This window comes from Paenibacillus sp. FSL H8-0048 (genome assembly GCF_038002825.1).
In the GTDB taxonomy this organism is placed as follows: Bacteria; Bacillota; Bacilli; order Paenibacillales; family Paenibacillaceae; genus Paenibacillus_AQ.
This window is the reverse complement of sequence record NZ_JBBODF010000001.1, coordinates 2132117-2362802: the sequence shown is the minus strand read 5'-3', so window position 1 is coordinate 2362802 and position 230686 is coordinate 2132117. Positions and strand designations below refer to the sequence as shown.

Here is a 230686-nt window from a genome sequence, read left to right as displayed (position 1 = left end):
CGGGAGAGCGTGCCTTCCTTCATATTGAGTACCCGGCGGAATTCGCTGACTGTGCATTCGGCCAGATCCAGCGGCGTCCCGTCCAGCTCGATGTTGATGCCGATCCAGTTAGTGCTGTTCAGCACTTTGGCAAAATACTCCGGGTACCCGTTCTTCCACCAGCCGACCCGTGTTTTGTCTGGGTAGTAGACGCCAGCCATGTAGCTGCCTTGCAGACTGGGTCCGCTATACTGCTCCTCGAAGTTGGCTCTGCCGCCCATGTATCCGTTCCCGATACTAAATACGCTTTCGGATATTTCCTGGGTCTGCGGATCAAAGGACTCTTCGATAATGGACCATTCGTTGATTGTTAAGTATTGTTTCATGATTTTGGCTCCTTTAAGGGGGATGGGGATAGAAAATGAACCGTGTGTCTTAGTCTCGCCGGTCCGTGCAGGCCGCTCCGAATGCGAAAGGATGTTATGATCGCTGTTGTCCTCAGATGCCTTTATTGAACGGATGATCTCAACTAACGAGTGCATGGAGTAATGTACGCTTTCCGCACCCGGAGCGAAGCTCAGGGGCTTAGACTTAAAGTTAGTTGTATTCTGTGCATTTAAAAGGTGCGATTAGAGGGACTGGAGTCGTATAACTGTAGTCTGTACAACTAAATCTGCCGTAAAAGGTCATATCAGCCTTAAGGTGATAACATAATTGTACAAAGTACAACTAAGCGGATAACCGGGGGCTAAATTAGCAAATTAGTTGTACAAAGTACAGTTAGGCTATCCGGCGGGCTAGAGATGCCGCTTGAGCGGAAAGGCTCACGGCTAGGCTCAGCCTCTGTTACTATTCGTCATACAGTGGCAAAAGATTCCTTCAGCGTGGCAACTGTGAGCTGCTGCAGGGAAGGGACGACGAGTGTTGCTTCGCCTAGCGTCTCGGGGGAACCGATGCCTACGCTGCGCATACCGGCGCGGGAAGCGGCCAGGATGCCGGCTGCGGCATCCTCGAAGACTACACAGTGTGCGGGAGCGGTGTTCAGAGCCTTCGCGCCCAGCAGGAAGACCTCCGGGTCCGGCTTGGCCGCGCTTGTATGCGTGCCGTCAATGATGGCATCGAAGTATGGGGTCAGGCCGGTATTGTTCAAGATGGTCATTGCATTCTTACTGGCTGAGCCTAGGGCTACCTTGATGCCGCCTGTCCGGCATTCCTTCAGGAAGTCCAGAGCGCCGGGGAGAATCTCCGAGCTGTCCATCTTGGCGATGTACTCGACATAACGGTTATTCTTCTGCTCTGCAAGCCGTGCTTTCTCGTCTTCGCCAAGCGTGATGCCGCCGATCTCCAGCAGGATGTTGAGCGAGGCGGCCCGGCTGACCCCCTTGAGCCGCTCGTTATTCTGCTCAGTGAAGACAAATCCAAGCTCTGCGGCCAGCTCCCTCCAGGCAATATAGTGGTACCGGGCAGTGTCCACGAGAACGCCGTCCAGATCGAACAGGCAGGCTTTGATATCAGACATGGTTGTTCCTCCTACGAAGTATTAGTGAATCAATATATGTGTATATGGACATCGCCCCAAATGGGCGGAATTCCTGCAACTTATGCAACTTTCACTGCCGAATTGTGCCCATGTCGAGGAAATCCTGCACAAAGTACAACAATCGGTGAGCGTTACGCGCCAAACAGGCGAGAATCCTGCACTATGTGCAACATTTGTCTGCAGATCATGCCCTGCTTAGGGAAGTCCTGCAAAAAGTGCAACATTTGTCTGCGGATCAGCAGTTTTTCGAACATTCTAATCATTAGCGCAAACGTTTGAACAAATTGCGAAAAAATAAATGAAGCACCATAAGCTTCATTCATCTTTCTTGTTCCTGTCTTATTTCCCCTGGGAATACATCGAGGATTCGCGGACAATCAGGCGGTGGGGAATGACAAAACGGTTCGTATATCCGTCCTGGTTCTCCGGCTTCTGAATACTCTGGATCAGCACCTGTGATGCCGTGTAGCCCAGATGATAGATCCCGATATCAATGCTGCTGATCGGCGGACTGGACAATTCCGAGAGCGGGATGTTGTTGAAGCTGACAATCGCCAGATCCTCGGGCACCTTGTACTTCAGCTCATTCAACCCGCGCAATACGCCGAAAGAGACCATATCATCCACCGCAACAAGCGCGGTCGGGCGGTTCGGAAGATTCATGAAGAAGGACATCGCCCTATAGCCGCTGTCCTGCAGGAATTCACCTTCGACAATCCATTCCTCGCGCATCTCCAGGCCCTTGCTCTGCATCGCTTTGCGGTAGCCCTCCAGACGGTCGCGCGATACGATCAGATTCGGCGGTCCGCTGACGAAGCCGATGCGCTCATGTCCCATCGCAATGAGATGATTCGTCGCATCGAAGGCCGCCATGACATTATCATTATCCACCGAGAGGATATCCTCGTAACGGTCGCTTCGTCCCACCAGGACAAACGGATAGTCGCCCGCCTGCAAGAAATCAATGACCGCATCATCCTTGCGGGAGTACAGCAGAATCACACCGTCTACGCGGCGTCCCTTGAGCAGGCGGGAGACCGCTTCCAGCTCCTCCTTCTCGTTGGCACCCGAGCTGATCAGCACATCGTAGCCGGAGCGGCTGGACTGGGTAACGATCCCACGGATCAGTTCCATAAAAAACAGGTTAGAGAACAGCTCCTCTGCAGGCTTCGGAAGAATGATGCAGATGCTGTTCGTTGTTTTGGAAACCAGACTCTTGGCCATCATGTTCGGGGTGTAGCCCATTTCTTCCATAATCACTTTGACCTTACGGGAAGTTTCCAAGCTGATTCTGGGATGGCCTGACAACACCCGGGACACCGTGGAGGGAGAGACCCCCGCTTTCTTGGCAACGTCCTTAATGGTAACTGTCATAGAAACCTCCTAATGGAACCGTTTGCTTTACACAGTAATATTAATCGAAGTGGGGATGATTGTAAATAGAGAAACCCTGAACAAGGCATAATTCCGGCGAATAGCGGGTCTCTTACCTGTGAAGCAGAAGGTACTGCAATTCTTGATGTTGCATAAGGATATGCGCAAATTTGTGCAATTTTTAAAGCAATGGTGTGCAAATCAAGCAGAAGGTGAGCTTCACAGTCTTCTTAAAATAGTTGTTGACAGTTACTTTTCTGATGATTTAGTATTTTAACGAATTGTAGCAAGCGTTTACAAAAGTTGATTTCATGCAGGATTCCGAAGCTATAACCATGTGAGTCCAGAAAAAAAGTTCTTCGATGACATTTTTGCAAACGTTTGCGCAGAGTATGTCCTTGTTGATGGTGGGCTTCGTATTTTGATAATCGAAAGGGGGCAGGCAATTACGTATTAACGGGTCGCATCTACAGCAAATGCCCGTAAGGAGCGGGTTGTTATCCGTCATATGGGCTAAACATCATTAACACTAATGGGGGGGTAACGGATATGAGATTTACTGTGCGGGTTAAGAGAATATTTACCGTCCTGATGGTTCTAGCTTTGATCAGCTCTAGCCTAGGTATCGGTCCGGCCAGAGTAAGCGCTGCAGTGGTGAAAGCGGAGCATGCAGGTGATTTGCAGACGAAGTCCGCCGGGCCGGACCCGGCGGAGACGAAGGACTGGAACGAAACCTCAACGGTAACGGAGATGGCTTATAAGGCAGAGGGCTTGTACATAAACGCAGCGGACCATAATGGCACCGCTCTGTATACGGCTCCTGAAGGTGCGGGTGAGCTGCAGCCGGTTCCAGCGGGACATCTGCGGGTTCATTACCAGCGTGCGGACGGCAATTATGCCGATCTGGGCTTGTGGACCTGGGGCGATGTGGCTTCCCCGTCTACGGACTGGCCGAAGGGTGCGGTTCCCTTCCCGGCAAGACAGACCGATGCCTATGGCGCATATGTCGATCTGCCAGTCAAGGATGGGGCGAAATCAGTCTCCTTCCTTGTCGTCAACCGGGTGAACGGAGTTAAGGAGATGGAGAACGGGGACAAGACGTTCCTGATCGGTACTCCGCAGACCAATGAGGTCTGGATCAAGGAAGGCTCCAATCTGACGACACCTTACGAGCCGGTATCCCTCCCTGAGAATACGGTGCGGATTCATTATTCACGTGCGGATAATAATCAGAGCCAGTACGGCCTGTGGCTGTGGGATGATGTCGCCTCGCCGTCCGAAGGGTGGCCGAAGGGCGCAACTCCGTTCGCGCCGGAGCATAAGGATTCCTATGGCGCATACGTTGACATCCCGCTTAACGAGAACGCGAAGACGATCAGCTTCATCGTCATGAAGCCTGCCAGCGGTGACAAGGATGGTCCGGCGGGCAATGAGAACAAAAGCTTTGCTTTTCTGGACCGCTACAATCAGCTATGGGTGAAGGAGAATGATCCGAACGTCTACACCTCGCCGTTCGGCGAGACGCCGGTCGGCCTGTTGTCTGCGGAGGTGCTGTCTGCCGGCAAGCTGGTGCTGGGCTTCACCATGACGGACGGGCTGGACCCTGCTGCGCTGAAGAGTGCCATTTCCGTAAAGGACGCGGAAGGGACGGCCATTCCGGTCACTGCAGTGACGATTACGGGCGAAGGCACCCTGGAGGTGGCTACCGGTGCTTTTGACCTGAAGAAGACGCCGCTCAGTGTAACTTACGCCGGGACAACGGTATCCGCTTCCACCGGCTGGAGAATGCTCGATGAGATGTACAATTACACCGGGGATGATCTGGGAGCCGCGTACCATCAGGACGATCATTCGGCAACGCTGAAGCTGTGGGCGCCGAAGGCAAGCTCTGTGACTGCTGTGGTGTATGATGCAGCCGATGCTGACCGCACGGTTGGGCGTGTGGAGCTAACCCCTGGTGAAAAAGGTGTCTGGTCGGCCCGGCTGAGAGCCGCTGATCTCGCAGGTGCACCGGGTGCCGGGGATGTGAGAGGCTTCTACTACCAGTATGAGGTCACCAATGATTCGGTCACCCGGCAGGTGCTTGATCCTTATGCCAAGTCGATGGCTGTGTTCACCGTGAATACGGCAGGGGAAGCAGGCGCTGGCGGCGATACGGTCGGCAAGGCGGCCATTGTTGATCTCAGCACAACGAATCCGCCAGATTTCCAGGCGGCTGATATTCCTGGCTATGAGGAGCGCGAGGATGCGGTAATCTATGAGGCGCATATCCGGGACTTCACCTCCGACCCAGCGATTCAGTCCAGTCTGGGCGGGGAGCGTTGGGGCACTTATGCAGCTTTTGCCAAAAAGCTGGATTATATCAAGTCCCTTGGGGTGACCCATATTCAGCTGCTGCCGGTCATGGCCTGGTATTACGGGGATGAGACGCAGATGAATGAGCGGGAGCTGGATTACTCGGCCCAGGGCAATGAATACAACTGGGGGTATGATCCGCACAGCTATTTCTCCCCGGATGGAGCGTATTCCCAGCGTCCGGCTGACCCCGAAGCGCGGATTAGAGAGCTGAAAGGCCTGATTGATGCGGTACATGAGGCCGGAATGGGCGTTATTCTTGATGTGGTATACACCCATATGGCCAAGAAGGAATTGCTGAACGATATTGTGCCCGGATATTATGCCTTCCAGGATGCGCACGGCAACTTCATCGGCGGCTTCGGCAACAACCTGGCAACCAGCCACAAGATGGCCGAGAAGCTGATGGTGGATTCGGTAAAATACTGGTTCGAGGAGTATAAAATCGACGGGATGCGCTGGGACATGATGGGAGACGCGACAGCAGACGCAGTTCAGGCGGCTTATGATGCTGCGGAGGCCATCAATCCGAAGGCGCTGTTCATCGGCGAAGGCTGGATTACCTTCGGGGGAGATGCTGGTGAGCCTGAGCTCAAGGGACAAGGTGCCGACCAGAAATGGATGGACAAAACGGACAGCGTCGGCGTGTTCTCCGATGAATTCCGCAATGAGCTGAAATCGGGCTTCGGCTCGGAGGGAGAGCCGCGCTTCATTACCGGCGGAGCACGTGATCTGAATACGATCCTGAACAATATCAAGGCCCAGCCCTCCAATGTTCCGGCGGATGATCCGGGCGATATGGTGCCTTATATCGAGGCGCATGACAATCTAACACTTCACGATGTGATTGCCTTAACGCTCCGCAAGAATCCGCAGCTTGCGGAGAATGAGCTGGAGATTCAGAAGCGGATCAGGCTTGGCAATCTGCTGCTGCTGACTTCACAGGGCACAGCTTTTCTCCATGCCGGACAGGAATACGGGCGCACAAAGCAGTGGATGGCGGCAGGCGTTCCCGAGCAGAAATATACCGAGGTGCGGGATGTCGGGGACCAATCGGTCAGTTATTTCATCCACGATTCCTACGATTCGTCTGATAGCGTGAATAAGTTCGACTGGGCAGCAGCAACGGATGCGTTGAAGCATCCGGTACAGAATGAGACCAGAGCCTATACGGCCGGTCTGATCCAGCTCAGGAAATCAACCAATGCCTTCCGGCTGGGCGATATAGGGCTGGTGAATGCCAATGTCAAGCTGATCCAGGCTCCCGAGATGCAGCAGCAGGATCTGGTCATCGGCTACTCCAGCAAGGCTACGGATGGAACCGGCATCTATTATGTCTTCATGAACGGCGACAATAAGGCAAGAACGTTGACCTTACCGGAGGACCTGTCCGGGGCTGAGGTCGTAGCCGACAGTGACCAGGCCGGTACGGCAGCGATTGCTGCGGCGGAGCAGAGCGGCTTCCGCCTGAGCGCTGAGTCGATTACGATCGACCCGCTGACCTCCGTGATTCTGCGCAAGGAGGCACCGGCAGCGGTGTTAACCAAGCTTGCCGCCGACAAATCTGCCTATTCGCTACAGGCGGGCGGCACACATCAGGCGGCGGTTACCGCCACCTACGATGACGGAGCTTCAAGCACAGTCACCGCCAAGGCACAGTATGTATCAGATAAGCCTGAGATTGTCACGGTTACCGGCAAAGGGCTGATCCAGGGACTGAAGGCGGGCACGGCTACCATAACGATTACGTATGGCGGCTTGTCTGTTCAAGTCACAGTTGAAGTCGCAGCGAAGCCAGCGGACGGCAAGCGGTATGTGCAGTTCACATACACTCGTCCCGACAAGGATTACAAGGACTGGAGCGTATGGCTCTGGTATACCGGAGCCGCTGACGGAGAGGTCAAGCTGCCGGAGCCAGCAGGCGGTTCCGCAAGCTCCAGCGTGCTGATCGAGGTGGGCAAGGAGGCCACCCGGGTAGGCTTCGTGCTGATCAAGGGGCTGGACTGGGCGGACAATAAACAGGATATAGCGGAGGACCGCTATATTGAGCTGGTGCCGGGCGAGCTTTTCACCAAAGTCTATGTCACCAGCATGGTTCAGGAGCTTAACGTAATGCCGGCTATCCGTGGTCCGCTCCTGCAAGGAGAAGCTGTAACATTCCTCTACCGGGATGACGAGCTGTTCCGCAGCGGGGCTATATCGGCCATTACGGAAATGAAGGTGAAGGTGAACGGAGCCGAGTATCCGATGACGTATGATACGGCCAAGGAGTGGTTCAGCTACCGGCTGGAAGGACTGCAGGAGGGCACTTATAAATATAGCTTCATGGTTACCAAGGATGGTGTGACCCGCGAGCTGACAGACCCGCACAATACGGTGGACGGCGAATCGGTGATCCGCTACCACAAGCCGGAGGTGCAGATTACAGCAGAAGTCAGCCCGCCTGCGGTGAACTTCAATGAGAACGCTGTGATTACGGTAAAAGCAGCCTCTGCGGAGGAAGTGTCCTACACGGATGCTTATCTCGATCTTACAGAGCTGGGCGGACCTGCTAAGGTCAAGCTGGATACCGGGCTGATGCAGCAGACTGTGTCGGTGAAGCAGAATGTAACAGCCGGACACAAGAATATTCCGGTGGTTCTGGTGGACCAGTACGGCAATGCGCACCGGCAGACGGCTGAGATAGAAGTTAAGGCTAGAACGTACAGTGGCGCGAAGACAGATTTTGACTGGGATGAGGCCCGGATCTACTTCGCGCTGACTGACCGCTTCAAGGACGGCGACCCTGATAACAATGAGAATGTGGACACAACCCATCCTGAAGCGTATCACGGCGGCGATTTCAGAGGGATGATCGATAATCTCGATTACCTGAAGGAGCTTGGGATCAACACTCTTTGGATTACACCGGTTGTCGATAATATCGATTTCAACCAAGGGGTAAGCTTCGGCGGTAAGCAGTATGCCTACCACGGGTATTGGGCGAAGGATTTCACGAAGCTTGACGAGCATCTGGGCGACATGGACACCTTCAAGGAGCTGATTGACAAGGCGCATGACCGTGGCATCAAAATCATGGTCGATGTTGTACTCAATCATGCCGGCTACGGGCTGAAGGAGAGCGACGAGCAGCCTGGAGTGACGGCCGAGGATAAGGCGCGCTTCGCAGGAATGCTGCGCACGGATGGAGTACAGGCAGACAAGGATGTCATTCGGGGCGAGCTGAGCGGGCTTCCAGACTTCCGCACCGAAGATCCTGCGGTCCGTGAGAAACTGATCGCCTGGCAGACCGGCTGGCTGAACAATGCACGGACAGAGCGCGGAGATACAATTGACTATTTCCGGGTAGATACGGTTAAGCACGTGGAGGATACAACCTGGAAAGCGTTCAAAAACGCGCTGGCCACGATCGATCCAAGCTTCAAGCTGGTGGGCGAATACTTCGGCGGAACCGCCGGTAATGACGGCGGAACGCTGGAGAGCGGCCAGATGGACGGGCTGCTGGACTTCGGCTTCAAGGAGCAGGCGAAGCGGTTCACCGGCGGGTCCATTACCGCTGTCGATGCCTATCTCCAGGAGCGTGAAGCGAAAATCGGCAATACCCGAATGATGGCGCAGTTCCTGAGCAGCCATGATGAAGACGGCTTCCTGTCCGAATACGTGGACGGAGACGAAGGCAAGCTCAAGGTTGCTGCTGCCCTGCAGATTACAGCCAAAGGCCAGCCAGTTGTCTATTACGGCGAAGAGCTGGGCCGCTCAGGCAAGAATGCGGGCAATATGGCCGAGGGCGAGTTCAGCGGGAACCGCAGCGATATGCCATGGGATCAGCTGGATGCGGAGCAGGGGCTTCACGATCACTACAAGAAGCTGTTGAATATCCGTGCGAATTATTCTGAGGTGTATGCCAGAGGAACCCGCAGCTGGCTGGCAGGTAATGATGAGTCCGGGTACTTAGCCTTCAACAAGCAGTATGGCAAAACGAATATTGTGACGGTCATCAACAGCAAAGCAGAAGGACAGAAGGCGGAAATTCCTGTTCCGTATGAACCCCTGTCTGCTGTGAAGGATGAATACAGCGGCAAGGAGTATACGGTATCGGCGGCTGGGAAGGTTAGCATTGATCTGCCGGGCAGAGATGCTGGCGGTACGGTCATTCTGTCGGCGAAATCTGAGGCGGTGGTGCCGACGCCAGTGCCGACAGCAACACCAGTGCCGGGTGGAGAATCCGGAGGGACTCCGTTGGTTACACCTTCGCCTAGCTCTCCGGCGGTTCCGGGAGATATCCAGGAAGTCAGTGAGGCACAGCTCAGTTCTGCTACGGATGGCCGAGTGGAGCTGCGCATGGAGCCGGGCAAGACAGCGGTACTGCTGCCGCTTCAGGCAGCCGGCTTACTGGGCAAGAACGAACTGGTTATTCAATCGGAGGGGCTGTCTGTTACGGTACCGAGTGCGGTGCTTGCGGATGCTGAAGCCTTAGTTAAGAAAGCGGACGCTGAAAGCACGCGAATCCTGCTGGAGCTTCGTCCGCTTAGCCCGGTTGCGGTACAGGAGGAGGTCCGCAGGCTCAGTACGGAGAACAGGTTAGCGAGTGCGGCGTCAGGAATCTACGAGCTTAAGCTGCAACTGGTCAAGCATGACGGTACACGCCTGCCTGTTAACTCATTCAAACAACCGGTTACTTTAACACTCAAGCTTACAGGCCATCCAACGAAGGATTGGACGGGGGTGTTCAGTCTGGAGGATGGCGGTGTGCTGCGGTATATGGGGGGAGCAGTCCAGACGGACGGTTCCTACACGGCGGCAGTTACACAATCCGGCAGGTATGCGGTGCTTGAGGTGCATACCGTCTTTAAGGATGTACCGGGCACTCACTGGGCTTCTGCTGCAATTACATCGCTGGCTGCGAAGCAAATCATTACCGGTGTAACCGCTGAGGCCTTTGAACCGGCCCGGACGGTGACCCGTGCGGAGTTTACGGCGCTGCTGATGCGGGCCTTGGGACAGTCCGGGCAAGGACAGACAACGTTCGAAGATGTCCATCCTGGTGCGTGGTACGCCACTTATGTAGAGGCAGCTGCAAGTCAGGGGATCATCAATGGACGCAGCCGCAGCTCCTTTGCACCGGATGCGGCCATAAGCCGTGAGGAGATGGCCGTGATGGCTGTCCGTGCCCTGGAGTTCAAGCAGGGAGAGAAGCTGGCAATGGCAGCGCCACCGGCAGGGTATGCAGATGCTTCCGGCATTCGTGAATGGGCGAAGGCTTATGTCAATGCTGCTACAGCCTTGAAGCTTGTAGAGGGCAGAGAGCAGCGGCAGTTCATCCCCCAGGGACAGCTGACCCGTGCAGAGAGCGCGCAGGTGATCTATAACCTGCTCAGCCGCCTGTACAAGTAATCCGGCTTTATAACGAAACAGGGTATTCCGCCAGCCTGAAGGCTGCTGCGGAATACCCTGTTTGTGTTGCCGGTAACTGCCGGTGTATAAAGCGAATTCACTCAACATTGCCGGCAATTTACAAAAGCAATTTGAAGTGGCACTTCAAAGATTAAGGCGTGGATCATTGGACGTTTTGGGTGTACAGACTGCAATTAAGCGTAACATTTCGCCGTGTACCCTAACTGAGGCCCGGCATTACCTTAACAAGCTACTGGTTAAAATAGTCTCGCAAGGTATGCTTGTGATGTTACCCTAGGACAAGTTGGCCTGAAGCACGGCGAAGCCGTATGCCGGCAGCCGCAGTGACAGCTTGCCGCGTTCGGCGCGGAGCGCTTCGCCGGTCCACAGATTCTCCCAGTTGCGTTCCTGAACGTCCAGCCGGAAGGTCTGCACCGTCTCCTCCGTATTGATCAGCACGATGATCAGATCATCGTCCAGACTGCGCTCATATGCCAGCTTACTGCCCCCGGCTCCGGCTTCAAGGAAGGTGAAGCGTCCGGTACGCAGTGCCGGATGGCTGCTGCGGATCTCAATCAGCTTACGGTAAAAGTTGAACAAATCGCGGTCCTGCCGCTCAGGGTCCCACTCCATGCATTTCCGGCAGTCCGGGTCGCCTCCGCCATCCATTCCGATCTCATCTCCGTAGTAAATGCAGGGCGTGCCCATGAAGGTGAACTGGAACAGCGCAGCCAGCTTCATAACGTTCTTATCTCCCTCTGCCACAGTCAGCAGACGCGCAGTATCGTGGCTGTCAAGCAGATTGAAGGCAACCTCGCTGGCCTGGAGCGGATAGCGGGACAGCTGTCTGCCGATCGAATGGGCGAAGCCTTTCGCATCCAGCGTTCGGTAGACGAAGAAGTCAAGCACCGCATCGGTGAACGGGTAGTTCATTACGGCATCGAATTTGTCGCCTTCCAGCCAAGGGGCTGATTCATGCCAGATCTCGCCCAGAATGTAAGCCTCAGGATTGGCGCGCTTCACTACTTTGCGGAAATCACGCCAGAATTCGTGATCCACCTCGTTGGCCACATCCAGACGCCAGCCGTCGATGCCGACCTCCTTAATCCAATACTCTGCGACCTTCAGCAAATATTCCTTCACCTCAGGATGCTCCGTGTTCAGCTTCGGCATCAGCGGCTCGAAGGCGAAGGCATCGTAAGTCGGAATGTTGTTCACGACCTGGAGCGGATATTCCCGGATATGGAACCAGTTCTTATACTCCGAATCCTCGCCTTTCTCCAGTACATCCACGAACGGGGCGAAGGTACGGCCCGCATGGTTGAAGACCGCATCCAGCAGCACACGGATACCGCGCTCATGGCAAGCATCGACCAATCTTTTCAGCGTGTCCACATCACCGAAATGCGGATCGACCTGCATATAGTCCTCGGTGTCATATTTGTGATTGGTGGTGGCAGTGAAGACTGGTGTGAAATAAATGCCCGTAATGCCCAGCTCTGTCAGATGGTCAAGATGATCTATGACACCCTGCAGATCTCCGCCGAAGAAATTATCCGGCCGGGGGGTTCCGCCCCAAGGCTCCACATGATCAGGACTTATGTCAGGATTGCCGTTAGCGAACCGTTCCGGGAAAATCTGATAAAACACCGCATCCTTGACCCAAGCCGGAGGCGTGAAGACATCACCGCGGCTTATGTAGGGGAATTCAAACAGCCGGTTGGGATTCGCGGGACGCTCCTTCTGGAAATCACTCTCTGTCATCCAGATCCTCTCTTGGCCCTGCTGCAGCAGGAAGCCGTATTTCAGCCTGCGGTAGAGCGGCACCGATTCGCATTCCCAGTAATCGAACATCGCATCGGAAGTGAACAGGGTCATCGGGATTAATTCCTTGGTGGTGTCCCAGGCATATTTATCGCCCGCCCAGGCGAAAACCTCAGTCAGATCGCCTTTCTTGGCCCGCAGCCGCAGGTGGATGGTGTTGTGATCGTAGGCGTACGACCAGTTCAGACGGGGACGATGATACACGGCTTCTAATAACATAATAATTCCTCCTAGATTTAGTTTGGCTATATAGAGTGAACTTAGAAATTTAAATTAAGGGAAAAGTGGCGGAGGGGAATTTTGGAACTGGAGGAGCGGTAGCGACCGCCTGAAAGCTTTACGCAGGAAAGCTCGCATCGTAAGCATCAGCAGTCTGCGGATTTCAACCGTTATCAACGGTATATCAAGAAATCTGCGGACAACAGCGGCCGGAAGTCCAAAACTTCTCTGGAGTCACGGCTAATCCCAAAACATAAAAACCAGTAGTTCAATTTATATAGATTACGCACCCGATTCTGCACATGGCAAAAAGGCACAACCGCCGGTCAGATTACGCCGAGGTTGTACCCGATAAGGGACAGTGCCTTTAGATTGGTGAAGAATGAGGTGTTTCATGATGGTTTGGATTATAGCATGGAACAAAATGAGGTTCAAGAGGTTTGTACAAACAGTTGCACAAAGAAAACTCAACGGGAAACCGATTTCCAAAGTCTGTAAATTGATAATATTTAGCAATTATACAACAAAATTCGTCTAAATACGACAAAAAATGCAGATTCAAATTTTGAAATTGAAGTATATTTAAGTTATTTAAAGAAATCATGCGATATATAGAGTAAAAGTAACAATTTCCGCGTTAAATAGCCGAATTTCATTGATTTTATAGTGTGCAAACGTTTTTACAACTACAAGCCTGCTGATGTATTATGAATTCAGGAATGAAGCGCTTTCTAAACCGGGTATAACGTATTCGGAAGAGGCACAGGAAGAAAGCAGAATTTTTTTTGAATCCTCTGAAATCGTTTGCGCAAACTAGGGAGCGTCATCGTACAATCGAAAGAAGCATCAGCGTAAAGTGGAAAGAAGATTCATCGTCAAATCAAGTGATATACACACACAGGAGGGGTTAAAAGGAATGGATCTCAAAAAACTTATGGTTCTCACCGCAGCGTGCTCGATGGCAATCTCAATTACGGCGTGCGGCTCAAACAACAATACCGGGGGAAATGCAGCGGCGACTAATGCGCCTGCGGAAAGTGCGGCAGCTACAGATAATGCAGGGGCTGGCAGCGACAACGCTCCGGCAGCGGGTGAGATCGTCCCTGAAGAAGGCGCTTCCCTAGTGATCTGGGAGAGTAAGGAAGAAAGACAGTTCGCCGAAGAAGTCGCGAAGCAGTTCACTGCCAAGTATAATGTTCCGGTCAAAATCGAAGAGGTAGCCCCGCCGGATCAAGTCGGCAAGCTTACCCAGGATGGTCCTTCCGGTCTGGCTGCGGACGTCATCGTCATTCCTCATGATAATCTCGGCAAGGCGGCCAGCGCGAGCCTGCTGCTTCCAAACGATATTTTTGCAGAACAGACCAAGGCGGAGAACACGGAGGCTTCCATCGTAGGTTCTTCCTATGACGGCGAGCTGTACGGCTATCCTAGAGCGGCAGAGACCTATGCGTTGTTCTATAACAAGTCTCTGGTCAAAGAAGCTCCGAAATCCTTCGATGACGTTATTGCCTTCAGCAAAACGTTCACCGATAAAGCCAAAAACCGGTACGGCATTATGTGGGAAGTGGGCAACATGTACTTCAACTATCCGTTCATCGCCACTACCGGCGGCTACCTGTTCGGCAAAGACGGTACCGACAAGGACGACATCGGCCTCAATAATGAAGGTGCAATCAAAGGTCTGACTGAATTTGCCAAGCTGAAGGAAGTCTTGCCGATCAAGAGCGGTGACATTAACCCGGATATCAAGCGCAGTCTGTTCAACAGCGGGGATGTAGCTATGGATATCACAGGACCTTGGGAGCTTGCCGGATATAAAGAAGCGCTGGGCGACAAGCTGGGAATCGCCCCGGTTCCTACCATTGACGGCAAAACTGCCATTACCTTCTCCGGGATCAAAATCTTTACCGTCAACGCCTACACGCAATATCCGAATGCGGCTAAGCTCTATGCACACTTTGCTTCCGGCAAAGATTCGCAGCTGACACTTAACAAGCTGGTCGGCTCCGTACCGACGAATCTCGAAGCGCTGAAAGATCCGCAGATTACGGGTGACGAGTTCGTATCCGCTTTTGCTGAGCAGGCCAAGAACTCCCAGCCAATGCCTTCGATTCCTGAAATGGGGAACGTCTGGAGCCCGGTGAATGCAGCACTTCCGGCCATCTGGGATAACAATACCGATCCGAAGGCAGCCATGGACAAAGCTGTAGAGCAGATTAAAGACTTGAACAACGGGGCTTCTGCCCAGTAACTACACAACCATCAGCTTACCGTGGAATTAGAGTTGCCCGCCGCATAGTCTGCGGCGGGCAGTTTCCTTGAATTCCGCACGGAGAGGAGAACGGAAGGGAAATGCAGCGACACAAAGCGAGAGCTGGAATACTGTCGGCCATTTTTATGGGACTCGGGCAAATATATAACCGCCAATTCATCAAAGGGCTTATGTTCATAGCTGTAGAAGCTGTGGCACTTATCTATTTCATTAGCAATCTGGGAAGAGCCTTCTGGGGGATCACCACACTCGGGGAGTCGCCAAGCCGTCTGGAAAAGGTCAAGGGGATTGCCAAAATGGTTCCCGGGGACCATTCCATCGTCATTCTGATTGAAAGTCTGATTACCCTGCTGTTCTTTGTGTTATTCCTGATTGTCTGGTACATGAATATTAGGGATGCCTATAAAATCGGAGCAGAACGCGAAAACGGGCGTCCATCGCATACATTTAAACAATCCGTACGTTATATTCTGGATTATAAATTCGCCCAGAGCTTCCTGCTGCTCCCGGGACTTGGGATTCTGTTCTTCACCATTATGCCGATCATCTTTATGATCATGCTGGCCTTTACCAACTATGCTGCACCGAACCACATTCCTCCGGCCAAGCTTGTAGACTGGGTTGGATTCGAGACCTTCCGCAATCTGCTGGTGCTGAAATCATGGAGCCATACCTTTTACGGTGTACTTACCTGGACGATTATCTGGGCGGTTCTTTCGACTGTAACTACTTATTTCGGCGGGATGCTGGTTGCCCTGCTGATTAACCAAAAAGGTATCCGCTTCAAGGGCATGTGGAGAATGCTCCTGATCATCCCTTATGCCATTCCGCAGATGATCTCGCTCCTCTTGATGCGCAACTTGTTCAACGGGCAGTTCGGCCCGATCAACCAGTACCTCGGCTTTTTCGGACTGAATGGATTGCCATGGCTGACTGATCCGTTCTGGGCTAAAGTGACAGTTATTGTCGTGAATATGTGGGTGGGTATCCCGGTATCCATGCTGCTGATTATGGGAGTGCTGACTACCATTCCGCGCGATATGTATGAGGCGGCTGAGGTGGACGGTGCGACCAATTATCAGAAATTCCGCATCGTCACCCTGCCGATGATTCTGTTCTCTACCGCGCCTACACTGATTATGCAGTTCGCCGGTAACATCAACAACTTCAATGCGATCTTCCTGCTGACGGGAGGGAACCCGGTGAACGGGAACTACCAGTATGCGGGTTCAACGGATCTGCTCGTTACCTGGCTGTATAAGCTGACGCTGGATCAGAACAAGAATAATATGGCGTCTGCAATCGGCATCATCTTGTTCATCATTGTTGCCGGGTTCTCCCTGTACAATTACCGCCGGACCAAATCGTTCCAAGAGGAGGATATGATTCAATGATTATCGGACGCAAAGCTGCGAACTTTATTCGCCTCTGCTTAAGCTATATTGTTCTCGTTGCCCTGGCGGTCGCTGCAATCTATCCGGCACTCTGGATTCTGCTTGCATCGTTCCGTCCGGGTAAATCCCTGTACAGCAAGACGCTGATTCCTGAGACATTCACTCTCGCCCACTATAAGGAGCTGTTCACCTCACCGGTCTATATGTTTGGAACCTGGTATGGGAATACGCTTAAGATTGCGGTGTTCTCGATGCTGATCGGGGTCGTGCTGACGCTGTTGACCAGCTATGCCTTATCCCGGTTCCGGTTCAAAAGCCGTAAGACTACCATGTCCACACTGCTGATTCTCGGGATGTTCCCTGGCTTCATGAGCATGATTGCCATCTATCTGCTGCTGAAGGAGTTCAATCTGCTGGATACCCATCTGGCGCTGATTATCGTCTATGCGGCCGGAGCGCCGCTTGGTGGAACGCTGATTGCCAAGGGCTTCCTGGACACGATTCCGCGTTCGCTGGATGAAGCCGCACGGATTGACGGGGCGAGCAACTTCGGGATTTTCACCCGGATTATCCTGCCGTTGTCCCGTCCAATGATCACCTATATAGCGCTGACCCTGTTTGTCGGCCCGTGGGTGGATTTCATCTTCGCCAAGCTGATTCTGCGGACCAAGGAGAACTGGACGGTTGCCGTGGGGATGTGGGATATGGTCAATACGATGCAGAATTCCAACTTCACGCTGTTTGCGGCGGGTGCCGTGTTGATCTCTGTACCGATTATGATTCTGTTCGGCTTCCTGCAGCGCCTGCTGGTTGACGGGCTGACTGCGGGAGCAAGCAAGGGATAGGAAATAGTAATTAAACAATGTATGTACGAATAACGGGTGCGGCCTTGAAGCAGTTCTGAGGGGCTGCACCTTTCTTTTGTGGAGAAATCGTGATCTGGATGATAAGGGGAGAATGTAATGCGGCAGCGGCGATTCATTAATTTCAGCTCGGTTGGCGTCAAGTTATTCGTAATTCTGTTCTGTACTATTGTCCTGTTGTCCTCAGTCCTGGGCTTAACCTCCTATTATGCGGCAAAAGGGATCATTACCGATGAGGTGGCAGCTGCCTCCTCACAGTCCATTGTCCAGGCGGCGGACAAGCTGGATTTCCTGTTCGCTGAATATGAAGCGCTCTCCAGGCAATTCGCTGTAGATCCGGCGCTAAAGGCTGACATGGAGACGGTTAATCTTCCAACCGCCGGTACGGTTGCGCGGGCGGCCGCAGAGGACCGGATACGCCGCAAGCTGGACTCCGTGAGAGGATCGGATGAGCGGCTGCTGGGTGTCCGGCTGGTCGCAAGAAGCATGGTGGACGCCGAATCCTACAAATCGACGGGGATTAGCGGTGTGCGCAGTGATGAGGGCATCCTTGCACGGATGAAGGAGATCGATAACGCTAAAGGCAATCCCGTCTGGTTCCCCGTCCGGGCTAAAGGCTTCTTCGATGCCTACAGCCAGTCCGCTATGACGATGGGCCGTCTGCTGCGGAATATTCAGAATCCGGCGTCAGAGTACTACATGCTGATTGAGGTGAAGGGCCAGGCGCTGACGGATGTGCTGTCCAATCTGCATATCGGGCTGGGTGGGGAGATCCGCATCCTTGATTCTACGGGCCGGGTTGCCTACAGTGCTGACGATGCACTGCTCGGGCAGGCTTCTTACATACATACCGGAGAGTTGAAGGCCGGGGAGCAGACCGGAGTGCAAAAGAAGGAGGAGCAGAAGCTGCCTGCGGCGGGGAAGAGTGAGGAGCCGGATCTGACCGGGAAGCGGGAGAGTGAGGGACAAGAGCCGGCCGGAGCACGCCAGGGGGAGGACGGGAAGCGGTCCTTCACGGCCGGGGATGAGCAAGGAAGCCCGCAGCTTGTAGTCTACCAGCCGCTGAGTACGGCGGACTGGACGCTGATGGGGTACGCTCCGGTGAGTGATTTCACCCGATCGGCCGACCGGCTGCTCTATATTACCTTGCTGGTAGTCTTGGCTGCCGCTCTAATTGGTCTGGTCATCGGCTATGTCTTGGTGCGGCTGATCGGCCGTCCGCTCGGCAAGCTGGCCCGACTGATGGAAGAGGGCGAGCGGGGCAATCTGCAGGTACGGACCAGCTTCAAGGGCCAGGATGAGATCGGGCGGCTGGGCTACAGCTTCAACCGTATGATGGAGCAGATCTCCCGGCTGGCCGGGCAGAGCAGCAGCTCGGCTGCAGAGGTATTAGCGACCTCGGAGCAGCTCGTTGCCGCATCCGGTGCGATTAGCGGCCAGGCCAGTGAGGTCGCAACGGCTACCGGCGAAATCGCCGGGGGAGCCGCCAGTCTGGCAGCCGAGGCCGAGAGCAGCAATGCCAAGGTAGAGCTGATGGGCGGCAAGACTAGCGAAGTAGCAGAGAACAATGCAGTTATGGCAGCATCCGCAGGGAAGGTTATGGAGGTCAGCGACCAGGGAGCGGAGCGGATGAAGAAGCTGGTAGCGCAGAGTGAGGGGGTGCTGAAGCTGATGGATCTGATTCAGGAGAATTCAGCCATGCTGCGGGATAGCACGGTGCTGATCCGCAGCATCCTCTCCCCGATGATTGCGATGAATAAGCAGACGAATATTCTGGCGCTGAACGCATCGATTGAAGCCGTGCGCGCCGGTGCTGCCGGAAGAGGCTTCATTGTTATTGCCAATGAGATCAGAGGGCTGGCCAAACAATCGAGCGAGTCGATTGCCTCCGTCTCCCGGATTACCGGGGAGATCAGCGGCCATATCGAGAATACGGTCAAGGTTGTGAATGAGGCTGCGCCGATGTTTGACAGCCAGCTGGCCTTGGTCCGGGAATCCTCACTCATCTTCGGGAGTGTAAGGGCCGAGATGGAGGTGTTCAGCGGAGTTCTGAACCAATCCTCGGCGGCAGTCTCCGAGCTGGCCGAATACCAGCAGCAGCTGGGACAATCCATGGCGAGTGTGATCTCGGTAGTGCAGCAGACCAGCGCCTCTACGGAAGAGGTAGCGTCTATGTCCTCACAGCAATTTACGGTCAGCAGGGAGCTGGTCGCCCTGTCGCACAGGCTGGAGGAGCTGGCAGAGCAGCTGAAGCAGTCGATGATTTCTTTTCAGGGATAATGGGATTAAGGTGAACGGGTGAGGAAGCGTATTGCGGGAGCCTGCGCTTTTCTATAAGATGGATGAGGTTAGATGCAGGATATCTTGAATACTGAAGGTGATGTCATGGACAAGCATTTATTTCTGAACGGCGGCGGTCCGCCGTTTACCCGTGGACTGGCACGGAGGTTCGTAAGCACGATGGCAGCAGCCGCAGAGCCTGTCGCTGTGTTATTTGAAGAAGGGGAAGACTGGCCGGACTATATGGCTGCTTGCATGCAGCCGCTGGCGGACGTGGGTATAGCTGAATTCTGTTATTTGCCGCTGAAGTCCACTGAGGTGAAGACTGCTATAGAGAGCCTCCAGACTTGCGGCGGGATCGTCATCGGGGGCGGGGATACGGATCTGTATGCTGATCTCATTGTGGATACCGCTATCGGTGAGGTGATCCGGCAGCGTTATGAGTCGGGAATACCGGTTGCGGGATTCTCGGCAGGAGCCTTGATTAGCCCGGAGCGCTGTGTAATTTCCGCCAAGGACAATGAAAGCAGACAATTCAAACACCGCAAGGGCCTCAATCTGATTCCTGAACTGCTGCTATCCGTTCATTTCACCCAGTGGGATGAGGAAGAACATTTACGGACAGCGGTCCGTACCCTCGGCGAGCTGCCGAATTACGGCATTGACGAAGAGACCGGCATCTACCTGCTGAATGGACAGCCCGAAGAGATAGAGGGCGGCGGGGTGTATAGTCTGGTGAATGGAATATTAACAAAGATTCACTGACGATGATGAACAGGAGCAGAGGGCGTTGGCCTTCTGCTCTTTTTTTGCGCCGGAGAACCTGGGCATGTGGTCGGAATGTAATCGGAAAACCGATCACAATCGGCTGGCGAGAGGTGCATGTGGTCGGAATGTAATCGGAAAACCGATTACAATCGGCTGGCGAGGGGTGTGTGGGCGGAATGTAATCGGAAAACCGATTACAATCGGCTGGCAAGGGGGACGTGGTCGGAATGTAATCGGAAAACCGATCACAATGTGTTGGGAGGAGGCATCCGGGCCGGAGGGTTGACCCCGCTGCTTGTCCTGCCTGCGATCAAGCGATACACTTGTGCTATTGATAATGGCAGAGGGGCGGCGGGCGGTGTGGCGGAGATGAACGGGAGTCTATTTGAACAGGGATTGCTGGAGCGGGATTACAGCCCGCACTTTCTGGCTTACTACTACAAGCAATGGAGCAATTATACGATGGCTTACCATCATCACAACTCCACGGAGATCATGTATCTTATCTCTGGCAGCTGTGTCGTGGAGGTGCGGGATGAAGCGGGCGGCGACACACCCTTCCGTCTGAAGCGGGGAGAGATGATTCTGCTGGATGCGGAGGTGCCGCACCGGCTTATCGTGAACGAGGGCTCCTCGTGCCGGATGCTGAATGTGGAATTTGCTTTTACCGAATATGGGGGCGTAGTTCCTTCCATTGGCAGCTTGGCCCGGGAGGAGGAGGTGCTCGCAGAGCTGCTGCGGCATCCGTTCGACAGCCTGGTGTTGCAAGGTCAGGAGGAGGTTTTCCATGTGCTAAAAGCGCTGGTGCTGGAGCTGGATCAACGCGGGCGGAGGGGGAGCAGTATGGTGAATCTGCTCTTCGTAGAGCTTCTGCTGCGGCTCGCCAGGCTGCGCATGGAGTCGCTACCGTCCAGCCAGCAGTCCTCACAGACTTACGTGAGGCGTGCCATCGAGTTCCTGCATCAGAATTATGACCGGAGCATTCAGGTTAAGGAGGTTGCGCTCTCCGTGAATGTTCATCCGGGCTATCTGCACCGCATCTTCCGGACGCATACAGGGCAGACCCTGACGGACTACCTGAACCAGCTGCGTATGGAGAAGGCCCGGATGCTCCTGGGACAGGGCGAGATTCCGGTAGCGGAGATTGCCGACTATGTGGGGATCAGCAGCAGGCAGTATTTTCATCTGCTATTCAAGAAATATTCAGGCTGTACTCCTATCGAATACCGCAACTCTATCGAACGCCATTATTGGAGTGAAGAATAGCTGCCTGTTCCTTTCGGGCATGTTACTCTGCACATAAGGTTAGGATTGTTGACAGGTTACCGGCAAAATGGTCATGATATTGGTTACGCTTCCGGCAGCCTCCTTGCTACAATGGACAGGAGTCAATAATTCATTGCCGGAGGATGATTATTATGTCTTTTAAAGTAACCTTTATCGGGGCAGGCAGTATCGGTTTCACCCGCGGACTGCTGCGCGACCTGCTGACTGTGCCGGAATTCCGTAATATCGAAGTTTCGTTCATGGATATAAACAGCCATAACCTGGACATGGTCACCGAGCTGTGCCAGCGGGATATTAAGGAGAATGGTCTGGATATCATCATCTCTTCCACTACGGACCGCAGGGAAGCGCTCAGGGGGGCCAAGTACGTATTTTGTACTATTCGTGTGGGGGGCCTGGAGGCCTTCGCTACCGATGTGGATATTCCGCTGAAGTATGGCGTCGATCAGTGTGTAGGAGATACGCTGTGCGCAGGCGGGATTATGTACGGGCAGCGCGGGATCGCAGAGATGCTGGAGATCTGCCGTGATATCCGTGAGACGGCTGCGCCGGATGTACTGCTGCTGAACTACTCGAATCCGATGGCTATGCTGACCTGGGCCTGCAATAAATACGGCGGTGTGCGGACGATCGGACTCTGCCATGGCGTCCAGCATGGACATCAGCAGATCGCCCAGGTATACGGCCTGGAGAAGTCGCAGGTGGATATTATCTGCGCGGGCATCAATCACCAGACTTGGTATATCTCCGCGAAGCATGAAGGCAAGGATCTGACAGCAGGCCTACTGGAGGCGTTCGAGAAGCATCCGGATTACAGCCGTACGGAGAAGGTGCGGATTGATATGCTCCGCCGCTTCGGCTATTACAGTACAGAGTCGAACGGACACCTGAGCGAATACGTTCCGTGGTACCGCAAGCGCCCCGAGGAGATTATGGACTGGATCGATATGGGGGTATGGATTAACGGCGAGACAGGCGGATACCTGCGGATCTGTACCGAAGGCCGCAACTGGTTCGAGACAGACTTTCCGAACTGGATGAAGGACCCGGCGATGGAGTACATCCCGGAGAAGCGGGGCGAGGAGCACGGCTCGTTCATTATTGAAGGACTGGAGACAGGACGCGTTTACCGGGGACATTTTAATATGGTGAACAACGGCGTGATTTCCAATCTGCCGGCTGATGCTATTATTGAAGCGCCCGGCTACGTGGACCGTAACGGCATCTCGATGCCGCTGGTCGGCGACCTGCCGCTCGGTCTGGCAGCAGTCTGCAACGTCAGCATCTCCGTGCAGCGCCTGGCGGTGGAAGCGGCTGTGCATGGGGACGACAAGCTGCTGCGCCAGGCGTTCATGATGGACCCGCTGGTCGGTGCCGTCTGCAATCCGAAGGAGATCTGGCAGATGGTTGACGAGATGCTGGTAGCTGGAGAACAGTGGCTGCCGCAATACAGCGCAGCCATTGCGGCAGCAAAGGAACGCCTTGCTTCCGGTGATCTGATCCCGACAAGAGCCGGCAACGAGGGCGCGGCCCGCTTGAAGGTGAAGACGGTAGACGAAATGATGCAGGACCGTGAGGCCGCCAACAAGAACGCCGGGGAATCCGACAAGGGCAAGGACCGCGAGAAGGTGCAGTAAGCGGAGCGGGTGGAGTAGGCATAAGCCTGGGCGAAGCGAATGTTAATTGGAATAAGGGCTGTCCCAAAGTCATGAAATGACTGCTTGGGATAGCCCTTTAATTTTGGCACAGATGGAGGTGTGCATGAGCGCGCAGGTTCCTGGTGATGTGTATGCGAAAAACTGAACACAATTTACTCAGGGCAGGCGCTTGGGCCGAATGTATGCGAAAAACTGCTCTGCTTGCCGCAATGGGGGAATAGGTGGATTTTGGGCATTTGTTATCGAACGGATCTACGATATTCCAGCAAGAGTTGGAAAAACAACACTTAAATGTTTGCATAGCGCCCACTCGGAGCAAAACCGGCCCTAGCAGATGCTGTTTTTCCACTTGTTTACCTATAATCATAAGAAGTTGAAGAAATAAGTAGCGCTATTCCACTTGTTGCTGCCATCATGTAACCCCTCACTCCCGGATCAGCTTCTCCTGCTGCAGTCGCGCGGCCTTGCGGCGGAGCGGCAGGCTGAGCCACACGAAGAACAGGCCTAGAAGGATAATAGATACTCCTACAATAAAGTTGAATTTGTGAATGAACGAAGAAGTATTCAGCAAAAGCAGCATGAAATTTAAGGAGCCTACGACCAGCTCCATGAACGCGAGGGACAGATATACTTTGTAGATTCGCTGATAGTGTTTGATTTTGGAATCCGTATCGGAATAGATCTGGAAGGGGCCTTCCGCGGCCTTCCTTCTGAAGATCACCCAGCGATGGTTGGTAAAGGAACGCTTGCCCTTGTCAGTGGTTCTGGAAGGTACACGCTCCGCTCCGGTCTCTTCCATGAATTGCAGATAATCGGCCGCCTCCTTCGGGTCCTTCTCCAGCAGCTCAATCCGGTAAATATACTCTCCCCTGGCGCTCTCTTCGAATACATAACCGCCCCATGAGTATTCAACCAGTGCAAGCCCCTTAGCCGACATCTTATTCAGCCACGCCTCTTCTTTCTCGAAATCAAGAAAATATTTGCGTACTATCTGTCTCATTACACTTCGCCTCCCAGTAGCTTTCTTCCATTTGTCAGCAGCTCGTCAAGCCTTGCCATTTCATTCTGGACTACAGATTTCCCCAGCTCCGTAATCTGATACTCCTTCTTGCGCGAATCGGCACCGCCAACCAGCGGCCCGATCCACCCCCGTTCCACAAGCGTACTTAATGCACCATAGAGTGTGCCCGCGCCTAGCTCCACACGGCTATTACTCAATTGCTTCACGTTCTGCATAATTCCGTAGCCGTGCATCGGGGTGAACAGCGACAAGAGGATATAATAGACGCCTTCGGTCAGCGCCCCGTGTTCATTGCCTTCACTCATCTGCTTCACCTGCTTTCATCTTGTATCTGTTGCCGTTACATCATCTTCCGCTATAACAATCAACGTTATATCGTCAACCGATATATTTAGTATATCGTCTGACGATATACTAGTCAACAGGCTTTTGCGGCAAAGCCTGATTCCACGCACCAAAAAATCCCCCGCCCGCCGTTCGCACGGTTTGCAGGGGATCGTTCTCACAGTATGGAGCTGCGCGCAGCACTTGCTCCATGGTCAGTGCGGAGTGCAGGTGCTTAGGCTTCCAATGACTTTTTGCCGAAAAAAGCCTTCAGCGCCTGATACACTTCCTTCTTATCCTTAATCACATAATGCATGAACTGCTCCTGCTTCAGGTGACGGTAGGCGGACATCAGGGTGCTGCTGCGGTTGTACTGGTTCACCTCGCCGTAGCCGAACATATTGCTGCGCTTCAGCAGCTCGCCGATCAGCTTGACACAGCGCTCATTGTCGGAGGTCAGATTGTCGCCATCCGAGAAATGGAAGGGATAGATGTTGTATTTGGCTGGCGGATAGCGGCTGTCGATAATCTCCAGGGCTTTCTGGTATGCCGAGGAGCAGATTGTCCCCCCGCTCTCGCCACGGGTGAAGAAGTCATGCTCGCTGACCTCCTTGGCTTCCGTATGATGGGCCAGGAACACAATATCCACCTTCTCATACTGGCGGCGCAGGAAGCGGGTCATCCAGAAGAAGAAGCTGCGGGCGCAGTATTTTTCAAAAGTGCCCATCGAGCCGGAAGTGTCCATCATGGCAATAATCACGGCATTCGAGTGAGGAACTGCGATGTCATCCCAGGTTTTGTAACGCAGATCATCTGGGCTGATGCTGTGTATTCCAGGGTGGCCGCTGCTGGCATTGCGCCGCAGATTCTCAAGTAACGTTCGTTTCTTGTCGATGTTCGACATCATGCCTTTTTTGCGGATGTCATTGAAGACAATCGATTTGACCTCAATCTCTTCCTTATCCTTCGGCTTCAGATGGGGCAGCTCCATGTCCTGGAAAAGAATATCCTCGAGATCCTCCAGATCGACCTCGGCTTCAACGGTATCTGCTCCCGGCTGGTCGCCCGCTTTATCCCCTTTGCCCGGCTGGGCCGACTGGGAATCGCGTCCGAGGACATCACCCACCTGGCTCTCCCCGTCTCCCTGGCCGACATGCTTTTGCTTGCGGAAATTATAGATAATCCGGTATTCATCCAGACTGCGGATCGGCACCTTCACAATCTGCTTGCCGCCTGACAAAATAATGTTCTCTTCAGTAACCAGATCGGGCAGATTGCCCTTGATGGCTTCTCTGACCTTTTGCTGGTGACGCTCCTGATCCTGATGGCCTTTGCGATGAAGGGACCAGTCTTCTTTGGAGACGACAAAAGTGTATGGACCGGACGGCTGGGACAAGGATGACCACCTCCCATGGACTGTGTTATTCGGTATTGTCACTACGGAGACTGAGACGAAGCAGCAGGTTGTAACTAAAGTATATTCAGGGAGATGGGGGATATGTGAGCTGTATTATTCACTGATTTCTTCCAGAAGCAGATTGTAGGTATTAGAACGGGCTTCGCCGGAGTACCGGCGTCCGTCGATGGTGAATAGATACAGGGCTGCCGTAGAGCCTTGAAGATTCTTGCCCATATAATCTGTATTTATTCTGACAAAATAAGTGAGTGTGGAAGTCTGTCCCGCTTCCAGCGTTCCCAGAGCAACGGTTCCGCTGTAAGGCGTACCGGGTACAGTGATGGCGCTTATCGTAACGATATCGGGATCAATGACGGTACCCTGCGGTACAATCCGGATCACTGAGACCTCAGCCGGATAATTCCCGCTGTTGGACACTTGAATGTTGAATTCAGCGATGCCTCCAGGCTCAACTACGGGCGGCTCACCCTGAATCTGAATGGAAATGATCGGCGTGAACAGCAATGTGGTCACCGCATTGGAGCGGGAGACCTGCCCAACATTGCGTCCGTCGGGCAAGGAGAATGTATACTGGACCACTCCCTGATTCTGAATGGCCGGAGTCTGGCGGATATCGGTGGCACCCGGAATGGATACGAGAAAATCAACCACCATAACAGCGCCTGCCCGTAAGGTGCCCAGCGGGATTCCGTCTCCGGGGCGCACGCCCCTCTGAGGAACCCCGTCAATCCGGACGCTGTCCCAGACGAACAGTACGCTGGGCGGAACGGCGTCCGTGAGCCGTGCGTTGACAGCCAGATTGCCGCTGTTATTCACAGTGAACTCGTACCGCAGATTGTCGCCGGGCGCTGCACTGTAGAGATCGACCTTCAGCCTTACCGATAATCCGGGCTGGATGACCGTAATCTGAACGGTATTGCTTGTGGATGAGATTCTGCTGTCGTTAGCCTCATAAGAGATTTGTGCGTTCGCCAGAATCACCGAGCCTGGAGGATTCGAGCTCACCCGGACACGGTAAGAGACCTCAGAGGCTGCTCCTGCAGGGAGCAAACCCAGCCCGATGCCTGATGCCGGGTCGGCCTCAGGCTGATAAATCCCGCCAGCGGTAACACTTCCGGGAAGGAAGGTGGTGCCTTCCGGAACGGGAAGTGTGGCAATGACTCCGGTCAGCGGCCGGGTGCCTTCATTCCTGAGCTGAAGGGTATAAGTTACGACATCCCCAATGAAGGTTGTGGGGGTGCTGGCTGAGAGCAGGGAAGACAACTGGTAGGACAGCAGGGAGACACTAACCGTATTGGAACGGATCTCTCCGCTTACTGCTCTGCCTTCAGATGTATTGAAGGAATACGTGCCAATCGCCCTGTTAACCAGCGCTAGTGAAGGCGGAAGCGAGATGACAATGACCTGGAAGGCGATGCTGACTCCCGAATGGGGGGCGAGCAGGCCAAGGGGAATGCCGGAAGACGGAGTGACCCCCGGAAGGGGGACTCCGTCTCTAAGCACACTATTGGCAATGAACGAGACGCCCGGGGGAAGCACATCCGTGATGGTGACAAGCGCACCCGTATTGCCGCTGTTCCTGGCGGTCACAGTGTAGACGAGTGTCTCCCCCAGGGAGGCGCTCAGGCGGTTTGCTTGCTTCTGAAGCGATAATACCGGGCCCACGACAAGTGTATTGACGGTATTGGAATAGGTAACCGAGTCGGTGCCCTCTGCAGAGCTGTACAGAACCATGGACTGATTACTTACGACAGGCTGGAGCCGTGAGCCGTCTGTCATATGACGATGACCTGGACCTGGAAGGTTACTGTTGAGGTCGCTCCCGGTGCGATTGTTCCGATGATGATACCGGTGGCCGGATTTGCTCCGGGACGCGGTGTGCCGTCTACAGTTACGCTGCCTGCAACGAACTGGCTGCCAGCGGGGATCGGGTCAACGAGGACCACATTGTTAACGGGAACAATGCCGTTATTGGTTACGGCAATCGTATAGGTAATGATATCGCCGACAACGGCATCGACAGCCGGAGTGCTCTTAACTGCAGTTACGTCCGGTGAAGAGACAGGGATGACCAGCGTGTTCGATACAGCTGATCCCGAGAGCGAGCGGCCATCCGGCGGCGTGAAGGTGAAGGACGCGGCGGCCTGGTTCACCAGCTGCTGAGGTGAAGGAAGGGAAGCCAGCGTAACCTGCAGGGTGACGAGCATAGTAACTGTCGCACCCGCTGGAACTGTACCCAGATTGATCCCGGTAGTCGGATCAGCGCCGGGGACGGGCTGGCCGTTAACCAGTACGCTGTTCGGTATGAATACAGCGCCCGCAGGGATAGAGTCGGTTAAGGTGACGACTGCCGCAAGATTGCCTGTATTGGTGACGCTGAGTGCATAGGTGACTGTATCTCCAACCGTCGCGTTTGTGGTGTCCGCAGACTTCAGGATGCCGATAATCGGCTGGTATACCGGAGTAACCAGCGTATTGGAATAAGAGGCTCCCGAGAATGCGCCGGAGGTGAAGCTGACGGAGGCCAGATGCTCAGCGCGGCCGGATTAGGCAGCGTATTGACCAGGATGTTGAAGGTGACCAGCACGGTTGCTCCCGGAGCGATGGTGCCCAGCGAGATCCCGTTCGCAGGATTTCCCCCTGGCAGCGGAGTGCCGTCCACGACCACGCTGCCGGCTACAAAGGATGAACCGGCCGGAATCGGATCACTCAGCACAACATTATTAATCGGAGCAATGCCGTTATTGGTGACTGCAATGCTGTACGGAACCGTATCCCCCGGAACTGCATCAATGACAGTAGTGCTCTTGGCAACCAGGACATCCGGCGACGATACCGGAATCAGATTGATGTTCGAGCTGGCCGACTGGTTGAAGACGCGTCCGTCAGGCAGCGTATAATTGAAGGCGATGATGGCCTGATTGCTAAGCTGCTGGCTGGCCGGCAGCGTAGTGATCACTACCGAGAACACTACGGTCAGAGCTGCACCCGCGGCAACACTGCCCAGTGCGATTCCGGTAGCAGGATCGGAGCCCGGCGAAGGGAATCCGTTAATTAGCACACTGTTCGGAACCAGTGTTGTACCTGCCGGAATGGTGTCGGTCAGTGTGGCCGAGGCGGCATAGTTCCCTGAATTGCTTACATTCACGGTATATATAATAAGTGTCGCCTACCGTTGCATTTTGAGAGCTTGCGCTCTTCGCTGCAGCGATAATCGGCTGGAATACCGGCGTGGTCACAATATTAGAGAAGGCTGCACTGGACAGAGCGCCGGAGGTGAAGCTGGCCGAGGACTGATTGTTCAGTACCCCGGACGGCGGCAGCGCTGTAACCGTAACGCTGAAGGACACGGTGACGGAAGCCCCGGGAGCAATACTGCCCAGGGTCACCCCGGTAGCCGGTGAAGCGGCGGGGCGGGGCACACCGTCCACGAGCACGCTGCCCGGAACAAAGGCGGTACCGGCAGGCAGAGCATCCGTGAATACCACATTATTGACTGCCGCAATCCCGTTGTTGGTCAAGGTTACGGAATAGGTGATGGTGTCTCCGACATTGGTTGCGGTGGTCGCCGTTGTTTTGACAATCCCCAGATTCGGGTTTGAGACCGGCATGGTTACGGTATTGGTGAGTGTTGAACCACCCAGGGTTCTTCCGTCAGGCAAGGTGAAGCTGGAAGCAACGGTTCCCTGGTTGACCAGGAACTGCGGCGATGGCAATGAAGTGATGACCACCGAGAACGTAACGGCTACCGTTGCTCCCGGAGCAATGCTTCCAGCGGCGATTCCTGTGGAAGGATCGGCCTGCGGCAGAGGCAGACCATTAATCAGCACGCTGTTGGCCACAAAGGTAGTGCCGGCCGGAATATTGTCCGTGACCGTCAGGCTTGCTCCGTAGTTACCTGTATTGGTGATATTAATGGTATAGGTCACGGTATCTCCAACCGTGGCATTGGTGGTATTTGCTGCTTTGGTTGCTGCAATTACCGGCTGGAAGACGGGGACTGCCACAGGGTTCGAGAAGGTTGAGCCGGCGAAGACACCGGAGGTGTAGGTGACCGTCGCCTGATTATCAATGGAGGTATCCGCCGGTACGGAGGTGACGGTGACGCTGTATGAGACGACGGCTGAGGCGCCGGAGGCAAGCGTGCTGATGGGAACCCCGGAGGCCGGATTGGCGTTCGGAAAAGGAACCCCATTCACGGATACGCTGCCCGGTACAAAAGCAGCACCATCGGGTGTCGGATCGCTGAGAATCACATTGTTAACCGGGTCCGCCCCGCTATTCGTGATGTTGACGGAATACGCAATCGTGTCACCGAGTGCCACTGAAGTGGACGTGGTGCTCTTGACCACCGACAGGTTGGGAGCAGAGACTGCGATGGTCACGGTATTGGAGACGGCGCTGCCGCTGAGCAGCCGGCCGTCAGGCGGCGTGAAGGTATAGGTAGAAGCTGCCTGATTGACCAGCTGCTGCGGGGAAGGCAGGGACACGATGAAGACCGTGAAGCTGACAGACACACTTGCCCCGGGAGCTACGGTTCCGACTGTGATTCCGGTATCCGGTGCAGCCCCTGGCTGAGGGAAACCGCCGACAATGACACTGTTAGGGTCAAAGGTAGTACCAGCCGGGATATTGTCGGTTAACGTAACATTGGCGGCAAGGTTACCGCTATTGCTGACTACAATGGTATAGATGACCGTATCGCCAACGGTGGCGTTCAGGTCACTGGCGCTTTTGACCAGGGAGATCTGGGGTTGTGTGACCGGTGTGGTGGTGACATTGGATGATGAAGAGCCGGAGAAGACCCCGGAGGTGAAGCTGACGGTCGATTGGTTATTGACCTGCGAAGGAATCGGCATGGTTATTCTCACCTCGAATGTGACGGCAACGGAGGCCCCAGGCCCCAGGCTGCCGATTGGGATACCGGCGGACGGAACTGACAACGGCTGGGAGACGCCGCCGACAATTACGGTTCCGGGAAGGAACGCTGCATTCTCTGGCAAGGGATCGCTGAGAATGATGTTGCTGACAGAGGTAATGCTGTTATTCGTCAGCACGGAGGTGAAGGTAAGAATGTCACCGGTCACGGCATCAATGGCATTGACGCTTTTGACAATACTGACATTCGGTGCCGAGACGGGTACTGTAAGTGTGTTTGATACGGCGTTACCGCCAAGCTGGCGCCCATCCGGCAGGGTGAAAGTATAGGAAGCCGCTGCGTTATTGGGCAGCTGCTGGTTCGGGGGGAGCGCAGTTACCGTAACCAGGAAGCTGACTACAACACTGTCACCCGGAGCAAGCGGCCCCACCGGAATACCGGGAGGCCACTGAAAAAGTCCAACATATAAAAAGGTATAGTCCTTCAATAAAATTGAAGAGGCTGTACCTTTTTTTAGTATAATGGAATTATCATGAAAGCGGGTGAGTGCGGATGATTCGGCAACAGCAAACTTTGGTTCTGAGTCCTTATGCGGCACTGTATGACATCGTCGTGCCGAAGGACAATGTGCTCCGTCAAATTAACGAACGGGTGGACTTCACTTTCATATACGAAGAACTGGAAGAAAAATACTGTTTGGACAATGGACGCAACGCTATTGATCCTATTCGCATGTTTAAATACTTGCTTCTGAAAGCGATCTTTGAATTGTCTGACGTCGATATTGTCGAGCGTTCGAAGTATGACCTCTCGTTCAAATTTTTCCTTGGCATGGCACCAGAAGATTCGGTAATCGACCCAAGCTCCCTGACGAAATTCCGCAAACTGCGGCTGAAGGACATGGATCTGTTAGACATGCTTATTGGTAAGACGGTAGAACTGGCCATCCAGTTGAATATTATTCAGAGCCATTCCATTATTGTTGACGCTACGCATACGAAAGCCCGTTACAATCAGAAATCTCCGAGAGAGATTTTGCAAGATCGTTCCCGGAAGTTACGAAAAGCGATTTATTCTATAGACGAATCCCTGAAAGAGAAACTTCCCGTCAAGAACGTAGTCGATACGCTCGAAGAAGAGATCGAATATTGTGAGAAGCTTGCCAAGGCCGTCGAGACGCAACTTGAAATTGCCCAATTGCCAAAAATTACGGAACCGCTAAATCTGCTCAAAGAAACTACAAGCGATATTGTGGAACAGCTACGCATTTCAGAAGATCAAGATGCGCGTGTCGGTCACAAGAGCGCGGACACGTCGTTCTTTGGCTACAAAACGCACCTCGCTATGACCGAGGAACGAATCATTACAGCTGCCATAATCACGACTGGAGAGAAGAATGACGGCAAGCAACTACAGACGCTCATAGAGAAAAGCAAAATGGCGGGCATGGACGTGAAGACGGTGATTGGCGATAGGGCATACTCAGAAAAAGACAATATCGCTTACAGCAAACATAACAATATTGAATTAATTGCAAAATTGAATCCGCAAATCACACAAGGCGGACGTAAGAAAGAAGATGAATTCGAGTTAAACAAAGATGCAGGAATGTACGTATGTAAGGCGGGCCATATGGCGATTCGGAAAGCCAAACAAGGAAGGAAGAAAGAAGGCGGAAAAAATCAAAGGGAAGTATACTACTTTGATGTAGAAAAGTGCAAGAGTTGCCCTTTTAAGGAAGGGTGTTACAACGGTGGAGCCAGCAAGACGTACGCTGTAACCATGCTGTCGGACGAGCACTCCGAACAAGCTGAATTTCAGGAAAAGGAGTACTTTAAAACCAAGGCGAAAGAACGATACAAAATTGAAGCGAAGAACAGTGAACTGAAACATCGACACGGGTACGATGTAGCGTCGTCCTCAGGTCTTTTAGGGATGCAACTGCAAGGTGCTATGGCGATATTCGCCGTTAATCTGAAGCGAATATTGAAACTGACAGAGTAAATGACAAGATTAAAATAAGAGGAAATACATGAAAAGACGGCTATTCTCCCATAGCATTGGGAGGATAGCCGTCTTTTCATTACCGCTTTTTCGTACTTTTTAAAAAAATCGTAAGTTATTCAGTGGCCTCGAATACCGGTTAAGGGGCTGTATCCCGGCAGCGGCGTCCCGCCTATACTTACGCTGTTGGTCTCGAATACCGTCTGCGGCGGCAGGGCATCGGTCAGATTCAGCATGGCCGCGATATTGCCGGTGTTGCTCGCCAGGATGGAGAAGGAGAGCAGACTGCCGACAGAGGCCTGCGCAGGGCTTGCGCTTTTGACAAGTCCAATGACTGGAATGAAGACCGGAGTAGATACTGTGCCCGATAGGGCTGTTCCGCTGAATGTGCCTGATGTAAAGGACGCGCTTGCCCGGTTGCTCAATTGTGGCGGGCTTGGAATAGAGGTCGCATTAACCTGGAAGACAACGATGCTTGTAGCACCCGCAGCAAGTGTGCCAAGAGCGATCCCGGCATTCGGATTGGCAGAGGGTACAGCCGTCCCGTTCACTGTGACTGTCCCCGCTACAAAGGCACTGCCGGCCGGAGCCGGATCAGACAGCACTACATTGTTAACAGCTACACCGCTGGGGTTGGATACGGAGACGGTGTAAGTAAGATATTCGCCTACAGCCACAGAGGTGAGATTGGCATTTTTGAGAATCGTGATGTTGGGCGCAGAGACCGGAATAGTCACTGTATTAGATACACTTCCACCGGACAGGGAGCGTCCGCTGGGCAACTGATAGGTGTAACTGCTGCTGCCCTGGTCCGTCAAGGTTGCCGGAGACGGCAGGGATTGAACAGTGGTGAGGAAGGTTACGGTCAAGGCGGCTCCCGGTGCTACGGACCCGAGCGGAATTCCGCTTACCGGAGAATCTGACGGCCGGACCACTCCATTCACTGTGACGCTTCCGGCGACGAAGGCAGACCCGGCAGGAATCGTGTCCGTTAAGGTTACTGTTGCTGCGAGGTTGCCAGTGTTCTGTACCTGCAGCGTGTACTGGACATTTCCCCCAACCGTGGCGCTGCCGGGGCTGGCGCTTTTGACAATGCCGATTATTGGCTGATAGACAGGGGTGAGCGTTGTATTGGACTGTGTGATGGCATTGAAGGACCCCGAGCTGTAAGAGGCCGATGACTGGTTAGCGAGCTGGCCGCTTCCCGGCACAGAGGTGACACTCACCTGGAAGGTTACTGTTACGCTGGCCCCTGGCGCAATGGTGCCGACAGATATCCCCGAAGCCGGATCAGCGGCTGGCCGTGAGGTTCCCGCCACCACCACACTTCCAGGCACTAGAGTGCTGCCTGCAGGGATCGGATCAGAGAGCACGACATTCGTGATGGCGACGATTCCGTTATTAGTAACCACAGACGTATACTGCAGGGTATCGCCTACGGCGACATCCGGGAAGCTGGCGCTTTTGACAAGGGCGACATTAGGCAGTCTTACCGGTATGGTGAGCGTATTGGAGGCGGCCGAACCGTTCACGGTCCGCCCGTCAGGAACCAGGAAGGTATAAGCGGCTGTAGCCTGGTCAACGAGCTGCGGAGGAGAGGGCAGGCTATTCACCAGCACGCGGAACTGAACGGTCGAGCTTCCTCCCGCCGCGATGGTGCCGATGGCGATCCCGGCGGCGGGATTCCCCGCCACGGGCGTACCGTTTACTGTGAAGCTTCCCGGAATGTAGGAGCTGCCGGCAGGGATGTTATCCGTGAGCGTAGTAGTGGCGCCGATATTGCCGGTATTGGAGATTTGCAGGGTGTAGAGAATCTGGTCTCCGACGGTTGCATTGGTTGTATTGGCGCTTTTGACAATGCCGAGCACCGGGGAATATACCGGCAGCGATTGTGTGTTGGATGGAATAACCCCGCTCACAATCGGGCCTCCGGCCACACTCTGGAAGGTGAAGGCAGCGTTAGCCGTGTTGGGCACAAATTGCGGATTCGGCAAGGAAGTCACTCTGGCTTGATAGGTAACTGTTATGGAAGTGCCAAGGGCCAATGATCCCAGCGGGATGCCGGAGGTTATATCATAAGTCGGCCTGGAAACACCGGCAACCACCACACTTCCTGTGACAAAAGTAAGACCTGCCGGTAAAGCATCCGACAATACAACACTGGCTGCGCTTGCTGTGCCGCTATTGCTGACCGTTACAGTATAAGTGACCAGATCGCCAACGATAGTACCGGCGACATTTGCGCTTTTGGTCAAGGAGATCTTGGGCGCGTTGATATCAATTTGCAGTCCGTTCGCGTTAACGACATACGCATCGCCTGATGTAGTCAAGGTCAGGAGTGCAGAGGACTGATTATTGACCAGACGCGCAGAGACATCCACATTCGTGATATCCCAGCCCTGCCGCCCCCCGACAATGTTGGAGCCCGGACTGCCGTTGGTCTGGTTGCGGGTGCCGAACGTGCCTGTCGTATTCAGATTGCCGGCATCATTGTTAATCTGCGAGGCAAAGAAGTTGTTCGCGAAGTTATTAGGACCGGACAAGGCGACCTGAGTAGTAGAGGTAGGGCCGAAAAGCGCCTGATCTCCCGAGCGGTTGGCATCTCCTTCCTGGGCGCTGAACTGGATACGTCCGCCCAGCGCGCCGGTAACCGGTGTGGCGAAGCCGGTAATGGTGGTGACCACCGGAGCCGAGGAAGCTTGGACAAGGACGGCGCCTGCGCGCAGTGACATGTTGCGGAAGGGCAGCGACGGATTCTGGTAGATGACGGCAAGTGTCCAGCCCGCATGGTTGGCAGTGGAATCACCAGGAATAACAATAGTCCCGACTACACCGCCAGTGACATAGGTTCCGGCACCTGAGGCTTGAATGGTGCTTGTGACATTGGCGGAGCGGACATACGCGAGTGCCCCGCCACCCAGATCCACCGAATTGGCTGTGGCTGAATCGGGGGTTACGCTGACCGTGTTCCCGAGTGGTGTTGTAAAGGATACCGGGTTGTTGATTGCAGAAGTGAGATTGACGTTACCGTTAACATAGGAACCGCCCCAAATCAGCTCAGCATACAGAACCGTGCTTCCTGCAGGGAGTACTAGAATAGCGGCTGAACTGTTGTTCTGATATAGACTGGTAGTGCCAGCGGGGTAGGTGCCGTATACAGAAGCTGTATTGATCGTAGAGAAGCCTCCGATACTGTCCTGCGTACCCGGTACACCGGCAGTTTCAGAGCGGCTTAGTCCCAGCGTGTTGCCTGTGAAAGTGATGGCGCCTGTTGCATTAACCGTAGACCGGACGACTAGAGGAATAATTTTCACCTCCTTTTGAATAGAAGCTCTAACAGCAAGTGGAAACGGCTTTGCCGTCCTTTAAAGGACGGTACCGTTTCAGCGAGAAATAGAAGGATAAGTTATCATGTGAAACAAATAAATTCTTCTATACTTCAAAAAAAAGCAGACCGGCTCCTGTGTGAGCCGATATGCCATCTTGCTTGTGTTGTATTAGCCTATGTTCCGTTTTGGGCAATCTTGTATGTCCATCCCGATTTTTATAACATATATTACCTGTTATGCAGCCGAAGCCTGCGCTCCAGCAGCGCCTGTGGCTCAGGCAGCACCTTCCGGCTCATCGCCTCCAGTTCCTCACCCGTAATCTCCCGCTTAATGACGGCGAAGTGGTACATAATTTCATGGATGACATTGGACTGCAGCGTCTTCAGAACCTCCAGCTCTTCCGCATCATACAGATTGTCGTCATACGGATATTGATAGAACAGCTCCATCCGCAGCAATCTGAAGTCAAACGGCGGCAGTGGTACGGGATAATCAGGGATCTCCGGGCACAGCGGACTCTGAGAGGGCTGGAAGAAGCGGCCGGTGAAATAGCGGGGGGTATACTCATCGAACTTTTGCTTAAACATAGGGTTGGAAGCATGCGGGAAGCTATGGGCATAGGGTGAGAGAATACACACAACCGCTTGGTGCGTGCTTATTCTATAAATCTCTGACATCGCTGCAAAAAGATCGTTCACATAAGGCATGACCCGGCTGGCCATCACGAATTCGGCCGTATTGTCGGGCAGGGGGATTCCTTCGCAAATATCGCAGACGATATCCACCCCGGGGTACAGTGTGCGGTCGATTCCCAGATACCCGGACTCTTTGCCGGGGCCGCAGCCGATATCGATTCTCAAGGATACCACTCCTTCAAATGCTGAATAAGGCTCTTCATGTATTGTATTAGTCCGGCGCTTCTGTGCGTACGGCTGATGCCCAGCCCGTAACGGCAAGTTTACACTACCCGGCTTGCGGGGTAATCCTTAGGTAAGGTAAGCAGCACACAACTAACAGAGGAGGTACACATCATGAGACTAGAGCGTACGCTACCCGGTATGACAGCAATCGCTGCATTGATGCTCACCCTGACGGCTTGCGGCGGGAACAGCCCGGCGGAAGCCCCCGGAGAATCGTCCTCAGGAGGCTCTTCGGGCATTCCTGTACAGACGGCGGCGGTACCTCTCGCCAGTCCGGTGCTTAAGTCTAGTCCTTCCGCAGCCGAAGAGTCAGAGAAGATTCAAGGCTCAGGTACTTATGTCGGGCAGATGGACCCCCATTCCGTGGAGATTGTGACAGAGGAAGGGCCAACGGCCTTTGAACTAGGTGCTGGCACAGAGGATGCGCCGGAAGGGATTGAGATGGATGAACCAGTAGTATTTACTTATGTGGAAAAAATAGTCGGAAAAGATCCTGTAGTGATTCAGCGGGTATTGTCCAGTCTGACCAAAGCGGACTGATTCGGCAGGGTGCCCGGAACCGGGACTGTAATAGCGGAATATCCCATGGGTATTCTCTGTTGCAGTCTTTTTGCCGTCTATGGAACCGGCTCCAAAGGTTATTTTTTTGTAACCGGTTCAGAGAGAAACTTTTTCCGCCCGGCTTGCGTCAAAGAGATAGAAAAATGTGAGATGTTTCCTATTTCGGGAGGGTGAGTTTGTGAAAAAGTTATGGATTTCGATTGTAGCAGGATTATTAGTGTTCCCGATGTTGTTTCAGGCCCCTGCCCAGGCAGCAGCCAAACCCATCAAAGTTATTATTGATGGAGTGACCTTGTCCACCGATCAGCCGCCGATAATGGTGAACGGACGGACTATGGTACCGCTGCGGGCTATCTTTGAAGCCTTCAATGCCGACATCAAGTGGAATCAGAAGACACAGACAGTAACTGCCTCTCAGAATGATACAACGATTGTACTGAAGATTGGCTCCAAAATTGCCACAATCAACAACAAGGCAGTCAGCCTCGATGTGCCGGGCCAGAATCTGAAGGGCCGCACTATGGTGCCTACCCGGTTCGTCAGTGAAGCGCTTGGCCGCGAGGTTGGCTGGAATCCGGCTGCGCAGATTGTAACGATTACCACTCCGGTTCCGGTAGGCGGGAATGCGGCTCCGGTATCGGGAGTAACCGCCCAGGATATCGGCGATTATGGAGACGGCCGGGATCTTCAGGTCAGCTTCAACCGTGCGGCCGACGAATCGCTGGTGGATCACTACCGCGTGCTTATCGCCAAGACCGGCACCACACTAAATCTGTCGTCTGCACTGGCAGTAGGGTCCAATAACTACTCCGTTGCTCTGGTAACAGGAGCCAATCCTGTTGTGAAGCTGAATGCAGCCGCCAGAACGATCGACGGTGACCTGATTAAGAATAATCAGGGATATAGCGTATATGTAATGACAGTGGGCAAAGGCAATAATACCAGCGCCCTCTCCAGTGCATCTGCCGTTATTACCTTGCAGAACAAGGCAGTTCCGGCACTGGGTACCGTCCAGGCAACAGATACCAGTGATTACGGGGATGGCCGTGATCTTCAGGTCAGCTTCAACAAGCTGGCCGATGAGAGCAAGATCAGCACGTACCGGATCTTCGTAGTCAAAGCGTCGAATTCCCAGGTGTTTGATCTGGGCAGAGCCAATGCGGTGTCCAGCAGCAATTACACGCAGATCAACAAGACGGGGAACAACATCAGCATGAACCTTTCCTCCAGCTCCAGAGATACAGATGGAGCGCTGATCAAGACGGGTGTCAGCTACCGGGTATATGTACTGGCGGTTGACAGCAGCAATGCTGCGAATAATGTGCTGTCACCTGCTTCGGCGGCCCTCACACTCACCAATGCAGGGGTATCCAACCTGAATGTGACCGATGTGAACGATTATAATGACGGGCGGGATTTGAAGGTTACCTTCAACCATGCCACAGACGAGACCAATATCAGCCAATACCGAATCCTGGTAGTGCCAATGAATTATTACAGCAGCTTCAGCTTGAATGATGCGAATAACGTCTCCAGTGCCAATTATACGGCTGTAAATACATCAGGATCTTATACCGAACAGATTCTGAACTCCTCCAGCCGAGATGTACGCGGTTCCCTGATCAGGAATGGAATTAGCTATAGAGTGTATGTGCTCGCGGCAGGCAACTGGAACAATTCAGGCTCGAATGTGCTATCCGCTGCTTCTCCGGCGATCACGCTGGTGAATACCTCCGGCCTCAGTGCCATATCGAATCTGAGTGTGAGTGATGTGAATGATTATGGAGATGGCCGTGATCTGAGAGTAGCCTTCAATCATGCCGCAGACGAATCCTACATCAGCCATTACCGGATTCTGGTGGTGCCTATGAATTATTACAGCAGCTTCAGCTTGTCGGAGGCGAACAATACGGGGAACTATACTACCGCAGGTACATCCGGGGACAGCACCAATCAGGTGCTCGATGCCTCAGCCAAGGATGTACGCGGCGCAGCCATCAAGCCGGGAATCAGCTACCGGGTATATGTGTTGACTGTCAGAAACGGCGGCTACCAGGGAGCTAACATATTGTCGGAGGGATCGGCAGCCATTACCTTATCGGCTAAGCTTCCTGTCACTTCCGTGACGAATGTAACCTACGGCATGGATAACGGCAAACTTGCGGTTAACTTCACCAAGTCTGCCCGTGAGTCGAATATTTCCGAATACCGGGTATTCGTAGTCCCTTCCAAGCAGAGCTTCGGTACAGCAGAGGCCCTAAGCGTGCAATCGTCTTACTACAGATCGGCAGTCCCCAACGGAAGCAATCTCTCGATAGCGGCTGCTGCCAGAGATATTAACGGTAACCCGATTGTCAAAGGCACCAAGTATAAGGTATACGTGCTTGCGGTAGCCAACAGCTCTGGAGTACAGAACGGCGGACTATCCGATTCAAGCGAAGAGTTCGAAATATAAAAGTCCGGCTCTCTCTAGAGGGCTGCACCAAAAAACACAGCATGTCCCGGTTAAGGGATATGCTGTGTTTGCTGTTGAGCGGAAATCAGGACGCTCCGGCATTCACGAACACAACGGATAGCAGAAGCATGAACAGAAGCAGGAAGCCGGCGTTGATGATGATGCCGATGACAGCAAATACCTTACGCCGTCTGCGCAGGGTCAGACCGATAATGCCGGTAACCGCCCCGATGATATTCACTGCGACAAGGATGAGCATGGTCAGGCCCAGATACATGATCGTTTCTGCCGAATCGGCAATCAGTTTATTGTGCTCATTCATCAGAGAAGACGCTTGAGCTCCTACATACACGAAGGTAACCGCGTAGCAGACCAAAGTAAGCAGAGCGATTACGAACGAAGCGATACCGGGGCCGGAGTGCTTATAGTCGCGTTTATTCTCCTGATATTCGTATTCCGGATTCGTATCTTGTTCGAGAGGAGGTGAATGATAATCCATGGGCTGCACTCCTTGGGATGTAATAGGTTATTACTACCACTTCATCATAACACCGCTCTAAATGCAAGTCTTCAGCGCATATACGCTCAGAATAATGCAGCTGGCAAAAGGCGAAGCAGATACGTTAAGATAGGAGAAGTTCAACTCAGGGAAGGAGCTGTATATCTATGCAACGAAGATTGATCGGCTGGGGAGCCTTGCTGGGTATGCTGTCCGTTGCCATCGGTGCGTTCGGATCGCATATCCTGAAGCCTAAAATCAGTGAGCACTATCTGCAGGTATACGAGACGGGCGTCCAGTATCATATGTTCCACGCGCTGGCCCTGATCCTTATCGGGCTTGCCGCAGGGCAGTTGGGCGAAAGCGCACGTCTGCTCTGGGCAGGGCGGCTGATGGTTGCCGGGGTGATCCTGTTCTCGGGCAGCTTGTATATCCTCAGTATTTCCGGCATCAAGGTTCTGGGGGCGATCACTCCGCTGGGAGGCGTATGCTTCATTGCGGGCTGGATCTTCCTCGCCTTGGAGGCCTTTTCGCGCAAGAAGTGAAGTGAAGCCGGAGTATGTATTCGCACAATAACGGTAAGACGAAGAAGCACCCGCCCCCGGAACCCGGAGGGGGTGCTTCTTCGTCTTACAGAAATTCATCGATTTCATTAAGCTTGAATGTGTAGACCTGCTTCTCGTCCTCATGGTATACACTCAGCGAGTTCTCGGTTTCGTCAAAATTCAGAATACGGCAGGGCATGGACACCTGCTTGCCGTGCCGGTTCGCACGAAGCCGGACCAACTGGTTATTCTGAATGTACTGCCTGATTTTGCCGAATACATCAGCAGGAGTTTCTACCGGTGCTGCCGCCGGCTTTTTGGCCGCTGGCTTCTCCGCAGGCTTGGCCGCCGGAGGGTCTGCCGGCTTCTCTGGCAATTTCACCGGCACAGGTGAAGTTGTCAAAGCGTCATTCTTTATAGCCATTTTTGCGGACTTCAGCAGATGATCAATGGCTCTTCCAAGCTCCAGCCCGGAGTTGATGTTGAAATCCGTGACTTTGTCGCTGGCATTCAACATTTCAAGCAGGAACTGCAGCGCAAGCGGGTTCGTGCGGGCATTAATCAGGATGTCGACATTAAATAAATAATTGCCGTCGGTATGTTGTAGTTTCTTATCCATTAATCCCCCAGCTTAATCGTTAGTCACGATTTCTTTAATTTAAATTAGTATATAAACTATACCACTAAATTAGCGGAAATTATATACCCTCTTACATAGAAATAAGGACTTCTGACCCCTCCAATTTCTCTATGAACTAGGACCATCGTCCACACGCGCTCTGAAGCGGAAGCATAACCTACAACGTGTATGTGAAAAGAAGGAGGTGCTGCAAATGGTAACGTTAGAGCCTATGCAGGTGGGCGACCATGTCCTGGTGGGTGTTGAGGTGAAGCTGCCCAAAACTACGCTGCTCAGCATCAGTACAGACAAGGGATATATCATGTGCGGGGCGCTGGATATCGGACTGTTGAATGAGGTGCTGAGCGACCGGCAGATTATTGCGGCAAGGGCTGTCGGGGTGCGCACGCTTAATCAGCTGCTGGCTGCGCCGCTGGAGTCTGTAACTATAGAAGCAGAGAAGCTGGGAATTGTTCCGGGTATGTCCGGTGCAGAGGCCCTGCTGCTAATGATGTAAGGCGCATAGCGATGTAGTCAGCCAAGGAGCATCTCTGCCCCTTGGCTGATTTTATTCTCTTTGAACCGTATCATTTAGCATAACCGCCGCCTGCTTGGTTCATCCTACGGGGTAGGACAGAGGCTTGTTTATGGCCACGGGGGTGAAGGCTTGCCCGGGGTCAAGCTTGTTTCGCCCACAGGGCAGAAGGGTAAATGAAGAATAGACAACTGCATGGCCGGACAATGGACAAGCAGCCGGCTAAATTCGATGGATAAGGAAGGGATTATCTCATGGCTAAAGCATCAAACAAAGTGAATACCGCTTCATTGGAACAGGTACTGAACCGTCAGGTTGCCAACCTTAACGTATTATATGTGAAGGTGCATAACTATCACTGGTATGTGAAGGGTGAGCAGTTCTTCGCACTACATGTGAAGTTCGAAGAGCTCTACGATGACATTACACTCAAAATGGACGAGGTGGCTGAGCGACTGCTGAGCATCAAAGGCAGCCCTGCAGCAACTATGAAAGAATATCTGGAACTGGCTACCATTCAGGAAGCCACAGGCAAAGAAGATGCCCGCGGTATGGTTCAGGCGCTGATTGAGGATTTCGCTACAGTAGCGGAAGAACTGACAGAAGGCATCGAGCTGGCAGAAGAAATCAGCGACCAGCCGACAGCAGACCTGTTCATCAAAATCCGCACGGATCTGGAGAAGAACCAGTGGATGCTGCGCGCTTTCCTGGGCTGATTGCCGGGTAGCGTCAAATAATGAAGTAGACGAAGCCAAGCCTCCCTTCGGGAGGCTTTATTTTTTTGGACTATGATCAATTATTGTTTGAACGAATTTCAGCGAAGCCTGCAGCTCCGGCTCTGTGAAGGAGTTCATGCTCTCGAGAAATTTCTGTTCAAGGTGCTCATGCATCTTGGCGTGGAGGTCAAAGAGCTGTCTGCCTTTAGGGGCAAGGCTGAAGTACACCTCTTTCTTGTTGTCGTTCATCCGGCTGCGCTTGATGCAGCCATCCTGCAGGAGCTTGGTGCTGATTTTGGTGATGCTCGCCTTGGACAGCTTCATTTTGTCCGCGATTGCAGTGCTGTTAATCGGCTCGTTATTGCCGATACAATCAAGGACATGAATGCTGGTTAGACTGGTTGATGAGAACGTGATCCCGCGCTCCTGCAGGAGTTCAGCAATAGTATTCTCCTCAGCGGCAATATATTCCTCGGATAAATGGGATAAATGGATGAAACGCTCATACAGCAGGCGCTTAAGTCCTTCGGCTGGATACATGGGGGACAGGCCACTCCTTCTTGTATATATTAATTCTATTCTAATTCATTATTATTCATTAGTAAACTAATGTTAATGAAGAGTTGTTTTTTATACTATAGCTAATTAAATAACAGATTTAACTATTGCAATATTGGATTGACATTCCTCGATTTTGAAAATATAGTTTACTGGTAAATCATTTTATATACCAAGCTATATTCGGGGAGGAATGAGAGTGAAGGATGTGTCAGGCACCATAAAAGAACGGCGGACTGTCAGGAGATTCACCGATGCGCCGGTTGAGCAGGAGGCTATTGTATCTTTACTGAATGAAGCCGCCGGTCTATACGAGGCCGAGGGAACACCTCACTGGCGCTGTCTTTATGCCGGAGACCCCGAGTCCCGGGATGAATTGGCTGAATGTATGATCGCGAAGGTGAAGGGAAGCCCTCTCGCCAAGCTCCTTCCTGCCAAAATGACCGAACTTTTGAAGAAGCAAATCATAAATACACCGGCCCACATCATCTTCATTGCTGAAGCCGCCGATACGCAGCAGCAGCGGGATGTGAATTTTGCCGCGGTCTGCAGCATCATGCAGAACGTCCAGCTGCTGGGCTGGGAGCAGGGACTTGGCATGCTGTGGTATACAGATCCCATGATTCTCAGCGAGTCTTTATATGAAAAAATTGGTATGCATGAGGGAGAAAGGATTGCCGGAATTCTGGAAATCGGCTACTTTGAGAAGACGCCAAGGGCCCGGAAAAGAAAACCGGCAGAACGAAGCTGGACTACAATCGGCGAAGACGGCAGCCTGCTCCCGGGCTCCTCTCTGATCTCTCCACAGAACGTCCTGAAGCTGTTGAACGAAGCGGTCTGGGCACCGAATGACGGTCTGAGGCAACCGTGGCGGTTCATCTATGTAACGGGCAGCGAGGTTGCCCGTCAACTCAGCTCCGTAGAGGAGCAGGTTGTGCTGCCGTTGCTTCTGGTTGTAGCCACAGAAGAAGCCGATCCTCATAAGCAGCAGGAAGATTATGCCGCAGTCTGCTGTCTCGTTCAGAATTTTCAGCTGCTGGCCAAATCTGAACCGTGGCAGGTACGCCGACACATTCCGGAATGGGTGTATGAACGGGAACGGTGTAAGGCACTTGGACTTCGTCCGCTGGAGCGGATCGTTGCTGTGCTGGAACTGGGCGGGGGCAATAGGGGTCCTGAATCCGTAGCTTTGCCTCCAGAAGTAAGAATAGAGCTGAATTCATTTGTAAAAACCGGACCTTTGTAATAAAATTAGTGAGAATCATTGATAATCATCCTGATTCACTTTATAATAATTACAATGTGATAAAAAATCTAAATGCTTGTAATCAGGGTTAACCTGTGACAATACAACTTTCTGATTTCGCAAATCGATCAATGGAGGGAATAATAATTATGGCAGCAGAATTTGTCATTGAGGGACTGAAAGCGACGATTGAAGGAAAAGAAATTCTGAAGGGGATTAACCTTCAGATGAAGGGCGGAGAAATTCACGCGATCATGGGCCCGAACGGTACTGGTAAAAGTACGCTGGCTTCAGCGCTGATGGGACACCCTAAGTATGAAGTTACAGAAGGCACCGCTGTACTCGAAGGTGAAGACCTGCTGGAGATGGCAGTGGATGAACGCGCCCGTGCCGGCTTGTTTCTGGCAATGCAGTATCCAAGTGAGATTAGCGGTGTAACTAATTCTGACTTCATGCGCAGTGCGATCAACTCCCGCCGTGAGGAGGGCAGTGAAATCTCGCTGATCCGTTTCATCCGGCTGATGGAAGCCAAGATGAAGGAGCTGGATATGAATCCTGAATTCCTGCACCGCTATCTGAACGAAGGCTTCTCCGGCGGGGAGAAGAAGCGTAACGAGATTCTGCAAATGATGATGCTGGACCCGAAGATCGTCATCCTTGACGAAATTGACTCCGGCCTTGATATCGATGCCCTCAAAATTGTTGCCGACGGCGTGAACTCCATGCGCAGCCCGGAACGCGGATTCCTGGTCATTACCCACTATCAGCGGTTGCTTAACTATATCAAGCCTGACTATGTGCATGTCATGATGCAGGGAAGGATTGTGAAATCCGGCGGTCCTGAGCTGGCACAGAAACTGGAAGCAGAAGGTTACGAATGGATTAAGGAAGAGCTCGGCATTGAAGACGAAACTGTAGGACAAGAAGCTTAGAAACGCTGGAAGGAGGAAACCACTTATGACGACGCAAACCATACTTCCCTTAGACGCCCTGCAACTTACCGCACAGTCGCTGAGCAACGGTGAACCGGGCTGGCTGAAGGACAGCCGCTTGAAGGCTCTGGAGCTTGCCGCTGAGCTTGCTCTGCCGAAGCTGGAGAAGACGCGGGTTGACCGCTGGAATATCAACAACTATGGGGAATACAAGCCAGGCCAGGCGCTGGCGGCACTTCAAGATGCACCGGCTTCTATTGCCGGGCTGATTGAAGGACAAGAGGAAGGCAGCCTGATTATTCAACGGAATTCAGGGGCTGTATATGCCCGCCTGGCTCCGGAGCTGGCTGCGCAAGGTGTTATTTTCACCGATTTACAGACTGCAGTCAGAGAGCAAGGAGACCTTGTTCAGCGTTATTTGCATAAGGCAGTATTGCCTGAAGAGCACTCCGTTGCCGCACTGCATGCAGCACTATGGAACGGCGGCGTATTCCTCTACGTTCCGAAGAATGTCATCCTTGAGACTCCATTGCAGGCAGTGCTGCTTACGGATGACGCTGAAGCTGCTTTTGTACCGCATATTCTGATTGTAGCCGACACGAATAGTTCCGTGACTTATGTAGATAACTATGTATCGGATAAGTCTGAAGCCGGTTTGCACAACGGAGCGGTTGAAGTCTTTGTAGGTGCTGGCGCTACAGTGAGATACGCTACGGTGCATCAGCTCGGCCAAGATACTACAGATATTACTTACCGCCGCGCGGTGGTTGAGAATGATGGTACTATCGAATGGATCATCGGTGAGATGAACTATGGTGATACGGCTAGCGACACCAAATCGGTGCTAAAAGGCAACGGCTCAAGCTCAGATGCGAAGGTAATTGCTGTAGGCTCCGGCTCGCAGAAGCTGAGCTACACTACACAGGCGCAGCATTTCGGACGGAATACACCGAGTGATATGATTACCCGTGCTGTTATGCGGGATTCAGCAACCTCGATTATTAACGGAATTACGAAGATTGAGAAGGGCGCTACCAGAGCTGACGGACAGCAGACAGAGAAGGTTCTGATGCTAAGCCCCAAAGCGCGCGGAGATGCCAACCCGATCCTGCTTATAGACGAAGATGATGTAACCGCAGGCCATGCCGCTTCCGTAGGACAGGTCAATTATGAGCAAGTCTATTACCTGATGTCCCGGGGATTATCGCGGCATGACGCAGAAACACTGATCATTTACGGCTTCCTTGCACCTGTTGTGTCGCAAATTCCACTGGAGGGACTGCGCAATCAGCTCCAAACTCTTGTGGAAAGGAAGTTAGGCCAATGATTAGCAGTCAGATCCGGGAGCAGTTTCCCATCCTGAACCAGAAGATCAACGGCCATCCGCTGGTCTACCTGGACAGTGCGGCCACTTCACAGAAGCCGCGCCAGGTCATTGAGGCGGTCAAGTCTTACTATGAATGGGATAATGCCAACGTACACCGTGGGGTGCATACCCTGGGGAGCCGGGCAACCGATGCGTATGAAGGCGCCCGCGAGAAGCTGAAAAACTTCATTAATGCCCGCAGTGTGAAGGAAATTATCTTCACACGCGGGACAACGACCGCACTCAATATTGTAGCTTCCTCTTACGGTCCTTCCGTCCTGAAGGAAGGGGATGAGATCGTGATCACCCAGATGGAGCATCACAGCAATTTCATTCCCTGGCAGCAGCTGGCCAAGAACACCGGGGCCACCCTGAAATTCCTGCCGCTGCAGAAGGACGGGACGATTACGCTGGAGGATGCCGAGCAGACGATTACTGCCCGGACGAAGATCGTAGCGATAGCGTATGTATCCAATGTCATGGGGGTTACTCATCCTATCAAAGAGCTTGCAGCGATTGCCCACCGGAACGGTGCAGTAATCGTTGTGGACGGGGCACAGAGCACACCGCATATGAAGGTGGATGTGCAGGACCTGGATTGCGACTTCTACGCCTTGTCCGGACACAAGATGCTTGCGCCTACGGGTATCGGGGCTCTCTACGGCAAAAAGGCGCTGCTGGAAGCTATGGAGCCGGTTGAGTTCGGCGGCGAGATGATTGATGATGTCGGGCTGTATGAGTCCACCTGGAAGGAGCTGCCGTGGAAGTTCGAAGGCGGAACACCGATTATTGCAGGTGCCGTCGGCTTAGGGGCAGCGATTGATTTCCTCCAGGAGGTCGGAATGGATGAGATCCACCGCCACGAAATGCAGCTTGCCGCATATGCGGAGCAACGGCTGTCTGAGGTCAGTGATCTGACGATCTATGGTCCCCGCAACCGTCAAGTGGGGGTAGTCACCTTCAACCTGGGTGATGTGCATCCGCATGATGTGGCCACTGTGCTGGATGCGGAAGGTGTGGCTGTCCGCGCAGGGCATCATTGCTGCCAGCCGCTCATGCGCTGGCTGGAGGTCAGCTCCACCGCCCGGGCAAGCTTCTACCTGTATAATACAGAGCAGGATGTAGATGCGCTGGTTCAAGCCTTACTTAAGGCAAAGGAGTATTTCAGCTATGAACTTGGATGACTTATATAGACGCGTAATTATGGATCATTACAAAAATCCCCGGAATCGCGGCTCATTTGAAGACGATGCACTTAAGATTGAGCTCAATAACCCAACCTGCGGCGACCGCATTACGCTTCAGCTTAAGGTGGAGGATGGCGTTGTCCAGGACGCACGTTTCAGCGGCGAAGGCTGTTCGATCAGTATGTCGTCGGCTTCGATGATGACGGAAGCGGTCAAAGGCCAGACAGTAGAGCATGCGCTTGAGATGGCTAACAGCTTCTCCTCTCTAATGAAGGGTGAGGAAGCAGATTTCGGAGATTACGAAGATATTGAAGCCCTGTCCGGTGTTAATAAATTCCCGGCGCGGATCAAATGTGCCACTCTGGCCTGGAACGCGCTTCGCAAAGGCATAGAAACGTAAGAAGCTTATCAATAACATACACAAGGAGGCTGACACCATGGCTAAGAAAGCGCCTGATATGGAGGAATACCAGTACGGATTCCGTGACGAGCACAAGTCGATATTTCAGTCTGGTAAAGGACTCACGGAAGAAATCGTCCGGGAAATCTCCGCGATTAAGAATGAGCCTGAATGGATGCTGGAATTCCGGCTGAAATCCCTGGAGCAGTTCCGTAAGATGCCAATGCCACAGTGGGGCGGCAATCTGGATGATCTGGATTTCGAGGATATCCAATATTATGTTAGACCTTCCGAGAAGCAGGGCAAGACTTGGGAAGAGGTTCCTTCCGAGATTAAGGAGACCTTCGACAAGCTGGGAATTCCGGAAGCGGAGCAGAAGTTCCTTGCCGGTGTCTCTGCACAGTATGAATCCGAGGTAGTCTATCACAGCATGCAGCAGAACCTGGAAGATCAGGGTGTAATCTTCACGGATACGGATTCTGCACTGCGTGATCACCCGGAACTGTTCAAGAAGTTCTTCGGTACGATTATTCCTCCTGCTGACAACAAGTTCGCCGCACTTAACAGTGCTGTATGGTCAGGAGGCAGCTTCATTTATGTTCCGAAGGGTGTGAAGTGCGAAGTTCCATTGCAGGCTTACTTCCGCATCAACTCCGAGAATATGGGACAATTCGAGCGTACTCTGATTCTGGCAGACGAAGACAGCTTCGTGCATTACGTTGAAGGCTGTACTGCCCCGATCTACAGCACGAACTCGCTGCACAGCGCCGTGGTTGAGATTCTGTGCATGAAGAATGCGCGTGTCCGTTATACCACCATTCAGAACTGGGCACCGAACATCTATAATCTTGTTACCAAACGTGCGGTTGCCGAAGAGAATGCTACCATGGAATGGGTAGACGGCAACATCGGCTCCAAGCTGACGATGAAATATCCGGCAGTGGTACTTAAGGGCCGTGGAGCCAAGGGTTCTGTATTGTCCATCGCAGTAGCGGGTAAGGACCAGCATCAGGATGCAGGCGCCAAAATGATTCACTTGGCACCGGACACCACCTCTACGATTGTATCCAAGTCGATCAGCAAGCACGGCGGCAAGGTTACTTACCGCGGACTCGCTTCCTTCGGCCGCAAGGCAGAAGGCGCAAAATCCAATATCAAATGCGATACACTCATTCTGGATAACGAGTCCACCTCGGACACGATTCCTTACAATGAGATCATGAACGATAACATTGTGCTTGAGCATGAAGCGACGGTCTCCAAGGTGTCTGAGGAGCAGCTATTCTACCTCATGAGCCGTGGTCTCTCCGAAGCCGATGCCACACAGATGATTATCATGGGCTTCATCGAGCCGTTCACCAAGGAGCTGCCGATGGAATATGCGGTAGAGATGAATCGCCTCATAAAATTCGAGATGGAAGGAAGCATCGGGTAACCGGAAGCTTCCTCCAATTCTCAAAGATAGATACAGTGAGTGTCCACAGAACTTTGATGCAGGTTGGTCAAAGCTCTGTGGGCATTTTTGTGTTTTATTAGGACTGCTTGAATTTTTTTCTGTAGTAAGGATGAGGTGGCCTGAAAAGGGGCCGGTCTGTGAAATAAAGGAATCTGAGTCCGATTGCTGAGTAAATACCGCTGATTTTCCCGATTAGCGGTATTTCAGTCCTTTTCAGAGGGCAAGTCGCAATAAAAATACATAAAATACCTTTTATTAGGCTTCCAAAAAGCTGCTTCGCATCGTTGAATCTTGCTATATCTTAATTGAGCAGTATTTGCGAGGAAATAGCAGCATTTAAAACGACGGGCGTCCTTTAGCCCCTGCTTAAGCCCGGTTTATTCCGAAAAAAGAGGGAAAACGGTGGTTTCTCCCCTTTGCCGCATTAAATTAGGGATGATAAACTGCTTAAAGTCACTAAATTGGAAGCGCTAAAAAAGCTGGTTTACGGTGCGATATTTAGAGACTAAGTTTATGCTTACGGGGCAGGTTACTTCGTAAAGCTAAGTTTATGCTTACGGAGGCAGGTTACTTCGTAAAGCTAAGTTTATGCTTACGGAGCCAGCTTTACTTCGTAAAGCTTTAAGGAGGAGAGATATGGATGTTCTCAGGCAACTGCGGGGCTTTTATCGGGAGAAGCTGCACTATCTGATTCTGTCGATTGTATGTTTGGCGGCCGCAACTGCAGTGGGGCTTATTACCCCCAATTTGTTAAGGAGATTGATCGATGATGTTATTGTTCCCCTAAAGTTTACTGAGGTGCCCGTACTCGCTCTCAGTGTGCTTGCTGTCATTATTGTCAAGGCGTGCCTGCAGTTTGCCCATGGATTTTTCGGCGGACGGCTGGGGAATTTCCTGGCTTACCGGCTGCGCAATGCCTGTTATGAGAAGCTGCAATTTCTGTCCTTCCGGTATTATGATACGGCGAAGACAGGTGACCTGATGTCCCGGCTGACCGGGGATTTGGAAGCAATCCGCATGTTCATCGGCTTCGGATTTGCCCAATTGCTAAATGTGTTCTTCATGGTTCTGTTCGGCTCCATTATGATGTTCACCATCAACTGGCAGCTGACGCTGGTTACTCTGATCACAATGCCATTTCTGGCAATAGTCGCACTTAAGTTTGAATCCAAGATTCATCCGGCCTTTCAGGAGATGCGCCTCGCGTTAAGTTCCCTGACAACGGCTGTACAGGAGAATGTCACCGGGGTAAGAACAGTCAAATCGTTTGCCAGAGAGGCCTACGAAGTTGAGAAATTCTCGCACCGTAATGAACGATATAAAGAAAATCAGATTTTTGCGGCCGAGCTATGGAGTAAATTCTTCCCGTTCATGGAGCTGCTGGCTTCGGTCAGTGTAGCTATTCTGCTAGGTGTCGGCGGTACGCTGGTTATCAACAAGCAGATGTCGCTGGGTGAGCTGGTTGCGTTCTTCAGCCTGATCTGGTACATCATCGGTCCTGTATGGGGACTCGGGTTCCACATCAATAACTATACCCAGTCCAAGGCCTCCGGCGAACGTGTGCTGGAAGTGCTGAATCAGACCATCGATGTCCGGGATCAAGAGAATGCCCGCGAGCTTGCAGCGGCAGAAGTGAAGGGTGAGGTGGAGTTCGATCATGTCACCTTCGCTTACGGCAACAAAATGCCGGCAGTCAAGGATATTCATTTCCATGCCGAGCCCGGTGCAGTCATTGGCTTCCTCGGCGGAACGGGGTCCGGTAAATCCACGATCACCCAGCTGATGATGCGTGCCTATGATGTGAATCAGGGCAGTATCAAGCTCGATGGTGTGGATATCCGCGAGTTCCAGGTCCGAAGTCTGCGTTCGCAAATATCGACGGTGTTCCAGGAGACCTTCCTGTTCTCCTCATCAATCCGCAATAATATCTCTTATGGCCTTAAGAATGTCAGCATGGATGAGATCATCCGTGCCGCTGAGCTGGCGAAGGCGCATGACTTCATTATGGAGATGCCGGAAGGCTACGATACGGTAGTCGGTGAGCGGGGGATGGGTCTCTCGGGCGGCCAAAAGCAGCGCATTGCCATCGCCCGCGCATTGCTGAAGAATCCGCGGATTCTTATTCTGGATGATGCGACCAGTGCGGTAGATATGGAGACGGAGCATGAGATTCAGGCCGGCTTCCAGGAGGTTATGCGCGGACGGACGACCTTGATTATTGCCCACCGGATCTCCTCCCTGCGCCATGCCGATCAGATCATTGTCATGAATGAAGGTAGAATGGTCCAGCAGGGTACCCATCAGGAACTGATCGCGGTCCCGGGGCCTTATCAGGATGTGTACCGGATTCAGTACGCCGATTATTTAGCCAGGGATAACGGACGAGAGGCAGGTGATCCGGCATGAGTCTTGAGACCTCCAAGCAGACTGCTGACGGTGTATTAAATACCGACAACAGTAAGGTTGAAGAACAGACGCTTGAAGAACGTTTTATCTATAAAGACGATGATGTGATTGACAAGGCTTTTGACTGGAGGCAGTTCACCCGCTTATTCAGCTATATGAAGCCATATGCGAGGCAGATGCTGCCGCTGGTCTCAATTATGATGATTCTGGGTACGATTACAAAGCTGACAGTTCCGTTCCTGACCAGTATGGCGATCGATAAAGCGATTGCTCCAAAAGACGGAAACACCAGCTTGACGCTGCTCTACACATTAACAGCCAGTGTTATCATTCTGTATCTGATTCAATGGATTGCCGGCGTATACCGGATCAAATATACGAATGTGATCGGCCAGCGGGTGATTTATGACCTGCGTTCGGACCTGTTCCGGCATATCCAGAAGCTGTCCTTCAACTTCTTCGATAAACGTCCGGCCGGATCAGTCCTCGTCCGGGTGACCAATGACATCAACTCGCTGCAGGATTTGTTCACCAACGGGGTCGTCAATCTGATGATCGACTGTGTGCAGCTGTTCGGTATTATGATCATTCTGCTGCTTATCAACTGGAAGCTGGGGCTGGCCGTGATGATTACGGTGCCTGTTATGTTCCTGATCTCGACCAAGCTGCGGCAGAGAATCCGTATTGCCTGGCAGGATGTGCGTATGAAGAACTCACGGATCAACTCCCATCTGAATGAGTCGATTCAGGGGATTCGCGTCACCCAGGCCTACACCCAGGAAGAAGAGAATATGCATTATTTCGATGCCATGAATATGGACAGCCGGAAATCGTGGAACAAGGCCTCGGCCATGAACCAGGCATTCGGTCCGATCATTGAAGTCACCGGCGGCTTCGGGACGATGATTCTCTTCTGGTTCGGGGCTTACCTGATTCAGTCGGGAGAGCTTACGGTCGGCTTCCTGGTCGCCTTCAGCAGTTATGTCAGCAACTTCTGGGACCCGATCAACCGGCTGGGACAGATGTACAATCAACTGCTCGTAGCGATGGCTTCCTCCGAACGGATCTTCGAGTATCTCGACGAACAGCCTGCCGTTCAGGATAAGCCGGGAGCGACACCGCTGTCCAAGATTAAGGGAGATATTCACTTCGATAATGTTGTGTTTGAATATGAGAAGGGCCGTGCGGCTCTTAAGGGCATTAACCTGGATGTCCAGGCAGGCCAATCCATTGCACTCGTAGGACATACCGGCTCCGGCAAAAGCACAATCATCAACCTGATCGGCCGGTTCTATGATATCAAGAGCGGTGGCATCACCATTGATGGACGGGATGTCCGCGATGTTACACTCCAGAGTCTGCGCGAACAGATCGGGATTGTCTTGCAGGATACCTTCATCTTCTCAGGAACGATCCGCGACAACATCCGCTTCGGACGGCTGGATGCCACGGACGAAGAGATTGAAGCGGCTGCCAAGGCTGTAGACGCCCACGATTTCATCGTCAAGCTGCCTGCCGGCTATGATACCGAGGTGGAGGAGCGGGGAAGCGCACTGTCCATGGGACAGCGCCAGCTGCTCTCCTTCGCCCGGGCGCTGCTGGCCGATCCGCGGATTCTGATTCTGGATGAAGCGACAGCCAGTATCGATACGGAGACGGAGATCAAGATTCAGGAAGCGCTGAAGCTGCTGCTTCAGGGCCGGACCTCCTTCATCGTCGCCCACCGGCTCTCGACCATCCGTCATGCGGATAAGATTGTGGTGCTGGATCACGGCGAGATTAAGGAAGAAGGCAATCATGCCGAGCTGACCAAGCATGACGGCATTTATAACGGTTTAATTGAAGCACAGTTCCGCTTTTTATAGAAGCATCGTAGAAGCAGATGCAGCAGCCTGGCCCCGATGTGGGGATGGGCTGCTGTTTTTATGTGCTGGAAAGTACAGGGCGCGCGCGGAGCCCCTTTCCGTCAAGACCGTTTCCCCGGCTTCCCGCTTACCCGGACCTCCAGCAGCTGCGCGCTGATCTCCTGCTGCCACTGGGTATCATGAGTATCCGCTGCCAGCAGGGCTTCGATATGGAGACGCGCCATTTCCCAGCAGTAGACGGTGTTGATATGCAGGCAGTGTTGAAGCTCGTCTTGTTCCGCCGGAGCCAGCGGACGCTTCAGACTCAGGGTATATAAATCGGCTAGGCGCTGATGAACGGCAAGCATCATATCTCCTCCTTGTATTTCTGTCTGCTATTAGCGTGGCCCTCGAGAGCCGGTTTCAAACCGGAATGAAGCCTAATATGAATATTCAGATCTTTAGAATAAAAAAGTTCTTGAAATCGCTTTTATTTATGCTACAATAGCAGTAATACAGGATTGTGACCGGTAATGCGGGCAATGCCTAAGCTGATGCGAGTATCATTTTATGAATGATATTGGGATCAACTTAGGCTTTTTTTGTACAAACTATGCGTCAGGAGGTGAATAGAGATGATTATCGAGAAGGTGCTGAACAATAATGTACTCCTGACCAAGAACCAGAAGGGCAAGGAGGTTATTGTGATGGGCAGAGGGATTTCCTTCAATAAGGTGGCGGGGGATTATGTTGATCCTGCCAAGGTGGATAAGATTTTTCTGCTAAATGAGAATGAATTCACTGCCCGGCTGACTGAACTGCTGAATGATATTCCGGTAGCTCACCTGGAGCTGGCCAGCAGCATCGTCACCTATGCGAGTGGAGTGCTGCACACGGAGCTGAACGATAATCTCTATCTGACGCTGACGGATCATATCCATTTTGCGCTGGAGCGTTTTGAGAAGGGGATTCAGCTGAAGAATGCGATGCTGTTTGAGATCAAGCGCTTTTACCGGAAGGAATTCGGGATCGGGCTGGATGCCCTGAAGATGATTGAACAGACCACCGGTCTCTCGCTGGGTGAGGATGAAGCCGGATTCATTGCCCTCCACCTGGTTAACGCCAGAATGGATGGTACGGAGGTAAGATCGACGATCAAGATGACGGAGATTGTTCAGAACATTCTGAACATCGTTACCTATCATTATAATGTGGTGCTGGACGAGACCTCGCTTAACTACTCGCGGTTCCTGACCCATCTGCAGTATTTTTCCATGCGGGTGCTGAAGAAGGAGACCAATAACAGCGGGGAAGAGTTCCTGTACAACCAGGTGAGGCTAACCTATGTCAAGGCTTTCGAATGCGTGGGCAAAATCAATGAATATCTGGAGAAATCCCATGGCCAGAGCCTCAGCAAGGATGAATATGTCTATTTGACGATTCACATTCAGCGTGTAACGGAACGCAATAACCTGGAGTAACACATAGCATTTAACACGCAACATACGCAAGACTACAATATTTCAAATTTCATATCATCTGTCAGGGTGTAACTGGTTATGCAGGCAAAACCTGAGCTGATGGCAAAAAAACGTGTGCTTACGTATTTTTTGCCTTGAGTTCAGGTTTTTCTTGTTTGCAGAGGGGAACAAATAAAATACGCTGGCACCATTCGCCTCTGCAGCGATGCTTATATTACAGATCTCAAAAGGAGCAAACCCAAATGAGCAATAAAGACTTATCCAAACAAATTATCACACTCGTTGGCGGAGAAGGGAATGTGAATTCCGTCTTCCATTGTGCCACACGCTTAAGATTCAAGCTGAAGGATAACAGCAAAGCCAATAAAGCAGCACTGGAAAAAACACCGGGAGTCATTACAGTCGTCGAGAACAGCGGACAATTCCAGGTGGTTATCGGCAACAATGTCAGCCAGGTATTCGAGCAGATTATGAAGGAAACCTCGCTTCAGGATGCGGAGAAAAGCGGCGGCGACGAGAGCTCAGAGAGCACTGGAGTTCTGGGTAAAGCGGTGGACATCATTTCAAGTATTTTCTCGCCGATTCTGGGTGCATTGGCCGGAGCGGGGATACTCAAGGGCTTGCTGGCTCTGATTCTGTCCCTGGAGTGGATTAGCGCTGCCAGCGGCACTTACATGATCCTCAATGCGGCTGCCGACAGTGTATTCTATTTCCTGCCTGTCTTCCTGGCGGTGACGGCTGCGCGCAAATTCAAGGCGAATCAGTTCGTGTCGATTGCCATAGCCGGAGCCTTAATCTATCCCGCAGTCATTGCGGCTGTAGGCTCACCTGACTCCCTGCACTTCCTGGGAATCAAGATCGTACTGATCAACTATTCCTCCAGCGTAATTCCAATTATTCTGGCGGTATGGGTGCAGTCGTATGTGGAACGCTGGTTCCGTTCCTTCATTCATGAGTCAGTGCGGAATATTCTTGTTCCTATGTTCGCGCTGCTCATTGTTATTCCGCTTACATTCCTGGCCTTCGGACCTGTAGGCTCTCTGATCAGTGACGGGTTGGCCTCCGGCTATACCTGGCTCTACAATCTAAGTCCGCTTGTGGCGGGAGCTATTGCAGGGGCGTTCTGGCAAGTATTCGTAATCTTCGGTGTACATTGGGGCTTCGTACCGATCATGCTCAGCAATATTGCTACATTAGGACAGGATACCATGCTGCCCATTCTCAGTGCGGCGGTTCTGTCGCAGGCCGGGGCTGTATTCGGCGTCTTCCTGAAATCCCGGAACCCGCAGCTTAAAGCGCTCGCCGGTTCTTCTACACTATCTGCAGTCTTTGGGATTACGGAACCAACGATTTACGGAGTCACCCTGAAGCTCAAGAAACCGTTCATCTATGCTTGTATCTCCGGCGCTATCGGCGGTGCAATTATTGCAACAGGCGGTGCAAGAGCATTGTCCTTCTCGCTGCCGGGTCTGCTGGCCCTGCCGACATATTTCGGTACAGGATTTGTATGGGTAGTCATTGGTATACTGGTAGCATTTGTATTGGCAGCTGTACTGGTGTTGGTGCTTGGCTACAAGGAGCCTGAGACAGATGCTGCTGCAACCGTTAACTCAGGAGGAACCTCGGGTACGACTACACCAACGCTGATTGATAAAGAACTGGTTGTAAGCCCGCTGGAGGGAACGCTGCATCCGCTGGGCACCCTGCCTGACGAAGCTTTTGCTTCCGGTGCCATGGGTAAGGGAATTGTAATTGAGCCTTCTTCGGGCATCTTAACCAGCCCTGTGAACGGAACGGTGACTACTGTATTCCCGACAGGACATGCCATCGGCATTACTTCGGACGGCGGTGCGGAGCTGCTGATTCATGTCGGTGTCAACACCGTGAAGCTTAAGGGTCAGCATTTTACTAAAAAAGTGAAGGAAGGCGACAAGGTGGTCAAGGGTCAGCTATTGCTTGAATTTGACCTCGAAGCTATCCGTGCGGCCGGATTTATAACGGCGACACCGGTGATTGTCACCAACTCGGCACAATATCTTGATGTGCTTAAGAGCACAGGGTCAGAAGTGCCTAGCGGCGAGCTGCTGCTCACACTCATCCGGTAAAAGTATTGGGGCTATGACTACTGTCATATGACCCACGAATAAGGGCTGTCCCGGCTTGGCCAATTATTGGCTCGCTCGGGACAGCCCTTTTGTGTGCAAATGCTCAGGTAAGGCTACTCCATGTAAATCTCAACGACGGCAATTTTGCGTTCGCGGGACAGGTCAAGGAATTTGCCTTCGCTCTGTACAAGCGGACGGAAGACATCCAGCGGGTTGTTCATCACGATCACACCCATATCACCGGTGCTCAGCAGCACACGCTTGCCGATGAAGTTAGGCATCAGATGATTGATGAAGGCCTGGACCGGTTTGCCGTTCAGCTTGCCGAAGCTGAGGGAGTTGATCTCACGCAGAACGGAAATCAGCTCCTGCTTGGACTGATAGACCCGGTGAGTGGTCATAGCGCTGTAAATATCCGCGACGGCTGCGATCTGGGCGTAAGGGTGAATATCAGTCTTGGTCAGCTGCTTGGGATAACCGGAGCCGTCTTCGCGTTCATGATGCTGCAGGGCAACCAGAGCTGTGAAAGGATCGTTCATGGAGTTCTGTATGATTTCGTACCCGTAAACCGTATGTAATTTGATCTCTTCGTATTCTTCAGGCGTTAATTTGCCGGGTTTGTTCAGGATGGCGGGGGAGATGCGGCATTTGCCGATATCGATCAGGTAGCCCGCACGCCCGATCTCATAGCACTCTGTCTTGGAGTATCCAAGCCACGAGGCAAGATAATAGGAGAGCATGCCTACCTGAAGGGAGTGGTTATAGGTATAATTATCTTCCCGGTCGAGAAGGAGCAAGAGTGTCACAACGTCCTTGTGCTTGTCCAGCGTGGACAAGGTCGGCTGAAGAATATCATCCACCACGGACTGATTGAAGCTGCCTTTGCTGAGCGCTTCCATATATAGAGATTCAAAGCCGTCAATCGTGGTATCGAAGCTGCTGGCTGCAGCCTGAATGATTGAGGTCCGGCTGGAAGGGGCGGGCTCTTCCTGTACCGTTTCAATATCTACATAATCAACGCCGTGCTGTATCAGCTTGGCGATTTCCTCCAGTTGCAGCCGTGATCCCTTAGGGAGTACATGCAGCCCGCGGGAGCTGAAGCTATCCATCCGCAGATGATCACCCGGTTTAAGATCCATCACGTGTACTCTCAATGACTAGGCCACCTTACTATAGCAATTTTTTACAGCATAGCAACAAAGTCCGCAATATTCAATGGTGTAAGAGTACTGATTGTAGCTTGCAGATTGTGCAACCCGCTGGTCCTACCCTACTCTGAAGCTATGCAGATTCGCGGAAGGAGAACGGTGTGGTTAGCCCCCGGACACGGGCGGAATGAAGGCCACCTCTGAGCCTTCGGTAATATCCGTATCATCAGGCGCATATTCCTGATCAACGGCTACCAGAGATACACTGATCTGCGGCGCGGCATCGGGATAGGAGGCGGAGAGGAGTTCCTTCAGCCGGCCTGCTGTTACAGGGGACTCATGGGCGTGGAAGACCAGAGTGGAGGAGCCGATAATTTCGGCCAGACCGGCGAATAGCCGGATGGAGATATGCATGCGTTCTTCACCCTTTCTGGACTTAAGCTTAGGACAGCTTATAATGATTACAATATACCATATTGAGTCTGAAAATGTTATGCTAACTCTAGAACAGAACAAGCCTGCCGCTTACTTTATAAACGGCTGTACAAGTGGGAGGGAAGCCAGCTTATGAAGCCTGGGCCGCAAAGATTAACCATTATTCATACCAATGATATACATAGCCACTTTGAAATGATGAGTCCGCTCGCGGCAGTAATATCCGCGATGAAGGCGGCGGCGGGCGAGGAGCCGGCGCTGCTGCTTGATATCGGCGATCATATGGACCGCGCCGCTGTAGAGACGGAAGGCACGATGGGACAGGCCAACATCGACATTATGAATTTGACCGGATACGATGCGGTCACCATCGGCAACAACGAAGGCCTCACCTTCTCCAAGGAGATGCTCTCAGCCATATTCACAGGCATCCAGTGTTCTGTGGTATGCTGCAATTTCCTGGAGTCCGCCACCGGTGAGCCGCCGCACTGGATGCAGCGCCACGCGATTATAGAGAAGGACGGGATAAAGATAGGACTGACCGGTGCGACGGCGGCGTTCACCTCCTTCTATTCTCTGCTCGGCTGGGATGTGCTGGACCCGGAAGAGGCACTGCGCGAGCAGGTTCAGCTGCTTGCCCCGCAGGTGGATATCGTGATCATTCTGTCTCATCTGGGGCTGCCCGCAGACCAGAGGCTGGCCGAGAAGCTGGAAGGCGTGCATGCCATTCTGGGCGGACACACCCACCATATGCTGGAGCAGCCGCAGATGATTAACGGGACAGCCGTATGCGGTGCCGGCAAATTCGGCCGGTACGCCGGACGGGTTGTCTTCGAGCGGGAGCATCCAGGCGGAGTATTTCACCTGGCCGAAGGAGGCTGCACGGCAGTTGATCCTTCCTTAACGGAGGAGCTTATCGCTCCGGCGGCAGCGATCCATCTGCAGCGCGGCCGTGAGGCCCTGGAGAAGACGGTTGCCATCAGCGACCGCATGCTGCCGCTGGATCTGCAGGGGGAGTCTCCTTTTGGCAACCTGCTGGCACAGGCGGTCCGCCAGTTCACAGGCAGCCCCATCTCGCTCGTTAATACAGGACAACTGCTCGGCCCGCTTCCGGAAGGCAACATCACCGCAGGCATGCTGCATGCCTTATGTCCTTCGCCAATTAACCCATGCACAGTACAGCTGACAGGCAAGGATATCCGCACCGCACTGGAACAGAGTCTGATGGCAGAGTTCCGGAATAAGGTCATCTACGGATACGGTTTCCGGGGAGAGGTGCTGGGCACCTTGGCCGTGGACGGATTAAAAATCTTGTACGATCCAAGGGTCATGCCTTATGATAACGGTATTGCGATTTTTGCCGGCGGGGAGCAGCTGGAGGATACCAAGGTGTATAGTGTCGGCACGCTGGATATGTTTACATTCCGTACAGGCTATGAGAGTATAGCTAATGGCCGGGAGGCGGTATATTTGCTGCCTCATTTCCTGCGCGATCTGCTGCGGATGGAGCTGCAGCGGCCGGGGAGTCTGGATGAGTGTGAAGCGTTTCGCTGGGAGAGGCAATCCACCTGATGATCCACACCATGTTTTATCAAATGGATAGATAACGCATTACCAGGTTTCATTGACTAGATCAGGAGGAGTAATATGGATACAATTACAGCCATTATTCTGGCAATTGTGGAAGGAATCACGGAGTTCATTCCGGTTTCTTCGACGGGACACATGATTCTAACGACTAAGCTTCTGGGCTTCAATGAGCAGGATTCGATTATGAAGACCTATGAGATTGTGATTCAGCTGGGGGCCATACTGGCGATTGCGCTGGTCTACCGCCAGCGGATTGTGAATCTGCTCGGCTTTGGCCGCAGAGACAGAGGGGGCGTTATGCCGGCAGCCCGTCTGAACCTGATTCATGTGCTGCTGGGCATTGTGCCTGCGCTCGCTGTAGCTTTTTTTGCAAGGGACTTTATCAAAAGCCTCTTCGGGGCATCCACCGTTCTCTGGGCGCTGGTGGCAGGCGGTATTCTGATGATCATTGCCGAATGGGTCAATAAACGCAAGATTCGTGTGACAGCGCATGATCTGGATGATCTGTCCTACGGGCAGGCACTCTCGATCGGATTATTCCAGATTATTTCCGTCCTTTGGCCCGGATTCTCCCGCTCCGGCTCGACAATTTCCGGGGGGATGCTGAGCGGGGTAAGCTACAAGGCTTCGGCCGACTTCTCCTTCCTCATCGCAATTCCGATTATGTGCGCGGCCTCGGGGTATGAGCTACTCGATTCGTATAAGAATTTCACGAGTGAGACGATCGGGTATTTTGTCATCGGCTTCATTATTTCCTTCATCGTGGCCTATGTGGTGGTAGTTCTGTTCATGAGAATGATCCAGAAGATCAGACCAACTCATTTTGCCATCTACCGCTTCATCCTTGCAGCCGCCTTCTGGCTGTTTATTATGCGTTGATTCTCAGCTTGGCATCACAAAGAAGCAATTTTACCGTTAAAGGCAGGAGTGAGCCAAGGTGCGTCTAGTATCCGTCAATCGGCTTCAGGCGGGAATGAAGCTGGGTAAAAAAATATATAATGATGAAGGGCTGGTTCTGCTTGCGGACGGAGTGGAGCTTACCGATTCCCTGATCAAGCGGCTCGCCAGAATTGATATCGGTTATATCTATATTGAGGACTCGCTCACGGAGGATATTGTGATCCCCGGAATGCTGCAGGATGAGACGCGCAATCAGGCACTTAAGGTGATCCGTAACCAGTTCCAGCAGATGTCCGGTGCCTCGGGGATTACCAAGGGCTTTTATCATCTGGATAAGAAATTCTCCAAGGTGATGGATTCCATCCTCGACGACATGTCCCTGCAGGAGGACCCGATGATCATGCTGCTTGACATGCACACGGCTGACAATTACCTGTACGTCCATTCCCTGAACGTATGCCTGTATACGCTGGTGCTTGGCATTGCCCATGGCTACAGCAAAGAAGAGCTGCGGGTCATTGGGCTTGGTGCGCTGCTGCATGATATCGGCAAGACGCAGATTCCTGTCAAAATTGTACAAAAGCCCGGCATGCTCAGCGAGGAAGAGTTCCGCCATATGCAGGCGCATACCGAGATCGGATACCGCATCCTCAAGGAAGAGCCCAATATTCCTCTGCTGGCGGCTCATTGTGCCTTGCAGCATCATGAACGGATTGACGGCTCCGGCTATCCGCGCGGCCTGACGGGTCCGCAAATCCATGAATATGCGAAATGGCTGGGAGTAGCAGATTCCTATGATGCAATGACCTCTAACCGGATCTACAAAAAAGCCATGCTGCCCCATCAGGCGGTAGAAGCGCTGTATGTCGGCTCTGGAACCTTGTACGAGCAGAAGCAGCTGGAGTTATTCAGAGACCGCGTGGCCATCTATCCGCTGGGGCTTACGGTGAAGCTCAGCTCCGGTGAGAGCGGTGTGGTGGTCAAGATTGATCCCAGCACGCCGCACCGGCCTGTTGTCCGTGTACTGAATGGACCCGAAGGCGAAACGGTTACCCCTTATGAACGTGATCTCAGCAAAGCCCTCTCGGTAGTCATTGTGGATGTGACGGACGGGGGAGAACCTGTAGTGAAAAGTACCGGATAGGTGTTCTGTGCAGCGAGGAGAGAATAGGGCATCTGCAGGAATTGCAGAGCTCTAGTCTCAACCTTGCTGTTTTTTTGAGTAGTCGTGGTATGATATAGCTTAAGTTATCGTTCTTTTTCTTTTGTTTTGGGTTAATAATAAGGAATAAGCATTAAAGGAGCCTTAAGAAATGAGTATATTAGAGCCATCATCATCTATAATTCCTGTAAAAGAGCTGTCGCCGGAGTACGATCCGTGGGATCCGATTACCTCGCTCCGCGAATACGGGCAGCATGTGCTGACCAGTGTAGAGATGACGGTCACGAATCTATGCAACATGCGCTGCGAGCATTGCGCCGTCGGCGACAGCCTTACAATGAAAGAGGGGGAGCTGCTGCCTTTAACCCAGATGCTGAAGCGTCTGGAGGAAGTTGAACATCTGCAGACCATCAGCATTACGGGCGGGGAGCCGATGTTCCGTGCCGGAACGGTGGAGAATACGATTGTGCCGCTGCTGAAATATGCACGGGAACGGGGCATCCGATCACAGATCAACTCGAATCTGACCATGCCGTATTCCCGTTATGAGCAGCTGCTCCCTTACCTGGACGTTATGCATATCTCGTTCAACTATGTGAACGGCGATGACTTCCACGAGGTGGGCTTCGCGAACAGCGGTCACCCGGTCTCGAAGGAGGCCGCCTACCGGCTGTACGACACGATGCTGGAGAATTCCCGCCGGCTGAGCAGCGATGGAATGCTGATTTCTGCCGAGTCGATGATCAATTACCGTACACACACCAAGCTTCCCGAGATTCACCGGCTGATTGGGGACATGGGGGCAAGACGTCATGAGGTACACCCGATGTACGCATCCAGCTTCGCTTCGAAGCTGCCTGTGCTGTCGCTCCGGGAGATGAATACTGCGATTCATTCCCTCCTGGATCATCGTGACCCGGAGATGTGGATGCTGTTCGGCACGCTGCCGTTCTTCGCCTGCAGCTTCCTGGAGGAAGACCAGCAGCTGCTGAGCAGACTGCGCAGCGAGAAGAATGTAACGCTTCGTAATGATCCGGACGGAAGAAACCGGGTCAATGTGAACCTGTTCACGGGCGACGTCTTTGTCACGGACTTCGCCGACATATCCGCTTTTGGCAATATCAGCAACGCGAAGCTGGATGACATTTTCACTGAGTGGCAGACTAAGCATCCCTTGAATCAACAAGTGAATTGTTACTGCGATGCAGCAGGCTGCTGCGGGCCTAACCTGCTCGTGGCCGATATGTATTATCCCGGGGTCGATTTCAAAACCAGAAAAGCGATCACCTTGTAGAAATGGGGCGTTATTATAGTGCATACGGAATTTGAAATAGGAAGATTAGTGCTTAATCTTTTGCTCGTTCTGGTGCTCGTATTATTAAATGGTGTATTCGTTGCGGCGGAATTCTCGCTGGTCAAGGTCAGACAGTCACGTCTGACCCAACTGGTCAGCGAAGGCAACAAAATGGCGGGATATGCGCTGAAGGTCAACAAGCGGCTGGATTCGTATCTGTCAGCCACCCAGTTCGGAATTACACTCGCTTCTCTTGGACTCGGCTGGGTCGGGGAACCGGCAATCTCGGAGCTGCTGGTGGAGCCTCTGATGTACCAGATCGGTGTAACTGACCAGACGCTAATCTCAACGGTATCTGTGATTATCGGCTTCTCCATTATTACCTTTTTACATATTGTGCTGGGGGAACTGGCACCGAAATCTCTGGCTATTCAAAAAACAGAAGGCTCAGCACTGCTGTTGTCCGCTCCGCTGATGTTCTTCTATAATCTGTTTCTGCCCTTCATCTGGGTGCTGAATGCCTCAGCGAACGCTCTGCTGAGACTGTTCGGCGTGGAGCCGGCCAGTGAAGCCGAGGCGGCCCATTCGGAGGAGGAAATCCGCATTCTGATGAATCAGAGCGCGAAGAGCGGAGTGATCGATCAGGATGAAATGAAGCTGATGGATAACATCTTCGAATTCTCGGACCTGCTGGCCCGTGAGGTGATGCTGCCGCGTACCGATATGGATGTACTATACAGCAATCTTCCGCTGGAAGAGAACATGCGGATCATTACAGAAACGAAGCATTCGCGTTATCCGGTAGCCTTCGAGGATAAGGACCGGATTATCGGCTTCATCCATATCACGGATCTGCTGTTCGCCCCGCCGGAGCAGCAGAATGATCTGGCTTCCCTGGTCCGGCCGATTCTGAACGTGCCGGAATCGATGGAGATCAGCCACGCGCTGCGGCTGATGCAGAAGAACAAAGCCCAGCTGACGCTGGTCGTTGACGAGTACGGCGGTACGGCAGGGCTGCTGACCGCTGAAGAGATCCTGGAGGAGATCGTCGGCGATCTGCATGACGAGTTCGAGGATGAACGCCCTAGCGTGGAGCGCAACGGGGATTACATCTCCGTAGAGGGCCGGATGCTGATTGAAGACGTCAACGATCTTACGGGTGTCGTGATTGAGGATGAAGAGGTGGATTCTATCGGCGGCTGGCTGTTCAAGGAGCTGGAAGGCAATCCATCCAAGGGCAAAAAAGTAGTGGTAGGCGATGTCACCTTCGAGGTGGAGGAGTCAACCCGGCTGCGGATCACCCGCATCAACATCCACCGCGAGCCCGTGCCAGAGCCTGAAGAGGATGCTGAAGGCGGGGAAGAGGAGAAGGAGTAGGCAGAAGTGTAACTCAAATTTTTAAATATAGCAGGGTGCTTCAGAAGCTGTGTTGCAGAGCTTTTGGGGGCCCTGTTTTTTTTGCTTTTTCACTATATAGATTGAACTAAAAAATTTAAGTTAAAGGAAAAGTGGCGGAGGGGAATTTTGGAACTGGAGGAGCGGTAGCGTCCGCCTTTGTCTGCGGATTTCAACCGCGAACAGCGGTATACAATCAAGAAATCTGCAGAAGGGCAGCGGCCGGAAGTCCAAAACTTCTCTGGAGTCACAGCTAATCCTAAAACCAAAAATCATTAGTTCAATTTATATAGTTTGGCCGCAAAAAGTACCGTTCGCTTGCACACCTGAAGGTGATTTTAATGGGCAACTGTTCTTTTCCACCCTTGCACTGTCATAAGTTAGTTACGAAGGTATCGATCAGAGATCTGGACATTCATCAGGCAATGCCGTCAAAACCTTACGAGGAGGAATGATCATTGAACTCCCAGGATCGCGTATGGACACCGTACAGGGGACCGTTTGATCCTTGTCCGCCGGTGCCGTTCAAGACGTATGTTGTGCCGCCGAACCAATTCGTCACGTTTCAGCCCCCGAATCTGCCGCAGTTCTCCCTGCCGGAGGCGCTCAAACATGGAACGTTATGGCCATCGCTTTACAGCCCTTATGAGTCCAAGTTCAAAGGAGGGAAGTAGGCTATGGAAGCTAATCCTTGCGAGCCCCGTTATTACGAGATGCTGGAGCAGCTGCAGGTCCTTGATTTTGCACTCGTAGAGCTGAATCTGTTCCTGGACACTCATCCGGAGGATGTGAAGGCGATCGAGCAGTTCAATCAGCTGACATATGAGCGCACCAAGCTGGCGAACCAGTTCCAGGAGCTATACGGACCTCTGCAGAATTTCGGCCGCGCCTATTCCAAGGCTCCATGGCAATGGAGCGAGAGTCCCTGGCCTTGGCAAGTCTAAGGCATGAAGCCGGGAATGAAATAAGCCTTAAGGAGGGGGAAGTTCACGAATGTGGATCTATGAGAAAAAGCTGCAATACCCGGTGCGTGTCGGCAAATGCGATGTGCGGATGGCCCGGTATCTGATGGAGCAATACGGCGGTGCGGACGGCGAGCTGGCTGCGGCGCTGCGCTATATGAACCAGCGGTATGCTATACCTGATAAGGTAATTGGTGTATTAACGGATATTTCTACTGAGGAATTTGCCCATCTCGAAATGATTGCCACCATGATCTACAAGCTGACCAAGGACGCCTCGGTACAGGAGCTGGAAGCCGCAGGCTTAGGGCCGAACTATGCACAGCGGGATCATGCCTTGTTCTACCAGAACTCGGCCGGTGTGCCCTGGACAGCATCCTATATCCAAGCCAAGGGCGATCCAATCGCGGATTTGTACGAGGACATCGCCGCAGAGGAGAAGGCCCGGGCTACATACCAGTGGCTGATTGACATGACCGACGATGTGGATCTGCAGGACAGCCTCAAGTTCCTGCGCGAGCGGGAGATCATTCATGCGATCCGGTTCAAGGAATCGGTGCAGATTTTGATTGAGGAGAAGGATAAGAAGCGGGTGTTCTGACAATGATGAATACACATATAAAATAGACAATTTGACAAGAAGAGCCACAGGAGTATCATCTGCGGCTCTTTTTTCATTCAATACGAACGTATGTGCTTTTTGTTATATTTAATTCCATTAAAATGGGATATGCTCACAAGAAACAGGCAAGATATAACAGGAGGCGACTAAAATCCCCTTACCGCATGATGAAGCATTTAAGAAGCTGCTGGAGACGTTTTTTCAGGAATTTATTGAGTTGTTTTTTCCTGAGCTTGATGCAATGCTGGACTATAGTGAAACCCGGTTTCTGATGCAGGAATTGCTAGTGGATATTGTTGGCGAGGAAGCGCGGGAGCTGGATCTGCTGCTGGAGATCCGCTACAAAGGGCTGGACGGTTATATTCTCATTCACCTGGAGCCGCAGTCGTATCGGGATTCACGGTTTCATGAACGAATGTTTATTTACTTCAGCCGACTATTTGAGCGCTACCGTAAAGAGCATAAGCTGATTATACCGATTGCGATTTTTACTTCAGATGAGATCAGGGAAGAGCAGGATACCTTGGAGATGGTTATTCCTGAACATCATATCCTGCGCTTTCAGTTTCTCAAGGTGGAATTGCGTAAGCAGAACTGGCGAAGATTTATTGATTCGGACAATGCAGTGGCTGCTGCGTTACTGGCCAAGATGGGGTATACTACAAGAGAAGCGAGAGATGTGCGCCGGGAATTTCTGCGCATGTTCATGAAGCTGAGAGCGCGGCTCGATCAGGGTCGGCTGGCGCTTGTGATGTCAGTGGCAGATTTATATTTCCAGCCGGACCGGGCGCAGGATGAAGAGATTATACAAGAATTGATGATACAATACCCGGAGGAGGGTGAAGCGATTATGGAACTCATGCCAGCCTGGAAGCGTTGGGGATATGAAGAGGGTATAGCTGAAGGAATAGAAAAGGGCCAAGCCGAGATTATTCGTAAATTACTGCTTCACGGACTCACTCCGGAAGAGGTCTCCGAAGCGGTGGAGTTACCGGTGGAGAAGATTAAAAAGCTGATGTAAGCAGGGCTCCTCCAAATACGAAATAATATGCTAAGAGTGCTGCACAAACCGTCTCCAGACCCAAGTAAGGGCCGGAGACGTTTTTTTATGTGAACTCTTTTGGCATGTTTTCATGTGATTTTCTGAAATAACCATTAATAACCAGAATATCAAAGGAAATGCTAGTATAACCTCGTTGAGGGATTGTACAAGGGCCTAGAGGTATTCGTATGTAAAAATATGTATATTTTTGAGTGTTGAGGAAACTGGTGTTTAGGCTTACACTGAATATGTAAATAAATACCAAAAAATCAAATGGAGGAAGGCGATCAAAGCGGCTAAGCCGATCAAGCTAATTAAGCTGATTTAACCGATCTAAGCCGCAACGCATACTCTCTCATACATCGTGATTAATACCCGCATGTAAATCTAATACCATCAGAAAGGAATGTGAGATTCAGTGAACAGAGTTGCATTAGTAAGTCCCTTACGGACAGCAGTTGGTTCATTTAACAACGGACTTTCAACACTTGGTGCTACAGAATTAGGAGCAAAGGTGATGACAGCCTGCCTTCAGCAAAGCCATGTGGAGCCTGCGTTAGTGGAGCAGATTTATCTTGGCAATGTTCTGCAGGCGGGCGAGGGTCAGAATCCTGCCAGACAGGCGGCGCTGCAAGCCGGTATCCCGATTGAAGTGCCTGCAACAACGATCAACACCGTTTGCGGTTCAGGGCTTCATACCGTTGCTTTGGCTTACAATTCTATTCGGGCTGAACAAGGGAGTGTTCTCCTGGCCGGGGGGATGGAGAGTATGTCTAACGCCCCTTATGTGCTGAAAAATGCAAGAAACGGTTACAAGCTTGGGAATAGCGAGCTGATAGATACCGTGGTGGCTGATGGCCTGACCTGTCCGATCAATAACTATCATATGGGCATTACTGCCGAGAACATTGCCGGGAAATATCATATTTCACGACTGGAGCAGGATGAGTTTGCCTATGACAGCCAGATCAAGGCCGCCGAAGCTAAACGGAATCAGGCTTTTGCAGAGCAGATTGTGCCCGTGATGACCAAAATCAAAAAGGAGACAGTCTGGTTCGCGGAGGACGAGCATGTAAGAGGAGAGGTCAGTAAAGAGAAGCTTGCTCAGCTAAAGCCTGCTTTTAAGGAAAACGGGTCGGTTACTGCCGGAAATGCCTCGGGGATCAATGATGGAGCGGCGGCTGTGCTGGTCATGTCGGAAGATAAATGCAAGGAGCTTGAGGTTGAGCCTTTTGCCTATATTAAGGGCTATTCACTGGTGGGCGTAGATCCTGCTTACATGGGAATGGGGCCGGTAAGAGCCATTAAGTCGCTGCTTAAGAACCAGGGCATTCCTCTTGAGGCCATCGATTTGTTCGAGATTAATGAAGCCTTTGCGGCACAGGCCATAGCGGTACTGCACGAGCTTGAGCTTAATCCGGAGAAGGTGAATGTCAACGGCGGTGCGATTGCGATTGGACATCCAGTGGGGGCCAGCGGAGCCAGGGTACTCGTTACGCTTGTCCATGAAATGGTCCGAAGCTCTAAGCATTACGGTATAGCCAGCTTGTGCATCGGAACGGGGATGGGCATTGCCATGCTGGTTGAGAACGCACGCTATTAACACAACTCTGACAGAAAGGGAGTTTAAGATCATTATGAATGCAAAAGAGGTGCTTGCGCTGCAATCCATGCCTGCAGCCAGTCCGGGTTACGGGCGTCCGCCTTACCGCTTCATTGACCGTGAATTTATGGTTATCACTTATGAATCCGACCCTGCGGCGGTCAGACAAGCGGTCCCGGAACCCTTGCAGCCGGATGGAAGTAACACCGTGTCATATGAATGGATCAAAATGCCTGATTCGTCGGGTCTGGGAAGCTATGAGGAGAGCGGGATTGTGATTCCGTGTACTTTTCAGGGGGAGCCGTGCAATTTTGTAGCTCAGATGTATCTGGATAATGCGCCTGCCATTCTGGGAGGACGGGAAATCTGGGGTTTCCCCAAAAAGTGGGCCTCTCCCCGCCTGACCGTTGCAGGCACAGAGACGCTGACCGGCACGCTGCATTATAACGATGTTCTGGTGGCCGTGGGAACCATGCCTTACAAGCATGCTGTGATGGATGCAGAGGATACAGCCAGAGCTATCTCTACGACCCAAGTGAATCTAAAACTGATCCCCGATGTGGATGGGACCCCTAAGATTGCGCAGCTGGTTGCTTACACTCTTGAAGATGTTCATGTAAAAGGCGCTTGGACCGGGCCGGCCCGATTAAGCCTGATCCCCCATGTGAATGCCCCTGTGGCCGATTTGCCGATGAAGGCGTATCACGGGGGAAAGCATTTTATTGCCGATCTAACGCTGCCCTATGGCCAAGTCATTCATGATTATCTCCAGTAAGGGCTTTTCTCCAAATAATGAACAAGGAGCCTGAAATCTATGATAAACAAATTAATCTCCGCCGAAGATGCCGTGAAGAGGGTGAAGGATGGAGGCACCGTGATGGTCGGCGGTTTTCTGGCTGGAGGCCATCCCGAAGAGCTGGTGCATGCGCTTGTCGAGACTCATTCTGCGGGTAATCTCTCGCTCATCTCCAATGATACAGGCACCCCGGAATTATCAATCTATAAGCTGGTCAAAAGCGGCCGGGTTAAGCGCATCTATGCCTCCTACATCGGCTCCAATCCAGAGACCGGAAGACTGCTGATGACCAAGGAAGCGGAGGTGAATCTCTATCCGCAGGGCACGTTAGCTGAGAAAATCCGTGCCGGGGGAGCGGGGCTGGGCGGTGTGTTAACTCCTGTAGGAGTAGGAACGATTGTAGAGGAAGGCAAAAGGAAGCTTGATATCGACGGAAAGGAATATCTGCTGGAGCTGCCTCTCCATGCAAATGTGGCGCTGATCCGGGCCCATAAAGCGGACGAGGCGGGGAATCTGGTGATCGACGGCTCTTCCCGGAACTTTAATTTCGTCATGGCGATGGCGGCGGATTATGTAATCGCAGAGGTAGATACTTATGTGAAGCTCGGGGAAATTGATCCCAATCATGTCAACGTCCCCGGGATTTTGATTGATGCTATTGTAAAGGTGGCGAATACGCATGAATAACCGGGAATTTATTGTGAGAAGAATCGCCCAGGAGTTCAAAGACGGTGATGTAGTGAATCTCGGGATCGGTATGCCGACCCTGGCTGTAGACTATATTCCTGATCATGTCCAGATTATGCTACAGGCCGAGAACGGAATACTCGGAGTAGGCCCCAAGGCGGCGAAGTCAGAGGAAAACATCGACTGTATCGATTCTGGCGGGAGCTTTGTGACCACGATGGCCGGAGCCTGCTATTTTGACAGTGCGGTCTCCTTCTCAATCATCCGTGGCGGGCATGTGGACATCACCGTGCTGGGTGCGCTTGAGGTTGACGAGCAGGGCAATCTGGCCAGCTGGATGATTCCGGGGAAAAAGGTGCCGGGCATGGGCGGGGCGATGGATCTGGTCGTCGGGGCCAAGCGGGTCATTATCGCCATGGATCATGTGAGCAAGGACGGGCAGCCGAAAATAGTCAAAGCCTGCAAGCTGCCCCTGACGGCGGTACATGTCGTAAATACGATTGTAACTGAAATGGCGGTCATCGAGGTGATTCCGGGCCAAGGGCTGATGCTGATGGAAATCGCACCGGGTCTGACGGTAGAAGACGTTCAGCAGGCAACCGGGGCAGAGCTATGGATCTCCCCAGACCTGAAGGCGATTGCTGTCGCTGTCTAATAAAATAAAATTTAATATGCTTACATTGTGATGATTCTACGAACATATTACGCCGTTATGCTGTCTACTAGAACAGACAACAAGGAGTGTGAAGGTTCGTGAGTAATCATCCATTTGTAAAGAAAGTATGGAGCGGGATCTTGGCTATGACGGTTCTGCTTCCCACCCTTACCCCTGCTCTATCTCCGCTACCGACTGCTTTTGGGGAGGCGGCGGAGACCAGCGGGGTCGTAAAGGTTGAGGATTTTGAACAGGTGAGCTTAGCGGACCTAACCTTTGACAGTGCCCGCATTCATAGCGGCAGTCTGGCGCTGGAGACCAATCCGAAATATGTACATAGCGGAGCGAAGTCCCTGCGGATTGATTATGACTTCATAGGCATAACCGATAACCCGTCCCAGGTTGCCGTTGGTCCGGCGGCTCAGCTACCATTGACGAACCGGACCCCAAAAAGAATCGGGATGTGGGTATACGCCAATCAGGAGGGTCATGGTCTGACCTCCAAGTTCTACGTGTCTTCTACCGGCAAATCCAAAACGTATGAAATCAGGAGTGAAGAGACCGGGATAGACTGGAGCGGCTGGAAGTATGTTGAGGCTGAGATAGGGTCAGATCTGACTATGCCGGGTACTCTGGCCTTCTACTTCCAGATGAAAGAAAGACAAATGAACAAAAAGAATAAAGGCTCGATTTGGATTGATGATATCAGGCTGATTTATGATGAGCCCAGTAATGAGGATATGGATGTGCCAGTGTTGACTCCGGCGGCACCGGCTCCTGATCAAATCTTGAGCGCTCCCGTCTCTGACCTTATTCTGTCAGCAGAGGATGCTAAGTCAGGCATTGATCCGGATTCCATCCGGTTAACGGTGGATGGTCAGGCTGCGGCACCGTCAACGTATACCTATGATCTGAATCTTAAGCAGATTATCTATCACCCGGAGCTTCCGCTGGCCGGAGGCTATCATCAAGTGCTGGCAGAAGTGAAGGATAGAGCCGGCAATCCGGCAGCGGCCGAATATGCTTTTCAGATCGAGCATGGGGCCAGATTTACCTTGGAAGCCCCGGAGGAGGCTGTCAGTAATGAGACCTACCGGCTGAAGCTGAAGGCGACGGACGTAGGCGAAGCCAAGAGCTTCCATGCCAGAATCAAGTTCGATCCAGAGACATTGCAGGCCAATGTAATTAATGCACACTCCGGCTTGAGTCAGGTGCAGACAACTATCGATAATACAGGCGGCTACGTTGATGTCAGTGCAGAGGGACTGCAAGGGGATCAGGCTGACGCGCTGTCAAGTATTGATTTTGAAGTGAACCGGTCTGCGAAAATGGAGCGCGGCGAGACGGCTAAGCAGATGGCCATGGTAGAGGGCAGTTTCGGATATGGAAGCGGGACGCCAGTTCGTTCCTTCGCCTCTCCGTTAAGTTATAAGATCGGGTTTCCTTACAAGATCAGCATCAAGGGATCAGGCCTGCATACTCAGAGTATCATCTCGGTTACCTCCCGCGCAGGAGCGCCGGTGGAAGGAGCCGGGATTGATTTTACCGATACCAGCGGTCCTCAGACTTATGTGCGTGTAACCGCCGATGGGTCCAAAGTATATGCCAAAGCCGATTCATCGTCCGCAGTGCTGCTTAATGTTGAGAAAAACGCGCGGATGTTCGCCACAGCAGGCAGTGCCTCCGGATTCATCAAGGTGTATCTGCCGGATGGCAGTAAGGCGGGGTACATCTCATCCGCTGATGTGGAGCAGAGTGATCTTACCACAGGAATAGGCTTGACGGACGCCAATGGAGAGATCCATACGTCCCTGACGAACCTAGCCATTGGCACTTGGAGCGTGCAGGCTGTCAAGGATGGCGGGACCAGCGAGAGTATGAGCATGAATGTTGTAGCTCCGCTCGGCGGGGCAGATCCGCAATATGTGCAGACCTTTGTTACCGAAGATATGAAGACAATGATGAGTGTCGGGTGGCAGAGCGCGCCAAGTGTGGAGGAAGCTTACATCCAGTATATGAAAGATAGTGATGGGGTAGACAGCGACCTGACGAATGCTCCTGCAAAAGCAACCGTGCAGCGTGCTCTCTCTGATGTGGAGGTCATTCCTGAGGTGGCAGGCGGACCTATAGGGGAAATTAAGTTTCACAACGCAGTGGTCACGGGTCTTGAGCCCGGTATGGGCTATCGTTACAGAGTCGGCTACGAAGGCCATTGGAGCAATTGGTCCTATTATAAGACGGTGGAGGCTGCGCCGGACAAACCTGTTTCTTTTGTATTTGTAACCGATTCGCATACCAAAGGGGACAACGGGCTGGAGACCTATCAGCAATTGATCCAGAATGCGTTCACTAATTATCCGGGTACCCAGTTCGTTATGCATGGCGGTGATATGGTCGATGACGGGGCGGTTTTGAAGGAGTGGAACCAGTTCTGGGAAGCCTCGTCGGTCTACGCCTCCTCGATTCCTTCAGCGTATGCCATGGGGAATCATGATGTAAAAGGGGGAGGGAAGTACATTTTCGCCAAAGGCTTGGGGCTTCCTGTTAACGGACCTGAGCTCCAGAGGGAGTATGCCTATTCGTTCGATTCAGGAGAGGTGCATTTCGTGGTGCTGAACTCTGAAGCAGACGAAGTCACGATGGGCAAGCAAGCGGAGTGGCTACGGGAGGACCTTCTAGCAAGTAATAAAAAATGGAAAATTGTCATGTTCCACAAACCTGCCTATCATACCGAAGATGGACGCGGCAATCTGATCGAATACACACAGACTTATTTTGCCCCCATTCTCGAAGAATTGAAGGTCGATCTGGTGCTGGAAGGCCATGACCATGTATATGCGCGGACCTATCCGATGAGCAAAGGCAAGCCACTGCCAAGCGGAGAGCAAGGAACGGTCTATCTGGACGGCGGGGCGTCCGGCTGGAAGTTCTATGATGGAAGCAAATACGAGTATCTTGATTTCATGTTTGACGAGGATGTTCCGGTCTATTCTGCCATTCAGGTGAGCCATGATAAGATCGTAATCCAAGCCCGCACTACGCAAAGCGCAGAATTAATTGATAACTATACGATTGTGAAAAAGGATGGGCGGACGCTAACTTCGGTGGCCGTAGCCCCGGCCGAATTGAAGCTGAATGTGGGTGATAAGCACGCGACGGTGCTTACAGCTACCTATAGCGATAACTCCACTGCCGATGTGACGAATCAAGCCATATGGACATCTTCTGATGAGCAGGCAGCTACAGTAGACGCGGAGGGTATCATTCATGCCGTTGGAGTGGGCGAGGCGACCATTCAGGCGAATTACAGTAATCTGCCGCCGGTGAAGCTGTCGGTAACTGTGCAGTCAGAAGGTACGCTGCCTAAGCTGCTGAAGCTGACCGCCGAGCCTGGCACACACACCTTGCAGGTGGGCAAACAAGCGGCTTCCGTGATTACGGCGGTATATGACAATGGAGTAAGTACAGTGGTTACAGATCAGGTCCGTTGGACGACCTCAGATCCTGGGGTCGCCTCGGTATCGGATAAGGGGATCATTACAGGGGTTGCAGCTGGGGATGGGGTAACCATTACAGCTTCCTTCGGCGGCTTAACCGTTGCCATTTCCATCGTGGTTGAGGGAGGAAAGGTACCGGTAGTAACGCCGACACCGACACCATCGCCAACTCCACAAACGGGAGTAACACCGGCAACAACGCCAACACCAAAGCCGGCTGTAACACCGACAGTAACACCGTCAGCCAAAGCAACGACTACACCGGCACCAACACCAGCAATAACTGCCGGTCCCGTGAAGCCAACCCTAACCAGACCTGTGCTGAAAGACAGCTTGGACTTAGATAAACTTAAATCTATAGTTGCAAAAGGCCAGACAGCGGCTATTGTTTCATTCCAGGATGTGCCTTCCACGCTGTGGAGTGCATCGTTCATTGAACGTGCAGCCCAGATGGGGTTGATAACGGCTTACGTGGACGGTTCATTCCATCCTGAAGCCAAAGTAACACGCGCTGAGTTTGCTGTAATGCTCACAAAAGCTTTTGGACTGACCGGCTCACAGGGAACCGGATTTTCCGATACGCAGGGACATTGGGCTTCTATGGCACTTGCAGCGCTTAGGCAGCATGGGGTGATTCAGGGCTACGCGGATGGTTCCTTCCACCCCAAGCAGGAGATCACCCGCGCGGAAGCTGTGACTATGCTGGCACGTCTTACGAGCTATGTTCCCGGCACGCCGGCGTTATTCTCTGACCTCCCGGCAAGCTGGGCGGCAGAGCCAATTAATGCCTTCGCTAATGCGGGGATTGTCTCCGGGAAAGGCAACGGCGCCTTTAAACCGAAGGAATCTGCCTCCCGCGCTGAAGCCATAGTGATGATCATCCGGCTCATGGATAAGCTTGTTGAAGCGGGTGAGGAGTAGGCTAGATAGATAAAGCTAATGCTTCTGAGCAGACAAAGGCAGCCCTACTTGATCGGGGCTGCTCTTTTTTACATCAAAATAAGAACGCATGTGCGTTTTATTATACCGAATTCCATTGAAATGGAATATACTCACAACAAACAAGCAGTACATAACAGGAGGCGACTAAAATCCCCTTACCGCATGATGAAGCATTTAAGAAGCTGCTGGAGACGTTTTTTCAGGAATTTATTGAGTTGTTTTTTCCTGAGCTTGATGCAATGCTGGACTACAGTGAAACCCGGTTTCTAATGCAGGAATTGCTAGTGGATATTGTTGGCGAGGAAGCGAGGGAGCTGGATCTGCTGTTGGAGATCCGCTACAAAGGGCTGGACGGTTATATTCTCATTCACCTGGAGCCGCAGTCGTATCGGGATTCACGGTTTCATGAACGAATGTTTATCTATTTCAGCCGTCTGTTTGAACGCTACCGCAAAGAGCATAAGCTGATTATACCGATCGCCATCTTCACTTCAGACGAGATCAGGGAAGAGCAGGATACCTTAGAGATGGTTATTCCTGAGCACCAGATTCTACGCTTCCAGTTTCTTAAGGTGGAATTGCGTAAGCAGAACTGGATAAGATTTATTGATTCAGACAATGCAGTGGCTGCTGCGTTACTGGCCAAGATGGGTTATACTACAAGAGAAGCGAGAGATGTGCGCCGGGAGTTCCTGCGCATGTTCATGAAGCTGAAGACACGGCTTGATCAGGGACGGCTGGCACTTGTGATGTCAGTGGCAGATTTATATTTCCAGCCGGACCGGGCCCAGGATGAAGAGATTATACAAGAATTGATGATACAATACCCGGAGGAGGGTGAAGCAATTATGGAACTCATGCCAGCCTGGAAGCGTTGGGGATATGAAGAAGGTATAGCTGAAGGAATAGAACAAGGAATAGAACAAGGAATAGAACAAGGGATAGAGCAAGGGAAAGAAAAAGGTCAGGCGGAGATTATCCGTAAATTACTGCTTCATGGATTTACCCCGGAAGAGGTGTCCAAGGCCGTGGAGTTACCAGTGGAAAAGATTAAGAAGCTGATGTAAGCAGGCATTCTCCAAATAACGCATATACCAAAGAGACCGCCTATCCTAAGACGGTCTCTTTGGTGCGTTCTGATTCAAATCTTTTATTCAATATAGCTCTTCGTAGCCTCATACATTTGCGCTGCATATTCGTCAATCTGGTCCCGTGACATGCGCAGACGGTCCACAGATGTGCCGTAGCCGATCTCCTGGAGTCCGTCAGCAAGGCCCTGGAAGATCCCATCCGTGAACGCATCTAACGGCTCGCCATGTACATGCAGCCCTGATCCGCCGAGATCTGTATTTACGGCTGGCGGGGCTACCTCGATGACCTCAACGCGGGTCCCGGAGAGCTGGAGTCTCAGACTCATGGTGAACGAATGAAGGGCCGCCTTTGTTGCTGAATAGATCGGTGCGATGGCAAACGGAGTAAAGGCCAGGCCAGAGGTCACGTTAATGATAGTTCCAGCTTCCTGTGCTACGAAGAAAGGGGCAAACAGCATAGCCAGATGAAGAGGGGCTTCAAGGTTGGTGGTGATTTCCTGATTGAAATCAGCCCAATGGTTCCTCACATCCGCTGTCTGTACATTGAAGCGCTGCTGAATCCCGGCATTGTTCACTAGGACATTCACTCCCGGATAGCTTGCAGTTACCCAGTCCAAGAGAGCGAGACGTTCTGACTCTACCATTAGATCACACGCACGAATGATCAGGCCGGGGAATTTGTCCTTAGCCGACTGCAGCACCTGCTCACGCCGTCCGGTAATAATAACCGTGTTGCCCGCAGCGATGAAGCGTTCGGCCATCGCCAGTCCAATGCCGGAGCCTCCGCCTGTAATCAGAATGGTGTTTCCTGAGAGCTTCATGATAAAACCTCATTTCCTTTTGTTTTCTAAGTAATTCGTATACCGTTCTATTTTCTTATCAATGCCCTGCAAGGCTTCGGTCATGAGCGCAATTTGTGCCAGTACAGCCTGTTTGTGTTCTTGAAACATGGCTAGCCGCAGAGCAATCGTGCTATCCCCCTCTGCCATCCAGTCTACATATTGCCTGATCTGGCTTATGGGCATCTGTGTGTTTTTCAGATAGAGAATGATCTTAAGGAAGGCGAGATAATTCTCCGTGAAAATCCGCCTGCCTGCTTCATCCCGTTCCATCCGGGGCAGCAGTCCTTGCTTCTCATAATAACGGATGGTAGATTCCGGAATCCCTAAACGGGCAGCAGCTTCGCCAATGGAATAATAGTTCATCTGGAGGCCTCCAAAGTGATTGTTAGATGTCGACAGAGATAGCATACGACTTAAACCATGGTTTAAGTCAACCTAATATTCAAGAGTCTGTCAAAATATTGCTATATGTTATTTTTCCATTTTGCTATAGGATGTGATTGCTCTGCAATTAATTAGAAATATCCAAAAATAGGAGGAATACCAAATGACCAAGGCTGATTTTACAGCATACCAGTGGATGAATGAGGGGAACATCCGGTTTGAGGATGACAGTATTATAATAGAGGCCACTGCTAACAGCGACTTTTTCTGCAATAACGGGGCCATTTCCGAGGAGGGACTGACGCCTGAGAGTCTGACGAATGCTCCCTTCTTCTATACAGAGGTGACAGGAGATTTCGTGCTGCGCGTGAAGGTCAGCCATGACTTTAGGGATACGTATGATTCCTCTTCCATTATGGTGATGCAGGACCTTAACATCTGGGCCAAGGCTTGCTTTGAGCTGACAGATTTTGATACCCATGCGGTGGTCAGCGTAGTTACAAACCAGACCTCGGACGATGCGAATGGCTGCAATATTGAGGGCAATGAGGTATGGCTTCAGGCTGCCAGGTCTGGGAATGCCTTTGCTTTTCATTATTCGACCGATGGCGTAAGGTTTGACATGATGCGTTTCTTTACCCTTCCGGTGGGAGACACGGTCAAGGTCGGGTTGTTGGCGCAAGCCCCTACCGGCGATGGAGGGGATAGAATATACAAGGATTTCTCACTGGAGCAGCGGACGGTGAAAAATATAAGAGCCGGCGTATAAGCCGGCTCAGCTTGAACCTTTGGCCTGTCGGGGCCAGATGAAATAGGTAACAGTGATGATCAAGTCAATGCCAACCACCACGGACCATACGGTTAGGATACTTAACAGAGCTTCGGTACGGGCGGCGTCGTCAATCCAGATGATGAGACCATACAGTATCCCGGCAGCGAGTACAAAGGAGAGCAAGTGCTTCAACCAGCTCTGGAAATAATGCTTGGCGTGATCCATGCCGTAACGCTTAGCCGGCTTCGCCCCTTGCTTGGTAACATAGTACCGGAAGCGTTCGTCGGCCCAAGCGATCATGCTTTTACCGAATACAAGAGATACGGAAATATATACGGCTGCAAGCGCATGTGCTGTCGTAGCGGTAGCGCCTCTTGCCAAATCCACGCCGGAGATCATCAATAGAAGGATATCGAGCACCGGAGTCATCGCCAGCAAAATCAGTCCCAGTGTAGACCGCTTGAAGATATAACGCGCTGTAAAGCCTGCAAGAATGACCACCCAGAACAACACCTCACAGGTAACAATCGCCCATGCAACCAGATTCATATCGCACCCCTTGTTATAGTTGATAGTAAGTATAGCTTAGTCGAAGTATAACAGCGGATTTTAAATAATACAATCGTATTATTTAAATTGTGCTTATCATTTCGGGTATGCTACAATATGGGCATGCCAAAAATTGTAGATCATTCCGAACGAAAATCGAATATTGCCGAAGCTACCTGGCGGGTTATTATCCGGCAGGGAATCAAAGGGGCTACGGTGCGTAATATTGCTGCCGAGGCGGGTGTATCCTTGGGTGCGCTGCGCCATTATTTCTCTACCCAGCAGGAATTGCTGGAGTTTGCTATGAATCTGGTGAAGGAGCGCGTAACAGCGAGGATTGTGGACATTATGCAGTCGAAGCTTCCTCCCCGGGAGCAGATTTTGCAGGTGCTGCTGGAGCTGCTCCCTACCGACGACAGCAGCATGGCTGAGATGGAGGTATGGTTCGCTTTCACCTTCCATCTCAAGACTGGCAGGGAGAGGGCTACTGAGCTTAACGATGCGATCTATCCGCTGATCGTCCAAATTATTGATTATCTGGATCAGCAGGCGCTCCTCAAGCCGGGGCTGGATAAGGATGATGAAGCCGAACGGTTGTATGCCTTAATTGACGGCTTGGCCCTTCATGCCATGCTTGAGCCTGACCGGATGAATAAACAACGTGTGATCCGGGTGCTGAATGTTCACCTGGAATCTATCTGCAGAAGTGGAGGGGACAGGTAGAGCCGTCCGCTCCGCTTTCTATTTTTGCCAATTTGTTCTAGAATGAATAGGTGCATATAGCAACCGGTTGGCTGGACCCGCCGGATTCAGAGAGGAGTAAGGGATTAATGAAATACCGCAGATTAGGTGGAACCGGACTTAAGGTCAGTGAGATCAGCCTGGGAAGCTGGTTGACCTATGGAGGATATGTGGAGCAGGACAATGCTGTTAAGGCTATTGAAACCGCTTACTCCCTGGGTATTAATTTTTTTGATACCGCGAATGTCTATGAGAAGGGGGCGGCGGAAAAGGTGCTGGGAGCTACCCTAAGCAGCTATCCGCGCGAATCCTATGTGCTGGCGACCAAGGTGTTCGGGGTAATGGGTGACGGTCCCAATGACCGCGGCCTGTCCCGGAAGCATATTACAGAGCAATGCCATGCCAGCCTGAAGCGGCTGGGCGCTGACTATGTGGATCTGCTCTACTGTCACCGGTATGATCCGGAGACTCCGATCGAGGAGACGCTGCGGGCGCTGGATGATCTGGTCCGTCAGGGCAAGGTGCTGTATGTGGGAGTCAGTGAATGGACAGCGGCGCAGATGACCGAAGCTCTTGCAGTTGCCGACCGGTATCTATTGGATCATATCGTGGTCAATCAGCCGGTCTATAATATGCTTGAACGTTATATCGAGAAGGAGATTATCCCGCTTGGGGTGCGCAAGGGAATCGGACAAGTCGTATTCTCCCCGCTCGCTCAAGGTCTGCTGACCGGCAAATACAGCTCGGTCTCCGATATTCCCGCAGACAGCCGGGCTGCCCGGCTCGATTGGATGCGCAAAGGAATTACGGAGGAGAAACTTACAAAGGTTCAGGAGCTGGTCAAGGTTGCCGCTGAACTGGATATCTCCGTAGGCAATCTGGCGCTGGCCTGGATTCTGCGCCAGCCTAATGTATCCAGTGCCCTGGTCGGCGCGAGCCGCCCTGAGCAGGTGGAGGAGAATGTGAAGGCTTCGGGCATTGAGCTGCAAGAGGATATATTGGCACGAATTGAGGAAATTATCGGTTAAGAGAGAGGGAGGATACAGATGAAGGTTCTATTTATCGGAGGAACGGGACTTATCAGTCAGGCGGTTTCCCGGCTGGCAGTGGAACGGGGAATAGAACTGTATCTGTTCAACCGTGGAGAGCGCAGCAGCTTCGTGCCGCAGGGCGCACAGGTGATACACGGTGATATCCGTGACAAGGAGCAGGCAGCCGAGGCGCTACAGGGGTATGACTTCGATGTTGTAGTCGACTGGATTGCCTTCACGCCGGAGCATGTGCAGACGGATATTGACCTGTTCACCGGCAAGACGCGGCAGTATATCTATATTAGCTCTGCTTCTGCGTACCAGAAGCCCCAGCGTAATTACCTGATTACCGAAGAGACCCCGCTGGTGAACCCGTACTGGCAGTATTCCCGGGACAAAATTGCATCCGAGGAGCTGCTTCTGGAAGCGTATCAGAGCAGCGGCTTCCCAGTGACCATTGTCCGGCCTTCCCATACTTATGGAGATACAGCCATTCCGGCGGCGCTGACCAGCTGGAGCCATCCATGGTCTCTGGTGGAACGCATGCGCAAGGGCCAGCCGCTCGTCATTCATGGCGATGGCACCTCTCTATGGACATTGACGCATAATACGGATTTTGCCAAAGGCTTCGTTGGTTTGCTGGGACTCCAGGAGGCGCTTGGAGAAGCGGTTCATATTACCTCGGATGAGGTGCTGAACTGGAATCAGATCTATGCCGCTATCGGGGAGGCCGCAGGCCGTGAGCCGAAGGTGGTACACATGTCCACGGACTTCATCGCTGCGAATACCCCGGCGGGAACGGCGGACGGGCTGATCGGGGATCAGGCAGTCAGCAGTGTATTCGACAACAGCAAGATCAAGCGCCTGGTGCCAGACTACCAAGCCACCCTGCCGTTCGCGGAAGGCGTGAAGCGGTCGGTTGCCTGGTTCGAAGCCCGGCCGGAACGCTGCACCTCAGACCATGATTGGTCCAAAATGCTGGACGGATTGATCGCAAGACATGGCGTTGATGCGAAGCTGCTTAGCTATTATGTATAAGTAGATTTTATAGATACAAGACCTATAGATTACGCTGAGCAGGTGCTGTCCGTTAACGGGTAGCGCCTGTTTCGCTTACGGATCGATCCACCTTGAATATTAGGGATTGAGTAGGACGTTACGTCACAGTTTATAATAAAAAACACGGTACTTATAAATCTATATAGATTGAACTAAAAAATTAAAGTTAAAGGAAAAGTGGCGGAGGGGAATTTTGGAACTGGAGGAGCGGTAGCGACCGCCTTTGTCTGCGGATTTCAACCGTTAGAAACGGGATAAAACAAGAAATCTGCAGAAGGGCAGCGGCCGGAAGTCCAAAACTTCTCTGGAGTCACGGCAATCCCAAAACAGAAATCATTAGTTCAATTTATATAAAACGGTAATACAGGAGGGGATTATATGGAGCTTACGGTCGGTCAATTCGCCAGCGCTGTCGATACGACGGTAAGGACACTAAGATATTATGAGAAAATCGGGCTTCTTGTTCCTGGAAAGAAAAACGGCGCCAATCAGAAAATTTATGCTGGAGATGATCTCAAGAAATTCTATAACATACAGTTGCTTAAGAGTATGGGCTGGCCGCTAATCGAAATCAAACAAATGCTTGAAGAGACCGCGTATTCTTTTGGAGAAATGGTGGAAATGCAGGAAGCTGTGCTTCGTGATAAGCGAAATAGAATAAACGAATCCTTGGAAATGATAGCCCGGATGAAGAATGTAATGAATGAAACGGGTGATTTGAACAATGAAGATCTGATGTTGCTCATGAATGCGATCCGGTTAGAAGAAGATCAAAGAACGATTTTACAACAATATTTCTCTGCAACCACGGTAGATAAAATAATACCCAAAAATAAACAGCAACAACCAGCATTTGATCGATTAAACCGGAGGTTATTGTCTTTTTTTCAGACATCCATGGACAGCGGACTGCGTCCTGATAGTCAAGAGGTACAACGCGAGCTACAGGAAGTGTTAGCCCTTGTTCCGGTATCTGTGAACGAGCTTTTTCAGACAGAGCGGAGCTTGGACAAGCAGTCAGAGATTTTGAAGGCTTTGCTGCCTGATGATATGGGGGGATTTTTCGGTGAAGCGATTCATGCCTTTTATAACAATCAGTTCGAAGGAAGGGGGGGATAGAAATTGAGTGAATTAAGTACGCGGCAGCATAATAAATGGTTGATCCAAATTGGGTTAGGTTTAGTGCCATTTCTGGTTTTAGGCGCAGCACTCATTGCCATTTTCCGGTGGGGTGAAATCATTCCCTATATCCAGTCCTTGTTTGTTCCAAGTGAGTTGTCTTTTCTAGAAGTTACCTTGCTGGGGCTGATCGCGGGTACGATTGTAGTGCTTATCTCTGTCGGTCTTATTATAACAACAAAAGCGGTGCTTCCCCAGTCCGAAGGTTCGGAGATTATACGGAATATCATGAGAACTCCAAGCGGCATTGCCGTCAGCTCACTGGGGGGAGGCATTGTTGAAGAGTTTTTCTTCAGAGGCGTATTAATTGGACTGTTTACGGGTTATGGCTCTATCCTTGACGGCATTGTGATTGGGATAAGTACTTTTTTATTTTGGATTATTCATGTCCCTCAGTATAAAGGGGTACGTTTGGCTTACGGCTTAGTTTTCATTAATGGCCTGATATTTGCTTTATTGTTCTACTTTACGGATTCATTGGTTCCATCGGTCATTGCCCATGCCATTTATAATCTGGGTATAGGGATCTACTTCATGAAGCTTACGAAATAATCCCCATGTCAGGCTGCTGCGAGGTTATAGCATGAATCCGGGATTCGTGAATATACTCTCACTACCGAAATCCCCACGAGTAAAGGAGTCCTGGCCATGCCGACACATCCTTACGTCTCCCGTTTTTTTGTAAATACCGATGCACGCCGTGACAAGCTGGTTTATGATTTGCCGGAAGCCTGGTGGAGCCGTCCGTATGAATACGAATGGTGTACGAATTTCATCTCACCGCACGATGTAGTACTGGACGCAGCCTGCGGAATCTCTCACCCGCTCAAATTCTATCTTGCCGAGCATAGCGCTGAGGTCTATGCCTGTGATAAGGATGCCCGGATTCTGTCGCATGAAGCGATAATGCAGAATATCACCGAGGATGCCGGAGCAACTGCAGCCTCTCAGGTGGAGGCCGGACCTGTGAACAGGCTGCATCTGGCCCAGGCTGATCTGACCTCACTGCCTTATGAGGATGAGAGCTTTGATACGGTTTTTTGTATCTCGGTGCTGGAGCATCTGTCTGTGCAGGAAGCAGTACTGGCCGTCCGTGAGTTCCATAGAACGCTGAATGGAGAAGGGCTGCTGGTGCTGACCTTTGATCATCCGACGGTCAACCTGCCGCGGATGAATGAGATTCTGCTGCAGGCCGGCTTTCAGTATTGGGGCGAGACGGATTTCAATCTTCCGGCAGATGCCGTGCGTACAGATCAGTGGGGCGGCCTAAGCTGCTTCCGGGCAGTGCTCAAAAAAGCGCAAATCTAGCAAAGTCCATCCATCATTTGGTTGTTTCCTTCCATTGTAGTAGAATAGCTTCTAGGGCAGAAGAAAGAAGGAGACAATCTCATGGGGATGATCGGCAATGTTCCGGCTGTAAATGCTGAGCTGCTTCAGTCATCATTCTATTACATTACAAAAAGGAGCTAGAGAACTTTGCGCAGATATGCTGTTATAGTCATGATTCTGCTTCTGCTGGTCCCTGCCGCGGGGATAAGCGCCCAGGGGGCTGCTAAGCAGGAGGAAATCAGCCTTACGTTTGCCGGGGATATTCTGCTGGACGGCTTTGTCGGCGACCAGATTGCCAAATATGGCGTTGATTTCCCATTCGCCAAGGTAGCGCCGGTGCTGCAGAAGGCAGATCTTGCTTTTGCCAATCTGGAGACTCCTGTCTCGGTGCGCGGAACTGCAGCCAGTAAGACGTTCGCCTTCCGCTCCAAGCCGGCGGCACTTGCGGGATTAAGCAAAGCGGGGATCGACGGTGTCACTGTAGCCAACAACCATATTCTGGATTATGGCCGGAACGCGATGCTGGATACTCTGATTCATCTGGATAAGAACAACATTGGGCACACCGGTGCGGGTGCCAATATGGATGAAGCGTTCAAGCCGTATGTCAAGACCGTCAAGGGCAAGCGGATCGCCGTTCTGGGTACAAGCCGTGTGCTGTCCAGCCCCTCCTGGTATGCAGGCAAGAACAGCCCGGGAGCGGCTTCTGCTTATACGGCAGAGCCGCTGCTGAGTGCAATTAAGAAGTCTGCCAAGGATAATGATTATACGGTTGTATATATTCACTGGAATCAGGAATTCAAGGATTACCCGGAAGCTTATGCCCGCAAGCTGGCCAAGCAGATGATCGACAGCGGTGCAGATATCATTCTTGGTGCGCACAGCCATTGTCTGATGGGCATTGAATATTACAAGCATAAGCCGATCTACTATTCACTGGGCAATTTTGTGTTCAACCGTTCCACACGGGGCGGAGACAAGACCCTGCACTCGATGCTGGTTAATTTCACCATTAACCCGTCAGGGGTAACCAGCAGCATTACACCGGTCAAAATCATTGGCGGGCAGCCGAATTTCATGGGGGATGCCTACAATAAAGAGACCATCAAGAAGCTGAACCAGCTCTCCTTCAATGCGAAGATTGCAGCGGGCGGGGCAGTCAGCGAGAAGCTGTGAAGTAAGCTGGCCTGACAGATTCAGAGCCATAATGTATAAGCCCGGGGAGCCGCTTCCTAATCCTCCCTGGGCTATTTGACGTGTTCCTGGTATTATCATAAGTGCCGTTTCGGAGTAGAATAGCAATAACGAATTCTATGCAGAGGATGTCCAGTGAATGATGCCCAAGCTTAAGAAGTACATGCCTTTCACCTATAAAATGATGATTCCTTATCTGCTGCTGGTTCTGCTTACGGATGTGTTCATCGGCTATATCTCCTATTCCATGCTGACCGATTCCCGGACAGAGATGGCCGAGTCCAACATCCGTACAGGCATGGAGCAGTCGAGGAACAATATCCGCTATCAGATGGATGAGATTCAGCGGATGTCGGACAACCTGTTCGGCAGCCAGCCGTTCCAGCGTGCGCTGGAGCTGAAGGGGACGCCGTTTGAGATCTATCTGACGATGCTTGACGAGATTGTTCCCCAGATTACCGCGCCGCTGCAGCTGTTCGGGAACAAGATCCGCTTCATGCTCTACACTCCGAACGCTGATCTGAACATTGTGTCAGGCGATAATCTGGATGATCCGATTATTACCAGCGATTACTACATTCTGCCGTTGGACGATATTGTAGGCAGTCCATGGTACCGGTCGCTGAAGGATTCCAAGCGTGATAATTTGTGGCTGCAGATTGATACAGACCAGAAGCTGGGCAACCTCTCACATGTGCGCAGACTCGTCAACTTCAGTGATTACAAGTCGCTGATCGGGTATGTGCGGATTACGGTATCGCTGGAGGACCTGTTCGGCGGCTTCGATACCTTCCCGCTGGAGGAAGGAATTACGCTGCGGCTGGTGGAGGAGACTACCGGGGACGTTCTGTTCCAGCGGGGCCCCGCCAATAATAGCAGCGGAGAGGGGAGCTTCCTCAGGCTGCAGGAGCAGATTCCGGGCAGTAACTTCATTATTGAAGCGATGGTTCCGCATAAATATCTCACCCAGGATGCCGGACGTCTGCGCCGTGTGATTATCGCGGTCTGCAGTCTGAGCTTCCTGGTCATGACCCTGATCGGGTATGTGGTGGCACGGATATCGGGCCGCAAAATGAGCAGGATCGTAGGCCTGGTGCGTTCCTTCCAGGACGGGAACTTCCAGAAGCGCATCCGCTTCTCCGGCAATGATGAATTCGTGCAGATCGCGGATTCCTTCAATGATATGGCCTCCAACATCCAGGGGCTGATCAACAGCGTGTATGTGCAGGGAATTCAGAAGAAGCAGGCGGAGCTGGAAGCTCTGCAGGCACAGATCAATCCGCATTTTCTATATAATACACTATCTACGATCAGCAGCCTGGCTAATCTCGGGGAGATCGGCAAGGTCACGGAGATGGTCCAGGGGCTGTCCCGGTTCTACCGGCTGACGCTCAATCAGGGCAATGTCTATATTGAGCTGGAAAAGGAGCTGGACCAGGTTGCTACGTACCTGGAGATTCAGCGGGTCAAATATGCGGATGCCTTCACGCTGCACGTGGATGTGGACGAGGAGATTCTGCACATGCAGGTGATTAAGCTGCTGCTTCAGCCTTTTGTGGAGAATATATTCAAGCATGCCTGGTTCGGTGAGACCATAGCCATCCGGCTGACCGGCAAGCGGGTAGGGGACAATATTGAACTTAAGGTAATTGATAACGGGATCGGCATGCGCCCAGAGGTGGTCAAGCGTATGATGCAGGGACCGAGCCAGTCAGGCGGGTACGGTGTGAAAAATGTGGACGAGCGGATTAAGCTCAGATACGGCGATGCATACGGAGTGACAATTGCCAGCTTCTACGGAGGCGGGACAACCGTACGGCTCCTGCTTCCTGCCGGGCTTCAAGGTGATGAGGAGCTATAAGACATGAGGTCAGTTACACATACAGGAGGACAAGATTGCGATGAGTATCAATGTACTATTGGTTGACGATGAGGCAATCGATCTGGAGTGGCTGCGGCGCAGAGTGCTGGCCAGTCCACTGGATCTTGCAGTGGTAGGAACGGCGAACAGCGGCTTCAATGCGCTTAAGATCATGGAGCAGGAGCGGGTGGATATCATCCTGTCTGACATACGTATGCCCATTATGACGGGGACGGAATTCGCGCGCCGGGCCAAGGTCATCCATCCGAAGGTCAAAATTGTCTTCATCAGCGGCCATGAGGATTTCAGCTATGCCAAGGAAGCGATTGAGATCAATGCCTCCGGCTATTTATTGAAGCCTGTAGAAGACAAGGATCTCTACGACATGCTGGAATCTTTGTCTGCCGCTCTGGAGCAGGAACGGGAGAAGAACCGTTCCTTCACCGAGGCATTGTCCCTGGTGAACAAGGAGCTGATTCTGCGCTGGTTCGAGGATGCATCGCCTGAGCCGGCGGAGCAGCATCTGCGCAGTGCCCTGAACCCGCTGCTCATGAAGGGAGCGGCTGCAGCAATTATTGAAATTGATGATCTGGAATGGAAATTGCGCGACCTGTCCGAGGAGGATGCGCGGGTCAAGACGCGGCAGATGGCCGGACTGATCAGAGCGTTCGTAGAGAGCACCCAGCTGGGAATACTGATTCCTGTCCATCATCACCGGTTCGTCATTCTGTGCAGTCTTCCGCCGGACAGCTTCCTCAGTCTGCTGGATGAACTGATTAAGCAGATGGCCGGGAGCTCACCCTGCACCTTAACCATCGGGGTCGGGCGTTACGCCCAGGATGAGGCGGGGCTGCATGAATCCTACCAGCAGGCAACGGCTGCACTCAGTGCGAAGTGGCTGCTGGGCAAGAACCGGCTGATCCGCGACAATCTGGAGTCCTCCCCGCGCGGGACGCCGGGGGCCAGGATTGAACAGACCGTTGTGCAGCTGCTGGAGGCTATCATCCAGTACGATCTGGTGGCGATTGATGACCATCTGCTGGAGTTGTTCACGAATGCCGGCAAGAAGGATGTCTATGAGCTGATTATCCGTATCACCTCCAAGCTACATGCGGACCTGCAGCAGCAGAATGAGAATCTGTATGAGCTGCTCCAGTGGGAGTCTCATCAGCCGGATATCCTGTTCCAGTTCGAGACGATTCACGATATCCTGTCGTGGATGAGACGGAGATTCTTCGAGCTGTCAGAGCTGCTGTACGTGAAGCGGCAACGGCAGAAGCGCAAGCTGATCGACGAGATTATGAATTATGTCGAGGAGAATCTGGAGAAGAAGATCACCTTGAAGGAGGTAGCCGCCCACTTCGACTTCACCCCGAATTATCTGGGCTTCCTGTTCAAGGAGGAATACGGGGTTCCTTTCAGTGAATACGTCAACGAGCGCAAGACAGGCAGAGTGTTCGAGCTGCTCAGTGATCCGACGCTTAAGATCTATGAGATAGCCGAACGGATGGGCTATAAGAATATCATCTATTTCAACCGTCAGTTCAAGCAAATCACCGGCATGACGCCGGGGGAATACCGCAAGAAACAGAAGATATAAGCTTTGTTTGCCAAACGTTGCCAGCTCTGGTTTTCAAATCAGAGGCAACGTTTTTTGTTTTTTTGGAAAGTATATATATTTAAACGGATCGTTGAAAAAGTATTACTTTTAGTTGATAGCCCTAATCCACACCGGATGGACGCTTATTTATAATAAGGCTATAGAGAAATGGGAATGGGAAAGGGGATTCAAGATGAAACAGAAACAACACGGATTCTGGGATGATGTCAAGAAATACAGATCCTTGCTTCTTATGCTGACACCGGCAGTATTGTTCTTTCTGCTGTTTGCTTATCTGCCCATGTCGGGCATTGTGCTGGCATTCAAGCAATTTGACTATACGGGCGGGGTATTCGGCAGTCCATGGAACGGGCTGGACAACTTCAAATTCTTCATTGACTCCGGCGACGCCTGGCGCGTAACCCGAAATACAGCACTATATAACATTGCATTCATCGTTGTGAACAACGTGCTTCAGATCTTCGCAGCCATCCTGCTGTTCGAGGTAGCGGGCAAATGGTTCCGCAAGCTGACGCAAACGGTATTGTTCCTGCCTTATTTCATCTCCTGGGTGGTTGTGGGCGCGATTGCGTACAACCTTTTCAACTTCGATGTAGGTACGGTCAATGTGCTGCTGAAGGGACTGGGAATGCAGCCAATCGATATTTATAATACGGCAGCCTACTGGCCGTTCATTCTGGTCATCGTATCCGCGTGGAAGACACTCGGCTACGGAACGATTATGTATCTGGCCGCGATTACAAGCATTGACACCGAGATGTATGAAGCCGCCGAGATTGACGGCGCGAATATTTTCCAGCGTATTATGAAAATTACGGTTCCGAACCTGATGCCGACCGTCATCATTCTGGTGCTGCTGGCAATCGGTAATATCTTCCGCGGAGACTTCGGGATGTTCTACAACATGGTCGGCAACAACGGCCTGCTGTTCTCATCCACAGACGTAATCGACACCTTCGTCTTCCGCTCGCTGACTACATCCAATGAAATAGGGATGTCTGCAGCCGCCGGCTTCTACCAATCGATACTCGGCTTCGCAACCATCATGCTGGCCAACTATGCAGTACGCCGATACGATAAGGATCGCGCTCTATTCTAGGACAAGGAGGTAATGCCCGATGAGTTCAACCACTGCTAATATTCAATCACCGGAAGTACGCAGAAAGCCTGCCAACAGGGACAAAATGGTGCTATCCGTTATCGGATACGTAACCCTTACGATATTGGCTATATTCTGTATCTTCCCGTTCATTCTGGTTATCTCTTCCTCGCTGAGTGAAGAGAGCGCGATTATCGAGAAAGGGTTCCAGATCTTCCCGACCGCCTTCTCGACAGAAGCGTACAGCCTGCTGTTCAAATATCCGGCTGAGATGCTCAGAGCGTATGGCGTAACGATCTCCGTTACAGCCATCGGTACGATCGTCGGATTGTTCCTGACGTCAATGACAGCCTATGTGCTGTCCCGGAGAGATTTCAAATGGCGCAGCCGCTTCTCCTTCTTCTTCTTCTTCACTACATTGTTCAGCGGCGGCCTGGTTCCCTGGTATCTGATGATCATCAACTATCTGCATCTGAAGGATACGCTGCTGGTACTGATTCTGCCGATGATGATGAACGTCTTCTATATTATTGTCATGAAGTCCTTCATGGGCAGCATCCCGGATGCGATTACAGAATCCGCCAAAATTGACGGAGCCGGCGATTTCCGGATCTTCATGCAGCTGATTGTGCCGTTGTCCAAGCCCGCTCTGGCGACCATTGGTCTGTTCATTGCCTTGGCCTACTGGAATGACTGGTATAACGCACTTCTCTTCATCTCCAAGTCGGAGCTGATGCCGCTGCAGTATTATCTCTACAAAATGTTAGGCAACATGGATGGAATGCGTAAGGCAATGATGGCCTCCGGTGCGGTAGTCAACACAGACCTGCCAACCGAAAGTCTGAAGATGGCCATGACGATTGTGGCTACAGGGCCGATCCTGCTGGCGTATCCGTTCATCCAGAAGTATTTTGTAACAGGACTAACGATTGGTGCAGTCAAAGGATGATCACAGGGTAACCTGGTTATCAATATAGACTTGAGGCAACTATTACTTAAGGGGGAAATATCGGTCATGATGAACAAGAAAAAGAAACTTACAGTAACGCTTGCAACGATGATGGCACTAGGGACGGTCCTCAGTGCATGCGGCGGCGGCAATAATAACACCAATACAGGAGCGGAGGCTACTAAGGCTCCGGCGGCATCGGAAGGAGCAACCAATTCCGGCGCTCCGGACACCTCCAAAGAAGTGAAGCTCAAAATGATTCTGCTCGGGCCACAGCCTGGGGATTACGATAAGGTCTTCGGAGAGCTGAACACCAAGCTCAAAGAGAAAATCAATGCTACCGTAGAAACTGAATTCCTCGACTGGTCTGACTGGACCCAGAAATACCCGCTGAAATTCGCGGCGAACGAAGATTTCGACCTCGTGTATACAGCGAACTGGGCCTTCTATAACGATCAGGCGCTGAAGGGCGGATTCCTGGAACTGACGGATGATATGCTGACCAAGTATATGCCGCAGACCTGGGAAGCTATGCCGAAAGTGAACTGGGATCAGGCAAAAGTGGACGGCAAGCTGTTCATGGTTCCGAACAATAATGTTGAAGTAACCGACAAAGTGGTGCTGTACCGTGAGGATCTGCGCAAAAAGCATAACCTGCCTGAAATCAACAGTCCTGAGACGTACGCAACTTATCTGAAGGCAATTGCCAAGGACGAAAAAGGGATTACTGCCTATGGAGCCAAGCCGGCAGACGGCTGGAAATTCCATGAGCTGGATCAAACACTGCTGGAGCAGAACAACAACTTCAAAATCGTAGACAGAAGCTTGCTTCCGCTGGCATACAAGCTGGATGATGCTTCCGGTAAAGTCTTCAATATCTATGACACACCGGAATTCACTTCCCTGCTGCAATATTACAAAGACCTGGCCGATAACGGCGCATGGTCCAAGAACGTAGTCAGCAACAAAAACGATGTATGGCAGGATATTAAAGCAGGCAAGGTGTCCTCTTATGCACACAACCTGGGTACTGTAGCTGCTAACCTGGCTGAAATGCGCCGTGACAAACCGGATGTGGAGCTGGCCATTGCTGACCTTACCCCGGGCAAAAAGAAAATTGCTGCGATCTCCACGCAGAACGGGATGTCCGTACATGCTACCTCCAAGAATCCTGAGCGCGCTCTGATGCTGCTGGATCTGCTTCAAAATGATAAAGAAATTCATGATTTGACGATGTACGGTATCGCCGGAAGCAACTACAATCCGGAAGGCGACAAGAAGTTCACCGCCGGTCCTGCTGCCGCTAACTACACAGGCTTCTCGAACTGGGGCTGGAACTCCCCGCTGAACCGTCAGGATGCAGCTTATCCTAAAGAAGCGGACGATATGTTCAACACTTGGCAGTCCAGCATCTATCACTTCCCGCTCGAAACCTTCGTCTTCGACACTACGCCAGTGAAGAACGAAGTGGCTAACATCGGCAACGTGATGCTGCGTTATGCGATTCCGCTGGAGTACGGCTTGATTGATGATCTGGCTAAAGGTCAGGCAGACCTGATCAAGCAGCTGAAATCAGCAGGTCTGGATAAGGTTCAGACTGAAATGCAAACACAGATTGATGCGTTCCTCGCAGCGCAGAAATAACAGCATAAGCTTACGGGCTGCTCCAAAGCGTTAGCTTTGGGGCAGTTTTTATGAAAGGAGCAATTCTCATGAAGTATACGATTCAGGCTCAGGTGTCTCCCAAGCATATCTACCCGTCTACGCTGCGGCTGGGCGGAACCAGTCCCTCAGGGGATGAGCTCAGCTTCACGAATTATTATATGGAGCGCAGCGGCAAGCCTTATTTCGCCATCTGCGGCGAGTTTCATTATTCCCGTTATCCTGAGGCAGACTGGGAGAGCGAAATCCGCAAGCTGAAGGTGTCGGGAATCAATGTGGTTGCGACCTATATTTTCTGGAATCATCACGAAGAGCTGGAAGGCGTGTTCGAATGGGCGGGCAACCGGAATCTCCGGCGGTTCGTGGAGCTATGCCGGGATAATGGCCTATACGTCATCCTGCGTGTAGGTCCGTTCTGCCATGGCGAGGTCCGTAACGGCGGATTGCCGGACTGGCTGTTCGGGCGCGAATTCGCGGTCCGCTCCAATGATGAGGGCTACCTGAAGTATGTGGACCGCCTGTTCCGGGAGATTGGTACTCAGGCCGACGGGCAGATGTTCAAGGATGGCGGCCCGGTGATCGGTATCCAGCTGGAGAATGAGCTGAATGCTGCGGCTGCACTCTGGGAAGAAACTGCTAAGCAGGGGGACGAATATCTCAGCGGCGGAGTAAGCGGCGAAGCGGGATCAGAGCATATGCGTCTGCTTAAGAAGTATGCGGTGGATTCCGGTCTGATTGCTCCGATCTATACCAGCACCGGCTGGGGCGAAGCACCGTTTCTGGAAGATGAGGTGCTTCCGCTATATGGCGGGTATGCTTATACTCCATGGAGCATCAGTGATCCGAATCAGGTCCAGAAGCCGACGCCGGAATACGTATTCGTGAACTTTCATGATGAGCAGGCGCCGGGCGGTGAATTCAATCCGCCGTATCCGCGGACGAAATACCCGTTCGCCTGCTGCGAAATGGGCGGAGGGATGCAGACCTGGTATCTGTCCCGGTTCCAGGTCGAGCCGGAAAGTGTCATCGCCATGACCCTAATGAAGCTTGCCGGCGGCTGCAACTTCATCGGGTATTATATGTTCCACGGCGGAACGAATCCGGTGGGAAGAACGGGATACCTGAACGAGAGCACTACGCCGAAGCTGACCTATGACTTTCAGGCGCCGATTGGTGAATTCGGCCAGATCCGCGAGTCGAATCATCTGCTTCGTCCGCTGCATTATTTCCTGCGCCGGTTCGCAGACCGGCTGGCACCGATGGCGACTGTGCTGCCCGAGGGGGCACAAGCTGTTACGCCGGAGGATGCGCATACGCTGCGTTATGCCGTCCGCACGGATGGCAAGTCCGGGTTCCTGTTCGTCAATAATTATCAGGACCATGTGGACATGGATACGCATGAAGAGGTTGTGTTCGCTGTGGAGCTGGAAGAAGAAACGGTAAGCTTCCCGCAGCGGAGCCAGCTAACCGTTCAGTCCAAGGCTTCCTTCCTGCTGCCGTTCAACTTCGCGCTGGATGGTCTGAATCTTAAATTCGCCACAGCCCAGCCTGTTACGGCTGCTGAAACAGAGGAAGCAGCGGTCTACTTCTTCTCGATGCCGGAGGGTGTCGACGGTGAGTTCCAGATCGATGCAGCTTCCGGCATTCTTGATGTGACTGTGGATGCCGGGAACGTAGCAGAGAACGGCGGCTACAATGTGCTGATTCCGCATGAGCAATCTTCTATGATTGTGATTCGGCGGGACGGAGCCAGAGAAGTCCGTATCTATGCCATGAGCGCTCGTGAAGCTTCGACCTTGTGGGAGCTTGAGGAGAACGGCCACAGCCGCATCATCTTCTCACCGGTTCCTCCGGTTCAGACCCCTGGCGGGATGGAATTCATCAGCCAGGGGCAGCATGCATTCACCTTCCGTGAATACACGGGCGGAACCGAGGCGGCAATGCAATGGAATACCGCACAGGCGGATGCAACGGTCAGCGGACGACAGGATGGCTGGTTCCAGGCTTATGAAGTACAGGTACCGCAGAAGGAAGCCGCCGTTACCATGCGCCGGATTCAGGACCACAAGGTTGTCCTCCAGTTGCCTGAGGATATCCTCGAGAGTACGGAAGAAGTACTGCTGAGCATCGACTATACAGGAAATGTAGGCTACGCCTTCGCTGCCGGACAGCTGTTCCACGACCACTTCTATAACGGCCTGCCGTGGGAAATCGGCCTGTCGCGGTTCCGGGAGGTGCTGCGCCGGGGTGAGATCGTACTGGAGACCACGCCGCGCCGCACCGGTGCCGTCAAGCTGGCCGACGATGCCGCCATGGCGGTGGAGAAGGTGTTCGAGGGCGAAGCCGTAGCCGTGTTCCGTAGTGTGACCGCTACTCCGGTGTACCGGATCGGATTAACCAGATAATGATAATGTAAGAAGGAAGCACTGTCCAGGAAGCTCCGCTGGATGGTGCTTTTTTTTGTTATACAGATAGAACTTGAAACCATACTGAAAGGGAAAAGTGGCGGAGGAGTACAAGTATGATCTATTTAGTACATTTTGTGAGATTTTTATAAGTGCATTAAGTTAGAATGATAACATCGATGATTTGTACTGGAGGCTGTTTGTGAGAAAGGTAAATATCCGCAGGCTTGCGGGAGTCAGCATATTTTTCTTGATTGTCTTTTCTTTAATCTTCATGATCTTCTCACTGACCCGTCCTCCTCAAAGCGAGGTAAGAGTGGAGAAGGGAGTACTGGATCTGTCCAATTGGAATCTTAAGCACCAGGGAGTCGTGAATTTGGATGGTGAATGGGAGTTCTATCCGGATGAGCTGCTGAGCCCTGCGGATTTCCGGCTAGGCAAGTATGATTCACCGCCTGACTATTTGAAGGTTCCCGGCACCTGGCGCGGTAAGAACCCGGAAGGCGGGATGAGCCGCAAGGGTTCAGGTACTTACCGCCTGCAGGTATTGCTGAAGGATACCGATGAAATACTCGGCTTGAAAACAAGAAGCATCCGCATGGCCCACCGTCTGTTTATCGGTGGACAGGAGGAGGAGGGCAGCGGTCTTCCTTCCACGGACCAAAGCGTGTTTCAACCCGGAAACACACCCTATTCGGTATTTTTTCATCCGGATGCCCGCAAGCTTGAGGTTGTGATCCAAGTCTCTAACTATAATTTTGTCACCGGAGGAATTGTGAACTCCCTCACGCTTGGGGCACAAGAGGACATCACCCGGCGCAATATGGTACAGATTGGTGCGGATATCGGAGTCATTTTGATCTTGGCTATGTTCGGTGCCTATCACCTGAGCTTCTATTTTATTGGCCGCCAAGAGAAGGAGTATCTGCTTAGCGGATTTTTCTTATTATTTCTGGCCTTGCAGAACTCCTTGTACGGGGAAAAGGTGTTTCAGCGTCTCCTGCCGTCTGTTCCCTTTGATTTTTCATATAAGCTGCTGGATGTCAGCCACTTTCTTAGCGCGATACTGATTATTATGTTCTTTTGTACCGTAGAGTCGCACCTGATGTCGCTGCGCAGGCTGAAGCTGATTCTTACCCCGTTTATGGCTTATCTTGTGATGGTTGTGCTTTTGCCGTACGGGGTGCATATTCGTATGAAATATATCTTCATATTTTATCTCTGGATCGTTATGCTCGGCATTGTAGCGAGAATGGTTTATTTATATATCCGCAGGCAGAGCCAGGTGGCAGACCGTGCGGAGCTGATGCTGTTCATTGGCGGAGCCATTTCTCTGATGATCTATCTGATGAATGACGGCCTCTATTCCGAGAATGTGGTGCAGAGTAATTTTACAGGAAGATGCGGAGTCATTGCCTTTATCGTGCTCATTAATGTCCTGTTGGCTGTAAGGTTCTCGAATGCCTACGCCAAAACAGAGATTCTATCCCGTAAGCTATGGACAGCGAACCAGCTTAAGGATGAATTCCTGATGAACACCTCTCATGAGATCAAGACACCGCTGCATGGAATTATGAATATGACCTCCTTTTTACTGGAAAATAAGGAAGAGAATCTGCATCCAGGCCAGAAGCAGAACCTGTGGCTAATTAAGGATACATCCACGAAGCTGTCGATGCTGATCCAGGATCTGATCGATGTCAGCCGGCTGAGGCACGGAGAGCTGCGGCTCCACCAGACCGCTGTTGATCTTAGAGTGGCTGTCCAAATCGTATACGATATTCTCCGCTTCGAGCTGGCGGGCAAAGAGGTGCAGCTGCTCAATCAGGTGGAAGCTGGTACTTGGGTACTCGCGGATGAGAGCAGACTGCGGCAGGTGATGTATAACCTGGTTCATAACGCGATCAAGCATACCAGTCACGGATCGATTCAGATTTCAGCAAGAGCAGCCGGGAGTGAGGTCTTCATTGAAGTGGAGGACACCGGCACGGGGATATCGGAAGAGAACCATGCGGCGGTCTTTGAATATTTCGGGCAGGTGGACAGGCTGCTGCCGCAGGATGGATATACCGGAATGGGGGTAGGGCTGTATATCAGCAGGAAGCTGGTGGAGCGGATGGGTGGTGTGATTCGGGTGGCCTGGTCCGAGAAGGGCAAGGGAACCCGCATGGTATTTACGCTGCCCGTAGCGGACCCTATTCCAGAATATCAACAGACCGCTGAACCTTACGCGCTGCATACCGATGTTGATTATACGGTGCATGATGTACTGGACCGGGAAGGGCAGACCATTCTGATTGTAGACGATGAGGCCTCCAACATCCATACACTGCTGAATATTCTCCGCCGTCATGATTATAATGTGCTGGTAGCCTTCTCCGCCAAGGAGGCGTTGGCCAAACTGCAGGAATACCAGCAAGTGGACCTTGTCATTCTGGATATCATGATGCCCGGTACATCAGGCATTGAATTATGCCAATCCCTGCGCAGCCGTCATTCTATACTAGATCTGCCGATATTGTTCGCCACCGTCAAGGATGCGCCTTCCGATATTGCGCTGGGCTTCCGGGCCGGGGCCAATGATTTTGTAACCAAGCCCTTTGAGAGCGAGACGCTGATGGCCCGGATTCATAACCTGCTGGCCATGAAATCGTCGATCCAGGAAGCGATCCGGCATGAGCATGCGTTCCATCAAGCCCAGATCAAGCCGCATTTCCTGTATAATGCGATGAGCAGTATCATCTCATTCTGTTATACCGATGGCGTCAAGGCAGCTTATCTGTTAACCATGCTCAGCCAATATATGCGCTTTATTCTGGATATGGACCGCTCCACACTCGTCATTCCTGTATACCGGGAGCTGGAGCTGATTCAAGCCTATGTGGAAATTGAACAAGCCCGCTTCGGGGAGAGGTTCGACTATAGCAGCCAGGTGGATGATTCATTGAAGGCGGTGATTATCCCTTCCCTCTGCATTCAGCCGTTTATTGAGAATGCCATCCGTCATGGACTGTTCGAGAAGGAGGGGCAAGGCAAGGTTGCCTTAAGGATTCAGGCTGGTGACGGATACATGAAGATCTTAGTCGAAGATGATGGTGTCGGCATTCCCGCTGATCTGTTATGTACATTGAACAGTCGCGGAGAGCTGCAAGGAAGCATTGGTATTCAGAATATCCGCAAGCGTCTGGATACAATTCCGGGAGCGAGCTTAAGCATTCATTCGCAAGCAGGAAGCGGGACGAAGGTTACGATCTATCTGCCGCTCAGCGGCTCCGGGCAAGGGGCTGCAGAGGATTAGGAGTAAATATGATTCTGCGTGAAGGAGGGGGCGTCCATGTTTCGCACGATGATCGTTGAGGATGAACGGCCAATTCTGGATTTAATGAAGGTACTGGTTGGCCAAAATAGCAATTATAGCATTGTTGGAGCTTTTACGAATCCGGTAGAGGCCTTGGCGAAGCTGCAGGAGCTGCAACCGGATATCGTGTTCATTGATGTGGAAATGCCGCGGATGAACGGGCTGCAGCTAGCAGTGCATATCCATGAACAGCTGGGTCAGGCAGAGATTGTGTTCACTACGGCTTATAAGGATTATGCGCTTGAAGCATTCGAAGTAAGTGCACTTGATTATATTCTCAAGCCTGTCACGCCGCAAGCGATTCAGCGGGTCACCGGGCGGCTGTTCAAGCACCGGACGACCCTCGCTCCTGCAGAGACCCTCAAGTCCAGCTTCTCTGTCCGCTGCTTCGGTGACTTTGAAGTCCTTAATCCGGAGGGACTCCCGGTTCACTTCCGAACCCGCCGGACCGAGGAATTGTTCGCTTATCTTCTGTGCCACCCTGGACGGTATATCAGCAAGTGGAAGCTCATTGATTTGTTGTGGCAGGATGCGAAGGGAGAGCGGGGATTATCCAATCTGCATAATACCCTGTACCTGTTAAAAAAGGTCCTGAAAGAGAACGGAATTCCGATGAGCATACAGAAGCTTAATGACGGCTACAGGCTGGACACGGCAAATAAACAATATGATCTCCTGCTGTATCATCAACTGCAGCAGGTTCACAGTGAGGGCAGACTGACTACAGAACAAGCCGAAGAGCTCTGTTCGCTCTATCAGGGGCCGCTGCTGGAAGGCAAGAATTACTTATGGAAGATCCCGTTAGAGGAAGCCTGCTTCAAGCAATATACAGCTTTGATTCGGGAATTGGCGGCGGCTGAGCTTGCGGCTGGAAATGGCGCAGCAGCGGAATTGCGTCTTGAGCAATACTTATCGCTGCATCCGCTGGAGGAGGAAATGAGCCGCTTCCTGATCAGTATGTATAGAGAACGCGGCGCATTGGAGAATATCAACAGACTGTATGAGCAGTTTGAAGCTGCCTGTAAGAATGAGCTGGGACTTGAGCTAACGCCGGAAATCAAGAATGAATGGCTGCAGGCTCATTAGGGCCCACAGCAAAAATAAAAGGCGTCCTATGTAGCCGTTACGGCTTATAGGACGCCTTTTATTAGGGTGCTAACAGGGATCAGCCCTTAACCGCCCCCGCGACAACACCCTTCACAATGTATTTCTGCAGGAAGATAAAGACCACGATCGATGGAAGCACCGCCATTACCATAGCGGTCATGGCATACTGCCAGTCCGAGGTATACTGGCCCACGAAGGTGTAAGCGGCCAGCGTTAACGTCTTCGTCTCAGGTGAACCGTTGACCATCAATAGCGGGAGCAGGAAGTCATTCCAGATCCACATGACATCGATGATGATAATGGTCGTGGTGACCGATTTCAGCAGCGGGAAGATCACGCTGAAGAACAGGCGGAAGCCGGAAGCGCCGTCAATTGTCGCACTCTCGTCGATCTCTGTAGGGATGCCCTTGACGAAGCCGTGATAGATGAACACTGCCAGCGGAGCACCGAAACCCCAATACAGGAGACCCAGTCCCCAGGTGCTCTCTGACAGGTTGAGGTTCTTGGCGGTCTGGAGGACCGTCAGCATGATCGACTGGAACGGGATCAGCATCGGCATAATGCACAGGAAATACAGGACACCGCTCCATCTGGTTTTGGTCCGGGCCAGCTTATAGGCGGCGATGGAGGAGATGAATACGATACCGAGCAGGCCGACACCGGTAATAATAAAGTTGTTCAGGAACAGCCGCGGATAGTTGATGAACTCCCAGACATAGGCGTAATTGCTGAAGGTCAGCTTCTGCGGCAGGGCGATGACATCGGTCATGACCTCGCCGAAGCTTTTGAGCGAGTTGATAATCGTCAGGAACAGCGGATACAGGAACAGCAGAGACAAGAGGATCAGAATAACCTCCAGGATGATCTTGCCTGCCTTGCCACGGTTGGTTGTCATTAGGCCTCTACCTCTCTCCGTTTGAAGACGGTTAGCTGGATAATCGTTACGGCAAGCACGGCAAGGAACAGAATGAGCGCTTTGGCTGTACCGTAGCCGTACAGGTTGTTCTGGAATGTATCCCGGTAGATATCATACGCGATACTATAGGTAGTTCCACCGGGGCCGCCGCCGGTCAGCGACAGAATGACATCGAAAACTTTGATCGAATTAGTGAGCGCCATGAACACAGAGATGGTAATCGATGGGGCAAGCAGCGGCAGCGTAATGCTGAAGAATTTTCTCAGCGGTCCGGCTCCGTCTACTGTAGCAGCTTCCTTGAGATCCTCAGGCACAGACTGCAGACCGGCAATGTAGATGACCAGATAGAACCCGATCGACTGCCAGATGGATACGCCAAGGATGGAGATGAAGGCCAGTCCCGGTGTCCCGAGCCAGCTTAGATCAAAGATTGCCCAGCCGGTGCTCTCGCCCAGCGAGTTGAAGCCCTGCATGAAGATGAACTTCCAGATGAAGCCGACAATGACCAGACTGAGGATATAAGGGATGAAGAAGGCCGCTCTCAGCCAAGAGGTGCTTCTTAGTTTCATGTCCAGCAGCACCGCCAGCAGAATCGCCAGCACGTTGACTATGATAATGTAGAGCACCGCGTATTTAATCGTGAACCAGGCGGCATGGGAGAAGTTGGTATCGCCGGAGAAGATCTGCTTGAAGTTATCCAGCCCGATGAACTTGGGGTGCTTGGAGATCCCGTTCCACTTGGTCATCGAATAGCGGATGGTCATCGCGAAGGGAATATAGAAGGCTACAGCGATACAGATCAGAACCGGGAGAGTGAAGATTCCGAATTCGAATTTCTCGCGCCATCTTTTGCCGGGTGTTTTTAACATGGATGCACCTCTTCTTGAGTTATAGGGTGGGAGAATAAGGCCTGGCTTGCCACACTTAACCATTCCGGTTAGTCTATATTGTGTATTATAGAGCAGACCCTTATCGTCAAAAATGGATTTAAGAGTACAGTTAAGGGTAAAAAGGTGAACGGACTGCGGAGGCCGGAAAACCCCAAAACCGGCAGCGGGGAGAGCGGAGAGCATCATGAGAAAAGTGTGGGTTAAGCTGATCGGACCTTTGCTGGCGCGGGTATCCCGCCGCCTGGCTAATAAGCTGATTCTGTTATTTACGATTATCATCATCCTGGTGGTCAGTTCACTCACCTACATATCCTATAGCATGCTGCAGCGGGAATCGGTCGATAACAGCATTGCCAGTACAGGCAATAACCTGCTTCTGGTCGGACGGAATCTGGAGAGCTACCTGAGCGGGATTGAGCAGTTGTCTCTGCCGCAGATCTCCTATGATGAGTTCAATTATGCGCTTTTGCATGAATCGGAAGACTACAGCTCCCGGATGTACGTGGAGGATTATCTGCGGAATTTGTATTTTTCGCGCAATGATCTGGAGGCTGTATACCTCTATGTAATCAAGGAGCAGAAGTATTATTATGTCACTAAGGAGAACTATAACATCACCGTCCGGGTATCCGAGCATCCGCCTATTAATGACCTGCCGTGGTATAAGCGGGCACTTAAGAGTCCGTATAACCGTTCCTATCAGTCGTTCGTGGAGGAACAGCCGGCCAGCGTGAACAGCGCCGATTACCCCGTTAACCGGGACAAGGTGTTCATGGGCTATCACCGGCTGATCCGCTCCATCGTGTCACGCGAGCCGCAGGCAGTGTTATCGCTATATTTGAACTCCTCCGTGACCGATGAGATTATGCGGGATATCCCGTTCAGCACCGGAGAGCATTTGATGTATATCAGCCCGGACGGCGAGCCCTTCAAGGTGGATGACAAGGAGTTCTACCGGGAGAGCAAGGAGGCGGGGCTGGTGAACCTGCTGACACCGGAGCAGAAGGGGCGCGTAACCTGGCCCGGCAAGGGGCAGAAATACCTCGTAATCTACGATATCAGCCAAAAGGAGGGCTGGAAGCTCGTCAAGCCGATTCCTTACACCCAAATCTATGAGGCGGCGACAACGACGCGAACGTTAAGTGTGGCGATTGGCCTGCTGTTCCTGATCGTCTCTGTGGTGCTGGTCAGCTTCACCTCGAACCGGATTACCCACCCGCTGAAGAATCTGTCGCTCCAGATGCAGCGGTTCAGTACGGGGAGCTTCGATGCGCAAGCTACGGTTGCGGGCAAGGATGAGATCGCCTACCTGTCTCGCCATTTCAACAAGATGGTCGAGAGGACGAATGAGCTGATCAATGAACGCTATAAAATGAAAATCGTTGAAAAGAACGCCGTCCTGAAAGCGCTGGAGGCCGAGATTAATCCCCATTTCCTGTACAATGCGCTCCAGGCGATCTCAACGAAGGCCCTCAAGAACAACAACGATGATATTGTCGAGATGGTGGACAACCTGGCCCTGACCCTGCGATACTGCATTAGCGGCAAGGATGTGGTGCAGGCAAGGGAGGAGCTGCGGCATATCGAACGTTATCTGGCGCTGCAGAAGGCGCGGTTCGGGAGCCGGATGCAGGTGGTGTACGCCTGGGATGAGAGCCTGATGGAGCTGAGAATCCCCAAGCTGTCGCTCCAGACCCTGGTGGAGAACTGTATCAAGCATGCGCTGGAAAAGGTATCAAGTACGGTTACCATCACCATTGAGGCGCATATCACCGGCACACACAGCGTCATCTCTGTGCTGGATGACGGTCCGGGCATCAGCGGAGAACGGCTGGAGCAGGTGCTGAATTCACTTCAGATGCAGTGGGAGGACCGCGCAGCGGACACGGACGAGGAGGACGGCATGGAGAGTATCGGGCTGAAGAATCTGAACACCCGGCTGAAGCTTTTGTATGGAGATGAGTCAGGTCTGGTCATTCATAGCACGGAGCAGGGAACACGAATGGAGATGCGGCTGCCGCGGGGAGGAGTGGGACAACATGTATAGAGTGCTGATTATTGATGATGAGGAGCCGCTGCGCGAAGCGATCCATATCCTGGGGGATTGGGAGGGCCTTGGTGTCAGCGAGGTGCGGGAGGCGACAGACGGGAAGGCGGGCCTTGAGCTGCTGCGCCGTGAGCGGTTCGATCTGGTGCTGGTGGATATGAAAATGCCGGAGCTGGGCGGAGCCGAGCTGCTGCAGATAGCCGAGCAGGAATTCCCGGACCTGCTGCTGATTGTGATCAGCGGCTATAATGATTTCGAGTATACGCGCCAGGCCATCCGCTCGAAGGTGGTGGATTACCTGCTGAAGCCGGTGAACCGCACAGATCTTAACCATGCGCTGCGCAAGGCGGTGGGGGTGCTGGAGGCCAAGCGGAAGCGGGAGAGCGAGTTCATCAGCCGCAATATTACGCTCAATATGTCGCTGCCGAAGCTGAAGGAGAAGATGTATCTGTCCATCATTGACCGGAGCTTCAAGACCCAGTCCAATGAGGCCTTTCTCCCGCTGATCGGGGTGGACGGGGGAGCCAGCCATTTCGCTGTCGGCCTGCTGCGGATGCTTAATCTGGAGCAGGTACGTAAGGAAAGATTCCACGGGGACCGGGATCTGCTGCAATTTGCCGTAACGAATGTCATGAACGAGAACACGGACGGGCAGTTCGAGTCGTTCAGCTTCGCCAGCCCCAAGGGGGAGCGCGAGTTCATTGCCATCTTCACTATGAAGGGCGGTTATGAAGCAGATGCGGCCTTCCTGTCGCTGCACCATATGAAGAAAGCAGCCTCTACCTTGAAGGAGCTGTTCGGAATCCTCTGTGCAGGCGGAATCGGGGAGCCTTGCCGCGATTCGCTCAGTATTGCCGCCTCCTATGAGCAGGCCAAAGCCTCACTGGATATGGTTGACCTGCTCAGCCTGAGGGGCAGCCTGATTGTGCAGGGCAATGTGATGAATCCCGCAGCGAAGGATATTCCCTCCCTGACCGGGCGGATGCCGCAGATCCGCAGCGCGCTGGAGAGCGGGAATGTGAACCATGCCCGCAGCATCCTCAGTGAGTTCATCCGCAAATGCCAAGAGACGGAAGGGTTCACGCTCGGGGAGGCGGACCGTACGCTGCAGGGCTTTATTTTGCTGCTGGGTGAGATTGCTGCAGAGCTGGATGCTATGCCGCCGCAGACCCGCAGCGGGAAGGACAGCAGCCTGTTATCCCTGGGCATTCTTAGCGACTTTGCCTCCTTTGAGCAGTTTGCGGGCGTGCTTAACGATATCTTCGACCGTTATGCGGGCGAGATCAGCCGGACAGTAGCCGGAGACCGCAGCAGTGTGCTGGAGAATATTAAGGCGTATATTGATAACCATTATTTCGAGGACATTAAGATATCGATGTTCACGGAACAATATTTCCTGAGCAGAGAGTATCTGATGAAGCTCTTTAAGGGACAATACGGCTACGGCATTCACGAGTATGTGCAAAAGGTAAGGATGGACAAAGCCACAGCACTGCTGGCCGATCCCGCCCTCAAAATTCAGGATATCTCTGAAATGCTGGGATACAAGGACAAGAACTATTTCAGCAAGGCATTCCGCAATTACTATGATTGCTCCCCTTCTGAATTCCGGCTGCGGCTGCCAGGGGTAGAAAAGTGAAACGGTTACATGGACACTTTTTTACCCTCAGAAGTTCACTTATGTACCTTCTTATCCTTTTTCTTTTTATTTAGAATGATGAGCAAGACCACAAGATGCATAAGGAAAAAGGGGGCAACATCATGTTAAAACGATTCATGGCATTATCTGCGAGTCTGCTGCTGGTGGGCGGACTGCTGGCCGGCTGCGGCGGAAATAACACTAATAATGCCGCTAACAACACGGGTGGAACAGCCGGGGCGGGCAATACACCAACGGATTCCGCCAAGCCCGTCACGATTAATATGTTCACCGCCTCTCCCGAATACACGGATGCCTTCAATGCTTATATTGCGGAATACAAGAAGGTGAAGCCGAATGTTACGATCAATCTGGAGATCATGCAGGCAGACTACAATACGGTGCTGAAATCCAAGATCGCCGCCGGCAGCACACCGGATGTGTTCCAGACCACGGCGGGCGGGGATATCGATACGTTTGCCGAATACAGCGCTGACTTGACCAATGAGCCGCTGGCCGCAGCGATGACGGATGCCGTCCGCTCGAACATGAGCTCTACCGATGGCAAAGTCCTCGGACTGCCGGTGAAGGGCAACCTGTTCGTCCTTATGTACAACAAGAAGCTGCTGGCGGATGCCGGCATCACGCAAGTGCCTAAGACAACTGCTGAAATGGAGGATGCGATCACCAAGCTTGAAGCCAAGGGCATCACACCCTTCGCCAACGCCTACAAAGAGTGGTGGGTATGGAAGCATATCTTCCAGCACTTCGTAGACGCCGCAGCGACCGATGCCGGAACCGATGCCAAGACGCTCGTAGCGGACTTCATTGCCGGGAAGACGACCTTCAAGGATCATCCGGTGCTGAGCGATAACTTCTTCAGCTTCATTGATACAACGGTTAAGCACGGAACCGACAAGCCGCTTGAACGCGACAGCAATGCTGAGGTCAGTGATTTTGCCCTGGGCAAAACAGCATTCATGACCGGTAAAGGCGCGTGGGATGAAGAAGCGATTAAGAAAATCACCCCTGACTTTGACCTCGGCATCGCCGGGTACCCTGTCAGTGACAAACCGGAGCAGTCCCAGATTATCACCGGTGCCGACCAGGCACTGCGGATCAATAAGGATTCTGCGGTAGCAGCGGAAACGGTTGAGTTCTTCAACTGGCTGTATACTTCCGACTACGGGAAAAGCTGGTTCTCTAACGTAGCGAAGGTTATACCTCCAATCAAGGATGCTCCGATGCCTGACCTGCAAATGCCTAAGGAAATGGAAGAAATCCTGAAGACGGAGAAATCCGGCGACCTGTCGGTGAACTATTCCCTGGATACGTTCCACCAGAAATTCGGTGAGCTGATGCAGGCTTATATCGGCGGCAGCAAGACGAAGGATCAGGCGATTGATGAAATTCAGAAGGCCTGGATTCAATTCGGGTCTGCGGAATAAAAATAAGGATTAATGATGGCCTCTGAGGATTGCTGAGAGGCCATCTTTCTATGTAACGCGGATTGTTAGGCGGGGGAGGGTGTAAGTGGCTGGACGTAACTGCGTGAGCTTTGGATTTCCGGCCGCTGCCGCTCCTCCAATTCCAAACCTCCCTCCGTTACTTCGCCACTTACACGAGCACCGCTGGAAATCAGCAGTTACGAACAGAAGAGATGGCCTCAATATCAGGTGAGGCAGAAAACCAAGAAACCAAGAAACCGAGGACAACATTATCTGTCAGGAGGCCAAATACACATGGACAGCAGGCTAATAGACATAGCCGAGAACGGGCTTTATCTTACGATTGAAATTACCGGGGAGCAGGATGTGCGGCTGCTGCATTTTGGCGCAGCGCCGCTGGAAGCCGGGAGCATAGAAGAGAAGCATAAGGCAAGCTTCCGGCTGCTGGAGCTGCAGCTGTCAGGGGAAGACCGGGCGGAATATCACGGGCGGACACACCGCGCATCCTATCCGGGATTACGGATGGTGTATGACGGGCATAGGGACACGGTGAATCCGCTGGGCCGGAAGCTGGAGCTTACGTTGGCTGACCCGCTGACAGGTGTGAAGGCGGTACAGCATTATCAGTTCTATACCGGTGTGCAGATTGTACGTTCCTGGACAGTGGTGAGTAATGACGGTGACACAGAAGCGGCTGTGGAGTATATCTCTTCATTCGCACTCACTGGAGTAGACAAAGAGGGCAGCGGCGACCGAAATGATAAGATTGAAGTTAGTATTGCTCACAGCGGGTGGCAGAGCGAGCTGCAATGGAAGAGCTACAGTCTTCCAGAGCTGGGCATGTCCCATCTCGCCGACCGTGGCTCGAAGCGGATTGCCGCCAGCAATACCGGGTCCTGGTCAGCGGCAGAGCTGCTGCCAATGGCCGTACTGCACAACCAGGAGAGCGGGAGCAGCCTGTTCTGGCAGATTGAACATAACGGCTCCTGGCATTGGGAGCTGACGGATCAGGCCGATCAGCTTACACTTCTGGTCAGCGGGCCTACGGAGCATGACAACCACTGGTGGCTGAAGCTTGCCCCCGGTGAAGTGTTCACCTCCGTGCCGGTGGCCGCAGGTGTAGTAGAGGGCGGGTTCGGCGAAGCGGCAGAGCAGCTTACGGCATACCGGCGGCTGATCCGCAGACCGAATGAGGATAATGCGCTGCTGCGGGTGATTTTCAACGATTACATGAATTGTCTGTGGGGAAGCCCGACAACGGAGAAGCTTCTGCCGCTGATTGATGCTGCTGCCGAAGTCGGCTGTGAATACTTCTGCATCGACGCAGGCTGGTATGCTCCCGGTGAATGGTGGGACGGGGTCGGGGAGTGGGAGCCTTCGGCTGAGCGCTTCCCGGAAGGCATCAGGTATGTGCTGGATGTGATCCGCAGCAAGGGGATGATTCCGGGTCTGTGGCTGGAGCTGGAGGTGATGGGCATCAACAGTCCAAAGCTTGCGGAGACCGATGACAGCTGGTTCTTCATGCGCCATGGCAAGCGGGTCAAGGACCGCAGCCGTTATCAGCTCGATTACCGTAATCCGGAGGTCATCAAGCATGCCGACAGCGTGATTGCCCGGCTGGTTGAGGAATACGGCGTCGGATATATCAAGATGGACTATAACATCAATGCAGGTATTGGCACGGAGACGGAGGCAGACAGCTTTGGAGACGGCCTGTTGCAGCATAACCGCGCGTATCTGGCCTGGCTGGACAGCATCTTCGCCCGTTATCCGCAGCTCGTCATTGAGAACTGCTCCAGCGGCGGGATGCGGATGGATTACGCCATGCTCAGCCGCCACAGCATCCAGTCCACCAGTGACCAGGAGGATTATGTGAAGTATGCTGCCATTGCCGCAGGCTCTCCGGCTGCACTGACTCCCGAGCAATCGGCGGTCTGGTCGTATCCGCTGCGCGAAGGCGACGATGAAGAGGTCATTTTCAATATGGTTAACTCGCTGCTGCTTCGCGTGCACCAGAGCGGCCATCTGGCCGAGCTAACGCCAAGGCGCCGGGCGCTGGTGAAGGAGGCGCTGGATTATTACAAGTCTATCCGTGCCTGCATTCCGCAAGCCTTCGCCTTCTGGCCGCTCGGTCTGCCGGATAGTGGAGGGGAATGGGTCAGCTTCGGCCTGCGCCATGGAGATATCCGCTATATTGCTGTATGGCGGATTGCCGGAGAAGCGGCTGGAGTCACGCTGCCCGTTCCTGAGCTGAGGGGCCGTGAGGCGGAGGCGCGGTGTGCGTATCCTGAGGCACACGGTTCGGAGTGGAGCTGGAACGCTGCGGAAGGCAGATTGACCGTTACGCTGCCCGCCGGCAAGACTGCGAGGCTCTTCGAGCTTCGTTCCTAGGGTCAGCTTCACGTGCCAAGGAGAGGTTGAACAGCTGATACGGGGGCATTTGTATACAAGAAGGGGTATTTCTGCACCGGGGGACGGCTGCTGAAATACCCCTTCTTGCTACTTGATGAAGCTTAGGCTTTTCAGCAGCAGACGGCGGGTGTAATAAAAGGACAAGAGAAGGAGGAACGCGAGAACCAGGCTGAAGGGCAAGCTGAGAAAGGCCGGGACCGAATAGGAGGGGGGCAGATTCATCCCTATGGCACTGACTCCGAAGGTCCGCAGTATTCCCGCTATTGGAGCGATGATGGCACAGATGAAGCTCCCGGCCGTCCAGACGCCCAGTACGGGCAATGCAAAGAGGAGGACGAATCCTTTTGCCAGATAGTTCAGCAGGTTGGGCATTGCACCAGAGGAAGAAGTTTTCATGTCGTGTACCTCCATCGTTATGTATTTATCTGAATAATCTTGCCTATCCGGGAAAGGGGATGAATGGTCAGCGTGTCCCGGTAACGGATCTCCCGGATGGAGCATCCCGGTCCGAGTGTAACATTCTGTCCGCACACAAGGTCTGCATGCGTCCGGTACAGGGTGAGATCAGCCCCTTCAATGGTCTCGCAGCGCAGCTTGCGGAAAGGGCTGAGCGGAACAGGGAGCAGCCTTGAGGAGGGAGACACGATAATATCACCTTCAGAGGTCATGTGTCTGATCTTGCACAAGGCCCCCAGCTTGAGACGGATGGTGCCCCTGCAGGACAAGCGGTCTATACGAACGCAGCCCTCAGCCTTGAATTCTTCTCCGGCAGCCTCACCGGTGACAGACAGGTATCCATTGGACGTGATGCTCACGCCCTTGAGTTCATTAACGCGAAGACTGCCGAAGCTGCTCAGCTCCTGCGTGTTGCAAGACAACCCTATGGAGCATTCTCCTCTAAGCCTCAGGCGCGCTGTGGTCAAGCTCCCGCTGACATGCAGGTGGCCCAGCACCTCCACATGGGAGGCGTCCAGATCTCCCCGGCAGATTCGGGAGCCATTGATTTTAAGAGGTTTATCGGGCGCAGGTGTCGGGTTCAGTGCAGACATAGGTTTATTCACCGCCATTTTAATATTTTAGTATCTATAATATATATTAAATGAAATATTTAATCAATATGTTATCAACCGCAACAATCAGGTTTCGCCTGAATTGCGGCTCGTACAACAAAAAAACTGCACTTCCCTAAGGGAAATGCAGTTTGTCCGTATATTAGGAAACTATAGTTTCTCGCAAGCTGGCACATGGACCGAATGTATGTGAAAAACAGTATACATTGTGCTCGCAAACAAGTATAGCCCCCGGTGTTACTCTAACATTCCGCCCACCAGCTCATCAATTCGCTGGAGGGCCACCGAGATTTTGCTGAGGTCAGTGAGTGCAAAGGTGTCAAACAGAGAAAGGATGTGCTGCTTGCCTGGTCCGGTGAGAATAATATTGACGACTCTGCGATCTTCCTTCGTGCGCAGTCTCTCGATGTATCCCAGATCCTCCAGCTTATCGCACATGAACGAAGCGGCTCCCGGCGTAATGACTAGCCGCTCTGAGATATCCGTAATGTTAAGAGAGCCGGTGAGCTGCAGCAGGAACAACAGCATGATCTGATTCTGTGAGAGGGACCCTTTTTTCGTAATCCGGTCTATGAACGCCTGTGACTTCTGCTGCACACTGGCCATATGCTCCATGACGGTATAGACGGCTTTCTCTTTCTCAGCTTCTTTGCTCATGGAAACACTCCAATATAGTATATTACGTAAAATATATAGATTGTATATCTTTCTTGTCAAGTAAAGGAAGAGCATAGTTCCAAAGGAGCAGCCGTAAGCTAAGAGGAGAACCGCATCAGCCATGCCCCCGCAGAATATCGGGCAAAAATTGAATGAAAAGAATAAAATGGATATAAAACGGTTTCGGTTATAGATTTGTCGAAAAAACTCTAAACTTTGTCGAATTTTTTGTCGATAAATATCAAAAGATGTAGAAATAAAATTGACAGGAAAGAAATAGCACTTTACAATGCAATTATAGAGTAATCATTTCTACTTATTAGAAGCTTTGATAGCTTTTAACACGCAATGATGATCCAAGTGTTATTTCAAGGGAGGATGCATAATGATGAAAGCAACTGGCATAGTAAGAAAAGTAGATGAACTGGGACGTATTGTGATTCCGATTGAGCTTCGCAGAACAATGGGAATTGACATAAAGGATCCGCTCGAAATTTTTGTGGACGGCGAAAAGATCATTCTCAGAAAATATGAACCTACTTGCATCTTCTCCGGAAGCTCCGAGAACCTGATCAACTTCAAGGGTAAAATGGTCAGCAAAGATGTTCTCGATGAACTGATCTCAAGCTTCGACAACGTATAAGTTAAGGCTCTGAGGCAGTATGCAGTATGAACAGAAGGGATCGCGGTGTAAGCACTCCATGTGTTTGCACTGTGGTCCCTTTCTCTAATTAGGGGTTCGTAGACAACATCAGCTGCTTCCTATATCATTAGGTCGTGTGACCGAAGAACAATGGGAAGGGATGATTCACCTCATGAGCAACGAAGAACAGACACAGGCGGGGAACAGACCGCTGCCGAACTTAAACCAGCCGGAAGCCATCGTATTTGATATGGATGGTACGCTGTTCCAGACAGAAAGCCTGTTATTGCCCGCCTATCATAAAATGTTCGATATCCTGCGGGAAGAAGGCCTGCATTCCGGCCCGACTCCGCCCGAGGAGCGCATCTTGGGCAGTCTGGGCATGCTGCTTGCAGATATCTGGAAGAACGTAATGCCGGAAGCGGATGAGGCGGTGCACCGCCGGGCGGATGAGCTGCTCCTGCAGCTGGAGATTGAGGGGCTGGAAGCCGGAGGGACGGTCCTGTACCCTAAGGTAGTTGAGACGCTGCGTGCCCTGCATGCGCGCGGAGTGAAGCTGTTCGTCGCCAGCAACGGGCTGGAGGATTATATTCATAGCATAGTAGTCGTGCACGGGCTGAAGGACCTGTTCGAGGGGCTGTACAGCGCAGGCGGCTCGGGCACGGCAACCAAGACCGAGCTACTCGGCCTTCTGCTGGACAATCACAAGATTGGCAGCGCCTGGATGGTCGGGGACCGTTCCTCCGATGTAGAGGCGGGCAAGGGCAACGGACAGACCGTTATCGGCTGTGCCTATGCCGGCTTCGGGCGGCAGGATGAGCTGAAGGGCTCGGATGTCATTATCTCATCGTTCGATGAACTGATTGCGTTGTGTGATAACAGCGTTGCTGCTGAGCTGTAATCCGGCGTACCTGGAATAAGCAAGGAGTAAGCTAGGAGTGAGCTTTACTACTGGGAAGAAACTTTAATAAGGTAGGCAATGTCCGCCCTCGCCCGATCTTTTATAAGGGTGAGGGCGGTTTTTCCTGTTAGAGGTCAATTCCTGCACATAATGCAACATACCTTCTCCTTGAGAGACTACAATCGGCAAATGTTGCACAAAAAGCAGGATTACTCTGCATTTAAGTAACTTAACGTTGAGTTTCCTGCATTTCCTGCAACAATTCTGCCGCACACTCTGGTATCTGGATGGCTAAGTTGCACTTTCTGCAACACTTTCAGTTTGCCTTCGGCATCCGCACCTCACCTCACCCCACCCCTCACTAGCTCACAGCTCACCCAACTAATCTACTCTAAACTAGTTAACAAACCTACTTTGCTCCTCAGCGGGCGAGCTCCCCATAACCCCAATCACTACAGAAACCAATCGGATAATCCTTCTACCGGCTCGTAATAACATACATAAGTGCTTTGGATCACTGGGCGCATAAAGCCTTTACGGACCAACTCCTGCAGCTGTTTACGCGCTGTCCGAAAGCTCACATCGTATTGGAGCATCACATCTTTGGGGCGTAAGCCCTTCTTTTGACTCCAGGATAGTCTTAGGATCTCTCGTTCCAGCGGTAAGAGAGACTGCCCGGACGGGTTACGGAGCAAGGCAGGGGTAATGACCATTTGCAGCAGCATCCTGCAGATTTCCGGGCGGTTCTGTACATCATCGAAGGAGAAATGGATGATTCTCCAGCCCATTCCGCTCAAGAATGTATCACGGTTAAGCGAGTAACTGAATTTCTCCCGGTCCATATCCTTTACATGGCTCTGATAACCGTCACATTCCAGACCGAATTTCCCGTAGGAGGGGAGAAAGGCGACATCCAGAAACTGTGATTTACGGTTCCAGTCATAGATTTCATATTCAGGGTGCAGGTCATCCAGGTTGCCGAATAGCGGCCACCAGACATTGCGCAGCATCAGCTTCTCAGCATACTGGTGTCCCCGTGACAGCCGGCCTCTGCGCTCCCCTGATCGGATTGACAAATGCCGGTCCAATAGCAGCTGATGCGCTTTTTCAAACTCCATATGTATTCCCCCTTCATATTGACAAAAAAAGAACGCCCCTCTGCCAGCGATGGCTTGGGACGCTCTTCGTCTGAGTTAATTATACGCTGGCACCTGCGCAGGTGGCAATAAATGGTTTATCGATGTCTGGACATTACCCGTTTATTCGTAATCTATAACAGCCGCCAAAAGGATATTTCCTCCCAGATCGTTTATACTGAGTTTACATACATAACGTAATTTAGTATCTGCACACGCAAGTGCAGAGATGGAGGTTTGTGCGATTGGAATTATTTGAGTATATTTTGTTGATGCTGGCAGCCGTGTCGCTGTCTAATCTGGTGAACCGCTTCATCCCCTCGCTCTCCGTGCCGATTATTCAGATTGCACTGGGCATGGCCTTGACCTGGCTGCCCCTGCATTTCGAGCTGGAGCTGAACCCGGAGCTGTTCCTGTTATTATTCATTGCCCCCTTGCTGTTCAATGACGGCAGGCTTGCCGATAAAGTGGCCTTATGGAAGCTGAAAAAGCCGATATTGCTGCTGGCACTGGGGCTGGTTTTTCTAACGGTAGGGGTGCTGGGATATTTCCTGCACTGGCTGCTGCCGGTATTGCCTCTGGCGGCTGCGTTCGCGCTGGCGGCGGCACTGGCTCCTACGGATGCGATTGCTGTGGGCGCACTGGAGCAAAAAGTGAAAATTCCCCATCAGACGATGCAAATTCTCGAAGGAGAATCGTTGATTAACGACGCATCGGGTCTGGTATCCTTTCAATTTGCAGTCGCGGCTATGGTTACAGGTGCCTTCTCTTTCAAAACGGCCAGTCTGAGCTTTATCTCCATTTCGCTTGGCGGTGTGGTGCTGGGCCTTGTGCTCACGCTCATTAAATACGGGATCGTCCGCTGGCTGCGCAGGCTGGGGATGGAGAATGTCACGTTACATATGCTGATTGAGATCCTGACGCCGTTTGCTATTTTTATGGCTGCTGAGGAGCTCGGGGTTAATGGCATTCTGGCAGTGGTCAGTGCAGGGATCGCCCATTCCTTCAGCTACAAGCAGATGAATCCTGAGGTAGCCAAGCTGAGCGTCGTGTCCAAAAGTACCTGGGCGGTCATTATCTTTGTCCTGAACGGTCTGGTGTTCCTGCTCCTCGGTACCCAACTGCCGGAGATTATTAAGACGGTCTGGAACAATCCGGATATAGGCAATGTCCAGGTTATCCTGTATACCTTGCTATTAACCGCTGCTGTCCTCGGTCTGAGGCTGATCTGGATGCTGGTCATGGATATTCCCGAAGGCGAGGAGCCGCGCGGACCCTGGAAGCTGGAATTCAAAAAGGCGCTCATTCTCACGTTGTCGGGGGTTCGAGGTACGATTACCCTGGCGAGTACGATGTCACTGCCGTTTTTCCTGGATGACGGCTCTTACTTTCCCGCGCGAGACCTGATTATTTTCCTGGCGGCGGGTGTCATTCTGTGGACCCTGCTGGCGTCTAACTTTCTGCTGCCGCTGCTGCTTGGCTCAGCTCATGAAGCGGAGCATAATGCTGAGGAGGCCGAGGCCAAAATCGAAATTCTGCGCAACGTAGTTGCCGGATTGCAAGAGCAGGCGACAGATCAGTCCCAGTCCCGGATGGCTTTGAATCATTTGACCGGCACCTACAATGCCAGAATCCGCCTGCTGAAGAAGAATGATGACGCTGAGGAAATGGAACGGAAGCTTGGGGTGACAGCGCTCAAGTGGCAGCGGGAATACATCATGCAGGCGCTCAAGCAGCACGAGGTGAACCCGTACACGGCCTACCGCTATCTGAACAGGCTGAATCGGCAGTTGTTCGTATACACCCGTGATCCGCAATACAAGAATGACCTGATTCCATTCAAAAGCTGGGAAGAAATCACAGGTGTCATCCAGCAGGTCCGCTTAAACGCGCAGGAGCGGCGTGAGGAATCGAACCGGCTGCAGTCCGGGATTTTCGCTTACGTGCTTGAACAGCTGAGAGAGCTGCAGAATACGGGGGAGATGGAGCCTGAAGTAATCAGCTCCCTGATTCTTCGTTATGAGCGGGGGCGGCTCAGACTGACCCGTCAGGAGTCTATCTCTGCTACGAAGCGGGAGTTCGAAGAGTCGCTGCACGAGCTGTCCCGCGCGGGGATTCAGCTGGAGCGTGACAACATTCAGCTGATGTTCGAGGCCGGACGGATCTCCAGAGCTAGCATGAAGGAAATGAAACGTGATATTCTGTTCATGGAGCATGATCTGCGGGAAGAAATGGGCTGAATGCCATCTACAAGGAGCTGAATCTATAGTATGAACAATAAAATAGTAGCGGCTGCCTGTGCAGTTATTGCAGCGCTGGGAATCTACCTGTACACGGGAAGCGGGGGAACGAAGACAACGGAGGTTGCCACGACTCCGGGCAGCGGCCAGTCTGCCAGTCAGGACATCAAGCAAATGGTCGCTGACTTCAGCTCACGCACCTTAACGGCGGAGTCCGCTTCGATTACCTCGACCCAGCTGATCGTGGACAACGGCGGTTCTAACGAAGCAGTCTATGGGCTGCCGGAGGATGAATTTTTCTTATCGGTCGCTCCTTATCTGGACAAGACGCATCCCTGTGCCACCCACAGCCTGACCGGCTGCCAGGGAGAGATGGTTGGCCAATCCTTTGGGGTAACGGTCGAAGACGCGGACGGTAAGGAGATCATGAACCAGACCGTCAAATCCCAGCCGAACGGCTTCATCGACCTATGGCTGCCGCGTGATCAGAACTACAAGCTGACCATTACTCATGAGGGCAAAGAGGCTACGTCCGAGATCTCCACGTTTGAGAGTGACGATACCTGTCTTACAAGTATGCAGCTCAGTTAAAGGTTGGCAGGCCTGATTCTGCCTAAGCCGTTTTTTTGCCCGGATCAAGGGGGGAGAAAACGGCTTTTCGGCATGCCGCAATATACATAAATGATGAAGAGGAACCGATAATTTGGTAGGAAGGGAAAATTTTCAAAACGAAGAATTCATAATCGCGGAGGAGATCCATTGAGCGAGAAGATGTATCTTAGGATGAAAGCAATAGCACAGGTTGCATTGGTTGTTATCTTACATTTAGGGATAATCACCTTTTTGAGAATAAAAACGGAGGAGTGGCAGGAAGTAGAGGGAATGGAAATGGTATTGACCTATTGTGCTCCTGTATTCCTGCTCTACGCAACTTGTATCCGGTCGTTGAAAATAAAGAAGCTCAGGTACAATCTGATTTGGTTCCTGATCAGTCTACTTCCCAGTGTTGCTATTCTGTTTAAATTAAAAGAGGCTGCAGGCGCTGAGCCTAGCGAATCTGCATTTATTGTATTTCATTTTGAACAGGGTTATTTGGAATTAATGTGGTTCTTTCCCGTTGTCTATTCGGTCATTCAGTTACTCCTGTGGGCCTCCATGTGGTTTATGATATTATCCAAAGAGTAACGATGGACGTCAGGCTCCCCGCACCCCAGCCATAATGAAATCCTTGAATTGCCGGTCCGCTGCCCGGTCTTCCTCCGTAACGGCACCGCCCCGCTGATGGGACAGAATAACAGCTTTTTGTAAATACATGAAATACAGGTGGGTCGACTTCTGCAGAAGATCCAGCCACTTTTTTTGATGCTCAGGAGCCACCGCTGCGGTCTCAAGGTTTATGTACCGGGAATACCAGACCTCCATAGCTCGCTTGAAATCAGGCAACTCCGCCGGATTCTTGGACAGGGTGCTGTAATACACTCCAAAAAGAGCATCATAATAGATCAACGCCTCTTCATGCTCTCTAAGCGCCAGATATTGATCCAGTATCTTCTCCAGGGATTGAACAGGCCGGGCAAAATCAAAATCAAACAACAGCCGGCCAAACATCCGCTCCAGATTATCCACATAGAGCTCGGCAGCTAAATCTTCCTTATCCTTATAATGGAGGTACAGTGTGCGGCGGGAGACACCGGCTTGTCCGGCGATCTGTGTCATATCCGTGCGTTCGATCCCCTGAGCACAGAATAGGCCCAGCGCGGCCTCCTTAATGAGCTCTTTAGTCATTTGCATTTGCTTTTCACGTAAATTCAATGATTCTCTCTCCTGTCTTCCTGCTAAAATATTGCGGCTGGACCTACTCCTGAGCGGTTGCCGGAGCCTCCAAAAACTCACTGCCTACCGAATAGCGCTTCTGCTGATTGACCGCATCCCCCAGCCACTTCACCAGCTTCACACCATCCTGCTCCGCCTGATAAAAGGTCTCCCGGGTGGAAAAAGTGTGCGGGGTCGTCCCGTTCTCGGCATTCAGCCCGTAATCCGTCAGATAGTAATAATAATCAGGGACCGTTGCAGCTAGAGCAGCTACCGACTGCCGCATTTCCTCTGACCACGCTTTAATAAGCTTCTGGTCCCGTGGACCACTGTAGTCGTTAATCTTGTTCTGGAAGTGAATCAGAATCTCATCATATACCGAGTAGGCTTGTAAAAGCACTGTACCTGCTGGCAGCAGCCGGCCATTCGCCCGAAAAGCAGCCCCGATGATATCTGCCTCCGGCTCGTATCCGAAGCTTTTAACGAAATCCGAGTTCCATTCCTGCTTCATCACATTCGGCCACTTGTCTGACTTCAGGAAGGAGCTGTCCGCATACTGAAAGATCTCAGAATCCCGGTAATGTGAAGCAATCTCGGGCGCCCAGAAGGCTGACCCGAATCCGCCGGCGCTCTCTCCTGCAATCAGCAGCTTATCGGGCTTAGCCACGTTCGCATAGATCCAGTCAAGGCTGCTTCTCACATTAGTACGCCCGTTATACCGCATGGTGAAGGTGCTGCCGTCCTCCCGTGGATACGTAACAGTGCGGTTACCAATGTGGAAGTCACCTGTGGAATAAGGGAGGTAGACCACATTCCAGCCGTGAAAAGGATTATCCGGGTTGTCCGTATCCATCATCCCACCCAGCAAAGTCAGCATATAGAACGGAATGTCAGCGAAATAGTTGCCTGTATCTCCGCCTTTAATAAAGTTCATAAGTTTAATGGGGTGGGCAGCGCTCCGGGCATCCCAGCTGACCCCGCCGCCGGAAAAGAAGATGATCCAGTTGTTGCTCTCACCGCTCTTCGTCCAGATGAAATACTCCGATCCATCACTGGAAACGGTATTCCCGCCCAGCTTCACCTTATTCCACTCGTATGGCTTCGCTTCTGCGATGACAGGGGTTGTAGTGACCGGTCTTTGGATTACAAAAGCGTTGACCGCAAGAACAGCAATCCCAATCAGGCTCAGTAACCCTATCCCTGTGATTAACGTGATTCGCTTTATTTTTCGCATGTCATCGCTCCTTTGATTGGAGTATACAATAGGTGTATTGGTTATACAAGGTGTGTAATTAAATGATCGACAAGTTCATTGGTTTAACATCCCAAATAAAGTATTATCTACATGAGAAAACTAACTTCATATGCAGTTGTATCCCTTATTCTAGGTCTCGTGCTGCTAGCCATGGTTGGCTGTAGCGATAATCCGAACACCGCTGGGAAACAGACTGATGAGCAGACCGCCGCCGGCGAGTATTCGATTGAAGGGAAGACACTGGAAGAGATCAATGGGATGGAGTATTCACAGTGGCTTGAGCATTGGAAAGAGACTTATGGCTCCGAAGTAAGCGTAAGCGGAAATATTCCAATAAATGAATTAAAGAGCTTGTCTGAAAAAGCAGCCTCACTGCATTGGAAGGACTTTGACCAGTATGCTTTTGAAGATATCGGTTCAGGAGTGTATATCAGAAAGTACGAAATCGAAGGGGAAGGGCAGCTTGTAGTGAGGGGAAAAAGTCTGGAGAATCCGCCTGAGCAAATTACTATGGTTGATGCAGAGGGGAAGGAGTGGGTATTTAATCCTGAGAGTTTGAGTGAACTGCTTAAATAATTCGCGTATTAATTAGATTGGCAGGTGAATTAAAGTGGAATCTCACATGCTTATTGCTGCGCAAGGTTTAGCAGATATGCTTCAGCAGGGAAAGGTCCGGCATTTGGAGCTAGGATCTATGACAGAAGACGAACGCGGATGGTCCGGTGCGGAAGTGCGCCGCATAGGAATTATTTATGAAAATGGTCAAAGGGAAAGTATGATTTTTAAGGAAGCGGCCCTGAAAGAGAGAATGGCTATGAAACGGTTAACTGACCAGGGACACCGGAACACGCCAGCAGCCTTTTCTGCGGACACTCGGACAGATGAGCCTAAGTGGATGGCGATGGAGGATTTGGGGAGAATCAAGATGGCTCCGCTGGGTCCAAATTGGACACCGAGGGTTGCAGAGGCACTGGCCAGAATCCATGCCCGTAATTTGCGTAGAGGTTCTGAGATGTCTTGGCTTCCCCACGCTGACCGTAAGTATTGGGAGGATTATGTGATTACGACATTGTCTGTGGATCACTTTGAAGCGCTCACTGTACAAAACCCGGATTTTAGCCGGGAATTTGGCGCTTATCTGCCATTACTGCGTGAGAAAGCCAGCATTTTTGCGCGTGATATGGCGGCCTTATACAGAGAGAAGGAGAGCCTAACCCTTACGCATGGTGATTTGCAGCCAGCAGATGGTTCACATGTCCGTGAATATAATGGAGAGCCGTATATCATTGATTTCGGGTGGTGTCATTATGCCCCTTTTTATATCGATCTGGTCAGTTATTTCAACCAGGAGGATTCTCGAATGTATTACAAGGAACTCATCTCAAACGGTGTAGCTCTTAGCTTTGCTGATTTTTACGAAAGATTGAGGGCAGCCTTTCGTTACAGCGGCCTGATCTATTTGTATCCCAGTATCAGACAATGGTCTTCCGGGCCTACGGAACTGACGGGCAAGCGTCTGCTTCAGATGTTGAAAATTGTACTTACCGGTGAATTTCCTGAACGTAAAATAGATTACTCTAGCCAACTTTTCTCAAAGCTGCTTAATGAGCATAACAACGGTACACTTCATCTAAGTATTCAAGCGGATTAAACTCATTTCATTAATTCAACAGGATAGTCAGGAGCAGTATGATTTTGAAGCTCAGCTTCTGTTCCTACAAAAAAGCGCTGCACCGTAGGCCCCTCGATTTTACCGGAATTACTAACCGACTCGCCATATTCAACATCGGGAGTGGAAGTTTTTAATACTCCAGACTCAGGAATGGTAAAAATATATTTTCCGTTATCCTTTTCGATAGCGTTAAACCCCTCTTGATTATAAATAATCTGCACCCATCCCACATAATTGTTTCGAATAAGATAAATATTCGGATTGCGTTTATTAGTGCTGGAGAATTCAAGGACCAATAATAACAACAACGGTATCAATAGGAAAAGTGTCTTTCTCAATTTTTCTACCTCCGGAATTTAACATTAATATACAAGATTAATAGGGAGGGCCCGATAATTATAATTAAAGGAAAAAATTCAATTTAACCGGAGAATAAAATGATAATGAGTTTATTTTTTATTGCCTTAAGCGCAGCCATGGGTGTAGGTATTTGGTTTTTAGTTATAGGGATAATCTTTTCTACTGGTAGTGGCGACCTATTCACAGTAACTCACTATGATTCTTTATTTTTTTACGCTACCCTTTTGTTGTTATGTATTATAGCCTATCTTTTTTTTGCAAAGCACCTAATAGAAAAAGAACTACCCCTTTTGCTTGCTATTTGTTTTGGGACCACCGTTCTTTTCTTTTTCATTACACCTTGGCTTGCCGAAGCAAAATCATCAGTACAGCGGGAACTTTCTAACATTAGCGTTTCGAACAATGAAAAGTTTATTGAAAAAGTAGAGGTAATGGCGGAACAAGAAAAACTACCGTATTCAGTTGATGTTAATAAAAGTAGGGAAAGGTTCAAGGAGATAAGAAATATTAACGTTGTCGTATTGAATAAAACTACCAATGAAGAGATTAAGAAAAAAGATGTCGACAAGTTACTTGGTTTAACATATGGAGAAGATGTCAGGTTGAAAATTTTCGAGAATAGTAATGAAAGATTGCTGATAGATTTCGTAATAAATATAGATAAAAGCGTTAGCTACTGTGAACCTTATAAAATATGCGGGGATTTAGGGTTAGAGAATAAATAATCCATTACATAAAAGAAGGTGTTTATAACGGCCGTTGTAACGCTGCTCTGCAACTACCTTTACGGCAGCATCCTGAATAATTATTACCTTCATACCAGCGGATAATCGTTCCGATTATAGGATTACGGCAAACATAAGGGAAGGGTAACTATATTACCTAATTGTGAGGTGTGAATAAAATAAAAAAGTTCTTTTTAGTAAGTGTAAAAGCGATTTTACAAGTGATCTTTATTGTGTTTATACATTTATTTGTTATTCGTTTTTTGAATCTGAAGTCAGAAGTATGGGAGGAAGAAGCAGTACGACAAGCATCTATTGTTTCTTTCGTTCTAATTATCCTGTTGTATGCAACTTGCATGATTTCATTACTAACAAAAAGGCTTATATGTAACCTAATATGGTTTTGCATAAGCACAGTCCCTAGTGTTAGTCTTCTAATACTTTTTTATAACAGTAGAGAAAATGAACCTACTGAAAATTATTTTATAGATTTGAATTTTGACAGTGGTTTTTTTGAATTAGTAATTATCGTTCCTGTTATATATATTGTAATACAAATAGTTTTTATTTTTGTGCTATGGGTGATGAAATGTGAGAGCATTAAAAACAATACTCCAAGCCATTCTCTATGTACTGTTGGCTATTGGACTACAGCTATTCTTAATTTATTTTCTAAGGATAAGAATAGAGGGTTGGGGAATAAAGCTATTGAATTTTTCAATAAAGATGTACCTTGGGCCACTGTTTTTACTTTTAATTAATTCGTTTTTATATGTAAAAACGCGGAGGATAAAATATCATATTACCTGGTTTCTATTAACTGTTTTACCGAGTTCTTTATTAATTTTATTTTCCAAAGCAATACAAAGGAGCGGAGAGTATGAGCAAGCAGTGGTTGAGATTAAATTCTTTCCTGAATATCAGGTGGAAATGCTCATTCTGCTCCCATTTAGCATTTTTATATTTCAGTTCATTTTGATCTTGTATTATTTGATTAAAGTAAGAAAAGAAGAGGGGTTATTACAATGAAAAGAATTATATCAATTAGTGTAATCATTGTAGTGATTTTTTCTTTATTCAGTTCAATTGGAGGGGGACAAAGTTATACATACGCACATTCAGTTATATTGTTTTCAATCCCATATTTCAAAGAAGTAGCTATGAATGATGCTGCATATTTTCAAAAACGTTCACCAAAAATGCTGATTTAAATGTAGGCAACTACGTGGTGCACTAAAATTCAAAAAATAAACAGCAAGCGCCTCTCCGCATATACGGAGGGGCACTTGTCATTTTATAGATTAACAATCTTCTACTCCTCAACCACCTTAGACGAACTAGGCGTGTTCTTATTCTTATACACCCACATTGCGTACTCCAGCGGGCGGACCAGCGCTTTGCGGTAGGTGGTGCTGTCGCCGGAGCGGGCGAAGACCTCGCGGGCGGGCTTGGGGTTGACTTCCAGCACGTAGATCCGGCCCTCGCGGTCAATGGCCAGATCCAGGGCCAGCTCGCAGAGGGCGCCGAAGCTGTCTTCGAGATAGGCGGCAGCCTCGATCCCCAGCTTCTCAGCAGCGCGCATGGCCTTGTCGGCACGCTCTTCGCTGCCGAGCCACTGCTTCAGCAGCGTCTCTGCCTTCATGGCATGCCCGCCGCCATGCAGGTTCGAGGTGACGCTGCGGGCGGCGCCTACCCGGCCGGCCATGCCGGTGAACTCCCAGTCGCCCTGGCCGTTCTTCTGCACCAGCATCCGGTAATCGTGGAACCGGCCGCTGGGCAGCCGCAGCGGGATGCCCTGCTGCACGAGGAATTTACCGCTGATGCACCACTGGCGGACGATGGTCTCCAGCCGGTTCAGCGACACCTTGCGCGGGGCGATAATCTGGCGGCTCTGGCGGCGTCCCTGGATATCGAAGAGGGACTTGCCCTCCCGCTGCCGCTCAATCCGCAGGATGCCGCGCCCGCCGGTGCCGTTGATCGGCTTCACATAGACAACGGGGCTGGATTTCAGCATCCGGTGCAGATCGGCAGAAGACTGGTAGAGCAGCGTCTCCGGCATATGGGGCCGGAAGCGGCTCCGCTGGGAGAAGGTCTGGTGCACCGTCCATTTATTGCGCAGCGGGCGGTTCAGGAAGGTCAGATGGTTGTACCGCGCGCGGAAGCGCAGCAGCTGCTGGAAGCGCTGGCTGCGCTGAATCCGGCAGCGGTCATAGATCATATTGGGGAAGGAGCGCCATTTGCGCGACCAGACTCCGCTTTTGACGTCATAGACCATGGCATGGATCAGGTCCTTGCTGACATGTACATCTGCCGGGGTGAACACAAAGACATCCAATCCGATCCGGCTGCCTTCGATAATCATCCTCCGGTATACGCTCTTCTCTTCAAGCTGCTTGGCGTCGTTCAAATATAGGGTAAGGATGCCTAGGACGGGCTCTGGCACAGGAGTTCACCTCCTTGCGGGAGAATGGCGGGATCAACTGCGCTCCCCGGGGAACGCAAGAGCAGGGTGGGCTTGCCTGTTGGGCCGGTAACCAGGTCAACAGCGGCAAGGCCGATGTTGAAGCACATCTTGAGGCTGGCTGCATTGTCGCAGGCGACATGGCATTCCAGCTGCCCCAGGCGCTCCAGCTGTGCAGCAAGCAAGGCTGTGCCTGTATGCCTGTTACGGTACAGGGGATGAACGGCGACTACACAGGCCTCCTTGCCGAAGCCGGACACGAAGCTGACGCCTGCGAGCTGGCGGCCGTTCTGCCCCCGCACCGTAGCAACGAGCAGGGAGACTCCCGGCAGGGCGAGCTGATCCGGTGTCAGCCGGGCCAGCCTCCTGCACCCGCGAAGGGTAATCCGCTGCTCCCCATACTCCCTCAGGAACTCAAGAAATCCGGTTCGCCTGGATTCCCACTGTACGGGATTGCTGTCGTAGAGTGAGGATATCTGCATGGTGTCACTTCCTTTGACGGATAATGGATTATTTGGATTGGCGGGACAGATGATTGCCGTATTGGAAAATGCGTTCGAGCGACAGCTTGCGGATGGCCGGCTCATCGAATTTCATCGGGCGTGAATTGGCTTCAAAAAACCATACTCCGCCTTCTTCATCGACCCCGAGGTCCATCGACATCTCGCCCAGCATGCTGGAGGAAGCCCGCTCAATCTGCCGGGCAACCAGCAGCGCCGTCGTAGAGACATTCTTCAGGATAACCTCTGCCTGCTCGGGCCCGAAGGTTCCCTCCAGCATGCTGGAGGGGTCTTCGATGCTGCCGCCGCGCGGCACATGGGTGGTGATGCTGCGGGCCCCGGCCAGGCGGGCACCGATGCCGGTTACCGCCCAGGCGCCCCGGCCGTTCTTCTGCAGCAGCACCCGCAGATCGAAGGGACGGCCGCGGTGTCCGGCAAGCACGATGGCTTGCTGGACAATATAGCGGGCGGACCCTTTTTCCCGGCCGATCCGGGCCCACAGCCGTTCGACAGACGCGGCCTTGTAGGTCGTATTTTTTTTGCCGCTCTGAATCTGCAGCCGGTAGGGCAGGAGAGTGTCCGGCCGGTATCCCAGCCGCATGATGCCTTTGCCCGCCTTGCCCTTTTCCGGCTTGAGATAGAGGCTCTCGTGATTCTTCAGCATCGCGGTAAGGGTAGCTGCACTGCGCAGACGGCGGGTTTTGGGCACATGCCGCGAGGTGGCCTTGGATTCCTTGAGCCACTCGAAGAGATTCCACTTATTGAAGAAGCTCGGATTGTACAGCGAGATCTCAGGATGCTCCAGGCACTCGGCGATTTTGCGCGCGACCGGTGCTTTCTCCTCCTCCTCGCGGTTGGGAATCCGGTTATAGATGACCTGCGGCAGAGGAACAGGCACGGCATACCAGATCTTCCCGCTGGCGGAAGGAATGTAGCCGGTCACAGTCGGCTCATTCAGCTTCAGGTCACGGACCGTGACGACATAGACCATATAGCCCATTTCTCTGCCGGTACGGATAATGTCGCGGAAGTTATTGCGGTTGCCGCGGAACTGCTTAAGCCGGTCACTGGTGGTCAGAATGGCGATTACAGGCTTGCTGGGATCGGGTATCCGGCTGTTCACAAGTCATCCCTCCTGCGGAATTTGCTGAGATACAGACAATGCTCCAGGATGTGCTCAATGGAAGCTTTGCCCTCAGCGCGCAGGGAGGGGTGGCGGAAGATAGAGCGTCCCGGTTTGGCATTGGCCTCGAACATCCAGATATCCTCATCCTGGTCAATGCCGAGATCGAATCCGATCTCGCCTAGCAGATGGCGGTGCTGGATCTCCAGGGATTCTGCGAGCTTGACGGCAGTGGTCTTGGCGCGCTGGAGCACTTCATCTGATCTGGCCCCGAACACTCGGCCGAGGGCCTGCTGCGGGGTCAATAATGCTCCGCCGTTCTTGAGGTGGGTGGTGACACTGCCCCGTCCGGCTTTTTTGGCACCGATCCCAACCACGACCCATTGATTGCTGCCGTTCTTGTGCATATGGAAGCGGAAATCAATCGGGCAGCTGTCAATCTCAATAAGGCGGATGCCCTGCTGGACCACATAGTTCTGCATGCTCTGCCCGTGGCGTCCCCGCAGCATACGCATCAGGCTGTCGAAGCTGGTGAAGCGCAGCAGCACGTTCTTGCCATTCCTGCGGTACCGGGCGAAATATCCTTTCTTCGGCAGGTAGGTCAGGCGGTAGATGCCGTGTCCCAGGCTGCCGGCAGACGGTTTGTAATAGACGAAGTGGTGACGGTCCAGCATATCCCGCATTTGTTCGGAGCTGGGGTTACTGTGTGTTTCAGGCACGAAGCGGTTCGCTGCCCCGTCGTTCTCCAGCAGCCGGTAGACATCCGATTTGTTGAAGAAGCTCCAGTTGAAGTACGGAATCTTCTTGCGTCCGAAGCGTTCCCGCAGCTGGTTAATGTAAGGGGAGGTCTCAGCTCTGCGGCTGGGCAGGCGGTTATAGACGACATCCGGCAGGGGCACCAGCTTGCGCTCGAAGCGGCCGCTTGGTGTCAGGAAATACCCGTTGACCTGCTCCTGCTGCCAGTCGATATCCCTGGGCATGAAGGCGAAGATGTAGCATTTGTTGCTGCCTTCGCGCAGCAGCTGCTTGATGAAGCCGGTGCGGGAGCCGAAGGGCTGCGCAGCGGAGGCGGGTCCGTCTGAGAGCACGCCGACCAGCGGCCCGAGCTGCACCTCGTCATTCTGCAGATTGCGCAGGTAGACGCCGCCTGACTTCGGGACCTTGATGGCGCTTTTGACGCCAGAGGCCAGGAAGAGGTGCTTGCCGGCACGCTTGATCGGCTTGATCGTGGCCGGGATAGCATCTTTTCCGAGGCGCAGGCGGATATTTTTCTTGCCGGATAATTTCAGGCTTCTCATCAGTTCACCCGAGACATATACTACTCGATCAGGCTGCTTGGTGAAGTGTACATTGCAAAAAGTGAGACCCATTTATGAATCCTCCTTTGGAACCATAGATATCATTCTCCCGTGTGAACGGAGCTGCCCGGGAGGCAGCTTGTGATAGCTGCTTGAGGTAAGCAGCAGATGGCGCGCATAGCGCAGCGGGTTCTCGGCGGCGAGTCTAGCAGCCCGGCGGTCGCCCGTCAGCCGGAACACCGTGCGCCCTGGCTTGGAATTGGCTTCCAGCAGATAGATTCTCCCTCCGGCATCGATGCCAAAATCCAGGCCCAGCTCTCCGAGTCTGCCGCAGGATTCTTCCAGCAGCGGAGGCAGGAGCGCAGACGCCAGGGTCAGCTCCTCCAGCAGGTCTCTTCCTCCCGCGCCGTATTCGTCCAGCAGGAAGGGGAGGACGGGAACAGCTGTGCCTCCGCCATGCAGATTGGAGGTCAGTGATCCCCGGGTGCCGAGCCGGACGGCCATGCCGGTCAGGCTCCAGGCACCGGTGCCGTTCTTCTGCATCAGCACACGTACATCGAACGGCTGTCCTCCGCTGCCGGTGAGATGCAGGTATGGCTGTATGATATAGCGGTGCTGGCCGATGAAGCGGCCGATCCAGTCCAGACCTTCGTCCAGCGTACCGAAAACATATTGAAAAGGCTTGTTATCCCGGTCTCTGCCCCGCACCTTCACTCCGCCGCCTTCACGTCTGCCGAGCAGCACAGCGTGCAGGGTGCGCTTGCCGTGGGAGCCGGTCCGGGGCTTCAGAAAAACGCCGTATTCCCTTCCGGCGAGCATATTGCCAAGCGCTTCGCGGCTGCTGTACAGCTCAGTCTCCGGCAGCAGGGCGGCGGCAGCGGGGCTGCGCCGCAGAATCTCGTAGACTCCCCATTTATCGGGAAGCCCGCGGGACCAGGGCAGACAGCGGGTCAATACAGACAGGGCAGCCGATGCTGCCCGTTTCTCCTCCGGTGTCCGGTAGAAGCAGCGGTTATAGAGAATGTCGGGCGGCGGAGCCTGCGCAGGCTCCCATTGTCCGTTCTGCCACTCATATCCGCGGACATAGGAGCCGTCCGCCGCCACATCCTCCGGATGAAAAACAAGGACCTTCAGCTCATACAGCGGGGCCGCACGGCAGAGATGACTGCATAACTCCGGCTCTGCGAAGGGAGGAATCCCGTGGCGACGGCCTGTCATAATGCCAAGGAACCCCATTGCTGTTGTGGTCATGATGTCCTCCTTATAACCCGGCCAGATAACGGCAGTATAGAATCATTTGTTTGACAGAGGGTCTGATTTTCTGGTCATTCAGCGGTGTATTGTCGTTCTTGGACGGCTTGGAGTTGACCTCCAGCAGCCAGATCCGGCCGGATTGGTCAAGTGCAAGGTCGATGCCGAGCTCCCCGAAATGGGCGGGAATGTAGGTCTCAACCCCTCTTGCAATGGCCAGCGCCGCTCGGGGCAGCTGAATCTGAGTGCTCTCTTTGACACCGGCCGGAAGACTGCTTTTGCCGACAGCCTCTCGGGCCGTACTGAGTGTACCGCCGCGGGCCAGATTGGAGACAAAATGATTACTTCCGGCGGTCCGGGCCACAATGGAGGTGACGCCCCATTTCCCGGTGCCGTTCTTCTGCACCAGTGCCCGGAAATCGACCGGCCGCCGTCCAAGCTCCATCAGGGAGAGACCCTGCTGGATCTGGAAGCGGGTGGTTTTCATCTTCGGAGCAATGGATTGAAAAAGCTTCGCCAGGCTGGAATAGCTCTGCTTGCGTGTGCCCATCGGAGTGGTGGACAGCAGCCGGTAGCCGCCGCCTTCCTCCCTGGAAATGCGCAGAATGCCTTTGCCGAGGCTACCGCGTACCGGCTTCAGGAACACGCTTTGGTAGCTGCTGCACATTTTTTTGAGTATGGCGAAGCCGTTCAGGGCATGCGATTCGGGCAAGTACCGCTGCAGGGCGGGGTCCAGAGCCAGCGCCTCGAATACCTCTGTCTTGTCTAGGAACTTTTCGTTGAAGAAGTGGGTTCCGTAGCGGGATTTTACATCTGCCAAAAAATGCTGTACGCTAGGTTTATTCTCTACCTTTCGCGTGGTCAGCCGATTGTTGATCACATCGGCAACAGGAAGACTCAGCTTCCGCCAGCCCTCATCGTAGACCCAGCCCTGGATGGTAGTGGTGCGCGATTCCAGCGCTTCCGGGGTGAAGAAATAGACATAGGCGCCTTGTGCATGGCAGGCATGGGTCAGCTCCCGGCAGAACATGGTAATCTGGCCGAAGACCCTCTCCGGCTGTTCGGGATGGTCCCGGCTCACCAGGACGCCAATCATCGGCCCCAGACGCAGAATGCGGCTGCCGGTGCTGTAGGAAGCGTTAAGTGTCAAGCGCTGTCTTAAGCCAAGCCGCCGGCCGAGTGCCTCACTTACACGCAGGCTGTCGGATTTGGGGACAGGAATTACAGTAACCTCCTGCCGGAAAGAGCCGAAGTTCAGCTGAATGGTTCCGTGCGCCGGTATTTTGAGCCTCTTCATGGATTTGTCGCCTAGCATTACAGCATTTTCCTGCAGGATGCCCGAGTGGACCGTTTGAACCGGGATCTTTAGCTTAGACATCGTGGATCTCCTTCCGGTAGGCAAGCATCGTGCCGGCAATATGATTCTTGAGGGTTACATATCATTCATCATATGGAGACATCTGACCCTTGGTGATTGACCTATTCCCGAAAAAGCCGTGCCGGGCGGATTAATATCGCCGGCAGCTGGAGGGCTGGCAGGCGTGCCCTGGACCGGACGGCGGGAGCACAGCAGGAAGCAGGCGTGCCGGGGCGGAACTTGCGCGGCTGCCAAATTTGGGCGCAGACAGCCCCTGAGGCTGCTCGCTGGACAGGCATAGACCGCTGCCTGCTGAACGAGCGGGGCTTTTAAAGCGAAGCAGAGACGAACATAATCTGGAGGAGGAAATAGAATGAACGTGATTGATAAGGCGCATGAATTAGCGCGTGCTATTAAGGACAGCAGTGAGGTATCGGATATTACCAGTGCAATGAAGGTGATCGAAGCAGATCCGGAGAGCAAGGCGATGCTCGACAACTTCCGCCAGAGCCAGATTGAGCTGCAGCAGCGGATGATGAGCGGGGACATGCCTCCGCAGGAGGATATGGAGAAGATGGAGAAGCTCTTCGAGGTGCTTAACCTGAACCTGGGCATCCGCCGTCTGTTCGACGCAGAGCGCCGTCTTAGTGTGGTTATCGAAGATGTGAACAAAATCATCACAGACAGCCTGTCCCAAATGTACGGCGCCCAATAAGCACCGGCAGCGTATCGGGGATTCGTTATCATACAGGAAAAGGGTGATTTCAGGGCCATACGGCTCTGGAATCACCCTTTTTAGTGCGCCGATCCATAATTACTGCGAGCTACATTCGGTTAATCCTGCTTGCCCTCTACCAGACACAGCAGAATAGTAGCGGCCATCCCGAGACGGCGGTCCAGCTTGCCGTGGGTGTCCTTTGAGAAATCGGCAATAATTTTGGTGACAAACGGGTTGAAGTTCTGCCGGAAGGCAGGAATCACCATTCCCCCGATTTCTAAATCATATTTCTGCGGAATAATGGCAAGCGCACGGCGCAGCAGCGCGAGGAAGGCGTTGTCCTCCTTAATGGTGCCGATTTCATTATCCTGCGTGTCCAGGATGGCCCACTCGTCCTTGATGAGAGATTTCAGGCCTTTACGGCGTAGGGCGCCCACTGTTTCCCCGGTCTCCATATCATACACATCATAGGTTGAGCTGATATCAAGAATCTTGCGCGCTTTAATCCGCAGCAGCTCCCTCCCCATTGTCTCGTCAGGGTACAGTGTAATGTCCTCTCTCAGCCGGAACGCTTTCATTTCGGAGAACAGCAGCAGTTCCCCCGAATCACCCAAGATATGTAGTTTTCCGCCAAGTGCAGAGAATATTTTTTTGCGGGCGATGTACCGGGTCTGGTTATAAATGGGATTCAAGGTCATTCCCTCCTTCGCTATATAACATCACATACCCGGGCCATGCAGGATAGAAACTGCTACAAGGCACTAACATCCTTCCGGAAAATTACGCAGCTTGTCTCATATTTCAGATCGCAGGTTCATAGATTAGAGATATAGAATCATTCTAACAATCCCGTAGAGCGAAGGAGCGGTCCTGCAATGAGAAAAAAAAGTAAATTCAAGCATTCCGTGTATCTGCTGATTGCCCTGGCCATGCTGTTATACGCGCTGCCGAAGCTGTCTATTCAGAATGGCTCCGGCTGGGTGCTGGGCTTTGGTATCGTCTGGTGTGTCTTTGCGTTCCTGGTCATTGCCTCGCATCTGCATTTCATTATCGGTGTGGATGAAGAGAAGCAGAAGCGCCTGGATGCCGTCCGCAAGGCCAAGCTTGCACAGTGGCAGGGCAAGTGGAACGAAGAAGGCCGGGTGTCGCAGAGATCATAGGCCGGGTATAGAGCCAGCGGTATAAAAGCACCCCCTGTTTGCCGTTGCGGCGGACCGGGGGTTACCTGTGCAAATATAAGAATGTATAGGTTTCACGCTACACATTATCCTTCTATTTCTCGCTGAAACGGTACCGTCCTTTAAAAAGGACAGCAAAGCCGTTTCCACTTGGTGCTTCTCCTGCCGGGAGCAAGTTGCCCGGTGTTATATATATATTCCCGGCTGTCATAACTTTTGAAAGATACAGTATAACCTGCTGTACTCCGGTGCGGGCAGCATGTATAATAGGTACAGAATAGTACAGATCGGGGTATGGGGGTGTAACAGTTGGAAGGTCAAGGCGATAACATCACAAAGCATGAACAACTGCTGCAGCACATTGAAAGTCTGAAGGTGGGAACCAAAATCTCCGTCCGTAAGCTGGCGAAGGAGATGGGGGTCAGCGAAGGTACGGCTTACCGCGCGGTGAAGGAAGCGGAGAACCTTGGAATCGTCATTACCAAGGAACGGATTGGCACGGTCCGTGTGGAGAAGAAGCCGCGCAATATTTCTGAACAGCTGACCTTCGGGGATGTAGTAGATATTGTTGAGGGGCATGTGCTTGGCGGAGCAGAGGGTCTGAACAAGCATCTTCATAAATATGTGATCGGTGCGATGAAGGTCGATGCCATGATCCGGTACATCGACGCCGACAGCCTGCTGATCGTCGGGAACCGCGATGATGTGCACTCGCTTGCACTGGAGCAGGGGGCCGGGGTGCTTGTGACAGGGGGCTTCGGCACCAGCCGAGAGGTCAAAGCGCTGGCCGATGAGCTGGACCTGCCGGTCATCTCGTCCAGACATGATACGTTTACGGTGGCTTCGATGATTAACCGCGCGATTTTTGACCGGCTGATCAAGAAGAAGATTATGCTGGTCGAGGATATCGTGGAGGGCAAGCTGCGGCTGAACACGCTCAAAATCTCCAGCACCGTAGGAGAGCTGCGTGAACTGTCGCAGGCCAGCGGCGAGCAGCGGTTCCCGGTCACGGATGAGTGGAACCGGGTTATCGGAATCGTAGGCCGGCGTGATGTGGAGGATCTCAGCGAAGGGCAGAGTATTGAGAAGGCGATGGTGCGCAGTCCGGTCACCGCTGCACTCCAGACCTCGCTGGCTTCGGCGGCGCAGATTATGATGTGGGAGGGGATCGATTTTCTGCCCATTGTGGACCGCAACCGTAAGCTGGTAGGATCGGTCACCCGCCGTGAAGTGCTGCAGAGCCTGCGCGACGCCAGCAATCAGCCACAGTTGGGAGAGACGTTCGATCATCTGATCTGGAACGGGTTCGCGGATGAGCGGGATGAGGAGGGCAGGCTGTTCTTTCATGGCTTCATTACCCCGCAGATGGCGACTGATCTGGGAACGATCTCGGAGGGGGTTCTGTCCACCCTGATGACCCTGTCCGCCTTCAAGGCAGCCAAGGACATCACCGGGAATGACTATGTACTGGACAATATGTCCACCTATTTCATCCGTCCGGTACAGATTGAGCATTCCATCACCGTCATGCCGAAGCTGCTGGAGATCAGCCGCCGTACCTGCAAGCTGGAGATCGAGATCAGCTATATGGATACCATTGTAGCCAAGGCCGTGCTGATGCTGCAGTCGATTGACCACGGGTAGCGGGATTAGCGTGTCACGATGAAGGGGTAATGCTAGGCGAATAACGATGAGAGTGACGATGAACGAGGATTCATTCCCGGCAAAATATAAAATAGACCAGAGCTGTCCTGCAGGCAATCAGGATGAGCAACTGGTCTATTTGTACTGGCAACAGAATTTTGGCGGATTTGGTTTCGAGTAAGCTGTTAAGTAAGCAGTCGAGTCGGCCTATTGAGTAACCTGTTGATTACGTCTGTTGGGTGATGCCACATTCGCCACGCAAAGATGAACATAATATACAGCAAGTGGAAAAAGAGCATCTATTGATGCTGAATGTGATCGTATCCGAGCAGCAAGTGGAAAAAATACAACTAATTCGCCGGGAATTGCACCATCTGATGAAAGGACGCGCAAGGAATGCCTTTTTTCCAACTAATAGTCCGGAACTGATAAATGGCCCAAAATTAACTGTACAATTTCCAATTCTCTTAGGCATCCAACGGTAGATGAGGGGAGGAAAACCGCAGCTTCAGGCTCTACCGCAGAGTGTAGTGGGGGAATCCTCAGCTTCCGCTGCGCATCCGGCTGTAGTAGCTGTAGCTGCGCAGTCCCGAGAAGATATTGAACAGGCCCAGCAGCAGAAAAGCAGCCTCAATGACCACGTTAAGCGTCGAGCCGCGGAAGATGAACATCGACATTAATGAAAGCGTGACCAGCATTCCGCCCAGCAGCATATTCATGATCGAGCGTCTGGTGCCTTGGATAAGCGGGTCGGCAGTTCTGCGGGAAGAGATGCTGTACGCGGCGGCGCATACCATGAAGATAACCAGCAGGGCAAACAGCAGATACTTAATGAACATAATCATGAACGGTAGCTCCTTTGTGGAAGACCGGGCAGTCAGCGTAGCCTAAGCCGGGCACTCTGTATCCTGTGATTGTGATTTGTCCACTATTGTATCATGATTTGCGGCTCAGCTGCGTTTATAAGGACTGATTTCCACCCAGATTTGCAGCACGCCCTCCATCACCAGCATGGTGCGGATTTTGACGGTGTATTCCTTCTCGCGGGCCAGATAGATTTTGTTATCCAGCAGCAGGCGCGCCAGCTTGCCGTCGGAATCGATATCGAACATGCTGCGCCCGCGCAGCGGCTCCAGATCGCCTGCCAGCTTGCTGAGGACCTCCTTGGCTGTCACCGGGTCCAGCGCCGCTGCGCTGTCCTTGACCTTGCTCTCCTCGGTACGCACCTTAATCTCACGGATGACGGTGGAGGTGTTGTTATATTTTTTGAGCGTCAGAATGTCATTCCGGTATTGTGCAATCTCCAGCCGCAGATCGTGGTTATTGACCCAGAGCAGGCTATAGCCCATATGATAAATCGCGTTGTACAGGGCGGCTCCCACAATCATCCCCAGCACAAACACAGCAGCAATCTGCGAGAAACGGCGGTAGCGGTCAAACGGCGGAAGTCGCATGTATCTTTTCACCCCTTCGCTTCTACTTGCCGCATACCCACTTGACCAGCTCGCTGCCCATATGAGCACCCAGGAAGGCGAACACCAGATAGAGAATCTGCTTGATCGCCGGAGAGAGATTGCCTCCCAGCATATTGCTCTCAATGACCCGCATCGGGTCGATGGTTCCGCCAACGGCGGCAGCCAGTGCCCATATCTTAATACGGTCTGCGATTTCCAGCATGGTATCGGTTGGCGGTTGAAGAGAGACGACGGCGCCGATTCCGCCCAGCATCGCTCCGCCCAGCACTATGCCGAACGCGATGAAGAAGTCGAGGACGGCCTTGCTTAAGAAAATATCCATAGAAAGCTCCTTCCTTAGATCAGGCGGCGGCCTGCTTTTGCCTGTCCATATGCTCTTAATCCATTCTATGGGCGGTTCCCCCTCTAATATGATAAAATAGTTTCATCTTATGTTTTGATTTGGAGCTGAAGGGAAGTGGGGAATATGAGCCCATTCGTGCATTTGCATGTGCACAGCGAATACAGTTTACTGGACGGGGCGGCGCGCATTACAGATCTCGTGCGCCGGGCCGGCGAATACGGCATGACATCGCTGGCGCTGACGGATCATGGTGTGATGTACGGGGCCATCCCTTTCTATAAAGCCTGCCAGGCGCAGGGAATCAAGCCGATTATCGGCTGTGAGGCTTATTTGACAGCAGGCTCGCGCCGTGAGCGGGGAAGCCGCAAGGATCAGCCCATCTATCACCTGATTCTGCTGGCGAAGAATATGACCGGCTACCGGAATCTGATGAAGCTGATCTCGATCGGCCATCTGGAAGGCCAGCATTACAAGCCGCGTATCGATATGGAGGCGCTGGCAGCATATGCCGAGGGCATTATCTGCCTAAGCGCCTGCCTGGGCGGTGAAGTACCGCAGCATCTGCTGCACGGCCGGGAGGAGGAGGCGCGCAAGGCGGCTCTGCGGTATAAGGGGATTTTTGGAAGCGACTTCTATCTGGAGCTGCAGGATCACGGGATTGCCGAGCAGAAGCGGGTGAATCCGCAGCTGATTGCGCTTGCTGAAGAGCTCGGCATTCCGCTGGCAGCGACTAATGATGTCCACTATATGGACAAGGAGGATGCCGAGGTTCAGGATGTGCTGATCTGCATCGGCACGGGCAAATCCGTGGACGATGAGGACCGGCTGAAGATCGGGACAGACCAGCTGTTCTTCAAAAGCGGGGAGCAGATGGCTGCGCTGTTTCCGCATGTACCGCAGGCGATAGAGAACACGCAGCGGATCGCTGAAGCGTGCAATCTGGAGCTGACATTCGGCAATCATATTCTTCCGGAATTCTCGCCTTTGCCGGAAGGGCTGGATGCCGCTGCTTATCTGCGCCAGCTATGCCGTAGCGGGCTGGAGCAGCGCTATGCGGATACTCCGCTCTGGGAATCGCCGGAGCAAAAGGAGACGGCCGAGAAGCGGCTCGACTACGAGCTGGGAGTCATTGAGAGCATGGGGTTCAGCGATTACTTCCTGATTGTGTGGGATTTTATCGCTTTTTGTCACCGCAGCGGTATTGTTACCGGTCCGGGCCGCGGTTCCTCCGCAGGAAGTCTCACCGCGTACACGCTGAAGATTACCGATGTGGACCCGCTGAAATATAATCTGCTGTTCGAGCGCTTCCTGAACCCTGAGCGGATCACGATGCCCGATATTGATATCGACTTCAGCGACGAACGCCGCGATGAGGTCATTGCCTATGTGGTGGATAAGTACGGCAAGGAGCATGTGGCGCAGATTATCACCTTCGGTACGATGGCGGCCAGGGCTGCTGTCCGTGATGTGGGCCGGGCGCTGAATCTGCCGTATAACGAGGTGGACAAGGCGGCGAAGCTGATTCCGGGCCAGCTCGGCATCAGCATCAGCCGGGCGCTGGAGGGCACGCCTGAGCTTAAGGCGCTGTATGAGACGAGTCCGAAGACCAGAGTGCTGCTGGACACGGCGATGAAGGTGGAGGGGATGCCGCGCCATGCTTCGACGCATGCAGCTGGCGTGGTCATCTCCAAGGGGCCGCTGACCGATGCGGTTCCGCTCCAGGCGGGCAATGAGAGCACGGCGCTCACCCAGTACTCCATGGAGCATTTGGAGAGCGTTGGGCTGCTCAAGATGGATTTTCTCGGCCTGCGGACTTTGTCGATTATTGAACGCTGCATGAAATGGGTGAAGGAGATGACCGGGAGCGTGCCGGATTTCCGCATCATTCCGGATCATGATCCGCTCACCTATGAGATGCTGGGAGCAGGCGAGACCACCGGCGTATTCCAGCTGGAATCGGCGGGCGTCCGGCGGGTGCTGAAGGACCTCAAGCCAAGCGGGTTCGAGGATATTGTCTCGGTGGTGGCGCTGTACCGTCCGGGTCCGATGGAATTCATCCCGAAATTCATCGGGGGCAAGCACGGGGAATTCGAGGTCGTCTATCCGCATGCGGATTTGCAGCCGATTCTGGCCGATACGTACGGCATAATCGTCTACCAGGAGCAAATCATGCAGATTGCCTCCCTGATGGCCGGCTTCTCGCTGGGTGAAGCGGACCTGCTCCGCCGTGCGGTGTCCAAGAAAAAGCGGGAGACGCTGGACCAGGAGCGCAGCCACTTCGTGGAGGGCAGTCTGAAGCAGGGCTACAGCGAAGCGGACGCCCATGCGGTCTATGATATGATCGTGCGGTTTGCCAACTACGGCTTCCCGCGCGCCCATGCCGCTGCTTACGGGGTGCTGGCTTTCCAGACCGCTTATCTTAAGGCGCATTATCCGGTGCAGTTCATGGCTGCTATGCTGACTGCTGTGATGGGGAGCCACCGCAAGGTGGCGGAATATGTCCTGGAATGCCGCCGGTCCGGGATTGCCGTCCTGCCGCCGGATGTCAACGAGAGCGGGGTGCTGTTCACTCCGGTGCCCGGCGAAGACCGAAGGGCTATCCGCTTCGGGCTGGCTGCGGTGAAGAATGTCGGCACGCAGGCCGTAGAGAACATTATGGAAGTCCGTAAGGAGCGGCCGTTCGACAGCCTGCTCGATTTCTGCCGCCGGGTCGATCTGCGGGTCTGCAACAAGCGAGTGATCGAATCGCTGCTGCAGACCGGTGCCTTCGATACGCTGCCCGGACACCGGGCGCAGCTGCTGGCGATGCTGGATGAGACGGTGGATGCGGCGGCCAAATGGCGCAAGGAGCGGGATGAGCTGCAGATCCAGCTGTTCGATGACCTGATCGAGACGCCGAACTGGGAGATCCGCTACCCGGATATTCCGAGGTTCAGCGGAACCCAGCAGCTGGAGCTGGAGCGGGAGCTGCTGGGGCTCTATCTCTCCGGCCATCCGCTGGATGACCATGCGGGGCTGCTGGAGGAGCCGGGCATGCAGAAGCTGATGGATCTTGGCGAAGCAGCGGATGAGAGTATGACCGTGACGGCCGGTATGGTCGTGTCGCTGAAGGAGATCACGACCAAAGCCGGGAAGGCGATGGCTTTTGTGGAGTGGGAAGACCAGATCGAGCGCTGCGAGGTCGTACTCTTCCCGGAGGTGTGGAAACGCAGCCGCGCCCTGATTGAGAAGGGCGCATTGCTGGCCCTGCGCGCCAAGGTGCAGCAGGAGGACGAGGGCTTCAAGCTGCTGGCCGAGGAGGTAGCGCAGCTCACCTCGGACAGCGTGCGCGGCCTGCTGCAGCGCCGCAGCGCCGGGTCCCGGCCCGCCTACGGCGCGGGCCGCATTGCCCCCGCAGGAGCGCCTGCGGCCGCTCCTGCAGCCCGCACGGGCGCCGGTGGCCCCGGCGTCCGGCCCGGCGGTGCAGCTGGCGCCGCCGCTGCACCGGGCACGCGCATACCGGCGGCACAGCCGCCCGGTGCGCGCGCTTCTGCGGCCGCTGCGCAGGCCGCGCCCCAGGGCCTGGCCGCGTCAGCCGCGCGGCCGGGCAGCCCTGCCCCGCTGCGCACGGGGCAGGACCCCGCCGCTGAGCGCTTCGCAGGCTCAGCGCCTGGCGCCCAGCGTGTCTTCATCAAGATCACGCCGGGCGCTGAGCTGAAGGGTCTGCTGCCGCGCCTCCAGGCGCTGCTGCAGACCCATCCGGGACCCGCAGCGACGCTGCTGTTCTACGAGCGCAACCAGAAGGTGCTTGCGCTGAGCGACAGCTACCGGATCGAGCCCTCGGAGGAGCTGTTCGCAGCCATTGAAGAGATGCTGGGTGCCGGGACCGTCCGCCTCCGATAGAAGCAGCCCGACTAGCCTAGTGCAGCGTCAGAATTCCCTTTATGGGTTGGATCAGTAAAGCGATACCACCTACAATTGTGTTCGATTTTTAGCATACATTGTGCCCGATTACAGTCACGCCCTCGCAATGTGTTCGATTTTTAGCATACATTGTGCCCGATTACAGTCACGCCCTCGCAATGTGTTCGATTTTTCGCATACATTGTGCCCGATTACAGTCACGCCCTCGCAATGTGTTCGGTTTTTCGCATACATTGTGCCCAAGCAATTTACTCTTCTATTTGTTCAGGCCTCATCATGCCGACCCGCTATTTTTAATCTGATGCGCTGCTAGAACCTCATCGGATTTAAAGTAGTGGAGCAGAAACAATTCCTCCTTCAATTTACATCTTTTCCATGCGAGGGTTGTTCTTTAGGGGCGATTGGCTTAGCGTAACGGACTGAGGGGCTCTTATGCGGTAAGAAAGTCGTCACTTGGGCGATTAACGGACCGAAAGGACCTTATCCCCTGCAATTCAGCTCCAAAACGTCCCGCAGAAAGATGATAAGGTCGTCTGAGTCCGTTACGCTGCATAAGGGGGCGTTATCGTGGGAAGAAGGTCTCTTCGGTCCGTTAGATTTTTGGGGGTGATAGGGTTTCATTACACGAACCCCTGAGTTTCACAACTCTATCCACCCTTTTAAAGCTGACACTGTATCAGGGGCTTGTTTGAAGTGAACATTCACATAGGTGTATTATGTGCAATTAAAAACCGTGAAAAGGACGGCTTTCCTCTCCTAGCTGTAGTTTGTACAACTAAATCTGCTCGAATGGGTGAGAACCCGGGTATAGTGGCAGTTTAACTGTATGGATTACAGCTAAAAGGAAAGTCTGCGCTAAATCAGAGGATTTAGTTGTACAGAATACACCTAAGCATACCCGTTGCCCCTAATTGGGGCTTGGCAAACCCTCAGCATGGCAGCTGGTTAAAGAGTTTCTCACCAGTTAATTCTGATGCTGCACAGATGCAACTTTTACAGGCAGCCGCTGAGATACACTGATCTTTTTAGCACATTTGTCCCCTCTTCCGCATACATTAGGGAACCAATAGAGTGAACTTATGAATCTGTCAGGCTTCACTCTCAAGTTCAGCTAAATCATAGCGGGGCATTGCCCCGTGTGGAAGGGGAATGACATCATGTCCTATCAAATGGCGGAGGAGCTGCTGGAGCGCCGGGGAGTATCGCTGGACTCGATCGCGGAGATCGTCTATATCCTGCAATCGGTCTATTATCCCAGCTTAACGCAGGAGGAGTGCCTGAGCAGCGTCAAGTCGGTCCTGAACAAAAGAGAGGTCCAGTATACGCTCATGACCGGGATTGCGCTGGATGAGTTAGCCGAGAAAAAGCTGCTGCCCCAGCCGTTTCAGGCGGTAATGGAAGCGGATGAATCGCTCTACGGGGCGGACGAGACGCTGGCGCTGGGCATCACGAGCGTGTATGGAATGATCGGCCTGACGAGCTTCGGCTACCTGGATAAAATAAAGCTTGGAATTATCGGCAAATTGAATGATGATAAGGGGAGCATTCATGTATTCCTGGATGATCTTGTGGCCGGAATTGCGGCTGCAGCTTCAGCCCGGATCGCCCACGGGCATGAGGGTGCGAAGGTCTATCCCCATGTGACAGGGACCGAATAACGGCTGCTCCTGATGCGCTGCGGTCGGCCTCCCGCTCCTGAGTTCTTCCTGCCGGGCTTGCTTGCGGGAAAAAAGAAAACTGTGTTATCATAATTTCATTATATTCAGGATACGGCTGGATTCGAGATTAGGGAGGCCTTGCAGGGCATGTGGACGGTAATCTATATAGCGCCGACCGCCAAAGTGGCGGAGATGATCCAGAGGAAGCTTACGGAAGAAGGATTTCTGATTAAATGCCGTCCCATCAATATGTCCAAGCAGCAGTTTGAGATTCTGGTCCCTTCGGGAGAGCTTGAAGAAGTGCAGGAGGTCCTCAATCTGATTCTGCACCCCTGAAGAGTACAACGTAGAGATTCAAGAGCATTCATGACAGCGGCAAGCTGCTATTTGCGCAAATAAACGGCTGAAGAGGTGCGACCCTTGTTCAAAGATTTATTTCAGAAAAAACGGAAGTACGCGACTATTCCTTCAGAACGTCTGGAGCGAAGCGGCGGACCGGCAGAAGGCGAGCGCCCTAAGCGGGAGATTCCCGAAGGTCTAATGAGCAAGTGCGCCAAATGCGGAACGATCCAGTACAGCAAGGAACTGGAGAAGAATTTGAAAGTATGCCCGTCCTGCGGCTATCATATGCGCCTGAATGCAACCGAACGGATTGCAATGATCCTTGATCCGGAAGGGTTCATTGAGTTCGACAGCGAGATGGCGTCGATTGATCCGCTGAAGTTCCCCGGCTATGCCTCCAAGCTGGAGCAGCAGCAGTCCAAAACCGGACAGGTTGAGGCTGTAATCACCGGCCAGGGCAGCATCGGCGGACATCCGGTGATTGTAGCCGTGATGAATTTTGAATTCTTTACCGGCAGCATGGGATCTGTGGTTGGTGAGAAAATTACAAGAGCGGTGGAAGAAGCGACAGAGCGGAGACTGCCGATGCTGATCTTCTCCACCTCCGGCGGAGCCAGAATGCAGGAGAGCATTCTCAGTCTCATGCAGATGGCGAAGACAAGTAGCGCGCTGGCCCGGTTCAGTGAAGCAGGCGGCCTGTATATCTCCGTCATTACTGATCCGACTACCGGTGGAGTATCGGCGAGCTTTGCAAGCCTGGGCGACATTATTATTGCCGAGCCCGGAGCGGTATTCGGCTTTGCCGGACGGATTGTCATCGAGCAGACGATCCGCCAGAAGCTGCCGGAGGATTTCCAGACGGCAGAGTTCAATTTGCAGCACGGACAGCTGGATCTGGTCGTGCACCGTAAGGAAATGCGCTCCACACTCACGAAGCTGCTGGAGCTGCATGATGTGAAAGGGGGATTTTAGGTTGGCAGGAGAGTTGCCTTTTGAAATGCCTCTGGTAGAAATGCGCAAAAAAATCGCCGAGCTCAAGCAGTTCGGTGAAGAGAAGGGCATTGATTTCAGCGATGAGGTAGCCCGGCTTGAGGAGCGCTACAGCGAGCTGGAGAATGAGATCTATTCCAATATATCCCCGGCCCAGAAGATGCATCTGGCCCGGCATCACGGACGCCCGACCTCGCTGGATCTGATCGGGCTTATCTTCACGGACTTTATTGAGCTGCATGGTGACCGTCTGTACGGTGATGATCTTGCGGTAGTCGGCGGAATCGCCAAGCTGAACGGCCGGCCTGTGACCGTTATCGGGCAGCAGCGCGGCAAGGATACGAAGGAGAATATTCTCCGCTTCTTCGGCAGTGCCCATCCGGAGGGCTTCCGCAAGTCATTGCGCCTGATGAAGCAGGCGGAGAAGTTCGGCCGTCCGATCATCACCTTTGTCGATACCAAGGGGGCGTACCCCGGCAATACCGCAGAGGAACGCGGACAATCTGAAGCGATTGCCCGTAATTTGTTCGAGATGTCCCAGCTGGCCGTGCCGGTCATCTGTGTGATTATCGGCGAGGGCGGCAGCGGCGGAGCTTTAGCGATGGCCGTGGGCAACCGCGTGCTGATGCTGGAGAATGCCATCTATTCGGCGATCTCCCCTAACGGTGCGGCTTCGATTCTGTGGAAGGATGCCACCAAGGCGGAGCAGGCCGCGGAGGCCATGAAGATTACGGCCACCGATCTGCTGGAGATGGAAGTCATCGAGGAGATTGTTGCAGAGCCCAGAGGCGGTGCGCACCGGGATTACGAAGCTACGGCGGAGGCAGTGAAGGACACAGTCTGGCGTCACCTGCAGGAGCTGTCCGGCATGGATGCAGCAGCGCTGAAGGAAGACCGTTATCTGAAATTCCGCAAAATCGGCGAGTTTTCCGAGTCGGTGCTGGAGCAGGATTACGATCAGGATGAAGCGCAGATTGTGGAGTAAGCGGGAGCTTTTCTCCGGGGGATGAGCGGCATGGCCGGTCCGCCGGATTTGCACTTTTTAACATATTCCAGCTTATTCCAGACTACGGACGGGACAAGACCTGTTATACAATTATTCCCACTATAATCATCCTGTGCTTGCTGCGGGATGATTTTTCTTTTATCGGCCATCCTAGTATTATTCGACTTTAATTTACAGCAAAAACAGGCACTAACATTGATTTTGTGCTCAACATGCAGTAATATTCATAAGGGCGCAATAAAACGTGCATGTCTTTACATGTGATAAAGTTCCTATACAGAGAGCAAGCCTTATAGTAGATTTTGTAGTTGGAAAAAGCGAGACAGAGAGAACGAAAAAACGGAGGAAAACCTAATGCGGAAAAGTAAAATTGTATGTACGATCGGACCTGCAAGTGAATCGTTGGAGAATATCAAAAAATTGATTTTGGCTGGTATGAATGTGGCCCGTCTGAACTTCTCCCACGGCGATTTTGATGAGCACGGAGCCCGGATCAACACGATCCGTCAAGCATCCAAGGAACTGGGCAAGACTGTTGCCATCCTGCTCGACACCAAAGGACCGGAGATTCGTACTGGCAAGCTGGAAGTAGAACCGATTGAACTGGTTCAGGATGAGTATCTGACTTTGACTACGGAAGAGATCCTTGGCGACCATAACCGTATCTCCATCACTTACAACAACCTGCCTAACGATGTTCAAGTAGGATCGACGATCCTGATCGACGACGGCCTGATCGGCCTTACTGTTGTCGACATTCAAGGCACCGAAATCAAGACCCGTATTGTTAACGGCGGTACGATCAAGAGCAAGAAGGGTGTTAACGTACCAGGAGTATCCATCTCCCTGCCGGGTATTACGGAAAAAGATACCAATGATATCATTTTTGGGATCGGACAGGACATTGATTTTATTGCCGCTTCTTTCGTACGCAAAGCCAGCGACGTTCTGGAAATCCGTGAACTGCTTGCGAAGCATGATGCTTCCCACATTCAGATCATCTCCAAGATCGAGAACCAGGAAGGTGTCGATAACCTGGATGAGATCCTGGCAGTATCCGACGGCCTGATGGTTGCCCGTGGCGACCTTGGTGTAGAAATCCCTGCTGAAGATGTACCTTTGGCTCAGAAGCTGATGATTCAGAAATGTAACATCGCCGGCAAACCGGTAATCACAGCTACCCAAATGCTGGATTCCATGCAGCGCAACCCGCGCCCGACCCGCGCTGAAGCAAGTGACGTAGCGAACGCAATCTTCGACGGAACTGATGCAATCATGCTGTCCGGTGAGACTGCTGCCGGGAAATATCCGGTAGAATCCGTACTGACTATGTCCCGTATTGCTGAGAAAGCAGAATCTGCTCTGAACCACCGTGAGATCTTCATGAAGCAGCAGATTGCTCAAGAAACTACCGTAACTGAAGCGATCAGCCAATCCGTAGCGATCTCCGCTCTGGATCTGAATGCTAAAGCGATCATTTCTTCGACTGTAACTGGCCACACTGCACGCGTGGTTTCCAAATATCGTCCTAAATCACAGATCATTGCTGTTACTACCCAGGAAAGAACAATGCGTCAGCTGGCGCTGGTATGGGGCGTAACTCCTGTATTCGGTCCTGAAGCTCATTCTACTGACGAATTGCTGGAAACAGCTCTTAACGGCGGTAAGGCTTCCGGTCTGGTTAAAGCCGGCGATCTTGTAGTCATCACTGCAGGTATCCCGCTTGGACGTTCCGGTTCCACTAACCTGGTGAAGGTAGATACGATTCCAGCCGACTAGGATTTGGAAGAGCTTCTGCAGCACGAATAAGATATAATGAGAAGAGCAGTGGCGCTTGATTGCCGCTGCTCTTTTTTTGATAAGTGGACACTCTGGAAGTTCAAGATATATGTTGATATCAGGGATGTAAATGGATATATTGGACCTGTGTGTTTGGAGCAAGGCAGTATGTCAGGGAGTCGTATAAATAGGGTTCCTGGAATACACGGCAGGGGGACTTTTACGATAGATCCGTCTGACCGAAAAGGCGCTTCCGCAAGAACGCGGGAGAGATGGCACGGCCAACAGCTTCTTATTCTGGATCATAACGCCGCCGTCTGAGACCTTTAGTCTGGGGCTGCGCCCATTGACTTGACAGCAGGTGAAGCAGACTGTGGATAACTTGGCCAGCGGAGCAATATCGAATCCCACTTGGGGTGCTTCGACAATCCATTCGGCAGAGCTTTGCGGTCCGTTATAGCGCTGTACCGTGCGGAAGACCCAACCTTTGCTGAGATTGCGCAGGGTGATGCACCATTTGCCGGGACTCAGCTTGACGATGGAAGCACGCATATGGTTGCCGGGGGAGACGGGAAAAGGAATGACGGTTTCGGAGGCGGGGAGAATCTCCCACCAGGCATAATACCGGACTTTGCCGTTCACCGACTCATGGCCGGTGCCGGTCTGGATCAGGCTGCTGTTCTTGAAGCCGTCAATGCCGATCCAGGCCGAGGAGAACGTAGCTTTTTCCGTAGGCTTTACATAAGGGACGATCCAGTCGGCAGATATCTGCCGGTAGCTGCCTTTTTTGCCGGAAATGGCATAACCGCTCCAGTTGCTTGAGGTCCAGCCGAAGCCGGAACTGGCGGCTCTGCCCGTATTGAGTTTATCCTTCAGACAGGGTTTGCTCCGTGTTAATCTATTGACTTGGCCCACTTGTCCACCGCCTCATAATAGGTTGTGCTCTATTTAATGCAGCAGGCGGCTATGAAGGTTGGGTATTCTGTTAAAAAGAATGAGAGAGGACTTGTAATCCCCATGGAAAAAATAACAAAGCTGCGCGGGTTCTATCTGTTTCTGGGACTGGCCGGGGGCTCCTTCGGCTCCTACCTCTCGCTGCTGCTGAAATCAAACGGACTTGAAGTCAGCCAGATCGGCTTGCTGATGGCTATAGGGACGCTGATCGCCATCTGTGTGCAGCCTTTATGGGGAATGGTCTCCGACCGGTATAACCAGGCGCGGCTGGTGCTGATTCTGAGCGTGGCGGTTCCGGCGGTGCTTGCGGTCCTGTACCGCTCGGAATATTTCATCGTGCTGATGCTGGTGTATACCGTGTCCACGATCTTCTCCTCTACACAGGCGCCTATAGCCGACTCGTACGCCATAGCGGCTGCGAACAGGGCTGGAGCCACTTACGGCAGCATCCGCATGATGATGAGCATAGGCGCTGCCGTAGGGGCCATTGCGGGGGGGCAGTATGTATCCAAGTTCTCTGTATCGACCATCTGGCTGCCGTTTCTGCTTTTGAATTGCATCGCCGTATTCATCGCCTTCACCCTTCCTAAGCAGGCGGAGGAGAATCATATGATGAGCCAGTCCTTCTCGCAGGGTATCAAAAAACTGCTCGGCAACCGTATATTCCTGGCCTTCCTGGGCGGGAGCTTTCTGGTCAATCAGACGATGACGGCCTTCGGGACCTATTTCGTGATTGCCTTCCAGTCAGTCGGCGGGTCCACGAGCTCTGCGGGAATCGCCCTGTTCCTGGCGTCGATTACCAATGTTCCATCCATGTTCTTCGCCTCCAAGGTCATCCGCAGGCTTGGCATGGAGCGGACACTGCTGCTTGGTGCGCTGATCTATGTGCTGCGCTGGGGTATCCAGGTGGCCTTCCCTTACCCTTCCGTGATGATCGGCGTGCAGGTGCTTCACGGCCTCTCGTTCGGGTTCTTTTATATCGCGGCGGTTGAATATGTATCGAAGATTACCTCACCGGAGATGCAGGCGACCGGGCAAAGTGTATTTAACATCGTATTCTCCGGGTTAGCCGGCATTCTGGGCAATCTGCTGAACGGGATGCTGCTGAATCAGGGCGGGGTTGGTCTGATGAACCTCTCCTGTATGCTTAGTGCGGCTGCGGGCGCGGCTCTCCTGGTCTATGTCGCCCGAAGCTCACGCCGCAAGCTGCCGCTTGCGTCTGCATCCGGCGGTGTCGGCGCTTAAGCGTTCTGCTGGCTGCCGGACAGGCTGTATTATAGAAAGGAGCATGAATATGAATCTGCGTAAGCCTGGATGTGCCAGCCGCTGGCACAGTACCTCCATCCGTGTACGTTATCAGGAGACGGACCAGATGGGGGTGGTCTATCATGCCAACTATTTGATCTGGTTTGAGTGCGGCCGTACGGAGATGTTCCGTGAGCTGGGCTTTGATTACCGGATGCTGGAGGGACTCGGCCTGCTGCTGCCGGTAACCTCTGCAGATTTGCAATTTAAAAGCCCCGCGCGATATGATGATCTTATTACCGTGTATGCGCGGTTAACTACCTTCTCGGCTCTGAGGGTTGTGTATGAATATGAAATCCGCCGGATGGCGGCGGGTCAGGAAGGGCAGGAGCGGACCGCAGGCGAGCTTCTGGTCAGCGGCTCGACGAGCCATGTCTGGCTGAACGGGGAGTGGAGGCCGGTGCGGATTGACAGGGCACAGCCTGAGCTGTTCCAGGCCATCCTGGCTGCGCTGAAGGAAGAAGAATAGCGTTAACGTAAGGAAGAAGGAGGAGCAGTATGATCAGGAACAAATGGCTGTGGGCCGCCTTATTTGCAGTCCCGGCCGTGGAATTATTCGGTTTCATCTATGTCTCAAGTTTTCTTGGAGCGCCCAAGACACTGCTGATCATGCTGGCTACTTCAGTCATCGGTTTGCTTATGATGCGGTTCGAAGGCAAGAAGGTGCTGCAGGACAGCAGAACACATATGCAGGAGGGCCGGGTGCCCGGACGGACCATGCTGGACGGCTTATGTATTTTCTTCGGCGGTCTGCTGCTGATTCTCCCGGGATTTGTCACAGATCTGATCGGCTTTACTCTGGTATTTCCGCTGACCCGGCCGGTCTACCGGGTTTTTCTGCTCAAATGGATCGAGAAGAAGATGAAAAACGGCACGTTCACCTTCTACCGCAGGTAGCGGGTGGGCGTTTGCTGGCGGTATGGTGTGTCAGAAGGTGTTCAGTTGCAGGGTACTGCGGCTGGATGCCTTTTTGGCGTTAGGGGGTTGTGGGGGGAGCAGCAGCGGCCGGGAACAGTTGGATATTGTCCACTTACTGGTGGGCGCAAGAGACACTCTAAGCTTTTAGTTGGAAAAACAACACTTATTAGGCTGCAATTTCTCTCAATGGGCGATGTTCGTAGAATTAAGTGACGTTTTTCCAACTGTTACTCTAAAAAGTTTAAAAACTTCTAAAACAGTATACGTTTATCCAACTAATAGGCCATCAGTAATAAGAGTGTGAGAATTACTTTAACTACACTTATCCCTAATGGTTCGCTATGCTCAACTAGTTTCGAACCTTGCCCCCTAATACAGCCTGCCGCTAAGGATATAGGTGCGCAGGGCGCGGAATACGCCGGCGCGGGCGAACGCGTCGAGAATAACGAGCAGCACAGGGCCGAGGATCAGGCCCAGCATGCCCATCAGCTGAAGGCCGGCGAACATGCCGATCAGCATGGCGAGCGGATCGACGCCGATACTGCTGGCGAGTACCTTGGGCTCCAGCACCTGGCGGGTGATCAGGATGACGCCGTAGAGCACCAGCAGCCCGATGGCCAGCGCCATGTTCCCGGTCATGTATGAATATAAGGCCCAGGGCAGAATGACGATACCGACGCCCAGATAAGGAATCAGGTCGACGATGCCGATGGTCAGGCCGATGGCGAAGGCTGATTTGACCCCCAGCAGCAGCAGGCCGATGATCACAATTACCGCCGTTACGGAGATCAGCACCAGCTGGGCGCGGATATAGCCGAACAGCGCCTTGCGCAGATCCTTCCAGATCTCCGACACCGGTCTCAGCAGCGGGGCCGGGAGCAGGGCGGTCAGCTTGGCATTATGCCGTTCCCAGCCGGTGCTGAGGAAGAAGGCGGCCAATACGATGACAATCAGAATGGTGCCAAGGCTCGGCAGCGAGGAGATCAGCTTCAGGATGATATTGAAGAATCCGGTAATCATCTGCGTCACGGCTTGGCCGACAGTTTCTGTGGTCCGGTTGATATTGCTGTCAATGGTGGCATGATAACCCGGATTGTCGTGGTAAAACTGGTTGATTTGGTTAATAATATTTTGAATGCTGGCATTGCGGCTTAAGGACAGCAACAGCTCCCGCCACTGATCGGTATGAAGATCGAAGGTCTGGAGCAGCCCGATCAGCTCTTTAACCAGCCGGGTGATGAGTGCGGTCAAGACAAGTGCGATGCCTCCGATGTAGAACAGCAGCGAGAGGGATACGGCGAGCCAGCCGGGGAGCTTCATCCCCTTCAGGATCAGGACCAGCGGATGCATAAGATAAGCCAGCAGCCAGGCGATCAGCAGGGGGTATAGAAGCGGCAGCAGTACATATGCAGCCAGCAGAATCAGGGCGGCAGCAAGCACGACCCAGAGGCCGCGCAGCATTCTTTTAAGCACAAGTGTATCGATCATCGGTCCCTCCTACTCTGGGGGATTCCAGAAATAACGGCTCGTCTTATATATATTCATAAGGGGTGTGAAAAGACTAGCAGCGGTAGAAAAGCGCAGGCGGCGGCCATATCCATAACCTGGAAGCTGGTTCGTGAAACAGATTTTGCGTTCGTTTTTTTCTATCCCTCCGATAAAATCATTTGATGTCCTGCAAAGCTTCCACGTTGTTCACATAACCGTCAAAATCCGGTATGATAATTAAAGGTTAAAGAGCAGAAATCTAGTTGCATTCTTCTGAGCCGGTCCTGAAGCTTTTTTCAGAGAGAGTTGAAATACTTGGAAATGTAAATGTTTACATGAGGTTTGAAGCGGCACTATACACTCTTGTTGGCAAAGGAGAGAGATACTATGACAGCTACTAAAGGACTTGAAGGCATTGTTGCAACGACCTCCTCAATCAGCTCTATCGTAGATGGAGTGCTCACTTACCGCGGCTATGATATTGACGATCTTGCGGACCATGCCACATTTGAGGAGACTGCTTATTTGCTGTGGTTCGGCAGTCTGCCGACGGTGCCGGAGCTTGAAGCTCTGCGGCGCGAGCTCAGCGCTCATGCTGCGATCCCTGAGCAGGTGCTCACTCAAATGAAGCTGTATCCCAAGGAAGCCAACACCATGGCCGCTTTGCGCTCTGCCGTATCGAGTCTGGCCCTGTACGATGAAGCTGCCGATGATATGAGCAAGGAAGCGAACCAGACCAAGGCGCTGAAGCTGCAGGCGCAGATTCCGACTGTAGTCGCCGCACTGGCGCGCATCCGCAAAGGCCTGGAGCCGGTGGCGCCCAAGGCGGGACTGACCATCGCCGAGAACTTCCTCTACATGCTGTGGGGCAAAGAGCCGGATGCGGTATCCGTCAAGGCGCTGGATACGGCGCTTGTGCTGCATGCTGACCATGAGCTGAACGCATCGACTTTTGCCGGGCGGGTAACGGTTGCGACCTTGTCCGACATCTATTCCGGTGTGACTTCGGCGATCGGGGCGCTTAAGGGGCCGCTGCATGGCGGGGCGAATGAAGCCGTAATGAAGATGCTGGAGGAGATCGGCAGCCTGGACGCGGTGGAGCCGTATATCCAGGGCAAGCTGGAGCGCAAGGAGAAGATTATGGGCTTCGGACATCGTGTCTACAAGAACGGGGATCCGCGCGCCAAGCACCTGATGAAGATGTCCAGCGAGCTGGGCACGATGAAGAATGACACCAGTCTCTATGACATGTCGGTCAAGGTGGAAGAGCTGATCACCAGCCAAAAGGGGCTGAAACCGAACGTCGATTTCTATTCGGCATCGGTCTACACACAGCTGGGGATCGAACGGGAGCTGTTCACCCCTATCTTCGCCATCAGCCGGACTTCGGGCTGGACAGCCCACATTCTGGAGCAGTATGAAGACAACCGTATCATCCGTCCGCGTGCGGAATATACAGGCATGTCCGACATGAAGTATGTCCCTGTAGACGAGCGATAACAGGGCGGCAGGGAGGGCGGCCCTTGCGGGCTGCTCTGCCCCTTTAGTACAATGAATGATATGAATGCTTATACATTATACTTTTAGGAGGAATATCTACAAATGTTGAAACTGGAACAATACGATCTGCCCACAGAAGGCGAACAAATTACAATCGAAGACGGCAAGCTGCTGGTTCCGGATCAGCCGATCATTCCATTCATTGAGGGTGACGGGACAGGCCGTGACATTTGGAAAGCCTCCAAGCGGGTGCTGGATGCAGCTGTAGAGAAAGCCTACGGCGGTAAGAAAAAAATTGCGTGGTACGAAGTGTTTGCCGGAGAGAAGGCCTTCAATACATATGGTGAATGGCTGCCGAACGACACGCTGGAAGCGATCCGTGAGTACATTGTGGCAATCAAGGGCCCGCTGACTACTCCAATCGGAGGCGGTATCCGCTCCCTGAACGTGGCGCTGCGCCAGGAGCTTGACCTGTACGTATGTCTGCGTCCGGTGCGCTACTTCGACGGCGTTCCTTCTCCGGTGAAGCATCCTGAGCTGGTGGATATGGTTATTTTCCGTGAGAACACTGAGGATATCTATGCGGGGATCGAATATCAGGAAGGCTCCGCCGAAGTGAAGAAGGTGATCGAATTCCTGCAGAAGGAAATGGGCGTGAACAAAATCCGCTTCCCGGAAACATCCGGTATCGGTATCAAGCCTGTATCCGAGGAAGGCTCGAAGCGCCTTGTTCGTTCAGCAGTAGAGTATGCAATCAAGCACGGACGCAAGAGCGTGACTCTGGTACACAAAGGCAACATCATGAAATTCACTGAAGGTGCCTTTAAGAACTGGGGCTATGAAGTGGCTGAACAGGAGTTCGGCGATAAGGTCTTCACCTGGAACCAGTACGATGTCATCAAGGAGCGCGACGGTGAAGCGGCTGCGAATGCTGCCCAGAAGGAAGCCGAAGCGGCAGGCAAGATCATCGTTAAGGATGCCATTGCGGATATTGCTCTGCAGCAGGTATTGACCCGCCCGACAGACTTCGATGTCATTGCGACGCTGAACCTGAACGGTGACTATCTCTCCGACGCACTGGCTGCCCAGATTGGCGGCATCGGTATCGCTCCGGGAGCGAATATTAACTATATTACGGGACATGCTATTTTTGAAGCTACACATGGTACGGCACCTAAGTATGCTGACAAGGATGTAGTGAATCCGGGCTCTGTTATTCTTTCCGGCGTCATGCTGCTTGAGCATCTGGGCTGGCAGGAAGCAGCTGACCTGATCTACAAGGGAATGAGTACAGCGATTAACAACAAGACGGTTACTTACGACTTTGCCCGCCAGATGGAAGGCGCCACTGAGCTGAAATGCTCTGCTTTTGCTGACGAGATCATCAATCATCTGTAAGCAGGCTGGGCCCGTAAATATTACAGATATAAGCTGCACATCCGTGTAGCTTATATCTATGTAGCCGCCTGTAGACTATCATGCGGCGCTCGACCAGTCCGCTGATTCGGTCCACGCGGTGACTTCCTCTGTAACCGTGTAACCCCGGCAATCTGCCGGAGCCCCTCAAATTGAAAATGGAGGAGATTACGATGGGTCATATTTTCTTTTTTCTGCATATGATCGGAACGCTGGCGCTTGGCTTCTATCTGGTGCTGCCGTTTATCTTAAGCGGGACGGCTAAGCTGTCCTCCCCGGCTAAGGAAGGCACGCTCAGTGCAATCGGTGGTTTCAACCGCTTTGCCCAATACGGGCTGGTGATTCAGCTGCTGACCGGCGGCTACATGATGACCAAGGGCGAGTATTCTGTACCTTGGATGATCATTGTTACGGTGCTTCTGCTGGCTATGTTCGCGTTCGGCGGAATTATGACCAAGCCTCTGCGCCTTGCTGCGGCAGGCATGAGAGAGAACCGTGATGTCTCTGCGGAGACTGCCAAGATCCGTACCATGAGTCTGCTGCTGATGGTCTCGCTGGTCGTCATGATCTTTTTCATGGTGTATAACACAATTATCTAATGAACCTGCTGCCGGATGGGTAGTAGGGTGCTTACAGCTCTGGAAGCCTCGGCCTCCAGGGCTGTTTCGTATGTCTGGAAGCACATTGCTGGAGATTGTTCCCAACGGCCGTGGATTCCGCTACACTGTGATTAGGTACTTAGTTCATTTGGGATCACATACATAGGAGCGTGGCAGTAATGATTGGAAGAAAAATAGTAACGGCGGGGCTAAGTCTGGGCTTGCTGCTGGGTTCATCCGGGGTTATATATGCGGCAGCCGATTATGAAGGACACTGGGCACAGAAGCCGATTAGCCGCTGGCTGGAAAAGGGATGGCTGAAGGGATTCGCGGACGGGTCAGTCCGGCCGGATCAGGCGATCACCAGAGCGGAATTTATCAAGTTGATCAACGGGTTCGCCGGGCTGACGGCGGAGAGCAAGGTGAAGGCCGATTTCAGCGATCTGCCTAAGACGGACTGGGCCTACGAAGAAATCTCTAAAGCACTCGATGCGGGCATTATTAAGGGTTATGGCGGCACGATTCGTCCGGGCGATCCCGTTATGCGCCAGGAGGCGGCGATTATGGTGAGCAGATTGCTGCATTATGAGACGGGGAGCACGGAGGTATTATCCATGTTCAGTGATGAGGATCAGATTGCAGGCTGGAGCCAAGCCGATGTCGCTGCTATGATCAATGCCGGAGGAATGAGGGGATACCCGGACGGACGGTTTGCTCCAAAACAAGCGATGACCCGGGCCGAAGCGATTGCACTGCTGGATTACTGCAACGTCACAAGCGGCGGCTTGCAGAGTGTAACTATCAGCCGTTCTGAGGGGCTCGGAAGCTTTGAGCCGGGAGCCATCAAATACTATAACAATGTCACCGTATCCGGCTATGATGTGCTGCTGCAGAATCTTAAGATATTTGGAGACCTGGTCTTGGAAGAAGGAATTGGCAACGGAGAGGTGGACTTGGACAGTGTTGAAGTGTTAGGGAAGGTCATCATACAGGGAAGCGGAGATCCCTTAGTGCAGCTCAAGAACACAACCCTGAACCAAGTGATTGTGCAGAAGAAGAGTGGAACTGCCCGCCTGGTAACCGAAGGTGCAACATGGGTGAAGGCGGTGTCGGTACAATCTAATGTGATTCTGGAGGAGGATCAGGGTACAGGTGCCGGGTTCACAGATATTGATCTGCCATCCGGCCCTGCAGCCGGGCTCGCAGTGATGCTTAAGGGCAATTTCGGAGACGTGAACGTTGAAGCCGATGGACCCAACCTCCACCTGCAAAAAGGCTCCATACGCACGGTCAAGACCGCTGCCTCTGCATCAGGACTTAAGATGGAGCTGGATGAAGGCACAACGGTTACTCAGGCTATTCTGAATACGTCAATGAAGGTTACGGGAACAGGCAGAGTTCTGGATGTAATTGTGAAAGAAGATGAATAGAATCCTGAATGAAAAGTTGCTCTTCTAAAGGGCGTCATGCGGAGCATAGAAGAATGTATGCGACAAACCGAATATATTTAGCATGATGATGCTCCTTAAGTGTAGCATAAGGTCTCAGCATCTCTCCCCAGTCTGGTTCTATATCCCGTTATGCCCCAGGTACTCCCGGTCCAGTATTGCATAGAAGTATTGGTTGACCCACTGGTTGTTCCAGTGTATTTCTTCCCGGAATACGCCCTCGCGGACCATGCCTAACCTGTCCAGTACCTTGATGGATGAGGTATTGTATTCATTGCACATAGCCACGACTCTGTGGGCCCTCCATTCTTTAAAAGCAAGCTTCAAGGCCAGCTGAGCCGCTTCGGTGCAGTAGCCTTGCCCCCGGTATTCAGGGAAAAGGCTGTAGCCCAGCTCCCAGCTCTCGCGCTCTTTTACATACCAGTGCAAATGCACTTCACCTGCAGGGGGTGCCTCCGGGGAGGCGAGCCGGATCACGAATTGTTTGTACCAGTCGCTATGGATTCGTTCCGCCACGGTCTTCCGGACTGCCTCCTTGTCGGTTGGAATCATATCCTCGAAGGGCCAGAGTGAGGCGTTGGTTTCAAGCGTTGTGATGAAATCGATATCGTCCGGGGTGACCGGAGAGAGTGAAATTCTTGCGTTCATTTTGCAAAACCTCCTGTTAGTATGATTTCGATCCTACAGATGTCACTATGCTGTGTTATGGTGCCGAAGCGGCCATTAACAATCCCGATGCTTGTATGATGCAGCGACGGCCGTCCGGTTCCATCGATTACCGTTCCGTTCACCAGCAAGAAGCGCTCATTTCCCATGATAGAAGCGTCCCCTCCGTTAAGGTAGTTGTCGTTCCTCACCAAGTATAGGGCTTTCCCCTTAGCGGATATAGATAATATTCTCTTTGGAAACGTTCGTTGCATACTGTACTAACGTCCCGCTAGAGGTGCCGGTGAATGAAGATTAGCTGTTTGGGCGGCTGCCAAGTGTGGTAAGTAACATAACGTACAGCCAAGCAGGCACACTGCCTGATGCATAAACACCAGACCTTAAGCCATGCTAACATGATCAATCAACATTACTGTGGACAGCGAAAGGAGAATGGATTATGCCAGACACTAACAAACAACCTGTCAAAACCCTGCCCCCGCAGGTACAGGATCAGCGCCCCGGAATTGAGAGTGAGATGAACCCGCTCCCGGAGTTTGAGACCCCGGCGTACAAGGCCGCAGGCAAGCTGCTGGGCAAGGTCGCGCTTATTACCGGAGGCGACAGCGGGATCGGGCGTGCGGTTGCCGTTCATTTTGCCAAGGAGGGCGCGGATGTGGTGATCTCCTACTTGAACGAGCATGAGGATGCGGAAGAGACCAAGCGCCAGGTGGAGCAGGAGGGCAGAAAGTGTATTCTGATCGCCGGGGACATCGGGGACGAATGCTTCTGTCAGAGCTTGATTCGTCAAACGGTTGAAGGACTCGGCAAGCTTGACATCCTAATCAACAATGCGGCGGAACAGCATCCGCAGGACCATATTGAGGACATCACAGCGGAGCAGCTGGAGCGCACGTTCCGGACGAATATTTTCTCCATGTTCTATCTGACCAAGGCAGCCATGCCTCATCTTAAAAAAGGCGCTACGATCATTAACACCACTTCCATCACGGCGTATCGCGGCAGCCCGCAGCTGCTGGACTATTCGTCCACCAAGGGAGCGATTCTCAGCTTCACCCGTTCGCTGTCGATGAATCTGGCCGATAAGGGCATCCGCGTGAACGCGGTAGCGCCCGGACCGATCTGGACCCCGCTGATTCCGTCAACCTTTGACGCGAAGAAGGTCAGTGAGTTCGGCGGCACCCAGCCGATGAAGCGCCCGGGACAGCCTGAAGAGCTGGCACCGGCGTATGTATACCTGGCCTCGGACGATTCCTCCTATGTGAGCGGACAGGTGATGCATGTGAACGGCGGCGAGGTTGTCAACGGCTGATGGGTGCGGGATGCAGATTTGTGTGCAACATATAACTTCTATTGTAAAAAGCCTAACCGCTTGCCGGCAGGCTTTTTTTCTGCGCTTGTAACTATTACAATATATTTCCGTCTATTTAGATAATTGGATATGAAAAGGGGATTGGGATGCTTAGAAAAAAAGGATTCATTCTATCGGCAGCGGGGATTTTTGTTTTTCTGGTAGTGTTCATTTATTTGACTCCTTTTGCAGGGAGACTTGTGGCAAATACAAGGTTGGAAGGATATGCAAAAAGCATTGGGATTAGAATTACACAGGAATCGCCGCCGCTACCCCTTGTTACTTCCGGTAAAACCCAAATTCCAGTTACCCAAGGCAGCTATTGCTGGGGGAATTTAGGATGTGCGGATTATACAGGAGGACAATCCATGGTACAGGGGGTTACTCCCACTGTTATAGCCTCTGGGGGGAAGATCGATGTTGCTTTTACTTATAAACCGGCACCCGATGAGGTAAACGTTCAGCAATTTGTCGATGATAAAGAAGTGCAAATTCCATTGAAGAACGGCTCTTTTAATGCTCCAAAAGAACAAGGCGTTTATTACTACGGCATATCAGCATTCTGGACAACCGAGGATGGTAAATTTTCAGAAGGGAGTTCATCTGTGGTTTTTGTAATTGAAGTAAAATCTACGAAAGAATAGCTCTAACAGGAATTATATGCTAATATACAACAAGCAAGACGAAACAACCGCATATGAACGATCACTAGGGGTGCCGCAAGGCTGAGACGGGCGTAGTTGTCCGGACCCTTTGAACCTGATCTGGTTTATACCAGCGTAGGGAAGTGGAGAACGAATATTGCAGCGGGGTACACGGCTCATCCCGGTATTCCTGCTTATATTCCAGACTGCTTCCTTATGGGAGTGGTCTTTTTTGTGTTGGCGCGCGGTTTAGAATGAGCTGGAACAGACGGGAGGGGAAAGAGTGTTGTATGAGATTCATGCGGTCTCGGACGGGCGGCTACAGCCTGAAGCGCTGGCGGAATGGGCCGTTGCGGTACATTCTATGGTGGATTATATCCATCTCCGCGAAAAAGCCATGTCCGCCCGCGAATTGCTGGCGGCGGCACAGCAGATGCTTCAGTCCGGGGTTCCGTCTTCGAAGCTGGTCATTAATGACCGGATCGATGTTGCCCTGGCCGCCGGGGCAGGCGGTGCACAGTTAGCCTGGCATAGCCTTCCGCCAGCCGCAGTGCGCGGCCTTGCACCCGGCCTGCGGATCGGCAGATCGGTCCACTCGCGGGAAGAGGCGGCGGAGGCTGGAAGGCAGGGAGCAGACTTCTGCCTCTACGGGCATGTGTTCCCTACGGCCTGCAAGCCCGGACAGCAGGCACGGGGACTTGCGCAGCTGGCCGAGGCTGTCCGCTGGAGCCGCATACCGCTGATTGCGCTCGGCGGGATTACCCCGGGCAATGCCGGAGCGGTGCTGGCTGGGGGGGCGGCTGGCATTGCGGTCATGTCGGGGATCTGCGGAGCCCCAGATCCGGTGGCAGCGGCCTTGGCCTACAGGGCAGCGGTTCACAGGGTGGCAGAGCAGTCTTGTAACCCATGAGATGGATCAAGTAAAAGGCGCGGCAGGAGGTGAACAGACATGATCGTGACCGTTAACGGGAAGAGGCACAGGCTCGAAGAGAGCTGCCGGACACTGGAGGATCTGCTGGCCCGGCCCGAGTGGGCCGGTAAGCTGGTAATTGTCGAGCTGAACGGTGAACTTGCCGGCAGAGAGGTTTATGGAGAGACACTGCTTAGCGAGGGGGACCGGGTGGAGCTGGTTCATTTTGTAGGCGGAGGCTAAACACAAAGACTTATCCCAGGAGGCGTTAAGATGCAAGATCCATTGATGATTGGCGGCGTGACTCTAACCAGTAGACTATTCATTGGCACCGGAAAATACAGCCGTAACACCCTCATTCCCGAGGTCATTACGCGATCAGGCTCACAGGTTATTACCGTTGCCCTGCGCCGGGTAGACCCGGAGAGCAGTGACAATATTGTCAGCCATATTCCTTCCCATATGACCTTGCTGCCTAATACCTCAGGTGCGCGCACCGCAGAAGAGGCGGTACGGATTGCCCGGCTGGCGAGATCGGCGGGGCTGGGCAACTGGGTGAAGATTGAGGTCATCAACGACCAGAAATATTTGCTGCCGGATAACATGGAGACGATCCGGGCGACCGAGGTCCTTGCAGCAGAGGGCTTCGTGGTGCTTCCGTACATGAGTCCTGATCTGTCCGCTGCCCTGCGGCTGAAGGCAGCGGGGGCTGCGGCTGTGATGCCGCTAGGGGCACCGATCGGGTCCAACCGCGGGCTGCAGACCAAGGAGCTGATCCGGATTCTGATCTCCGAGACGGATCTGCCGGTGATCGTGGATGCCGGAATCGGCAGACCGTCCGAGGCGGCTGAGGCGATGGAGATGGGCGCTGCTGCGGTCCTGCTCAATACAGCGATTGCCACCGCTTCAGATCCGCTGCTGATGGCAGAAGCCTTCCGCGCTGCGGTATCCGCAGGGCGCAAGGCTTATCTTGCCGGACTGGGGCCTGTAGAAGAGACGGCGGCAGCCTCTTCACCGTTGACCGGGTTCTTGGCCTGACAGATGGAATAGGGAGGAGAGGAACGGTTATGAGCTTTTATGAGACGATGACCCGGCTGGAGCAGCTTCCTTACGGGACGCTATGGAGCCGGTATACGGCAGAGGATGTGAAGCGCGCGCTTCGTGCAGAGCAAGTCGATGAAGAGGGGCTGATGGCCCTGCTGTCACCGGCAGCGGAGCCTTATCTGGAGGAGATGGCACAGAAGGCGCACCGTTTAACGCGTACGCATTTCGGCCATGTGATGCAGTTGTTCACACCTATGTATCTGGCTGATTTTTGCGTGAATCACTGCACGTATTGCAGCTTCAGTTCTATTTATGATTTTCCGCGCAAAAAACTGACGCTGGAACAGGTCGCCCGGGAAGCAGAGACCATCGCAGCCACGGGCCTGCGCCACATTCTGATACTGACCGGAGAATCCCGGAGGGACAGTCCGGCTGGTTATGTGAGAGACTGCGTGGATGTGCTGCGCGGATACTTCTCCTCCGTCAGCATTGAGGTGAATCCGCTCTCGACAGCCGAATATGCTGAGCTCAGAGAAGCCGGCGTGGACGGTCTGACGCTCTATCAGGAGGTCTACCACCAGGAGACTTATCGTACGCTGCATGTAAAAGGCCCCAAACGCGTCTACCGCAACCGGCTGGATGCTCCCGAGCGGGGCTGTGAGGCCGGCTTTCGTTCAGTAAATATCGGGGCCCTGCTCGGCATGTATGAATGGCGGCAGGAGGCGCTGGCCACTGCGCTGCATGCGAGGTATCTGCAGGACAAGTACCCGGAATGCGAAATCGGGTTGTCGACGCCCAGATTCCGTCCTTACTTAGGCGAATTCAACCCCGCAAGCGACGTAACCGACCGGGCGCTGGTGCAGATCATCCTGGCGTACCGTCTATTCCTGCCGCGCTCCGGCATCTCGCTGTCCACACGTGAGCCTGCCGCTCTGCGCGATCATCTGGTCCAGCTCGGCATCACGAAGATGTCCGCAGGGGTATCCACCGAAGTGGGCGGGCATTCCCTGGAAGGGGGAACCCCGCAGTTTGAAATCTCGGACAACCGCAGCGTGGCTGAGATGGCCGAGATGCTGCGTTCGCAAGGACTCCAGCCGGTATTCAAGGACTGGGATATCCTGTCCGAGCCGCTTGGCTTGAGTAGGCAAGCTGGTTTGGCTTAGTTTCATGTGACCAAACTGGATGTAAGTTACCCTGATCAGGCTGACCGGATGAATTAAAACTGAACAGATTAATCGAATCTACTTGAACAGATTAACCAAATCAAGTTAAACTGACCAGACATACTAATGAATCTAAGTTGACCAGACTGACTAAATCAACTGAACTTAATCAGACTAATTCAATCAACTTATATTGACCAGAATAATCGTGCCTGACTTAACCTGCCCGTTTGCAAATAACCCGCCATGAGGCGGGTTATTTGCATTGTATAAGCGTTCTGGGCTGCGCGTGGGCCGGATATATGCGGAAAACCGAATACAATCGCTAGCGCGAAGGCTGATGGACCAAATGTAAGCGAAAAACAGAACACAATTTCCTGCACGAATGCGCGTGGGCTGGATGTGCGCTCCTCAGGGCTGATACCGGATGCATTCAGAAAGCAGTCGGATGGAGAAATGTGCTGCTACTTAAGAGTGGCATAGGGTATTCGCATTGTTCAGATATTAGTGTTCCAGTCAACGCTAGGAGCCAACGCTATGCGAATGCCATACTCTAATTACTCTATAGATTCAGACTCTCCGGCAGACTGCCCCTGATTCGCGCTGGAAGACAGCTCGTCTAGCGACATCTCGAAGCCCGGAGCCATGTGTTCAAGGAAATACTCCATCTCCGGCATCTCCAGCACATGCAGCTTCGCAGCGGTCTGCTCCCGGGCGGCGGCGAATTCGCGGTTGCCTGCGGCGACCTCCCAGACGCATTTCAGGTAAGCGTCAAGCACATCCGCTGCCTTGACGTAGCGGAGCAGTCCGGCATCCTCGAAGCCGGGCGGGCTGGTGTGCGGCTGCAGGAGCGGCGCGTAGACTGCGCTCAGCTCCGGCGGGATCATGGCCGCCAGCCGGTCGGCGGCCACCTGCTCCATCTCGCGGAAGCTGGACAGCAGACGCGAGTTGTTATGCTTCACCGGCGTGGCGATGTCGCCGGTGAAGACCTCGGTGGCGTCGTGGAACAACGCCATCGTGGATGCGCGGTCGGCGTTCAGCGACCGGCCGAAATGGGCATTGCCAATGGTGCACAGCATGTGCGCCAGCAGGGCGACCTGGAACGAATGCTGCGCCACGTTCTCCGGAGCGGTGCTGCGCATGAGGCTCCAGCGCTGGATATATTGCAGCCGGTAGAGATAGGCGGAGAAATGGTAGTTCAATTTTGAAGTAACCCCTTTCATGAGCAGCTTAATGTGCTATTATAGTAACTAATTGTACCAGAGTTAGGGCCGCTTGAACCAGATGGAGAGGAGACTGAATGAAGATGCAGCATTTTGAAGAGAGCATTTATAATTTGATTGTAGAGACCTCCACGAACCTGCCAGGTGATGTGCGCCGGGCGGTGGCCAGAGGGCGCGCACTGGAAGACCGGGCAACACGCTCCGGACTGGCACTGACCACGATAGCGCAGAATATCGGAATGGCGGAGCAGCAAATATCGCCGATCTGCCAGGATACGGGGATGCCGACTTTTATAATCCATACGCCTGTGGGCGTGAATCAGATAGAGATGAAGAAGGATATTCACAGCGCGATTATACGCGCTACGAAGAACGGCAAGCTGCGGCCCAATTCCGTGGATTCGCTAACCGGCGAGAACAGCGGGGATAATCTGGGGGCAGGGACTCCGGTGATTCACTTCGAGCAGTGGGAGGAAGAGAGCATTGATGTCCGGCTGATTCTGAAGGGCGGCGGCTGCGAGAATAAGAACATCCAGTACAGCCTTCCGGCAGAGCTGGAGGGACTCGGCAAAGCCGGACGCGACCTTGACGGTATCCGCAAGTGCATCCTGCATTCCGTGTACCAGGCGCAGGGTCAGGGCTGTAGTGCAGGGTTCATTGGCGTAGGCATCGGCGGCGACCGTACCACGGGCTATGAGCTGGCAAAGAAGCAACTGTTCCGCAAGGTCGAGGATGTGAATCCTACCCCAGATTTGGGCAAGCTGGAGGATTACATTATGGAGAATGCCAACAAGCTCGGAATCGGCACGATGGGCTTCGGCGGTGAAGTGACGTTATTGGGCTGCAAAATCGGAGTGATGAACCGGCTGCCAGCCAGCTTTTTCGTCTCTGTGGCCTATAACTGCTGGGCCTTCCGCCGTCAAGGCATTCTGGTCCATCCGGCTACCGGTGACATTCAGGAATGGCTGTATGAGAGCGGCACCGGGATATCCGTTGAGGGGGAAGCTGCACCGCAGCCTGTTGCTGAAGCTGTGGGTGTAGCAGCGGCAGAAGGGACAGCTTCCGGCGTGGTGCCAGAGGATGCTACGATTCCTGCGGCACCGGCTATTGTATCCGGTACGGGTGAAGCAGTATCGGGTGCTGCTGTCTCGGGGAACGGGCCAGCCTCTGAACCAGCTGCGGCAGCCTCCGCTGGCTCAGGCGGCTCGCGTGAGATTCGCCTGAGCACACCGATCAGCGAGGAGGATATTCGAAGTCTGCGTGTCGGCGATGTGGTTATTCTCTCCGGTGAAATGCATACCGGCCGCGACGCCCTGCACAAATACCTGATGGATCACGACACCCCTGTCGATCTGAACGGTGCTGTCATCTACCATTGTGGACCGGTCATGCTGAAGGATGATGAGGGATGGCATGTGAAGGCCGCTGGCCCGACGACCAGTATCCGCGAGGAGCCGTATCAAGGCGATATTATCAAAAAATTCGGTATCCGCGCCGTAATCGGCAAAGGCGGTATGGGACCCAAGACCCTCCAAGCCTTAGGTGAGCACGGCGCAGTCTACCTCAATGCAATCGGCGGTGCAGCACAGTATTACGCAGAATGTATCAAGAAGGTCAACGCGGTAGACTTCATGGAATTCGGTATTCCTGAAGCCATGTGGCATCTGCAGGTGGACGGCTTCGCAGCGATCGTGACCATGGATGCGCACGGCAACAGCCTGCATGCTGATGTCGAAAAGGATTCCGCCGCCAAGCTGGCCCAATTCCGCGAGCCGGTGTTTAAGTAAGCGAGCAGATTGTTCCTGCTTCAGAATAGTATCTAACAAACTGCTACGTATGCTGACTAGATATACTGTTAGACTAGAACCTCCTTCATTCCGGTGAAGGAGGTTTTTGGCGATTGCAGCAATTGTGCAGGACAACCTCCTATTGCGGATGAGGGGGCGAAATAGCAGGAACACTGCTGCGTAACGGGAAGTCGGCTGTGTGGGGAGGGTAATGAGAGGACACATGAGAGGCATAAATCCCTCTGCTGGTGCTGAAAGTGGGCTGGATGCGGAAATGAGAGGGATAAATCCCTCTGATAGCGCTGAAAGTGGGCTGGATACGGAAATGAGAGGGATAAATCCCTCTGCTGGTGCTGAAAGTGGGCTGGATGCGGAAATGAGAGGGATAATGCTGTTAGTGTTAACCGTGGACACCCGTTAAGAGAATAGAGATAATGAGTTTAACGAGGAGGTGTCCGCATGAGTGGAACACGGAGAAGCTACAATGAAGAATACAAAAGACAGGCCGTAAAGTACATCCAGGAGCAGACGAAAACGGTGGCGGAATTGGCCCTGGAGCTGGATGTCCCCGCCAAAACGTTGCATAAATGGCTAGGTCAGTACCGGCAGTTTGAGAATGAGCCCATCATTACTCCAGACAAATACAGAGAGCTGGAACGTCAACTGAAGGAGCGGGAGCAAGAACTCGCAGACCTGACAGAGGAGATGGCCATCCTAAAAAAAGCCGTGCACATCTTCAGCAATCCAAAGAACTGAGATTTCGGTTTATTGAAGATCATCGCTCCGAGTTCCGCGTGGAGAAGATGTGCAGTGTCTTTCAGGTGTCCCGGAGCGGGTATTACAAATGGAGAACAGCGAAGCCCAGCCCTCAAGCCACTCGTAAAGCCTTGTTGCTAAAGCGGATTGCCTATCATTTTCACGACTCTAAGGGTCGCTATGGCAGCCCCAAAATCAAGGTTCTCCTAGTGCGTGAAGGGCACCAGGTCAGTGAACGCACGGTAGGCAAGTACATGAAAGAACTGGGGCTGCGCTCTTGTGTCGCAAAGAGATTTCGCGTATGCACCACCGACTCCAACCATCCGCTACCCATTGCCCCCAACTTGTTAAACCAGCAATTTCACACGGAAAAGCCGAACCAGACGTGGGTAGCGGATATCACCTACATTCCCTGCCGGGAAGGACGAATGTACTTGGCGAGCGTGCTGGACCTGTGTACCCGGGAGATTGTCGGCTGGCGGCTTAGCGACCGGATGACCACTGACCTCGTACAGGGCGCTCTGGACGCTGCCTACCAGGCCAAACGCCCCGGAAAGGGCTTGATTCACCATTCGGATCGAGGCTCCCAGTACGCCTCTGCAGACTACCGGGAACGCCTAAAGACGTACCAGATGACCGCAAGCATGAGCCGCAAAGGAAACTGTTATGATAACGCCTGTATCGAATCTTTTCACAGCCTCTTAAAAAAAGAGTTGGTGTACTGGAATCGATTTAAAACGAAGCAACAGGCGTATGATGCCATTTTCCAGTACATTGAATTTTTCTACAACCGTAAACGAATCCATGGGGCACTGGGGTACGTTTCTCCGGTTCAGTTTGCAGCCACATTTAAGCGAAAAACGTTGTAGGTTTTGTCTACTTTCTTGACAGGAGTCCATAAATCCCTCTGCTGGTGCTGAAAGTGGGCTGGATGCGGAAATGAGAGGGATAAATCCCTCTGATAGCGCTGAAAGTGAGCTGGATAGGGAAATGAGAGGGATAAATCCCTCTGATGGTGCTGAAAGTTGTCGGAGAGTGGAAAGGAATGGGGATGGTGCTGAAAGTTAGCTGGGTGCAAAGAGTAGCCGGGGAAAAGAGTAGCTGAGGAGCAAAGTGCACCTGAATTCCAGAAAAGTTGGCTAAACGAGCAAGTGAGGAGCACAAGTGCACCTGAATTCCAGAAAAGTTGGCTAAACGGGCAAATGAGGAGCACAAGTGCACCTGAATTCCAGAAAAGTTGGCTAAACGGGCAAATGAGGAGCACAAGTGCACCTGAATCCGCTAACCGCCATGAATGGATCTTGCCAGCAAAAAAAGGGGAGTATGAGACCAATACAGTCTTCCTGAGGGTGCCTTCCAGGTATGAGCTTATGCTGAATACTGCTTTTTGTGTTTTTTGCAGAGCGGCTATCCTATATGGGATAAGGGTTGGCGGCAGGTTTGATTTATATGTCTTGACAGCGCATACAGGGACATGTTAATTTTTAGTGGGGAAACCGGTTTCCCCACTGCTGCGCTGATGCTGTGAAAGTAAGCTCTAGCGAACCTATCTAGCTAAGCATGAGCACTCTAGCTAAGCTCTAGACAAACTGCCTAGCTAAGCATGAGCACACTCTAGCTGAGCTCTAGCCAAACTGCCTAGCTAAGCATATGTAAGCTCTGGCTAAATTGTCTAGCCAAGCATTAGCAAGCTGTAGCTAAGCATCCGTGAGCCCTTACTAAGCTCTTACTAAGCTCTTACTAAGCTCTTACTAAGCTCTTACTAAGCTCTAGCTAAGCTCCTGCTAAGCAGTCAGCATCAGCCTATGCACTATCAAGCTGAAGCAAAGCTCAAGTTGTTGATGGCAGAGTATCCGCTGGCCCCAATGTGTTGCATTCGGTTTTACATGAGAGGGAGATGAGGAATGAAAAGAAAACGTAACCGCCTGCTTGTTCCCGTTCTAATCACATCCATTGTATTGTCGATCATGATGAATTTGTTTGTCCTGCCGCAAGCTAAAGTGGAGGCAGCCAGCATTGGAACTGTAACCGAGAATGACACGATTTATCAGATTATGGTGGACCGCTTCAATGACGGGGATTCTTCCAATAATGCAACAGGCGCGGCTATCCGCTACGGGGAGAACTCCGAGGAGGATTTCCGTTACATGAAGGGCGGCGACTGGCAGGGGGTCATTGACAAGCTCCCGTATATTCACAATATGGGCTATACCGCGATCTGGATCTCACCGGTAGCTGAGCCGCAGATGACTAACCGTGATAACAACGGTACAGGCAAGAACACAGCCTACCACGGCTACAATGTCAAAGATCCGAACAAGGCCAACCCTTACTTCGGCACCAAAGAAAAGCTGAAAGAGCTTGTAGACTCCGCGCATGCGCTAGGAATTAAGGTCATCATTGATGTCGTTCCCAACCACATCGGCGATTATATGCTGGGCACACAGGCGTATTATGATATCCCGTCATTGCAGCCTGCCGCTCCATTCAATAATCCGGCCTGGTATCACCATAATGGTGACATTAACTGGTCTCTTGCCGATGGACGGTACGATCAGTGGGCCCAGGATTATCTGGAGAATCATGATTTGGGCGGTCTGGATGATATCGACTTCGATGTTCCTGCCGCCAAGCAGGCTATCTTCAGCTCGATTAAGGGCTGGTTTGACTATACGGGGGCCGATGGCGCCCGGGTGGATGCAGCCAAGCTGATGAAGCCGACCGATATCGGCGAGCTGCAGAATTTGCTGGGCGTGAATACTTTTGGGGAGAATTTTGACGGCAATGCCGAATTCGTTTCCCGCTGGGTCGGTACCAACAAGGAGTGGGGGATGCTCGACTTCCCGTTATTCTTCTCCGTGCTGAACAGCTTCGCGTACGGCCAGTCTTTTGACGCGAATATTAAAGGCACCCTGGCTCAAGACTCCTACTACGGCGGCAACGCCAACCATATGGTTACCTTCATCGACAATCATGACCGCAACCGCTTCTTGACCGAGGCCGGGGGCAGTGTTGAGAAGCTGCAGAATGCTTTGTCCTTTATTTTTACTGTGCGCGGAACGCCTGTGGTCTTCCAGGGAACCGAGCAGAACAAGGGCAACGGCAACGGGCAGATCATGACGGGCGGAATCGCGGATACGTGGAACCGCTGGTCGATGGTGAAGCGGGATGCAAACGGCAATGTGCTGGAGAATTATTTCAATGAGAATGCCAGTACCTTCAAGCATGTAGCCAAGCTGAACGAGATCCGCAAAAACAACCCGGCCCTGCGCACCGGCACCCAGCGCGAAATGTGGTCCGCACAGAATCTGTACGCCTTCTCCCGGCGGATCGATACAGGCACGAATGTCGGCCAGGAGGTCATCTCCGCATTCAGTAATGCCTCCAGCGGATCACAGACTGTCACGCTGCCGCTGCGCGCCGAAAGCACGCTTACCGCAGGTACGGTTCTGGTGAACCAACTGAACCCTTCCGATACTGTGACCGTGCAGGCGGGCGGTGTTACCGGTAAGCAAATTACAGTTACCCTGAGCGCCAATTCAGCCAAAATCTACTCCAAAACTCAGCCGGTAACCGATACGCAAGCACCAAGTGTTCCGGGAAATGTAACAGCAACGGTACAGAATGCCTCCAGCGCGATGGTATCCTGGTCAGCCTCCACCGATAATGTCGGGGTCACAGGGTATGAAATCTACCGCAATGGAGTGAAGATCGGGACTTCCGCTACGACCTCTTTTACAGATAACGGACTTGTGGGCAGCACTAATTATTCCTATACGGTAAAAGCGTATGACGCCGCCATGAATCTGTCGGCCTTCAGCGCAGCCGCTCTGATCGTTACTCCTGCCGGTAACAGTGTGACTATCTACTACAAGCAGGGTTACACCAATCCGTACATTCATTACCGCCCGGTAGGCGGGACTTGGACGACATCTCCAGGTGTGGCTATTCCAGCCGCCGAGGTAGCTGGCTATAACAAAATCACCATAAACATCGGCGCAGCCACTCAGCTCGAAGCCTGCTTCAATAACGGCAGCGGCACCTGGGACAGCAATGGGGGCAGCAATTATCTGTTCAGCACCGGCACCTGGACCTATTCGCCTACAGGCAATATCCAGGCAGGCGGTCCGGTAACGCCAACGGCATCGCCGACTGCTACACCGACTGTATCGCCAACAACGACACCGACCGTGGCGCCAACGGTGGCACCAACCGTAGCTCCAACAGCTACACCGACTGTAGCACCGACCGCAACACCAACGGCAACACCAACCGTAGCGCCAACGGCAACACCTGTGCCAACCGCCACACCAGCGGGCAACACCGCGACGATCTATTACAAGAATACGGCCTTCAGTAACTCCTATATCCATTATAAGCTGGATGGGGCATCCACCTGGACGACTTCACCGGGTGTGCAGATGCAGGCCTCTACTTTCAGCGGCTACAAAGCTATTACCATTCCGCTCGGCACCGCCACCGGCCTGACCGCAGCGTTCAATAACGGCAGCGGCACTTGGGATAACAATGGCGGGAATAACTATCATTTTGGCACCGGCAGCTCCAGTCTGGTTGGGGGAAGCTTGACCTCCGGGGAACCGCAGGCGGATAGCGTAACCTTCAGGGTTAGCGTTCCGGGATCGACTCCGGCGAATGCCCAGGTCTATCTGACGGGTTCGTTCAACAGCTGGAATGCGGCAGATGCGGCCTATCTGCTGACACGCGGGAGTGATGGGATATATTCCATCACCTTGAACCTTCCGGCAGGCAGCGCCGTGACGTATAAGCTGACGCGCGGAAGCTGGGGCACGGTAGAGACCGCGTCCAACGGTGCGGACATTGCGAACCGGACGCTTACACCGGCAGGCGGAGCACAGACAGTGACGCTAAGTGTGCAGCGCTGGAAGGATCAGTAAGCAGCTTGAGAGGGCGAGGGATGGAAGTCCCTCGCCCCCGTTTTTTTCACGAAGAATAATCCCAAGTAAGAAGGAGTTGAACCATGACCAAGACAACCAGGTCCCTTCGCAAAATTACAGCCCTGCTTCTGGGCGCGCTTCTGACCGTTCCGGCACTAGTGTCTCCTGTCTCGGCAGATATTGCCGCTACGCATGTCTATCATAATCATATGCCGAACTTCTGGGCTTACTATGATCTGAACACTTACAATTCCACCCCTGTAGGCAGTCCGATCCGCTATACCTATGACGGTGAAGTCATCCAGCTGAAGCAGAATCCGCCCGCGGGATATCCCTATTATCTGCCGAATGGCTCTCCCATGCCCCACGATGATCTGGTCTCTTATTATTCCCATCACGCCAAGACTGGCGCGTATTTAACCTGGCCCTGGAGTGTGGCGAACACGCTGCACAGCACTCATCCCCAGGCGCAGATGCATGTTACCATGTCGGGGTCTGTGGTGAACAATGTGAACAGTATTATTCAGCAAGACAATGTAAGCGGATACAATAATCCGGCCTGGGGAACCCCTTGGAAGAATGCCGTGAATCAGCTCCGGACCACTGGCGGCGACAACATGCTCGACCTGATTCATTTTTCCGGACACCATTCGATGGGCCCGCTGGTCGGCAACGATTATTTACTCAAGGATATGATCTATCATGGAGCAACGATGGCTCAGCCTTATTTCCTGGGCAGCAGCTATAAGTCATCGAAGGGTTTTTTTCCGACAGAGCTGGGGTTCTCAGAGCGGATTATTCCTGTGCTGAACAAGCTCGGCATCCAGTGGTCCGTGATCGGCAACAACCACTTCTCCCGCACACTTAAGGATTATCCGCTGCTGGACAGTCCGGGCAAGGACACGATGATCTCGCCGCCTAACCGCAGTGATCTGCAGAATGTCAGCACGGCGGGGGCCTGGGTGAGTGAACCGATGTTCAATGAGCAGCAGGTGGTCTATAATAAATATCCGTTTGCCTCAACGGCCCATTGGGTCCGTTATGTGGACCCGGCAACCGGGGCGGAATCGAGAGTGGTTGGCGTGCCTGTCGCGCAGGCGCAGTCCTGGGAAGAAGGGTATCTGGGCCAGGTAAAAGCAGATGCGCTTAAGCCGTATGAGAATCTGGCTCTGCAGAAGCAGATTTTTGTCGTGGCCCATGACGGGGATAATTCTTCGGGCCGGGCCGGCTCCGAGGAGACCTGGCGCAATGCCGGGAATGTCACCTATGCCGGCAGCGGTGTGACCGGAATGGGGATCGATGAGTATCTGCGCAGCAATACACCGGCCGCTTCCGATGTGGTCCATGTGCAGGACGGCTCCTGGATCGATACCCGGGATTCATCCTCTGATCCGACCTGGTACCATTGGCATCTGCCGTTTGGGATCTGGAAAGGCCAGTTCGCGGCCTTCAATCAGGTGAACGGGACTGCTTACGCCCCGAAGAAGAATCTGGCGGGCGCTGAGGAAGGCATGACGGTATCCTTCGAGAAGGGCTATCATTATCTGGAGCGTAACTTCGCGTTGCTACAAGCTTCCCTGAACTATGCCAAGACCGCCGAACAGATCTGGCTGGAGGAGCATCCGAATTACTGGAAGCCGGCGAACCCGCTGGACCGTGAGGTGACCTACGAAGGCAATCAATTGAATCCGTGGATGCTCTCTTATCCTGTGAAGGGGAATGCTGCGAGTGATTACGCAGGAGGTGCCAATCCCGCTGAGCTGGCCTGGTATTTCCTCCTGCCTGCCATGGATTCGGGGTTCGGTTATTACGATGAGAATGTGGATGACAGCGTGAAGCCGGCGTTGTCCTTCAATCAGTCACTGTATTTCTCCAAGCCCTATGTGTCGCAAAAGCTGGCCAAAGACAAAACCGGCCCCTCCGTCTGGTGGCCTCAGCGTTACCCGTACAATCCGGGCAGCGCCAATGTCAGTAAGGCAGAGGGCTGGACCCTGCAGCATTACAATAATGCTTTTGCCATCTATACGTATGCGTTCGACACCAGCGGAATCAGCGACATCAAGGTGAAAATCCGGGCACATCGTGATAAGACGGCAGACGCAGCGGATAATACCTTCAAAGTATATGATCCCGCAGGTCTGGCCGCATCCGGGGTGCCTGGTATTGATCCTGCCAAGGTAGGTGCGTGGACGGAATATCCGATGAATGTCCGTGACCTGAGCGCCGATATTAACGGTGTCGACTGGCAGCCAAGCAGTAAGACGATTATGCAGAAGGTTCCGGCCACGGATATCGGGAACCTGTATTTCTCCTATATCTCCGATTACCGCGATCAGCTATTGGACTACTATATTGAAGCCAAGGATGCCAAAGGCAATGTGACCAAAAGTGATATCCAGCAGGTCTATGTCGGTGCCGGCAAATATACTCTGGCGAACGGTAAATATACGGAGAGCATGCAAGGAACGATTGAAGGAACACATCCGTTCATCACCGATGTGCCTGCTGTCCCGGATACAGAGGCTCCGGCTGTGCCGGCCAACCTTCAGGCCACAGTGGTAAATGCTTCTTCTATCGGGTTGACCTGGAATGCCGCTACAGATAATATCCGTGTTACCGGCTATGAGATCTACCGTAATGGCGTTAGAATCGGAACAACTACTTCCACCGCATATACAGACAACGGCTTGTCAGCCAGTACAGCCTATGAATACAGAGTTAAAGCTTACGATGCCTCCGGCAATCTCTCCGGCTTCAGTGCGGCAGCAACTGCCACCACACCAGCGGGCAATAATGTAACGATCTATTATAAGCAGGGGTATTCCGCTCCTTACATCCATTACCGCCCGGCTGGGGGGACCTGGACGACAGCCCCCGGCGTAGCGATTCCGGCCGCCGAGCTAGCAGGCTATAACAAAATCACCATTAATATCGGTAATATCGGTGCAGCCACCCAGCTCGAAGCCTGCTTCAACAACGGCAGCGGCACCTGGGACAGCAACGGCGGCAGCAATTATCTGTTCGGCACCGGGACTTGGACGTATACGTCGACTGGAAATATTCAGTCGGGTGGTCCGGTGACGCCAACGGCTACGCCGACCGCGACACCAACCGTAGTACCAACAGCGACAGTTAAGCCAAGTGCAACACCTGTTGTAACGCCAACCGCAACACCGACCGTGACGCCTACTCCAACACCCACTGCAACGCCAACGGTGGCCCCGACAGTTAAACCAAGTACAACGCCTAATGCAACGCCAACAGTAACTCCAACGTTAGCGCCTACTACAACACCAACTACAACACCAACTACAACACCAACTACAACACCAACTACAACACCAACTACAACACCAACTACATCACCAACGGCGACACCAACTACATCACCATCGGCGACACCAGTGCCAACCGCCACACCGGCGGGTAACACCGCAACGATCTATTACAAGAATACAGCCTTCAGTAACGCCTATATCCATTATAAGCTGGATGGGGCAACCACCTGGACGACTTCACCGGGTGTGCAGATGCAGGCCTCTACTTTCAGCGGCTACAAAGCCATTACCATTCCGCTCGGCAGCACCACAGGCCTGACCGCAGCCTTTAATAACGGCAGCGGCACTTGGGATAACAATGGCGGGAATAACTATCATTTTGGCACCGGCAACTCCAGTCTGACGGGAGGCAATCTGATTACCGGCGAACCACAGGCTGATAGCGTAACCTTCCGGGTCAGCGTTCCGGGCTCGACTCCAGCGAATGCTCAGGTCTATCTGACGGGTTCGTTCAACAGCTGGAATGCGGCAGATTCAGCCCACCTGCTGACTCGCGGCAGTGACGGCGTCTATTCCGTCAACGTAAACCTTCCGGCAGGCAGTCCCGTGACGTTTAAGCTGACACGCGGAAGCTGGGCCACGGTAGAGATCACCTCCGGCGGAGCGGATATTGCGAACCGTACGCTTACACCGGCAGGCGGTGCACAGACGGTGACACTGACCGTGCAGCGCTGGAAGGATCAGTAACAGGTTATTGGTCAATTTATTATCCCGGAGTGTCTGATCCACGAATCGCCCCTTTTTGGATGGTGTAATACAGCCCTCTGAGAATGGGCGATTTCTTTTGACTTAAGATGCAGAAATAGATGGATTTTCTCCACCTGCTGCTTACAAAATTTGCGCCGAAGAAACAATAGTTGGACAACCAACACTTAATCATTCAGATTTACGAGAAATAGCAGAAACAAACATAATTAGTTGTCATTTATCCACTTGCTTCCGATAATTTGGCAGAAAAGGGCGAATTAAGCTGCGTTTTTCCAATTGTTTGCCGTGAACCGGTCACTTCTGAAGAGCAGGGCTGAAACTATTTGGATTGGAGGAGTTGAGGATTGGAGAAATGAGGAGTTGAGGAATTAAAGTTTGCAGAATCGGATAGTTGCGGGTTGAGGTGTCAGGGTGTTGAGGTGTTGATTATTTAAGGAGATTTAGGGTTGTGTAACTCCACCACTTAAACAGCGCAGCGGGCGGACTGATTGTGGAGAAGCGATAGCGTTCGCCTTTGTGTCCGGATTTTCACCGATCAGGTAAAATAATAAGAATCTGGACACAACAGCGATCGGAACAACGGTCCGTATGCGGAGCGTCCACTAGAGCTCCCATATCGCTCCTCCCACGCCCCAAGCTCTTAGATCTCAGACATCGCCCCAGCCTCGCCCATGTTACTCAATCGCTCCTCTCTCGCCCCAAGCTACCTCCAAGTCCTCCCTGGCACTCCCTCCCAGCGCACATCCCGCTCCCCGCACATTTTACACCCCGTTGATAATCGCCGCCAGAACTGGTATTTTGCCGAAAATGCAGGTAGAGTGTTCTCAAGGACATTTACACGAGGGAAGAGGACCGCCGCAGATGAAACCATTCCGCATTCGACTTACCATCATACTTATGGCACTGATAGGCATATCAATGACCGGGGCCGGGATCACTATGGCTCAGCTGTTTAAGGATTCGCATATTTCCGTGCTTGAAGAGAACATGTCCCGGGAAATAAAGCTGCTCTCCGGCACCTTCTCATTCATGGATACCGGCAGTCCCGATGCTCTCAACTACTATACAGAACAGGCAGAGAAGATCTCCAACTTGACCGGATCGCGCGTCACCTTCATTACGAAGCAAGGCCAGGTCATCGGCGACTCGGAGAAGAATCCGCGCGAGATGGACAATCACTCAACCCGCGAGGAGGAGCTGCTGGCCGCGAAGGAAGGGATTGGCCGGGCGATCCGTTACAGCGATACGTTAGACCGTGAAATGATGTATGTGGCGGGCTCCGTGTCCTCAGACCAAGGCTTTGACGGGTATATCCGGCTGTCGATGGGGCTGGATACCGTATCCGAAGGACTGAACCGGGCGTGGATGATCATGGCAGGAGGACTGGTGCTGCTGTTCATTGCCGCGACCTTGGTGAGCTACAAGGTAGCTTCCAGTATGACCTCTCCGCTGGAGCAGATCACCAGAGTGGCGCGGCGGATTACCGATCTGGATTATGATGCCCGGGTACCGATGAAGCGCAAGGATGAGATCGGCCAGCTGGCTACAGCCATCAACGCGATGGCCGACAGTCTCCAGGCCCAGCTGAAGACCATACGCGACAACGAGGACCTGCTGCAGAGTGTACTCGACAATATGACCGGCGGCATCGTGATGATTAACGCTGAAGGGGAGATTGCCCTGCTCAACCGGGCCGCTGAACGACTGCTCGATGTGAAGCACAGCGAGATGACCGGACATTCTTACAAGGAGATTAAGCATCATTATGAGCTTACCCGGCTGATTGATGATGGAGTGTCCGCAGGTGAACCTATCCACGAGGAGCGCAGCATCTATAATCCGGTGGAGCGGATTGTGCGTCTGGACGGGGTGCCGATGATTCAGGACGGCTGCTCCCGGGGCATGCTTTTCCTGCTACAGGAGGTTACAGAGATCCGCAGGCTTGAGAAAATGCGCAGCGAATTCGTCGCCAATGTCTCCCATGAGCTGAAGACCCCTGTTGCTGCGGTAAAAGGCTTCGCCGAGACCCTCCTCGGCGGGGGCGTTACGGATGAGAAGACGGCGCGTTCGTTCCTGCAGATCATTTACGATGAGAATGAACGGCTGAACCGCCTGATCGGCGACATCCTGGAGCTGTCCAAAATCGAATCCAAACGCGTTCAGCTGGAATGCTCCCCGGTTCATCTGATCGAGTTCTTCGATTCCGTCCTGGAGACGCTTAGCAAGGTAGCGGAGAAAAAGAAGATTACGCTCAGCTCGGATGTGCCTGCGGAGCTATTCATTGAAGGCGATGAAGACAAGCTGCGCCAGATCTTCATGAATCTGCTTTCCAATGCGATCAACTATACCCAGGACGGGGGCAATGTCAGAGTGACCGCAGTGAGCATCCAGAAGAAGGATGGCACTGAGAGCGTACGTTTTACAGTCAGTGATACGGGGATGGGGATTCCGCGCAAGGATCTGCCCCGGATCTTTGAACGCTTTTACCGGGTGGACAAAGCCCGCTCCAGAAGCTCCGGCGGAACCGGCCTTGGTCTATCTATCGTGAAGCATCTGGTTGAGCTGCATCGCGGATCTATTAATGTAGAGAGCGATCTGGGCATCGGCAGCTCATTTATCCTGGAATTGCCGCTGCTGCAGGAAGAGAATCAATAACCCTGCGGAGTTTAATAGAGAATAAATTTATAATTTTACACTAAGTTAACATTGTGGTGCTATGATGTGCATGTGTGCAGTTTTGTAAATTAATAACCTATGAAAAGACGGGGGAACCTATGGCACAACGATTGCTTGTCATTGAAGACGAACCGACACTGGCCCGGCTGCTGTCTTATAACCTGACACAGGAAGGCTACGAGGTGACGGTGGAGGATCATGGAACGGCAGGATATGACCGTGCGACTAGAGAACCTTTTGAATTGATCGTACTGGATCTGATGCTGCCCGGCATGAACGGCATTGACATTCTGGATAAATTGCGTGGACAAGGCATACGTACACCGGTGATCGTGCTGACGGCCAAGAATGCGGAAGAGGATGTCGTCCGCGGGCTGAAGTCCGGGGCGGATGACTATATTACGAAGCCCTTCGGCGTATCTGAGCTGCTGGCCCGGGTCAGTGCAGTGCTGCGGCGGATCTCCGGCATTGCCGAAGAAGCTCCGCCCGAGGCAGCGGTATCTGCATCGACGATTATTCTCGGACAGCTGGAGATCTACCCCGAGCGTTATGAAGTCTCCCTGGGCGGACAGAGCATCAATCTGCGGCCGAAGGAATTTGAAGTGCTGCTGTATCTGGCCCGTAAGCCGGGCGTCGTTCTGACGCGGGATGATCTGATGAATGCGGTCTGGGGCTTCGACTATATCGGAGGCCAGCGTACCGTTGATGTGCATGTCAGTTCCTTGCGCAAGAAGCTGGAGCTTGACCCTGAATCCGTGCATATCGATTCCATCCGCGGGGTGGGCTACAAACTGGTCGTCAACAAGAAGAGAACACCTGTCATCTAACATGGCGGTGTTCTTTTCACAAGATAAGCACCTTCTCCTGGCGCATATCTTACTACACAAGGATTTTACACTGCGTTAACAATTCTCTGGAGCTCTATTTACACTGAAAGCTTATCATGGGGAACGAAGATGATGAGAAGGAGACAACAGAAACTAATGAAATCCATCATTGACATAGAGAAGCTAGATCTCTACTATGAGTCATTCCATGCCCTGAAGAACGTGGATTTGCAGATTCCGGAGAAGCAGGTGACCGCTTTTATCGGACCTTCCGGCTGCGGGAAATCCACACTGTTGCGTACTCTTAACCGTATGAACGACATGATTCCCGGAACACGTATTGAAGGTAAAGTAAATATCGGCGGCAAAAACATCTACAGCGACGAGATCGAAGTGGAGAGTCTGCGTAAGCAGGTGGGGATGGTGTTCCAGCAGCCCAATCCTTTTCCCAAGTCGATCTATGATAACGTGGCTTACGGTCCGCGCCTGCACGGTGTGAAGAGCAAAGCTGAGCTGGATGTTCTTGTAGAGCAAAGCCTGCGCCAGTCCGCGCTCTGGGAGGAAGTGAAGGATTTCCTCAAGAAGTCTGCCTTAAGCCTGTCCGGCGGGCAGCAGCAGCGTCTCTGTATTGCCAGAGCCCTTGCCGTACAGCCGGATATTCTGCTGATGGATGAGGCGACGTCTGCGCTGGATCCGGTGTCCACGCTCAAGATTGAGGAGCTGGTCCAGGAGCTGCGGGATAAGTATACGATTGTAATGGTCACGCATAATATGCATCAGGCCGCCCGGGTATCGGGACGCACTGTATTTTTCCTGAACGGTGTTATTGTGGAAGCTGCGGACACGGAGCTGTTATTCTCCAACCCGAAGGATTCCCGCACAGAAGACTATATCTCCGGCCGCTTCGGCTAAGAATGCCTGATTCGCAAGTCTCAGGTTCACTCCGTTCACCCGATATGACCATATGTTTTTGAGGAGGATCACTTTCGATATGATTCGCAGAAAAGAATTCGACAAAGATCTGGAAGAACTGCGCACCCTGCTGCAGCAGATGGGCGAGCATGTAACGGATGCCCTGGATGGTGCGATACTGGCCCTGCAGACCCTTGATACGGCACGGGCACAGGAGATTGTCAAAGCGGACCTGCGGCTGAACGCCATGGAAGACCGGATTATGGAAATCGGCTCACGGCTGATCATCACCCAGCAGCCAGTGGCGAAGGACTTGCGCCGCATTATTGTAGCCTTCAAAATCTCCAGCGATCTGGAGCGTATGGGCGATCTGGCACTGGATGTAGCCAAGGTAACAATGCGTATTCAGGGACAGCAGCTGATTAAGCCGCTTGTGGATATTCCGCGTATGGCTGAGCTGGTGACGATCATGACCACCGAGGCTATTCAGTCTTATCTGGACGAGAATACGGATCTGGCCTACAAAATGGCGCAGGATGACGATCAGGTCGATGGCCTGTACAGCGCGATGATTAACGAACTGTACACGTATATGGTTCAGAAGCCGGAAACCGTGAATCAGGCGATGCTGCTCACTCTGGTTGGCCGCTATATTGAGCGGATTGCCGACCATGCAACGAATATTGGTGAGAGTGTAGTGTATCTGGTTACAGGGAAACGTCCGGATTTGAACCAATAACCGTATAATGATGGCGCATAGATGCTGCTTTGCAGAGCTCTGCGCCTTAAGCGTCAGACAGCAAGCCACCTCCCCGGGGCTTGCCTTTTTTTGTTTTAAAGCGCGCTTCACTTGGCAAACCTGTATTCCATACCATTAGCAGCAGCTAAGGAGCGGGCAGGTGTGGATCTGTGGTCTCAGGTTCTTTTTTGTACGGAGCATATGGTACTATGTAAAGAGAAAGCAAGATAAAGGCGAGGTGCTAGTGTGGACAAGCTGATACTCATTGATGGAAATAATATCATTTACCGGGCGTTCTTCGCCATGCCGCCGCTGACGAATACAGCGGGACAGCAGACGAATGCGGTATACGGTTTCACGACGATGCTGCTCCGTTTGCTGGAGGAGCATAAACCGACACATATGATTGTGGCTTTTGACGCGGGAAAGATTACTTTCCGGCATGAAGGCTATGAAGATTATAAGGGCGGACGCCAAAAGACCCCGCCGGAGCTGTCCGAGCAGTTCCCGCTGCTCAAGGAGCTGCTGAAGGGTCTGGGAGTTCCGCAGTTCGAGATTGCCGGCTACGAGGCTGACGATATTATCGGCACCATCTCCAGGGAAGCGGATGCCGCCGGCCGTCAGGTAATGATTGTGTCGGGGGATAAGGATATGCTGCAGCTGGCTTCCGAGCATACCACCATCGCGCTGGTGCGCAAGGGAGTTACGGAAGTGGAGCTGTACGGGCCTAAGCAGATCCGCGACAAATATGATCTCACCCCTGAGCAGATCATTGATCTGAAGGGGCTGATGGGCGATGCCAGCGACAATATTCCCGGGGTGCCGGGAGTCGGGGAGAAGACGGCGCTTAAGCTGCTCCAGCAGTTCGGATCGGTGGAGGGCGTGCTGGCCGGAACCGGTGAGCTGAAGGGGAAGATGAAGGAGAAACTGGAAGAGCATGCGGACAGCGCCATTATGAGCAAAAAATTGGCGACGATCTACCGTGAGGTTCCGCTTGAACATACCTGGGAGGATATGGTGTTCAGCGGTATTGCTGCCGATACGGCGGGCCCTGCCCTGGCAAAGCTGGAGTTCAAGTCCCTGCTGGAGCGGCTGTCGCTCAGCGCCTATTCGCATGGGGCGGACGGCAGTCTGTCCAGCCCCGCAGCAGTGGAAGCGGCTGAGCTGACGATTACCCTCGTTGACGAAGCCGGAATAGAGCAGCTGATTCAGGCACTGCCGGGCATCTCCGCCCTGCATGTGGAATCTAACGGGGAGAACCCGCACCGTGCTGAAGTGATCGGCCTCGGGCTGTCTTCGCCGGAGCAGCATTATTTTGTGCCTTTTGCCCTGCTGAAAAGTCCGGCGGCAGCACCTCTGCGGGACTGGCTCGGTGATGAGCAGGCGCCGAAGAGCGGGTATGATCTGCACCGGGCCGATCTGGCTCTGCATTGGCAGGGAATTGCTTTTGCCGGAGCCGCTAACGATGTTCAGCTGGCCGCTTACCTGCTGGACCCGACGGAAGCGAGCCAGAATCTGAATGACCTGACAACGAAATACGGCCTGCCCCGCTTGTCGCCGGATGAGGATGTTTTCGGCAAAGGGGCCAAATATAGAATTCCTGAGCTTGCAATTCTCGGTGAGCATGTCGCCCGCAAGAGTGCGACTGTGCTTGGCATTGTGCAGAAGCAGCAGGAGGAGCTGGACAAGACGGACATGACCGGTCTGTTCCAGGACCTGGAGATGCCGCTGTCACGGATTCTCGCTGATATGGAGAAGCAGGGCATTGCTGTGAATAAGGATGATCTCATTCAGCTCGGCAAGGAATTCGAAGCCCAAATCTCCCGGCTGGTCACTGAGATTTACGCCGCCTGCGGAACCGAATTCAATCTGAATTCTCCGAAGCAGCTGGGCGAGGTTCTGTTCGTGAAGCTCGGTCTGCCGGTTGTGAAGAAGACGAAGACCGGATATTCGACCGATGCCGAGGTACTGGAAAAGCTTGCGCCTTATCATGACGCCGTGCGCCTGATTCTGCAATACCGCACCCTGGCCAAGCTGCAATCTACGTATGTCGAAGGTTTAATGAAGGAAATTTCGCCGGAGACGGGCAAGGTGCATACCTTCTACCGGCAAACGATTGCTGCTACGGGCCGGCTCAGCAGCCAGTTCCCGAACCTGCAGAATATTCCAATCCGGCTCGAAGAGGGCCGCAAGCTCCGTAAGGTATTCGTGCCCTCCGAGCCGGGCTGGTCGATTCTGGCAGCGGATTACTCGCAGATCGAGCTGCGTGTGCTGGCACATATCTCGGGCGATGAGCGGATGAAGGAAGCTTTTGTCGAGGATATGGATATTCATACCAAGACCGCGATGGACGTATTCGGCGTCCCTGCGGAGAGTGTGGACAGTAATATGCGCCGGTCCGCCAAAGCGGTTAACTTCGGGATTGTGTACGGCATCAGCGATTACGGCCTGTCGCAGAACCTGAACATTCCCCGTAAGGAGGCAGCCCGGTTCATTGAACAGTATTTCGAGGTGTTCCAAGGTGTGCGCCGTTATATGGATGATATTGTGGTCGAGGCCCGTAAGCAGGGGTATGTGACTACGCTGCTGGAACGCCGCCGTTATCTGCCGGAGATTAATGCGAAGAACTTCAATCTGCGTTCCTTTGCAGAACGTACGGCGATGAATACGCCGATTCAGGGAACCGCTGCGGATATTATCAAGCTGGCCATGGTTCATATGGACAAGGCACTGCATGAGCGCGGCCTGAAGAGCCGGATGCTGCTCCAGGTACACGATGAACTGGTATTCGAGGTGCCGGAGGAGGAGCTGGAGCAGATGAAGCAGCTGCTGCCCGAGGTGATGGCCGGAGCGCTGCAGCTGTCAGTTCCGCTGAAGGCAGAGGTAAGTTATGGAAGCAACTGGTACGAAGCGAAATAGGCTCCCCGTACATGGAAGATATCCGGTATAATGGAGTGGAGGTGAGCCATGATGCCGGAATTGCCGGAAGTCGAAACAGTCAGAAGAACACTTAATGAGTTAATTACAGGCAAGCAGATAGAGCATGTCACCGTCCGGCTGCCGCGGATTATTCAGCGCCCGGATGATATTCAGGCCTTTGCCCATATGCTGGCAGGCCATAGTGTGGTTACAGTTGAACGCAGAGGCAAGTTCCTGCGTTTCGTATTTGACGGGCTGGTGATGGTCTCCCATCTGCGGATGGAGGGCCGTTACGGCGTCTACCGTGAGGGCGAGCTGCTGGACAAGCATACGCATGTTATTTTCCATTTCACAGACGGGACAGAGCTGCGTTATACGGATGTGCGCCAATTCGGGACGATGCATCTGTTCCAGCCGGGAGAGGATCTGCAGCTGAAGCCGCTGAACAAGCTGGGGCAGGAGCCGCTGGATGCCGATTTCACGCTGGAACGGTTCAAAGAGATTGTCGCGAAGCGGAGCACCAAGATCAAGCCGCTGCTGCTCAATCAGGAATATATAGTAGGTATCGGCAATATTTATGTAGATGAGTCTCTGCATCGTGCAGGAATCCACCCGGAGGAGACCGCGAAGTCCCTCACCGAGGATCAGCTGGCCAGGCTGCACCATGCTATTGTCGCAACACTGACAGAGGCTGTGAATGCCGGAGGCTCCTCCGTGAAGTCGTATGTCAACGGCCAGGGGGAGAGCGGAAGCTATCAGGATCAGCACAAGATCTATGGACGTAAGGATCAGCCGTGTGCCACCTGCGGTACGCTGATTGAGAAGAGCGTAGTCGGCGGACGGGGAACGCATTATTGTCCCACCTGCCAGCCCGTACCTGTACTGATTCTGTAATTTTTATTTAGAGTCATCTGCATTTACCGCCCTTTTCCGGGCCAGTTACACCTGAGTTATAACCGTTCTGTATAAAGGCAGGCACTTACTGCCCGTCCCGCCCATATAATGTGTGAAGATTGCTGATTATGGCGAAACGGAGCTCCGGCTTGGATGCTTAATCCACCGGCTCCGGTTCTTCACGGGAGGGATTGCGGGTGCTGAGCCCATTGTTGTCTTTGCTGTTGCTTGCGTTTGCGCTTAGTCTGGATGGATTTGGTGTAGGCATTACATATGGACTGCGTAAAATGAAAATTCCCCTGCTCTCCATTATCATTATTTCGCTCTGTTCAGGGGTCGTCATTTATGGTTCTATGCAAGTGGGCGTGCTGCTGGCCAATGTAGTCTCTCCGAATGCCGCTTCCAGTGTCGGAGCGGTTATTCTCGTCTTGATGGGCTGCTGGTCCCTGTTCCAGATGCTGACGCAGAAGGAGAAGGAGCAGGGAGAGACAGTGCCTGGACAGGAGACCATACTGGAGACGGCTGCTTCCGTACAAAGTGCCGAGACAGTGCTGAAGCCGGCAGTATTCTCGCTGGAGCTGCGCCATCTGGGCGTGGTGATACAGATTCTCCGGACGCCGTCTTCCGCCGATATGGATGCTTCAGGGAGTATTTCCTCCATGGAAGCCATGATTCTGGGGATCGCGTTGTCACTGGATGCCTTTGGGGCCGGCCTTGGTGCGGCACTGCTCGGATTCAGTCCGTGGTCCACCTCGCTGATGATCGCTGTATTCAGCGGAACCTTTTTGCTGATGGGAATGAAGACGGGACTGAGATTATCCGGCAGCTACTGGATGAAGCATGCGGCTGCGCTGCCCGCGATATTATTAATTGTAATGGGTATAATGAAGTTATTATGAGGTGAGTACATGATTATAGGCTTAACCGGAGGCATAGCTTCGGGAAAAAGCACCGTGTCTGCGCTGTTTGTCCGCAAGGGAGCTGCACTGGTGGATGCCGATGTCATCGCCAGAGAGGTGATGCTCCCCGGACATCCGGTGCTGGCGGCAGCGGTGGAGGCTTTTGGAGACCGCATCCTGCTGCCTGACGGTTCGCTGGACCGGGCGGGTCTTGGTGAGATTGTCTTCCGGGACCCGGAGGCGCTCAAGACACTGAATAACCTGACCCATCCGGCAATCCGCAGGGAGATCAAGGACAGAATGTATGCGCTTGAGCAGGAGAATCCGCAGCGGCTGGTCATTGTCGACATTCCGCTGCTCTACGAATCAGAGCTGGATTCCTTATTTGAGCAGATTATTGTGGTCTATGTCCCAAGGAGGGTGCAGTTAGCCCGCCTCATGGAGCGGAGCGGAATGAAGCTGGAGCAGGCTGAGGACCGGCTGAGGTCGCAGATGGATATTGAACTTAAGCGCAGGAAAGCAACATTTGTGATCGACAATAGCGGTGATCTGCAGTCTGCCGAGCTTCAGGTTGCCCGGTTGTGGGACAGGCTGGGCCTGATATGATGAAGTGGTTACGTAAAAAAAGAGTCCTGCTGCTGCTGTTCATCGGCTTCACCGCGATTCTGTTTCTAGGCTCCAACTGGATGTCATGGTTTTATCCTATTCATTATAAAGCAGAGATCCGCCAGCACAGCCGGACGTATGAGATGGACCCGTTTCTGGTGGCATCCATCATCCGGGTGGAGACCAATTATAAGACCGGCCGTGAATCCAAAAAAGGCGCGCTGGGACTCATGCAGCTGATGCCGGATACCGCCAAGTGGGCGCTCGAAAAGGCCAAGCTTCCTGAGGTATCGCTGGAACGGCTGAAGGAAGAGCCCTCGTCCAACATTGAACTGGGCACCTGGTATTTGTCTACGCTCTCTAAGCAGTTTGACGGCAACCGTATAGCAGTTATCGCCGCCTACAATGCCGGACCCGGCAAGGTGCAGAGCTGGCTGGATGAAGGGCAGTGGGACGGAACAGAAGCCTCTGTGAAGGATATTCCGTTCGGTGAGACCCGTCATTACGTGCAACGCGTGATTTATTATTATGATCAATACACTGAGCTCTACAGTGAGTTCTAGGTGCTTGTTACTTCTGTTGCTCTTATGTAAAAAGAAGCATCAAACGGCCGGAGGCCGTTCGATACTTCTTAGGCAAGCTTATGTCGTGTTTAGCAGGTTATTTGTACTTATTTGTACTGACCTGCCAATTGCTGTTCAGCCAGGGTTACAAGACGTTTAGTGATGTAACCACCGATCGAACCGTTTTCGTAAGAAGTTTTATTGCCTTGGTATCCGTCTGGGGAGAGGGTGATACCTAGTTCCTGGGCAACTTCATATTTCAGTTGTTCCAAGGCACCGCGTGAGTTTGGAGCTACCAGGTTATTGGAGTTGTTATTTTGGCTCATTGCTGTTCACCTCCTATCGGTTGGTAACTGTATTATGTGCCGGACATGTCAGATTCATAACAACAAATAAACGGTGTTTTCTGGAAATTAAATGATGCCCGAATAGCCCTTGTGTATCAAGGGACCGGGCCAATCCATTCTAATGATGAGGAAGTGAAGAAGCTTATGAAATGTCCTTACTGCGACCACACCAATACCAAAGTCCTGGACTCGCGCCCGGCCAATGAGAATAAGTCCATCCGCCGCAGGCGGGAATGCGAGCTGTGCAGCCGCCGTTTCACCACCTTCGAGATGATTGAAGAGACCCCCCTGATTGTGATCAAAAAAGGCGGCAGCCGTGAAGAGTTCAGCCGTGACAAAATCCTTCGCGGCCTGATCCGTGCCTGCGAGAAGCGTCCGGTTCCTGTAGAGCGTCTGGAGGTCATCGTATCCGAGGTGGAGAAAAGCCTGCGCGGCATCGCCCTCGCCGAGATCGAGAGCCGCCAGATCGGCGAGCTGGTCATGGAGCAGCTCTACCCTGTTGACGAGGTAGCCTACGTCCGCTTCGCATCCGTGTACCGCCAGTTCAAGGACATTAACATGTTCATGAAGGAACTGAAGGGATTGCTGTCCAAGAACACGGAGGAGCTGGAGGGGCTGTAAGGGGTTTGGGGAATGAAGGGGTTGGTCTTGGGTTAAAGGGCCAGTTTCCGGGTGGGCTGCTATGGGGTGTACGGGACAGCCACACAAATGAACTAGGTACTTATTGGTGAATGAACCGATGGGTGCCTTATTTGTTGTGTTGTATAGGAAATTATACTGTCAGTCTGTATGCGAAAAACCGAACACATTTGAAATGATTGTGTTGAATTGCTTATGAACGTATAGGATTGAGGGGCTTTAATTTGAACAAAAAAAAGACCCTGGTCAGGGTCTTTAAAAATGTGATGGACTCTCAGGGGCTCGAACCCTGGACAAATAGATTAAGAGTCTACTGCTCTACCAACTGAGCTAAGAGTCCATGGAATGGTGGAGAATAGGGGATTCGAACCCCTGACCTCTTCGCTGCCAGCGAAGCGTTCTCCCACTGAACTAATTCCCCATTCGTTTTTCTCACAAGAAATAATATATCATAAATATATTTCTCAGTCAACATTATTTACAAAAAGAATAATAAGGATTAAAATATGGTAGTATATATGACTGATGGGAGGTCTTTCGATATGGGGGATAAGAGGCGGGTCGCAGCATTTTACAGAGTATCAACAAAGGGGCAGCTTGAAGGAAATGATATTCCTATGCAACGTAGGGCTTGTCAAGAGTTTATTAATAGTAAGGGTTGGATGTTGGTAAAAGAGTATACGGAGAAAGGCGTTTCTGGATATAAGACAGCGAATGAGGACAGAGATGAAATTCAACGTGCTAGATATGATGCAGAAAATAGTCACTTTGATGTATTGCTTTGTTTCATGTTCGACAGATTAGGAAGAAGGACATATGAAACTCCTCTGTTATTAAAATGGTTCAACTCAATGGGAATTGAAGTCTGGTCAGTAAAAGAAGGTCAACAAGAATTTACAGACGAAGGGCATGACATAACAAACTTCCTTAGATTCTGGCAATCGAATAACGAATCTCAAAAAACTTCGATGCGCGTTGATGAAAAACATACACAAATGGCCGAAGATGGTGCATTTAGAGGTGGCACTGCCCCATTCGGATACCGGTTAACACCTTCAGGAATTAAAAATAAGAAAGGCAAAGAGCTGATGAAGCTGGAAATAAATGAAGAACAAGCTACCATCGTCAAACAGATGTTCAATATGGTGATAAAAGAGGGTTTTGGAAGTAATCGAATTGCTAAGTTTCTTAATGAAAATACAATCCCCACTTCTACCGGAGGTAAATGGAACACTGCTGCTGTGAACTTTATTCTTAGAAATCCTGTGTATAAAGGGTATCCGGCCTATGGAAAAAGAAAATCGGTTGAAGGGATTTTTGAGACTAAAGGTAAAGCAGAATGGACGATGCCCGAAAAACAACAACTTCAATTAGTAATTATCGATAAAGAAGATTTTGATAATATTCAATTGCTAAGAAGTTCTAGGTCGAAAGAACAAGTTAAAGACCATAATCGGGAACGAGTTAACACCTCGGTAGGCCCGCTTCTATTGGTCGGGTTTATAAAATGTGGTTATTGTGGCTCCCCTTTGACTACAACATATAATGCCAAAAAATACACTCTTGCTGATGGTACGATTAAAATGTGGAAACGGGCGGTTTATCGATGTTCTGGCAAAGCGTTAAGGAAGGTTGATTGCAAGGGGCAGACTATTTATGCACAAAATAAAATTGAAGATACTGTTGCTGATGTTGTTAATCAATATCTCGCATCTTTGAAAAAGATAGACTACATAGAATTTTCCAGAGGTTATGATCTAGAGGAGTATAAGGATATTAAAGAATTCCTTGATAAAAAAAATCAAGAGTTGGCAAGCGAATATGTTGAATTGAACTTACTTAAAAAGGAAGTGACAAAAAGTATTTTGGGAAAGAGTGCCTTCAAGCCAGAACTATTAAATGAAATGATTGAGGATAAAGAAAAGGAATTGCAAAAACTTGATCAGGAAGTCAGATCACTTGAGGAGCAACTTCAGACGAAAAAACTAGAATTAAGTGAAATTATAGAATTGGCCAAAAATATTAGTGGGTGGATTTTAAAATATAATGAAGCTAGCCATGACAACAAAAAAGTTATGTTGAGATGGATCATTGAAAGGATAACAGTATTCAAAGATCAGATTGAAATTGAATTTAGGCCGGATATCACAAAGTTCTTATCGAGTGCCGGGAACGGTAATATAACTGAACTGAGGAAAAGAACGCATCGCTGGCATGCGTGAGGCTAGCGTTCTAATTCTTCATAAGACATAACTATGGTTTGAAAATAGGGCTTGAATCCAAGCTTTATATAAAGCGTATTGGCTTCGTGGCTTGCTCTCAGGGTCGCTGTCCGCACACCCTTGTTATGTAAATCATTGAGGGTTTTGAGGCACAGAGCGCTTGCAGCACCTTGATTTCGATACGGCTGCAGGGTGGATACAAACTCAATGGATGCCTGATTGCCGGTCTGCATGGCAGCCGAGGTAGCTATGGGAACACCATCCAGGTAAGCAAGATAAAAAGATAGCTCGCTGCGTGAAAGCCAAAATTCGTAATATGGTTTGCAGGCTTGGAGCTTGGCGGGATAAACCATATTTTTGGAAGTGCTCCTGTTTTTAAGTCAGGCAGCAGATTGCCAATATGCTCGCTTGCTGTATCCTCCTCAAGAGATACTTTAAAAACTAGTGAGGGGCCGTCGAAGCCGGGCAAAGGAGAAATCCATTCCACTTCCCCCTGGTGATATTGCATATGTTCTGCCAACGCCAGGGTGTGCAGATATTGTTCCATTCCCTGAGTGATGCAATTCACATAATAATCGTGATTCATAAATGGCCTCCCTCTATCGCTTCCCTAAGAGCAGCTTGTTCCGTAAGCGAAGCCCAATGTAGTTAAGCAGCACCTGCATCAGCAGGCTGTCTACTTGGGTGCCGGTGCCTTCGTATTGCAGCGACAGGTCAACAATGTTCTCTATACCTTGTAGCCTTACGTGAGCTATGCAGGCAGTCCGGGCACCTTTTTCCTTAGCCCTCTTCAACTGCTGCACCTGATGAAGATTATACTGCGGCATATAGATCAAGCTGATGACGGCCGACTTTTCGTTCACACCGTCAACGGCATTGACTTGATAGTTGGGGTCGATAAACGCTTTGGTTTTTTTGCCCAGGAGCACCAGCTCCACCTGAAGCCGCCAGATCTCGGAATGCAAGGGAATACCGATGAAAACGATCTCGTCACTGGATTCGATCATGGACAGCAGCGAAGTGATCGCCTGTCCATCCAGTTGGCTGGTGGTTGCCTTAATCTTCTCGGCCAGCAGCTCACCATAGGCTACCGGATCTATGTCCTCTTCCTTCAATGCAGGATAGTATTTGCCGTCATATTGATATTGCAGAGGCGTCTGCTCATAGATCATCCGGAAGCTTGAGAAGTTGTCATAATACATCTGCCGCATGAAGCGGCTGACCGTAGAGACTGAAATATGGTTGGACTCAGCGAATTCCTGTATGCTTGAAGTCTGAAGCTGGTTATAGTTCTCCAGCATAGTTTTGGCAACATCAAAGTAAATATCATCCTGATCATAGGTGTTATAGCACTCCAGCAGCGCGAGAATATCTAACATGACGTACAGACTCCCTTTATAGTTTTACTTCATTATAATCGGATTCGGGTGGAGAAGATTCAGCACAAAATCGCCCATACCGGGTAAAGGTAGGGCGATTTTTTAACAATTGTGCAATTCGTTGTCTAATTACTTATGCGAGTACCCGGCAGCATGGATACCGGCCAGCCGGCCGGAGGTATAGGCAAAGCCAAGTGTACCGCCTTCAAAATCAACATAGGCCTGTCCGTACATCCCGCCTGCATCAGCGCCGGCAACGTAAAGTCCAGGAATGGCCCGGCCGTCCGAATCAGTGGCTTCGATCTTCTCATTGATGCGTACGCCGCCCAGCGTTCCGAGGTTACGTCCGACATACTTAATGGCATAATAAGGACCTTGCTTGAGCGGAACCAGCCGCTTCGTGTCGGAGAAGAACATAGGGTCATTGCCCTGGGCGATAGCAGTATTATACTGGTTGGCGGACGCAAGGAACGTATCCTTGTCCACGCCGATCTCCTGAGCCAGTGCCTCCAGTGAATCTGCTTTGTGGACAACACCGGTACCTTTCATTGAATCCAGCAGCGGAGTGTAGTCCGTAGGCTTATTCTCATCTGCAAGTATAACATCTGTATCATTCGGTTCATTGAATTCCATGTAGAATTGCCGGTTGCCCTTCCATTTGGAGAAATGCGGCTCGATGGCAGCCAGGCCCTTCTTCTTGATGGTGTTCAGCATGGCGGAGTCCAGAATCAGGAATTCCGTCTCTTTGGGCTGCATGTGAATCTCAGCGCCGTGCACAGCGAAGAGGGTAACCTTAGTCTCATCGGAAAAGCGCTGGCCCAGCGTATTCACTCTCAGGTTCGGGTACTCACTGAACTTGGTCAGGCTGTACCAATCCTTGTTGATCGGGGCCAGCTTAGCGATCTCTTCAGGCGTAAAGATTTGCGCAAAATACTGGGACGAGGTCATTCCGTATGGATCAGCACCAGCCTTCCAGGCCATTTGGATGCCGTCACCTGTATTTGTAGCAATCTGTCCCGGAGTGAACTTCTTGCCGAAATACTTCTCCATCATCTCGCTGTTGCCGCCGAAGCCGCCTGTTGCAATGACGACAGCCTTGGCGTTCACTTTGAGCTTGGAGCCATCCTCTTTCTTAGCCAGCACGCCGGTTACTGCACCGTCAGAGTCTGTCAGCAGCTCAGTCACCGGAGTACTGAAGCGAACCTGTCCTGATTTGGCTTCAAAAGACTTGATCAGCTTGGTAATCGCAACTGTGCCGCCTTCCTGGTATCCGTGCAGCGTGGCAGGCATTCCGATATGCTCAAAGGCAAAGCCGGTGCCGGCATCCACCAGGGTCATTTTGGCGCCATTTGCATTCAGCCAGTCAACTGTCTTACCGGCTTCATCAATAATGGTGCGGACCAGCAGTGAGTTCATGTATCCATCTGAGGCCGCCATGTATTGGTCATAGAGCCATTGCTTGCTGACTGTGGCCTTCTTGTCCTTCTGCTGCTGGGAATCGGCGGCGAACATGCCTCCGGCCATAGTGCCGGCTCCCATAGGTGTAGCTGTCTTCTCCAGCAGTACGACGCTGGCCCCGCTGTCTTCGGCGGCAAGCGCCGCAGCTGTACCGGCCGCACCGGCACCTACCACGGCTATATCCACCGTGATCTCCTCTACTTCCTTATTCTCGGCAGTGGCCTTGGCCTGCTTCAGGACGGCTAGATCCCCGCCTGCCTGCTTGGCGCAATCTTCCACCGCGTCCAGAATACCCTTAGTGGTCATAGAAGCGCCGGAGACGGCATCGATTGCGAGGCTTTGCTCACTGATGATTTTTTCAGGAACAATCTTTAGCGGCCCTTGGGCAATGCCTTCCGTTTCATTCTGGCTTAACACCTTGATGCTTTTGATCGCGGTCTCGGTGAATTCTGTTTCCACTTCGATCGGACCGTTTTTTCCGTTCCCCTTGGCCGTGTATTTCCCCGGCTTGAAGGAGAGTGCTGCGCCAGGTGCAGAAGGGCTTGCCTTTGCCAGTTGACTTGTCGCTGCCGCCGCCGCTTGCTTCTCAACGTTCTGCGGAGTTACTTCTGTCCCCTTGTTCGCAGAGCTGCTACAGCCCGCAAGTGAGATTACCAGTATCGCAATAATAGCCAGCAGAACTCCTTTGTACCCCCAGTGTTTCTTTTGCATAATGCAGTTGCCTCCCCAACATTCTTTGAGATGTATATCCTCTATTTGAAGGTAACATGTAACACATTTCACATGGAGGTCTGGATCAGACCGCTCTACTTCTGATTTAGAAGAGGAAGGGCGATACGGCACGCAACATTTACCGAATGTGAGCTGTTCAACGGCCGTAACACTGAACCTGTAGGATTGCGATCTTGCGGCAGTTACTTAAAGCAGAATTCCGTTGCAGTCCGAAATCTCCCGGATTTTGATATACCAATTTACAAACCGATGGTCGGTATGTATAATCAGCAGTAATCATATTTTAAATTAACTCAATCTTAACTATGCCGGACAAAAGAGGAGAATAGCGATGAAGAACGCAGACCGCCGCAAGCAGACAATCCGGCAGCTGTTGGAGGCTACCAAGGAGCTGCTGCGGGACAAAAGCTGTCACGCCATTACTTTGAAGGACATCATGGAGCGGTCGCAATTGTCGAAGGGGGCTATTTTTCATTATGTGAAAAGCAAGGATGAGATTTTTGCCTGGGTGCTGGAGGAGCGGCTTGATGCTGTGAATGATCGTTTCGAGGAGGAAGTGGCAGGCAGTCTGGACAAAGCCTTCGAGGGGCCGATGCTGGCGATTGCAAGAAGTCTGGCCGGACTGGAGGACAGCCATGAGGCGACGAATAAGGTGCTTCTATACCTGCTGGGCAAGGAGAATGAGCCGGTGGTAGCGGAGGTGCTTAAGCAATTTCATGAGCGGTCGGTATCCGTATCCAGACAATGGATTAGTACGGGACAGAAATATGGAGTGATCAAAGAAACAGTGAATCCTGATGAGACGGCGGAGCTGTTCGTTCTGTTGTCACTGGGTCTGCGGGTGCGGGCCTCCATGCGTCCCTCTAACGAGTCCCTTTCTGCAAGAGAGGTATCTGAGTTCATGGCTGGTATTCTGAAGAATGAAGATGAAGCATTATCAAGTGATAGAAGGGGAGAGTTTAAATGATTCCTTTTTATGCGCTCATCGCATCCTTTTTGCTGTTCCGGGGAATGGGTCTGCTGGGCCTCCAGTATTGGAATGACTGGCAAACCGCCCTTCAATGGGCCGTAGCTGTGATGCTGCTGCTCGGAGCTTCGGCTCACTGGGGACGGCGGCGGCCGGATTTAGTTAGAATGGTACCGCCTGTTTTCCCGGGGAAGGAATGGATTGTGACGGTTACCGGAATGCTGGAGATTACCGGGGCTATTGGATTATTGCTGCCCGCTGTTTCCTTGGCGGCCGCAGTGTGTCTGGTTGTGCTGCTGACCGCCATGCTCCCCGCCAATATCTATGCTGCCCGCAATCACCTGACGATTGGCGGCAAGCCGGTCCCGAAATTGCCGGTACGTCTAGCGATTCAGCTTGTTTTTATAGCGGCGGTACTGCTGGCTTCTCCGTTGATCTAATTACTGTAAGCCGTACAATCATGCTCACAGGTAACACTCCCCTTGTTCATAGGATAGCCATAGAGACTGATAATAAAAATAGCACCTATGAGTGAAAGCTCAAAGTGCTATTTTTTGCTATTTTTTTTAGAAAAATCAGGACTTTTTCATTTTTTTTAGAGCCATACCCCAATTAGGTCCTCGTGAATCGGTTTTTGTCGAGAATTGTTAAGAGTTTGTTTAGAGCGGTCTGCTAGAATGGAGCCCAGATATGAAATTTCTAAGGGGGCAGATGCTACACTCCAGCAGAATTTGCAATATAGCGCACAGGATGAATGAACAAGGGGGAGCGATACATTGTTTAAGGGTAAGGGATTGAAAAAAGTTTTCTCGTTGCTACTCACGATCAGTTTGGTTTGGACCGGGGCCTTTCCGGTATATGCGGGTTCAACAGATAATGGTGCGGCAAGCTGGACTACACTAGATACGGCACCAGACGGAATTACATTAAATGCAGTAGCAATAGGCACCGGTACAGTAATGGTGGGCAATGAAGGGGAGATTGGTGCGTTAAGCAGCTCCATGACCTGGACAGACCGGGAATCAGGTGTGACCGAGAATTTGAACGATATTATCCATACAGGAACAGATGGCGAATATGTTGCAGTCGGTGCCAACGGGATAGTCCTAACGTCAACAAATGGCGTGTCCTGGACACCCTCCGATGGATTCATCACTATGAAATGGAATGGAGTCAGTTACGGTGATAAAAAATTAGTTCTAGTCGGCGAATCAGGATCTATCATGATGAAAAATGACAACGACAATGACCCTGATTGGAATATAGTATACTCAGACACTAATGCGAATCTGAACGCTGTGGCTTACGGCAACGGTACGTTTGTAGCTGTGGGTGATAACGGTACAGTGGTAATGTCCAAAGATGGATCTGATTGGACTAAGGTAACACGCAAAACAACCGAAAATTTAAAGGGCATCAGCTTCGGCGGTGGCATGTTCATGGCTGTCGGGGCGTCCGGAACCATCATTATCTCTCCGGATAGTAAGAGAGGCGTTGAGCAGGCCCTGGATTCTAAAGTGAATCTGAACGGAGTGACTTACGGGAACGGGGTATTTATGGCCGCTGGAGACGGCGGTAAGGTTATCTCTACTAGTGATATGGGGCAGAATTGGAAGCCTGAAAATACAGGTACGACAGCAACCCTTAATGGAATCGCATTTAATCAGAGCCATAACCGCTTTATCGCTGTGGGTGTAACTGGTGTGATCATTGAGTCCAATGCCGTTCCAAACATTCCGCGGGTGCTCAGTCTGACTCCGGGAAATGATGATACCGATGTGGAGATTAATGCCAATCTGGTTCTGACCTTCAATCAGCCGGTGGATGAAGCAACTGGAAATATCCGGATTTTCAAGGCTGCGGATCTGTCTGCTCCGGTTGAAATCATCCCGGCGAAGGATAGCAGGGTATCAGTAGATCCTGTTAATAATACCGTAACAATTAATCCGGGCGAGGATTTTGTTGAAAGCACTAAATATTCCGTAACAATTGACGAGAATGCCTTCATCAATAAGAGCGAATATGGAAATTCCGCGATTGCAGCGGGTGAATGGAGCTTCACGACAGTAGCTGGAGCAGCAGATACCACAGCTCCGGCTGTAGACAGTTTGACTCCGGAGCGTTGGGGGACATCAGTAGACACTGACACCGATCTTACGATTACGTTCACTGAGGATGTAATGAAGGAGAGCGGCAACATTCTGATTTACAACAGCACGGAACGCGATATACCGGAACAGATTATTCCTGTTAATTCGGATAATGTAATGGTGAATGGCAGTGTTGTTACTATTGAACTGTTGTTCTCTTTGAAACACAGTACTAGTTATTATGTTGAAATCGGAGACGTAGCATTCAAAGATGCAGCGGATAACTATTTCTCCGGCATCATAGACAGTAACACCTGGTGGTTTACAACAAACGATGCGCCAGATACTACACCGCCGTTAGCAAGCGGCTTTACTCCTGAGAATGGGGCAAAGAATGTAGAGATTGGCACCAACCTGAGCTTTATTTTCAACGAGGATGTACAGAGATCGGAAGGCAGCATTAAAATATATAACAGCACGAACAGCAGTGTTCCGCCGGTGACGATTCCTGCCGAATCTATTCAAGTCATCATTGACGCTAATGTAGTAACGATCAATCTGGAGGCTGACCTCGATTACAGTACAACCTACTATGTACAGATTGAGAACAATGCATTTGCGGATATGGCGGGCAACAGCTATGCGGGTATCACTAACGATACAACCTGGCGGTTTACTACTACCAGCGAGCCCGATAAGACTGCGCCAATTGTATACACATACTCACCTGCGAACGGTGCAGCAGATGTAGCGGTTGGAACTGATCTGGAGCTTACTTTCAGCGAGAATGTAAGGGCAGGGGAAGGCAGCATTAAGATCTACAGCCCTGACTCCGACAAAGCGGTAGCTACTATTGCTGCCAGTAAGGCAATCATTCTGAACAACAAAGCAACAATCCACCTGGCTCAACATCTGGAGTATGGTACAAGCTACTATGTGAGAATTACAGGAGATGCCTTCGCAGATCTATCCGGCAACTTCTACTCCGGAATTGCGGACAGTACAACCTGGCAGTTCACCACCCCGGCTGCGCCAGATACAACTGCACCTGTGTTGAACACGTACACACCTGCGAATGGTGCAACAGGTGTAGCTATTGGAGCTAATCTGGAGCTTACCTTCAGTGAGAATGTAAAGGCTGGTGAAGGCAATATCGTCATTTACAATAGTGCGAATCATGCACCGGTAGCGACGATTCCTGCAGCTTCCGGGAATGTAACTATTCATAGCAATGCAGTGACGATTAATCCTACGGATGATCTGAAGTATGGTGTGAGTTACTATGTACAGATTGGAGCCGGGGCATTTACTGATCTCGCAGGCAACGGCTATGCCGGTAATGCAGAGAGTACAGTCTGGCAGTTCACAACCACAGATGCACCGGATCGGATCTCGCCAACGGTGATCACATATTCACCGGAGCCATGGGCCACCGAAGTGGCAGTGAACACGAATCTGGTCCTTAGCTTCAGCGAAAATGTACGGGCAGCAGCGGGTACTATTGAGATTTTCCGCAGCACCGATGATAGTCATCCGGTAGCGGCGATTCCTGCTCTTTCGGACAGGGTAACGATCCTGAACAATGTCGTAACCATCAATCCGGCGGATAACCTGGAGCATGGGACGAGTTACTTTGTACGGGTTACAGAGGGAGCATTTACAGATCACGCGGGCAATGGCTATGCCGGGATTGCAGGCATTAACGCCTGGCGGTTTGTGACTACCAGTGCACCGGATACAGCAGCACCTGTAGTAACCTCTTACAGTCCGGCAGGCAGTGCAACGCATGTACCTGTATCTGCTATACTCTCACTGACTTTTAACGAGAATGTGCTTGCTGGAAAAGGGAATATTGAGCTTGTAAATGCAGCAGATCATGAGATTGTAACGACAATCGAAGCGGGCAATCGGGAGCTTGTCACTATTACAAACGATATCGTTAGCATCAATACTAGCAGTTTATTGAAGCAGGGCGGCAGCTATTATGTGCTGATCGAGCCGGGTGCTTTTACAGATGAATCAGGTAACAGCTATGCAGGACTTGCGGATAGTAAGGTATGGAGCTTCTCGACAGTTCCTGTTCCGGTCACACCAACTGATTCTCCTACACCGGCACCGGGCGGCGGTTCAGGCTCAGGAGGGGGAGCCCCGGCTCCGGTACCGACACCAATCCCGCAGACTGAAAGCATCAATGCGAATGTTGAAAACGGTGCTGCTCAAGGCTCTATGGTCTCCTCCGTTGTCATTACCCGCACCAAGGATTCAAACGGTGTGAAAAGTGACACTCTTACGTTCACATTGGATCAGGCCATCCGGGCAGTTAATGAGCTTAAGGCCGCAGGGTCCAATATTGCCAAAATCATCGTGCCTGATAAGAATGACGAGGTGGCTGGAACCAGATTGACTATTCCGGCAACCTCCAGCAAGCAATTTGCTGATAATCAGATTATGCTGGATCTATTTACAGTGAATGCTGAGGTGAAGGTGCCGGGCAGCTCAATGGCTGGATTCGGTACAGATATTTACTTCAACCTCGTTCCACTGAAGACATCACAGCAGAGCGCAGAGGTTGAAGCTCTTGCAAAAGCACAGGTACAGAGTGTATCCCGCGGTGCGGCAGTTACGTTAGTAAGCCGTCCTGTAACAATTGAGACCAATCTGCAGAGCCGTCCGGTTACGCTGGTATTACCGCTTAATAACACTTCGTTAACGGCGGAGCAACTGAAGGCACTTGCGGTCTTCATTGAACATAGCGACGGCACCAAAGAATTGGTCAAGGGAGAGATCGTACCTTTTGGCCAGACCGGAAAGTCAGGCATTCAATTTAGCATCAGCAAATTTAGTACCTTTACCGTTGTACTTGCACAAGATCCTGCGGTACAGGTGAAGGCGTATATGACGGGTTATGCCGATGGCACCTTCAAGCCAGGGAACAGCATTACCCGGGCAGAAGCGGCCAGCATCATTGCCCGCACCTTCAGCCAGTCCAATGTTACTGCTGGCGTAGCGTATTCCGATGTTCCTGCCGGACACTGGGCGGCAGAAGCAATCGGTCAAGTGACGCGAAGCGGCATCATGAAGGGTTACAGCGGAGGCAGCTTCAAGCCTAACCAGACAATTACAAGAGCCGAAATGGCGACCATTTTGTCCCGCTTGATTATAAGCGCACAAGACCATGCGGCCGGCTTCAGTGATATTTCCGGACATTGGGCTCAGGCAGCCATTGAACGGATGTCTCAGGCTGGCATCATCACCGGTTACGAAGACGGCACGTTCCGTCCGGACCAGACGTTAACGCGTGCAGAAGCTGTAACTATCGTCAACCGTGCCCTTGATATCGCTCCGCTGACCAGCGCAGTTCAGAAATGGACAGATGTCCCGGTGGGCTACTGGGCATTCGGCAGCATTCAGGCAGCTTCTGTAGATCATACGGCAGAATAAAATAATTACAGCACAAACAGCCCTTCCATCCGTCTTAGACGGGGAAGGGCTGTTTTGTGCTGGGGGCTAAATGCCTTATGCTGCACTGCCATGAGGGCACGTGGGCTCAATGTATACGAAAAACCGACCACATTGGTCCGGCAGAGGGTGGCTCAGCGCTATCGGCGGTATCACCGCCCGCCAGGGGACGTTTTTCCTATTCATGCTGGCCGCTACTTGATGCCTACTTACTCCCGGCCTCCCACCGCAGATTCCAGTGGTAACGCTGGTCCAGCTCCTCATGACCGCTGAAATACTCCACAAGCCGTTCCACGCTGAAGCTCCCATCCGGTTGGCTGTGAAGCATGGCGATGGCGCACATTCCCTTATCGTTGTTGTGCTCGTCCAGCTGGACCTTGATCTCAGGCCCGCCCTGCTGGCTTATGGTTACAACGGCGCCGGCTTGTGACCAGTTTGCCACGCCCTCATAGATGAGGGCAAAGATAACAATCCGCTTGATCTCGGAGAGATAGTGGCTGTTAATCCGCAGATTCTCGCCCGTGGCAATCGAGCCGGTGCGATCATCTCCGTCCAGGAGGATGTAAGGCGGCCGGTTCAGACTGCCGAAGGATTCACCGAGCGCCTGGACCGCGCCTTTGAGGCCATTGCTCAGCTCAAACAGACAGCCCAGATCGAGATCTATCCCTTTTCTGCCGAACCAGCTGGAGGATTCGGTCTGAACCCAGTTGAGATTGATGACGATCTCCTCCGCAGCTCCCGGCCCGCTCTGAAGCCGGACCGTCTCTCCCCGGTTCTTCAGCAGCCGTTCTCCAGAATTCTCTGGAGAACCGGGCGGCGAAGCCGGAGGCAACAGGTCCGCTGGCCTCTGCTTAGGGCGTGGCCGCAGCTCCGGCAGAACAAAAGGAGATTTCCGGGGCGGAGCCTCCGGTCTCGCTGTCTGAACCAATGCCTGAGCCGTATCCGCCGGTATCCCGTAGCTATGGCACAGGGCGGGCAGGCCGCCGGCATAACCAGAGCCGACCGCACTGAATTTCCATTCGCTCCGATACCGGTAGAGCTCCCCGGCAACGATGGCAGTTTCCACCGAATAACCGTTGCCCAGCGGATAACGCAGCAGCTCCGTTCCGTCCGCAGCGCTCATAATCCGCAGATAGGCACCGTCCAAGGAAGAGAAGCTCTGCTGCCGCTTCACAGCTTCATGGATCGTCAGCACAAACGCAATGCGCTCATATTCCGCAGGAATCTGGTCGAGCCGGACAGCGATTTGTGCTTGGTCAGCCGTGCCTGTGCTGATCCGTTGCTCAGGGGATAATAGAGCTACAGACTGATCACCGGCAGCGGGATGCCCATAGAATATGAGATCCGCCGCAGAGGAGACCCGCTGTGCCTCTGTAAGCAGAACAGCAGAGCTATCAATCTCAATCCCGGCTCCCGCAGCCTGCCAGCCCAGGCCGATGATGAGCTGCGTGAGGCGGGGGTTGTCTTTGGTTATGCTGTATTTTTGCCCCTTGATAAGCTCAAGTGTCATTGAGAACCAACCTTTCCTATGTGTAGTTCAAGCTTGTATAAGTGCACTGGCAGGCTTAGAATCTTCCCCGGCTCCCGGCGTCCAGATTCGGACCGTTCAGGCTGGACAGCCGTTCCAGCGCCTGCTCGTAGATCCGCACAATATCCTGTATCTTCTGGAATTCGGGGTCCGAGGGACCCAGGTTATCCATGAACATGCGCTGTAGAATCTCTTTGTAAAAGGAGATACGGCTCCCCACCAACTGGCATTCGTAGTCAATGACCTCTTCAATCGAGTGCTGCTGAACGAAGTCCATCAGATCGTCAGCAGGGTTACCGCGCGGCTCCCGCTCATTGCGTGCAGCTACCGGCGCATTAATATTATCCAGATTGACGGTAGAGCGTATATCGGTGAACAGGATACCTTCTTTTGCCAGCATGACCTGAAAAGGCTTGTGCTTGAACAGCTCCTGTGCAACCAGCGTACACATCGCCGGATTCCGCAGCAGCATCCCGTCAAATGGATGAAGCACCCACCCGCTGTCATCCCGGTACAGGCTGAACGTGAAGTACTCACCGCCGTACTCATATTTCAGGTTAATCGAACTCTCTGAGGTAAGCTCATATTGAAATGCATCCATTCCGGGTTACGCCTCCTGTATCTACTATGAATTTCTATTAGCATAGCAGAATATAGCGAATATTGGGAGAGATGGGCTTCACCCGCACACCTTCTTTTGGAGAAGAAAAGATTAGTTTGAAATTTGAGGATATTCAGCGATTAAGCAATGTGCGGATTCGACAAATTGTGCTGTTATCTTCTTGAATTTATTATAAAGGGGGGGATTTATGTTAAAAAAGCTATTGATTATTGCATTATGTTTCTCATTTCTGTGGGTATCTGATCTGAACCCATTCGCTCAGCTGTAAAAGCTAAAAAGCAGCGATTCTCCTGATTAGTGCAGGATCGCTGCTTTTCGTTGCGGGAACCTGATGTCTACTTGGGCAAAGGTAAAGCCGGCAGCTTCAGAGTCGCACACAGCCCTTCCCCCGGAGGGCTCTCCAGAACAAGCTTACCCTTGTGAGCTTCCGCGATGCGGGCGACCATCGGGAGGCCAAGCCCGTGGCCCTGCCGGACGGGGCGGGTCCGTTTTCCAGAGTAGGGCAACAGCATCAGCTCAGGCAAAAGCTCTGACGGAACCCCAGGCCCTTCATCGGATACGGCTAGACAGCATTCCGGCTCCTTCGGGTTCCGGCTGCCGGAGACCGTTACCGTAATCCGGCTGCCGTCCGGATTATGGCGGATGCTGTTCTGGACCAGATTGTTTACCGCACGGTACAGCAGTTTCTCGTCGCCCGTCACTAGCAGGCGCTCGTCCATAATGCACAGGTCCAGCGAATAATGCTCCTCCAGGCCGTTATTCATGAAGTCAGAGACCACGGTCCGGGCCAGAGCGGATAAGCGGACCGGCTTAAGCTGCAACGGCTGCATGTCATACTCCAGCATCGAGACGAGATTCAAATCGCTGACCAGCGATCTTAGCTGCTCGCCTTGGCGGCGGATGATGGCAGCCTGCTGGCGTTGCTCTCCGGTTAGATTGTCCTGCTCCTCCAGATTGCTCGCGTAGCCCAGGATCATCGAGAGCGGAGTGCGGATGTCATGGGAGATCCCGGCGATCCAGTTCGAGCGGGCTTCATCCCGTGATTTCAGCTGCGAGCTCCTGGTTTGCAGCGTAGCGGAAGCCGAATTAATGCTCTCGGACAAATCGCTGAAGAGTCCGGCAGTCTGCAGTTGGACCGGCTCGTCTTTGGCCAGGGCATGAATGCCGTTGATCAGCGGCCGGATACTGCGGATCAGCCGGGAGCCGATGAACAGTGAAAGGGCCACAGCCAGTACCACGTTGCAGGCCAGGAGGAGGAGCACTCTTAAGGGGAGGGAGCGCAACCAGTCCGTCAGGTATCCGAGCTGATATTTTTCATATGAATATTTGGGATAGCCAACGACGAGAAGTCCTTCCGGGTGCTCCCAGATATACACAGGATACTCCAGCAAGTAGTAGCGCGAGAACTTCGCCACCTCTACGATGTTGTAAGCGCGCGGAATCTCCGGCGGAAGCTGCTCACTCCATGTTACCCTGCCCCCCGTATCCAGCAGCATAGCCCAGGCCCGGTTCTGCTGAAGCAGCGCGGCCCCCTTGGGATCAAGGGAATATGTGCCGTCAGCCCCTTGCAGAGCTGAGGATAACTCGCGCACAACCTTCTCCGGTGAAGCCTCCTGATGGGTCTCCTTGAAGATTAGAGAGCCGATTAGAATCAGGTTGAACAGGAGCAGCAGCGTAGAGACCAGCAGGGTAGAGCCTACGAATTTGCGTAAAATCCGGACCGCGCTGTCCATTAGAGCGCCTCCTGCACCATGAGCTTATACCCAAGTCCTCTGACCGTCAGCAATTGCTCCGGCTTCGAGGGGTCTGCTTCGATTTTCTCGCGGATACGCCGGATATGTACCATTAAGGTGTTCTCATACCCGTAGCTGTCATCCCCCCACACCGCCTGGCAAAGGGCATCGCTGGTCACAATCCGGCCGCCGTTCTGGTGCAGCTTGATCAGAATGGCATGCTCCTTTGCCGTCAGAGGCAGCTCCTGGCCTTCTCTTAGTACCACAGCGCTGTCCAGATCCACTACCTGTTCACCTGATCTGAAGACAGGCAGCCGCTCTGGTATGGAAGGCGCATATACCCGCTTCAGCACAGCGCTCAGTCGCAGTATTAACTCCCTCGGCAGGAAGGGCTTAACGATATAATCGTCAGCCCCCAGTCCCAGACCCAGCAGCCGGTCCTCATCTTCACCACGCGCCGACAGGAAAAGTACCGGCATCCCGGAGAAGGTGCGTATGGCGGAGAGAAGCGAGAATCCGTCCCCATCCGGCAGCATCACATCGAGAATGGCGATATCCGGCTTCTCCTGGCGGCACATTGCTAAGGCACTGCTGTAATCTCCAGCTGCGTATATGCGGTAATACCCTTCTTTTCGTAAAAAAAGCTCGATCATCTCGCGTATCTTCTGCTCGTCCTCGACGATCATTATTTTGCGGTTCTTCATCATATTCAATCGTCATCACCCATAATTAGTATACACGATCAGGCGCTGAAGAATGGGCGGGGCCGGAGTATTTAAGGTAGGCGTAAGGTTATCTTCAGTCTGCAGTAAGGGAAGGCCGCTATGCTTGGAAGCAAGAGCCAACTTGACAGAAAGGGAGCTGAACTGGAGCCTATGAACACACATCCAATTATCGAGACCCAGCAATTGACCAAGACCTATGGGGGAACGCCCAGAGTGGATCAGGTAAATCTGACGGTGGAGCAGGGAGAGATTTTTGGCTTCCTCGGTCCGAATGGAGCAGGGAAGACGACTACGCTCAAGATGCTGCTCGGACTGGTGCAGCCCAGCCAAGGAACAGTTAAGCTGTTCGGGCAAGAGCTGCGGAACCACCGGCTGGAGATTCTGAACCGGACGGGTTCCCTGATAGAGTCACCTTCCTATTACGGACATCTGACAGGTCTTGAGAATCTGAGAGTGATGCAGCGGCTGCGCAGCCTGCCTGCCAGGAATATCGATAAGGTGCTGGAGATTGTGCGGCTGGATAATCACCGGCATAAGCCTGCCGGGCAATATTCACTCGGAATGAAGCAGCGCCTGGGTCTGGCCATGGCCCTGCTGGCTTTCCCGAGCCTGCTCATACTGGACGAGCCCACCAATGGTCTTGATCCTGCGGGGATCGGGGAGATCCGGGAGCTGATTAAATCCTTGCCTGCCCAGTATGACATGACGATTGTGGCATCCAGCCATCTGTTGTCTGAGATCGAGCAGACCGCTACCTCGGTAGGAATCATCAGTGACGGCAAGCTGCTGTTCCAGGGGACGATGGCTGCGCTTCAGGCACAGAACCGGGCGGCGGTTCACTTCCGGATCGATGATTCCGCCCGGGCAGTCCGGATTCTGTCGGAGCACGGGTACCGGCCCAGGATGCAAGAGGGGCAGCTGGTGTTCAGAGCCATGCCGGACTCTGAGGTGGCGCGGGTCAATGAGATCCTGGTGTCAGGCCAGATTGCTGTGAGCCGGATCGTGGAGTCGAAGAAGAGCCTGGAGGATATCTTCCTGGATCTTACCGGAAAGGAGCGGAGCCTGTGACGAGAGCCTTGTTCCTCGAATATTACAAAATCCGGCGGAGAAGGGTATGGGCGATGCTGACGCTCTTTCTGGCCGCCGAGCTGGGCTGGGCAGCCATGTCCATAAGCATCTCGATCTCGCGGAGTGCAGACAATGCCGCCTGGGAAGCGCTGATTTTCAGCCTCTCGTCCATGAACGGGCTGTTCCTGCCGATTCTGTCGGCGATTGTGGTGTCAAGGATTTGCGACATGGAGCATAAAGGGGATACCTGGAAAATGCTGATGACCACCTCTGTCGGACGCCAGGCGGTCTATGCCGCCAAATTCGTCTGTGCCGGAAGTCTGATTCTCTACGGCATTCTGGCCCAGGTCGTTTTTATTGCCGGCTTTGGCATGTTCCATAGACTCGCAGAACCGCTTCCGGCAGGCCTGCTGCTTCAGTTCACTGCGGGTACTCTGATTGCCAGTCTGCTGATTATTGCCATGCAGCAATGGATATCGCTGGCGGTGAAGAATCAGGCGTTTGCCCTATGTCTTGGCATGCTGGGCGGGTTCCTGGGGACAACCGCAAGCTTATTCCCTGCCGCTGTCCGGCGGATGGTCGTCTGGTCTTATTATTTGGATCTCAGTCCGGTGACTTATCTCTATCAAGCTTCCGCGGGTTCTTATATTACAGGTACAATACCTGTCCTTCAATGCATTACAGCTCTATTCATCACGCTGCTCCTGTATATGGGCGGAAATGCCCATATCTCAAGACAGGCAATATAAGGAGGAGAACTTATGCTCAGAAGTGTTGCTGCCGAATGGGCCAAGCTGCGCCGCTCGCGGATGGGACTGGTGCTGGTCAGTCTGCCTGTGGTCAGCCTGATGATTGGCTGCGCCAACTTTGTTATGAACCGTGAGGTGCTCGAAGGCGGCTGGTATAGCCTGTGGACGCAGGTAAGTTTATTTTACGGGGAGTTTTTCCTGCCGATTCTGATTGCCATCTGCTGTGCCTTTGTGTGCAGGCTGGAGCATGTGAACCGGAACTGGAACATGATTCTGGCTGCTCCAGTACCCATAGCCGGCCTCTTTATAGCCAAGCTTGTTATTGTAGGCGTGCTGATTGCCGGAGCGCAGGCGCTATTCCTTCTAATGTATTGGGCGGCAGGACGGATGCTGTCTATGACGGGGGCTTTTCCGCTGGACATCATCCTGTGGACCTTTCGCGGCTGGGTGGCTGCGCTCAGCATTGCCGCGCTGCAGCTCGGGTTGTCCATCCGTATCCGCAGCTTTGCCACGCCGATTGGAATCAGCCTGTGTGCGGTCTTTGTCGGGCTGGGCTTATATGTGCTGAAGCTGGGTCTGCTGTTCCCTTATTCGCTGCTGACCATTGGCATGGGCGTGCTTACCCAGCGCGGGCTGACTCCGGCAGAGAACCTGCTGTTCTTCTCCATGAGCGGAGTGTATCTGGTCATCCTGTCGGCCTGGTCTATCCGCCGGCTGAAATATAGTGCAGCGGCGTAAGTTCCGCCCCAAATGCATAACATAAAGAAGGAGCTGTCTAGGAAGCCGTGAAGCGGCTGCTTGGGACAGCTCTTTATGATGGAGAAGATTTAGCGTGAGCACTTGGGAGAGGGGGACGCTTCGCCAATGTATGCTGTTTTCCGCATACATTCAGGCCTCAGGCCTGCGCCTCAGCAAAATGTATGCTGTTTTTCTCACACATTCGGGCCTCAGGGATGCGCCTCAGCAAAATGTATGCTGTTTTTCGCATACATTCGGGCCACACGCCTGCATGTCAGCAAATGTATGCTGTTTTCCGCATACATTCAGGCCTCAGGCCTGCGCCTCAGCGAATGTATGCTGTTTTTCGTTCCCGCAATAAAAGGGGCTGTCACTTTTGGGACAGCCCCTAATTCTAGTACGCCCAGCATGGGCGTACTAGAATTAGGGTGGAATTGACCGGACGCGGGTTGCGCTTCGTACGCTACGCAGACGACTGTAATATCTTTGTGGCGAGCAAACGAGCTGGCGAACGGGTCATGGAATCGGTTAGCCGATTTGTAGAAGGAAGGCTAAAACTGAAAGTAAACCGGGAAAAGAGTGCGGTAGCCAGACCTTGGCACCTGAAGTTCTTAGGATTCAGTTTCCTGAGCCAGAAACAGGCGAGTATACGAATAGCACCGAAGAGTCTCAAGGCATGCAAAGAGCGAATTCGAGAGCTAACGAACCGGACCTGGTCCATCTCAATGGAAGAACGAATACGCCGATTGAATCAATATCTGATGGGCTGGCTTGGCTATTTCTATCTGGCGTCGGCAAAGAAACACCTCCAAACATTGGACCAATGGATTCGGAGAAGGCTGCGAATGTGCCTGTGGAAACAATGGAAGCGAGTGCGCACACGAATCCGCGAACTTCGGGCACTTGGGGTACCCGAGTGGGCCTGTGTAACGATGGCCAACTCGAGGCGAGGCGCATGGGAAATGTCTCGGAATACAAATAATGCCCTTCCGACTTCCTTCTGGGAAGCGAAAGGGCTGAAAAGTTTGCTTTCACGTTATCTGGAGCTTTGCTAACCTTTTGGAACCGCCGTATGCGGACCCGCATGTACGGTGGTGTGAGAGGACGGAGGCTTGCCGCCTCCTCCTACTCGATTTTGCTCATATCATAATCCGGCATTCCAATGGTAGAGAACCACTGGCGGATTTGCTCCTGGTCCTTGGAGAAGGTAAGACCCAGCTGAAGCAAGAGTCTGGCCTTCTGCGGTAGCAGATCGCCTGCGCCTATAATTCCTTTGGCGCCGGTATCATATACTGCCCCCGAGCCTGCGCGTGTCGCGCTGACGAACAGAACACCCTTGTCAATCGCCTCTTTGCGGGCAGCCTGCTGCGCGGTCGAGATCCCGCCGGCCCCGTGGCCCGCAGTAACTATGCCTTGGACTCCATCATTGGCCAAAGCTGTAATCGGTGTTGCGGAGGCTTCCGTATAGCTGTATACAATGTCAACCTTAGCGAGATCCTCCGGCTGGATTGTGCTGAGATCGAAAGGAGTCTTCCACTTCTCCGTTCCGGCATCCTTAACACGGGCCGGGGCACGGACGGCGCGTATCCGGTTTTCATCCACTGTACCCAGGGCACCGTAACGGCCGCCGTCAAAGGTATCCAGACGCAGTGCATCGGTCTTGGTAACCTCCCTTGCTGCAAAGAATTCATCATTCATCATCAGAACAGTACCGTAGTAGGCCGTCTTTTGGCTGGCAGCCAGTCGTATCGCATTCAGCAGGTTGGCTTCCCCGTCGAAGGAGATCGTATTGGATTGCCGCATCGACCCTGTGAAGACGACAGGCTTCGCGCTGCGGACCGTAAGATCAGTCCAGTAAGCCAGCTCTTCCATAATGTTGGTTCCGGTAGTCACGACAACAGCGTTCACTGCCGGATTAGCCAGTTCCTTATCGATAGCGATAGTGAGGTTATATAAGTCCTTGGATGAAGTCTGCGCCGAACTGATGTTGCTGAGCTCGGTGCTGGTCACATTGGCGATTTTGGACAGCTCGGGCTGTAATCTCTGGATAATATCTTTGATGGGAACCTTGGGGGTGCCGTAAGTCTGAAACAGCTCTCTGGAAGGTGAGGTGGAGGTGATCGTTCCGCCGACACCGACGACTACGACATTGGGAATGACTTTCCCGGGTACAGCCACATCCGCTGCCTGGGTAATGGAGGGAAACGACAACAGGGTAAAGAGGGCAAGCAGGGCGGTAAAGCTTCTCAGAGTCCGTTTGTGAATAAATTTCATAAATGACCTCCTTAGATGTTAAAATTAATGTGATTATATATGACATAAATCATAATTGTCAAAATGATATATTTACTTTTATGTAAAATAAATTTATATTCATGCAGGTTTATTGTATAAAAATTAAAAAAAGAATAAATTAATGTTATTTTACATAACTCATATTGTTATTTTAGTTGCGAATTTTAGATGATTTTGTCGAATAATAGGATTTTAAAGATATTTCAAGCTGATAAAATAGACCTATATTCAGATAAGGGGTGAATGAAAATGAAAAAGTGGTTGAAGGTGTCACTTATTATGACAATGATGGTGGTTGTGCTCTCGGCGTGCGGAGGAAACAAAGCGAATGAAGGCGCGGCGGGCGGCAGCTCGAATAAACTGGTAGTCTATACCCCTAATAGTGAAGCGATGATTAACGCACTTATCCCAGCCTTTGAGAAGCAGACAGGCGTTACCGTAGAGCTGGTATCGGCGGGCAGCGGTGAGCTGATCAAGCGGATTCAGTCAGAGAAAACCAACCCGTACGCGGACGTTATGTTCGGCGGAGCTTACGCCCTGTTCAATGATAATGCGGACCTGTTCGAAGAATATGTATCTTCTAATGATAAGGATCTGTTGCCGGGTCACACGAATACGACAGGGATCATGACCTCTTATGTGTCTGACGGAAGTGTGCTGCTGGTGAATACGAATCTGGCAGGCGACATTCCGATTAAGGGCTATGCAGATCTGCTCAATCCGGCGCTGAAGGGCAAGATTGCCATGGCGGACCCCGCGAACTCCAGCTCGGCATTTGCCCAATTGACGAATATGCTCAGAGCAATGGGCGGGGATTACACTTCAGAGGCAGGCTGGGATTATGTAGCCAAGCTGCTGGAGAATCTGGATGGCAAAATTGCGGGCGGCTCCAGCAAAGCGCACAAGAGCGTTGCGGACGGCGAATATGTGGTGGCGTTGACGTACGAAGATCCGGCAGTGAGCTATGTGAGAGACGGCGCTCCAGTCAAGGTAGTCTATCCCGAAGAGGGCACGGTATTTCTGGATGCGGTAGCGGGAGTGGTCAAGGGCTCTCCGAATCAGGAGAACGCCAAGAAGTTCATTGATTTCCTCATCTCCAAAGAAGGACAGGATGCACTAGGGAAAGAGACCACGAACCGTCCGTTACGCTCGGATGCGGTAATCGGAGATTTCATGACACCGATGGACCAAATCAAGGTGATTGATGAGGATGTGGCCTATGTAGCGGAGAATAAGTCAGCCATTATAGAACGCTATACAGAGCTGTTTACCAATATCGCGAAGTAATTCAACCTTCAGAACAGCCAATTTAGAGGAAGCGGGTGTGCAACATGAGCGTCGCAATATCCTTCAAGAATATTGTCAAAAAATATGGCGACACCACCGTCATCCCCGAGCTGTCCCTGAACATCCAAAAGGGTGAGTTCTTCACCCTCTTGGGTCCTTCAGGCTGCGGGAAGACTACACTGCTGCGGATGGTGGCCGGGTTCAACAGTATCGAAGGCGGGGATCTCGGCTTCAACGATAAAGTCATGAACAACGTTCCTCCGGGCAAACGGAACATCGGAATGGTGTTTCAGAATTACGCCATTTTCCCCCATCTGAACGTATCGGAGAATGTAGCCTTCGGGCTGGAGAACCGTAAAGTGGGCAAGGAGGAGCGGCAGCGCAGAGTCGCAGAGATTCTGGATACGGTGCAGATTGAAGTTTACAAGGACAGAATGCCCAAGAATCTGTCAGGCGGACAGCAGCAGCGCGTTGCTCTGGCCCGCGCCATCGTCATTAATCCCGACGTGCTGCTGATGGACGAGCCGCTGTCCAATCTGGACGCGCAGCTCCGCGTGGATATGCGCAATGCCATCAAACGTATCCAGCGTGAGGTGGGAATTACGACAGTCTATGTGACACATGATCAGGAAGAAGCGATGGCGGTATCCGACCGCATCGCGGTAATGAAGTCCGGGATCATCCAGCAGGTGGGAACGCCGCGGGATATCTATCAGCGCCCGGCTAATCTGTTCGTCGCCACCTTCATCGGGCGGACCAATGTCATTGCGGCGAAGCTGGAGAGCGGAGCCGGAGGTAACGCAATTCTTCGTGTGGGCGGCAGTTATTCACTGGAAATCCCGGGGCTTCAGGATGAACTGCTATCCGCGGCAACGGCAGAGGTGAAAATCTCCGTCCGGCCGGAGGAATTCGTGCTGGCTGAAGACGGCACAGGTCTCACGGGAACCGTGGTGAACAATGTGTTTCTGGGGTTGAATACCCACCTGATAGTGGCGCTTGAGAACGGACAGGAGGTGGAGGTCATCCAGCAGTCGGCTTCCACCCAGGCGGTGGAGACCGGACAGCAAGTGACGCTTGCCATTCTACCGGGAACGGTCAATGTATATGATGAAGCCGGGGAACGCAATCTGAACCGGGGGATTCGGCTATGAGCGGCCGGATGAAGCGCTGGGATATCTGGTCGCTGATTACCTTTGTACTTTTTGCCGGATATTTGGTATTCCTGGCCCTGCCCTTGTTCATGCTATTGATAAAAAGCTTTTTCGACAGCAACACCGGAGAGTTCTCACTCGCCTACTTCCATAAATTCTTCAGCAAGGCTTATTATATGAATGCCGTGTGGAATAGCATCAAGGTCACGGTAAGTGTTACCCTGCTGTCTATCCTGGTCGCCGGCCCGCTGGCCTACATTATGACCATTGCCAGAATCAAAGGCAGCGCTGCGGTGCGGATTCTGATTCTGATCTCCTCCATGTCCGCTCCGTTTATCGGGGCGTATGCCTGGATTCTGCTGCTTGGACGCAGCGGGGTGATCACTACCTTCATGTCCCGGGTATTCGGGTTCACGATGCCTGATATTTACGGCTTCTCCGGCATTCTGCTGGTGCTGACCCTTCAGCTGTCTCCGCTGATCTTTATGTATGTATCAGGAGCGCTGAAGAATGTGGACAACTCCCTGATGGAAGCGGCGGAGAGCATGAACTGTACGGGTCTGCGCAAAATGTGGAAAATCCTCGTGCCCCTGATTACGCCGACACTTCTCGCCGGTGGGCTGCTGGTGTTCATGAGGGCATTCGCGGATTTCGGCACACCGATGCTGATCGGTGAAGGCTACCGGACGGTACCTGTCCTGATTTTCAACGAATTCATCAGTGAGGTCGGAGGAGATGACGGCTTTGCTGCGGCGATCAGTGTCATTGTTGTGTTGTTCGCGGTTGCGGTCTTTCTGCTCCAGAAGTATGTGGCGAATCGGAAGTCGTATAGCATGAGTGCGCTGAATCCGATTGAACCGAAGAAGCTGAAGGGAGTAGCCAATCTGGCGGCCCACGCCTACGTGTATCTGTTCACGTTACTGGCGCTGATGCCTCAGGTCTATGTAGCCTATACCTCCTTCCTGAAGACCTCCGGCAAAATATTCGTCGACGGCTATTCGCTGGACAGCTACCGGGCGGCCTTCTCCAAAGTGGGAGATGCAATCTACAACACCTTCATGATGGCCAGTATCACCATTGTAATCATTACCCTGGCTGCGGTCCTGATCGCCTATGTGACGGTGAAGCGCAAAGGTGCGGCGGCGAATGTTCTCGATACCTTCACAATGCTGCCTTATATCGTACCCGGCTCGATTCTGGGGATTGCCCTGCTCGTGACCTTCAATAAAGAACCGCTGGTGCTGAGCGGCACCGCTGTGATTCTGATTGTTGCTTTTGTCATTCGGCGGCTGCCTTATACGATCCGCTCCAGTGCGGCGGTGCTCCATCAGGTGAATGACAGCATTGAAGAGGCTGCGATTAGTCTGGGGGCCTCCACCCTGCGGACGTTCTTCAAGATTACCGTGCCGATGATGATCTCCGGGGTATTCGCCGGGGCGATTATCAGCTGGATCAGTATTATTACAGAGCTTAGCACCTCAATTATTCTGTATACCGGGAAGACCCGGACGATGACCGTAGCGGTCTACACTGAGGTGGTTCGCGGCAATTATGGGGTGGCGGCTGCCTTATCGACGCTGCTGACGGTGATCACCGTACTGTCCCTGCTGCTGTTCTTCAAGCTCTCCGGCAAAAAAGAAGTAACCATGTAGCTGTAGTCCGGGCCCGCGCCAGCGGGTACCGGGCTTTGCTGCATCCTGGTGTATGATTACAGGACGAATAGGAGGGGAAGGCATGAGGGCAAAAAGGAGCTTCAAGGATTCGCTGCGCAGACTGTTTTTGCTGCATACGCTTGTGCCGATTTCCATTCTGTTTGTGCTGTTCCTGATGTTCATGATGATCAATTCGCGGTTCCTGCTTATCAATCAGACGGCAGAAGCGGGCAAAAAAATCAAGCTGGCGATGGAGGAAGTCTACAGCTCCTATATAAAGGAAATGAATGAAGCTTCGGCGCTCGATTCCGTTATCGCGTTCACAAGTGCGCAGACCCGGGGCCCTGAGGTGTTCGAGCGGTTCTATGCCTTCAACAACCGGCAGCGGGTAAAGAGTATTCTGTATATCATGGGTACAGATGGAAGCATTCTGGCCTCCTCTGCTAACTACGGCTCTGACTCCTCAGACCTTGCCCTGCAGGCTATCGCCCGGAGGATGCACAATCAGGGTCTGACGGGATTGGCCGAGACCAACCCTATCCGCTTCTCGCATGACCGCTATACCGCTTATACATTTGCCAAGGCCATTAGCGGCAGCGGGGGTGTGCAGGGGTATCTGATCTATCAATTGTACGAGCCGGATCTGCAGAAGCTGCTTTTCGTGCAGAATAACGAAATTGCCGTAGTTACTGATCCTTACCGGACCATCATTGCCACAACCAATAACCTGACCCAGGGGCTGATGAACAAATACAGCCTGACCAGTGATTCCAAGGGCTACGTATGGATTGATGACGGAAAGTATTACAGCAAGGAAACGTATCTTCCGTTGTCGCAATGGCGTATTTACACGTTAAGTGCCGCCGAAGGGAATCGCAGCGCCTATTTGTCTTTGGTTGTATTTTTTGTATTGGCGAGTCTGCTGCTCTGGATTGTTATTTGGTATTCGGCCCGTATTATCTCCACGCGCCAATCACGGGCGATTGATAAGCTGATCTATGCCGTAAGAGAGCTGCAGTCCGGCAATATGGATTCTTACGTGTACATCGGAACCGGTGATGAGTTCGAGACGCTGGCGAATCAGTATAACCGGATGCTTCAGCGGCTGAATGAGCTGGTCGCCCAGAATACAGAGCTGTCCGATCTGCGCAGAGTCATTGAAGTGAAGCATCTGCAGTCGCAGTTTCATCCGCATTTCATATTCAATGTACTGGAGACGCTCCGGTATGCCATTATCGTGGACAATCAGCTTGCCCAGGATATGGTCCTTACGCTGTCCCGCCATCTGCGCTACAGTATAGGCAATGAGCAGGATCATGTCATGCTCGGGAGTGATCTGGAATATATAGCAGGCTATATGAAGCTCCAGCAGATCCGCTTCAAGGACAGGCTCCATTACCGCGAGGAGGTAGACCAGGCGGCCCGGACGGCGCTCGTCCCCCGGCTGATGCTCCAGCCGGTGATTGAGAATACGATTAAGTACGGCTACCGCCAGCGCCAATCCGTATCGGTTAAGGTGCTGGGCTGGGTAGAGGGAACGGATCTTATTCTTGAAGTGAAGGATGATGCCGGAGGCATGAGCAGAGAACGGCTTGCGGAGGTGCGGGCCATCATGGATTCACAGGATAACCGTGCCCCTCACATCGGGCTGCATAATCTGCACCGGCGGCTGGTGCTGATGTATGGCGGCCGTTACGGGATTGAGCTGGACAGCACGCTGGGAGAAGGCACAGTCGTTACATTCAGATTGCCATACCGGAAGGAGGAGACCAATGTTCAAGGTGCTGCTGGTAGAGGATGAGGAGATGATCCGCAAGGGGCTGCGGTTCACCTTCGATTGGATGGGAGCCGGCTGCGTCGTGGTCGGGGAAGCCGAGAATGGCGAGGATGGACTGCGTCAGATCGCAGACTTGCGGCCGGATATCGTCATTGTTGATGTGAATATGCCGCTGCTGGACGGAATTGGCATGATTGAGCAGAGCGTAGAGGAAGCCGATTGCAGCTACATTATCCTGTCGGGCTACGATGAATTCAGACTGGCCAAGGATGCTATCCGGCTTGGGGTGACCGAGTACCTGCTGAAGCCCCTGGAGCAGGAGCAGCTACTCGCTGCTCTGAAGCGGGCCAAGGGGCAGCTGGCGATGAAGCGGCAATACACGGCTATGCTGACAACAGGTGCTGCTAATGGGGAGGCACTGCAAGCTTCTGTCGTTAAGCTCCCCGGGAAGTCGTCCCGTTACGTGTCCAGGATGATCGGGTATGTCCAAGAACATTATGCGGAGAAAATCGGGATCAAGGATCTCGTGGAAAGCCTGGGGGTAAGCGCCACCTACTTGAATCAGAAGTTCAAAAGCGAAACGACCTATACCTTCAACGATTTCCTGAACCGTTACCGTATCCAGAAGGCGATGGATCTGCTGCGCAGCGGAGAGGACAAGGTGTATGCCATTGCCGCTGATGTCGGCTATAAGGACTATAAATATTTCATTGCCATCTTCAAAAAATACGCAGGCTGCACACCCAGCTATTATCAGGAGCGGTACGGCCTTGGACAAAACAGCGGAGAATCGGCAGCGGACAGTCACACCAAAGAGGCAGATTAATGGGCAGCGGTAAGCGCCGCCGCCTCTTTAGTCTGCCTAAGTGTATCCTCTCATTAAGCAGAGAGTTACTTTGTCTCCAGATAGGCGATGCCCAGCGCCCCGGTGACCGGGTTGCGGTAGGTCTCGCACTCCACATCGAAGACCTCGCCGATTAATTCCTTGGTCAGAATATCCTCCGGCACTCCGCTGGCCGCGACCCGGCCTTCCTTCATGACATACAGATAGTCGCAGTATTCTGCGGCCAGGGTGAGATCGTGGAGGGCGGCGAGAATGCCGATATCCAGCTTTTTGACAATATTCAGAATCTGCAGCTGGTACTTGATATCCAGATGGTTGGTCGGTTCATCCAGAATCATGAATTCCGGCTGCTGGGCCAGCACACGCGCCAGAATGACCCGCTGCTTCTCACCTCCGGACAGGGAGTTATAGCTGCGGCCGGCATGTCCCTCCAGATTCACCTTGCGCAGCGCGGCAGAGATAATATCTGAATCCTCCCGGTTGTCGGTCTCCAGCATCCCCTTGTGCGGCGTCCGGCCCATCGCCACCATCTCCCGCACGGTGAAGTCGAAGCTCAGCTCGTTGAACTGGCCGACGACGCCGAGCTTGCGGGCCACGGCCTTCGGGCTTGCTTTGATCACATTCAGCTCAGAGAGGAAGACATCCCCCTGGCGCGGCTTAATGACCTTATAGATGCTCTTAAGCAGCGTGGATTTGCCGCAGCCGTTCGGGCCGATCAGGCCGACGAATTGCTTATTTTGTACCCTCAGCGAGACCTCCTGCACAATTTTCGCTTCACCGAAGGATACACTTAGGCTTTCAACGTTCAGATTCATCAGCTTTTCCCTCCAAAAGCATAGCCTTTTCTAATCAGCATGTACATGAACATCGGCGCCCCAATCAGCGCGGTAATAATCCCGATCGGCAGCTCCACATTCGGCACAATCGTCCGGGCAATGACATCCGTCCAGATCAGGAAGATCGCGCCGAACAGAACCGACGCCGGCAGTAGCCTGCGGTGGTCCGAGCCGACCAGTCCCCGCACCAGATGGGGGATAATCAGTCCCACGAAGCCGATCATTCCGCAGCTGGCTACCATAACTCCGGTAATCAGCGCGGTGAGGATCATGTAGACTCTGCGGTAGGCACCCAGATGAATACCCAGCGTAACCGCCGCCTCATCTCCGAGCAGCATGGCATTTAGCACGCGGAACTGCGAGAGGAACAGGATAACAGCAAGCAGGACGGTGACCGAGATCAGTGGCAGCTTATCCCAGCTCGATGCAGCCAGGCTGCCCATCGTCCAGAAGGTAACCGTCTTGATGCCTTCGGCATTGTTCGCGAAATAGACAATGAAGTTGGCAAAAGCGGTACATAGAGCGTTAATGACCATCCCGGCCAGCACCAGCTTGACGGAGGTCATTTTGCCGCCTGCACTGGCGAGTGTGAGGACCAGCAGAGATGCGCCAACCGCCCCTGCAAAAGCCCAAAAGGCGACACCCGACTGGCCGAGCAGCCCCATCGAGCCGAAGCCGATCAGGATGGCGAAGGTTGCGCCCAGCGAAGCGCCGGAGGAAATACCTAGTATGTATGGATCAGCCAGGGGGTTCTGTACCGCTGCCTGCATAATTGTCCCGCACAGCGTAAGTCCGGCGCCGATGAACATCGCCATCAGGACACGCGGGAACCGGATTTTCCAGATAATATCCACGAACGAACCGGAGGTCAGGTCTTGTATATCTCCAATCTGAATGCCTGTGATGTGGTGAAGCAGAATCCGGTAGGATTGGGAGACAGGAATGTCTACCTGCCCGAAGGAGACCGCAGCCCCGGCAGACAGCAGGGTAATAACGAACAGGATGCCTATAATAGCCATAAAGCCGTAACGGGAATGAATGAGAGATTGCTTAGGCTGTGAAGGTACGGCTAGATCAGTATGCATGACAATGGGAAGGCTCCTTTACATTAGAGAATTTAGTATGGACTGACTCATCAGACGACACTGTGAGCAGGATATCGTAGCATGTTTTTAAATATAAGGTACAATGAGAACGATTGTCAATGATAATTATTCTCATTGACATGCGGCTCAACTTTCTATATTCTACGGAGGTATCCCCTGCAAGGCTATGGGCTTAATGCCCTTCCCGCAGGATAACTAATGTACATACAGAAAAGGGGACCTAAGAGAATGAAGAAAATATTCAAAAGATATGTACCGCTGCTGGCGGTTCTGGTAATGGCGGTTATGCTGGCGGCTTGTTCTTCCAACGCAGGTAATGAGAAGGAAGCAGCGGCAACGGCTGCACCTGCATCGGCCAGTTCCGCACCGGCGGAGACTGCACCTGCGGCAGCCAAGACGGTATATCCCCTAACAATGGAGAACCACACGAATAACGGGGAAGGCACCGAATGGAAGGCTAAATCGCAGACCTTCGATAAGGCTCCCGAGAAGGTAGTAGCGAATACCCAAGGTGCGGCGGAGCTGCTGATTAAGCTGGGGCTTACCGACAAAATGGTCGGAGTAGCGGCTCTCTACGGTGCAGGTGATCCGGCAGTTCAGGAAGAGTTCAAGAAGATTCCTGTCATCTCACAGGACTATGCCAGCAAAGAGCTGGTTGTAGGCGCGGGCCCGGATCTGGTGATGGGCCGCGGCGGCCTGTTCGCGGATGCGGATTGGGGAGTAGGGACGGTAGGCGGACTCAATGAGCTGGGCATCAAGACCTTCGTGCAGAGCACCAGCCTGCAAGGGGCAACGCTAGACAGCTTGTACAAGGACATTGAACAGCTCGGCCAGATCTTCGATGTGCAGGATAAGGCCACGGCATACATCGCAGAGCTGAAGGAGCGTGCGGCGAAGCTGAAGGAGGGAGCGGCAGCCACAGGCGCCAAGACCTTCGCTTATGTATCTGACGGAGGCAACGGCGCAATCGCTGTTTATAGCGGCAATGTCGACACTTTTGCGGGGGATGTGCTGGGGTTGGTGGGACTGACCAACAGCTATGCCGATGTGACCGGTGAGATCAGCAAGGAGCAATTGATCGCCACCAACCCGGATGTCCTGCTGATCTCAGTGTACACAGGCGGTATTGATGCCGACCAGTCGATAAAGGCGTTCTATGCCGATCCGTCACTACAGAGTCTGAAGGCGATCCGGAACAAAGCGATCTATAAGATTGACTTCAACCAGTTCTGGGGCTACAGCTATTCCATCTTTGACGGGGCGGAGAAGCTTGCGTCTGAGCTGGCTGCTGCGAAGTAATCCGATCTTATCTTGACAAAAAAAGCAGCCTGAGCTGTCACTCTAACGGGTGACGGTTCAGGCTGCTTTTGGCATTCTCATAGATATTCATAACCACCTGCTGAATCGGAAGTTCCTTGACGGATATATCCGAGAAGGCATGCTTGCGGGAGATACCTTCGATGAACTCGCTGATTGAGATCCGGGCGGTGTCTACCTCAAGCGTTATCTCTAGGTCGGAGGGGCGCTCCATTACCTTGGTCCAGTCATTGTCGAAAAGGGTGTCCCGCACCGACTCGTTAAACGTAAAGCTTACGCGCTTCTTCTCTCCAAGGAACAGCTTCAGCCGTTGGAGCGAGTCATCAAACACCTTCTCGCCGTGATTAATGACAATCACCCGGTGGGCTAACTCCTCCACATCCTCCAGATCATGGGTGGTGAGAATGCAGGTCATGTTCTGCTGCTTGTTCATCTGGCGGATGAATTCGCGGATTTTGAGCTTGGCGATCACATCCAGCCCGATGGTCGGCTCATCCAGGAACAGAATGTCCGGCTGGTGCAGCATCGCCATGACGAACTCGCATTTCATGCGTTCGCCAAGCGACAGCACGCGGGTAGGCTTCTCCATCACTCCGACTATATCCAGCAGCGTTGCCAGCTCTTCCAGCCGGTTGCTGAAATCCGTGGCTGAGATGCCATAGATCGCTTTGTTCATCTTGAAGCTGTCGATGGGCGGAATATCCCAGATGAGCTGGGATTTCTGGCCGAAGACCGCTCCGATGGTGCGGACATAATGCTTCCGGTCCCGGGCCGGGGAATAACCGAGTACTTCGATCTCCCCGCTGGTCGGGTAGAGTGCGCCGCATAGCATTTTGATCGCAGTGGATTTGCCTGCCCCGTTCGGACCCAGCATCCCGCAGATTTCACCCCGCTCAATGGCGAAGCTGATATCGTTCACGGCCTGGACGCAGACCGCTTCACGCCGGAAAAAGCTCGCGAAGGTCTGCCCCATGCCTGCGCCCCGCTTATAGGTAGTATAGCTCTTCGTTAAATGCTTGACATCGATCACCGGCATCAGCCGCCAACCCCCTCATATAATCTGATCATGTGCCGGTAGACCCAAATGCCTGCCCATAGAAAGACAAAGCAAGGCAGAACCGCGATGAAATCACCGGCCTGTGCCCGGCCAAGCAGTGCGGAGGCCGGGAGGTAGCCAACCATCCCCACGGGAATGATCAGCGTAGCTGCCGCCTGCACCGCCTTCGGGAAGATCGGCAGCGGATATTTACCGACATGCAGCACGCTGTCCGCCAGCTCGGAAATCCGGGAATTGCCGACCCATTTGAAGGACATCGCCGCCATCATCAGCGATAATCCGGCGAGTACAGCCGTCCCGGCCAGGAACATCCCGGTGAATTGCAGCCACGCGAGGGCGGAGATAGCGCCGATATGCAGAGCGGAGAAGATGAATAAGGCAGCCCCGCCAAGGAATAATCCGACACTCTCTACAGAGAAGGTAGTTGCTACAATGTAGAACAGCGGATTCAGTGGCCTCAGCAGAATGACCTCGAAGCTGCCCTCCCTCACATGCGACATTGTTGTCCATAGCAATCCTCCAAAGACCAGACTGGAGAGACCGCTGGACATGGTGAATATAGACTGAATCAACAGCACCTCGTACAAGCTCCAGCCGGGAAAGCTAGTGCCCGCCCGATAGATTAACAGCGTCACCAGCGGAAACAGAATGTTGCCGATTAGGGTAATCAGACTGCTGACGATGAAGTTCATCCGGTAAGCCGAAGCGGTCTGGATAGCAGAGTACATGCACTGCTTGTATACATCTACATATTTTTTCATAACAGGAATGTTCCTTTCCCTCCGGGTATTCATGCGCCGACCGCCGTGAACTGCTTCATGGCCCGGCGGCGGACCAGCTCATTACAGCCGAACATTATTAGTACAGCAGCGGCCTGCATGCCTACGGCTTCGGGAAGGGATAGCTGAAGGCCGCCTAGTGAATAATGCCCGGTGAACACCATGGCAGGCATATAAGCAATGTACTGGAAAGGCAGGAACAGCTGGGTGACCTGAAGCCAGTGCGGGAAGAAATCAAGCGGAATCAGCGCCCCCGAGAATATTCCCGATACCAGCAGGAAGGCACTGCGAATCCCGCCGGATTGCACCAGCCAGAAGGAGGTCAGTCCTATCGTATAATTGACATAGAAGTTCATAAGAAAGGCAAGCACCACAGATACCAGTGTCCAGGGGAGGCTTGCCGGCCGCATATCGATCCCGAAAATATAGATAAAGATCAGCAGGCAGGGCAGGAACTCAAATAAGAAGCCGAGCATCCGGTGCCCCAGCTTCTGGAACAAGGCGAAGGAACGGTGATGCACCGGGCGCAGATGGAAGGTGAGGAATTTGCCGGTACGCACCAGCATCGACAGATTCCAGTCGGCAAAATCCATAATCAGATACCCGATTAGTGCCGTTGCCCCGAAATAGCGGATCATTTGCTGGAGATCAAGTCCGCCGAGCGTAGTCTGCCCGCCATAGACTGCGGTCCAGATGAAATATTGCACCATGAAATAGACCGGGCCGACAATAACAGAGACCAAGGAATGGGTGCGGTAGGCACTCCATTCCTTGTAGGTAACCTCTGCAACGGCCCGGCAGATGAGCCAGTTATACTTAAGACGGTTCATTACATCAGTCCTGACCAGATTACATTGGTTACATTGAACAGGGCTTCCGCATACCAGTTATCATCCGTGAAGGGCACGAACCATACCGCCGTGAGCTGCTCCACCGGATCGATTACCATACAGCAGGCGCCGGCTCCCTCATGAAAATAACTGCCCTCAGAATAGAGGAATGCGGGGCCTTTCCGCATATCCAGCCCAATGCCATAGCTCCGGTCTTTGACATTGTTGCCCCAGCAGTAATCAGGCTTGCCATAGAGCGTGCGGGTGGTGAGCTTCTCGACGGCTTTGCGGCCGATAATACGCGTATCCCCCAAGGTTCCCATGAAGAGGAGCATATTGGCGAAGCGGGTGAGGTCCGCAGTAGTTGAGACCAGTCCTCCGCCTGTGCTGGATACATTCTCCCACAGCTTCTCTGCTGGAGGTACTTCCGGTTGTATGCCATGGATCAGGTCATGGAGCTGCTTTTCTTTATGTTCATTTCTTATGATGAAGCGCCCCGCTAATTCGGGAGTCGGCTCCCACATCGTGTCCTTCATGCCGAGCGGCTGCAGGATCTGCTCCTCTATGTACTGTTCAGCGGAAATACCAGTGACCTTCTTAATGATCTCACCAAGAATACAAAAGCCGAAGGAGCAGTATTGCCATTCCTCACCAACCGGTTTGTCGATCCCGCAGCTCAGTGCAGCTGTGATCCAATCAAGCTCGCCGTCCTCCGGCTTATACTTGTCGAAATATTCGCCAATCAGCTGCCAGTAAGACTTGTGATAAGGAATCGTGCCGCCCGCACAGTCAGGGAACAGGCCGGAGGTATGGGTCAGCAGGCTGTAGATGTCGATTTTATTGAACGGCTCTACGTTAAACGGTTCCAGAAAGGCACCAACGGGAAGGTCAAACCGCAGGATACCATCTTCTACGAGCTTGGCTATCGCCACAGAGGTAACCGCTTTGGTAATGGATGCGATGCGATGAACGGTTGTCGGCAACAGCGGGTCCGTCCGGTCCTTGCGGTAGGAGAGGGGGCCGATGGCACCGTTCATGAACGTCTTGCCGTACCGGGAGACGCTGTAAGCGGCTGCCTGGATTTTGTTCTCGTCGATCAGTTTCTGAAAGAGGGTATGGAGTACCCCGATTCTTGATGCGTCATAATGAACCTCTGCCGGTGAGCAGTCGGTCTTGCCAGGAGTGTAGAGCATACGTATATGCCTCCTCGAAGGGTAGTAGCGCCAAGATGAAGAAGAGTCCGTGATAGCGCTCCCAAATAGTATATATTCCAGATCATGGATGGTTCAATGGCAAGTTTGATTTATAACCAATTTATCCTGATCCAAAAAGAGGGGCGGAGTGCAAGAACAGAGAATTTACTACGGAGGACTATCACTCACACAGAATGGAAGGACAAGGAAAGAAATTATGAAATCGAAACCGTTAACCCAAAGTATCACCTTTATGCAAGCCCTGGCTCTGGTGGTCGGGATGATTATCGGATCGGGGATTTTTTTGAAGCCTGGGATTGTATTGAGTGACGCAGGAACCCCGTGGATGAGTATTCTGGCCTGGCTGGCAGGAGGGATCATTACGCTGGCTTCCGCGCTGAGTGTGGCGGAGATTGCAGCGGCCATTCCGAAGTCGGGGGGACTCTATACGTATCTAACCGAGTTGTACGGCGGAGTAGCCGGCTATCTGCTGGGCTGGGTGCAGGCCGTGATCTCATATCCGGCTTCGGTGGCTGCGCTGGCGATTGCTTTTGCAACCTACTCTGGTTACTTCATGCCGTTGAACGCATGGCAGCAGAAGCTGGTGGCTGTCGGGATTCTGGGCTTCATCCTGCTGATGAATGTCATCGCGACGAAGTTCGGCGGGATCATTCAGACGGTGGCCACGGTTGGGAAGCTGATTCCGGTAGCGGGCATTGTGGGCGTCGGGCTGTTCTCGGATTTGGCTCCGGGCTTCAGCGGCATCAGTACAGCGGCTGCGGGTGCAGGCTTCGGGGCTGCGGTGCTTGGAACACTCTGGGCTTATGACGGCTGGATCAGCGTGACCAATATGGCGGGAGAGATCAAGGACCCGGCCAGGACGCTGCCCAAAGTCATTTCGATCGGTGTTATTTTTGTCATCGCCGTATATGTGCTGTTCAATATAGCGGTGTTCCAGGCGCTGCCCTATGACCAGATTGTGTCATCCCAGACCCCCGGAGCCGATGCGGCTGAGGCCTTGTTCGGGAGCGGCGGCGGAGCCTTCATTACGGCAGGCATTATCGTCTCTGTGCTGGGGGCGCTGAACGGTTATCTGATGACCGCAGCGCGGGTGCCGCAGGCGATGGGGGAGCGGGGACAGCTTCCGTTCTCCAGGGTGCTGAGCAGCATTCATCCGAAGTTTCAGACACCGGCGAATGCGCTTGTTTTTCAGAGTGTGCTGGCGGTGGTCTACATCTTCTCAGGAACCTTCAATACGCTTACTGATCTGCTCGTGTTCGTGCTCTGGATCTTCTTCACCATGGGCGTGTTCGGCGTGTTCCTCCTGCGCAGGAAGCTGCCGCCCGTACAAGGCCGCTATCGCGTGCCGCTCTATCCGTTCACCCCGGTTCTTGGCGTAGTAGGGGGCCTCTATATCCTGGCCAGTACAATTATCAGTGACCCGCAGCGTTCCCTTATAGGGATTGGCATCACGCTTGCGGGACTCCCGGTGTATGTGGTGATGATGCGGAAGAAGCGCGTGTAGACAGCAGTCCATAGCCAGGTGTGAGATAATTTGAACAAAACAGTTGACAAGCGCCCGTTCAAAAAAGTATACTATGAAAGTACTTTTGAGCGGACGCAGTCAGCTTAGAGATTATCGTCTAGAGAATCATACATAGACACCATACGGACTCTTAGCTCAGTTGGTAGAGCAGTAGACTCTTAATCTATTTGTCCAGGGTTCGAGCCCCTGAGAGTCCATCCCTTAAGAAACGGCAGAAATGCCGTTTTTTTGCTGTCTTGAGAGATGTGTGCGGTAAACCGAACACATTGGGACCGGGGATGGCACGTGGCGAAAATGTAATCGAAAAACCGATTACGTTGGGTCGTGTGTAGGCGCGTGGGCTTAATGTAATCGAAAAACCGATTACATTAGGTCGTGTGTAAGCGCGTGGGCTTAATGTAATCGAAAAACCGATTACATTGGGTCGTGTGTAAGCGCGTGGGCCTAATGTAATCGAAAAAGCGGATACATTATGCATCCGCAAATTCCGCAGGTAGGCTCACACTCTACAGATGCTCCGCAAGCTGTACCTCGAAGCCGTCGGGGTCCAGGATATAGAAGAAGCGCAGGCTGGGATTCGGCGCGATAGGGCCTCGGGCTACCGGAATTCCTTCCTTACTAAGCTCCGCCATAGCCTCGTCCAGCGACCCAACCTCGAACCCTACAGATACTCCGCATTCCGGCTTCAACGGCGGGTCACTACCCTCTATGAGTTCAAGCTTCGGCTGTCCCTCTATCCCCAGCATGACGATCTGCTTCCCTCTGCTCTCGAATCTGCGCTCCAGCGGAAGCCCTAGAATTCGGTGATAGAAATCAAGGGAAGCCTCCAGATTGCGTACCCTGAGTGTAATCCAATTCATCGTCAGCTCCATCATGATCCATCCTTTACTGTACAATTCAATTGCTGCTAATATTAGCTATCCGCATATTTTAACATATTCGATCAGGAGGTTATAGCAATGAACATAACTACTATAGAAGCTGGCGGCACAATCATCGCTGTAGTAAGCGGCAACGAGGCTGTGGTGGGGGATGTCCAGAGTGCACTGGATCTGATGGCGACGGTACGCTATGAGACGGAATGTGACCGGATCGTGATCCATAAGGCGCTGCTGAGCGAGGAGTTCTTCGACCTCAAGACTCGGCTGGCCGGTGAGATTCTGCAGAAGTTCATTAACTATCAGGTGAAGGTAGCCGTGGTGGGGGATTTCAGCAGCTATACCAGCAGCAGTCTGCGTGATTTCATTTATGAATGCAATCAGGGGAAGGATATATTTTTTGTAGCGGATGAGCAGCAGGCCGTTGAGCGGTTGAGCCGGAAACCCCGGATATGATAAGCTCATGGAATCAGGGCGGCCCTGAACTAAGGAGGGGAATTATATGAGCAGCTTAATAGCAGGTGAGGTCTATTCCGGGTTTCAAGTGATACGCAAGGAGTACATACGGGAAATCGAATCCTCCGTATACACGCTGGAGCATCAGCAGAGCGGCGCGCGGCTGCTCTATGTACAGAATCAGGATGACAATAAGGTGTTCAGTGTAACGTTCCGGACTCCGCCTGCGGACAGCACGGGAGTGTTTCACATTCTGGAGCATTCGGTTCTGTGCGGCTCGGACAAATTCCCGGTGAAGGAACCGTTCGTGGAGCTGCTGAAGGGCTCGATGAAGACGTTCCTGAATGCTTTTACCTTTAGCGACAAAACGATGTATCCGGTAGCCAGCCAGAATGATCAGGATTTTGCCAATCTGATGGAGGTCTATCTGGACAGTGTCTTTCAGCCGAACATTTACAGTCAGCCGGAGATCTTCGAGCAGGAGGGCTGGCACTATGAGCTGCCGCATTCCGGGGATGAGCTGATCTACAAGGGCGTTGTCTACAATGAGATGAAGGGCTCGTATTCCTCGCCGGTGACAGTGCTGATTGACCGCATCAAAAAATCCCTCTATCCGGGTACGATCTACCGTCACTCTTCCGGTGGTGATCCGCAGCATATCCCTGCCTTGACCTATGAGCAGTTTCTGGAGGCGCACCGGAATTATTATCATCCGTCGAACAGTTATTTCTATCTCTATGGCGATTTGAATATCGAAGCACGGCTGAAGTTTATCCATGAGGAATATCTCAGCCGCTATACCCGCAAGACAATGGACACTTCCATTCCGCTACAGGCCCCGGTCGGCATTACCCAGCTTACGGCGGAGTATCCCATTCTGGAGACGGAAACGGCTGCGGACAAGACATACTTGAGCTTGAATTATGTAATAGGGACCTCTCTCGACCGGGAGCTGAATCTGGCTTTTGCCATTCTGAAAAGCATGCTGATGGACAGCAACGCGGCCCCGCTGAAGCAGGCGCTGCTGGAGAGCGGTCTGGGCAAGGATGTGGTTTCCTTTTATTCGGATAGTATGGTTCAGCCTATGCTGGGTATTGCCTTGACACATTCCAACCCTGAGGCCAAGGAAGAATTCGTGAATCTCGTCAGAACCACTTTAAGCCGCCTTGCAGCAGACGGTCTGGATGAGAAGCTGGTGCTGGCTGCGGTGAACAGCAAGGAATTTGAACTTCGGGAAGCCGACTTCACCCAATATCCGAAGGGTCTTACCTACAATATGGAAGTGATGAAGGCCTGGCTGTATGACGGCTTGCCGTCCACGTATCTGGAGTACGAAGCCGCGCTTACGGCGATCCGTGAACAATGCTCGGGCCGCTATTTCGAGCGGCTGATTGAGACCTATCTGCTGAACAGTAACCACTGCAGTGTCGTTGTCCTCCAGCCTTCTCAGACTCTGGCGGGGGAAAAGGATGCGGCAGTCCGCAGCCGTCTGGCGTCATACAAAGCGTCTTTGGCCCCGGCACAGCTGGAAGAGCTGGTGCTTAGCACGCAGAAGCTGCTGGCCCGTCAGAACACTCCTGATCCCGCTGAAGAACTGGAGAAGCTGCCGAAGCTGACCTTGCAGGATATTAACCCTATCGCCCCGGCGGGGGTACACACAGTGGAGTATACGCTGGATGGGATAAAGGTACTGCATCATGAAGTGGCTGCCGGTGCAATTGCCTATATCAAGCTGTACTGGGATACCAGCATGCTTGCAGCGCAGCAGATTCCCTATCTTGAGCTGCTGGCGAGAGTGCTTGGACAGCTGGAGACGGAAGCTTACAGTATTGAGGAGCTGACGAGTGAGATCGGGATTTCGACCGGGGGCATCCGTTTTCAGAACGAGGTGTTCGGAGCCGGGAAGGCTTCGGAGGGCAGCTATCAGGCCAAATTCAGCGCCCGGATTAAGGTCATGCAGGGCAACATCGGCGGTTCCCTGAAGCTGCTGCATGAGCTGCTCTACGGCAGCAATCTGGATAACCTGTCCAAGCTGCAGGAGATTGTGCGCCGGGAGGCCTCCGGGATGGAGGCGATGCTGACCCAGAAAGGCAATGAGATTGCAGCCAGCCGCGTGCTGTCCTATTTCTCGGATCGGGGGATGTACGAGGAGCAGCTTGGCGGTGTGGCGTATTACCGCTTCATCAAGGAGCTGGCCCGCACCATTGACCAGCAGGCGGAGGGGCTTGCGGATACGTTGAAGGAAATCTGCGGGGTGTTGTTCAATACGCAAAATCTGACGCTCTCCATCACCGGTACGGCGGATTCGTATGCGGAATTCGCCGCACATGTGCAGGAGCTGGACCTGCAGAGACTGGCGGTGGAGTCCCAGCCGCTCTTGTCTGCACAGGGCCAAGCGGTTAACGAAGGCTTCATGTCCGCAAGCCAGGTGCAATATGTAGTCAAAGGCTATGACTACAAGAAGCTGGGCTTCGCCTATTCCGGCAAGCTGCAGGTGCTTAAGAAGATCCTCAGCCTGACCTACCTGTGGAATACCGTCCGGGTCAAGGGCGGTGCGTATGGCGGCAATCTGCTCCTGCGCCGCGACGGGGTGATCCTGTTCACCTCCTACCGCGATCCGAACCTGCTGGAGACGCTGGAGGTCTATGACCGGGCCGCTCAGTTTGCCGGAGAATATTCGGCAGATGAAGCGGAGATGGAGAGGGCAATTATCGGGACCCTGGCCATGCTGGACCAGCCGCTGAGTCCCGGCGCGCAAGGCCGTCAGGCGGACCGGCATTACTTCGAGCAGATTACGGCGGAAGACCTTCAGCAGGAGCGTAACGAAATCCTGTCGGCCACAGCCGCGGATATCAGGAGCTATGCCAGTCTGCTTGAGGCGGTAACGCAGCAGAATTACTTCTGTGTAGTCGGAGGCGAATCCAAGCTGAAATCGGCTTCCGGTGCCTTTGGCAGCCTGGAGGAGCTGGTGAAATAAGCGGGAGCGGCTTCGATTAGCCTGCTAACACACGATAGGGTGCCTCACGGGCTGTTGACACAGCTGGGGCACCCTTTTGCTGCGGGTAGAAGTTTTCTTTGAATATTTGACTATTTAGTTTTAGAATATAAAGATTACTGACTTCTAGGAGGAACAAGACGTGGAACTTGGAATAAGCACCTTTGTCGAGACAACGCCTGATGTGAATACCGGAGTGACTCTAAGCCATGCGGAGCGGCTGCGCGAAGTGGTGGAGGAGATCGTGCTCGCGGATCAGGTGGGACTGGATGTATACGGCGTGGGTGAGCATCACCGGCCTGATTTTGCAGCTTCATCGCCTGCTGTGCTGATGGCGGCGGCTGTACCGCTGACGACCCGGATCCGTCTGACCAGTGCGGTCATGATTCTGTCCTCAGCCGATCCGGTGCGGGTATTTCAGGATTTCGCAACACTGGACGGGATATCGGGCGGCCGTGCCGAGATCATGGTGGGCCGGGGCTCGTTCACCGAGTCGTTTCCTCTGTTCGGCTATGATCTGAAGGACTACGAAGAGCTGTTTGACGAGAAGCTGGACCTGCTGCTCAAGCTAAGGGAACCCGGCAAGGTGAGCTGGAGCGGCAAGCACCGTCCGGCTATAACGAATCTGGAGATCTATCCGCGCCCGGAGCAAAATCCGCTGCCCGTATGGATTGCGAGTGCGGGAACTCCGGAGTCTGCGGTCCGTGCGGGTACCCTGGGTCTGCCCTTTGCCCTGGCGATTATCGGCAATGTGAACCCCTCCGATTATGCCATGCATGTACGGCTCTACAAGGAGGCAGCAGCCAAGGCAGGCCATGATGTGTCGAAGCTTCCGATTGCTTCACATTCTCATGGTTATGTTGCGGAGACGGATGAGCTTGCGGTAGAGGGCTTCTTCCCGTCTACCCATGCACGGACGAATGTCCGGGCGGTGGAGAAAGGGCTCCCGCCGTATCACCGTGCGGATTATGATGCCGCCCGCAGCTTTGACGGTGCTCTATATGTGGGCGACCCGGACACGGTTGCCCGCAAAATCATCCACCTCTACGAGCATGTAGGGATCACCCGCTTCCTGCTGCATGTCCCGCACGGCTCCATGCCGCATGCCCAGGTGATGCAGGCCATCCGTCTCTTCGGGACAGAGGTAGCTCCCAGGGTGCGGGAGGGAATTAAGCGGCTTAAGCAAGTCTGATGATGCTACGGGCTTAGGCAACGGCTAACAGCCCCCGGGCCTAATGGCTCGGGGGCTTAAGTCTGCCAACCTAAGAAACCAACGAACAGACGGAGAGCTAGAGGACTTAAGTAATCGAAGCCTCATAGATGGCCTGGATTGACGCAGCGAGGGTGCTGTTAAATTCCTCTTCCGTCTGCTGATCGCTGAGCCCCTGGGATAAGGCGCGGGAGAAGCTGGCAATCACTCCATGCTGGCGGGCCAGCTTCCCGTTGGCTTCTGCCTGGGTATACCCTCCTGAGAGGGCTACGATCCGAACTACATGGGGATCTGCAGCGAGCTCACTGTATAGATTATCCTCTGTCGGGATCGACAGCTTGAGCATGACCTTCACGCCATCTGGCAGTTCAGACAAGCTTGCGGCCAGTTCCCGTTTCAGCAATTGCTCTGATTCCTGCTTGTCCTTGCTGAGGATATCTACTTCAGGTTCAATAATCGGAACGAGTCCGAAGGCGGCGATCTGCCGGGCCAGCCCGAACTGCTGCTGAACAGCCTGCCGGATACCCTCCGGGTTCGCCTCATGGATCACGGAGCGCATTTTGGTGCCGAAGATATGCTTGCTGACAGCCCGCTTCAGCAGATCGTCGAGGGCGGGAATAGGCTTCATAAGCTGGACTCCGTGCTCAGGAGCGGCCAGTCCCTGGTCTATTTTGAGAAAAGGCACGATGCCCTTCTGCTCCCACAGGTAATCGGCGGTATATTGCCCGTCAATGAAGCGGTCCATCGTGTTCTCGAACAGAATTGCACCGAGAATATGCTCGCCTGTAAAGGCGGGGCTCTGAATAATGCGTGTTCTCATGCTGTGAACCATGGTGTACATCTCTTCGTCCCCTGAATAACGGTCTTCCTTAATACCGTATTGCAGCAGCGCTTTGGGGGTGCTTCCTCCGCTCTGGTCCAGAGCAGCTATAAAGCCTAGGCCAGTGTGAATCCGGTCCAATTGTTCGGTATTCATGGTTAGTGTCATTCCCTTCTGCAAGATGAGATCGTAACTGTACCCTGTCTAGTATAGCACTTGCGCATAAGGACATACATCCGGGTCCGGCAGAGCTTTCCATTTGCGCCTGAGAGATATGGTATGTTACCTTGTTCAATAGGATGGTATGATAGACAGTGGGGTGAATTTAACTATGACAAACGAAACAACCAATGAGACCACGAATGAGCCGGTGAACGGTGAAGCGGAAGCTGCCGAGAAGGCCATGACCGAAGAGAACTGGAATGAGCTGCTCAAGGCTGTTTTTCATAACGGCATTGTAGCGCTCAAAATGAGCTTCAGCGATGTGGAAGGACAGGTGCTGAACCTGGACAACTACGGCCCGGTATTTGTATTCCGTGTGAAGGATAAAGATAACGCTGATTATTACTGCGGCTTCTTCCTTCGTGAGCTGGCTGCCCGGTTCCAGTCCGGCAACAGTCCGGAGATCTGGATGGCGTCCTTCTTCCACGAGCTGATGAAGACCAAGGGAGGCAACTCCATGCCTAAGCCGCTCGCCAGTGAAGAGGAAGCCAAGGCTGCTGTCGATAACGTGCTGGTGCCGATGTGTATCGCCGCTGTAACGGAGGAGTTCGCACCGGAGCAGGTGCATGCCGGACTGGCCTGGAACGAGGAGCATGGACCGGTCTTTGAAGCAGGCTTCCCTGCCATCACAGACGGAAATAACGTATGCGCGATCCCGCTCCATCTGCTGCTGACGCATCTGCAGCTTAACCGTGATCCTTCGGAGCTGCTCGTGCAAGGGATGTATAAGATCCGCGAAGAGCACGGACTCGAGTAGTACAACGGCATTATCTTTGTAAAAGCATGAACCGCCTCTGTTGGAGCGCGGTTTTTTGCTGCGCCGGGGGTGACAACGTAGCACAGCAATGCGATAGCGTGGAGATAATCCGGCCGAATGTATGCGAAAAACTGAACACAATCGCTAGCGGGAAGGAACGGGGGCTAAATGTATAATGTAAACCTGCCGCTCTACTGGTGTCTTCCGAAAGGACAGTCCTTCACTTTCC

At 52.6% G+C, this 230686-nt stretch carries 191 protein-coding genes, 3 tRNA genes, 1 pseudogene and 1 riboswitch (1 of these 196 only partly in view); of the genes and pseudogenes, 128 read left to right on the top strand and 67 right to left on the bottom strand.

Going from position 1 to position 230686, the window contains the following annotated elements; genetic code table 11:
- The 4 genes from NSU18_RS10245 to NSU18_RS10230 all read right to left on the bottom strand — a co-directional run.
- On the bottom strand, positions 1 to 365 hold the start of the coding sequence (locus NSU18_RS10245; protein WP_341148934.1) for a glycoside hydrolase family 65 protein. Its footprint begins 1954 nt before the window's first position; 365 of the gene's 2319 nt are visible here — the first part of the coding sequence; it begins with the start codon at positions 363 to 365; the stop codon falls past the left edge of the window.
- A 470-nt stretch (positions 366 to 835) separates the two neighbouring features.
- Positions 836 to 1498: a beta-phosphoglucomutase gene (gene pgmB / locus NSU18_RS10240; protein ID WP_341148933.1), complete on the bottom strand. Its 663-nt coding sequence runs from the start codon at positions 1496 to 1498 to the stop codon at positions 836 to 838.
- 152 nt (positions 1499 to 1650) lie between these two features.
- On the bottom strand, positions 1651 to 1842 hold the full coding sequence (locus NSU18_RS10235; RefSeq protein ID WP_341148932.1) for a hypothetical protein: 192 nt from the start codon (positions 1840 to 1842) through the stop codon (positions 1651 to 1653).
- A 16-nt stretch (positions 1843 to 1858) separates the two neighbouring features.
- Complete coding sequence (locus NSU18_RS10230) at positions 1859 to 2893, bottom strand: LacI family DNA-binding transcriptional regulator (RefSeq protein WP_341148931.1); 1035 nt, start codon at positions 2891 to 2893, stop codon at positions 1859 to 1861.
- A gap of 145 nt (positions 2894 to 3038) precedes the next feature.
- Here NSU18_RS10230 and NSU18_RS10225 point away from each other — a divergent pair, with 145 nt between their 5' ends.
- Both NSU18_RS10225 and NSU18_RS10220 read left to right on the top strand, forming a co-directional pair.
- On the top strand, positions 3039 to 3170 hold the full coding sequence (locus NSU18_RS10225) for a hypothetical protein (protein ID WP_341148930.1): 132 nt from the start codon (positions 3039 to 3041) through the stop codon (positions 3168 to 3170).
- Positions 3171 to 3442: 272 nt separating this feature from the next.
- Positions 3443 to 10642: a pullulanase gene (locus tag NSU18_RS10220; RefSeq protein WP_341148929.1), complete on the top strand. Its 7200-nt coding sequence runs from the start codon at positions 3443 to 3445 to the stop codon at positions 10640 to 10642.
- A 294-nt stretch (positions 10643 to 10936) separates the two neighbouring features.
- Here the strand turns inward: NSU18_RS10220 and NSU18_RS10215 are convergent, their stop codons facing one another.
- Positions 10937 to 12685, bottom strand: a complete 1749-nt coding sequence (locus NSU18_RS10215) for an alpha-glycosidase (protein ID WP_341148928.1) — start codon at positions 12683 to 12685, stop codon at positions 10937 to 10939.
- Positions 12686 to 13601: 916 nt separating this feature from the next.
- Between NSU18_RS10215 and NSU18_RS10210 the strand changes: the two genes are divergently transcribed.
- The 7 genes from NSU18_RS10210 to NSU18_RS10180 all read left to right on the top strand — a co-directional run bounded on the left by NSU18_RS10210 (position 13602) and on the right by NSU18_RS10180 (position 23186).
- Positions 13602 to 14936 carry a sugar ABC transporter substrate-binding protein gene (locus NSU18_RS10210; protein WP_341020007.1) on the top strand — a complete coding sequence of 445 codons (1335 nt, stop codon included), beginning with the start codon at positions 13602 to 13604 and terminating at the stop codon, positions 14934 to 14936.
- A gap of 101 nt (positions 14937 to 15037) precedes the next feature.
- A complete protein-coding gene (locus NSU18_RS10205; protein ID WP_341148927.1) occupies positions 15038 to 16351 on the top strand; it encodes a sugar ABC transporter permease in 1314 nt (437 codons plus the stop codon).
- Positions 16348 to 17196, top strand: a complete 849-nt coding sequence (locus NSU18_RS10200; protein ID WP_341020010.1) for a sugar ABC transporter permease — start codon at positions 16348 to 16350, stop codon at positions 17194 to 17196. The genes NSU18_RS10205 and NSU18_RS10200 overlap by 4 nt, the downstream gene beginning before the upstream one ends.
- Before the next feature lie 117 nt (positions 17197 to 17313).
- On the top strand, positions 17314 to 19494 hold the full coding sequence (locus NSU18_RS10195) for a methyl-accepting chemotaxis protein (RefSeq protein ID WP_341148926.1): 2181 nt from the start codon (positions 17314 to 17316) through the stop codon (positions 19492 to 19494).
- 105 nt (positions 19495 to 19599) lie between these two features.
- Positions 19600 to 20259: a Type 1 glutamine amidotransferase-like domain-containing protein gene (locus NSU18_RS10190; protein WP_341148925.1), complete on the top strand. Its 660-nt coding sequence runs from the start codon at positions 19600 to 19602 to the stop codon at positions 20257 to 20259.
- Between the two features lie 372 nt (positions 20260 to 20631).
- Entirely contained in the window at positions 20632 to 21528 is an 897-nt protein-coding gene (locus NSU18_RS10185) for an AraC family transcriptional regulator (protein WP_341023185.1), read from the top strand.
- Between the two features lie 152 nt (positions 21529 to 21680).
- A complete protein-coding gene (locus NSU18_RS10180; protein ID WP_341148924.1) occupies positions 21681 to 23186 on the top strand; it encodes an alpha-glucosidase/alpha-galactosidase in 1506 nt (501 codons plus the stop codon).
- Positions 23187 to 23631: 445 nt separating this feature from the next.
- Here the strand turns inward: NSU18_RS10180 and NSU18_RS10175 are convergent, their stop codons facing one another.
- The 7 genes from NSU18_RS10175 to NSU18_RS10145 all read right to left on the bottom strand — a co-directional run bounded on the left by NSU18_RS10175 (position 23632) and on the right by NSU18_RS10145 (position 31335).
- Positions 23632 to 24207, bottom strand: a complete 576-nt coding sequence (locus tag NSU18_RS10175; RefSeq protein ID WP_341148923.1) for a DUF2812 domain-containing protein — start codon at positions 24205 to 24207, stop codon at positions 23632 to 23634.
- Positions 24207 to 24533: a PadR family transcriptional regulator gene (locus tag NSU18_RS10170; protein ID WP_341151018.1), complete on the bottom strand. Its 327-nt coding sequence runs from the start codon at positions 24531 to 24533 to the stop codon at positions 24207 to 24209. The genes NSU18_RS10175 and NSU18_RS10170 overlap by 1 nt, the downstream gene beginning before the upstream one ends.
- Positions 24534 to 24787: 254 nt before the next feature.
- Complete coding sequence (yhbH, locus tag NSU18_RS10165) at positions 24788 to 25948, bottom strand: sporulation protein YhbH (RefSeq protein WP_341148922.1); 1161 nt, start codon at positions 25946 to 25948, stop codon at positions 24788 to 24790.
- A 114-nt stretch (positions 25949 to 26062) separates the two neighbouring features.
- A complete protein-coding gene (locus tag NSU18_RS10160; protein ID WP_341148921.1) occupies positions 26063 to 27748 on the bottom strand; it encodes a DUF11 domain-containing protein in 1686 nt (561 codons plus the stop codon).
- Positions 27745 to 28404 carry a DUF11 domain-containing protein gene (locus NSU18_RS10155; protein ID WP_341151017.1) on the bottom strand — a complete coding sequence of 220 codons (660 nt, stop codon included), beginning with the start codon at positions 28402 to 28404 and terminating at the stop codon, positions 27745 to 27747. Before NSU18_RS10155 ends, NSU18_RS10160 begins: the two co-directional genes overlap by 4 nt.
- Positions 28401 to 29117 (bottom strand): DUF11 domain-containing protein, encoded by a 717-nt coding sequence (locus tag NSU18_RS10150; protein ID WP_341148920.1) that lies wholly within the window; start codon positions 29115 to 29117, stop codon positions 28401 to 28403. Before NSU18_RS10150 ends, NSU18_RS10155 begins: the two co-directional genes overlap by 4 nt.
- On the bottom strand, positions 29020 to 31335 hold the full coding sequence (locus NSU18_RS10145) for a COG1361 S-layer family protein (RefSeq protein ID WP_341148919.1): 2316 nt from the start codon (positions 31333 to 31335) through the stop codon (positions 29020 to 29022). The genes NSU18_RS10150 and NSU18_RS10145 overlap by 98 nt, the downstream gene beginning before the upstream one ends.
- Before the next feature lie 65 nt (positions 31336 to 31400).
- On the opposite strand from NSU18_RS10145, the gene NSU18_RS10140 reads away from it, so the two are divergent.
- A complete protein-coding gene (locus NSU18_RS10140; RefSeq protein WP_341148918.1) occupies positions 31401 to 32852 on the top strand; it encodes an IS1182 family transposase in 1452 nt (483 codons plus the stop codon).
- Between the two features lie 119 nt (positions 32853 to 32971).
- Here the strand turns inward: NSU18_RS10140 and NSU18_RS10135 are convergent, their stop codons facing one another.
- Together NSU18_RS10135 and NSU18_RS10130 are read right to left on the bottom strand one after the other, a co-directional pair.
- Positions 32972 to 36166: a beta strand repeat-containing protein gene (locus tag NSU18_RS10135; protein ID WP_341148917.1), complete on the bottom strand. Its 3195-nt coding sequence runs from the start codon at positions 36164 to 36166 to the stop codon at positions 32972 to 32974.
- A 242-nt stretch (positions 36167 to 36408) separates the two neighbouring features.
- The gene (locus tag NSU18_RS10130) at positions 36409 to 37041 is read right to left on the bottom strand and encodes a methyltransferase domain-containing protein (protein WP_341020024.1); all 633 of its coding nucleotides are present in this window, start codon (positions 37039 to 37041) and stop codon (positions 36409 to 36411) included.
- Between the two features lie 171 nt (positions 37042 to 37212).
- On the opposite strand from NSU18_RS10130, the gene NSU18_RS10125 reads away from it, so the two are divergent.
- Both NSU18_RS10125 and NSU18_RS10120 read left to right on the top strand, forming a co-directional pair.
- A complete protein-coding gene (locus tag NSU18_RS10125; protein WP_341148916.1) occupies positions 37213 to 37641 on the top strand; it encodes a hypothetical protein in 429 nt (142 codons plus the stop codon).
- Between the two features lie 199 nt (positions 37642 to 37840).
- Positions 37841 to 40117, top strand: a complete 2277-nt coding sequence (locus NSU18_RS10120; protein WP_341148915.1) for a copper amine oxidase N-terminal domain-containing protein — start codon at positions 37841 to 37843, stop codon at positions 40115 to 40117.
- 85 nt (positions 40118 to 40202) lie between these two features.
- Here the strand turns inward: NSU18_RS10120 and NSU18_RS10115 are convergent, their stop codons facing one another.
- Positions 40203 to 40616 (bottom strand): hypothetical protein, encoded by a 414-nt coding sequence (locus NSU18_RS10115; RefSeq protein ID WP_341020028.1) that lies wholly within the window; start codon positions 40614 to 40616, stop codon positions 40203 to 40205.
- A gap of 167 nt (positions 40617 to 40783) precedes the next feature.
- Here NSU18_RS10115 and NSU18_RS10110 point away from each other — a divergent pair, with 167 nt between their 5' ends.
- Positions 40784 to 41161, top strand: coding sequence for a DUF423 domain-containing protein (locus tag NSU18_RS10110; RefSeq protein ID WP_341020030.1), 378 nt, complete (start codon positions 40784 to 40786; stop codon positions 41159 to 41161).
- An 85-nt stretch (positions 41162 to 41246) separates the two neighbouring features.
- Here the strand turns inward: NSU18_RS10110 and NSU18_RS10105 are convergent, their stop codons facing one another.
- Entirely contained in the window at positions 41247 to 41780 is a 534-nt protein-coding gene (locus NSU18_RS10105) for a hypothetical protein (RefSeq protein WP_341020033.1), read from the bottom strand.
- A 214-nt stretch (positions 41781 to 41994) separates the two neighbouring features.
- Between NSU18_RS10105 and NSU18_RS10100 the strand changes: the two genes are divergently transcribed.
- Complete coding sequence (locus tag NSU18_RS10100; RefSeq protein ID WP_341020035.1) at positions 41995 to 42297, top strand: YunC family protein; 303 nt, start codon at positions 41995 to 41997, stop codon at positions 42295 to 42297.
- 272 nt (positions 42298 to 42569) lie between these two features.
- A complete protein-coding gene (locus NSU18_RS10095) occupies positions 42570 to 43031 on the top strand; it encodes a Dps family protein (RefSeq protein WP_036692784.1) in 462 nt (153 codons plus the stop codon).
- 57 nt (positions 43032 to 43088) lie between these two features.
- Here the strand turns inward: NSU18_RS10095 and NSU18_RS10090 are convergent, their stop codons facing one another.
- Positions 43089 to 43571 carry a MarR family transcriptional regulator gene (locus NSU18_RS10090; RefSeq protein WP_341148914.1) on the bottom strand — a complete coding sequence of 161 codons (483 nt, stop codon included), beginning with the start codon at positions 43569 to 43571 and terminating at the stop codon, positions 43089 to 43091.
- 217 nt (positions 43572 to 43788) lie between these two features.
- Between NSU18_RS10090 and NSU18_RS10085 the strand changes: the two genes are divergently transcribed.
- The 8 genes from NSU18_RS10085 to NSU18_RS10050 all read left to right on the top strand — a co-directional run bounded on the left by NSU18_RS10085 (position 43789) and on the right by NSU18_RS10050 (position 54447).
- Positions 43789 to 44835, top strand: coding sequence for a nitroreductase family protein (locus NSU18_RS10085; protein ID WP_341148913.1), 1047 nt, complete (start codon positions 43789 to 43791; stop codon positions 44833 to 44835).
- A gap of 149 nt (positions 44836 to 44984) precedes the next feature.
- Positions 44985 to 45767 carry a Fe-S cluster assembly ATPase SufC gene (gene sufC, locus NSU18_RS10080; protein WP_341148912.1) on the top strand — a complete coding sequence of 261 codons (783 nt, stop codon included), beginning with the start codon at positions 44985 to 44987 and terminating at the stop codon, positions 45765 to 45767.
- Between the two features lie 25 nt (positions 45768 to 45792).
- Entirely contained in the window at positions 45793 to 47094 is a 1302-nt protein-coding gene (sufD, locus tag NSU18_RS10075; protein WP_341148911.1) for a Fe-S cluster assembly protein SufD, read from the top strand.
- Positions 47091 to 48317 (top strand): cysteine desulfurase, encoded by a 1227-nt coding sequence (locus tag NSU18_RS10070; protein WP_341148910.1) that lies wholly within the window; start codon positions 47091 to 47093, stop codon positions 48315 to 48317. Before sufD ends, NSU18_RS10070 begins: the two co-directional genes overlap by 4 nt.
- Complete coding sequence (gene sufU / locus NSU18_RS10065; RefSeq protein WP_341148909.1) at positions 48304 to 48720, top strand: Fe-S cluster assembly sulfur transfer protein SufU; 417 nt, start codon at positions 48304 to 48306, stop codon at positions 48718 to 48720. Before NSU18_RS10070 ends, sufU begins: the two co-directional genes overlap by 14 nt.
- Positions 48721 to 48757: 37 nt before the next feature.
- On the top strand, positions 48758 to 50155 hold the full coding sequence (gene sufB, locus NSU18_RS10060) for a Fe-S cluster assembly protein SufB (protein ID WP_341020046.1): 1398 nt from the start codon (positions 48758 to 48760) through the stop codon (positions 50153 to 50155).
- 657 nt (positions 50156 to 50812) lie between these two features.
- Positions 50813 to 52582: an ABC transporter ATP-binding protein gene (locus tag NSU18_RS10055; RefSeq protein WP_341020048.1), complete on the top strand. Its 1770-nt coding sequence runs from the start codon at positions 50813 to 50815 to the stop codon at positions 52580 to 52582.
- Complete coding sequence (locus NSU18_RS10050; protein WP_341148908.1) at positions 52579 to 54447, top strand: ABC transporter ATP-binding protein; 1869 nt, start codon at positions 52579 to 52581, stop codon at positions 54445 to 54447. The genes NSU18_RS10055 and NSU18_RS10050 overlap by 4 nt, the downstream gene beginning before the upstream one ends.
- Positions 54448 to 54548: 101 nt before the next feature.
- Here the strand turns inward: NSU18_RS10050 and NSU18_RS10045 are convergent, their stop codons facing one another.
- Complete coding sequence (locus NSU18_RS10045; RefSeq protein WP_341148907.1) at positions 54549 to 54794, bottom strand: DUF7667 family protein; 246 nt, start codon at positions 54792 to 54794, stop codon at positions 54549 to 54551.
- 267 nt (positions 54795 to 55061) lie between these two features.
- Here NSU18_RS10045 and licT point away from each other — a divergent pair, with 267 nt between their 5' ends.
- Both licT and NSU18_RS10035 read left to right on the top strand, forming a co-directional pair.
- Positions 55062 to 55907: a BglG family transcription antiterminator LicT gene (gene licT, locus NSU18_RS10040; protein WP_341148906.1), complete on the top strand. Its 846-nt coding sequence runs from the start codon at positions 55062 to 55064 to the stop codon at positions 55905 to 55907.
- Between the two features lie 242 nt (positions 55908 to 56149).
- The gene (locus NSU18_RS10035) at positions 56150 to 58012 is read left to right on the top strand and encodes a beta-glucoside-specific PTS transporter subunit IIABC (RefSeq protein ID WP_341020054.1); all 1863 of its coding nucleotides are present in this window, start codon (positions 56150 to 56152) and stop codon (positions 58010 to 58012) included.
- Between the two features lie 113 nt (positions 58013 to 58125).
- Here the strand turns inward: NSU18_RS10035 and NSU18_RS10030 are convergent, their stop codons facing one another.
- On the bottom strand, positions 58126 to 59166 hold the full coding sequence (locus NSU18_RS10030; RefSeq protein ID WP_341020057.1) for an HD-GYP domain-containing protein: 1041 nt from the start codon (positions 59164 to 59166) through the stop codon (positions 58126 to 58128).
- 159 nt (positions 59167 to 59325) lie between these two features.
- On the bottom strand, positions 59326 to 59574 hold the full coding sequence (gene moaD, locus NSU18_RS10025) for a molybdopterin converting factor subunit 1 (protein WP_340755251.1): 249 nt from the start codon (positions 59572 to 59574) through the stop codon (positions 59326 to 59328).
- Positions 59575 to 59727: 153 nt separating this feature from the next.
- On the opposite strand from moaD, the gene NSU18_RS10020 reads away from it, so the two are divergent.
- From NSU18_RS10020 to NSU18_RS09950, 15 genes are all read left to right on the top strand, one after another.
- Positions 59728 to 61167 carry a bifunctional metallophosphatase/5'-nucleotidase gene (locus tag NSU18_RS10020; RefSeq protein ID WP_341148905.1) on the top strand — a complete coding sequence of 480 codons (1440 nt, stop codon included), beginning with the start codon at positions 59728 to 59730 and terminating at the stop codon, positions 61165 to 61167.
- A 75-nt stretch (positions 61168 to 61242) separates the two neighbouring features.
- Positions 61243 to 62064 (top strand): undecaprenyl-diphosphate phosphatase, encoded by an 822-nt coding sequence (locus NSU18_RS10015; RefSeq protein ID WP_036692810.1) that lies wholly within the window; start codon positions 61243 to 61245, stop codon positions 62062 to 62064.
- Between the two features lie 58 nt (positions 62065 to 62122).
- Positions 62123 to 63229: an HD-GYP domain-containing protein gene (locus NSU18_RS10010; RefSeq protein WP_036721458.1), complete on the top strand. Its 1107-nt coding sequence runs from the start codon at positions 62123 to 62125 to the stop codon at positions 63227 to 63229.
- A 169-nt stretch (positions 63230 to 63398) separates the two neighbouring features.
- On the top strand, positions 63399 to 64541 hold the full coding sequence (gene yfkAB, locus NSU18_RS10005) for a radical SAM/CxCxxxxC motif protein YfkAB (RefSeq protein WP_341020063.1): 1143 nt from the start codon (positions 63399 to 63401) through the stop codon (positions 64539 to 64541).
- Between the two features lie 18 nt (positions 64542 to 64559).
- The gene (locus NSU18_RS10000) at positions 64560 to 65918 is read left to right on the top strand and encodes a hemolysin family protein (protein WP_445321796.1); all 1359 of its coding nucleotides are present in this window, start codon (positions 64560 to 64562) and stop codon (positions 65916 to 65918) included.
- A 476-nt stretch (positions 65919 to 66394) separates the two neighbouring features.
- Entirely contained in the window at positions 66395 to 66610 is a 216-nt protein-coding gene (locus NSU18_RS09995) for a spore coat associated protein CotJA (protein WP_036692819.1), read from the top strand.
- A gap of 3 nt (positions 66611 to 66613) precedes the next feature.
- Positions 66614 to 66880, top strand: coding sequence for a spore coat protein CotJB (locus NSU18_RS09990; protein WP_341020064.1), 267 nt, complete (start codon positions 66614 to 66616; stop codon positions 66878 to 66880).
- A gap of 49 nt (positions 66881 to 66929) precedes the next feature.
- Positions 66930 to 67499 (top strand): manganese catalase family protein, encoded by a 570-nt coding sequence (locus NSU18_RS09985; protein WP_209991273.1) that lies wholly within the window; start codon positions 66930 to 66932, stop codon positions 67497 to 67499.
- 172 nt (positions 67500 to 67671) lie between these two features.
- On the top strand, positions 67672 to 68541 hold the full coding sequence (locus NSU18_RS09980) for an Rpn family recombination-promoting nuclease/putative transposase (protein ID WP_341151015.1): 870 nt from the start codon (positions 67672 to 67674) through the stop codon (positions 68539 to 68541).
- A gap of 439 nt (positions 68542 to 68980) precedes the next feature.
- Positions 68981 to 70165: an acetyl-CoA C-acetyltransferase gene (locus NSU18_RS09975; protein WP_341148904.1), complete on the top strand. Its 1185-nt coding sequence runs from the start codon at positions 68981 to 68983 to the stop codon at positions 70163 to 70165.
- Between the two features lie 34 nt (positions 70166 to 70199).
- On the top strand, positions 70200 to 70940 hold the full coding sequence (locus NSU18_RS09970) for an acetoacetate decarboxylase (protein ID WP_341148903.1): 741 nt from the start codon (positions 70200 to 70202) through the stop codon (positions 70938 to 70940).
- A gap of 39 nt (positions 70941 to 70979) precedes the next feature.
- Positions 70980 to 71648, top strand: a complete 669-nt coding sequence (locus tag NSU18_RS09965) for a CoA transferase subunit A (RefSeq protein ID WP_341148902.1) — start codon at positions 70980 to 70982, stop codon at positions 71646 to 71648.
- Positions 71641 to 72303 (top strand): 3-oxoacid CoA-transferase subunit B, encoded by a 663-nt coding sequence (locus NSU18_RS09960; protein WP_076155054.1) that lies wholly within the window; start codon positions 71641 to 71643, stop codon positions 72301 to 72303. The genes NSU18_RS09965 and NSU18_RS09960 overlap by 8 nt, the downstream gene beginning before the upstream one ends.
- A gap of 98 nt (positions 72304 to 72401) precedes the next feature.
- Positions 72402 to 76721, top strand: a complete 4320-nt coding sequence (locus tag NSU18_RS09955; RefSeq protein WP_341148901.1) for an S-layer homology domain-containing protein — start codon at positions 72402 to 72404, stop codon at positions 76719 to 76721.
- Positions 76722 to 76891: 170 nt separating this feature from the next.
- A complete protein-coding gene (locus tag NSU18_RS09950) occupies positions 76892 to 77809 on the top strand; it encodes an Rpn family recombination-promoting nuclease/putative transposase (RefSeq protein WP_341151014.1) in 918 nt (305 codons plus the stop codon).
- A gap of 83 nt (positions 77810 to 77892) precedes the next feature.
- On the opposite strand, the gene NSU18_RS09945 is transcribed toward NSU18_RS09950, so the two are convergent.
- Together NSU18_RS09945 and NSU18_RS09940 are read right to left on the bottom strand one after the other, a co-directional pair.
- Complete coding sequence (locus NSU18_RS09945; protein WP_341020075.1) at positions 77893 to 78654, bottom strand: SDR family oxidoreductase; 762 nt, start codon at positions 78652 to 78654, stop codon at positions 77893 to 77895.
- A gap of 9 nt (positions 78655 to 78663) precedes the next feature.
- Complete coding sequence (locus NSU18_RS09940) at positions 78664 to 79038, bottom strand: MerR family transcriptional regulator (RefSeq protein WP_341020076.1); 375 nt, start codon at positions 79036 to 79038, stop codon at positions 78664 to 78666.
- Positions 79039 to 79222: 184 nt separating this feature from the next.
- Between NSU18_RS09940 and NSU18_RS09935 the strand changes: the two genes are divergently transcribed.
- Positions 79223 to 79828 (top strand): DUF1349 domain-containing protein, encoded by a 606-nt coding sequence (locus NSU18_RS09935; RefSeq protein WP_341148900.1) that lies wholly within the window; start codon positions 79223 to 79225, stop codon positions 79826 to 79828.
- A gap of 6 nt (positions 79829 to 79834) precedes the next feature.
- Here NSU18_RS09935 and NSU18_RS09930 read toward each other — a convergent pair whose 3' ends face one another.
- Positions 79835 to 80380 (bottom strand): hypothetical protein, encoded by a 546-nt coding sequence (locus tag NSU18_RS09930; protein WP_341148899.1) that lies wholly within the window; start codon positions 80378 to 80380, stop codon positions 79835 to 79837.
- 123 nt (positions 80381 to 80503) lie between these two features.
- Between NSU18_RS09930 and NSU18_RS09925 the strand changes: the two genes are divergently transcribed.
- From NSU18_RS09925 to NSU18_RS09855, 15 genes are all read left to right on the top strand, one after another.
- Complete coding sequence (locus tag NSU18_RS09925) at positions 80504 to 81103, top strand: TetR/AcrR family transcriptional regulator (protein ID WP_341020083.1); 600 nt, start codon at positions 80504 to 80506, stop codon at positions 81101 to 81103.
- A gap of 107 nt (positions 81104 to 81210) precedes the next feature.
- Positions 81211 to 82149: an aldo/keto reductase family protein gene (locus NSU18_RS09920; protein WP_341020085.1), complete on the top strand. Its 939-nt coding sequence runs from the start codon at positions 81211 to 81213 to the stop codon at positions 82147 to 82149.
- 18 nt (positions 82150 to 82167) lie between these two features.
- Positions 82168 to 83190 carry an SDR family oxidoreductase gene (locus tag NSU18_RS09915; RefSeq protein WP_341148898.1) on the top strand — a complete coding sequence of 341 codons (1023 nt, stop codon included), beginning with the start codon at positions 82168 to 82170 and terminating at the stop codon, positions 83188 to 83190.
- A 399-nt stretch (positions 83191 to 83589) separates the two neighbouring features.
- The gene (locus tag NSU18_RS09910; RefSeq protein WP_341020089.1) at positions 83590 to 84330 is read left to right on the top strand and encodes a MerR family transcriptional regulator; all 741 of its coding nucleotides are present in this window, start codon (positions 83590 to 83592) and stop codon (positions 84328 to 84330) included.
- Between the two features lie 3 nt (positions 84331 to 84333).
- Positions 84334 to 84942, top strand: a complete 609-nt coding sequence (locus NSU18_RS09905; protein ID WP_341148897.1) for a CPBP family intramembrane glutamic endopeptidase — start codon at positions 84334 to 84336, stop codon at positions 84940 to 84942.
- Between the two features lie 96 nt (positions 84943 to 85038).
- Positions 85039 to 85698, top strand: coding sequence for a class I SAM-dependent methyltransferase (locus tag NSU18_RS09900; protein WP_341020091.1), 660 nt, complete (start codon positions 85039 to 85041; stop codon positions 85696 to 85698).
- Positions 85699 to 85890: 192 nt separating this feature from the next.
- Positions 85891 to 86895 (top strand): CapA family protein, encoded by a 1005-nt coding sequence (locus tag NSU18_RS09895; RefSeq protein WP_445321850.1) that lies wholly within the window; start codon positions 85891 to 85893, stop codon positions 86893 to 86895.
- Between the two features lie 157 nt (positions 86896 to 87052).
- Entirely contained in the window at positions 87053 to 88774 is a 1722-nt protein-coding gene (locus tag NSU18_RS09890; RefSeq protein WP_341020094.1) for a sensor histidine kinase, read from the top strand.
- 40 nt (positions 88775 to 88814) lie between these two features.
- Entirely contained in the window at positions 88815 to 90374 is a 1560-nt protein-coding gene (locus NSU18_RS09885; RefSeq protein ID WP_341020096.1) for a response regulator, read from the top strand.
- Positions 90375 to 90567: 193 nt separating this feature from the next.
- Entirely contained in the window at positions 90568 to 91494 is a 927-nt protein-coding gene (locus NSU18_RS09880) for an ABC transporter permease (protein ID WP_341020097.1), read from the top strand.
- Positions 91495 to 91579: 85 nt separating this feature from the next.
- Positions 91580 to 92443, top strand: coding sequence for a carbohydrate ABC transporter permease (locus tag NSU18_RS09875; RefSeq protein WP_445321849.1), 864 nt, complete (start codon positions 91580 to 91582; stop codon positions 92441 to 92443).
- 66 nt (positions 92444 to 92509) lie between these two features.
- Positions 92510 to 94087 (top strand): extracellular solute-binding protein, encoded by a 1578-nt coding sequence (locus tag NSU18_RS09870; protein WP_341020099.1) that lies wholly within the window; start codon positions 92510 to 92512, stop codon positions 94085 to 94087.
- 68 nt (positions 94088 to 94155) lie between these two features.
- Positions 94156 to 96510 carry a beta-galactosidase gene (locus NSU18_RS09865; RefSeq protein ID WP_341148895.1) on the top strand — a complete coding sequence of 785 codons (2355 nt, stop codon included), beginning with the start codon at positions 94156 to 94158 and terminating at the stop codon, positions 96508 to 96510.
- Positions 96511 to 96712: 202 nt separating this feature from the next.
- The gene (locus NSU18_RS09860) at positions 96713 to 99808 is read left to right on the top strand and encodes a hybrid sensor histidine kinase/response regulator (RefSeq protein ID WP_341148894.1); all 3096 of its coding nucleotides are present in this window, start codon (positions 96713 to 96715) and stop codon (positions 99806 to 99808) included.
- Between the two features lie 36 nt (positions 99809 to 99844).
- Positions 99845 to 100954, top strand: a complete 1110-nt coding sequence (locus NSU18_RS09855; protein WP_341020103.1) for a response regulator — start codon at positions 99845 to 99847, stop codon at positions 100952 to 100954.
- 79 nt (positions 100955 to 101033) lie between these two features.
- On the opposite strand, the gene NSU18_RS09850 is transcribed toward NSU18_RS09855, so the two are convergent.
- Positions 101034 to 101870, bottom strand: a complete 837-nt coding sequence (locus NSU18_RS09850) for a carbohydrate ABC transporter permease (protein WP_341020104.1) — start codon at positions 101868 to 101870, stop codon at positions 101034 to 101036.
- Positions 101870 to 102760: a carbohydrate ABC transporter permease gene (locus NSU18_RS09845; protein WP_341020106.1), complete on the bottom strand. Its 891-nt coding sequence runs from the start codon at positions 102758 to 102760 to the stop codon at positions 101870 to 101872. Before NSU18_RS09845 ends, NSU18_RS09850 begins: the two co-directional genes overlap by 1 nt.
- A gap of 205 nt (positions 102761 to 102965) precedes the next feature.
- Here NSU18_RS09845 and NSU18_RS09840 point away from each other — a divergent pair, with 205 nt between their 5' ends.
- The 4 genes from NSU18_RS09840 (at position 102966) to NSU18_RS09825 (ending at position 110306) form a co-directional block, all read left to right on the top strand.
- The gene (locus NSU18_RS09840) at positions 102966 to 104828 is read left to right on the top strand and encodes a cache domain-containing sensor histidine kinase (RefSeq protein ID WP_341020108.1); all 1863 of its coding nucleotides are present in this window, start codon (positions 102966 to 102968) and stop codon (positions 104826 to 104828) included.
- Complete coding sequence (locus NSU18_RS09835) at positions 104821 to 106467, top strand: response regulator transcription factor (protein WP_341020109.1); 1647 nt, start codon at positions 104821 to 104823, stop codon at positions 106465 to 106467. The genes NSU18_RS09840 and NSU18_RS09835 overlap by 8 nt, the downstream gene beginning before the upstream one ends.
- Before the next feature lie 122 nt (positions 106468 to 106589).
- Entirely contained in the window at positions 106590 to 107915 is a 1326-nt protein-coding gene (locus tag NSU18_RS09830; RefSeq protein ID WP_341020112.1) for an ABC transporter substrate-binding protein, read from the top strand.
- Between the two features lie 294 nt (positions 107916 to 108209).
- Positions 108210 to 110306: a glycoside hydrolase family 36 protein gene (locus tag NSU18_RS09825; protein WP_341148893.1), complete on the top strand. Its 2097-nt coding sequence runs from the start codon at positions 108210 to 108212 to the stop codon at positions 110304 to 110306.
- A gap of 108 nt (positions 110307 to 110414) precedes the next feature.
- Here NSU18_RS09825 and NSU18_RS09820 read toward each other — a convergent pair whose 3' ends face one another.
- The 3 genes from NSU18_RS09820 to NSU18_RS09810 all read right to left on the bottom strand — a co-directional run bounded on the left by NSU18_RS09820 (position 110415) and on the right by NSU18_RS09810 (position 112054).
- The gene (locus NSU18_RS09820; RefSeq protein WP_341020116.1) at positions 110415 to 110723 is read right to left on the bottom strand and encodes a hypothetical protein; all 309 of its coding nucleotides are present in this window, start codon (positions 110721 to 110723) and stop codon (positions 110415 to 110417) included.
- A 17-nt stretch (positions 110724 to 110740) separates the two neighbouring features.
- Positions 110741 to 111376: a hypothetical protein gene (locus NSU18_RS09815; RefSeq protein WP_341020117.1), complete on the bottom strand. Its 636-nt coding sequence runs from the start codon at positions 111374 to 111376 to the stop codon at positions 110741 to 110743.
- A 258-nt stretch (positions 111377 to 111634) separates the two neighbouring features.
- Positions 111635 to 112054 (bottom strand): MarR family winged helix-turn-helix transcriptional regulator, encoded by a 420-nt coding sequence (locus tag NSU18_RS09810; RefSeq protein ID WP_341020118.1) that lies wholly within the window; start codon positions 112052 to 112054, stop codon positions 111635 to 111637.
- A 385-nt stretch (positions 112055 to 112439) separates the two neighbouring features.
- Between NSU18_RS09810 and NSU18_RS09805 the strand changes: the two genes are divergently transcribed.
- Positions 112440 to 112697 carry an AbrB/MazE/SpoVT family DNA-binding domain-containing protein gene (locus tag NSU18_RS09805; RefSeq protein ID WP_036721536.1) on the top strand — a complete coding sequence of 86 codons (258 nt, stop codon included), beginning with the start codon at positions 112440 to 112442 and terminating at the stop codon, positions 112695 to 112697.
- A 172-nt stretch (positions 112698 to 112869) separates the two neighbouring features.
- On the top strand, positions 112870 to 113598 hold the full coding sequence (locus NSU18_RS09800) for an HAD family hydrolase (RefSeq protein ID WP_341148892.1): 729 nt from the start codon (positions 112870 to 112872) through the stop codon (positions 113596 to 113598).
- Between the two features lie 452 nt (positions 113599 to 114050).
- On the opposite strand, the gene NSU18_RS09795 is transcribed toward NSU18_RS09800, so the two are convergent.
- A complete protein-coding gene (locus NSU18_RS09795) occupies positions 114051 to 114716 on the bottom strand; it encodes a hypothetical protein (protein ID WP_341020120.1) in 666 nt (221 codons plus the stop codon).
- Positions 114717 to 114979: 263 nt separating this feature from the next.
- On the opposite strand from NSU18_RS09795, the gene NSU18_RS09790 reads away from it, so the two are divergent.
- The 3 genes from NSU18_RS09790 (at position 114980) to NSU18_RS09780 (ending at position 118159) form a co-directional block, all read left to right on the top strand.
- A complete protein-coding gene (locus NSU18_RS09790) occupies positions 114980 to 116974 on the top strand; it encodes a Na+/H+ antiporter (protein ID WP_341148891.1) in 1995 nt (664 codons plus the stop codon).
- Between the two features lie 30 nt (positions 116975 to 117004).
- On the top strand, positions 117005 to 117565 hold the full coding sequence (locus NSU18_RS09785) for a CueP family metal-binding protein (RefSeq protein WP_341020123.1): 561 nt from the start codon (positions 117005 to 117007) through the stop codon (positions 117563 to 117565).
- Positions 117566 to 117733: 168 nt separating this feature from the next.
- A complete protein-coding gene (locus tag NSU18_RS09780) occupies positions 117734 to 118159 on the top strand; it encodes a hypothetical protein (protein ID WP_341148890.1) in 426 nt (141 codons plus the stop codon).
- A gap of 9 nt (positions 118160 to 118168) precedes the next feature.
- On the opposite strand, the gene NSU18_RS09775 is transcribed toward NSU18_RS09780, so the two are convergent.
- Entirely contained in the window at positions 118169 to 118759 is a 591-nt protein-coding gene (locus NSU18_RS09775) for a TetR/AcrR family transcriptional regulator (RefSeq protein ID WP_341148889.1), read from the bottom strand.
- A gap of 70 nt (positions 118760 to 118829) precedes the next feature.
- The gene (locus tag NSU18_RS09770) at positions 118830 to 120020 is read right to left on the bottom strand and encodes a pectin acetylesterase-family hydrolase (protein ID WP_341148888.1); all 1191 of its coding nucleotides are present in this window, start codon (positions 120018 to 120020) and stop codon (positions 118830 to 118832) included.
- A gap of 111 nt (positions 120021 to 120131) precedes the next feature.
- On the opposite strand from NSU18_RS09770, the gene NSU18_RS09765 reads away from it, so the two are divergent.
- Together NSU18_RS09765 and NSU18_RS09760 are read left to right on the top strand one after the other, a co-directional pair.
- Complete coding sequence (locus NSU18_RS09765) at positions 120132 to 120617, top strand: hypothetical protein (protein WP_341148887.1); 486 nt, start codon at positions 120132 to 120134, stop codon at positions 120615 to 120617.
- Between the two features lie 118 nt (positions 120618 to 120735).
- Entirely contained in the window at positions 120736 to 121692 is a 957-nt protein-coding gene (locus tag NSU18_RS09760) for a phosphotransferase (protein WP_341148886.1), read from the top strand.
- Positions 121693 to 121694: 2 nt separating this feature from the next.
- On the opposite strand, the gene NSU18_RS09755 is transcribed toward NSU18_RS09760, so the two are convergent.
- Positions 121695 to 122051, bottom strand: coding sequence for a DUF6843 domain-containing protein (locus NSU18_RS09755; protein WP_341148885.1), 357 nt, complete (start codon positions 122049 to 122051; stop codon positions 121695 to 121697).
- Positions 122052 to 122156: 105 nt separating this feature from the next.
- Here NSU18_RS09755 and NSU18_RS09750 point away from each other — a divergent pair, with 105 nt between their 5' ends.
- Together NSU18_RS09750 and NSU18_RS09745 are read left to right on the top strand one after the other, a co-directional pair.
- Positions 122157 to 122798 carry a hypothetical protein gene (locus NSU18_RS09750; protein WP_341020136.1) on the top strand — a complete coding sequence of 214 codons (642 nt, stop codon included), beginning with the start codon at positions 122157 to 122159 and terminating at the stop codon, positions 122796 to 122798.
- Positions 122799 to 122968: 170 nt separating this feature from the next.
- The gene (locus NSU18_RS09745) at positions 122969 to 123559 is read left to right on the top strand and encodes a hypothetical protein (protein ID WP_341148884.1); all 591 of its coding nucleotides are present in this window, start codon (positions 122969 to 122971) and stop codon (positions 123557 to 123559) included.
- 551 nt (positions 123560 to 124110) lie between these two features.
- On the opposite strand, the gene NSU18_RS09740 is transcribed toward NSU18_RS09745, so the two are convergent.
- From NSU18_RS09740 to NSU18_RS09715, 6 genes are read right to left on the bottom strand one after another with little or no spacing between them, the layout of a single operon-like run.
- Positions 124111 to 125241, bottom strand: a complete 1131-nt coding sequence (locus tag NSU18_RS09740) for a YheC/YheD family endospore coat-associated protein (RefSeq protein ID WP_341148883.1) — start codon at positions 125239 to 125241, stop codon at positions 124111 to 124113.
- Complete coding sequence (locus tag NSU18_RS09735) at positions 125223 to 125741, bottom strand: N-acetyltransferase (protein ID WP_341148882.1); 519 nt, start codon at positions 125739 to 125741, stop codon at positions 125223 to 125225. Before NSU18_RS09735 ends, NSU18_RS09740 begins: the two co-directional genes overlap by 19 nt.
- 28 nt (positions 125742 to 125769) lie before the next feature.
- A complete protein-coding gene (locus tag NSU18_RS09730) occupies positions 125770 to 126882 on the bottom strand; it encodes a YheC/YheD family endospore coat-associated protein (RefSeq protein ID WP_341020141.1) in 1113 nt (370 codons plus the stop codon).
- Positions 126879 to 128252, bottom strand: coding sequence for a YheC/YheD family endospore coat-associated protein (locus tag NSU18_RS09725; protein WP_341148881.1), 1374 nt, complete (start codon positions 128250 to 128252; stop codon positions 126879 to 126881). Before NSU18_RS09725 ends, NSU18_RS09730 begins: the two co-directional genes overlap by 4 nt.
- The gene (locus tag NSU18_RS09720; RefSeq protein ID WP_341148880.1) at positions 128253 to 129431 is read right to left on the bottom strand and encodes a YheC/YheD family endospore coat-associated protein; all 1179 of its coding nucleotides are present in this window, start codon (positions 129429 to 129431) and stop codon (positions 128253 to 128255) included.
- A gap of 10 nt (positions 129432 to 129441) precedes the next feature.
- Complete coding sequence (locus tag NSU18_RS09715) at positions 129442 to 130809, bottom strand: YheC/YheD family endospore coat-associated protein (protein WP_341020148.1); 1368 nt, start codon at positions 130807 to 130809, stop codon at positions 129442 to 129444.
- A gap of 96 nt (positions 130810 to 130905) precedes the next feature.
- Here NSU18_RS09715 and NSU18_RS09710 point away from each other — a divergent pair, with 96 nt between their 5' ends.
- Together NSU18_RS09710 and NSU18_RS09705 are read left to right on the top strand one after the other, a co-directional pair.
- A complete protein-coding gene (locus NSU18_RS09710) occupies positions 130906 to 131121 on the top strand; it encodes a hypothetical protein (protein WP_341148879.1) in 216 nt (71 codons plus the stop codon).
- A 40-nt stretch (positions 131122 to 131161) separates the two neighbouring features.
- Positions 131162 to 131503 carry a YlbF family regulator gene (locus NSU18_RS09705; RefSeq protein WP_340942260.1) on the top strand — a complete coding sequence of 114 codons (342 nt, stop codon included), beginning with the start codon at positions 131162 to 131164 and terminating at the stop codon, positions 131501 to 131503.
- 119 nt (positions 131504 to 131622) lie between these two features.
- On the opposite strand, the gene NSU18_RS09700 is transcribed toward NSU18_RS09705, so the two are convergent.
- The gene (locus tag NSU18_RS09700; RefSeq protein WP_341148878.1) at positions 131623 to 132204 is read right to left on the bottom strand and encodes a hypothetical protein; all 582 of its coding nucleotides are present in this window, start codon (positions 132202 to 132204) and stop codon (positions 131623 to 131625) included.
- Positions 132205 to 132381: 177 nt separating this feature from the next.
- Here NSU18_RS09700 and NSU18_RS09695 point away from each other — a divergent pair, with 177 nt between their 5' ends.
- From NSU18_RS09695 to NSU18_RS09685, 3 genes are all read left to right on the top strand, one after another.
- A complete protein-coding gene (locus NSU18_RS09695; protein WP_341020151.1) occupies positions 132382 to 132666 on the top strand; it encodes a hypothetical protein in 285 nt (94 codons plus the stop codon).
- A gap of 327 nt (positions 132667 to 132993) precedes the next feature.
- Positions 132994 to 134328, top strand: coding sequence for a DRTGG domain-containing protein (locus NSU18_RS09690; protein WP_036721605.1), 1335 nt, complete (start codon positions 132994 to 132996; stop codon positions 134326 to 134328).
- Between the two features lie 46 nt (positions 134329 to 134374).
- Positions 134375 to 134509, top strand: coding sequence for a hypothetical protein (locus tag NSU18_RS09685; RefSeq protein WP_341148877.1), 135 nt, complete (start codon positions 134375 to 134377; stop codon positions 134507 to 134509).
- Positions 134510 to 134870: 361 nt separating this feature from the next.
- On the opposite strand, the gene NSU18_RS09680 is transcribed toward NSU18_RS09685, so the two are convergent.
- The 3 genes from NSU18_RS09680 to NSU18_RS09670 form a co-directional block, all read right to left on the bottom strand.
- Complete coding sequence (locus NSU18_RS09680) at positions 134871 to 135173, bottom strand: YtpI family protein (protein ID WP_341020153.1); 303 nt, start codon at positions 135171 to 135173, stop codon at positions 134871 to 134873.
- A gap of 105 nt (positions 135174 to 135278) precedes the next feature.
- Positions 135279 to 135782: a hypothetical protein gene (locus NSU18_RS09675; RefSeq protein WP_341020154.1), complete on the bottom strand. Its 504-nt coding sequence runs from the start codon at positions 135780 to 135782 to the stop codon at positions 135279 to 135281.
- Between the two features lie 22 nt (positions 135783 to 135804).
- Positions 135805 to 136125 (bottom strand): YtrH family sporulation protein, encoded by a 321-nt coding sequence (locus NSU18_RS09670; RefSeq protein ID WP_209993411.1) that lies wholly within the window; start codon positions 136123 to 136125, stop codon positions 135805 to 135807.
- A gap of 144 nt (positions 136126 to 136269) precedes the next feature.
- Between NSU18_RS09670 and NSU18_RS09665 the strand changes: the two genes are divergently transcribed.
- From NSU18_RS09665 to pyk, 6 genes are all read left to right on the top strand, one after another.
- The gene (locus tag NSU18_RS09665) at positions 136270 to 140028 is read left to right on the top strand and encodes a DNA polymerase III subunit alpha (RefSeq protein WP_341148876.1); all 3759 of its coding nucleotides are present in this window, start codon (positions 136270 to 136272) and stop codon (positions 140026 to 140028) included.
- A gap of 1178 nt (positions 140029 to 141206) precedes the next feature.
- The gene (locus NSU18_RS09660; protein ID WP_036700686.1) at positions 141207 to 141707 is read left to right on the top strand and encodes a phosphatidylglycerophosphatase A family protein; all 501 of its coding nucleotides are present in this window, start codon (positions 141207 to 141209) and stop codon (positions 141705 to 141707) included.
- A gap of 147 nt (positions 141708 to 141854) precedes the next feature.
- A complete protein-coding gene (locus NSU18_RS09655; protein WP_036700684.1) occupies positions 141855 to 142043 on the top strand; it encodes a hypothetical protein in 189 nt (62 codons plus the stop codon).
- 84 nt (positions 142044 to 142127) lie between these two features.
- Positions 142128 to 143021 carry an acetyl-CoA carboxylase, carboxyltransferase subunit beta gene (gene accD / locus NSU18_RS09650; protein ID WP_341020158.1) on the top strand — a complete coding sequence of 298 codons (894 nt, stop codon included), beginning with the start codon at positions 142128 to 142130 and terminating at the stop codon, positions 143019 to 143021.
- Between the two features lies 1 nt (position 143022).
- A complete protein-coding gene (locus NSU18_RS09645) occupies positions 143023 to 144024 on the top strand; it encodes an acetyl-CoA carboxylase carboxyltransferase subunit alpha (RefSeq protein ID WP_341020160.1) in 1002 nt (333 codons plus the stop codon).
- Between the two features lie 375 nt (positions 144025 to 144399).
- Positions 144400 to 145824 (top strand): pyruvate kinase, encoded by a 1425-nt coding sequence (gene pyk / locus NSU18_RS09640; protein ID WP_036725599.1) that lies wholly within the window; start codon positions 144400 to 144402, stop codon positions 145822 to 145824.
- 171 nt (positions 145825 to 145995) lie between these two features.
- Here the strand turns inward: pyk and NSU18_RS09635 are convergent, their stop codons facing one another.
- Entirely contained in the window at positions 145996 to 146739 is a 744-nt protein-coding gene (locus NSU18_RS09635; RefSeq protein WP_341020162.1) for a G1 family glutamic endopeptidase, read from the bottom strand.
- Positions 146740 to 146841: 102 nt separating this feature from the next.
- On the opposite strand from NSU18_RS09635, the gene NSU18_RS09630 reads away from it, so the two are divergent.
- From NSU18_RS09630 to NSU18_RS09620, 3 genes are read left to right on the top strand one after another with little or no spacing between them, the layout of a single operon-like run.
- Positions 146842 to 148023, top strand: coding sequence for an MFS transporter (locus NSU18_RS09630; protein WP_341020164.1), 1182 nt, complete (start codon positions 146842 to 146844; stop codon positions 148021 to 148023).
- Positions 148024 to 148072: 49 nt separating this feature from the next.
- A complete protein-coding gene (locus NSU18_RS09625; protein WP_341020167.1) occupies positions 148073 to 148552 on the top strand; it encodes an acyl-CoA thioesterase in 480 nt (159 codons plus the stop codon).
- 29 nt (positions 148553 to 148581) lie between these two features.
- A complete protein-coding gene (locus NSU18_RS09620; protein ID WP_341020168.1) occupies positions 148582 to 148980 on the top strand; it encodes an FxsA family protein in 399 nt (132 codons plus the stop codon).
- 390 nt (positions 148981 to 149370) lie between these two features.
- On the opposite strand, the gene ytvI is transcribed toward NSU18_RS09620, so the two are convergent.
- Complete coding sequence (gene ytvI / locus NSU18_RS09615) at positions 149371 to 150486, bottom strand: sporulation integral membrane protein YtvI (RefSeq protein WP_341023202.1); 1116 nt, start codon at positions 150484 to 150486, stop codon at positions 149371 to 149373.
- Positions 150487 to 150876: 390 nt separating this feature from the next.
- On the opposite strand from ytvI, the gene citZ reads away from it, so the two are divergent.
- The 4 genes from citZ to NSU18_RS09595 all read left to right on the top strand — a co-directional run bounded on the left by citZ (position 150877) and on the right by NSU18_RS09595 (position 155434).
- The gene (gene citZ, locus NSU18_RS09610; protein ID WP_341020170.1) at positions 150877 to 151989 is read left to right on the top strand and encodes a citrate synthase; all 1113 of its coding nucleotides are present in this window, start codon (positions 150877 to 150879) and stop codon (positions 151987 to 151989) included.
- A 102-nt stretch (positions 151990 to 152091) separates the two neighbouring features.
- Positions 152092 to 153387 (top strand): NADP-dependent isocitrate dehydrogenase, encoded by a 1296-nt coding sequence (gene icd / locus NSU18_RS09605; RefSeq protein ID WP_341020172.1) that lies wholly within the window; start codon positions 152092 to 152094, stop codon positions 153385 to 153387.
- Between the two features lie 191 nt (positions 153388 to 153578).
- On the top strand, positions 153579 to 154004 hold the full coding sequence (locus NSU18_RS09600) for a hypothetical protein (protein ID WP_076082918.1): 426 nt from the start codon (positions 153579 to 153581) through the stop codon (positions 154002 to 154004).
- Between the two features lie 179 nt (positions 154005 to 154183).
- Positions 154184 to 155434, top strand: a complete 1251-nt coding sequence (locus tag NSU18_RS09595; protein WP_341148875.1) for an S-layer homology domain-containing protein — start codon at positions 154184 to 154186, stop codon at positions 155432 to 155434.
- A gap of 138 nt (positions 155435 to 155572) precedes the next feature.
- Here NSU18_RS09595 and NSU18_RS09590 read toward each other — a convergent pair whose 3' ends face one another.
- The gene (locus tag NSU18_RS09590; RefSeq protein WP_341148874.1) at positions 155573 to 156100 is read right to left on the bottom strand and encodes a GNAT family N-acetyltransferase; all 528 of its coding nucleotides are present in this window, start codon (positions 156098 to 156100) and stop codon (positions 155573 to 155575) included.
- Positions 156097 to 156267: a hypothetical protein gene (locus tag NSU18_RS09585; RefSeq protein WP_341148873.1), complete on the bottom strand. Its 171-nt coding sequence runs from the start codon at positions 156265 to 156267 to the stop codon at positions 156097 to 156099. The genes NSU18_RS09590 and NSU18_RS09585 overlap by 4 nt, the downstream gene beginning before the upstream one ends.
- 290 nt (positions 156268 to 156557) lie before the next feature.
- Here NSU18_RS09585 and NSU18_RS09580 point away from each other — a divergent pair, with 290 nt between their 5' ends.
- The 6 genes from NSU18_RS09580 to thiH all read left to right on the top strand — a co-directional run bounded on the left by NSU18_RS09580 (position 156558) and on the right by thiH (position 161230).
- On the top strand, positions 156558 to 157430 hold the full coding sequence (locus NSU18_RS09580) for an SDR family oxidoreductase (protein WP_341148872.1): 873 nt from the start codon (positions 156558 to 156560) through the stop codon (positions 157428 to 157430).
- 146 nt (positions 157431 to 157576) lie between these two features.
- The gene (locus tag NSU18_RS09575; protein WP_341020179.1) at positions 157577 to 158113 is read left to right on the top strand and encodes a hypothetical protein; all 537 of its coding nucleotides are present in this window, start codon (positions 157577 to 157579) and stop codon (positions 158111 to 158113) included.
- Between the two features lie 56 nt (positions 158114 to 158169).
- Positions 158170 to 158272: riboswitch (TPP riboswitch) on the top strand.
- Positions 158273 to 158396: 124 nt separating this feature from the next.
- On the top strand, positions 158397 to 159023 hold the full coding sequence (locus NSU18_RS09570; RefSeq protein WP_341148871.1) for a thiamine phosphate synthase: 627 nt from the start codon (positions 158397 to 158399) through the stop codon (positions 159021 to 159023).
- Positions 159024 to 159062: 39 nt separating this feature from the next.
- Positions 159063 to 159266, top strand: a complete 204-nt coding sequence (gene thiS / locus NSU18_RS09565; RefSeq protein ID WP_341148870.1) for a sulfur carrier protein ThiS — start codon at positions 159063 to 159065, stop codon at positions 159264 to 159266.
- 30 nt (positions 159267 to 159296) lie between these two features.
- Entirely contained in the window at positions 159297 to 160061 is a 765-nt protein-coding gene (locus tag NSU18_RS09560; RefSeq protein WP_341148869.1) for a thiazole synthase, read from the top strand.
- Between the two features lie 29 nt (positions 160062 to 160090).
- Complete coding sequence (gene thiH, locus NSU18_RS09555; protein WP_341148868.1) at positions 160091 to 161230, top strand: 2-iminoacetate synthase ThiH; 1140 nt, start codon at positions 160091 to 160093, stop codon at positions 161228 to 161230.
- Positions 161231 to 161787: 557 nt separating this feature from the next.
- On the opposite strand, the gene yfbR is transcribed toward thiH, so the two are convergent.
- Positions 161788 to 162432, bottom strand: coding sequence for a 5'-deoxynucleotidase (yfbR, locus tag NSU18_RS09550; protein ID WP_341148867.1), 645 nt, complete (start codon positions 162430 to 162432; stop codon positions 161788 to 161790).
- Positions 162433 to 162536: 104 nt separating this feature from the next.
- Between yfbR and NSU18_RS09545 the strand changes: the two genes are divergently transcribed.
- From NSU18_RS09545 to NSU18_RS09480, 14 genes are all read left to right on the top strand, one after another.
- On the top strand, positions 162537 to 164240 hold the full coding sequence (locus NSU18_RS09545) for a fumarate hydratase (RefSeq protein WP_341151013.1): 1704 nt from the start codon (positions 162537 to 162539) through the stop codon (positions 164238 to 164240).
- Between the two features lie 459 nt (positions 164241 to 164699).
- Positions 164700 to 164996 (top strand): transposase, encoded by a 297-nt coding sequence (locus NSU18_RS09540; RefSeq protein WP_341016938.1) that lies wholly within the window; start codon positions 164700 to 164702, stop codon positions 164994 to 164996.
- Positions 164882 to 165865 (top strand): IS3 family transposase, encoded by a 984-nt coding sequence (locus NSU18_RS09535; RefSeq protein WP_341018601.1) that lies wholly within the window; start codon positions 164882 to 164884, stop codon positions 165863 to 165865. The genes NSU18_RS09540 and NSU18_RS09535 overlap by 115 nt, the downstream gene beginning before the upstream one ends.
- A 1035-nt stretch (positions 165866 to 166900) precedes the next feature.
- Positions 166901 to 169912, top strand: coding sequence for a carbohydrate binding domain-containing protein (locus tag NSU18_RS09530; RefSeq protein WP_341148866.1), 3012 nt, complete (start codon positions 166901 to 166903; stop codon positions 169910 to 169912).
- 83 nt (positions 169913 to 169995) lie between these two features.
- Entirely contained in the window at positions 169996 to 173937 is a 3942-nt protein-coding gene (locus NSU18_RS09525; protein ID WP_341148865.1) for a carbohydrate binding domain-containing protein, read from the top strand.
- 882 nt (positions 173938 to 174819) lie between these two features.
- Positions 174820 to 176613 (top strand): two-component system histidine kinase PnpS, encoded by a 1794-nt coding sequence (gene pnpS, locus NSU18_RS09520; protein ID WP_341148864.1) that lies wholly within the window; start codon positions 174820 to 174822, stop codon positions 176611 to 176613.
- A gap of 119 nt (positions 176614 to 176732) precedes the next feature.
- Positions 176733 to 177461: a response regulator transcription factor gene (locus tag NSU18_RS09515; RefSeq protein WP_341020192.1), complete on the top strand. Its 729-nt coding sequence runs from the start codon at positions 176733 to 176735 to the stop codon at positions 177459 to 177461.
- A 156-nt stretch (positions 177462 to 177617) separates the two neighbouring features.
- Positions 177618 to 178373, top strand: coding sequence for a phosphate ABC transporter ATP-binding protein PstB (gene pstB / locus NSU18_RS09510; RefSeq protein ID WP_036695861.1), 756 nt, complete (start codon positions 177618 to 177620; stop codon positions 178371 to 178373).
- Positions 178374 to 178452: 79 nt separating this feature from the next.
- Positions 178453 to 179112, top strand: a complete 660-nt coding sequence (gene phoU, locus NSU18_RS09505) for a phosphate signaling complex protein PhoU (protein ID WP_036695863.1) — start codon at positions 178453 to 178455, stop codon at positions 179110 to 179112.
- A 246-nt stretch (positions 179113 to 179358) separates the two neighbouring features.
- Complete coding sequence (gene polA / locus NSU18_RS09500) at positions 179359 to 182031, top strand: DNA polymerase I (protein ID WP_341148863.1); 2673 nt, start codon at positions 179359 to 179361, stop codon at positions 182029 to 182031.
- A gap of 51 nt (positions 182032 to 182082) precedes the next feature.
- Positions 182083 to 182925: a DNA-formamidopyrimidine glycosylase gene (mutM, locus tag NSU18_RS09495; RefSeq protein WP_341023207.1), complete on the top strand. Its 843-nt coding sequence runs from the start codon at positions 182083 to 182085 to the stop codon at positions 182923 to 182925.
- 197 nt (positions 182926 to 183122) lie between these two features.
- Positions 183123 to 183824 (top strand): sporulation membrane protein YtaF, encoded by a 702-nt coding sequence (gene ytaF, locus NSU18_RS09490; RefSeq protein WP_341148862.1) that lies wholly within the window; start codon positions 183123 to 183125, stop codon positions 183822 to 183824.
- 9 nt (positions 183825 to 183833) lie between these two features.
- Positions 183834 to 184430, top strand: coding sequence for a dephospho-CoA kinase (gene coaE / locus NSU18_RS09485; RefSeq protein WP_341148861.1), 597 nt, complete (start codon positions 183834 to 183836; stop codon positions 184428 to 184430).
- Positions 184430 to 184993 (top strand): lytic transglycosylase domain-containing protein, encoded by a 564-nt coding sequence (locus tag NSU18_RS09480; RefSeq protein WP_341023209.1) that lies wholly within the window; start codon positions 184430 to 184432, stop codon positions 184991 to 184993. The genes coaE and NSU18_RS09480 overlap by 1 nt, the downstream gene beginning before the upstream one ends.
- Positions 184994 to 185100: 107 nt before the next feature.
- Here NSU18_RS09480 and NSU18_RS09475 read toward each other — a convergent pair whose 3' ends face one another.
- The gene (locus NSU18_RS09475) at positions 185101 to 185319 is read right to left on the bottom strand and encodes an alpha/beta-type small acid-soluble spore protein (protein ID WP_036695868.1); all 219 of its coding nucleotides are present in this window, start codon (positions 185317 to 185319) and stop codon (positions 185101 to 185103) included.
- Between the two features lie 165 nt (positions 185320 to 185484).
- Between NSU18_RS09475 and nrdR the strand changes: the two genes are divergently transcribed.
- Positions 185485 to 185961 (top strand): transcriptional regulator NrdR, encoded by a 477-nt coding sequence (nrdR, locus tag NSU18_RS09470; protein ID WP_341020198.1) that lies wholly within the window; start codon positions 185485 to 185487, stop codon positions 185959 to 185961.
- A 285-nt stretch (positions 185962 to 186246) separates the two neighbouring features.
- Here the strand turns inward: nrdR and NSU18_RS09465 are convergent.
- Positions 186247 to 186319 (bottom strand) — tRNA-Lys (locus NSU18_RS09465).
- A gap of 6 nt (positions 186320 to 186325) precedes the next feature.
- Positions 186326 to 186400, bottom strand: a tRNA-Ala gene (locus NSU18_RS09460).
- A 121-nt stretch (positions 186401 to 186521) separates the two neighbouring features.
- Between NSU18_RS09460 and NSU18_RS09455 the strand changes: the two genes are divergently transcribed.
- Positions 186522 to 188201 carry a recombinase family protein gene (locus NSU18_RS09455; RefSeq protein WP_341148860.1) on the top strand — a complete coding sequence of 560 codons (1680 nt, stop codon included), beginning with the start codon at positions 186522 to 186524 and terminating at the stop codon, positions 188199 to 188201.
- A gap of 2 nt (positions 188202 to 188203) precedes the next feature.
- Here NSU18_RS09455 and NSU18_RS09450 read toward each other — a convergent pair whose 3' ends face one another.
- The 4 genes from NSU18_RS09450 to NSU18_RS09435 all read right to left on the bottom strand — a co-directional run bounded on the left by NSU18_RS09450 (position 188204) and on the right by NSU18_RS09435 (position 191749).
- Positions 188204 to 188554, bottom strand: a complete 351-nt coding sequence (locus NSU18_RS09450) for a GNAT family N-acetyltransferase (RefSeq protein WP_341148859.1) — start codon at positions 188552 to 188554, stop codon at positions 188204 to 188206.
- The gene (locus NSU18_RS09445; protein WP_341148858.1) at positions 188449 to 188787 is read right to left on the bottom strand and encodes a hypothetical protein; all 339 of its coding nucleotides are present in this window, start codon (positions 188785 to 188787) and stop codon (positions 188449 to 188451) included. The genes NSU18_RS09450 and NSU18_RS09445 overlap by 106 nt, the downstream gene beginning before the upstream one ends.
- A gap of 13 nt (positions 188788 to 188800) precedes the next feature.
- Positions 188801 to 189580 (bottom strand): MurR/RpiR family transcriptional regulator, encoded by a 780-nt coding sequence (locus tag NSU18_RS09440; protein ID WP_341020204.1) that lies wholly within the window; start codon positions 189578 to 189580, stop codon positions 188801 to 188803.
- A gap of 129 nt (positions 189581 to 189709) precedes the next feature.
- On the bottom strand, positions 189710 to 191749 hold the full coding sequence (locus tag NSU18_RS09435) for an FAD-dependent oxidoreductase (protein WP_341148857.1): 2040 nt from the start codon (positions 191747 to 191749) through the stop codon (positions 189710 to 189712).
- A gap of 352 nt (positions 191750 to 192101) precedes the next feature.
- On the opposite strand from NSU18_RS09435, the gene NSU18_RS09430 reads away from it, so the two are divergent.
- From NSU18_RS09430 to NSU18_RS09420, 3 genes are all read left to right on the top strand, one after another.
- Complete coding sequence (locus NSU18_RS09430) at positions 192102 to 192737, top strand: TetR/AcrR family transcriptional regulator (protein ID WP_341148856.1); 636 nt, start codon at positions 192102 to 192104, stop codon at positions 192735 to 192737.
- On the top strand, positions 192734 to 193177 hold the full coding sequence (locus NSU18_RS09425; protein ID WP_341020210.1) for a DoxX family protein: 444 nt from the start codon (positions 192734 to 192736) through the stop codon (positions 193175 to 193177). Before NSU18_RS09430 ends, NSU18_RS09425 begins: the two co-directional genes overlap by 4 nt.
- A gap of 336 nt (positions 193178 to 193513) precedes the next feature.
- The gene (locus NSU18_RS09420; protein WP_341148855.1) at positions 193514 to 198268 is read left to right on the top strand and encodes an Ig-like domain-containing protein; all 4755 of its coding nucleotides are present in this window, start codon (positions 193514 to 193516) and stop codon (positions 198266 to 198268) included.
- Positions 198269 to 198491: 223 nt separating this feature from the next.
- Here NSU18_RS09420 and NSU18_RS09415 read toward each other — a convergent pair whose 3' ends face one another.
- The 4 genes from NSU18_RS09415 to NSU18_RS09400 form a co-directional block, all read right to left on the bottom strand.
- A complete protein-coding gene (locus NSU18_RS09415) occupies positions 198492 to 199796 on the bottom strand; it encodes a TerD family protein (RefSeq protein ID WP_341148854.1) in 1305 nt (434 codons plus the stop codon).
- A 55-nt stretch (positions 199797 to 199851) separates the two neighbouring features.
- Complete coding sequence (locus tag NSU18_RS09410; RefSeq protein WP_341020216.1) at positions 199852 to 200415, bottom strand: hypothetical protein; 564 nt, start codon at positions 200413 to 200415, stop codon at positions 199852 to 199854.
- 356 nt (positions 200416 to 200771) lie between these two features.
- Positions 200772 to 202169 (bottom strand): sensor histidine kinase, encoded by a 1398-nt coding sequence (locus NSU18_RS09405; RefSeq protein WP_341148853.1) that lies wholly within the window; start codon positions 202167 to 202169, stop codon positions 200772 to 200774.
- The gene (locus NSU18_RS09400; protein WP_445321795.1) at positions 202169 to 202876 is read right to left on the bottom strand and encodes a response regulator transcription factor; all 708 of its coding nucleotides are present in this window, start codon (positions 202874 to 202876) and stop codon (positions 202169 to 202171) included. Before NSU18_RS09400 ends, NSU18_RS09405 begins: the two co-directional genes overlap by 1 nt.
- A 168-nt stretch (positions 202877 to 203044) precedes the next feature.
- Here NSU18_RS09400 and NSU18_RS09395 point away from each other — a divergent pair, with 168 nt between their 5' ends.
- The 4 genes and pseudogenes from NSU18_RS09395 to NSU18_RS09380 all read left to right on the top strand — a co-directional run.
- The gene (locus tag NSU18_RS09395; protein ID WP_341148852.1) at positions 203045 to 203962 is read left to right on the top strand and encodes an ABC transporter ATP-binding protein; all 918 of its coding nucleotides are present in this window, start codon (positions 203045 to 203047) and stop codon (positions 203960 to 203962) included.
- Entirely contained in the window at positions 203959 to 204711 is a 753-nt protein-coding gene (locus NSU18_RS09390) for an ABC transporter permease (RefSeq protein ID WP_341148851.1), read from the top strand. Before NSU18_RS09395 ends, NSU18_RS09390 begins: the two co-directional genes overlap by 4 nt.
- 12 nt (positions 204712 to 204723) lie before the next feature.
- The gene (locus NSU18_RS09385; RefSeq protein ID WP_341148850.1) at positions 204724 to 205449 is read left to right on the top strand and encodes an ABC transporter permease; all 726 of its coding nucleotides are present in this window, start codon (positions 204724 to 204726) and stop codon (positions 205447 to 205449) included.
- A gap of 431 nt (positions 205450 to 205880) precedes the next feature.
- Positions 205881 to 206504: pseudogene (locus NSU18_RS09380) on the top strand (group II intron maturase-specific domain-containing protein); the annotation flags it as partial.
- A gap of 70 nt (positions 206505 to 206574) precedes the next feature.
- Here NSU18_RS09380 and NSU18_RS09375 read toward each other — a convergent pair.
- Complete coding sequence (locus tag NSU18_RS09375; RefSeq protein ID WP_341148849.1) at positions 206575 to 207723, bottom strand: asparaginase; 1149 nt, start codon at positions 207721 to 207723, stop codon at positions 206575 to 206577.
- Between the two features lie 270 nt (positions 207724 to 207993).
- Between NSU18_RS09375 and NSU18_RS09370 the strand changes: the two genes are divergently transcribed.
- The 5 genes from NSU18_RS09370 to NSU18_RS09350 all read left to right on the top strand — a co-directional run bounded on the left by NSU18_RS09370 (position 207994) and on the right by NSU18_RS09350 (position 214437).
- The gene (locus tag NSU18_RS09370; RefSeq protein ID WP_341020225.1) at positions 207994 to 209031 is read left to right on the top strand and encodes an ABC transporter substrate-binding protein; all 1038 of its coding nucleotides are present in this window, start codon (positions 207994 to 207996) and stop codon (positions 209029 to 209031) included.
- A gap of 44 nt (positions 209032 to 209075) precedes the next feature.
- A complete protein-coding gene (locus NSU18_RS09365; protein ID WP_341020226.1) occupies positions 209076 to 210182 on the top strand; it encodes an ABC transporter ATP-binding protein in 1107 nt (368 codons plus the stop codon).
- On the top strand, positions 210179 to 211834 hold the full coding sequence (locus tag NSU18_RS09360; protein WP_341148848.1) for an ABC transporter permease: 1656 nt from the start codon (positions 210179 to 210181) through the stop codon (positions 211832 to 211834). Before NSU18_RS09365 ends, NSU18_RS09360 begins: the two co-directional genes overlap by 4 nt.
- Before the next feature lie 82 nt (positions 211835 to 211916).
- Complete coding sequence (locus NSU18_RS09355; RefSeq protein WP_341148847.1) at positions 211917 to 213635, top strand: sensor histidine kinase; 1719 nt, start codon at positions 211917 to 211919, stop codon at positions 213633 to 213635.
- Positions 213607 to 214437 (top strand): response regulator transcription factor, encoded by an 831-nt coding sequence (locus NSU18_RS09350; RefSeq protein ID WP_341148846.1) that lies wholly within the window; start codon positions 213607 to 213609, stop codon positions 214435 to 214437. The genes NSU18_RS09355 and NSU18_RS09350 overlap by 29 nt, the downstream gene beginning before the upstream one ends.
- A gap of 65 nt (positions 214438 to 214502) precedes the next feature.
- Here the strand turns inward: NSU18_RS09350 and NSU18_RS09345 are convergent, their stop codons facing one another.
- Both NSU18_RS09345 and NSU18_RS09340 read right to left on the bottom strand, forming a co-directional pair.
- Positions 214503 to 215270, bottom strand: a complete 768-nt coding sequence (locus NSU18_RS09345) for an ABC transporter ATP-binding protein (RefSeq protein WP_341020231.1) — start codon at positions 215268 to 215270, stop codon at positions 214503 to 214505.
- On the bottom strand, positions 215270 to 216376 hold the full coding sequence (locus NSU18_RS09340) for a FecCD family ABC transporter permease (protein ID WP_341148845.1): 1107 nt from the start codon (positions 216374 to 216376) through the stop codon (positions 215270 to 215272). The genes NSU18_RS09345 and NSU18_RS09340 overlap by 1 nt, the downstream gene beginning before the upstream one ends.
- A gap of 249 nt (positions 216377 to 216625) precedes the next feature.
- Here NSU18_RS09340 and NSU18_RS09335 point away from each other — a divergent pair, with 249 nt between their 5' ends.
- On the top strand, positions 216626 to 217696 hold the full coding sequence (locus tag NSU18_RS09335; protein WP_341148844.1) for an ABC transporter substrate-binding protein: 1071 nt from the start codon (positions 216626 to 216628) through the stop codon (positions 217694 to 217696).
- A 37-nt stretch (positions 217697 to 217733) separates the two neighbouring features.
- On the opposite strand, the gene NSU18_RS09330 is transcribed toward NSU18_RS09335, so the two are convergent.
- Genes NSU18_RS09330 through NSU18_RS09315 form a run of 4 tightly spaced genes read right to left on the bottom strand, consistent with a single transcriptional unit; the run spans position 217734 to position 221573 of the window.
- On the bottom strand, positions 217734 to 218750 hold the full coding sequence (locus NSU18_RS09330; RefSeq protein WP_341020237.1) for an ABC transporter ATP-binding protein: 1017 nt from the start codon (positions 218748 to 218750) through the stop codon (positions 217734 to 217736).
- Positions 218750 to 219532 (bottom strand): ABC transporter permease, encoded by a 783-nt coding sequence (locus NSU18_RS09325; RefSeq protein WP_341020239.1) that lies wholly within the window; start codon positions 219530 to 219532, stop codon positions 218750 to 218752. The genes NSU18_RS09330 and NSU18_RS09325 overlap by 1 nt, the downstream gene beginning before the upstream one ends.
- Positions 219533 to 219561: 29 nt before the next feature.
- A complete protein-coding gene (locus NSU18_RS09320; RefSeq protein ID WP_341148843.1) occupies positions 219562 to 220380 on the bottom strand; it encodes an ABC transporter permease in 819 nt (272 codons plus the stop codon).
- The gene (locus NSU18_RS09315) at positions 220380 to 221573 is read right to left on the bottom strand and encodes a serine hydrolase domain-containing protein (protein WP_341148842.1); all 1194 of its coding nucleotides are present in this window, start codon (positions 221571 to 221573) and stop codon (positions 220380 to 220382) included. The genes NSU18_RS09320 and NSU18_RS09315 overlap by 1 nt, the downstream gene beginning before the upstream one ends.
- Positions 221574 to 221790: 217 nt before the next feature.
- Here NSU18_RS09315 and NSU18_RS09310 point away from each other — a divergent pair, with 217 nt between their 5' ends.
- Together NSU18_RS09310 and NSU18_RS09305 are read left to right on the top strand one after the other, a co-directional pair.
- A complete protein-coding gene (locus NSU18_RS09310) occupies positions 221791 to 223098 on the top strand; it encodes an APC family permease (protein WP_341148841.1) in 1308 nt (435 codons plus the stop codon).
- A gap of 145 nt (positions 223099 to 223243) precedes the next feature.
- Positions 223244 to 223316: transfer RNA gene (locus tag NSU18_RS09305), tRNA-Lys, on the top strand.
- A gap of 309 nt (positions 223317 to 223625) precedes the next feature.
- Here the strand turns inward: NSU18_RS09305 and NSU18_RS09300 are convergent.
- A complete protein-coding gene (locus NSU18_RS09300; protein ID WP_341020247.1) occupies positions 223626 to 224015 on the bottom strand; it encodes a VOC family protein in 390 nt (129 codons plus the stop codon).
- A gap of 63 nt (positions 224016 to 224078) precedes the next feature.
- Between NSU18_RS09300 and NSU18_RS09295 the strand changes: the two genes are divergently transcribed.
- From NSU18_RS09295 to NSU18_RS09285, 3 genes are all read left to right on the top strand, one after another.
- The gene (locus tag NSU18_RS09295; protein ID WP_341020249.1) at positions 224079 to 224453 is read left to right on the top strand and encodes a DUF4180 domain-containing protein; all 375 of its coding nucleotides are present in this window, start codon (positions 224079 to 224081) and stop codon (positions 224451 to 224453) included.
- 46 nt (positions 224454 to 224499) lie between these two features.
- Positions 224500 to 227430, top strand: a complete 2931-nt coding sequence (locus NSU18_RS09290) for an insulinase family protein (protein WP_341148840.1) — start codon at positions 224500 to 224502, stop codon at positions 227428 to 227430.
- Between the two features lie 160 nt (positions 227431 to 227590).
- The gene (locus tag NSU18_RS09285) at positions 227591 to 228640 is read left to right on the top strand and encodes an Atu2307/SP_0267 family LLM class monooxygenase (protein WP_341020252.1); all 1050 of its coding nucleotides are present in this window, start codon (positions 227591 to 227593) and stop codon (positions 228638 to 228640) included.
- Between the two features lie 106 nt (positions 228641 to 228746).
- Here the strand turns inward: NSU18_RS09285 and NSU18_RS09280 are convergent, their stop codons facing one another.
- Positions 228747 to 229634: a fructose bisphosphate aldolase gene (locus NSU18_RS09280; protein WP_341020253.1), complete on the bottom strand. Its 888-nt coding sequence runs from the start codon at positions 229632 to 229634 to the stop codon at positions 228747 to 228749.
- Between the two features lie 175 nt (positions 229635 to 229809).
- On the opposite strand from NSU18_RS09280, the gene NSU18_RS09275 reads away from it, so the two are divergent.
- On the top strand, positions 229810 to 230457 hold the full coding sequence (locus NSU18_RS09275) for a hypothetical protein (RefSeq protein ID WP_341020255.1): 648 nt from the start codon (positions 229810 to 229812) through the stop codon (positions 230455 to 230457).
- Positions 230458 to 230686 lie beyond the last annotated feature (229 nt).

Excerpts from the sequence above, each read along its gene's own strand:
- NSU18_RS09675 (WP_341020154.1), bottom strand. The coding sequence starts at position 135,782 with ATGCGACTTCCGCCGTTTGACCGCTACCGCCGTTTCTCGCAGATTGCT.
- sufU (WP_341148909.1), top strand. The coding sequence starts at position 48,304 with ATGAACTTGGATGACTTATATAGACGCGTAATTATGGATCATTACAAA.
- NSU18_RS09655 (WP_036700684.1), top strand. The coding sequence starts at position 141,855 with ATGTGGACGGTAATCTATATAGCGCCGACCGCCAAAGTGGCGGAGATG.
- NSU18_RS09405 (WP_341148853.1), bottom strand. The coding sequence starts at position 202,169 with ATGGACAGCGCGGTCCGGATTTTACGCAAATTCGTAGGCTCTACCCTG.
- NSU18_RS10170 (WP_341151018.1), bottom strand. The coding sequence starts at position 24,533 with ATGAGTGAAGGCAATGAACACGGGGCGCTGACCGAAGGCGTCTATTAT.
- NSU18_RS10115 (WP_341020028.1), bottom strand. The coding sequence starts at position 40,616 with ATGGATTATCATTCACCTCCTCTCGAACAAGATACGAATCCGGAATAC.
- NSU18_RS09870 (WP_341020099.1), top strand. The coding sequence starts at position 92,510 with ATGATGAACAAGAAAAAGAAACTTACAGTAACGCTTGCAACGATGATG.
- NSU18_RS09330 (WP_341020237.1), bottom strand. The coding sequence starts at position 218,750 with ATGCCGGTGATCGATGTCAAGCATTTAACGAAGAGCTATACTACCTAT.
- NSU18_RS09515 (WP_341020192.1), top strand. The coding sequence starts at position 176,733 with ATGGCACAACGATTGCTTGTCATTGAAGACGAACCGACACTGGCCCGG.
- NSU18_RS09990 (WP_341020064.1), top strand. The coding sequence starts at position 66,614 with ATGGAAGCTAATCCTTGCGAGCCCCGTTATTACGAGATGCTGGAGCAG.
- NSU18_RS09480 (WP_341023209.1), top strand. The coding sequence starts at position 184,430 with ATGAAGTGGTTACGTAAAAAAAGAGTCCTGCTGCTGCTGTTCATCGGC.
- NSU18_RS10090 (WP_341148914.1), bottom strand. The coding sequence starts at position 43,571 with ATGTATCCAGCCGAAGGACTTAAGCGCCTGCTGTATGAGCGTTTCATC.
- NSU18_RS09335 (WP_341148844.1), top strand. The coding sequence starts at position 216,626 with ATGAAGAAAATATTCAAAAGATATGTACCGCTGCTGGCGGTTCTGGTA.
- NSU18_RS10160 (WP_341148921.1), bottom strand. The coding sequence starts at position 27,748 with ATGACAGACGGCTCACGGCTCCAGCCTGTCGTAAGTAATCAGTCCATG.
- nrdR (WP_341020198.1), top strand. The coding sequence starts at position 185,485 with ATGAAATGTCCTTACTGCGACCACACCAATACCAAAGTCCTGGACTCG.
- NSU18_RS10105 (WP_341020033.1), bottom strand. The coding sequence starts at position 41,780 with ATGGATAAGAAACTACAACATACCGACGGCAATTATTTATTTAATGTC.
- NSU18_RS10190 (WP_341148925.1), top strand. The coding sequence starts at position 19,600 with ATGGACAAGCATTTATTTCTGAACGGCGGCGGTCCGCCGTTTACCCGT.
- phoU (WP_036695863.1), top strand. The coding sequence starts at position 178,453 with ATGATTCGCAGAAAAGAATTCGACAAAGATCTGGAAGAACTGCGCACC.
- NSU18_RS09345 (WP_341020231.1), bottom strand. The coding sequence starts at position 215,270 with ATGAATCTGAACGTTGAAAGCCTAAGTGTATCCTTCGGTGAAGCGAAA.
- NSU18_RS09895 (WP_445321850.1), top strand. The coding sequence starts at position 85,891 with ATGATTCTGCTTCTGCTGGTCCCTGCCGCGGGGATAAGCGCCCAGGGG.
- NSU18_RS09960 (WP_076155054.1), top strand. The coding sequence starts at position 71,641 with ATGAATAACCGGGAATTTATTGTGAGAAGAATCGCCCAGGAGTTCAAA.
- NSU18_RS09445 (WP_341148858.1), bottom strand. The coding sequence starts at position 188,787 with ATGAATCACGATTATTATGTGAATTGCATCACTCAGGGAATGGAACAA.
- NSU18_RS09820 (WP_341020116.1), bottom strand. The coding sequence starts at position 110,723 with ATGAAAACTTCTTCCTCTGGTGCAATGCCCAACCTGCTGAACTATCTG.
- pyk (WP_036725599.1), top strand. The coding sequence starts at position 144,400 with ATGCGGAAAAGTAAAATTGTATGTACGATCGGACCTGCAAGTGAATCG.
- NSU18_RS09365 (WP_341020226.1), top strand. The coding sequence starts at position 209,076 with ATGAGCGTCGCAATATCCTTCAAGAATATTGTCAAAAAATATGGCGAC.
- NSU18_RS09795 (WP_341020120.1), bottom strand. The coding sequence starts at position 114,716 with ATGGAGTTTGAAAAAGCGCATCAGCTGCTATTGGACCGGCATTTGTCA.
- NSU18_RS10235 (WP_341148932.1), bottom strand. The coding sequence starts at position 1,842 with ATGAATGAAGCTTATGGTGCTTCATTTATTTTTTCGCAATTTGTTCAA.
- NSU18_RS09315 (WP_341148842.1), bottom strand. The coding sequence starts at position 221,573 with ATGCTCTACACTCCTGGCAAGACCGACTGCTCACCGGCAGAGGTTCAT.
- NSU18_RS09670 (WP_209993411.1), bottom strand. The coding sequence starts at position 136,125 with ATGGATATTTTCTTAAGCAAGGCCGTCCTCGACTTCTTCATCGCGTTC.
- pstB (WP_036695861.1), top strand. The coding sequence starts at position 177,618 with ATGAAATCCATCATTGACATAGAGAAGCTAGATCTCTACTATGAGTCA.
- NSU18_RS10020 (WP_341148905.1), top strand. The coding sequence starts at position 59,728 with ATGAAGCCTGGGCCGCAAAGATTAACCATTATTCATACCAATGATATA.
- coaE (WP_341148861.1), top strand. The coding sequence starts at position 183,834 with ATGATTATAGGCTTAACCGGAGGCATAGCTTCGGGAAAAAGCACCGTG.
- NSU18_RS09880 (WP_341020097.1), top strand. The coding sequence starts at position 90,568 with ATGAAACAGAAACAACACGGATTCTGGGATGATGTCAAGAAATACAGA.
- NSU18_RS10125 (WP_341148916.1), top strand. The coding sequence starts at position 37,213 with ATGAGACTAGAGCGTACGCTACCCGGTATGACAGCAATCGCTGCATTG.
- NSU18_RS10200 (WP_341020010.1), top strand. The coding sequence starts at position 16,348 with ATGATTATCGGACGCAAAGCTGCGAACTTTATTCGCCTCTGCTTAAGC.
- NSU18_RS09930 (WP_341148899.1), bottom strand. The coding sequence starts at position 80,380 with ATGAATCTGGTTGCATGGGCGATTGTTACCTGTGAGGTGTTGTTCTGG.
- NSU18_RS09925 (WP_341020083.1), top strand. The coding sequence starts at position 80,504 with ATGCCAAAAATTGTAGATCATTCCGAACGAAAATCGAATATTGCCGAA.
- NSU18_RS09835 (WP_341020109.1), top strand. The coding sequence starts at position 104,821 with ATGTATAGAGTGCTGATTATTGATGATGAGGAGCCGCTGCGCGAAGCG.
- NSU18_RS09945 (WP_341020075.1), bottom strand. The coding sequence starts at position 78,654 with ATGAAGCTCTCAGGAAACACCATTCTGATTACAGGCGGAGGCTCCGGC.
- NSU18_RS09720 (WP_341148880.1), bottom strand. The coding sequence starts at position 129,431 with ATGACCACAACAGCAATGGGGTTCCTTGGCATTATGACAGGCCGTCGC.
- NSU18_RS09590 (WP_341148874.1), bottom strand. The coding sequence starts at position 156,100 with ATGAACGCAAGAATTTCACTCTCTCCGGTCACCCCGGACGATATCGAT.
- sufD (WP_341148911.1), top strand. The coding sequence starts at position 45,793 with ATGACGACGCAAACCATACTTCCCTTAGACGCCCTGCAACTTACCGCA.
- NSU18_RS10195 (WP_341148926.1), top strand. The coding sequence starts at position 17,314 with ATGCGGCAGCGGCGATTCATTAATTTCAGCTCGGTTGGCGTCAAGTTA.
- NSU18_RS10015 (WP_036692810.1), top strand. The coding sequence starts at position 61,243 with ATGGATACAATTACAGCCATTATTCTGGCAATTGTGGAAGGAATCACG.
- NSU18_RS09575 (WP_341020179.1), top strand. The coding sequence starts at position 157,577 with ATGCTTAGAAAAAAAGGATTCATTCTATCGGCAGCGGGGATTTTTGTT.
- NSU18_RS09450 (WP_341148859.1), bottom strand. The coding sequence starts at position 188,554 with ATGGTTTATCCCGCCAAGCTCCAAGCCTGCAAACCATATTACGAATTT.
- NSU18_RS09825 (WP_341148893.1), top strand. The coding sequence starts at position 108,210 with ATGGACAGCAGGCTAATAGACATAGCCGAGAACGGGCTTTATCTTACG.
- NSU18_RS10140 (WP_341148918.1), top strand. The coding sequence starts at position 31,401 with ATGATTCGGCAACAGCAAACTTTGGTTCTGAGTCCTTATGCGGCACTG.
- mutM (WP_341023207.1), top strand. The coding sequence starts at position 182,083 with ATGCCGGAATTGCCGGAAGTCGAAACAGTCAGAAGAACACTTAATGAG.
- NSU18_RS09665 (WP_341148876.1), top strand. The coding sequence starts at position 136,270 with ATGAGCCCATTCGTGCATTTGCATGTGCACAGCGAATACAGTTTACTG.
- NSU18_RS09735 (WP_341148882.1), bottom strand. The coding sequence starts at position 125,741 with ATGCAGATATCCTCACTCTACGACAGCAATCCCGTACAGTGGGAATCC.
- NSU18_RS09935 (WP_341148900.1), top strand. The coding sequence starts at position 79,223 with ATGACCAAGGCTGATTTTACAGCATACCAGTGGATGAATGAGGGGAAC.
- NSU18_RS09280 (WP_341020253.1), bottom strand. The coding sequence starts at position 229,634 with ATGAATACCGAACAATTGGACCGGATTCACACTGGCCTAGGCTTTATA.
- NSU18_RS09875 (WP_445321849.1), top strand. The coding sequence starts at position 91,580 with ATGGTGCTATCCGTTATCGGATACGTAACCCTTACGATATTGGCTATA.
- NSU18_RS09400 (WP_445321795.1), bottom strand. The coding sequence starts at position 202,876 with ATGATGAAGAACCGCAAAATAATGATCGTCGAGGACGAGCAGAAGATA.
- NSU18_RS10215 (WP_341148928.1), bottom strand. The coding sequence starts at position 12,685 with ATGTTATTAGAAGCCGTGTATCATCGTCCCCGTCTGAACTGGTCGTAC.
- NSU18_RS09295 (WP_341020249.1), top strand. The coding sequence starts at position 224,079 with ATGAACATAACTACTATAGAAGCTGGCGGCACAATCATCGCTGTAGTA.
- NSU18_RS09855 (WP_341020103.1), top strand. The coding sequence starts at position 99,845 with ATGTTTCGCACGATGATCGTTGAGGATGAACGGCCAATTCTGGATTTA.
- NSU18_RS09370 (WP_341020225.1), top strand. The coding sequence starts at position 207,994 with ATGAAAAAGTGGTTGAAGGTGTCACTTATTATGACAATGATGGTGGTT.
- NSU18_RS10055 (WP_341020048.1), top strand. The coding sequence starts at position 50,813 with ATGGATGTTCTCAGGCAACTGCGGGGCTTTTATCGGGAGAAGCTGCAC.
- NSU18_RS09815 (WP_341020117.1), bottom strand. The coding sequence starts at position 111,376 with ATGTCTGCACTGAACCCGACACCTGCGCCCGATAAACCTCTTAAAATC.
- NSU18_RS09660 (WP_036700686.1), top strand. The coding sequence starts at position 141,207 with ATGTCCTATCAAATGGCGGAGGAGCTGCTGGAGCGCCGGGGAGTATCG.
- NSU18_RS09320 (WP_341148843.1), bottom strand. The coding sequence starts at position 220,380 with ATGAACCGTCTTAAGTATAACTGGCTCATCTGCCGGGCCGTTGCAGAG.
- NSU18_RS09525 (WP_341148865.1), top strand. The coding sequence starts at position 169,996 with ATGACCAAGACAACCAGGTCCCTTCGCAAAATTACAGCCCTGCTTCTG.
- NSU18_RS09355 (WP_341148847.1), top strand. The coding sequence starts at position 211,917 with ATGAGGGCAAAAAGGAGCTTCAAGGATTCGCTGCGCAGACTGTTTTTG.
- NSU18_RS09415 (WP_341148854.1), bottom strand. The coding sequence starts at position 199,796 with ATGACACTTGAGCTTATCAAGGGGCAAAAATACAGCATAACCAAAGAC.
- NSU18_RS09440 (WP_341020204.1), bottom strand. The coding sequence starts at position 189,580 with ATGTTAGATATTCTCGCGCTGCTGGAGTGCTATAACACCTATGATCAG.
- NSU18_RS10050 (WP_341148908.1), top strand. The coding sequence starts at position 52,579 with ATGAGTCTTGAGACCTCCAAGCAGACTGCTGACGGTGTATTAAATACC.
- NSU18_RS09765 (WP_341148887.1), top strand. The coding sequence starts at position 120,132 with ATGAGAAAACTAACTTCATATGCAGTTGTATCCCTTATTCTAGGTCTC.
- NSU18_RS09680 (WP_341020153.1), bottom strand. The coding sequence starts at position 135,173 with ATGATTATGTTCATTAAGTATCTGCTGTTTGCCCTGCTGGTTATCTTC.
- NSU18_RS09775 (WP_341148889.1), bottom strand. The coding sequence starts at position 118,759 with ATGACTAAAGAGCTCATTAAGGAGGCCGCGCTGGGCCTATTCTGTGCT.
- NSU18_RS09385 (WP_341148850.1), top strand. The coding sequence starts at position 204,724 with ATGCTCAGAAGTGTTGCTGCCGAATGGGCCAAGCTGCGCCGCTCGCGG.
- NSU18_RS09325 (WP_341020239.1), bottom strand. The coding sequence starts at position 219,532 with ATGAAAAAATATGTAGATGTATACAAGCAGTGCATGTACTCTGCTATC.
- NSU18_RS09900 (WP_341020091.1), top strand. The coding sequence starts at position 85,039 with ATGCCGACACATCCTTACGTCTCCCGTTTTTTTGTAAATACCGATGCA.
- NSU18_RS09810 (WP_341020118.1), bottom strand. The coding sequence starts at position 112,054 with ATGAGCAAAGAAGCTGAGAAAGAGAAAGCCGTCTATACCGTCATGGAG.
- NSU18_RS09840 (WP_341020108.1), top strand. The coding sequence starts at position 102,966 with ATGAGAAAAGTGTGGGTTAAGCTGATCGGACCTTTGCTGGCGCGGGTA.
- NSU18_RS09760 (WP_341148886.1), top strand. The coding sequence starts at position 120,736 with ATGACAGAAGACGAACGCGGATGGTCCGGTGCGGAAGTGCGCCGCATA.
- NSU18_RS09685 (WP_341148877.1), top strand. The coding sequence starts at position 134,375 with ATGAGAGTGACGATGAACGAGGATTCATTCCCGGCAAAATATAAAATA.
- NSU18_RS09580 (WP_341148872.1), top strand. The coding sequence starts at position 156,558 with ATGCCAGACACTAACAAACAACCTGTCAAAACCCTGCCCCCGCAGGTA.
- NSU18_RS09360 (WP_341148848.1), top strand. The coding sequence starts at position 210,179 with ATGAGCGGCCGGATGAAGCGCTGGGATATCTGGTCGCTGATTACCTTT.
- NSU18_RS09430 (WP_341148856.1), top strand. The coding sequence starts at position 192,102 with ATGAAGAACGCAGACCGCCGCAAGCAGACAATCCGGCAGCTGTTGGAG.
- NSU18_RS09600 (WP_076082918.1), top strand. The coding sequence starts at position 153,579 with ATGGGTCATATTTTCTTTTTTCTGCATATGATCGGAACGCTGGCGCTT.
- moaD (WP_340755251.1), bottom strand. The coding sequence starts at position 59,574 with ATGCATATCTCCATCCGGCTATTCGCCGGTCTGGCCGAAATTATCGGC.
- NSU18_RS09545 (WP_341151013.1), top strand. The coding sequence starts at position 162,537 with ATGCAGCATTTTGAAGAGAGCATTTATAATTTGATTGTAGAGACCTCC.
- NSU18_RS09310 (WP_341148841.1), top strand. The coding sequence starts at position 221,791 with ATGAAATCGAAACCGTTAACCCAAAGTATCACCTTTATGCAAGCCCTG.
- NSU18_RS10230 (WP_341148931.1), bottom strand. The coding sequence starts at position 2,893 with ATGACAGTTACCATTAAGGACGTTGCCAAGAAAGCGGGGGTCTCTCCC.
- yfkAB (WP_341020063.1), top strand. The coding sequence starts at position 63,399 with ATGAGTATATTAGAGCCATCATCATCTATAATTCCTGTAAAAGAGCTG.
- pnpS (WP_341148864.1), top strand. The coding sequence starts at position 174,820 with ATGAAACCATTCCGCATTCGACTTACCATCATACTTATGGCACTGATA.
- NSU18_RS09540 (WP_341016938.1), top strand. The coding sequence starts at position 164,700 with ATGAGTGGAACACGGAGAAGCTACAATGAAGAATACAAAAGACAGGCC.
- NSU18_RS09805 (WP_036721536.1), top strand. The coding sequence starts at position 112,440 with ATGATGAAAGCAACTGGCATAGTAAGAAAAGTAGATGAACTGGGACGT.
- NSU18_RS09715 (WP_341020148.1), bottom strand. The coding sequence starts at position 130,809 with ATGTCTAAGCTAAAGATCCCGGTTCAAACGGTCCACTCGGGCATCCTG.
- NSU18_RS09970 (WP_341148903.1), top strand. The coding sequence starts at position 70,200 with ATGAATGCAAAAGAGGTGCTTGCGCTGCAATCCATGCCTGCAGCCAGT.
- NSU18_RS09910 (WP_341020089.1), top strand. The coding sequence starts at position 83,590 with ATGGAGCTTACGGTCGGTCAATTCGCCAGCGCTGTCGATACGACGGTA.
- NSU18_RS09705 (WP_340942260.1), top strand. The coding sequence starts at position 131,162 with ATGAACGTGATTGATAAGGCGCATGAATTAGCGCGTGCTATTAAGGAC.
- NSU18_RS09375 (WP_341148849.1), bottom strand. The coding sequence starts at position 207,723 with ATGAAATTTATTCACAAACGGACTCTGAGAAGCTTTACCGCCCTGCTT.
- NSU18_RS09595 (WP_341148875.1), top strand. The coding sequence starts at position 154,184 with ATGATTGGAAGAAAAATAGTAACGGCGGGGCTAAGTCTGGGCTTGCTG.
- NSU18_RS09350 (WP_341148846.1), top strand. The coding sequence starts at position 213,607 with ATGTTCAAGGTGCTGCTGGTAGAGGATGAGGAGATGATCCGCAAGGGG.
- NSU18_RS09475 (WP_036695868.1), bottom strand. The coding sequence starts at position 185,319 with ATGAGCCAAAATAACAACTCCAATAACCTGGTAGCTCCAAACTCACGC.
- NSU18_RS09625 (WP_341020167.1), top strand. The coding sequence starts at position 148,073 with ATGAATCTGCGTAAGCCTGGATGTGCCAGCCGCTGGCACAGTACCTCC.
- pgmB (WP_341148933.1), bottom strand. The coding sequence starts at position 1,498 with ATGTCTGATATCAAAGCCTGCCTGTTCGATCTGGACGGCGTTCTCGTG.
- NSU18_RS09940 (WP_341020076.1), bottom strand. The coding sequence starts at position 79,038 with ATGAACTATTATTCCATTGGCGAAGCTGCTGCCCGTTTAGGGATTCCG.
- NSU18_RS09695 (WP_341020151.1), top strand. The coding sequence starts at position 132,382 with ATGAGAAAAAAAAGTAAATTCAAGCATTCCGTGTATCTGCTGATTGCC.
- thiH (WP_341148868.1), top strand. The coding sequence starts at position 160,091 with ATGAGCTTTTATGAGACGATGACCCGGCTGGAGCAGCTTCCTTACGGG.
- NSU18_RS09915 (WP_341148898.1), top strand. The coding sequence starts at position 82,168 with ATGAAGGTTCTATTTATCGGAGGAACGGGACTTATCAGTCAGGCGGTT.
- NSU18_RS10185 (WP_341023185.1), top strand. The coding sequence starts at position 20,632 with ATGAACGGGAGTCTATTTGAACAGGGATTGCTGGAGCGGGATTACAGC.
- NSU18_RS09890 (WP_341020094.1), top strand. The coding sequence starts at position 87,053 with ATGATGCCCAAGCTTAAGAAGTACATGCCTTTCACCTATAAAATGATG.
- NSU18_RS10180 (WP_341148924.1), top strand. The coding sequence starts at position 21,681 with ATGTCTTTTAAAGTAACCTTTATCGGGGCAGGCAGTATCGGTTTCACC.
- NSU18_RS10220 (WP_341148929.1), top strand. The coding sequence starts at position 3,443 with ATGAGATTTACTGTGCGGGTTAAGAGAATATTTACCGTCCTGATGGTT.
- NSU18_RS09275 (WP_341020255.1), top strand. The coding sequence starts at position 229,810 with ATGACAAACGAAACAACCAATGAGACCACGAATGAGCCGGTGAACGGT.
- icd (WP_341020172.1), top strand. The coding sequence starts at position 152,092 with ATGTTGAAACTGGAACAATACGATCTGCCCACAGAAGGCGAACAAATT.
- NSU18_RS09920 (WP_341020085.1), top strand. The coding sequence starts at position 81,211 with ATGAAATACCGCAGATTAGGTGGAACCGGACTTAAGGTCAGTGAGATC.
- NSU18_RS09585 (WP_341148873.1), bottom strand. The coding sequence starts at position 156,267 with ATGGGAAATGAGCGCTTCTTGCTGGTGAACGGAACGGTAATCGATGGA.
- NSU18_RS09850 (WP_341020104.1), bottom strand. The coding sequence starts at position 101,870 with ATGACAACCAACCGTGGCAAGGCAGGCAAGATCATCCTGGAGGTTATT.
- NSU18_RS09885 (WP_341020096.1), top strand. The coding sequence starts at position 88,815 with ATGAGTATCAATGTACTATTGGTTGACGATGAGGCAATCGATCTGGAG.
- NSU18_RS09770 (WP_341148888.1), bottom strand. The coding sequence starts at position 120,020 with ATGCGAAAAATAAAGCGAATCACGTTAATCACAGGGATAGGGTTACTG.
- NSU18_RS09750 (WP_341020136.1), top strand. The coding sequence starts at position 122,157 with ATGAGTTTATTTTTTATTGCCTTAAGCGCAGCCATGGGTGTAGGTATT.
- sufB (WP_341020046.1), top strand. The coding sequence starts at position 48,758 with ATGGCTAAGAAAGCGCCTGATATGGAGGAATACCAGTACGGATTCCGT.
- NSU18_RS09865 (WP_341148895.1), top strand. The coding sequence starts at position 94,156 with ATGAAGTATACGATTCAGGCTCAGGTGTCTCCCAAGCATATCTACCCG.
- NSU18_RS09435 (WP_341148857.1), bottom strand. The coding sequence starts at position 191,749 with ATGCAAAAGAAACACTGGGGGTACAAAGGAGTTCTGCTGGCTATTATT.
- NSU18_RS09340 (WP_341148845.1), bottom strand. The coding sequence starts at position 216,376 with ATGCATACTGATCTAGCCGTACCTTCACAGCCTAAGCAATCTCTCATT.
- NSU18_RS10095 (WP_036692784.1), top strand. The coding sequence starts at position 42,570 with ATGGCTAAAGCATCAAACAAAGTGAATACCGCTTCATTGGAACAGGTA.
- NSU18_RS09410 (WP_341020216.1), bottom strand. The coding sequence starts at position 200,415 with ATGGATGCATTTCAATATGAGCTTACCTCAGAGAGTTCGATTAACCTG.
- NSU18_RS09530 (WP_341148866.1), top strand. The coding sequence starts at position 166,901 with ATGAAAAGAAAACGTAACCGCCTGCTTGTTCCCGTTCTAATCACATCC.
- NSU18_RS09560 (WP_341148869.1), top strand. The coding sequence starts at position 159,297 with ATGCAAGATCCATTGATGATTGGCGGCGTGACTCTAACCAGTAGACTA.
- NSU18_RS09985 (WP_209991273.1), top strand. The coding sequence starts at position 66,930 with ATGTGGATCTATGAGAAAAAGCTGCAATACCCGGTGCGTGTCGGCAAA.
- NSU18_RS10100 (WP_341020035.1), top strand. The coding sequence starts at position 41,995 with ATGGTAACGTTAGAGCCTATGCAGGTGGGCGACCATGTCCTGGTGGGT.
- sufC (WP_341148912.1), top strand. The coding sequence starts at position 44,985 with ATGGCAGCAGAATTTGTCATTGAGGGACTGAAAGCGACGATTGAAGGA.
- NSU18_RS09620 (WP_341020168.1), top strand. The coding sequence starts at position 148,582 with ATGATCAGGAACAAATGGCTGTGGGCCGCCTTATTTGCAGTCCCGGCC.
- NSU18_RS10210 (WP_341020007.1), top strand. The coding sequence starts at position 13,602 with ATGGATCTCAAAAAACTTATGGTTCTCACCGCAGCGTGCTCGATGGCA.
- NSU18_RS10035 (WP_341020054.1), top strand. The coding sequence starts at position 56,150 with ATGAGCAATAAAGACTTATCCAAACAAATTATCACACTCGTTGGCGGA.
- NSU18_RS10110 (WP_341020030.1), top strand. The coding sequence starts at position 40,784 with ATGCAACGAAGATTGATCGGCTGGGGAGCCTTGCTGGGTATGCTGTCC.
- NSU18_RS10070 (WP_341148910.1), top strand. The coding sequence starts at position 47,091 with ATGATTAGCAGTCAGATCCGGGAGCAGTTTCCCATCCTGAACCAGAAG.
- NSU18_RS09395 (WP_341148852.1), top strand. The coding sequence starts at position 203,045 with ATGAACACACATCCAATTATCGAGACCCAGCAATTGACCAAGACCTAT.
- NSU18_RS10045 (WP_341148907.1), bottom strand. The coding sequence starts at position 54,794 with ATGCTTGCCGTTCATCAGCGCCTAGCCGATTTATATACCCTGAGTCTG.
- NSU18_RS09830 (WP_341020112.1), top strand. The coding sequence starts at position 106,590 with ATGTTAAAACGATTCATGGCATTATCTGCGAGTCTGCTGCTGGTGGGC.
- NSU18_RS10175 (WP_341148923.1), bottom strand. The coding sequence starts at position 24,207 with ATGAGACAGATAGTACGCAAATATTTTCTTGATTTCGAGAAAGAAGAG.
- licT (WP_341148906.1), top strand. The coding sequence starts at position 55,062 with ATGATTATCGAGAAGGTGCTGAACAATAATGTACTCCTGACCAAGAAC.
- NSU18_RS09455 (WP_341148860.1), top strand. The coding sequence starts at position 186,522 with ATGGGGGATAAGAGGCGGGTCGCAGCATTTTACAGAGTATCAACAAAG.
- NSU18_RS09965 (WP_341148902.1), top strand. The coding sequence starts at position 70,980 with ATGATAAACAAATTAATCTCCGCCGAAGATGCCGTGAAGAGGGTGAAG.
- thiS (WP_341148870.1), top strand. The coding sequence starts at position 159,063 with ATGATCGTGACCGTTAACGGGAAGAGGCACAGGCTCGAAGAGAGCTGC.
- NSU18_RS10225 (WP_341148930.1), top strand. The coding sequence starts at position 3,039 with ATGTTGCATAAGGATATGCGCAAATTTGTGCAATTTTTAAAGCAATGG.
- NSU18_RS09290 (WP_341148840.1), top strand. The coding sequence starts at position 224,500 with ATGAGCAGCTTAATAGCAGGTGAGGTCTATTCCGGGTTTCAAGTGATA.
- citZ (WP_341020170.1), top strand. The coding sequence starts at position 150,877 with ATGACAGCTACTAAAGGACTTGAAGGCATTGTTGCAACGACCTCCTCA.
- NSU18_RS09630 (WP_341020164.1), top strand. The coding sequence starts at position 146,842 with ATGGAAAAAATAACAAAGCTGCGCGGGTTCTATCTGTTTCTGGGACTG.
- NSU18_RS09425 (WP_341020210.1), top strand. The coding sequence starts at position 192,734 with ATGATTCCTTTTTATGCGCTCATCGCATCCTTTTTGCTGTTCCGGGGA.
- NSU18_RS09845 (WP_341020106.1), bottom strand. The coding sequence starts at position 102,760 with ATGTTAAAAACACCCGGCAAAAGATGGCGCGAGAAATTCGAATTCGGA.
- NSU18_RS10205 (WP_341148927.1), top strand. The coding sequence starts at position 15,038 with ATGCAGCGACACAAAGCGAGAGCTGGAATACTGTCGGCCATTTTTATG.
- NSU18_RS09725 (WP_341148881.1), bottom strand. The coding sequence starts at position 128,252 with ATGGGTCTCACTTTTTGCAATGTACACTTCACCAAGCAGCCTGATCGA.
- NSU18_RS09785 (WP_341020123.1), top strand. The coding sequence starts at position 117,005 with ATGAACAATAAAATAGTAGCGGCTGCCTGTGCAGTTATTGCAGCGCTG.
- NSU18_RS09800 (WP_341148892.1), top strand. The coding sequence starts at position 112,870 with ATGAGCAACGAAGAACAGACACAGGCGGGGAACAGACCGCTGCCGAAC.
- NSU18_RS09700 (WP_341148878.1), bottom strand. The coding sequence starts at position 132,204 with ATGACCTTGAATCCCATTTATAACCAGACCCGGTACATCGCCCGCAAA.